The 229,723-nt window shown below is 70.9% G+C and carries 202 protein-coding genes, 3 tRNA genes and 1 pseudogene (2 of these 206 cut by a window edge); 63 read left to right on the top strand and 143 right to left on the bottom strand.

What is annotated here, in order from left to right:
• From ABIA36_RS15595 to ABIA36_RS15575, 5 genes are all read right to left on the bottom strand, one after another.
• On the bottom strand, nt 1-97 hold the 5' end (the start) of the coding sequence (locus tag ABIA36_RS15595) for a DUF6325 family protein (RefSeq protein WP_369963448.1). 338 nt of this gene lie to the left of the window's left edge; 97 of the gene's 435 nt are visible here — the first part of the coding sequence; it begins with the start codon at nt 95-97; its stop codon lies off the left edge, out of view.
• A 149-nt stretch (nt 98-246) separates the two neighbouring features.
• The gene (locus tag ABIA36_RS15590) at nt 247-645 is read right to left on the bottom strand and encodes a DUF1801 domain-containing protein (RefSeq protein ID WP_369963447.1); all 399 of its coding nucleotides are present in this window, start codon (nt 643-645) and stop codon (nt 247-249) included.
• Nucleotides 642-1,262 (bottom strand): dihydrofolate reductase family protein, encoded by a 621-nt coding sequence (locus tag ABIA36_RS15585; protein ID WP_369963446.1) that lies wholly within the window; start codon nt 1,260-1,262, stop codon nt 642-644. The genes ABIA36_RS15590 and ABIA36_RS15585 overlap by 4 nt, the downstream gene beginning before the upstream one ends.
• Nucleotides 1,263-1,278: 16 nt before the next feature.
• The gene (locus ABIA36_RS15580) at nt 1,279-1,770 is read right to left on the bottom strand and encodes an SRPBCC family protein (RefSeq protein WP_369963445.1); all 492 of its coding nucleotides are present in this window, start codon (nt 1,768-1,770) and stop codon (nt 1,279-1,281) included.
• 3 nt (nt 1,771-1,773) lie between these two features.
• Nucleotides 1,774-2,133 (bottom strand): ArsR/SmtB family transcription factor, encoded by a 360-nt coding sequence (locus tag ABIA36_RS15575; protein WP_369963444.1) that lies wholly within the window; start codon nt 2,131-2,133, stop codon nt 1,774-1,776.
• Between the two features lie 178 nt (nt 2,134-2,311).
• Between ABIA36_RS15575 and ABIA36_RS15570 the strand changes: the two genes are divergently transcribed.
• The gene (locus ABIA36_RS15570) at nt 2,312-7,021 is read left to right on the top strand and encodes a beta strand repeat-containing protein (RefSeq protein WP_369963443.1); all 4,710 of its coding nucleotides are present in this window, start codon (nt 2,312-2,314) and stop codon (nt 7,019-7,021) included.
• Nucleotides 7,022-7,074: 53 nt separating this feature from the next.
• On the opposite strand, the gene ABIA36_RS15565 is transcribed toward ABIA36_RS15570, so the two are convergent.
• The 7 genes from ABIA36_RS15565 to ABIA36_RS15535 form a co-directional block, all read right to left on the bottom strand.
• Nucleotides 7,075-7,920, bottom strand: a complete 846-nt coding sequence (locus tag ABIA36_RS15565) for a class II glutamine amidotransferase (protein WP_369963442.1) — start codon at nt 7,918-7,920, stop codon at nt 7,075-7,077.
• A gap of 87 nt (nt 7,921-8,007) precedes the next feature.
• Complete coding sequence (locus ABIA36_RS15560; protein ID WP_369963441.1) at nt 8,008-8,535, bottom strand: universal stress protein; 528 nt, start codon at nt 8,533-8,535, stop codon at nt 8,008-8,010.
• Between the two features lie 19 nt (nt 8,536-8,554).
• Entirely contained in the window at nt 8,555-8,977 is a 423-nt protein-coding gene (locus ABIA36_RS15555) for a VOC family protein (RefSeq protein WP_369963440.1), read from the bottom strand.
• A 183-nt stretch (nt 8,978-9,160) separates the two neighbouring features.
• Nucleotides 9,161-10,228: a hypothetical protein gene (locus tag ABIA36_RS15550; RefSeq protein ID WP_369963439.1), complete on the bottom strand. Its 1,068-nt coding sequence runs from the start codon at nt 10,226-10,228 to the stop codon at nt 9,161-9,163.
• 75 nt (nt 10,229-10,303) lie between these two features.
• A complete protein-coding gene (locus tag ABIA36_RS15545; RefSeq protein WP_369963438.1) occupies nt 10,304-11,056 on the bottom strand; it encodes a methyltransferase in 753 nt (250 codons plus the stop codon).
• 70 nt (nt 11,057-11,126) lie between these two features.
• A tRNA-Val gene (locus tag ABIA36_RS15540) sits at nt 11,127-11,199 on the bottom strand.
• A gap of 31 nt (nt 11,200-11,230) precedes the next feature.
• Nucleotides 11,231-11,701 (bottom strand): peroxiredoxin, encoded by a 471-nt coding sequence (locus tag ABIA36_RS15535; RefSeq protein ID WP_369963437.1) that lies wholly within the window; start codon nt 11,699-11,701, stop codon nt 11,231-11,233.
• Between the two features lie 215 nt (nt 11,702-11,916).
• Between ABIA36_RS15535 and aceE the strand changes: the two genes are divergently transcribed.
• From aceE to ABIA36_RS15505, 6 genes are all read left to right on the top strand, one after another.
• Nucleotides 11,917-14,643 (top strand): pyruvate dehydrogenase (acetyl-transferring), homodimeric type, encoded by a 2,727-nt coding sequence (gene aceE, locus ABIA36_RS15530; protein WP_369963436.1) that lies wholly within the window; start codon nt 11,917-11,919, stop codon nt 14,641-14,643.
• Between the two features lie 9 nt (nt 14,644-14,652).
• On the top strand, nt 14,653-15,861 hold the full coding sequence (locus ABIA36_RS15525) for a PucR family transcriptional regulator (protein ID WP_369963435.1): 1,209 nt from the start codon (nt 14,653-14,655) through the stop codon (nt 15,859-15,861).
• Between the two features lie 93 nt (nt 15,862-15,954).
• On the top strand, nt 15,955-16,875 hold the full coding sequence (locus ABIA36_RS15520) for an ACP S-malonyltransferase (protein ID WP_369963434.1): 921 nt from the start codon (nt 15,955-15,957) through the stop codon (nt 16,873-16,875).
• A gap of 13 nt (nt 16,876-16,888) precedes the next feature.
• Complete coding sequence (locus ABIA36_RS15515; RefSeq protein WP_369963433.1) at nt 16,889-17,893, top strand: beta-ketoacyl-ACP synthase III; 1,005 nt, start codon at nt 16,889-16,891, stop codon at nt 17,891-17,893.
• Nucleotides 17,894-17,949: 56 nt separating this feature from the next.
• Nucleotides 17,950-18,201, top strand: a complete 252-nt coding sequence (locus ABIA36_RS15510) for an acyl carrier protein (protein ID WP_021765217.1) — start codon at nt 17,950-17,952, stop codon at nt 18,199-18,201.
• Between the two features lie 114 nt (nt 18,202-18,315).
• Entirely contained in the window at nt 18,316-19,551 is a 1,236-nt protein-coding gene (locus ABIA36_RS15505) for a beta-ketoacyl synthase (RefSeq protein ID WP_369963432.1), read from the top strand.
• 160 nt (nt 19,552-19,711) lie between these two features.
• On the opposite strand, the gene ABIA36_RS15500 is transcribed toward ABIA36_RS15505, so the two are convergent.
• Nucleotides 19,712-20,215, bottom strand: a complete 504-nt coding sequence (locus ABIA36_RS15500) for a DUF3145 domain-containing protein (RefSeq protein WP_369963431.1) — start codon at nt 20,213-20,215, stop codon at nt 19,712-19,714.
• 166 nt (nt 20,216-20,381) lie between these two features.
• Here ABIA36_RS15500 and ABIA36_RS15495 point away from each other — a divergent pair, with 166 nt between their 5' ends.
• Nucleotides 20,382-20,948 (top strand): PadR family transcriptional regulator, encoded by a 567-nt coding sequence (locus ABIA36_RS15495; RefSeq protein ID WP_369963430.1) that lies wholly within the window; start codon nt 20,382-20,384, stop codon nt 20,946-20,948.
• 44 nt (nt 20,949-20,992) lie between these two features.
• Here ABIA36_RS15495 and ABIA36_RS15490 read toward each other — a convergent pair whose 3' ends face one another.
• Both ABIA36_RS15490 and ABIA36_RS15485 read right to left on the bottom strand, forming a co-directional pair.
• On the bottom strand, nt 20,993-21,835 hold the full coding sequence (locus ABIA36_RS15490) for a DUF1684 domain-containing protein (protein ID WP_369963429.1): 843 nt from the start codon (nt 21,833-21,835) through the stop codon (nt 20,993-20,995).
• Nucleotides 21,836-21,917: 82 nt separating this feature from the next.
• On the bottom strand, nt 21,918-23,597 hold the full coding sequence (locus tag ABIA36_RS15485) for a bifunctional 3'-5' exonuclease/DNA polymerase (RefSeq protein WP_369963428.1): 1,680 nt from the start codon (nt 23,595-23,597) through the stop codon (nt 21,918-21,920).
• A gap of 107 nt (nt 23,598-23,704) precedes the next feature.
• Here ABIA36_RS15485 and ABIA36_RS15480 point away from each other — a divergent pair, with 107 nt between their 5' ends.
• Nucleotides 23,705-24,040 (top strand): hypothetical protein, encoded by a 336-nt coding sequence (locus ABIA36_RS15480; RefSeq protein ID WP_369963427.1) that lies wholly within the window; start codon nt 23,705-23,707, stop codon nt 24,038-24,040.
• 14 nt (nt 24,041-24,054) lie between these two features.
• Here the strand turns inward: ABIA36_RS15480 and ABIA36_RS15475 are convergent, their stop codons facing one another.
• On the bottom strand, nt 24,055-24,513 hold the full coding sequence (locus ABIA36_RS15475) for an NUDIX domain-containing protein (protein ID WP_369963426.1): 459 nt from the start codon (nt 24,511-24,513) through the stop codon (nt 24,055-24,057).
• A gap of 93 nt (nt 24,514-24,606) precedes the next feature.
• On the opposite strand from ABIA36_RS15475, the gene ABIA36_RS15470 reads away from it, so the two are divergent.
• The 5 genes from ABIA36_RS15470 (at nt 24,607) to ABIA36_RS15450 (ending at nt 31,613) form a co-directional block, all read left to right on the top strand.
• Nucleotides 24,607-25,317 carry a potassium channel family protein gene (locus tag ABIA36_RS15470; protein WP_369963425.1) on the top strand — a complete coding sequence of 237 codons (711 nt, stop codon included), beginning with the start codon at nt 24,607-24,609 and terminating at the stop codon, nt 25,315-25,317.
• Nucleotides 25,317-25,811, top strand: coding sequence for an NUDIX domain-containing protein (locus ABIA36_RS15465; protein ID WP_369963424.1), 495 nt, complete (start codon nt 25,317-25,319; stop codon nt 25,809-25,811). Before ABIA36_RS15470 ends, ABIA36_RS15465 begins: the two co-directional genes overlap by 1 nt.
• A 65-nt stretch (nt 25,812-25,876) precedes the next feature.
• Nucleotides 25,877-26,263: a hypothetical protein gene (locus tag ABIA36_RS15460; protein ID WP_369963423.1), complete on the top strand. Its 387-nt coding sequence runs from the start codon at nt 25,877-25,879 to the stop codon at nt 26,261-26,263.
• Nucleotides 26,264-26,304: 41 nt separating this feature from the next.
• On the top strand, nt 26,305-30,282 hold the full coding sequence (locus ABIA36_RS15455; protein WP_369963421.1) for a Pls/PosA family non-ribosomal peptide synthetase: 3,978 nt from the start codon (nt 26,305-26,307) through the stop codon (nt 30,280-30,282).
• Nucleotides 30,279-31,613, top strand: coding sequence for a M1 family metallopeptidase (locus ABIA36_RS15450; protein ID WP_369963419.1), 1,335 nt, complete (start codon nt 30,279-30,281; stop codon nt 31,611-31,613). Before ABIA36_RS15455 ends, ABIA36_RS15450 begins: the two co-directional genes overlap by 4 nt.
• A gap of 62 nt (nt 31,614-31,675) precedes the next feature.
• On the opposite strand, the gene ABIA36_RS15445 is transcribed toward ABIA36_RS15450, so the two are convergent.
• The 4 genes from ABIA36_RS15445 to ABIA36_RS15430 all read right to left on the bottom strand — a co-directional run bounded on the left by ABIA36_RS15445 (nt 31,676) and on the right by ABIA36_RS15430 (nt 34,752).
• A complete protein-coding gene (locus ABIA36_RS15445) occupies nt 31,676-32,182 on the bottom strand; it encodes a hypothetical protein (protein ID WP_369963417.1) in 507 nt (168 codons plus the stop codon).
• Between the two features lie 171 nt (nt 32,183-32,353).
• Nucleotides 32,354-32,427: transfer RNA gene (locus ABIA36_RS15440), tRNA-Ile, on the bottom strand.
• A gap of 16 nt (nt 32,428-32,443) precedes the next feature.
• Nucleotides 32,444-33,697 (bottom strand): glycosyltransferase, encoded by a 1,254-nt coding sequence (locus tag ABIA36_RS15435; protein WP_369963416.1) that lies wholly within the window; start codon nt 33,695-33,697, stop codon nt 32,444-32,446.
• Nucleotides 33,698-33,786: 89 nt separating this feature from the next.
• On the bottom strand, nt 33,787-34,752 hold the full coding sequence (locus ABIA36_RS15430; protein ID WP_369963414.1) for a DMT family transporter: 966 nt from the start codon (nt 34,750-34,752) through the stop codon (nt 33,787-33,789).
• A 40-nt stretch (nt 34,753-34,792) separates the two neighbouring features.
• Here ABIA36_RS15430 and def point away from each other — a divergent pair, with 40 nt between their 5' ends.
• The gene (gene def, locus ABIA36_RS15425; protein ID WP_369963412.1) at nt 34,793-35,359 is read left to right on the top strand and encodes a peptide deformylase; all 567 of its coding nucleotides are present in this window, start codon (nt 34,793-34,795) and stop codon (nt 35,357-35,359) included.
• A 24-nt stretch (nt 35,360-35,383) separates the two neighbouring features.
• Here def and ABIA36_RS15420 read toward each other — a convergent pair whose 3' ends face one another.
• The 16 genes from ABIA36_RS15420 to dusB all read right to left on the bottom strand — a co-directional run bounded on the left by ABIA36_RS15420 (nt 35,384) and on the right by dusB (nt 52,603).
• Nucleotides 35,384-36,259 carry a sensor histidine kinase gene (locus ABIA36_RS15420; protein ID WP_369963411.1) on the bottom strand — a complete coding sequence of 292 codons (876 nt, stop codon included), beginning with the start codon at nt 36,257-36,259 and terminating at the stop codon, nt 35,384-35,386.
• Between the two features lie 86 nt (nt 36,260-36,345).
• Nucleotides 36,346-36,663 (bottom strand): SHOCT domain-containing protein, encoded by a 318-nt coding sequence (locus tag ABIA36_RS15415; RefSeq protein WP_369963410.1) that lies wholly within the window; start codon nt 36,661-36,663, stop codon nt 36,346-36,348.
• Between the two features lie 122 nt (nt 36,664-36,785).
• The gene (locus tag ABIA36_RS15410) at nt 36,786-37,448 is read right to left on the bottom strand and encodes a response regulator (RefSeq protein WP_369963409.1); all 663 of its coding nucleotides are present in this window, start codon (nt 37,446-37,448) and stop codon (nt 36,786-36,788) included.
• Nucleotides 37,445-38,650 carry a histidine kinase gene (locus ABIA36_RS15405; protein ID WP_369963408.1) on the bottom strand — a complete coding sequence of 402 codons (1,206 nt, stop codon included), beginning with the start codon at nt 38,648-38,650 and terminating at the stop codon, nt 37,445-37,447. Before ABIA36_RS15405 ends, ABIA36_RS15410 begins: the two co-directional genes overlap by 4 nt.
• A gap of 86 nt (nt 38,651-38,736) precedes the next feature.
• On the bottom strand, nt 38,737-38,940 hold the full coding sequence (locus tag ABIA36_RS15400; RefSeq protein WP_369963407.1) for a hypothetical protein: 204 nt from the start codon (nt 38,938-38,940) through the stop codon (nt 38,737-38,739).
• Nucleotides 38,941-39,092: 152 nt separating this feature from the next.
• A tRNA-Asn gene (locus ABIA36_RS15395) sits at nt 39,093-39,165 on the bottom strand.
• 78 nt (nt 39,166-39,243) lie between these two features.
• On the bottom strand, nt 39,244-40,245 hold the full coding sequence (locus ABIA36_RS15390; RefSeq protein ID WP_369963406.1) for a D-isomer specific 2-hydroxyacid dehydrogenase family protein: 1,002 nt from the start codon (nt 40,243-40,245) through the stop codon (nt 39,244-39,246).
• A gap of 27 nt (nt 40,246-40,272) precedes the next feature.
• Nucleotides 40,273-41,169, bottom strand: coding sequence for an ATP-binding cassette domain-containing protein (locus ABIA36_RS15385; protein WP_369963405.1), 897 nt, complete (start codon nt 41,167-41,169; stop codon nt 40,273-40,275).
• A gap of 10 nt (nt 41,170-41,179) precedes the next feature.
• Nucleotides 41,180-42,868: a dipeptide ABC transporter ATP-binding protein gene (locus ABIA36_RS15380; RefSeq protein WP_369963404.1), complete on the bottom strand. Its 1,689-nt coding sequence runs from the start codon at nt 42,866-42,868 to the stop codon at nt 41,180-41,182.
• On the bottom strand, nt 42,865-43,920 hold the full coding sequence (locus ABIA36_RS15375; RefSeq protein ID WP_369963403.1) for an ABC transporter permease: 1,056 nt from the start codon (nt 43,918-43,920) through the stop codon (nt 42,865-42,867). The genes ABIA36_RS15380 and ABIA36_RS15375 overlap by 4 nt, the downstream gene beginning before the upstream one ends.
• 1 nt (nt 43,921) lies before the next feature.
• Entirely contained in the window at nt 43,922-45,019 is a 1,098-nt protein-coding gene (locus tag ABIA36_RS15370) for an ABC transporter permease (RefSeq protein ID WP_369963402.1), read from the bottom strand.
• A gap of 81 nt (nt 45,020-45,100) precedes the next feature.
• Nucleotides 45,101-46,735, bottom strand: a complete 1,635-nt coding sequence (locus ABIA36_RS15365) for an ABC transporter substrate-binding protein (RefSeq protein WP_369963401.1) — start codon at nt 46,733-46,735, stop codon at nt 45,101-45,103.
• Nucleotides 46,736-46,960: 225 nt separating this feature from the next.
• Complete coding sequence (gene dnaG / locus ABIA36_RS15360) at nt 46,961-48,829, bottom strand: DNA primase (RefSeq protein WP_369963400.1); 1,869 nt, start codon at nt 48,827-48,829, stop codon at nt 46,961-46,963.
• Nucleotides 48,830-48,892: 63 nt separating this feature from the next.
• Nucleotides 48,893-50,020: a DUF4282 domain-containing protein gene (locus ABIA36_RS15355; RefSeq protein ID WP_369963399.1), complete on the bottom strand. Its 1,128-nt coding sequence runs from the start codon at nt 50,018-50,020 to the stop codon at nt 48,893-48,895.
• A 110-nt stretch (nt 50,021-50,130) separates the two neighbouring features.
• A complete protein-coding gene (locus ABIA36_RS15350) occupies nt 50,131-51,411 on the bottom strand; it encodes a deoxyguanosinetriphosphate triphosphohydrolase (RefSeq protein ID WP_369963398.1) in 1,281 nt (426 codons plus the stop codon).
• A complete protein-coding gene (gene dusB / locus ABIA36_RS15345; RefSeq protein WP_369963397.1) occupies nt 51,401-52,603 on the bottom strand; it encodes a tRNA dihydrouridine synthase DusB in 1,203 nt (400 codons plus the stop codon). The genes ABIA36_RS15350 and dusB overlap by 11 nt, the downstream gene beginning before the upstream one ends.
• Nucleotides 52,604-52,636: 33 nt before the next feature.
• Between dusB and ABIA36_RS15340 the strand changes: the two genes are divergently transcribed.
• Together ABIA36_RS15340 and ABIA36_RS15335 are read left to right on the top strand one after the other, a co-directional pair.
• Entirely contained in the window at nt 52,637-53,134 is a 498-nt protein-coding gene (locus tag ABIA36_RS15340; RefSeq protein ID WP_369963396.1) for an aminoacyl-tRNA deacylase, read from the top strand.
• A gap of 127 nt (nt 53,135-53,261) precedes the next feature.
• The gene (locus ABIA36_RS15335; RefSeq protein WP_369963395.1) at nt 53,262-54,182 is read left to right on the top strand and encodes an endonuclease domain-containing protein; all 921 of its coding nucleotides are present in this window, start codon (nt 53,262-53,264) and stop codon (nt 54,180-54,182) included.
• Between the two features lie 153 nt (nt 54,183-54,335).
• Here ABIA36_RS15335 and ABIA36_RS15330 read toward each other — a convergent pair whose 3' ends face one another.
• Genes ABIA36_RS15330 through recO form a run of 3 tightly spaced genes read right to left on the bottom strand, consistent with a single transcriptional unit; the run spans nt 54,336 to nt 56,613 of the window.
• Nucleotides 54,336-55,025 (bottom strand): DsbA family protein, encoded by a 690-nt coding sequence (locus ABIA36_RS15330; RefSeq protein ID WP_369963394.1) that lies wholly within the window; start codon nt 55,023-55,025, stop codon nt 54,336-54,338.
• A gap of 38 nt (nt 55,026-55,063) precedes the next feature.
• Nucleotides 55,064-55,876 carry an isoprenyl transferase gene (locus ABIA36_RS15325; protein ID WP_369963393.1) on the bottom strand — a complete coding sequence of 271 codons (813 nt, stop codon included), beginning with the start codon at nt 55,874-55,876 and terminating at the stop codon, nt 55,064-55,066.
• The gene (recO, locus tag ABIA36_RS15320) at nt 55,873-56,613 is read right to left on the bottom strand and encodes a DNA repair protein RecO (RefSeq protein WP_369963392.1); all 741 of its coding nucleotides are present in this window, start codon (nt 56,611-56,613) and stop codon (nt 55,873-55,875) included. Before recO ends, ABIA36_RS15325 begins: the two co-directional genes overlap by 4 nt.
• A 32-nt stretch (nt 56,614-56,645) precedes the next feature.
• On the opposite strand from recO, the gene ABIA36_RS15315 reads away from it, so the two are divergent.
• Nucleotides 56,646-57,407: a trimeric intracellular cation channel family protein gene (locus tag ABIA36_RS15315; RefSeq protein WP_369963391.1), complete on the top strand. Its 762-nt coding sequence runs from the start codon at nt 56,646-56,648 to the stop codon at nt 57,405-57,407.
• 189 nt (nt 57,408-57,596) lie between these two features.
• Here ABIA36_RS15315 and leuA read toward each other — a convergent pair whose 3' ends face one another.
• The 7 genes from leuA to ABIA36_RS15280 all read right to left on the bottom strand — a co-directional run bounded on the left by leuA (nt 57,597) and on the right by ABIA36_RS15280 (nt 68,561).
• On the bottom strand, nt 57,597-59,375 hold the full coding sequence (leuA, locus tag ABIA36_RS15310; RefSeq protein WP_369963389.1) for a 2-isopropylmalate synthase: 1,779 nt from the start codon (nt 59,373-59,375) through the stop codon (nt 57,597-57,599).
• A gap of 137 nt (nt 59,376-59,512) precedes the next feature.
• Nucleotides 59,513-62,164, bottom strand: coding sequence for a bifunctional lysylphosphatidylglycerol flippase/synthetase MprF (locus ABIA36_RS15305; RefSeq protein ID WP_369963388.1), 2,652 nt, complete (start codon nt 62,162-62,164; stop codon nt 59,513-59,515).
• Nucleotides 62,161-63,441: an alpha/beta hydrolase gene (locus tag ABIA36_RS15300; protein ID WP_369963387.1), complete on the bottom strand. Its 1,281-nt coding sequence runs from the start codon at nt 63,439-63,441 to the stop codon at nt 62,161-62,163. Before ABIA36_RS15300 ends, ABIA36_RS15305 begins: the two co-directional genes overlap by 4 nt.
• Nucleotides 63,442-63,593: 152 nt before the next feature.
• Nucleotides 63,594-65,033: an FtsX-like permease family protein gene (locus tag ABIA36_RS15295; RefSeq protein WP_369963385.1), complete on the bottom strand. Its 1,440-nt coding sequence runs from the start codon at nt 65,031-65,033 to the stop codon at nt 63,594-63,596.
• The gene (locus tag ABIA36_RS15290) at nt 65,030-65,857 is read right to left on the bottom strand and encodes an ABC transporter ATP-binding protein (protein ID WP_369963383.1); all 828 of its coding nucleotides are present in this window, start codon (nt 65,855-65,857) and stop codon (nt 65,030-65,032) included. Before ABIA36_RS15290 ends, ABIA36_RS15295 begins: the two co-directional genes overlap by 4 nt.
• Before the next feature lie 101 nt (nt 65,858-65,958).
• Nucleotides 65,959-66,648: a response regulator gene (locus ABIA36_RS15285; protein ID WP_369963382.1), complete on the bottom strand. Its 690-nt coding sequence runs from the start codon at nt 66,646-66,648 to the stop codon at nt 65,959-65,961.
• Complete coding sequence (locus tag ABIA36_RS15280; RefSeq protein ID WP_369963380.1) at nt 66,645-68,561, bottom strand: sensor histidine kinase; 1,917 nt, start codon at nt 68,559-68,561, stop codon at nt 66,645-66,647. Before ABIA36_RS15280 ends, ABIA36_RS15285 begins: the two co-directional genes overlap by 4 nt.
• Before the next feature lie 304 nt (nt 68,562-68,865).
• On the opposite strand from ABIA36_RS15280, the gene ABIA36_RS15275 reads away from it, so the two are divergent.
• A complete protein-coding gene (locus ABIA36_RS15275) occupies nt 68,866-69,756 on the top strand; it encodes a hypothetical protein (protein WP_369963378.1) in 891 nt (296 codons plus the stop codon).
• 136 nt (nt 69,757-69,892) lie between these two features.
• On the opposite strand, the gene era is transcribed toward ABIA36_RS15275, so the two are convergent.
• The 8 genes from era to hrcA form a co-directional block, all read right to left on the bottom strand.
• The gene (gene era / locus ABIA36_RS15270; RefSeq protein ID WP_369963377.1) at nt 69,893-70,786 is read right to left on the bottom strand and encodes a GTPase Era; all 894 of its coding nucleotides are present in this window, start codon (nt 70,784-70,786) and stop codon (nt 69,893-69,895) included.
• On the bottom strand, nt 70,783-72,168 hold the full coding sequence (locus ABIA36_RS15265) for a hemolysin family protein (protein WP_369963375.1): 1,386 nt from the start codon (nt 72,166-72,168) through the stop codon (nt 70,783-70,785). The genes era and ABIA36_RS15265 overlap by 4 nt, the downstream gene beginning before the upstream one ends.
• Nucleotides 72,169-72,175: 7 nt before the next feature.
• Nucleotides 72,176-72,637 (bottom strand): rRNA maturation RNase YbeY, encoded by a 462-nt coding sequence (gene ybeY / locus ABIA36_RS15260; protein WP_369963373.1) that lies wholly within the window; start codon nt 72,635-72,637, stop codon nt 72,176-72,178.
• Nucleotides 72,634-73,656, bottom strand: a complete 1,023-nt coding sequence (locus ABIA36_RS15255) for a PhoH family protein (RefSeq protein ID WP_369963767.1) — start codon at nt 73,654-73,656, stop codon at nt 72,634-72,636. Before ABIA36_RS15255 ends, ybeY begins: the two co-directional genes overlap by 4 nt.
• A gap of 91 nt (nt 73,657-73,747) precedes the next feature.
• Nucleotides 73,748-74,113, bottom strand: coding sequence for a histidine triad nucleotide-binding protein (locus ABIA36_RS15250; protein WP_369963371.1), 366 nt, complete (start codon nt 74,111-74,113; stop codon nt 73,748-73,750).
• Between the two features lie 75 nt (nt 74,114-74,188).
• The gene (locus ABIA36_RS15245; protein ID WP_369963370.1) at nt 74,189-74,917 is read right to left on the bottom strand and encodes a 16S rRNA (uracil(1498)-N(3))-methyltransferase; all 729 of its coding nucleotides are present in this window, start codon (nt 74,915-74,917) and stop codon (nt 74,189-74,191) included.
• Between the two features lie 10 nt (nt 74,918-74,927).
• Nucleotides 74,928-76,043, bottom strand: a complete 1,116-nt coding sequence (dnaJ, locus tag ABIA36_RS15240; protein ID WP_369963369.1) for a molecular chaperone DnaJ — start codon at nt 76,041-76,043, stop codon at nt 74,928-74,930.
• A 48-nt stretch (nt 76,044-76,091) separates the two neighbouring features.
• Nucleotides 76,092-77,108, bottom strand: a complete 1,017-nt coding sequence (hrcA, locus tag ABIA36_RS15235; RefSeq protein WP_369963368.1) for a heat-inducible transcriptional repressor HrcA — start codon at nt 77,106-77,108, stop codon at nt 76,092-76,094.
• Nucleotides 77,109-77,326: 218 nt separating this feature from the next.
• On the opposite strand from hrcA, the gene ABIA36_RS15230 reads away from it, so the two are divergent.
• Together ABIA36_RS15230 and ABIA36_RS15225 are read left to right on the top strand one after the other, a co-directional pair.
• Nucleotides 77,327-77,902 carry a DUF4870 domain-containing protein gene (locus ABIA36_RS15230; RefSeq protein ID WP_369963367.1) on the top strand — a complete coding sequence of 192 codons (576 nt, stop codon included), beginning with the start codon at nt 77,327-77,329 and terminating at the stop codon, nt 77,900-77,902.
• A gap of 55 nt (nt 77,903-77,957) precedes the next feature.
• On the top strand, nt 77,958-78,356 hold the full coding sequence (locus tag ABIA36_RS15225) for a DUF4870 domain-containing protein (RefSeq protein ID WP_369963365.1): 399 nt from the start codon (nt 77,958-77,960) through the stop codon (nt 78,354-78,356).
• An 8-nt stretch (nt 78,357-78,364) separates the two neighbouring features.
• Here ABIA36_RS15225 and hemW read toward each other — a convergent pair whose 3' ends face one another.
• The 4 genes from hemW to ABIA36_RS15205 form a co-directional block, all read right to left on the bottom strand.
• The gene (gene hemW, locus ABIA36_RS15220; RefSeq protein WP_369963364.1) at nt 78,365-79,594 is read right to left on the bottom strand and encodes a radical SAM family heme chaperone HemW; all 1,230 of its coding nucleotides are present in this window, start codon (nt 79,592-79,594) and stop codon (nt 78,365-78,367) included.
• Complete coding sequence (locus tag ABIA36_RS15215) at nt 79,594-80,241, bottom strand: DUF1990 family protein (protein WP_369963363.1); 648 nt, start codon at nt 80,239-80,241, stop codon at nt 79,594-79,596. Before ABIA36_RS15215 ends, hemW begins: the two co-directional genes overlap by 1 nt.
• Nucleotides 80,242-80,293: 52 nt before the next feature.
• Nucleotides 80,294-82,144 carry a translation elongation factor 4 gene (lepA, locus tag ABIA36_RS15210; protein ID WP_369963361.1) on the bottom strand — a complete coding sequence of 617 codons (1,851 nt, stop codon included), beginning with the start codon at nt 82,142-82,144 and terminating at the stop codon, nt 80,294-80,296.
• A gap of 143 nt (nt 82,145-82,287) precedes the next feature.
• Nucleotides 82,288-83,508, bottom strand: a complete 1,221-nt coding sequence (locus ABIA36_RS15205) for an amidohydrolase (RefSeq protein WP_369963360.1) — start codon at nt 83,506-83,508, stop codon at nt 82,288-82,290.
• Nucleotides 83,509-83,586: 78 nt separating this feature from the next.
• Here ABIA36_RS15205 and ABIA36_RS15200 point away from each other — a divergent pair, with 78 nt between their 5' ends.
• Complete coding sequence (locus ABIA36_RS15200) at nt 83,587-84,471, top strand: NAD-dependent epimerase/dehydratase family protein (protein WP_369963358.1); 885 nt, start codon at nt 83,587-83,589, stop codon at nt 84,469-84,471.
• A gap of 170 nt (nt 84,472-84,641) precedes the next feature.
• A complete protein-coding gene (gene rpsT / locus ABIA36_RS15195; protein WP_345835022.1) occupies nt 84,642-84,902 on the top strand; it encodes a 30S ribosomal protein S20 in 261 nt (86 codons plus the stop codon).
• A 156-nt stretch (nt 84,903-85,058) separates the two neighbouring features.
• On the opposite strand, the gene holA is transcribed toward rpsT, so the two are convergent.
• The 5 genes and pseudogenes from holA to ABIA36_RS15170 form a co-directional block, all read right to left on the bottom strand.
• On the bottom strand, nt 85,059-86,117 hold the full coding sequence (gene holA, locus ABIA36_RS15190) for a DNA polymerase III subunit delta (RefSeq protein WP_369963356.1): 1,059 nt from the start codon (nt 86,115-86,117) through the stop codon (nt 85,059-85,061).
• A gap of 608 nt (nt 86,118-86,725) precedes the next feature.
• Nucleotides 86,726-87,973 (bottom strand): annotated as a pseudogene (locus ABIA36_RS15185) (ComEC/Rec2 family competence protein); the annotation flags it as partial.
• A 697-nt stretch (nt 87,974-88,670) separates the two neighbouring features.
• Complete coding sequence (locus tag ABIA36_RS15180; RefSeq protein ID WP_369963354.1) at nt 88,671-89,318, bottom strand: helix-hairpin-helix domain-containing protein; 648 nt, start codon at nt 89,316-89,318, stop codon at nt 88,671-88,673.
• 124 nt (nt 89,319-89,442) lie between these two features.
• Nucleotides 89,443-92,031, bottom strand: a complete 2,589-nt coding sequence (leuS, locus tag ABIA36_RS15175) for a leucine--tRNA ligase (protein ID WP_369963353.1) — start codon at nt 92,029-92,031, stop codon at nt 89,443-89,445.
• An 84-nt stretch (nt 92,032-92,115) separates the two neighbouring features.
• Entirely contained in the window at nt 92,116-93,483 is a 1,368-nt protein-coding gene (locus ABIA36_RS15170) for an anthranilate synthase component I family protein (RefSeq protein ID WP_369963352.1), read from the bottom strand.
• 55 nt (nt 93,484-93,538) lie between these two features.
• On the opposite strand from ABIA36_RS15170, the gene ABIA36_RS15165 reads away from it, so the two are divergent.
• Complete coding sequence (locus ABIA36_RS15165; protein ID WP_369963351.1) at nt 93,539-94,324, top strand: aminotransferase class IV; 786 nt, start codon at nt 93,539-93,541, stop codon at nt 94,322-94,324.
• Nucleotides 94,325-94,360: 36 nt separating this feature from the next.
• On the opposite strand, the gene cydC is transcribed toward ABIA36_RS15165, so the two are convergent.
• From cydC to ABIA36_RS15145, 4 genes are read right to left on the bottom strand one after another with little or no spacing between them, the layout of a single operon-like run.
• On the bottom strand, nt 94,361-96,079 hold the full coding sequence (cydC, locus tag ABIA36_RS15160; protein ID WP_369963349.1) for a thiol reductant ABC exporter subunit CydC: 1,719 nt from the start codon (nt 96,077-96,079) through the stop codon (nt 94,361-94,363).
• Nucleotides 96,066-97,691, bottom strand: a complete 1,626-nt coding sequence (cydD, locus tag ABIA36_RS15155) for a thiol reductant ABC exporter subunit CydD (protein WP_369963348.1) — start codon at nt 97,689-97,691, stop codon at nt 96,066-96,068. The genes cydC and cydD overlap by 14 nt, the downstream gene beginning before the upstream one ends.
• Nucleotide 97,692: 1 nt before the next feature.
• Nucleotides 97,693-98,727: a cytochrome d ubiquinol oxidase subunit II gene (gene cydB / locus ABIA36_RS15150; RefSeq protein ID WP_369963347.1), complete on the bottom strand. Its 1,035-nt coding sequence runs from the start codon at nt 98,725-98,727 to the stop codon at nt 97,693-97,695.
• 10 nt (nt 98,728-98,737) lie between these two features.
• The gene (locus ABIA36_RS15145) at nt 98,738-100,150 is read right to left on the bottom strand and encodes a cytochrome ubiquinol oxidase subunit I (RefSeq protein WP_369963346.1); all 1,413 of its coding nucleotides are present in this window, start codon (nt 100,148-100,150) and stop codon (nt 98,738-98,740) included.
• A 95-nt stretch (nt 100,151-100,245) separates the two neighbouring features.
• Here ABIA36_RS15145 and ABIA36_RS15140 point away from each other — a divergent pair, with 95 nt between their 5' ends.
• Genes ABIA36_RS15140 through ABIA36_RS15130 form a run of 3 tightly spaced genes read left to right on the top strand, consistent with a single transcriptional unit; the run spans nt 100,246 to nt 102,201 of the window.
• Nucleotides 100,246-100,611 carry a BlaI/MecI/CopY family transcriptional regulator gene (locus ABIA36_RS15140; protein ID WP_369963345.1) on the top strand — a complete coding sequence of 122 codons (366 nt, stop codon included), beginning with the start codon at nt 100,246-100,248 and terminating at the stop codon, nt 100,609-100,611.
• 5 nt (nt 100,612-100,616) lie between these two features.
• Nucleotides 100,617-101,576, top strand: a complete 960-nt coding sequence (locus tag ABIA36_RS15135; RefSeq protein WP_369963344.1) for a M56 family metallopeptidase — start codon at nt 100,617-100,619, stop codon at nt 101,574-101,576.
• A 43-nt stretch (nt 101,577-101,619) separates the two neighbouring features.
• On the top strand, nt 101,620-102,201 hold the full coding sequence (locus tag ABIA36_RS15130) for a TetR/AcrR family transcriptional regulator (protein WP_369963343.1): 582 nt from the start codon (nt 101,620-101,622) through the stop codon (nt 102,199-102,201).
• An 82-nt stretch (nt 102,202-102,283) separates the two neighbouring features.
• On the opposite strand, the gene ABIA36_RS15125 is transcribed toward ABIA36_RS15130, so the two are convergent.
• The 5 genes from ABIA36_RS15125 to ABIA36_RS15105 all read right to left on the bottom strand — a co-directional run bounded on the left by ABIA36_RS15125 (nt 102,284) and on the right by ABIA36_RS15105 (nt 106,448).
• Nucleotides 102,284-103,225, bottom strand: a complete 942-nt coding sequence (locus tag ABIA36_RS15125) for an ABC transporter substrate-binding protein (protein ID WP_369963342.1) — start codon at nt 103,223-103,225, stop codon at nt 102,284-102,286.
• Nucleotides 103,226-103,301: 76 nt separating this feature from the next.
• Nucleotides 103,302-104,045: an ABC transporter permease gene (locus ABIA36_RS15120; protein ID WP_369963341.1), complete on the bottom strand. Its 744-nt coding sequence runs from the start codon at nt 104,043-104,045 to the stop codon at nt 103,302-103,304.
• Complete coding sequence (locus ABIA36_RS15115) at nt 104,042-104,731, bottom strand: ABC transporter permease (protein WP_369963340.1); 690 nt, start codon at nt 104,729-104,731, stop codon at nt 104,042-104,044. Before ABIA36_RS15115 ends, ABIA36_RS15120 begins: the two co-directional genes overlap by 4 nt.
• A complete protein-coding gene (locus tag ABIA36_RS15110) occupies nt 104,728-105,618 on the bottom strand; it encodes an ABC transporter ATP-binding protein (protein ID WP_369963339.1) in 891 nt (296 codons plus the stop codon). Before ABIA36_RS15110 ends, ABIA36_RS15115 begins: the two co-directional genes overlap by 4 nt.
• A 170-nt stretch (nt 105,619-105,788) precedes the next feature.
• Nucleotides 105,789-106,448 (bottom strand): TetR/AcrR family transcriptional regulator, encoded by a 660-nt coding sequence (locus ABIA36_RS15105; RefSeq protein ID WP_369963338.1) that lies wholly within the window; start codon nt 106,446-106,448, stop codon nt 105,789-105,791.
• Nucleotides 106,449-106,653: 205 nt separating this feature from the next.
• Between ABIA36_RS15105 and ABIA36_RS15100 the strand changes: the two genes are divergently transcribed.
• The 3 genes from ABIA36_RS15100 to ABIA36_RS15090 are packed head-to-tail and all read left to right on the top strand — an operon-like array spanning nt 106,654 to nt 109,946.
• Nucleotides 106,654-107,721: an App1 family protein gene (locus tag ABIA36_RS15100; protein ID WP_369963337.1), complete on the top strand. Its 1,068-nt coding sequence runs from the start codon at nt 106,654-106,656 to the stop codon at nt 107,719-107,721.
• A gap of 43 nt (nt 107,722-107,764) precedes the next feature.
• Complete coding sequence (locus tag ABIA36_RS15095) at nt 107,765-108,838, top strand: winged helix DNA-binding domain-containing protein (protein ID WP_369963336.1); 1,074 nt, start codon at nt 107,765-107,767, stop codon at nt 108,836-108,838.
• A gap of 34 nt (nt 108,839-108,872) precedes the next feature.
• A complete protein-coding gene (locus ABIA36_RS15090; protein WP_369963335.1) occupies nt 108,873-109,946 on the top strand; it encodes an aromatic acid exporter family protein in 1,074 nt (357 codons plus the stop codon).
• Between the two features lie 39 nt (nt 109,947-109,985).
• Here ABIA36_RS15090 and ABIA36_RS15085 read toward each other — a convergent pair whose 3' ends face one another.
• The 5 genes from ABIA36_RS15085 to ABIA36_RS15065 all read right to left on the bottom strand — a co-directional run bounded on the left by ABIA36_RS15085 (nt 109,986) and on the right by ABIA36_RS15065 (nt 116,696).
• Nucleotides 109,986-111,752, bottom strand: coding sequence for a proline--tRNA ligase (locus tag ABIA36_RS15085; RefSeq protein ID WP_369963334.1), 1,767 nt, complete (start codon nt 111,750-111,752; stop codon nt 109,986-109,988).
• Nucleotides 111,753-112,011: 259 nt separating this feature from the next.
• Nucleotides 112,012-113,148 (bottom strand): flavodoxin-dependent (E)-4-hydroxy-3-methylbut-2-enyl-diphosphate synthase, encoded by a 1,137-nt coding sequence (gene ispG / locus ABIA36_RS15080; protein ID WP_179609390.1) that lies wholly within the window; start codon nt 113,146-113,148, stop codon nt 112,012-112,014.
• An 86-nt stretch (nt 113,149-113,234) separates the two neighbouring features.
• On the bottom strand, nt 113,235-114,572 hold the full coding sequence (locus ABIA36_RS15075) for an RIP metalloprotease (RefSeq protein WP_369963333.1): 1,338 nt from the start codon (nt 114,570-114,572) through the stop codon (nt 113,235-113,237).
• 61 nt (nt 114,573-114,633) lie between these two features.
• Entirely contained in the window at nt 114,634-115,722 is a 1,089-nt protein-coding gene (gene dxr / locus ABIA36_RS15070) for a 1-deoxy-D-xylulose-5-phosphate reductoisomerase (RefSeq protein ID WP_369963332.1), read from the bottom strand.
• Nucleotides 115,722-116,696, bottom strand: coding sequence for an FKBP-type peptidyl-prolyl cis-trans isomerase (locus tag ABIA36_RS15065; RefSeq protein ID WP_369963331.1), 975 nt, complete (start codon nt 116,694-116,696; stop codon nt 115,722-115,724). The genes dxr and ABIA36_RS15065 overlap by 1 nt, the downstream gene beginning before the upstream one ends.
• 65 nt (nt 116,697-116,761) lie before the next feature.
• Here ABIA36_RS15065 and ABIA36_RS15060 point away from each other — a divergent pair, with 65 nt between their 5' ends.
• The 3 genes from ABIA36_RS15060 to ABIA36_RS15050 are packed head-to-tail and all read left to right on the top strand — an operon-like array spanning nt 116,762 to nt 119,869.
• Complete coding sequence (locus tag ABIA36_RS15060) at nt 116,762-118,108, top strand: aminotransferase class III-fold pyridoxal phosphate-dependent enzyme (protein WP_369963330.1); 1,347 nt, start codon at nt 116,762-116,764, stop codon at nt 118,106-118,108.
• Between the two features lie 20 nt (nt 118,109-118,128).
• Nucleotides 118,129-119,052: a hypothetical protein gene (locus ABIA36_RS15055; protein ID WP_369963329.1), complete on the top strand. Its 924-nt coding sequence runs from the start codon at nt 118,129-118,131 to the stop codon at nt 119,050-119,052.
• 46 nt (nt 119,053-119,098) lie between these two features.
• Entirely contained in the window at nt 119,099-119,869 is a 771-nt protein-coding gene (locus ABIA36_RS15050) for a lysophospholipid acyltransferase family protein (RefSeq protein ID WP_369963328.1), read from the top strand.
• A gap of 39 nt (nt 119,870-119,908) precedes the next feature.
• Here ABIA36_RS15050 and ABIA36_RS15045 read toward each other — a convergent pair whose 3' ends face one another.
• Nucleotides 119,909-120,382 carry an OsmC family protein gene (locus tag ABIA36_RS15045; protein ID WP_369963327.1) on the bottom strand — a complete coding sequence of 158 codons (474 nt, stop codon included), beginning with the start codon at nt 120,380-120,382 and terminating at the stop codon, nt 119,909-119,911.
• Nucleotides 120,383-120,420: 38 nt separating this feature from the next.
• On the opposite strand from ABIA36_RS15045, the gene gabT reads away from it, so the two are divergent.
• Together gabT and ABIA36_RS15035 are read left to right on the top strand one after the other, a co-directional pair.
• On the top strand, nt 120,421-121,776 hold the full coding sequence (gene gabT / locus ABIA36_RS15040) for a 4-aminobutyrate--2-oxoglutarate transaminase (RefSeq protein ID WP_369963326.1): 1,356 nt from the start codon (nt 120,421-120,423) through the stop codon (nt 121,774-121,776).
• Complete coding sequence (locus ABIA36_RS15035) at nt 121,773-122,771, top strand: asparaginase (RefSeq protein ID WP_369963324.1); 999 nt, start codon at nt 121,773-121,775, stop codon at nt 122,769-122,771. The genes gabT and ABIA36_RS15035 overlap by 4 nt, the downstream gene beginning before the upstream one ends.
• Nucleotides 122,772-122,856: 85 nt before the next feature.
• On the opposite strand, the gene ABIA36_RS15030 is transcribed toward ABIA36_RS15035, so the two are convergent.
• Nucleotides 122,857-123,141: an antibiotic biosynthesis monooxygenase gene (locus ABIA36_RS15030; RefSeq protein WP_369963323.1), complete on the bottom strand. Its 285-nt coding sequence runs from the start codon at nt 123,139-123,141 to the stop codon at nt 122,857-122,859.
• 600 nt (nt 123,142-123,741) lie between these two features.
• Between ABIA36_RS15030 and ald the strand changes: the two genes are divergently transcribed.
• The gene (ald, locus tag ABIA36_RS15025) at nt 123,742-124,857 is read left to right on the top strand and encodes an alanine dehydrogenase (protein WP_369963321.1); all 1,116 of its coding nucleotides are present in this window, start codon (nt 123,742-123,744) and stop codon (nt 124,855-124,857) included.
• Nucleotides 124,858-124,934: 77 nt separating this feature from the next.
• On the opposite strand, the gene ABIA36_RS15020 is transcribed toward ald, so the two are convergent.
• The 10 genes from ABIA36_RS15020 to ABIA36_RS14975 all read right to left on the bottom strand — a co-directional run bounded on the left by ABIA36_RS15020 (nt 124,935) and on the right by ABIA36_RS14975 (nt 141,423).
• A complete protein-coding gene (locus tag ABIA36_RS15020; protein ID WP_369963320.1) occupies nt 124,935-125,573 on the bottom strand; it encodes a zinc-ribbon domain-containing protein in 639 nt (212 codons plus the stop codon).
• Entirely contained in the window at nt 125,570-127,879 is a 2,310-nt protein-coding gene (locus tag ABIA36_RS15015) for a transglutaminase family protein (RefSeq protein ID WP_369963319.1), read from the bottom strand. The genes ABIA36_RS15020 and ABIA36_RS15015 overlap by 4 nt, the downstream gene beginning before the upstream one ends.
• Nucleotides 127,876-129,219, bottom strand: a complete 1,344-nt coding sequence (locus ABIA36_RS15010) for a DUF58 domain-containing protein (RefSeq protein WP_369963318.1) — start codon at nt 129,217-129,219, stop codon at nt 127,876-127,878. Before ABIA36_RS15010 ends, ABIA36_RS15015 begins: the two co-directional genes overlap by 4 nt.
• On the bottom strand, nt 129,216-130,187 hold the full coding sequence (locus ABIA36_RS15005) for an AAA family ATPase (RefSeq protein WP_369963766.1): 972 nt from the start codon (nt 130,185-130,187) through the stop codon (nt 129,216-129,218). Before ABIA36_RS15005 ends, ABIA36_RS15010 begins: the two co-directional genes overlap by 4 nt.
• 74 nt (nt 130,188-130,261) lie before the next feature.
• On the bottom strand, nt 130,262-136,192 hold the full coding sequence (locus ABIA36_RS15000) for an Ig-like domain-containing protein (protein WP_369963317.1): 5,931 nt from the start codon (nt 136,190-136,192) through the stop codon (nt 130,262-130,264).
• Nucleotides 136,165-137,586 (bottom strand): serine/threonine-protein kinase, encoded by a 1,422-nt coding sequence (locus tag ABIA36_RS14995; RefSeq protein WP_369963316.1) that lies wholly within the window; start codon nt 137,584-137,586, stop codon nt 136,165-136,167. The genes ABIA36_RS15000 and ABIA36_RS14995 overlap by 28 nt, the downstream gene beginning before the upstream one ends.
• Nucleotides 137,587-137,769: 183 nt before the next feature.
• Nucleotides 137,770-138,606: a PP2C family serine/threonine-protein phosphatase gene (locus ABIA36_RS14990; protein ID WP_369963315.1), complete on the bottom strand. Its 837-nt coding sequence runs from the start codon at nt 138,604-138,606 to the stop codon at nt 137,770-137,772.
• Complete coding sequence (locus ABIA36_RS14985) at nt 138,603-139,856, bottom strand: FHA domain-containing protein (protein WP_369963314.1); 1,254 nt, start codon at nt 139,854-139,856, stop codon at nt 138,603-138,605. Before ABIA36_RS14985 ends, ABIA36_RS14990 begins: the two co-directional genes overlap by 4 nt.
• Before the next feature lie 69 nt (nt 139,857-139,925).
• Nucleotides 139,926-140,645, bottom strand: a complete 720-nt coding sequence (locus ABIA36_RS14980; RefSeq protein ID WP_369963312.1) for a cache domain-containing protein — start codon at nt 140,643-140,645, stop codon at nt 139,926-139,928.
• Nucleotides 140,638-141,423 (bottom strand): FadR/GntR family transcriptional regulator, encoded by a 786-nt coding sequence (locus ABIA36_RS14975; protein WP_369963311.1) that lies wholly within the window; start codon nt 141,421-141,423, stop codon nt 140,638-140,640. Before ABIA36_RS14975 ends, ABIA36_RS14980 begins: the two co-directional genes overlap by 8 nt.
• A gap of 86 nt (nt 141,424-141,509) precedes the next feature.
• Here ABIA36_RS14975 and ABIA36_RS14970 point away from each other — a divergent pair, with 86 nt between their 5' ends.
• From ABIA36_RS14970 to ABIA36_RS14960, 3 genes are read left to right on the top strand one after another with little or no spacing between them, the layout of a single operon-like run.
• Nucleotides 141,510-142,679 (top strand): CaiB/BaiF CoA transferase family protein, encoded by a 1,170-nt coding sequence (locus ABIA36_RS14970; protein WP_369963309.1) that lies wholly within the window; start codon nt 141,510-141,512, stop codon nt 142,677-142,679.
• Complete coding sequence (locus ABIA36_RS14965; protein WP_369963308.1) at nt 142,676-143,860, top strand: acyl-CoA dehydrogenase family protein; 1,185 nt, start codon at nt 142,676-142,678, stop codon at nt 143,858-143,860. The genes ABIA36_RS14970 and ABIA36_RS14965 overlap by 4 nt, the downstream gene beginning before the upstream one ends.
• On the top strand, nt 143,860-145,296 hold the full coding sequence (locus ABIA36_RS14960; protein ID WP_369963307.1) for an aldehyde dehydrogenase family protein: 1,437 nt from the start codon (nt 143,860-143,862) through the stop codon (nt 145,294-145,296). Before ABIA36_RS14965 ends, ABIA36_RS14960 begins: the two co-directional genes overlap by 1 nt.
• Before the next feature lie 156 nt (nt 145,297-145,452).
• On the opposite strand, the gene ABIA36_RS14955 is transcribed toward ABIA36_RS14960, so the two are convergent.
• Nucleotides 145,453-147,000 carry an APC family permease gene (locus ABIA36_RS14955; protein WP_369963306.1) on the bottom strand — a complete coding sequence of 516 codons (1,548 nt, stop codon included), beginning with the start codon at nt 146,998-147,000 and terminating at the stop codon, nt 145,453-145,455.
• A gap of 111 nt (nt 147,001-147,111) precedes the next feature.
• Nucleotides 147,112-148,569 (bottom strand): gamma-aminobutyraldehyde dehydrogenase, encoded by a 1,458-nt coding sequence (locus tag ABIA36_RS14950; protein ID WP_369963305.1) that lies wholly within the window; start codon nt 148,567-148,569, stop codon nt 147,112-147,114.
• Between the two features lie 89 nt (nt 148,570-148,658).
• Here ABIA36_RS14950 and ABIA36_RS14945 point away from each other — a divergent pair, with 89 nt between their 5' ends.
• From ABIA36_RS14945 to ABIA36_RS14935, 3 genes are all read left to right on the top strand, one after another.
• The gene (locus ABIA36_RS14945; RefSeq protein ID WP_369963304.1) at nt 148,659-149,141 is read left to right on the top strand and encodes an Lrp/AsnC family transcriptional regulator; all 483 of its coding nucleotides are present in this window, start codon (nt 148,659-148,661) and stop codon (nt 149,139-149,141) included.
• Nucleotides 149,142-149,143: 2 nt separating this feature from the next.
• Complete coding sequence (locus tag ABIA36_RS14940) at nt 149,144-150,559, top strand: aspartate aminotransferase family protein (protein WP_369963303.1); 1,416 nt, start codon at nt 149,144-149,146, stop codon at nt 150,557-150,559.
• A gap of 83 nt (nt 150,560-150,642) precedes the next feature.
• Complete coding sequence (locus tag ABIA36_RS14935; RefSeq protein WP_369963302.1) at nt 150,643-152,031, top strand: NAD(P)/FAD-dependent oxidoreductase; 1,389 nt, start codon at nt 150,643-150,645, stop codon at nt 152,029-152,031.
• A gap of 21 nt (nt 152,032-152,052) precedes the next feature.
• Here the strand turns inward: ABIA36_RS14935 and ABIA36_RS14930 are convergent, their stop codons facing one another.
• The 3 genes from ABIA36_RS14930 to ABIA36_RS14920 form a co-directional block, all read right to left on the bottom strand.
• Nucleotides 152,053-152,832, bottom strand: a complete 780-nt coding sequence (locus tag ABIA36_RS14930) for an AMP nucleosidase (RefSeq protein WP_369963301.1) — start codon at nt 152,830-152,832, stop codon at nt 152,053-152,055.
• Nucleotides 152,833-152,863: 31 nt separating this feature from the next.
• Nucleotides 152,864-153,586 carry a VIT family protein gene (locus ABIA36_RS14925; protein ID WP_369963300.1) on the bottom strand — a complete coding sequence of 241 codons (723 nt, stop codon included), beginning with the start codon at nt 153,584-153,586 and terminating at the stop codon, nt 152,864-152,866.
• Between the two features lie 110 nt (nt 153,587-153,696).
• Nucleotides 153,697-154,251 (bottom strand): DUF2127 domain-containing protein, encoded by a 555-nt coding sequence (locus tag ABIA36_RS14920; RefSeq protein WP_369963299.1) that lies wholly within the window; start codon nt 154,249-154,251, stop codon nt 153,697-153,699.
• A gap of 99 nt (nt 154,252-154,350) precedes the next feature.
• Between ABIA36_RS14920 and gdhA the strand changes: the two genes are divergently transcribed.
• Nucleotides 154,351-155,700, top strand: coding sequence for an NADP-specific glutamate dehydrogenase (gene gdhA, locus ABIA36_RS14915; protein ID WP_369963298.1), 1,350 nt, complete (start codon nt 154,351-154,353; stop codon nt 155,698-155,700).
• 25 nt (nt 155,701-155,725) lie between these two features.
• Here the strand turns inward: gdhA and ABIA36_RS14910 are convergent, their stop codons facing one another.
• Nucleotides 155,726-157,573: a DEAD/DEAH box helicase gene (locus tag ABIA36_RS14910; RefSeq protein WP_369963297.1), complete on the bottom strand. Its 1,848-nt coding sequence runs from the start codon at nt 157,571-157,573 to the stop codon at nt 155,726-155,728.
• Nucleotides 157,574-157,680: 107 nt separating this feature from the next.
• Here ABIA36_RS14910 and ABIA36_RS14905 point away from each other — a divergent pair, with 107 nt between their 5' ends.
• Nucleotides 157,681-158,475: an SGNH/GDSL hydrolase family protein gene (locus tag ABIA36_RS14905; RefSeq protein ID WP_369963295.1), complete on the top strand. Its 795-nt coding sequence runs from the start codon at nt 157,681-157,683 to the stop codon at nt 158,473-158,475.
• Nucleotides 158,476-158,486: 11 nt separating this feature from the next.
• On the opposite strand, the gene ABIA36_RS14900 is transcribed toward ABIA36_RS14905, so the two are convergent.
• The 7 genes from ABIA36_RS14900 to ABIA36_RS14870 form a co-directional block, all read right to left on the bottom strand.
• Nucleotides 158,487-160,688 carry an acyltransferase family protein gene (locus ABIA36_RS14900; protein WP_369963294.1) on the bottom strand — a complete coding sequence of 734 codons (2,202 nt, stop codon included), beginning with the start codon at nt 160,686-160,688 and terminating at the stop codon, nt 158,487-158,489.
• A complete protein-coding gene (locus tag ABIA36_RS14895; protein ID WP_369963293.1) occupies nt 160,685-162,889 on the bottom strand; it encodes an acyltransferase family protein in 2,205 nt (734 codons plus the stop codon). Before ABIA36_RS14895 ends, ABIA36_RS14900 begins: the two co-directional genes overlap by 4 nt.
• A 269-nt stretch (nt 162,890-163,158) precedes the next feature.
• Nucleotides 163,159-164,505: an acyltransferase family protein gene (locus tag ABIA36_RS14890; RefSeq protein WP_369963292.1), complete on the bottom strand. Its 1,347-nt coding sequence runs from the start codon at nt 164,503-164,505 to the stop codon at nt 163,159-163,161.
• Nucleotides 164,499-165,308 (bottom strand): acyltransferase family protein, encoded by an 810-nt coding sequence (locus tag ABIA36_RS14885; RefSeq protein ID WP_369963291.1) that lies wholly within the window; start codon nt 165,306-165,308, stop codon nt 164,499-164,501. Before ABIA36_RS14885 ends, ABIA36_RS14890 begins: the two co-directional genes overlap by 7 nt.
• Nucleotides 165,309-165,545: 237 nt before the next feature.
• Nucleotides 165,546-166,805, bottom strand: a complete 1,260-nt coding sequence (locus tag ABIA36_RS14880) for a D-alanyl-D-alanine carboxypeptidase family protein (protein WP_369963290.1) — start codon at nt 166,803-166,805, stop codon at nt 165,546-165,548.
• A 79-nt stretch (nt 166,806-166,884) separates the two neighbouring features.
• Complete coding sequence (locus ABIA36_RS14875) at nt 166,885-167,418, bottom strand: AAA family ATPase (RefSeq protein ID WP_369963289.1); 534 nt, start codon at nt 167,416-167,418, stop codon at nt 166,885-166,887.
• Nucleotides 167,415-168,230 carry a TrmH family RNA methyltransferase gene (locus tag ABIA36_RS14870; RefSeq protein ID WP_369963288.1) on the bottom strand — a complete coding sequence of 272 codons (816 nt, stop codon included), beginning with the start codon at nt 168,228-168,230 and terminating at the stop codon, nt 167,415-167,417. The genes ABIA36_RS14875 and ABIA36_RS14870 overlap by 4 nt, the downstream gene beginning before the upstream one ends.
• Before the next feature lie 81 nt (nt 168,231-168,311).
• Here ABIA36_RS14870 and ABIA36_RS14865 point away from each other — a divergent pair, with 81 nt between their 5' ends.
• Together ABIA36_RS14865 and ABIA36_RS14860 are read left to right on the top strand one after the other, a co-directional pair.
• Nucleotides 168,312-169,157, top strand: coding sequence for a Sir2 family NAD-dependent protein deacetylase (locus ABIA36_RS14865; protein WP_369963287.1), 846 nt, complete (start codon nt 168,312-168,314; stop codon nt 169,155-169,157).
• A gap of 31 nt (nt 169,158-169,188) precedes the next feature.
• Nucleotides 169,189-169,788 carry a histidine phosphatase family protein gene (locus tag ABIA36_RS14860; protein WP_369963286.1) on the top strand — a complete coding sequence of 200 codons (600 nt, stop codon included), beginning with the start codon at nt 169,189-169,191 and terminating at the stop codon, nt 169,786-169,788.
• Here ABIA36_RS14860 and ABIA36_RS14855 read toward each other — a convergent pair.
• Together ABIA36_RS14855 and ABIA36_RS14850 are read right to left on the bottom strand one after the other, a co-directional pair.
• Complete coding sequence (locus ABIA36_RS14855) at nt 169,767-170,882, bottom strand: glycosyltransferase family 4 protein (protein WP_369963285.1); 1,116 nt, start codon at nt 170,880-170,882, stop codon at nt 169,767-169,769. The two genes, ABIA36_RS14860 and ABIA36_RS14855, sit on opposite strands and share 22 nt — an antisense overlap.
• Nucleotides 170,879-171,856: an alpha/beta fold hydrolase gene (locus ABIA36_RS14850; RefSeq protein ID WP_369963284.1), complete on the bottom strand. Its 978-nt coding sequence runs from the start codon at nt 171,854-171,856 to the stop codon at nt 170,879-170,881. Before ABIA36_RS14850 ends, ABIA36_RS14855 begins: the two co-directional genes overlap by 4 nt.
• A 175-nt stretch (nt 171,857-172,031) precedes the next feature.
• On the opposite strand from ABIA36_RS14850, the gene treS reads away from it, so the two are divergent.
• From treS to ABIA36_RS14835, 3 genes are all read left to right on the top strand, one after another.
• Nucleotides 172,032-173,741, top strand: coding sequence for a maltose alpha-D-glucosyltransferase (gene treS, locus ABIA36_RS14845; RefSeq protein WP_369963283.1), 1,710 nt, complete (start codon nt 172,032-172,034; stop codon nt 173,739-173,741).
• A gap of 77 nt (nt 173,742-173,818) precedes the next feature.
• Nucleotides 173,819-174,517, top strand: a complete 699-nt coding sequence (locus ABIA36_RS14840; protein WP_369963282.1) for a 3'-5' exonuclease — start codon at nt 173,819-173,821, stop codon at nt 174,515-174,517.
• A gap of 71 nt (nt 174,518-174,588) precedes the next feature.
• Entirely contained in the window at nt 174,589-174,912 is a 324-nt protein-coding gene (locus ABIA36_RS14835; protein WP_369963281.1) for a DUF4190 domain-containing protein, read from the top strand.
• Nucleotides 174,913-175,010: 98 nt separating this feature from the next.
• Here ABIA36_RS14835 and ABIA36_RS14830 read toward each other — a convergent pair whose 3' ends face one another.
• The 3 genes from ABIA36_RS14830 to glgA form a co-directional block, all read right to left on the bottom strand.
• Nucleotides 175,011-175,262 (bottom strand): type B 50S ribosomal protein L31, encoded by a 252-nt coding sequence (locus ABIA36_RS14830; RefSeq protein ID WP_090038270.1) that lies wholly within the window; start codon nt 175,260-175,262, stop codon nt 175,011-175,013.
• 131 nt (nt 175,263-175,393) lie between these two features.
• On the bottom strand, nt 175,394-176,194 hold the full coding sequence (locus ABIA36_RS14825; RefSeq protein WP_369963280.1) for an ABC transporter ATP-binding protein: 801 nt from the start codon (nt 176,192-176,194) through the stop codon (nt 175,394-175,396).
• Nucleotides 176,195-176,213: 19 nt separating this feature from the next.
• The gene (gene glgA, locus ABIA36_RS14820; RefSeq protein WP_369963279.1) at nt 176,214-177,401 is read right to left on the bottom strand and encodes a glycogen synthase; all 1,188 of its coding nucleotides are present in this window, start codon (nt 177,399-177,401) and stop codon (nt 176,214-176,216) included.
• A 47-nt stretch (nt 177,402-177,448) separates the two neighbouring features.
• Here glgA and ABIA36_RS14815 point away from each other — a divergent pair, with 47 nt between their 5' ends.
• Together ABIA36_RS14815 and serB are read left to right on the top strand one after the other, a co-directional pair.
• Nucleotides 177,449-178,693 carry a glucose-1-phosphate adenylyltransferase gene (locus ABIA36_RS14815; RefSeq protein WP_369963278.1) on the top strand — a complete coding sequence of 415 codons (1,245 nt, stop codon included), beginning with the start codon at nt 177,449-177,451 and terminating at the stop codon, nt 178,691-178,693.
• Nucleotides 178,690-179,373 carry a phosphoserine phosphatase SerB gene (serB, locus tag ABIA36_RS14810; protein WP_369963277.1) on the top strand — a complete coding sequence of 228 codons (684 nt, stop codon included), beginning with the start codon at nt 178,690-178,692 and terminating at the stop codon, nt 179,371-179,373. The genes ABIA36_RS14815 and serB overlap by 4 nt, the downstream gene beginning before the upstream one ends.
• On the opposite strand, the gene ABIA36_RS14805 is transcribed toward serB, so the two are convergent.
• The 5 genes from ABIA36_RS14805 to fabG all read right to left on the bottom strand — a co-directional run bounded on the left by ABIA36_RS14805 (nt 179,318) and on the right by fabG (nt 183,059).
• Nucleotides 179,318-179,911: a hypothetical protein gene (locus ABIA36_RS14805; protein ID WP_369963276.1), complete on the bottom strand. Its 594-nt coding sequence runs from the start codon at nt 179,909-179,911 to the stop codon at nt 179,318-179,320. The two genes, serB and ABIA36_RS14805, sit on opposite strands and share 56 nt — an antisense overlap.
• A complete protein-coding gene (locus tag ABIA36_RS14800) occupies nt 179,911-181,107 on the bottom strand; it encodes an RCC1 domain-containing protein (RefSeq protein WP_369963274.1) in 1,197 nt (398 codons plus the stop codon). The genes ABIA36_RS14805 and ABIA36_RS14800 overlap by 1 nt, the downstream gene beginning before the upstream one ends.
• On the bottom strand, nt 181,104-181,661 hold the full coding sequence (locus ABIA36_RS14795) for a hypothetical protein (protein ID WP_369963273.1): 558 nt from the start codon (nt 181,659-181,661) through the stop codon (nt 181,104-181,106). The genes ABIA36_RS14800 and ABIA36_RS14795 overlap by 4 nt, the downstream gene beginning before the upstream one ends.
• Nucleotides 181,658-182,221 (bottom strand): TasA family protein, encoded by a 564-nt coding sequence (locus tag ABIA36_RS14790; RefSeq protein WP_369963272.1) that lies wholly within the window; start codon nt 182,219-182,221, stop codon nt 181,658-181,660. Before ABIA36_RS14790 ends, ABIA36_RS14795 begins: the two co-directional genes overlap by 4 nt.
• 127 nt (nt 182,222-182,348) lie before the next feature.
• Nucleotides 182,349-183,059 carry a 3-oxoacyl-ACP reductase FabG gene (gene fabG / locus ABIA36_RS14785; RefSeq protein WP_369963271.1) on the bottom strand — a complete coding sequence of 237 codons (711 nt, stop codon included), beginning with the start codon at nt 183,057-183,059 and terminating at the stop codon, nt 182,349-182,351.
• A 75-nt stretch (nt 183,060-183,134) separates the two neighbouring features.
• Between fabG and ABIA36_RS14780 the strand changes: the two genes are divergently transcribed.
• From ABIA36_RS14780 to ABIA36_RS14770, 3 genes are read left to right on the top strand one after another with little or no spacing between them, the layout of a single operon-like run.
• Nucleotides 183,135-183,479 (top strand): DUF3099 domain-containing protein, encoded by a 345-nt coding sequence (locus tag ABIA36_RS14780; RefSeq protein ID WP_369963270.1) that lies wholly within the window; start codon nt 183,135-183,137, stop codon nt 183,477-183,479.
• A complete protein-coding gene (locus tag ABIA36_RS14775) occupies nt 183,476-183,694 on the top strand; it encodes a hypothetical protein (protein WP_369963269.1) in 219 nt (72 codons plus the stop codon). The genes ABIA36_RS14780 and ABIA36_RS14775 overlap by 4 nt, the downstream gene beginning before the upstream one ends.
• Nucleotides 183,691-184,569 (top strand): SURF1 family protein, encoded by an 879-nt coding sequence (locus ABIA36_RS14770; protein WP_369963267.1) that lies wholly within the window; start codon nt 183,691-183,693, stop codon nt 184,567-184,569. Before ABIA36_RS14775 ends, ABIA36_RS14770 begins: the two co-directional genes overlap by 4 nt.
• A 14-nt stretch (nt 184,570-184,583) precedes the next feature.
• On the opposite strand, the gene ABIA36_RS14765 is transcribed toward ABIA36_RS14770, so the two are convergent.
• From ABIA36_RS14765 to sufB, 6 genes are all read right to left on the bottom strand, one after another.
• A complete protein-coding gene (locus ABIA36_RS14765) occupies nt 184,584-186,182 on the bottom strand; it encodes an ABC-F family ATP-binding cassette domain-containing protein (RefSeq protein WP_369963265.1) in 1,599 nt (532 codons plus the stop codon).
• Nucleotides 186,183-186,286: 104 nt separating this feature from the next.
• Nucleotides 186,287-186,616, bottom strand: a complete 330-nt coding sequence (locus ABIA36_RS14760; protein WP_179605846.1) for a metal-sulfur cluster assembly factor — start codon at nt 186,614-186,616, stop codon at nt 186,287-186,289.
• 27 nt (nt 186,617-186,643) lie between these two features.
• Nucleotides 186,644-187,438, bottom strand: coding sequence for a Fe-S cluster assembly ATPase SufC (gene sufC / locus ABIA36_RS14755; RefSeq protein WP_369963263.1), 795 nt, complete (start codon nt 187,436-187,438; stop codon nt 186,644-186,646).
• A 4-nt stretch (nt 187,439-187,442) separates the two neighbouring features.
• Nucleotides 187,443-187,772: a non-heme iron oxygenase ferredoxin subunit gene (locus tag ABIA36_RS14750; RefSeq protein WP_369963261.1), complete on the bottom strand. Its 330-nt coding sequence runs from the start codon at nt 187,770-187,772 to the stop codon at nt 187,443-187,445.
• Nucleotides 187,772-188,959 carry a Fe-S cluster assembly protein SufD gene (sufD, locus tag ABIA36_RS14745; RefSeq protein ID WP_369963260.1) on the bottom strand — a complete coding sequence of 396 codons (1,188 nt, stop codon included), beginning with the start codon at nt 188,957-188,959 and terminating at the stop codon, nt 187,772-187,774. The genes ABIA36_RS14750 and sufD overlap by 1 nt, the downstream gene beginning before the upstream one ends.
• 1 nt (nt 188,960) lies before the next feature.
• On the bottom strand, nt 188,961-190,379 hold the full coding sequence (gene sufB, locus ABIA36_RS14740) for a Fe-S cluster assembly protein SufB (protein WP_369963259.1): 1,419 nt from the start codon (nt 190,377-190,379) through the stop codon (nt 188,961-188,963).
• A gap of 325 nt (nt 190,380-190,704) precedes the next feature.
• Here sufB and ABIA36_RS14735 point away from each other — a divergent pair, with 325 nt between their 5' ends.
• Entirely contained in the window at nt 190,705-191,646 is a 942-nt protein-coding gene (locus tag ABIA36_RS14735; protein WP_369963258.1) for a heme A synthase, read from the top strand.
• Here ABIA36_RS14735 and ABIA36_RS14730 read toward each other — a convergent pair.
• A complete protein-coding gene (locus ABIA36_RS14730; RefSeq protein ID WP_369963257.1) occupies nt 191,620-192,162 on the bottom strand; it encodes a GNAT family N-acetyltransferase in 543 nt (180 codons plus the stop codon). The genes ABIA36_RS14735 and ABIA36_RS14730 overlap by 27 nt on opposite strands.
• 49 nt (nt 192,163-192,211) lie before the next feature.
• A complete protein-coding gene (locus ABIA36_RS14725; RefSeq protein WP_369963256.1) occupies nt 192,212-193,135 on the bottom strand; it encodes a heme o synthase in 924 nt (307 codons plus the stop codon).
• Nucleotides 193,136-193,492: 357 nt separating this feature from the next.
• On the opposite strand from ABIA36_RS14725, the gene tkt reads away from it, so the two are divergent.
• Genes tkt through pgl form a run of 6 tightly spaced genes read left to right on the top strand, consistent with a single transcriptional unit; the run spans nt 193,493 to nt 201,645 of the window.
• On the top strand, nt 193,493-195,586 hold the full coding sequence (gene tkt / locus ABIA36_RS14720; protein ID WP_369963255.1) for a transketolase: 2,094 nt from the start codon (nt 193,493-193,495) through the stop codon (nt 195,584-195,586).
• A gap of 47 nt (nt 195,587-195,633) precedes the next feature.
• Nucleotides 195,634-196,761 carry a transaldolase gene (tal, locus tag ABIA36_RS14715; protein ID WP_369963253.1) on the top strand — a complete coding sequence of 376 codons (1,128 nt, stop codon included), beginning with the start codon at nt 195,634-195,636 and terminating at the stop codon, nt 196,759-196,761.
• On the top strand, nt 196,758-198,368 hold the full coding sequence (locus ABIA36_RS14710) for a glucose-6-phosphate isomerase (protein WP_369963252.1): 1,611 nt from the start codon (nt 196,758-196,760) through the stop codon (nt 198,366-198,368). The genes tal and ABIA36_RS14710 overlap by 4 nt, the downstream gene beginning before the upstream one ends.
• Before the next feature lie 9 nt (nt 198,369-198,377).
• Nucleotides 198,378-199,919, top strand: coding sequence for a glucose-6-phosphate dehydrogenase (gene zwf / locus ABIA36_RS14705; RefSeq protein WP_369963251.1), 1,542 nt, complete (start codon nt 198,378-198,380; stop codon nt 199,917-199,919).
• Nucleotides 199,916-200,878: a glucose-6-phosphate dehydrogenase assembly protein OpcA gene (locus ABIA36_RS14700; protein ID WP_369963250.1), complete on the top strand. Its 963-nt coding sequence runs from the start codon at nt 199,916-199,918 to the stop codon at nt 200,876-200,878. Before zwf ends, ABIA36_RS14700 begins: the two co-directional genes overlap by 4 nt.
• Nucleotides 200,875-201,645: a 6-phosphogluconolactonase gene (pgl, locus tag ABIA36_RS14695; protein WP_369963248.1), complete on the top strand. Its 771-nt coding sequence runs from the start codon at nt 200,875-200,877 to the stop codon at nt 201,643-201,645. The genes ABIA36_RS14700 and pgl overlap by 4 nt, the downstream gene beginning before the upstream one ends.
• A 59-nt stretch (nt 201,646-201,704) precedes the next feature.
• Here pgl and ABIA36_RS14690 read toward each other — a convergent pair whose 3' ends face one another.
• The 15 genes from ABIA36_RS14690 to ABIA36_RS14620 all read right to left on the bottom strand — a co-directional run bounded on the left by ABIA36_RS14690 (nt 201,705) and on the right by ABIA36_RS14620 (nt 217,929).
• A complete protein-coding gene (locus ABIA36_RS14690) occupies nt 201,705-202,070 on the bottom strand; it encodes an RNA polymerase-binding protein RbpA (protein ID WP_314146955.1) in 366 nt (121 codons plus the stop codon).
• A gap of 27 nt (nt 202,071-202,097) precedes the next feature.
• A complete protein-coding gene (gene secG / locus ABIA36_RS14685) occupies nt 202,098-202,343 on the bottom strand; it encodes a preprotein translocase subunit SecG (protein ID WP_179605831.1) in 246 nt (81 codons plus the stop codon).
• 108 nt (nt 202,344-202,451) lie between these two features.
• The gene (tpiA, locus tag ABIA36_RS14680; RefSeq protein ID WP_369963246.1) at nt 202,452-203,255 is read right to left on the bottom strand and encodes a triose-phosphate isomerase; all 804 of its coding nucleotides are present in this window, start codon (nt 203,253-203,255) and stop codon (nt 202,452-202,454) included.
• A complete protein-coding gene (gene pgk, locus ABIA36_RS14675; RefSeq protein ID WP_369963244.1) occupies nt 203,243-204,460 on the bottom strand; it encodes a phosphoglycerate kinase in 1,218 nt (405 codons plus the stop codon). The genes tpiA and pgk overlap by 13 nt, the downstream gene beginning before the upstream one ends.
• A gap of 15 nt (nt 204,461-204,475) precedes the next feature.
• Nucleotides 204,476-205,480, bottom strand: coding sequence for a type I glyceraldehyde-3-phosphate dehydrogenase (gene gap / locus ABIA36_RS14670; protein ID WP_345834923.1), 1,005 nt, complete (start codon nt 205,478-205,480; stop codon nt 204,476-204,478).
• Between the two features lie 100 nt (nt 205,481-205,580).
• Nucleotides 205,581-206,207: a superoxide dismutase gene (locus ABIA36_RS14665; protein WP_185277306.1), complete on the bottom strand. Its 627-nt coding sequence runs from the start codon at nt 206,205-206,207 to the stop codon at nt 205,581-205,583.
• Between the two features lie 114 nt (nt 206,208-206,321).
• On the bottom strand, nt 206,322-207,302 hold the full coding sequence (whiA, locus tag ABIA36_RS14660; protein WP_369963242.1) for a DNA-binding protein WhiA: 981 nt from the start codon (nt 207,300-207,302) through the stop codon (nt 206,322-206,324).
• A 57-nt stretch (nt 207,303-207,359) separates the two neighbouring features.
• On the bottom strand, nt 207,360-208,247 hold the full coding sequence (gene rapZ, locus ABIA36_RS14655) for an RNase adapter RapZ (RefSeq protein WP_369963240.1): 888 nt from the start codon (nt 208,245-208,247) through the stop codon (nt 207,360-207,362).
• Between the two features lie 93 nt (nt 208,248-208,340).
• Complete coding sequence (gene uvrC, locus ABIA36_RS14650; protein ID WP_369963239.1) at nt 208,341-210,335, bottom strand: excinuclease ABC subunit UvrC; 1,995 nt, start codon at nt 210,333-210,335, stop codon at nt 208,341-208,343.
• 9 nt (nt 210,336-210,344) lie between these two features.
• Entirely contained in the window at nt 210,345-213,227 is a 2,883-nt protein-coding gene (uvrA, locus tag ABIA36_RS14645) for an excinuclease ABC subunit UvrA (RefSeq protein WP_369963765.1), read from the bottom strand.
• Nucleotides 213,228-213,482: 255 nt separating this feature from the next.
• Nucleotides 213,483-214,070, bottom strand: a complete 588-nt coding sequence (locus ABIA36_RS14640) for a hypothetical protein (protein ID WP_369963238.1) — start codon at nt 214,068-214,070, stop codon at nt 213,483-213,485.
• Nucleotides 214,067-215,395: a DUF58 domain-containing protein gene (locus ABIA36_RS14635; RefSeq protein ID WP_369963236.1), complete on the bottom strand. Its 1,329-nt coding sequence runs from the start codon at nt 215,393-215,395 to the stop codon at nt 214,067-214,069. The genes ABIA36_RS14640 and ABIA36_RS14635 overlap by 4 nt, the downstream gene beginning before the upstream one ends.
• Entirely contained in the window at nt 215,395-216,438 is a 1,044-nt protein-coding gene (locus ABIA36_RS14630) for an AAA family ATPase (RefSeq protein WP_369963234.1), read from the bottom strand. Before ABIA36_RS14630 ends, ABIA36_RS14635 begins: the two co-directional genes overlap by 1 nt.
• Before the next feature lie 169 nt (nt 216,439-216,607).
• Nucleotides 216,608-217,201, bottom strand: coding sequence for a hypothetical protein (locus tag ABIA36_RS14625; RefSeq protein ID WP_369963233.1), 594 nt, complete (start codon nt 217,199-217,201; stop codon nt 216,608-216,610).
• Complete coding sequence (locus ABIA36_RS14620; RefSeq protein WP_369963231.1) at nt 217,198-217,929, bottom strand: DUF4129 domain-containing protein; 732 nt, start codon at nt 217,927-217,929, stop codon at nt 217,198-217,200. The genes ABIA36_RS14625 and ABIA36_RS14620 overlap by 4 nt, the downstream gene beginning before the upstream one ends.
• 179 nt (nt 217,930-218,108) lie before the next feature.
• Here ABIA36_RS14620 and ABIA36_RS14615 point away from each other — a divergent pair, with 179 nt between their 5' ends.
• Entirely contained in the window at nt 218,109-218,396 is a 288-nt protein-coding gene (locus ABIA36_RS14615) for a hypothetical protein (RefSeq protein WP_369963230.1), read from the top strand.
• A 7-nt stretch (nt 218,397-218,403) separates the two neighbouring features.
• On the opposite strand, the gene uvrB is transcribed toward ABIA36_RS14615, so the two are convergent.
• From uvrB to polA, 7 genes are all read right to left on the bottom strand, one after another.
• Nucleotides 218,404-220,470: an excinuclease ABC subunit UvrB gene (gene uvrB / locus ABIA36_RS14610; protein WP_369963228.1), complete on the bottom strand. Its 2,067-nt coding sequence runs from the start codon at nt 220,468-220,470 to the stop codon at nt 218,404-218,406.
• A gap of 63 nt (nt 220,471-220,533) precedes the next feature.
• Nucleotides 220,534-221,130, bottom strand: coding sequence for a dephospho-CoA kinase (gene coaE, locus ABIA36_RS14605; protein WP_369963227.1), 597 nt, complete (start codon nt 221,128-221,130; stop codon nt 220,534-220,536).
• A gap of 90 nt (nt 221,131-221,220) precedes the next feature.
• Entirely contained in the window at nt 221,221-222,663 is a 1,443-nt protein-coding gene (rpsA, locus tag ABIA36_RS14600) for a 30S ribosomal protein S1 (protein WP_369963226.1), read from the bottom strand.
• 107 nt (nt 222,664-222,770) lie between these two features.
• Nucleotides 222,771-223,754 (bottom strand): epimerase, encoded by a 984-nt coding sequence (locus tag ABIA36_RS14595; protein WP_369963225.1) that lies wholly within the window; start codon nt 223,752-223,754, stop codon nt 222,771-222,773.
• Nucleotides 223,755-224,399 carry a DUF4166 domain-containing protein gene (locus ABIA36_RS14590; protein ID WP_369963223.1) on the bottom strand — a complete coding sequence of 215 codons (645 nt, stop codon included), beginning with the start codon at nt 224,397-224,399 and terminating at the stop codon, nt 223,755-223,757. It lies immediately after the preceding gene.
• Between the two features lie 43 nt (nt 224,400-224,442).
• Nucleotides 224,443-226,116, bottom strand: a complete 1,674-nt coding sequence (locus tag ABIA36_RS14585; protein ID WP_369963221.1) for a DUF885 domain-containing protein — start codon at nt 226,114-226,116, stop codon at nt 224,443-224,445.
• A gap of 131 nt (nt 226,117-226,247) precedes the next feature.
• Nucleotides 226,248-228,929 (bottom strand): DNA polymerase I, encoded by a 2,682-nt coding sequence (gene polA / locus ABIA36_RS14580; RefSeq protein ID WP_369963220.1) that lies wholly within the window; start codon nt 228,927-228,929, stop codon nt 226,248-226,250.
• A 78-nt stretch (nt 228,930-229,007) separates the two neighbouring features.
• On the opposite strand from polA, the gene ABIA36_RS14575 reads away from it, so the two are divergent.
• Entirely contained in the window at nt 229,008-229,412 is a 405-nt protein-coding gene (locus ABIA36_RS14575) for a hotdog fold thioesterase (RefSeq protein ID WP_369963219.1), read from the top strand.
• Nucleotides 229,413-229,481: 69 nt separating this feature from the next.
• On the opposite strand, the gene ABIA36_RS14570 is transcribed toward ABIA36_RS14575, so the two are convergent.
• On the bottom strand, nt 229,482-229,723 hold the 3' end of the coding sequence (locus ABIA36_RS14570; protein WP_345834903.1) for a response regulator. It continues 364 nt past the right edge of the window; 242 of the gene's 606 nt are visible here — the last part of the coding sequence; its start codon lies off the right edge, out of view; its stop codon occupies nt 229,482-229,484.

Genomic DNA, 229,723 nt, shown 5'->3' with positions numbered 1-229,723 from the left:
GCTGCAGCACCGCGGCGAGGCCCGCGTTGACGCAGGCGTCGTCGGGGAAGGCGAACACGAGATAGTCCACGGGTCCGGCGAAAGCGTCGTTGGCCATGTCGGTCCTTTCTCTGGAGAGGGCACGGCAGGGGGCCACGCTAGCGGCGGTTGGGACGAGTACCGCGACCGGAGGGCCGGGCGAAGCGCTGTCGCCGCGGAAGTTTCACCGGGCCGGCCATCCGCTGCCCGGCGGAGGGGGCGGCGCGCTCACCCTCTCCGACCGACGCCCGGGCGGGACGTGATCTGCCGCATCCAGTCCGCGACCTGGCGCTCGTCGAGGTCCGCGAGCGTCGCGAGCTCCACCCCGCGGGTGGCCTTGCCCATCGCCACGGGCGTCACCGGCGGCACGGGGTCGAGCGTCACGCCGTTGACGAACATCAGCTTCACGTGGTCGTCGAAGGCGCCGCAGCAGAAGCACCAGCCGTCGCCGACGCCGTAATACGACATCCCCCACTTGATCGAGCGGGTCAGGCCAGGCAATGTCCGGGCGGCCAGGGCGTCGACGGCCTCCGCGATCGTGCGCTGGGCCTCGGGGAGGCTCGCGATGTAGGCGAAGACCGGCTTGTCGCCGACGGCGGCCTTCGCGGGGCTGGCGCGGCCGGTCATGAGCGTTCGTGCACCGTGTAGGTGAGGTGCGTCGCGCGCGGGGACGCCTCGGAGCCGGTCTGCTCCAGCTTGATGCGGGAGTCGTCGACGGACTCGAACAGCCGGATGCCCTTCCCGAACAGCACGGGTGAGAGCGCGATCGAGAACTCGTCGACCAGGCCCGCGTTCAGGTACTCCACGATCGTCGCCCCACCACCGGCGATCCGGACGTCGCGCTCCCCCGCGGCCTCGCGTGCCCGGTCGAGCGCGACCCGGAGGTCGTCGACGAAGTGGAAGGTGGTCCCGCCGAGGCGCGGCCACGGGTCGCGGCGCTCATGGGTCACCACGAACACGTCGGTGTGGAACGGCGCATCCTCCGGCCAGGAGTGCTCGCCGGCCTCGAACATCCGCTTGCCCATCACGCTGGCGCCGGTGCGCTCGAAGGTGCGGCGGGCGATGTCGTTGTCCAGGCCCTCCTCGCCGCCGGCGCCGAGGCCCAGGTTCTGGCGGAAGAACCGGGTCGGGAACACCCAGTGCTGCAGCTCCATCCACTGCTTGCCCATCAACTCCTCCGGGGAGTCCGGCGCCATGAACCCGTCCAGCGACATCGAGACGCTGAAGAACACCTTCCCTGCCATCAGTTCTCCTTCTCCTTCATCGTGGCTCCTTCATCGTGGTCTCGACGTAGCCGGCCAGCTTGGCCAGAGTCTGCTTACCGCCCTCGGTGGCGTGGGAGCGTTCGACCGCTTGGTCTCGCAGCGCCGCGGTCGGGAACACCGTCCGCAGCTCGATGCGCGTCGCCGCGCCCTCCGGCGTGAAGGTCAGCACCGACGTGAACGTGTCGGGGTCGTCGCGGCGCTCGCCGTGGAGCAGTTCGATGCGCTCGGGAGGCACGATGGCGGTCCAGGTGATCCACTCGGAATGCACCGTGCCGTCCGGCCCGCGCATGCTGAAGGCCCACTCGCCCCCGACGCGGAAGTCGAAGGACCGGGTGGTCGTGCTGAACCCCTCCGGGCCCCACCACCGCGACAGGTGCCGCACCTCCGTGAACGCCTCGAACACCAGCTCGGGCGGCGCGTCGATCACGCGCGAGACGACGATCTCGCGATCGGCGGTCGACGACCCCACTGCTTCCGGTTCCCGCACTGGCTACTCCCCTGCTCCCTCTGGCCGCACTGCTCGCTCGGCTTTCAGCTCCTGCACGTACGCGTCCAGCCGGGCGAAGCTCTCGTTCCAGAACTGCTCGAAGCCGCCCGTCCACTCGTGGACCGTCCGCAGGCCGCTCGCGTCGAGGCCGTAGACCCGCTGCTTGCCCGCCCGGCGGTCCTGCACGAGCCCGACCTCCTTGAGCACCCGCAGGTGCTTGGAGGCGCCGGGCTGGGGCATCCCGAGCGCGGCGGCCACCTCGTTCACCGGCCGGTCGCCGGAGCGCAGCAGCATCAGGATGTCGCGGCGGCGCGGCTCCGCGATCGCGTTGAAGACGTCCGAGGTCGTCGCAGCCCGTGCCATGCGCCCGATCATATACCCATATGGGTGCGTATGCACAGGGTGAAGACCGTCGTTAAACCTGCCTTCCGCTGAACGGAAGATGGAACCGATCGCCGCGGAACGACGTGGCCGGAGGCCACGGCGCACCAAGCCGTATCCGGTACTTTCGGCTGACATTTCACGGCCGCGGAGGGTATCGATGAAGTTCTTCACACGCAGACGTTCGAAGGTGGTGGCGGCGCTGGTCAGCGCGCTTCTGGCGGTGGCCGGGGTGATCGTGTTCTCGCAGGGCGCGGCGGCCGCGCCCACCGACCAGCAGTGCTCCTACGCGGACGCCGGCACCGGGACCTACGCGCGCACCCTCTGCTGGCTCGACCAGAGCGGCTACGACCCGGCGGCCGCCACCAGCCCAGGGGGCCAGCAGCTGAAGGTCACGCTGCCCGGCGGCTACACGCTCGAATACACGGTCACCGCGCTCGGCCGCGCGGTGGTCCCCGCCGCGTTCCCCACGTACTCGGGCGCCTACCTCGGCCGCAACAACGGCGGGTACCGGGGTGTGGCGGGACTGCCCGCGCTGTACCAGGCGGGCACCACGGGCGGGAACTCGACCGTCACGATGAGCGGCATCACGGTCAGGGACGCCGACGGCAACCCCGTCAACGCGTTCTCGATCGTCATGGCGGACGCCGAGTCCACCGACCAGGGCGAAGCACTGCAGTTCCAGGCGAATCAGCCGCTGCGACAGATCGCGCCGCTGGGCAACGCGTGCGAAGCCGGGTTCACCGGGATCGGCACGAACTCGGTGACGTGCTCCAGCAACCAGAGCGTCACCAGGACCGGCACGGCGATGCTCGCGGCCGACGCTCCGGCCGCCGCCTCTATCACGATGAACACGAGCCGGCGTCAGGGCGTCGCGTTCGGCATCCTGCTGTCGAAGGTCGTCCTGTCCAAGAACGTGGCCAGCCGGGTCAGCCCCACCGACGCGTTCGGGCTCAGCGTCACCGCCCCCGGCGGCATCCAGCTCGCCGGCGCGAACACCGGGACCGCGACCACCGCCACCACCGGCGAAGTCGAGACCATCGGCGCCGCCACCACCTCCCCGTTCACGCTCGCGGAGACCGCGACCGGCCCCTCGCCCATCGGGTCGTACGCCCAGTCCTGGTCGTGCACCAGGAACGGCTCCGCCGATCCCGCGCTGCCGTCGGGGGCGGCGGGGCCGTCCGCCGATGTCGCGCTCGCGATCGGCGACCTGGTGGACTGCACCATCACCAACACCGCCCTCAACGGGAACCTCCTGCTGCAGAAGGAGGCCGGCCCCGTGAACGACGTCAACGGGAACGGCGTCCGCGACGCGGGCGACACCATCCCCTACTCCTTCACGGTCACGAACACGGGGCAGCTCTCGGTCGAGAACCTCGTCGTGAACGACCCCGCCGTCGGCGCGGTGACCTGCCCGGCGACCACGCTCGCTCCCGGAGCCTCTACGCGCTGCACGGCGAACGCGCTCTACACGATCACGGCCGCGGACGTGGCATCCGGCGCCTTCACGAACACCGCGACGGCGCAGGGCAACCCGCTCGGCAGCCCCACCATCATCCGTTCCAACACCTCCGCGACCACGACCACGCTCGAGGCGGCGGACGCCGCGCTGGCGCTCAGCAAGACCGTCACGCCGACGACGGCGGCGACGGCCGGGACCGCGGTGACCTACGACTACAGCGTGACCAACACGGGCAACGTGGATGTCCACGCGCTCGCGATCGTGGAGAGCGCATTCTCCGGCAGCGGGACCGGTCCGGCGCCGGTCTGCCCGGTGACGTCGCTCGCCCCGGGCACCTCCACGGTCTGCACCGCGAGCTACACGCTGACCCAGGCGGATGTGGACAGCGGGTCGGTGACGAACACCGCGCACGCGACGGCGACCGACCCCGAGAGCGGCACCGTCGACTCCCCCAGCTCATCGGCCACGGTTACCTCGGCCGCCGCGCCCGCGATCACGCTGGAGAAGTCGGCCTCGCCCGACGACGCCGCGTCGTTCGTCGTGGGCCAGGAGCTGACCTACTCGTTCGTCGCCACCAACGCGGGCAACGTCACGCTGACGAACGTCGGCATCGACGAGCAGGGCTTCACCGGCACGGGAGGCGCGGTGAACCCGGTCTGCCCGCCCGGCGCGCCGATCGCGCCCGGCGGCCAGGTGACCTGCACGGCGACGTACACGCTGACGCAGGCCGACATCGACCAGGGCGACGTGACGAACACGGCGACCGCGCACGGCACCCCGCCGACCGGTCCGGCCGTGAGTTCGGCGCCCGACACGATCAGCGCCCCGGGCAACCCGGCGCCGGCCATCACCGTCGAGAAGAGCGCGACGCCCGCGACGGTCGCGGCGCAGGGCGACGTGGTGAGCTACCAGTTCGCCGTCACCAACAGCGGCAACGTGACCCTGAAGGACGTCACCGTCGACGAGACGGCGTTCTCGGGCACCGGCGGGACACCCGCCGTCAGCTGTCCCGCGGAGGCGGCCACGATGCTCCCCGGCGCCCGGATGGTCTGCACCGCCAGCTACACGCTGACCCAGACGGACGCCGACCAGCCCCAGCTCGTGAACACCGCCACCGCGACCGGCACCCCGCCGGCCTCCGCGGGCGCCCCGGTGACGAGCGCGCCGTCCACGGCGACCGTCGCGGTCGCCGAGAACCCGGCGCTCACCCTGGTGAAGACCGCGACCCCCCTGCACGCGACGGCCGCGGGCGACACGATCTCCTACTCGTTCGCGGTGACCAACACCGGCGACACGACGGTGAACGGCATCGGGATCGCGGAGGGCTCGTTCTCCGGCTCCGGCCCGGCGCCTGCGCCGAGCTGCCCGGGCAGCGCGGCCTCCCTCGCGCCCGGCGCGACCGTGACCTGCACGGCGACGTACACCGTCACGCTGGCGGACGCGAACGCCGGCGGCATCGACAACACCGCCACGGCGACGGGCACGACGGGAAGCGGCGCCGGTGTCACCTCCAACGACTCTCAGACGGTGGTGCCGATCGCGCCGGACCCCGCCGTGACGCTGCAGAAGACCGCGTCCATCCGGACCGTGACGGCCGCAGGCCAGACGGTCACCTACGAGTTCGTCGTCACCAACACCGGGAACGTGACGCTGCAGAGCCCCCAGGTCGTGGAGGCCCGGTTCAGCGGGTTCGCCGTGCTCGACCCGGTGTGCCCGGCCGGGGTCACGGCCCTGGCGCCCGGCGAGTCGGTGACCTGCACGGCCGACTACGTCACGACGCAGGCCGACATCGACAAGGGCGGGATCACCAACAGCGCCGTGGCGACGCTCCAGACACCGGGCGGCGCCACCGTCACCGCTCCGCCGTCGGAGGTCGACATCACCGCCGACCCGGCGCCGGCGCTGACGATGGAGAAGACGGTCGATCCGACCGCGATCACCGCGGCCGGGCAGCCGATCACCTACTCCTACCTGGTGACGAACACCGGTAACGTGACGCTGACCGGCGTCTCCGTGGCCGAAGGCGACTTCACCGGCAGCGGCGGCACGCCGGCGCCGAGCTGCCCGGCCGGCGCGGCGTCGCTCGCCCCGGGCGCGACCGTCACCTGCACGGCGTCGTACACGCCGACCCAGGCCGACGTCGACGCGGGAACGGTGACCAACACGGCGACCGCGAGCGGCACGCCGATCGGCGGCGGCGCAGCGGTGGACTCCTCGCCGTCGTCCACGACCTTCAGCGCTACCGCGTCGCCGGATCTGACCATCACCAAGACCGCCGACCCGGCCACCATCACGCGGGCGGGTCAGACGGTGACCTACAGCTTCGTGGTGACGAACACCGGCAACGTGACCATGTCCGACGTGGAGGTGATCGAAGGGACGTTCACCGGCACCGGAGTCGCGCCGGCCGTGCAGTGCCCGGCGGCGCCGATCGTCCTGGCCCCCGGCGACACCGTGACCTGCACGGCGACCTACGTCGCTACCCAGGCGGACGTGGATGCGGGGACCGTCGACAACACGGCGACCGTGCAGGGTGCGATCCCGTCCGCACCGGGGGTGCCGATGACGTTCGGGCCGGCCGGGAGCTCGTTCGACGCGCCGGCCGCGCCGGCGCTGACGATCGTCAAGTCGGCGACCCCGAGCGACGCCGCGTCGTTCGTGCCGGGGGCGGTGATCACGTACAGCTTCGTGGTGACCAACACCGGCAACGTGACCCTCGACGACGTCCAGGTGGCCGACTCCGACTTCACGGGCAGCGGCCCCGCGCCGGTGCCGGACTGCCCGGGCGCCCCGGCCTCCCTGGTCCCGGACGCGCAGCTCGTCTGCACGGCGACCTACACGGTCACCCAGGCGGACGCCGACGCCGGCAGCATCACGAACACGGCGACGGCCAGCGGAGTGCCGCCCGCCGGCGGCGACCCGGCGGAGAGCGCGCCGTCCACGGTCTCGCTGCCGCACGACAGCGCGCCCGCGCTCGGCCTGGTGAAGAGCGCCACGGTGAACGCGTCCACGATCGACTATCGCTTCACGGTGACGAACACCGGGAACGTGACGGTCACCGGCGTCACCATCGCCGAGGGCGACTTCACGGGCACGGGCGGCTTCCCGGGCATCGGCTGCCCGGACGGGGCGGCCGCGCTCGCGCCGGGGGCATCGATCGTCTGCACGGCGACCTACACGCTCACCGAGGCTGACCACCGGGCGGGGACCGTGACCAACACGGCCGTCGCGGACGGCGAATCCGGCTCCGGGCGGGTTTCCTCCCCGCCGTCGACGGCCCGCGCCGCGCTCGGCGGCCTCGCCTCGACGGGACTGGACGTGGGCACGCTCGTCTGGTTCGGCGCGATCCTCCTCGCCCTCGGCGGAGGCGCGATCGGGTTCCTCATCGTGCGGCGGCGCCGGGCCTGACCGAGAGGTGACGAAGGCGGGGACGACTATGGTCGTCCCCGCCTTCGTGCTGGTCAGGCGTCGGCGCGTGCCATGAACGGTTCGTGGTGGTAGCCGTCGTCCGTGAGGATCGCGACTGTGGACTCCTCCACCTCCAGGAACGCGCCGGGGAGGTCGTTGAGCGGCTCGGACACCACGACCTTCGCCTTGTCCCCGAAGATCTCGAGACGGGCGGCGTCGGGATACATCTCGCGCAACTCAGGGATGGCCACCGAGTGGAACAGGCTCCGGCTGCGACCCGAAGTGGAGTGGCGGAACGCCCACAGCGTGGCGCCGTCGGAGATCGCGATCGTCCCCTGCATCGGGAAGCGGACGCCCTTCGCCTCCCCCACCTCCTCGATTCGCTGGACGGTCTTCGTCATCGCTCTGATCGGGTCGTCCTGCAAGCCGAGGGTCAAGGCCAGGTAGAACATGACCTCGGAGTCCGTGGTGCCGTGGATGAGCGGGTACAGCGACGGGTCGACCGAGAACGTCAGGTCCCGCTTCATCTCTGTGAACCCGCCGAGGAACCCGTTGTGCATGAACAGCCAGTTCTCGTACCGGAAAGGGTGGCAGTTCGTCTGCTGGATGGGCGGCCCGGCCGCCGCCCGCACGTGCCCGAAGAACAGCGGGCTGGCGATCGAATTGGTGAGCTCGCGCAGGTTCTCGTCGTTCCACGCCGGCTCAGTGGAGTGGAACAGGGCGGGCTTGCTCCCCGCCACGGAGCCCTCGGGATACCAGCCGAAACCGAACCCGTCGCCGTTCACGGTCTCGGCGCCCAGCGGCGAGTTGAGCGACTGCGCGACCAGCGAGTGCTGCGCGTCGAGGATGAGTTCGGCGGGTTTGAGCGCCTCCCCCGAGTAGGCGAGCCAACGGCACATGACGTCTTCCCTCCCGGGCCGACCGACTCGACCCGGGAGCACCATAACGCCGGACTCTCCGCCCCGGGAATGGGCGACGGGCGACTCTCAGGACTCCGAAGGCGGTGGCGCGAGCACGTCTCCGGTCCCGTGGCGCACCGGGACGACCAGCACCGGCCGGGACCCCTCGTGCGCGAGGTGCGCGGCGACGGCGCCGCCGAGCCATTCCTCCAGCGCGCGCTCGACGCCGCGCCCGCGCGTGCCGACCACGACGAGGCGGGCGTCCAACTCACCGGCGAGCCGGCCGAGCGCCTTGGCGGGGTCACCCGCGAGGATGCGCAGCCTCCAGTTCGGTTGCGGCGCGCCCGGCCGGTCGTCGAGCGCGGCCCCGATCGCGGCCGCCAACTCGAGCGCGACGCGTTCGTCGTCGGCTGCAACGTCGCCGGGGTGCAGTGACGCCGCGTCGCGCAGCTCCGCGCGGTCCCACTCGGTGAGGTAGCTGTCCTCGGTCACATAGGCGCAGACCAGGTCGCGGCCCAGCGCGACCGCGAGGCGCGCGGCCTCCCTCGTCACGGCGGCGGCCTGCCGCGGGTGCACGCCGACGATCACCGGGCCGCTCCCCGGCCGCTCGGTCATCGGACTCCCTCCGGCCGGATCAGGCCGTCGGCGCTGCGCCCGCGATGTTGACCAGCCACTGCACGCCGAACCGGTCGACCAGCATCCCGAAGCTGTCGCCCCACGGCGCCTTCGCGAGCGGCTCCAGTACCGTGCCGCCGTCGACCAGCTTGTCGTAGTAGCCGGAGAGCTGGGCCTCGTCGTCGCCGCTCAGCGAGATCGAGATCTGCGAGCCCTCCTTGAGCTCCATGTGGGAGGGCACGTCGGCGGCCATGAGGGTGAAGCCCGCGTCGCTGGTGAGCTGCGCGTGCATGATCAGGTCCGCGTCGGCCGGGTCTTGGTTCATGCCGTACTCGGCGAACGTGCTCTGCTGGACGCTGCCGCCGAAGACGGACTGGTAGAACTCCATCGCCTCGCGGGCCTGGGTGCGGAAGTTGAGGTACGGGTTCAGGATCGACGGCATCGAGGTCTCCTTCGTGCGCGCGTGGTGCGCGGCTCACCGCCCAGGGTAGCCAGTGGGCCGCGCGGGTGGGAAGGTCGGCCGGGACGGTCGGGCCGAGACGGTCGAGCAGGGGCGGTCGAGCCGGGACGGTCGAGCAGGGGCGGTCGAGCCGGGACGGTCGAGCAGGACGGTTGAGCAGGACGGTCAGTTCAGGTACGCGGCGACGAACAGTTCGCCGCGGATCTCTCCCAGTGCCGCCAGGATGCGGTCGACCACCGCGTCCGTCACCCCGGACGCGACGACGTCGTGGGGGCCGATCGGCGTGAGCGGCGCGCAGCGCACCCGCACGACCTCCCAGCCGGCCGCGCGCAGGAGGCGGTCCTTGCGGCGGTCGGACGCCTCGCGGGGGCCGACGTGCTCCAGCCCGTGCCGGCCGATGGTGTCGTATTCGACGGCGACGCGCAGCTCCGGGAGGATGATGTCCGGCCAGACCTCGAGCTGGTTGTAGAACGGCCGCGCCACTCGCACGGCGTTCAGGCTCAGATCGAGCGCGAGCCTCGCGGCCAGGCGGCGCTTCAGCTCCGGCTCGGCCGCCGACGCCGGGCGCGGCGCCAGCTCGCTGAGGAAGGCCTCCCCGACCGGTACGCGGTCCGCCCCGCGCCGGGCGTTCCTGCACACCGGGCAGCGGCGACCGCCGAGGATGCGCTCGACGGTGGCGGAGTAGGCGGGGTGCCCGTTCGCGCACTGCCATGAGTAGCGCGTTGCTGTGCCGTTCTCGTGCGACAGGGCGACGCGCGAGCCGGGGGCCGCCAGCGCGATCAGCTCCTCCCGCGTCATCGTGGTGCGGTCCAGTCGCCGGCAGAGGTAGCAGCGGTCGTCGTCCGGGTCGTTCTCGATGCGGCGCAGGTCGCGCGCGTGACCGCAGACGTGCAGCCCGGCGTCGGGCTCCGGCATGCGGACGCGGCGCGGGACGGCCTCCTCGCTGCACCACGGGCACCACGCGGAGCGCCGGCGGGTGCCGCCCGGGCGCGCGCGCTGCTCCTCCGGCGTCGCGATGAACCGGTGACCGGCGTCGCACTCCCACTGCACGTAGACGTCGGCGGCGGGCGGGATCTGGCTGAGCACGATCCCGGCGTTCAGCTCGGGATGGAACTGGCGCACCACGGTCGGGTAGCGCTGCCAGTCGGCGCGGTAGGTGCCGACGGCGTACGGGACGGGGGCGCCCTTGGACCACTGCCGGCGCGCCCACCACTGCGCGACGTTCTCGGTCACGTCACCCTCCACTTCACCCCGCAACGGTACGGCACACCGCAACGGTACGGCGGGCCTCCGACAACGGGTCCGGCGTCACAGCAGGTACGGCACCAGAGCACGGCGGTCTGGCGGGTAGTCGGGGAAGGTCTCCCGGTACCAGCGGTGGTTGGCCATCGCCCGCGGCGCGAGGTTCGCGACGGTGTAAAGAGCGAACGCGAGCCCGGCCACGGACCAGGTGGCGACGGCCCAGCCGGTCCACTCCACCATCTCGCCGAGGTAGTTGGGGCTGGAGACGAACCGGAACCCGCCGCCATACGGGATGCGGTAGCCGCCGCCCGCACGGCGCAGCCGCCGCAGGATGCGGTCGGACCCGACGTTGAGCGCGTAACCGGCGGCGAACAGGGCCACGCCGATCCAGAACCGCGCATCGCCCAGCCACGACACCGGGTAATCGCCGTACTCGGAGACCCAGCGCGCGTTCACCCACGCGTTGAGCAGGTTGAACAGGATGGCCAGCAGCATCACGAGCACCGGCATCCGGGAGCCGGAGCGCATGAGCAGCGGGTAGACGAAGGCGCGCTGGACGTAGTGCGCCTGCCAGAGCAGCAGGAAGAGCAGCGGCACCAGGTCCGTGCGGTGCGCGCCGAGCAGGTAGAAGGCGAGGAAGACGAGGCTCGCGGGCGCCTCCATCACGATCCAGCCGACGCGGGCCGGGACGGTCGGGCCCCAGCCGGGGCGACCGTGGCGACCGCCGTAGGGTGCGACGACGAACAGCAGCGCGACGAAGGTCACGGCCGCGAGCACGAGCTCCGCGACGACGAACCAGCGATACGGGCCGGGCGGCATGGGTGGGAGTCTATTGGAGTGGGCCCTGCCTCGCGGTGCTGCATCGAACCGACGACGAACGCGCTAAGGGTGGGCCCTGCCGGGATCGAACCGACGACATCCACGGTGTAAACGTGGCGCTCTACCAGCTGAGCTAAAGGCCCTGGATGTTCTCCAGCCTAGCGGGCGGGAGGCTCAGACGTGGGCCGGCAGCAGCTCCAGCGCCGCCCGGTACGCCTCGATGGAGCGGGCCTCCCCCGGCGCCGTGATGAACGACGCGCGGATGATGCCGGTCTCGTCGATCAGGAACGTCGCGCGGTTGGCGAACCCCTTCTCCGGCAGGAACACCCCGTACTCCTTGGCGATCTCGCCGTGCGGCCAGAAGTCGGCCAGCAGGCTGAAGTCGTAGCCCTCCTGCTCGGCCCACGCGCGCAGCGTGTACTTGGAGTCCACGGAGATCGCCAGCAGCTCCACCCGGTGGTCCTGGAACATCGCCAGGTTGTCGCGCAGCGCGCAGAGCTCGCCTGTGCAGGTGCCGGAGAAGGCCAGCGGGAAGAAGACGAGCGCCACCGCCTTGGAGCCGCGGAAGTCGCTGAGCCGCACAGCGCGGCCGTGCTGGTCGAGCAGTTCGAAGTCGGGTGCCTGGGTGAGGTTCTCCAGAGCCATGTGACAGTGTCCTTTCACGCGCTCCGGGGATGATCCACCCGGCCGGCGCACGAGGACACAGCATAGCCCCGGCAGCGGGATGCGCCAACCGATGGACGGTCACCGGTGCCCGTGAGTTGCGGCTAGGCTGAACGATGGTGCCCGCAGATTTGTCGTGACCCGACAAGCGGATGCGCGCCTTCCACGATCCATCCGACACAAGAAAGAGGTCGAGGGTGACTGTAAACGACCAGGACCCGTACTCGGTGAATAACATCGATTCGGACCCCGAGGAGACCGCCGAATGGCGCGAGTCCCTCGACGCACTGGTTGCGGCACACGGCCATGAGCGCGCTCGCGAGATCATGCTGAGCCTGCTGAAGCGCTCGAAGGAACTGCACCTCGGCGTGCCGATGGTGCCGACCACCGACTACATCAACACCATCTCCCCCGAGAACGAGCCGGACTTCCCCGGCGACGAGGAGATCGAGCGCCGCTACCGCGCCTGGATCCGCTGGAACGCGGCCATCCTCGTGCACCGCGCGCAGCGCCCCGGCATCGCCGTCGGCGGCCACATCTCGACGTACGCGTCGAGCGCCGCCCTGTACGAGGTCGGCTTCAACCACTTCTTCCGCGGTCAGGACCACCCGGGTGGCGGCGACCAGATCTTCGTGCAGGGCCACGCCTCCCCCGGCACCTACGCCCGCGCCTTCCTCGAGGGCCGGCTCAGCGCCGACCAGCTCGACGGCTTCCGCCAGGAGAAGTCGCACGCCGGCGGCGGCCTGTCGTCGTACCCGCACCCGCGGCTCATGCCCGAGTTCTGGCAGTTCCCGACGGTGTCGATGGGCCTCGGCCCGATCAACGCCATCTACCAGGCGCAGCTCAACAAGTACCTCACCAACCGCGGCATCAAGGACGCCTCCGACCAGCACGTCTGGGCGTTCCTCGGCGACGGCGAGATGGACGAGGTGGAGTCGCGCGGCCAGCTCCAGGTGGCGGCGAACGAGAAGCTCGACAACCTGACCTTCGTCATCAACGCGAACCTCCAGCGCCTCGACGGCCCGGTGCGCGGCAACGGCAAGATCATCCAGGAGCTGGAGAGCTACTTCCGCGGCGCCGGCTGGAACGTCATCAAGGTGATCTGGGGCCGGGAGTGGGACGACCTGCTCGCCCGCGACACCGACGGCGCCCTGGTCAACCTGATGAACCAGACGCCGGACGGCGACTACCAGACCTACAAGACCGAGAACGGCGCCTACGTGCGCGAGAACTTCTTCGGCCGCGACCCGCGCACGCTGGAGCTCGTCAAGGACTACACCGACGACGAGGTCTGGGGCCTCAAGCGCGGCGGCCACGACTACCGCAAGGTCTACGCGGCCTTCAAGGCGGCCGTCGAGCACAAGGGCCAGCCCACCGTCATCATCGCCAAGACCATCAAGGGCTACGGCCTCGGTCCGTCCTTCGAGGGCCGCAACGCGACCCACCAGATGAAGAAGATGACGCTGGACAACCTCAAGACGTTCCGCGACGCCATGCGCATCCCGGTCACCGACGCGCAGCTCGAGGAGAACCCGTACCTGCCGCCGTACTACAACCCGGGGCCGGACGACGAGGCCATCCAGTACCTGCACGAGCGCCGCCGCGCGCTCGGCGGCTACGTCCCCGAGCGCCGGGTCAAGTACACGCCGCTGAACCTCCCGGACGACTCGGCCTACGCCATCTCCAAGAAGGGCTCCGGCACGCAGGAGATCGCCACCACGATGGCGTTCGTCCGCCTGCTGAAGGACCTCCTGCGGGCGAAGGACTTCGGTCACCGGATCGTCCCGATCATCCCGGACGAGGCACGCACCTTCGGCATGGACGCGTTCTTCCCGAACGCGAAGATCTACAACCCGAACGGCCAGCACTACACCTCGGTCGACCGCGAGCTGCTCCTGGCCTACAAGGAGAGCCCGCAGGGCCAGATCATCCACGTCGGCATCAACGAGGCGGGCGCCCTCGCGGCGTTCACCAACGTGGGCACGTCGTACTCGACGCAGGGCGAGCCGCTCATCCCGGTCTACGTCTTCTACTCGATGTTCGGCTTCCAGCGCACCGGCGACGCCATGTGGGCCGCGGGCGACCAGATGGCGCGCGGCTTCATGATCGGCGCCACCGCCGGCCGCACCACGCTGACCGGCGAGGGCCTGCAGCACGCCGACGGCCACTCGCTGCTGCTCGCGTCGACCAACCCGGCCGTCATCGCCTACGACCCGGCCTACGGCTACGAGATCGGGCACATCGTCCGCTCGGGCCTGGAGCGGATGTACGGCGAGTCGCACCCGAACCCCAACGTCATGTACTACCTGACGGTCTACAACGAGCCAATCGTCCAGCCAGCCGAGCCGGAGAACGTGGACGTCGACGGAATCATCCGTGGCATCCACAAGCTTCGCGACGGCGAGACCGGCGGCCCGAAGGCCCAGCTCCTCGCGTCCGGCGTCTCGGTGCCGTGGGCGCTGGAGGCCCAGCACCTGCTCGCGCAGGACTGGGGCGTGTCGGCCGACGTGTGGAGCGTCACCTCGTGGGGTGAGCTGCGCCGCGACGGCCTGGCGGCGGAGGAGCACAACTTCCTCTACCCGCAGCAGGAGAAGCAGGTGCCGTACGTCACCCGCAAGCTGCAGGGCGCCGAGGGTCCGTTCGTCGCCGCGACCGACTACATGCACGCCGTTCCGGACCAGATCCGTCAGTTCGTGCCGGGTGAGTACGCCACGCTCGGCGCCGACGACTTCGGCTTCTCCGACACCCGCGCCGCCGCGCGCCGGTTCTTCAAGATCGACGGCCCGTCGATCGTGGTCCGCACCCTGGAACTGCTCGCTGAGCAGGGCAAGGTGGACCCGAACGCACCGGCCTGGGCGATCGAGAAGTACCTGCTGCACGACGTGAACGCCGGCACCACCGGCACCGCGGGCGGCGAGTCCTAAACCGGGCCCGTGCCGACGACACCGGAGCGGACGAAGTCCGAGACGCTTGCGTGGTTGCGCAAGATCTCGGGCGAACTCGCCACGACCACGCTGAAGCGGCTGGAGGACACGCTCCCCTGGTACCGGGACATGCCCCCCGGCCGCCGCAGCGCGGTCGGCCTGGTCGCCCAGGCGGGCATCTCCTCGTTCATCTCGTGGTTCGACGACCCGCGGTCGACGCCGTGGATCGCGGCCGACGTCTTCGGGGCGGCTCCCCGTGAGCTGCTCCGGAGCGTCAGCCTGCAGCAGACCCTGCAGCTCATCAAGATCACCGTGGAGGTGGTCGAGGAGCGCGTGAAGAGCGGCGGCAACGAGGCGCTCAAGGAGGCCATCCTCCTGTACTCGCGCGAGATCGCCTTCGCCGCGGCCGACGTGTACGCGCGCGCCGCCGAGGCGCGCGGCCTCTGGGACGCGCGGCTGGAGGCCCTGGTGGTCGACAGCATCCTCACCGGCGAGTACGACGACGAGCTGCCCAGCCGGATCGCGGCGCTCGGCTGGCACGGCCACGGCGAGGTGAGCGTCCTGGTGGGCACCGCCCCCAAGATGCTCGACGTCGACCAGCTCCGCCGCACCGCCCGGCACATGTCGGCGGACGTGCTGATCGGCGTGCAGGGCAGCCGGCTGGTGCTCGTCATCGGCCGCGCCGTACCGGCGGACGGCAATGGCGAGGAGTCGATCGGCGCAGCCCCGGCGGTCAGCTTCCTGGAGATCGCCCAGCAGCTCGAACCGGGCTTCGGGCCCGGTCACCTCGTGCTCGGTCACGAGGTGGCGAGCCTGGTGGACGCCTCCAAGAGTGCGAAGGCGGCGCTGGCCGGTTTCGCGGTCGCCAAGGCGTGGCGCAACTGCCCGCGCCCGGTGCACGCCGACGACCTGCTCCCCGAGCGCGCCCTCGCCGGCGACGGGCTCGCGCGGGCGACGCTGATCAGCCGCATCTACCGGCCGCTGCAGGCGTACTCCACCGAGCTCCTGACGACGCTGTGGTGCTACCTGGACAACGGTCGCTCGCTGGAGGCCACCGCGCGCGAGCTGTTCGTGCACCCCAACACGGTGCGCTACCGGCTCAAGCGCGTCTCGGAGGTCATCGGCTGGGACGCCACCGGGGCCAGGGAGGCGCTCATCCTGCAGGCGGCGCTGATCGTGGGCTCGATCAACGAGCCGGACGCGCCGCGGCGGCACTGAGCACATGTCCTTGTAGACATCCACAAAGCTTCGACGCATAGTTCATCCACATCCGACACATCCGCTCGGCGGAAGATTGGCAGACTTGAACCCGTGATCGTCATCGCGTGCCCGGGACAGGGTTCCCAGACCCCCGGCTTCCTCGACCCGTGGCTCACCGAACCGTCGTTCCGTGACCAGCTCACCCGTATCTCCGACGCGGTCGGCATCGACCTCGTCGCGCACGGCACAGTGAGCGACGCGGACACCATCCGCGACACCGCGGTGGCGCAGCCGCTGATCGTGTCGGCCGGCCTCCTGACCCTCTCCGCACTCTTCGCGGATGGCCGCCGCGAGAAGATCGGCGGCATCGCCGGGCACTCGGTCGGCGAGCTGACCGCCGCGGCCGGCGCCGGTGTGCTCTCCGAGACCGACGCGGTCGCGTTCGTCCGGGAGCGCGGCGCCGCGATGGCCCGCGCCGCCGCCGAGGCGCGCACGGGTATGAGCGCCGTGATCGGCGCCGACGAGGACGAACTGCTCGCCAAGCTGGACGCGCTGGGCCTCTTCCCCGCCAACTACAACGGTGGCGGCCAGATCGTCGTCGCGGGCGACCTGGACGCGCTGGCGAAGCTCGCCGAGGAGCCGCCGGCCCGCGCCCGTGTCATCCCGCTGGCGGTCGCCGGCGCGTTCCACACCCGCTACATGGCGCCGGCGGTGCCCGCGCTGGAGGCTTTCGCCGCGACGCTGACCACGAACGACCCGACGCTGCGGCTCTGGACCAACAAGGACGGCTCCGTGGTCACCGACGGCGCCGAGTTCGTGCGCCTGCTCGTCGGCCAGGTCTCCTCGCCGGTGCGCTGGGACCTCGACATGGCGGCCTTCCAGGAGGCCGGTGTCACCGGCGTCATCGAGGTCGCCCCGGCCGGCGCGCTCGTCGGCCTCGCCAAGCGCGGGCTGAAGGGGGTCCCCGCCGTCGCGGTGAAGACTCCCGACGACCTGCCCGCCGCGTTCGACCTCATCGACCAGGCCGCCTGAGAGGACCGCAGCCATGACCCACCCCACCCTGCAGCAGTCCCACGGCCCGCAGTACACCCGCATCCTCTCGATCGGCGCGGCCCGCGGCGACCTCGTTGTCCCGAACGAGGAGCTGGTCGGACCGATCGACTCGTCCGACGAGTGGATCCGGCAGCGCACCGGCATCATCACGCGCACCCGGGCCAGCCACGACGTCTACGCCGTCGACCTGGCGACCGAGGCGTCGAAGGAGGCGATCGAGAAGTCGGGCGTCGACCCGAAGCTGATCGACGCCGTGATCGTCGCGACGATCTCCAACCCGCGGCAGACCCCGTCACTCGCCGCCGTGCTCGCCGACCGCGTCGGCGCCAACCCCGCCGCCGCCTACGACATGAACGCGGCCTGCGCCGGCTACGCCTACGCGGTCGCCCAGGCCGACGCGCTGATCCGCACCGGCCAGGCGCACTACGCGCTCGTCGTCGGCGCCGAGAAGCTCTCCGACGTCGTCGACCCGACCGACCGCACCATCTCGTTCCTGCTCGGCGACGGCGCGGGCGCCGTCGTCATCGGCCCCAGCGAGTACCCCGGCATCGCCAAGACGGTGTGGGGCTCCGACGGCTCCAAGGCCGGCGCGGTCGGGATGGACGGCCTCCTCACCGAGTTCCGCGACGGCGAGGCGCCGTGGCCGACGCTGCGCCAGGACGGCCAGACCGTCTTCCGCTGGGCGGTCTGGGAGATGGCGAAGGTCGCCAAGCAGGCGCTCGACGCCGCCGGGGTCACGCCCGACCAGCTCGCGGCCTTCATCCCGCACCAGGCGAACATGCGGATCGTGGACGAGTTCGCTAAGCAGCTGAAGCTGCCGGAGACCGTCGCGATCGCCCGCGACATCGAGACCACCGGCAACACGTCGGCCGCCTCGATCCCGCTCGCCACGCACCGGCTCCTGCAGGAGCACCCGGAACTGTCCGGCGGCCTCGCGCTCCAGATCGGCTTCGGCGCCGGTCTGGTCTTCGGCGCGCAGGTCGTCGTGCTCCCCTAGGGCCTGCCCTAGACTGATCAACGGTCAAAACGACACCCCCTCAAGGAGAAAACACCATGGCATTGTCCACCGAAGAAGTTCTCGCCGGCCTGGCCGAGCTCATCAACGACGAGACCGGCATCGCGACCGACACGGTTGAGCTGGACAAGTCGTTCACCGACGACCTCGACATCGACTCGATCTCGATGATGACCATCGTGGTCAACGCCGAGGACAAGTTCGACGTGAAGATCCCGGACGAAGAGGTCAAGAACCTGAAGACCGTGGGCGACGCCGTCGAGTTCATCGTCAAGGCGCAGGACGCCTAAGCACCGCACGAAGAAACTTCCTCCGCGCGGGCGGGCCCTCGGCGAGGTCCCGTCCGCGCGGGCGGCGGCGCTCTGTGCTCTGTCGCGTTGTTCCTACTACCCGGAGTTGCCGTTATGACCAAGAAGATCGTCGTCACCGGCGTGGGCGCATCCTCCCCGCTCGGTGGCACCGCCCCCGAGAGCTGGGCCGCGCTGCTGGCCGGCAAATCGGGTGCCCGCAGCCTCACCCACGAGTGGGTGGCCGAGCTGGAGCTGCCCGTCACTTTCGCCGCCGAGGCGCTCGTGCGCCCCGACACCATCCTCGACCGGCCGACCGCCAAGCGGCTCGACCCGTCCAGCCAGTTCGCCCTGGTCTCGGCGATGGAGGCCTGGGCCGACGCCGGCTCCCCCGACGTCGCCCCCGAGCGCCTCGGCGTCGACTACGCCACCGGCATCGGCGGCGTGTGGACCCTCCTCGACGCCTGGGACACCCTGCGCGAGCGCGGACCCCGCCGCGTCCTCCCGATGACCGTCCCGATGCTCATGCCCAACGCCGCGTCCGCCGCGGTGTCTATGCACTTCGAGGCCCGCGCGTTCGCGCGCACCGTCGCCTCCGCCTGCGCGTCGAGCACGGAGTCGCTCGTCAACGCGTACGAGCACCTCCAGGCCGGGCTCGCCGACGTCGTCATCGCCGGCGGCACCGAGTCCGCCATCCACCCGATCACGATCGCGTCGTTCGCCTCCATGCAGGCGCTGTCCCGCCGCAACGACGACCCGGCGACCGCCTCCCGCCCGTACAGCGTCGACCGCGACGGCTTCGTCATGGGCGAGGGAGCCGCCAGCCTGGTCCTGGAGACCGAGGAGCACGCGCTCGCCCGCGGCGCGCACATCTACGCGGAGATCGTCGGCGGCGGCGTGACGGCCGACTCGTACCACATCACCGCGAACGACCCCGAGGGCCGCGGCGCGAGCCGTGCCGTGCGCATGGCGCTCGAGCAGGCCGGCGTCTCCCCCGACGAGGTCACCCACATCAACGCGCACGCCACCAGCACGCCGGTCGGCGACCCGTCCGAGTACGTCGCGCTGCGCGAGGTGTTCGGGGAGCGGGTGCACGACATCCCGGTGTCGGCGACCAAGGCGTCGACCGGTCACCTACTCGGCGGCACCGGCGCGCTGGAGGCCGTGTTCACGATCTTCGCGCTGCGCGACCGCGTCGCCCCGCCGACGATCAACATCACCGAGATGGACCCGGCGATCCCGCTCAAGGTCTCCTCCGAGCCGCAGCCGCTCGGCGACGGCCCCCAGCTCGCGATCAGCAACTCGTTCGGCTTCGGCGGCCACAACGCCGTCCTGGCGGTCCGCTCGGTCTAACCGCGCGAAACGTGAGTAATCGCGGGAATCGCATCGTCGATTTCCGCGATTACTCACGTTTGGGCGGCGTGAAGAAGGCCCCGGTCGCAGGACCGGGGCCTTCTTCTGTTCACCGCGTGCGGACGGCCGGGCCTGGCCCGTCGCGGGAGTCGTTCGGAGGTCAGCCGACCTTGTGCAGCCAGATGACCGAGGTGTCGTCGTGGGCGCGGCGGAAGGGCTCGAGTTCGTCGTCCCACGCCTGCCCGAGCGCGAGCCGCAGCTCGCGGTGCAGTTCGAGCGGGTTCGAGCCGGCGACCTCCATTGCGTAGCGGATGCGGTCCTCCGGCACGACCGTGTTGCCCGCGGTGTCGGTCTGGACGAAGAAGATGCCGAGATCGGGGGTGTGCATCCAGCGGCCGCCGTCGGTGCCGAGTCCGGCGTCCTCCGTCACCTCGTAGCGCAGGTGCTCCCAGCCGCGCAGCGCCGTCGCCAGGCGCGCGCCGGTGCCCCGGGGGCCCTCCCAGAAGAACTCCGCGCGCTGGGCGCCCTTCAGCACCGGCTGCGTCTCCCAGGTGAAGTTGACGGCGTGACCGAGGGCGCGTCCTGCCGCCCACTCGATGTGCGGGCAGAGCGCGCTGGGAGAGGAATGCACGTAGAGCACTCCTCGGGCTGCGTGAGCCGTCATGGTTTCCTCCTTCGTCGGTACGTCTTCCCCTACGACCGCGAACGAGTGCCATGACACCTATGAAGTTGACTACGGCGATTATGCCGGACAACGCGCCCGAGTTACAAGATTGTGATTAGGCGATTCCTCTGCCCCGCCGGACGACGAGCGGAATAGCATACCGGGTATGTCGGTCCAGTATGGTTTCCTCGCGGTGCTGACCCAGGGCCCCGCCTACGGCTCGCAGCTCCAGAACGAGTTCCTCCTGCGGGCGGCCAACCGCCGCCAGCTCAACGCCGGGCAGGTCTACTCCACGCTCGACCGGATGACCGAGCAGGGGCTGATCGAGTCAGCGGGCGAGACCGACGACGGCCTCCCGCTCTACCGGCTCACGGCGGCCGGCGCCGAGGAGGCGGCGGCCTGGCTGTCCTCCGGTCCGAGGGACGCGAGGCCGGACTGGGACGAGATGCAGGACCAGGTGCTCGTCGCCGCGTCGCTGGAGGGCGCGGACGCCGAGGCGGTCGTCGCCGACTACCGGGCGGCGTTCGAAGAGCGCATCCGCGAGCTCACGCACGAGGCGGACTCCCGCGCGCTGCTGGCGGCCAACCGGGCCGCGGAGCTCGGCGCCCGTGCAGCGATCGAGTGGCTGGACGAGGTGGCCAAGGCCCTGGCCGCGCACCCGGGCGCCCTGGTGCAGCCGCGCTGCCCCGAGCGTCCCCGCCGCGGCCGGAAGCCCGCCGCCGCCCTCGACTGAACCCGCCACCGCCCTGGACCGAACATCACAGGGCTGCCGGGAGGTCAGTGGAGGAGGTTGCCGTCCTTGTCCAGGACGTTCTTCTCGCCGGCCTCGATCGGCACCGCGAAACGGTTCTGCGCGGGAGGCAGCGGGCAGTTGAAGTTGTAGCTGAACGCGCACGGCGGCAGCACGGCGAGGTTGAAGTCGAGCGTGACCGTGCCGTCCTCGTTCGGGACCACGAACAGGAACCGGCCGACGGAGTAGGTGCTCTCACCGTTGGTGGTGTCCGAGAAGACGAGCTGCAGCGCGCGTCCCGCCTTGAAGGCGGCGAGGTTGTAGTCGACGCCGTCCTTGCTGAAGGTGATCTCGCCCGGGATGACCATGTCCCGGGTCGCGCCGTCGTCCTTGAGGTGCTCGAAGCCGACCGTCTTGCCGCCCTCGATCGGCGAGAACGTCGCCGTGATGATCCACTCGGGGTTGAACGGGAACGCGTCGATCGAGCCGAACTTCTGGATGTCCTCCGACTGGGCGTCCCAGACCCGCAGCGCGTACTCGCCCTGCTCGTTGGCGATGACGAAGCCGGTGACGGTGTCGCTGAAGCGGATGGCGCCCGGGTTCGGGTCGTCCTTGCCGCGCACGATCGCCGAGCCGTCGACCAGCACCTCGTCGACGAAGATGTTGTCGGTCGCAGCGGCCGTGACCTTGAGGCCGGACTGGCCGGCCGGCAGCGGCGACCAGAGGCCGGGGACACCCCAGACCGGCTGCTCGGAGTCCGGCTCACCGGTGATCCACTGCGTGTTCACGAGCGCCAGGTTGCCCTGCGGGGCCGTGACGGCCTGTGCGCGGCGGGCGTGGTAGCGGTCGAGGACGGCGTCGGGATCGGCGGGGGCTGCGGTGTCGGTCATGGTCTCCATCCTCTGTCAGGTCGAGGGGTGCAACCACGCGCGACACTCCCCCATTCCCCACCACGTGCCGGGCGGTGTGTCGTCACTTCGCCTCGCCGTAGCTGTCGACCACCGCGGTGGTGACCGGGAAGTCGACCGGGAACGCGCCGAAGAGCAGCCGTCCCGCGGCGGCGGCCGACGCCCGGACCTCGGCGGCGACGGCCTCCGCCGACTCCGCGGGCGTGTGCACGATGACCTCGTCGTGCAGGAAGTACACCAGGTGCGGGCCGGCGGTGACGGCGCCGCCCTCCGGGGTCAGCCGGGCGAGCCGGTTGCGCAGTTCGGCCATCCAGCACAGCGCCCACTCGGCGGCGCTGGCCTGCACGACGAAGTTGCGCGTGAAGCGGCCCCAGTCGCGGGCCTGGCTGCGCGCCCGGCGTTCCTCGGCGGGCGTCGAGTCGGCTCCGGAGGCCGCCGACTGGGTGGCCTGCCAGCTCCCGCCCGGCTTCGGGGAGCTGCGCCCGAGCCGGGAGGTGACGATGTCGCCGCGCTCCCCCGTGCGCGCCGCGTCCTCCACCAGCCGCACGGCCCGCGGGTACGCGCGTGCCAGCCGCGGCATCAGTCGCCCGCTCTCGCCTGTCGTCGCGCCGTACATGGCGCCGAGCATGGCGACCTTGGCCTGGGCGCGCTCCTCGACGGCGCCGCTCGCGACGATGCCCGCGTAGAGGTCGCGACCGCGGCCGGCCTCGGCCATCGCGGTGTCGCCCGCGAGGCCGGTGAGGATGCGCGGCTCCAGCTGGGCGGCGTCGGCGACCACGAGCTTCCAGCCCGGGTCGGCGACGACCGCGCCGCGGACCTCCTTGGGGAGCTGGAGGGCGCCGCCCCCGCGCGTGGCCCAGCGCCCGGTGACGACGCCGCCGGGGATGTAGTCGGGCCGGAACCGCCCGTCGCGCACCCACGCGTCGAGCCAGCTCCAGCCGTTCGCGGCGTGCAGCCGGGCGAGCTTCTTGTACGTCAGGACGGCCGGGATCGCGGGATGGTCGAGCTCGCGCAGCTCCCAGGAGCGGGTCGAGGTCACCATCAGCCCCGCGCGTTGCAGCGCCTTGAGGAGCTCCGGCGCGCTGTCCGGGTTCAGGTCGGGCGCCTCCAGAGCCGTGCGGATCTGCGCCGCCAAGGTCTCGAGCGCCTCCGGCCGTCCGGAGCGCGGGCGCGGACCGAGGACGGCGCGCAGCAGTTCGTCGTGCCGCTCGACGCTGTACGGCAGGCCCGCGTGCTGCATCTCGGCGGCGATGAGCGCACCGGCGGACTCGGCGGCGAGCAGCAGGCGGAGGCGGCCGGGCTCCGCGCTGCCGGCGACGGCCTCCCGCTGCGCGGCGAACTCCGCCTCGATGGAGGGTCGTGCGGTCTCGGCCGGATGGTCGAGGTCGAAGAGCGTCGCGGCGCCCGCGGACGGTTCCGGCTCCTCCTCCAGCAGGCGGAGGGCGTCCCACGGCCCGGCAGGGGCCGTCGCGAGCGTGGAGCCCGCGCTGAGCGCCGAGGCGCGCAGGATCGCGTGGCTGAGCCGCAGGTCCACGCAGCGCTCGACACGGACGCCGGAGCGCAGCAGCCGCGGGTACCAGCCGCGGGTGTCGTCCCAGACCCAGCGGGGATGCGACGCCGCCTCCTCGCGGCGGACGAACTCCGGCAGGTCGGCCTCGGCGAGCTCCATGTGCCCAGCGGCGTCGCCGTCCGGACGGATGACCGCGACGCGCCCGGGGGCGACGCGGTCGAGGAGCAGATGCACTCCTCAATTCTGCCTGCGGCGGACGACACACCATGCGATTGACAAAACTGGGGCTATAGTGAGCAAACGTCAGTTAATTGCGATGCCGACCCGAAAGGCGAGCGACGATGACAGAGTATCTGCACGACTCCCAGGGAATCTGGATCGCCTTCCGGCCCGATCCGCAGTCCCGCTGGCTGTTCAACGCGGAGGGCGACTGGATCGGCTGGTTCCCGTGGTCCGACGACGTAGCGGTGACGCCGGGCGGCTCCTACCTCGGCACCGTGCACGGCGACCGTCTCTTCGTGGACGACGACCACCCCTACCGCGGAAACCCGGGATATCCCGGCGCGCCCGGCTACCCCGGACAGGCGCCCTACCCCGGAGCCGGCCCGTACCTGGGCCTGCCGGACGGCTGCGAGGACGTCGCTCCCGCGATGCTCTGGCCGCGCATCGCCTCCTGAGCCGTCGGCCGGCATCAGCCCCCCAGCGCCGCCAGCCGCGACCGCAGTTCGGGCCACGCCGCGCCGAACCCGGGGTGCAGCGGCAGGTCCGCGACCTCCGGCACCGACACCCAGCGCAGCTCGATGCTCTCCACATCGGCCATGTGCGGCTCGAACGCGCGCACCGCCTGAGCGACCACGGTCGTGTATGACCAGAAGCCCAGGTCGACGACGCTCTCGAACAGCACCTGCACGGCGTCCGCGGGCACCGCCGCCTCCTCCGCGGCCTCGCGCAGCGCGCCCTCCACGGCGGTCTCGCCCTCGTGCCGCGCGCCGCCCGGGAGGCCCCAGGTTCCCCCGAAGTGGCTCCAGTCCGCGCGGTGCTGGAGCAGCACGCCGCGCCTCAGGTCGTGGACGAGCAGGCCAGCGGCGCCGAAGCGGCCCCAGAAGCGCTCGCCGTTCGGACCTTCCACCCATGCGTCGCCGGAGTTCACGTCTCCACGTTAGCCGCACGGCCCAGACCGGTGACGCCGGATGACGGTTCTCGCCGCCTGACGGTTTCGGCAGGACGGTCCTACTGTGTGGTCATGACACTCCAACGCTGGCGCCACCTCACCGAGTGGCCTCTCACCGCGGCCGCCGCGGTGTTCCTCGTCGCCTACGCCTGGGAGGTCATCGGCGACCTCCACGGGCCGCAGCTCGTCGTCGCGGAGACCGTGATCTGGATCACCTGGGCCGTCTTCCTGCTCGACTACTTCGTGTGCCTGATCCTCGCCCCACAGCGCTGGCGCTGGTTCTACACGCACCTGTTCGATCTGGCCATCGTCGTGCTGCCGATGCTGCGGCCGCTGCGGCTGCTGCGGCTGGTGACGATCCTCGCCATCCTGCAGCGCAGCGCGGGCGCGGCGTTCCGAGGGCGGGTGATCGTCTACGTCGTCGGCGCGGGAAGCCTCCTGATCTTCACGGCCGCGCTGGCGGCGCTGGACGCGGAGCGCGGGATGCCGCACGCGCGCATCGAGACCTTCCCCCAGGCCATCTGGTGGTCCTTCGAGACCATCTCCACGGTCGGCTACGGCGACTACGTGCCGGTCACCGAGGTGGGCAAGCTGGTCGCGGTCGGCCTGATGATCGGCGGCATCGCGACGCTCGGCATCGTGACGGCGACGCTCGCCTCCTGGATCGTCGAGCGGGTCGCGCAGACCGAGATCGACATGCGTGCGGCCACCCGCGGGCAGATCCGGGACCTGTCGAAGCAGATATCGGAGCTCAAGTCGCTCCTCGATGAGAAGTCGGCCTGATGGCGGTGCGCAGCGCGGCGATCCTGCTGCACCGCCGCGGGCCGGCCGGCCGGGAGGTGTGGATCGCGCACATGGGCGGCCCGTACTGGGCGCGCAAGGACGAGGGCGCGTGGACGCTGCCGAAGGGGCTGGTCGAAGCCAATGACGTGGATTCGAACGGTGATGTGGATGAGCTCGCGGCGGCCCGGCGGGAGTTCGCCGAGGAGATGGGCACGGCCTCCCCCGACGCCGTGTATGTCCCGCTGGGCGACTTCCGCGCGTCGGGCAAGACCTTCGTGGTGTTCGCGGCGGAGGCGGACTTCGGCCCCATCGAGCTCGCGAGCAACGAGTTCGAGCTGGAGTGGCCGCCGCGCTCCGGCGTCGTCCGCACGTTCCCCGAAGTCGACGACGCCGGGTGGTACCCGATCGGCGACGCGCGCGCGAAGCTCGCGAAAGGGCAGCGGCCCATTCTGGACGCACTGCAGCGAACCCTGGGCGAATCCGGATCCGACTAGCGCGCAGGGCACCCCTCCGGTCGTATCGTTGGCTGCACGTGCCGGACGGGACGAAGGAGGAGCAGGTGGCGAAGAAGAAGGCGGAGAAGGACGCCGAGAGGGCCCTGATCACCGCGAGAGCCGCAGTCGACGAGGCGCAGCGGCTGGTCAAGAAGCTCGACAAGAAGGCCCGCAAGGAGGCCGACGAGCTCGAGGCCGCGCTCGAACAGGCCGCGAAAGAGGCGAAGAAGGCCTCCCAGCGCGCCCGCAAGACCGCCGAGGCGGCGGCGAAGGAGGCCAAGGAGAAGGCTCGGACCGCCCGCGAGCGGGCCCGCGTGGCGGCGTCGGCGCCGGCGGCGAGCACGGGCATCCCGACCTTCCGCGACCTGCGCGACCGAGCGAAGGCGCAGGGCATCCAGGGCTACTCCCGGATGAACAAGGCGCAGCTCCTGCACGCGCTCGGCGAGGGCTGATGTTCACCAGCCGGTAACCGGCTGCTTCTACGGTTGCCGCCGTGACTGACACCACCGCCGAGCCTGCGATCCTCTCGGCGCTGGACCGCGCGCCCGCGCCGCGGACACTGATCGACATCCTGCGGGAGTCGGCCGCCGCCAACCCCCAGGGCTCGGCGATCGAGGACGCCCGCGGGGCGCTGAGCTACCGCGAACTGCTCGCGCGCGTGCTGGCGACCGCCGCGCGGCTGCGGGAGGCCGGAGTGCGCCGCGGCGACCGCGTCGGCGTGCGGATGACCTCCGGCAGCCGGGACCTCTACCTGGCGATCCTGGGCGTGCTCGCCGCGGGCGCCGCCTACGTGCCGGTGGACGCCGACGACCCGCAGGAGCGCGCCGACCTGGTCTTCGGCGAGGCGGAGGTGCGCGGTGTCATCACGGACGACGGCTACCTCGCCACGGCTGTGGCGGACGACGGCGCGGACGCCGTCGCGGTGGACGCCGTCGCCGCCGCGGCCGGACCGCTCGCGGTGATCGGGCTCGAACCCCACCCCAGCGCCTCCGGCCTCCCGGTCGTCGACCCGCCGACGCCCGAGGACGACGCCTGGATCATCTTCACCTCCGGCTCGACCGGCACCCCGAAGGGTGTGGCTGTGCGGCACCGCTCGGCGGCGGCGTTCGTGGACGCGGAGTCGCGGCTGTTCCTGCGGGACGAGCCGATCGGGCCGGGCGACCGGGTGCTCGCCGGGCTCTCGGTGGCGTTCGACGCCTCCTGCGAGGAGATGTGGCTCGCCTGGGGCCACGGCGCCTGCCTGGTGCCCGCCCCGCGCTCGCTGGTGCGCACCGGCATGGACCTCGGCCCGTGGTTGGCCGCGCGGCGCATCACCGTCGTCTCGACCGTGCCGACCCTCGCCGCGCTCTGGCCGACCGACGCCCTCGACACCGTCCGGCTGCTGATCTTCGGCGGCGAGTCCTGCCCGCCCGAGCTGGTCAACCGGCTCGCGGTGGAGGGCCGCGAGGTCTGGAACACCTACGGCCCGACCGAGGCGACCGTCGTCGCCTGTGCGAGCCTCCTCGCCGCGGGCGAGCCGGTGCGGATCGGCCTCCCGCTCGACGGCTGGGACCTCGCGGTCGTCGGCCCGGACGGGACGCCCGTCGCCAACGGCGAGTCCGGCGAGCTCATCATCGGCGGCGTCGGCCTCGCCCGCTATCTCGACCCAGCGAAGGACGCCGAGAAGTACGCGCCGCTCCCCTCGCTCGGCTGGCAGCGCGCCTACCGCAGCGGCGACCTGGTGCGGTTCGACCCGGCCGGCCTGTTCTACCTCGGCCGCGCCGACGACCAGGTGAAGGTGGGCGGCCGTCGCATCGAGCTCGGCGAGGTGGAGGCCGCCCTCCAGCAGCTCCCCGGTGTCTCTGGGGCCGCCGCGGCGGTGCGGCGCAGCTCGGCGGGCAACGACGTGCTGGTCGGCTACCTCGCCGTCCCGGAGCGCGCGTCCTTCGACCGGCGTGCGGCGCTGGCGGAGCTGCGCGCGGAGCTGCCCGCCGCCCTCGTGCCGCTGCTGGCGGTGGTCGACGAGCTCCCGGTCCGCACGTCCGGCAAGGTCGACCGCGCGGCCCTCCCCTGGCCGCTGGCGGAGGTCGACGAGGACGCGCCGGTCCTGGACCCCGTCTCCGAGCTGCTCGCCGCGGACTGGCGGAGCGTGCTCGGCCTGCCGGTGGGCAGCCTGGACGACAACTTCTTCGACCTCGGCGGCGGCTCGCTCGCCGCCGCGCAGCTCGTGTCGCTCGTGCGCAGGCGGCACCCGGACATCACCGTCGCCGACATCTACGCGCACCCGCGCTTCGGCTCGCTCGCGGACGCGCTCGCGGAGAGCTCGCCGTCGGCCTCCGCCGCCTCCACGCACGTCGTCCCGCCGACCCCGAGACGGATGCAGGTGCTCCAGACCGTCCTCGGCGTGCCGCTGTTCATCCTGAACGGCATCCGCTGGCTGCTCTACCTGCTCACCGCCGCCGCCATCCTCCGGCCGTTCGACGGGTTCGGGTTCCTGCCGGACGTGAACGTCGTCTGGCTGATCGTCGGGCTGGTCGTCTTCGTGACGCCGTGGGGCCGGATGGCCATCGCGGTGGCCGCAGCGCGGCTGCTGCTGCTCGGCGTGAAGGCCGGAGACTACCCGCGCGGCGGCGGGGTGCACCTGCGGCTGTGGCTCGCCGAGCAGGTGGCCCACCAGATCGGCGCCGCCAGTCTCGCCGGCGCGCCCTGGATCAGCTACTACGCGCGGGCGCTCGGCGCGACGATCGACCGCGGCGTCGACCTCCACACGCTGCCGCCCGTCACCGGGATGCTGCGGGTCGGCGCCGGAGCCGCCATCGAGCCGGAGGTCGACCTGGCCGGGTACTGGATCGACGGGGACCTCGTCCGCATCGGCGAGATCCGCATCGGCGCCGGGAGCGCGGTCGGCGCGCGCAGCTCGCTCATGCCGGGCGCGAAGATCGGCAGGGGCGCGACCGTCGCTCCGGGGTCGGCCGTGTTCGGCCGGGTGCCCGCCGGGCAGAACTGGGCGGGCTCCCCCGCCGTCCGCGTCGGCAAGGCGCGCGAGTGGTGGCCCGCCGAGCGGCCGCCGCGGCGGACCCGCTGGGTCGTGGCGTATGCGGCGTCCTCGCTGGTCGTCTCGCTCCTCCCGGTGGTCGCGCTCGGCGTCGGCGGTCTGATCGTGGTGGCGTTCACGCGCGGCGCGGCCACGATCGCCGGTGCCCTCCCCGGCGTCGCCGCCGCACTGGTTCCGGCGACGCTCGCGGCGGGTGTCGTGCTGGCGGGCGCCGTGGTCGTGCTGGTGCGCCTGCTCGGGCTCGGCCTGCCGGAGGGCGTCTTCCCGGTGCGCAGCCGCGTCGGATGGCAGGTCTGGTCGACCGAGCGGCTGCTCGACATGGCGAGGACGCTGCTCTTCCCGCTCTACTCCAGCCTGTTCACGCCGGTGTGGCTGCGCATGCTCGGCGCCCGCGTAGGGCGCGACGTGGAGGCCTCGACCGTGCTCCTGCTGCCGGCGATGACTCGGATCCGCGACGGCGCGTTCCTCGCCGACGACACCCTGGTCGCCTCCTACGAGCTCGGCGGCGGCTACGTGCGCGTCGCGGAGGCGGAGATCGGCACCCGCGCGTTCCTCGGCAACTCGGGGATGGCCGGGGGCGGCAACCGGGTGCCGAGGGACGGCCTGGTCGCGGTGCTGTCCGTCGCCCCGCGCAAGGCGAAGGCGGGGACGTCGTGGCTCGGCTCGCCCCCGGTGAAGCTCCGGCGGCGCGCGCAGGACGCGGACCTCTCCCGCACCTTCGAGCCCCCGGCCGCCCTGCGCGTCGCGCGTGCCGCCTGGGAGCTGGTGCGCATCGTGCCGGTTTTCGTGACCTGTGCCGTCGGGCTCGCGGTGCTGCTGGTCCTCGCGGCGCTCTCCGAGGGCCTGGGGGTCGGCTGGACGGTCGTCTTGAGCGGTCCCGTGCTGATGGTCGCCGGCGCGCTCGCAGCGATCGTCAGCACCGCGGCGAAGTGGGCGCTGCTCGGGAGGCTGAAGCCGGGCGAGCATCCGCTGTGGTCGTCGTTCATCTGGCGCAGCGAGGTGTCGGACACGTTCACCGAGATGGTCGCGGCGCCCTGGTTCGCCTGGGCGGCGGCGGGAACGCCCGCGCTGGTCTGGTGGCTGCGCAGCCTCGGCGCGCGCATCGGCCACGGCGTGTGGATCGACAGCTACTGGCTGCCGGAGGCCGACCTGGTCGAGCTGGGCGACGCGTCCACCGTCAACCGGGGCTGCGTCGTGCAGACGCACCTGTTCCATGATCGAATCATGAGCATGGACCGGGTGATCATCGAGCGCGGCGGGACCCTCGGCCCGCACAGCGTCATCCTGCCGGCGGCCGCGATCGGCTCCGACGCCACGGTCGGACCGGCCTCCCTGGTGATGCGCGGCGAGACGGTGCCCGACCGCAGCCGGTGGAGCGGGAACCCGATCGGCCCGTGGCGGGACGTGGTGGTACGCGAGTACCGTGCGGTGCGATGAGCACCGCACCCTTCGACGCCGAGGCCGCCCTCCCGGCCGCCGCCCACGTCTACCTGCCGCGCTCCGGCACCGTCGACTTCTCGGTGCTCTCCTACGACCTCGACCTGTCGTACAAGGTGACGACCAACCGCCTGGACGCGACCGCGGTCATCCGGGGCCGTGCGAACGAGCGGCTCACGGCGATCTCCCTCGACCTCGTCCACCTGCGCGCCAAGCGGGTCAAGCTGGACGGCGACAAACGCACCCGCTTCACCCAGTCCCCCACACATCTGCGGGTGGTGCCGGCCCGGCCACTCGATGCCGGCACGGAGTTCGTCCTCGAGGTCGCGTACGACGGCTCCCCCGCCCCGCGCCGGACGCGCTGGGGCACCCTCGGCTGGGAGGAGCTGACCGACGGGGTAATCGTGGCCGCGCAGCCCTCCGGCGCGCCGACCTGGTTCCCGTGCAACGACCGGCCCTCCGACAAGGCCGCGTACCGGATCACCGTCACCACCGAGCAGCCGTACACGGTCCTCGCCACCGGCGAGCTCACCGGCCACAGCGTCAGCGGAGGCCGCGGCACCTGGACGTTCGAGCGTCCGGAGCCGACGGCCACCTACCTCGCCGCGGTGCAGATCGGCCGCTACGTTCTGGAGCCGAGGCGTACCGACGGCGTGGAGTGGGTGATCGCGTATCCCCCGGCCCTAGCCCGCCGAGTGCTGGCGGACTTCGCCCCGGTCGGCCGGATGATCGAGTGCTTCCAGGAGCGCTTCGGGCCGTACCCGTTCCCGTCGTACACGGTCGTGGTGACCGAGGACCCGCTGGAAATCCCGCTCGAGTCGCAGGGCATGGCCACCTTCGGCTCGTCGCACGTCGACGGCCGAGGCGGCTCGGAGCGGCTGATCGCGCACGAGCTCGCCCACCAGTGGTTCGGCAACAGCGTCGGCGTCGCAGGCTGGGGCGACATCTGGCTGAACGAGGGCTTCGCCTGCTACGCCGAGTGGATCTGGTCGGAGTTCTCCGGCGGACCCAGCGCCAACACCCTCGCGCGCACCCACCACGCCGTCCTGCGCGTGAAACCGAAGGACCTGGTGCTCGGCGACCCCGGCGTCGACAGCATGTTCGACGACCGGGTCTACAAGCGCGGAGCGTGCCTCCTGCACGCGCTGCGCCGGAAGCTCGGCGACGGCACGTTCTTCGAGCTGCTGCGCGGCTGGTCGGCCGAACACCGCTACGGCACGGCGTCGACGGCGGACTTCGAGGCGTTCGCGGCCGGGTTCTCGGACGAGCCGCTGGACGAGTTCTTCGACGCGTGGCTGCGCGAAACGCGCCTGCCGTCGCTCAGCGACTGAGCGACAGCAGGCGCGTCTCCGTCGATGGGGTTAGGGGTCGATGGGGTCAGGGGTCGATGGGGTCAGGGACGGCGGTCCTCCGGGCGGCGCTCCTCGCCGGTGATGCCGTCGATGCGCGGCGCGTCGTGCGCCGGCGCGGTGGCGGACTCGGCGGCCGGGCGCGGCGGCGGGACGTCCTCGCGTCGGGTGTCGTCCGCGCCGTCGTCGGCGACCACGCGGTTGCCGTGCCGGTCGGTGCGGACGTCGGGGTCGACGTCGTCCGCGCGGCTCAGCTTGTCCTGCTGCTCCTCGCGGGCGGCTGCGGCGGCGCGTTCGCGCTCGTCGGCCTCCCGGCGCAGCCGCTCGGCCTCGACTTCGGCCTGCTTGGCGTCCGCGGCGGCCCGAGCGGACTTCGCCTCCCGGTCGCGGGCGGCCAGTTCGTCGCGGGAGGCGGCCTCCCGCAGCTCGGCCGCCTTGACCCGGTCGGCCTCCAGTCTGCGCCGCCGTCCCACGGTGGAGACGACGACGATGATGCCGACGACGACGACCACGATGACGACGATCAGCACGATCCATCCGATGGTGTTCATGCCCCGGGATGGTACCCGCTCGGCGGCGTGGCGGAAGGGCCTTGCGCGCGGGGGCGCGTGGTGCAGGCCCGCGGCTTCCACAGGAGAAATCGCCGAGAACTCCTGTGCAACGTCGTTCCGCAGGAGTTTCGGCGCGTGTCGCGCCCGGAACTCCTGCCGCGACACGGTCCGTAGGGCGGACGGGACTTGAACCCGTGACCGGCGGATTATGAGTCCGATGCTCTAACCAGCTGAGCTACCGCCCCGTGCGTCCTCCCCGGGCTACTCCGGGGTGGGCACGCTGGGGGCCGCCGCCGTCACCGGGTCGGCCACCGGCTCCCCACGATACAGGCTCTCGAAGGTGCTGATCGTGGTCTGGATGTCGTGCGTCGCGACGATCCGCAGCGACGCGTTCTTGAGGACGTCGAGCTCCTCCTGCGGGAGGGTGAGCACGCTCTCCAGCTTGTCCGCCAGGTCTTGCGCGTCGCCGGGGCGGAACAGGTGGCCGTTCTCGCCGTCGTGGACCAGGTGCGGCAGCGCCATCGCGTCGGCGGCGACCACCGGGAGCGCCGAGGCCATCGCCTCCATCGTCGCGATGGACTGCAGTTCGGCGATCGACGGCATCGCGAACACGGTCGCGCGGGTGTACGCCTGGCGCAGTTCCTCGTCGGTCACGTAGCCGAGGAATTTCACCCGGTTCGCGATGCCGAGCGTCTCGGCGAGGGCCTGGAGGTTCTTGAACTGGTCCCCGCCGCCCACGATCTCGAGCTGGGCGTCCAGCGACGGCGGCAGCAGCTTGATCGCGTTCAGCAGCACGTCGATCTGCTTCTCGCCGGTCACGCGGCCGACGAAGAGGATGCGGTTGCCGGTGCGCGGCGTGAAGTCTGGCGTGTAGTTGTGCGCGTCGATGCCGCACGAGATGGCGTGGACGTTGCGCAGGCCAGTCGCGCGCTCCAGGAACTGCGCCGCCTTGCGGGTGGGCGTGGTGACGGCCTCCGCGCGGTCGAAGCTCTTGCGGGCGTCGCGCCAGGCGATCGAGATGAACGTCTTCTGCAGGAACTTCGGCAGCAGCGTGAACTCGATCATGTTCTCGGGCATCACGTGGTTCGTGGCGACGATGCGGATGCCGCGCTTCTCCGCCTCGTAGGCGAGGCCGCGGCCGACGACGATGTGCGACTGGATGTGCACGACGTCCGGCTTGACGTCGTCGAGCACACGCCGGGCGTTCGCCTTGCTCATCCACGGCAGCGCGAACCGCAGCCAGTCGTGCGGGTACCAGCGCCAGCTCCGGAGACGGTGGGCCGTCATCTTCTGGCCTTCGTGCTCCTCGATCCAGGTGCCGTGCTTGCGGCCGGCCGACGGTGCGACGATGTGCATGTCGTGGCCGCGCTCGACCAGGCCGGCGGCGAGGCGCTCGGCGAAGCGGGCAGCGCCGTTCACATCCGGCGGGAAGGTGTCGCAGCCCATGAGGATGGTCATCGGCCTGTGCGCGGCCGGGGCGGGCGGGATGTCGTTCGTTCCGCTCGTATCAGGCACGTGGTGAGTCCCTCGCGGTCTTCGGCCGGGACGGTTCTCCCGGCGACGGTCTGAGAGCGCCGGACGGGTCGGACCGGCGATTCATCGGTTCAGTCTAAGCCGGATTCCCGGACGGAGTCGGAAAGGCGGGCCGTGAGTGGCGCTTCGCCGTTGGTCTGAGGGTGGTGTTTGGCGAGCTGGAACACCCCGTAGATCGCCACGGCGCCGGTGATCGCGAAGCCGAGCATCGCCCACCACGGCGCCCCCGCCGCCTCGTTGAGGACCACGATGCCGATGGTGACGGCGACGAGCGGGTCGATCACGGTCAGGCCGGCGATGACCAGGTCCGGCGGCCCGGACGAGTACGCGTTCTGCACGAAGTACGCGCCGAGCCCGGCCGCCGCCAGCAGCGCGAGGATGCACAGCACGAGCAGCCAGTCCCACTCCTGGTTGGAGATCCGGTCGATCACGACCTTGGCGAGCGTGGCCACGAAACCGTAGAGGACGCCGGCGCCGACGATGTACATGATCGCCTTGAACCGGTGCCGCAGGAACGAGAACAGCAGCGCGAACACGATGAGCACCACGGCGAGGATGATCAGGATGACGACGAGCGCCTGGGTGGTCACCGGTTCGTCGCGCGCGAAGATCGCGGCGATGATGACGAACGCGCCCACGCCGCCGACGCAGAGCGAGATGGCGATGACGGACTGCCGGTTGAGCTTCACTCCGCTCACCCGCGCGTTGAGGACGCTCGTGATGACCAGCCCGACGACGCCGAGCGGCTGCACCAGGATGATCGGCGACAGCTTCAGGCTGACGAGCTGGAACACGATGGCCAGACCGAGCAGCAGCGTGCCGATCACCCACGACGGGCGCGCGAGCAGCAGCCCGAGCTGCCGGACGCTGAGCCCGGACTTCGCGTCCTGGGTCTGCGCCTCCACTTTGACGACGCCGTGATGCTGGAGCTGGGCGCCGATCGACAGGAACACCGCACCGACAAGCGCGACCGGGATACCCAGGAGCTGACTGGGCTGGTAAGCCAGCTCGATCGCGTTCATCAGTTCCGTTGCCACGCCACGACCCTACCCAAGATGATCCCGATAGTCTTGCCGAATGGCCGTCCTTCCGATCCGGATCACCGGAGACCCCGTCCTGCACGCCCGCGCGACGGAGGTGACGGAGTTCGACGACGACCTGCGCACGCTGGTCGCCGACATGTTCGAGACCATGGACCAGGCGCCCGGCGTCGGCCTCGCCGGACCGCAGGTCGGCGTGCCCCTGCGCCTGTTCGTCTACGGCTGGACGGACGACGACGATGTGCTGCACCGCGGCGTCGCGATCAACCCGGTGCTGTGGCTCAGCCCGCTCACCGTCGGCGAGCCGGACGAGGACACCGAGTCGGAGGGCTGCCTGTCGTTCCCGGGCGAGCGCTTCCCGCTGCGGCGCGCCGAGAGCGTCATCCTGGAGGCCACGGACCTGGAGGGCGAACGGTTCACGGTCCACGCCGACGGCTGGCTCGCGCGGATCTTCCAGCACGAGTACGACCACCTGGACGGCGTGCTCTACGTCGACCGGCTGGCCCACCCGTACGGCAAGGCCGCGCAGAAGGCGCAGCGGAAGAACTCGTGGGGCGTCCCAGGACTGAGCTGGCTGCCCGGGCGGGATCACCTGGAGGACTGACGACGCCGGGCCGGCGCCGCACCGCTACCGCAGCGGGACTCCGTGCACGCCGTTGTGGTGCCGGAGCGCCGGGAACACGACCGACAGCGAGAACCCGACACCGGGGACCGTCTTCGCGTCCAGCACCCCGCCGAACAGCGCGGCGCGCTCGCGCAGCTCGTTGAGGTCGGCGCCCTCGACGAACTCGGTCACCGCGCGCAGGTCGTCGTCGGCGCTGTAGGCGGTCGCCTGATCCACGCCGGCGCGGTCGAGGCCGCGGCGCCGGGCGGCGGCGCGGATGCCGTCGTCGTCGACCGTGACGTGCAGGCCGTCCGGGGTCCAGGTCACCGCCACGACGGCGGTCGTGCCCGGGCCGCCGTGGTCCAGCGCATTGCCGAGGCTGGTCTGCAGGATGCGGAAGACGACGAGCTTCGCACCCTGGCGGAGCTCGTAGCGCTCGCCGGTCTCGGTGAAGGTCACCTCCAGCCCTGCCTCGCGCATCACCCGGAACAGGTCCCGCGCCGAGTGGATGCCGGGCGCCGGCAGCACCTCGCGGCTGCCGTCGGCGACAGCGTTCTGCAGGCGGCGCAGGTCGGCCAGCGCGTCGCGCGCCGAGGTCTCGAGCGCGGCGGCCGACCGGGAGGCCGCCTCTGGATCGGCTCCGGCCGCGTACCGCACACCCTCGGCCTGGGACACGAGCCGGGAGACGGCGGCGACAGCGACGTCGCCGAGCTCGCCGATGATCCGGAACCGGCCGGCCTGCTCCGCCAGCTCCAGCTCGCGGTCGATGCGGTCCCACTCGCGCTCCTCGCGCGCGTTCTGCGCCCGGCGTCGGCGGCTCCGCTCGAGGAGCCAGAGCACCGCGAAAACGACGGCGGCCGCGAGGAACGCGGCCGCGAGGGTGGTGGCGAGCGGGGTCATGCTGGTCCTTCCGGGCCGGTGGGAGCCGCAGGGGGCGCGGCCCGGACGATCATATCCGGGCCGCGCGACGGGACGGGCCGCCCCGGTCAGGCGCCGTCACCGCGGTTGGCGCGCAGCACCTCCAGGCGGGCGCGGTACTCCTTCTCGTCGATGTCGCCGTTGGCGTAGCGTTCGGCGAGGGTCTGCTCGGCGGCGCGGGTGCCGCCGTGCGGGCCGTTCGGGCCCCAGCCGTAGCCTCCACGGGCGACGGCTGCCCGGCGCCAGCGGCGGCCGAAGACGCCGAAGATGAGGAAGAAGATCCCGATCCAGAAGAGCGGGATCAGGAACCACCACCAGCCGAACCAGGGGCCGCCACCCCAGGCGACGACGGCGCAGGGTGCGGCGGCTGCGAGCGAACTGAACATGGTGCATCCAATCGGTGAGCTGTCCGCGGCTTTCGCGGAACCACCTTCAGCCTCGCCGTGCACGCCCCGGGGCGAATCCCCCAGCGGGAGACATCTGCGCTACTCCCCTCGGAGCAGCGCCGTCACCGTTGTCCCGGCTGCACCAGCCCGGTCTCGTAGGCGACCACCACCAGGTGCACGCGGTCGCGCGCGGCCAGCTTGGTCATGATCCGCGAGACGTGCGTCTTCGCCGTCAGCGGGCTGAGGAAGAGCCGTTCACCGATCTCGGTGTTGGTCAGCCCGTGGCCGACCAGCGCCAGCACCTCCCGCTCGCGCTCGGTCAGGTCGCGCAGCGCCTCCGGGTCCGGCGCCGGGCGCAGTCCGCTCGCCACCCGCTCGATCAGCCGTCGCGTCGCGCCGGGCGAGAGCAGCGCGTCGCCCGCCGCGACCACACGGACGGCGCGCAGCAGCTCCACCGGCTCGGTGTCCTTGACCAGGAAGCCGCTGGCGCCGGCGAGGATCGCCTGCGCGACGTAGTCGTCCAGCTCGAAGGTGGTCACCATCACGATGCGCGTGCCCGCGAGTGCCGGGTCGGCGGTGAGCTGCCCGGTCGCCCAGAGGCCGTCGCCGTCCGGCATCCGGATGTCCATCAGCACGACGTCCGGATGCGTTCGGCGCGCGAGCTCCACCGCCTCCCGGCCGGTCGCCGCCTCGCCCACGACCTCCAGGTCGCCCTCGTTCTCGAGTAACGCGCGGAACCCCGCGCGGACGAGGTGCTGGTCGTCCGCCAGCAGCACCCGAATCATGCGTCCTCCGCCGTGCGCAACGGGATGCGGGCCTCGACCGTCAGGCCGCCGCCCTCCGTCGCACGGGTCTCGAACCGGCCGCCGAGCAGTTCGGCGCGCTCGCGCATCCCGATCATCCCCTTGCCGTCGGTCTCCGTCTCCGGCAGGCCGCGCCCGTCGTCGGCGACCGTGAGCACGTACTCCCCGCCGTCCTCGGCGAGCCGGATGGTGACCGTGCGCGCCTGCGCGTGCCGGCCGATGTTGGTCAGCGACTCCTGCACGATCCGGTAGAGCGCGAGCTGGGAGGCGGCGGACGGGACCGACGTCAGAGCGTCCTCGTAGCGCACGTCCAGCCCGGCGCGGCGGTAGGTGTCGACCAGCACGGGGATCCGGCCCAGGTCGGGCTCCGGCGCGCGCGTAGCCGGGTAGCCCTCCGCCCGCAGGAACCCGAGCACGCCGCGCACCTCCTCCAGCGCCTGACTGCTCACCGACTTGATCGCCTCCAGGCTCTCCCGCGCCTTGTCGGGCCGGCTGTCGAACAGGTGGAGGCCGACGCCGGCCTGCACGCTGATCTGGGACAGCGAGTGCGCGAGCACGTCGTGCAGCTCACGAGCGATGCGCAGGCGCTCCGCCTCGGCGGCGGACTCGCGGCGCGCGGCGACCTGGCGGGAGACCTCCCGGTACCGCTCGCGGCGCCCGCGGATGGCTTCGCCGACGCCCACCAGGAGGGTGAGCACGAGTGCGATGACGAGCGGCCGGATGACGGCCTCCGGCCGCCCCACGAGCAGGTACGCGCCGAGCGGTCCGACGACGGCGACCCCCGCGACCGTCCACCACGCCCACACCCGCGCCGAGCGCACCACCGCGCCGACGACGGCGAACGCCAGCGGCACGGCCGCGAGCGGCGGCCCCAGCGTGAGGGCGATGGCCGGGGTGCAGAGCACGGCGATCGCCACCAGCACCGGGCCGGGATACGCCCGGGCGAGCAGAAGCAGGAACGACGACGCGAAGGCGACGAAGACGGCGGCCAGCGTCAGCGGGTCGCCCGCCGACGTGTGCGCGGCGATGAGGACGCCGGGGAACTGCAGCAGGACCGACAGGACCACCGGGACCCAGATCGTCCCGCGCGGCCGCCGCCCGGGTCCGGGGCCATGCGCCCAGCCCCGGCCCTCACCCCAGCTGGACCCGCTCGGGCGGGAGTCGGCGGACGGGTTCCAGGGCATCTCCTCATGCTAACGAGCGCGCCCGTGCCGTGGCCTGCCCCGAGGGGAGTCTGTGGGCTACTCCCCCGGGAGTACGCAGCGGACGATCACGGATTGTGCTCGGCGTCGAAGGTCTCCCCCTCGTCGCCGGGGCTCTTCCCGAAGAGCGGACCGAAGGCGGGACCCCCGAAGCTGGTCAGCCCGGCCTCACGCTCCAGCGACGCGCGCCGCTCGTCGTCGTCATTCTCGTAGTCCTCGTACGGCGCGTCCGGCTCCTCGGAGTCGCGCTCGTGCCGCCCCTTCTTGGTCATGGCGGCATGGTAGCGAGTCGAGGGTGAGTTGGGGCGTATTCCGTTGGAAGCATGCACAATCGCGGGCGTCTCGGGATCGTGACCATGGCCCAGCGCGGACGAACGACGAAGGCCCGGAGGTTTTCACCTCCGGGCCTTCGCCTGTGTTTCCGCTCCCCGACTTGGACTCGAACCAAGAACCTGCCGGTTAACAGCCGGCTGCTCTGCCAATTGAGCTATCGAGGAATGCTTGATCAGCGAAGCTACTCTAGCAACACTTCGACCGCCGAGAGAAATCGGCTCCGCATCCCGCGCGCGTCGTCGTCAGTACCCCGCCACCGGGTCCACACGGCCCACGAAGTCGCCGTCGCCGAGGAACGCGCGCACGTTCGCGCGGACGCGCTCGGCGAGCAGCGGTGCGACCATCTCGGAGGTGTCCGCCTGGTGCGGCGTGATCAGGCAGGCGTCCTCCGACCACAGCGGGTGGCCGTCCGGGAGCGGCTCGGGGTCGGTGACGTCGATGCCCGCCCCGGCGATCTCCCCGGTGCGGAGGGCGCGCAGCAGCGCGTCGCTGTCGACCAGGCCGCCGCGGGCGATGTTGACCAAGTACGCCGTCTTCTTCATCGCGGCGAACTCGGCGTCGCCGAACAGGTGGCGGGTTCCGCCGGTCAGTGCGGCGGCGATGACCACGACATCGGCGTCCGGGAGAACGTCGAGCAGCCGGTCGGAGCCGACGGTGCGCTCGGCGCCGGGGACGGCCTCGGGCGAGCGGCGCACGATGGTCACGCGGGGGTCGAACGGGGCCAGAAGCACCATCAGCTCCAGCGCGATCCCGCCGGCGCCGACAATCACCACGTTCCGGCCGTAGAGCGAGCGGCCCTCCTCGACGGTCGACCAGGAGGTCGCCCGGACGCGCTTCGGCAGCACGCGCAGCAGCGCGAGGGTGAGGGCGAGCGCGTGCTCGGCGACGGGCTGCGCGTAGGCGCCCTTCGCGCTGGTCCAGATCAGGCCGGGGCGGTCCTCCGACGCGATGATGCCCGAGAAGGCGTCGACGCCCGCGAACGGGAGTTGCACCCAGCCGATCCCCGGGTGCGCCTCCAGGATCGGCGGAAAGGCGGCGGCGTCCTTGTTGGACAGCCAGACGACGCCGCGCGTGCGGTCGGAGAGCGGCTCGACGGTGCCGCCCGCCGCCTCCACGGCGGCGACGAAAGACGGTTCGGCGGTCGGGAGCACGGCGATCGGGCCGGGCTCCGGGCGCTCATCCGGCCCGAGTGGCGCACCGCCCGGCGCGAGGACGGCGCGGTGCTGAGGGGTCTGGTCGGTCATGCTTCCTCCTGTGCCGGGAGCCGGCGGTCAGTTCGTAGCGTCGCTGGTGGCCGTGACCTCGGTGGCCGCGACCTGGCTGCTCGGCGCAGTCTGCGGCCGGCGCTCGCGCCGGCGCTGCGGCGGCTTGAGCGCATCCGCCAGCCCGCGCACGAACGGGTGCTGCGGGTCCGCCAGCACCTCCTCGATCGGCCCGTACGCGATCGGCCGGCCGCCCTGCAGCACCAGCGAGTTGTCCGTCGCCCGGCGAAGCACGGCCAGGTCGTGGCTGACGATGATGGCCGTGAAGCCCTCGTGCGCACGGAGCTGGGCCAGGAGGTCGATCACGGCGTCCCGGACCGTGGCGTCGATGCCGGCGGTCGGCTCGTCCACGATCAGCACCTGCGGGCCGAGTACCAGCGCCTTGGCGAGCGCGACGCGCTGACGCTGGCCGGCGCTGAGCTGGTAGGGGTACTTGCCGAGCACGCTCAGCGGGAGGTGGACCGTATCCAGCATGAGAGCGGCCCGCTCCCCCGCCGCCCGGCGGTCGTAGTGCTCGTCGCGCTCGAAGATCGGCAGCGTGACGTTGTCCTGCACGGACAGGGACGGCTCCAGCGAGGAGGCGGCCTCCTGCGGCAGGTAGCCGACGTGGAAGGTCACCTCGGCCAGGTCCCGCTTGCGCGCATGCCGCAGGGAGTGCCCGAGCACGGTCGCGTCGCCGCCGCTGATCCGCGGGCCGGGCTCGCCGGAACGGAGGGGAAGCCCCCGTCCGGCGAGCACCGCGGCCAGCGTGCTCTTGCCCGAACCCGTCTCGCCCAGGATCCCCAGCGATTGCCCGGCCTCCAAGCGGAAGCTCACCCCGCGGAGGGCGACGCACGAGGGGCTGACGCCCCTGGCGGGATATTCGACGGACAGGTCGCTGACGTGGATAGCGGGTTCGGAACTCACATGTTCGACCCTAGGCGCTGTCGGCTTGGAGAGCGCGCAGCGCCTCCCGCCGGTCGGCCTGTTCCACCGGATCCGGCACCGGCAGGGAGGCCAGCAGCCGCTGCGTGTACGCCTCGCGCGGGTTGCCGAGCACCTCGGCGCCCGTGCCCTCCTCGACCAGCTTGCCGCGGTGCAGCACCGCGATCCGGTCGGCGAGGAGGTCGACGACGGCGAGGTCGTGGCTGATGAACAGCGCGGCGAACCCGAACTCCCGCTGCAGGTCGGCGAACAGCTCCAGCACACGGGCCTGCACCGAGACGTCGAGCGCGGAGGTCGGCTCGTCGGCGATCAGCAGCGTCGGCTCCAGGGCCAGCGCGCGCGCAAGGCTCGCCCGCTGCCGCTGGCCGCCGGAGAGCTCGTGCGGGAACCGGTCGCCGTAGCTGCGCGGCAGCTGCACGGCCTCCAGCAGCTCGTCCACCCGGCCGCGCGCGGCGGCGGGCGAGGACGCCCGGCCGTGCACGACGAGCGGCTCCGCCACGCAGTCCGCGATCGTCAGCAGCGGGTTGAAGCTCGACGCGGGGTCCTGGAACACGAAGCCGATGTCGCTGCGCACCTTGCGGAACTGCCGCTCCTTGACGCCGTTCATCTCGATCCCGAGCACCTCGAGCGAGCCGTCGGTGACCTTCCCGAGGCCGGCGATGGCACGCCCGATGGTGGTTTTGCCCGAGCCGGACTCCCCGACCAGGCCGAGCACCTCACCGGGGCGGATGTCGAAGCTCACGCCGTCGACCGCCACGAACCCGGGGCGGCCGAGGCGGCCGGGGTACTGGATGCGCAGGTCGCGCGCCGCGACGACCGGAGCTGCCTGGGGACGCTCGGCGCGGGCGATCGCCCGGTCCTGCGTCGCCGCGAGGCCCTGGCCGATGCGCGGCACCGACGCCAGCAGCTTGCGGGTGTACTCGGCCTGCGGCGCGGCGAACAGCGTGCGCGCATCGGCCTCCTCCACGACCTTGCCCTGGTACATCACCGCGACGCGGTCGGCGAGGTCGGCGACCACGCCCATGTTGTGCGTGATCAGCACGATGGCCGCACCGAACTCGTCGCGGCAGCGCCGCAGCAGGTCGAGGATCTCGGCCTGCACGGTCACGTCGAGCGCGGTGGTCGGCTCGTCGGCGACGATCAGCCCCGGGTTCAGCACCAGCGCCATCGCGATGACGATGCGCTGCTTCTGGCCGCCGGAGAACTGGTGCGGGTAGTACTTGACCCGCTTCTCCGGCTCCGGGATGCCGACCCGGCGCAGGATGTCGATCGCCTGCTGCTGGGCTTCCTTCTTGGACAGCTTGCTGTGGGCGCGGAGGCCCTCCGCGATCTGCCAGCCCACCTGGTACACGGGGTTCAGCGCGGTGGACGGCTCCTGGAAGACCATGGCCACGTCGGTGCCGCGCACCTCCCTGAGCTCCTTCTTGCTGAGCGAGATCACATCCGCCTCGCTGGAGCCGTCCTTGCTGCGGAGCACCACGGCGCCCGAGGCGGTCGCGGTCTCCGGCAGCAGGCCGAGGATGGTCTTGGCGGTGACGGTTTTGCCCGAACCGGACTCCCCCACGATCGCCAGGACTTCACCGGGCGAGACGCGGAGGGTGACATCGTCGACGGCCTTCACGGCGCCGGCGTCGGTTGCGAACGTGACCGACAGGTTGTCGATGGTGACGACGTCGCTCATGGCTTGACCTCGATTCCGTGCTCGTCGAAGGACTCTCCGCCCTCCAGGCCGTCGATGCCGCCGGGGCCCGCCTCCAGCGGACCGCCGGGGACGACAGAGGTCTCGGCGACCAGACCCGACGCCTCTGCGGCGCGGCGCCGGCCGCGCAGGCGCGGGTCGGCGAGGTCGTTGAGGCTCTCGCCCACGAGCGTGATGCCGAGCACGACGAGCACGATCGCCAGACCCGGGTAGATGGATGTCCACCAGATGCCGCTGGTGACGTCGGACAGCGCCTTGTTGAGGTCGTAGCCCCACTCGGCGGCCGCGGTCGGCTCGATGCCGAAGCCGAGGAAGCCGAGCGCCGCGAGGGTCAGGATGGCCTCCGAGGAGTTCAGCGTGAAGATCAGCGGCAGCGTGCGCGTCGAGTTGCGCAGCACGTGGCGGAACATGATCCGCCCGCTGCTGGCGCCGACGACCTTGGCAGACTCGACGTAGGCCTCCGCCTTGATCCGGACGACCTCCGAGCGGATCACCCGGAAGTACTGCGGGATGTAGACCACCGTGATCGAGATGGCGGCGGCGAGGATGCCGCCCCACAGGCTGGACTGGCCGCCCGAGATGACGATCGCCATCACGATGGCGAGCAGCAGCGACGGGAACGCGTAGACCGCGTCGGCGATGACTACGACGACCCGGTCGACCCAGCCGCCGAAGTAGCCGGACACCAGGCCCAGCACGACACCGGCGAAGATCGACAGGATGACCGCCACGACGATCACCAGGATCGCGGTCTGCGCGCCCCAGATCACGCGCGAGAACACGTCGTAGCCGCCGACGGTGGTGCCCCAGATGTGCGCGGCGCTCGGCGGCATCTGCGAGCCGAACTGGCCGTTCGCGTCCTTGAGCTGCGCGAAGCCGTACGGGGCGATCGCGGGCGCGAAGATCGCGACGAGGATGAAGATGCCGGTGAGCACGAGTCCCGCGACGAGCATCCCGCGCTGCAGTCCGACGGACTGGCGGAGCTGGTGGACGACGGGGAGCCGACTCCAGATGGTTCGCTTCTGCGAGGCCATGTCAGTACCTCACTCTCGGGTCGATGAGCGCCGCGATGATGTCGACGATGAAGTTCGTGACCGCGACGATGACGGCGAGCAGGACGACCATCCCCTGCACCGCGACGAAGTCGCGCGACTGCAGGTAGTGCTCGAGCTGGAAGCCGAGGCCCTTCCACTCGAAGGTCGTCTCGGTCAGGATCGCGCCGCCGAGCAGGAGGGCGATCTGCAGGCCGATGACCGTGATGATCGGGATCAGCGCCGGCCGATAGGCGTGCTTGCGCACGAGCCGGCTCTCGCTGACACCGCGTGAGCGGGCGGCGTCGACGTAGTCGGTGGAAAGCGTGCCGATGACGTTCGTGCGCACCAGGCGCAGGAAGATGCCAGCGGTCAGTAGGCCGAGCGTCACAGCGGGCAGCACGGCGTGCAGCAGCACGTCGCCCACCACGGCGGGGTCGCCGGTCTGGAAGGCGTCGATCAGGTAGATGCCGGTCTTGTTCGGGAGCGTCTGCATCTCGATCTCGGAGCTGGTGGAGGCGCGGCCCGCGACGGGGAGCACGTTCAGCCAGATCGAGAAGACGAGCTTGAGGACCATGCCGGCGAAGAACACCGGCGTCGCGTAGCAGAGGATCGCGAACACGCGCAGGGTCGCGTCCCCGGAGCGGTCGCGGAAGTACGCGGCGACCAGGCCGAGCGGGATGCCGACGATGAAGGCCACGATGAGCGCGTAGAACGCGAGCTCGAGCGTCGCCGCGCCGTAGTGGATCAGCACCTGCGTCACGGGCTGGTTGTCGGTGAAGGTCGTGCCGAAGTCTCCGCGGAGCAGGTGCCCCAGGTAGTCGAAGTACTGCACGATCAGCGGCCGGTCGTAGCCGGCCTGGTGGATGCGTTCCTGGAGCTGTGAAGGAGGGAGCTTGCCGCCGAGCGCCGCCGTGATGGGGTCGCCGGTGGACCGCATCAGGAAGAAGACGACTGTGACGAGGATGAAGATCGTCGGGATGATGAGGAGCGCGCGGATGACGATGTAGCGGACGAGGCCGCCTCCAGGTCGCCGACGCGCTTTGGTTCTTTCGGGACCGGGCGCCGTGGGCGCCGCCGGTCCGCTGACCGTCGCTGTCATGGGAGCCAATCGTGGGTGGTTCGTGGGTGGGGGCGGCCCGCGTCCGACGCGAGCCGCCCCCGTTCGGCCGAGAGGTGCGGCCTAGCCCTTGGAGAGGGCTGCGTAGCGGAACTTGAACGACGGGTCGAGAGTCTTGTCGGTGCCGTTCACGTTCTTGCCCACCACGGCGACCTGCGCGCCCTGGAGCAGGGGCAGGGTGGACAGGTCGGCGCCCACCTTGGCCTGGATCTGCTCGATCAGCTTGGTGCGCGCGGCCTTGTCGGTGGTGCCCAGCTGCTGGGTGATCAGCTGCTGGACCTCGGGGTTGTCGTAGTGGTTCGCGAGGAAGTTGTCCTTGCTGAAGAACGGCGACAGGTAGTTGTCCGCGTCCGAGTAGTCCGGGAACCAGCCGAGCTGGTACGCCGGGTACAGGTCCTTGACGCGGTCCTTCGAGTACTGGACCCACTCGGTCGACTGCAGGTTGACCTTGAACAGGCCGCCGTTCTCGAGCTGCTCCTTGACGAGCGCGTACTCGTCGCCGGAGGACGGGCCGTAGTGGTCCGGGTTGTACTGCAGGTTGAGCGCGACCGGGGTGGTCACGCCGGCGGCCTGGAGCGCAGCCTTCGCCTTGTCGAGGCTCGGGCCTCCGTTGCCGTCGCCGTAGAGGTCCTTGAGCACCGTGGTGGCGCCGGTCAGGCCCTGCGGGACGTAGGAGTAGACCGGGGTGTAGGTGTCCTTGTAGACCTGCTTGGCGATGGTCGCGCGGTCGACGAGGTCGGCAGCGGCCTGGCGCACAGCGAGAGCCTTCTTGGCGTCGGCCTGCGGCGTCGTGGCGCCGTACGGCTGGGTGTTGAAGTTCCAGACGATGTAGCGGAGCTCACCACCCGGTCCCTTGACGACCTTGACGTTCTTGTCCGTGCCGAGGCTCTGGACGTCGGTCGCCGAGAGGCTGCGGAACGCGACGTCGATCGCGCCCTTCTGGATGTCGAGCTTCAGGTTCGACGACTCCGCATAGTACTTGACGTTGACCTTGTCCGTGGCCGGCTTGCCCAGCAGGCCCTGGTAGTTCGGGTTCGCCTTGTACGCGATCAGGTTGTTGAAGTCGTAGCTCGTGATGTCGTACTGACCGGCGAACGCATGACCCTTGACGATGGTGTTGTCCGGGGTGACCTTGTCGGCCGAGAAGACCTGGTGGTCGACGATCGGGCCGGCGGGGCTGGAGAGCACCTGCGCGAAGGTCTGGTCGTTCGGGACCTTGAGCTTGAAGACCGCGGTCGTCTTGTCCGGCGTGCTGACGCTGTCGAGGTTGCCGAGCAGCGACGCGGGACCGTTCGGGTCGTTGATCTTGAGCTGGCGGTCGAAGGTGAACTTGACGTCCTCGGAGGTCAGCGAGTGACCGTTCGCGAACTTCAGGTTCGGCTTCAGCTTCACGGTGTACTCGGTCGGCGACGTGAACGCCGCGCTGGCCGCGATGTCCGGCTTGACGTCCGGGCTGCCGTAGGGCGAGTTCAGCAGGAACGGGTACACCTGGTTCATCACGGCGAACGAGCCGTTGTCGTAGGAGCCGGCCGGGTCGATCGACGTGATCTTGTCGGTCGTGCCAATGGTCAGCGTGCCGCCGCCGCTACCGGAGGAGCCGTTGTTGCTCCCCGAGCAGCCCGCGAGCACCAGCGCCGCGGCCGCGAATGCGGCCGACACGGCGAGCAGGCGCCGTCCGCCGATCTTTACGGATCTCATATCCGATTACCTCTTCCTTGGTGGGGTCACCGATCCGGCGGAGCGCACGCGGGTGCCACATCGCCGGATCGCGTAGCCACAGTCCTAACACGAATGCCGCGCCGAGTGCGCATCCTGTCGCGGATCGCGACGCAATCTTTACATCGGCGCAACAATTCCGCGCGCATTTGCGCACACTGCTACGGATTTCGTCATCCGGCTGTGGTGATGATCTATTCTCTCGCGTTATTCGCCGCGCAGCCGCATCCGCTCGCGATCGATCGACGCGAGCGCCATCTGCAGCGACCTCCGGAGCTCCGCGTTCTGCGGGTCGGTGCGGGCCAGCCGGGAGGTCAGCTCCGCCTTCTCGCGCAGCAGGTCGCGGTCGATCAGGCTGTCCAGGATCGACCGGGCGTACCGTCCCACATCGCTCCCGGCCTGCGGGAGGGCGCCGACGGCGAGGGCGTTGACCGTCGGCCCGTACGCCTGCGGCACCTCGGCGAGGATGCGGTCCACCCAGCCGGGGTCGGCGATGGACGGGAGCTGGGCGGCGATGGCGTCGCGGACGACGGCGTGGGTCGGGTTCACGAACGGCACCTGCACCGCCCGGGCGGCGCGCTCGGCGCCGACCTCCGCCGGGAGCTGGAGGAGCACCATGAGACTCTCGCGCTCGGTGCGCTGGGTGGGGTCGCTGGGGTCCGCCTCGTGGATCGGGGCGGCGGGGGCAGTGGCGGCGGCCGTGGCGGTGTGAGTTTCGGGAGCGTGGGCCGACCGGCCCTCGGACCGCCGGCCCGACGCACGGACGACTCGCCAGATGTCCCGCTGCTCAGCGCCCGTCAGCTTCGCGAAGAGCCGGACGTACCCGTCGCGTGACGCCTCGTCCCGGATGTTGGCGAGGACCGGAGCGCCCGCACGAACGGCGTTCGCCCTGCCCTCCACGGTCTCCAGATCGTGCTCCGCGGCGATCCGGCGCAGCATGAACTCGAACAGCGGGCGCTTCTGGTCCACCATCGACGCGACGGCCGCGTCGCCGCCCTTGAGGCGCAGGTCGCACGGGTCCAGCCCGTCCGGAGCGATCGCGACGTACGTCTGTGCGACGAAGCTCTGCTCCTCGGCGAAGGCCTTGGCGGCGGCATTGAGCCCGGCCGAGTCCCCGTCGAAGGTGAACACGACCGAGCGCTGGGCGCTGTCCTGGTCGCGGTCGCCCAGCACCCTCCGCAGGACGCGGATGTGCTCGCTCCCGAACGCGGTGCCGCAGGTGGCTATCGCGGTCGTCACGCCGGAGAGGTGGCACGCCATCACGTCGGTGTAGCCCTCGACGATGGTCGCCGTCCCGTTGCGGGAGATGTCCCGCTTGGCGAGGTCGAGGCCGTAGAGCACCTGGGCCTTCTTGTAGACGGCGGTCTCGGGCGTGTTCAGGTACTTGGGGCCGTTGTCGTCCTCCAGCAGCCGACGGGCGCCGAAGCCGATCGTCTGCCCGGTCACGTCGCGGATCGGCCAGACCAGGCGGCCGCGGAACCGGTCGTAGACGCCGCGGTCGCGCTGCGACACGAGGCCGGCGGCGAGCAGCTCGTCGGGGGTGAAGCCCTTGCCGCGGAGGTGCTTGGTGAGCTCGTCCCAGCTCTTCGGGGCGAAGCCGACGCCGAAGTGGCCGGCGGCCGCCGCGTCGAAGCCGCGCTCGCCCAGGAACCGGCGGCCGGGATCGGCATCGGGAGCGGCCAGCCGCTCGCGGAAGAACTCCTCCGCGGCGGTGTTCGCCGCCAGCAGGCGGGCGCGGTTGCCGCTCGACTCGCTCGGGCCTCCCCCGCCCTCCTCGTAGTGGAGCTGGTAGCCGAGCCGGCCGGCGAGGCGCTCCACGGCCTCGGTGAAGGACACGTGGTCGAGCTTCACCAGGAACGCGTAGACGTCGCCGCCTTCGCCGCAGCCGAAGCAGTGGTAGCGGCCGACGCCGGGCCGGACGTTGAAGCTCGGGCTCTTCTCGTCGTGGAACGGGCAGAGACCCTTGAGCGAGCCGACACCGCCCGGTTTCAGGCTCACATAGTCGCCGATGATGTCGGCGATGTTGGTGCGGGCCTTGACCTCCTCGATGTCGCTCTGTCGGATCCGGCCTGCCATGCTCTCGATTCTAGTGAGCGGCGCCGACGCCAGCGGACGTCGTGCGAGCCCAGTCGAGAGAACTCAGTCGCGCGGTGGGCGCCTGCGCCGGGTGTTCTGGGCGATCTCGATGATCGCGCAGAAGACCTCGATGGTGACCCGGAGCAGTAGGACGCTCAGGATGGCCGCCACCAGCGTCACCAGCACACCCAGCAGGAAGACGAACGCGCCGCCCGGAGAGTGGGTCGCGATCGCGATGCCGAGGCTGTTGGAGAAGCCCACGACGATCCCGAGGCCGATCAGCACCAGTCCGACGACGTACACGGGCCCTGCGAGCCTGCGCGTCACGTAGCTGGTGAAGGTGAAGTCGAACAGCGACGAGAAGAACCGCGAGTCGTCCAGGCGGTCGGCGAGGTCGGTCATGCTGCGGCCGGGGCGCCGGGCGTGCGGGCCTGCGGCGGGAGACGGCGGCGCGTCGTCGGGGGCCGGGACGGAGTGCGCGGGGGTGGTCGTGGCCGCTCGTGCGGTCTCCGCGGTCGCCTCCGACCGGGCGTCCTCGGCGACAGCGCCGACCGGCACCGGCTCGGCGACGGCCGGCGTCGGCAGAATTTCCGTGGTCTCCGCCTCCGTGCCTGCCGACTCCGCGGCGCGCACGTCGACCGGGCCCAGGAGCTCGGTCTCGGCGGTTCGGGAGCGGTAGAAGTCGTCCGCGGTCGGGAGGACCGCGGTACGAGCCTCCGTCTCGTGCGGCTCCGTGTCGTGCGCCTCCGTCGTGTGCGCCTCGGCGGCTGCCTCGACGGGGGGCTCCACCGGCGATGTCGACGTGTCAGGGGCGGGGGTCGCCTTGGTGCGCGATGCCGCGGGACGACGGCGCGCCGCGGTCGGCTTCACGGGAGTCGCAGCGATCTCCGCCGCCACCGTGTCCTCGCTCGCGGCCTTGCCCAGCATGGCGTCCAGGATCTCGGGGGCCTCGCCGTTCGGGGAGATCGAGGTGGTCTTCGGCGTGCGCTTGCGCGGGGCCGGCGTGCGCTTCGCGGGCGCCTGCGACGGCGACGGCTTCGACGCGCTCGAACGCTTTGCTGCGCTCGACGGCGCTGCCTCGGTCGATGGCGCTGACTCGGTCGATGGCGCCGAAGCGGTCGACGGCTCCGCTGCGCCGGGCTCGGCCTCCGTGGGCCGGTCCCCGTTCGCCGGGGGCTGTGGGCTGCTCATGCGTCTCCTCCTTAGCCGTGCCTCAAGCATTCTGCACACGGGCCGCCGATTCAAGCCCGTGCCCGGCGCGCCGGATCAGCGTTGCGCGAGCCGGGCTCCCACCGGCCGACTCAGTGCTGCACGAGCCGCTCGAACCAGCTCAGCGCCGACTGGTCGGTCAGGCTGGCCACCTGGTCGACCACCACGCGCTTGCGCTCGGCGTCGCCGGCCGCGAGCCGCCAGTCCTCCTGGAAGCCCGGGTCCAGCTCGTCCGGCCCGCGCAAGAGCAGCACGTCCGCCAGCGCCATCAGCACCTGCCGCTGCTGGGCGTAGATCGGCTGGCGGGTGTTGCGGGACATCACGAACGTGGCGACGATGCCCTTGAGCACGGCGATCTCCGCCCGGATGGCGTCCGGCACGACGACGTCGGCGCCGAACCGGCGCAACTCCACCCCGCCGGCGCGGTGCTTCGTCTCGTGGACGGCGGCGTGCGCGAACCGGCCGATGAGCTGGCTGGTGAGATTCTTCAGGTGCGCCTGCGCCCGCCGGGAGCCGTCCCAGCGGTCGAGCCAGATATCCAGGCTGTCGAGGCGGTCGAAGGCGGCGATCAGCTCGTCGTGGCTGAACTCCCCGCCCACCCACTCGTACATCGACCGGACCAGGTCGTCGTGGTCGACCCGGCTGCCGAGCGCGGCGACGTCGATGTAGCCGTTGACCACGGCGTCCTCGAAGTCGTGCACCGAGTAGGCGATGTCGTCGGAGAGGTCCATCACCTGTGCTTCGATGCAGCGCTGACGTTCGGGAGAGCCCTCGCGCATCCACTCGAACACGGCGTGGTCGTCGGCATAGAAGCCGAACTTCGCGCGCCCGCTCGGGTCGGCGACCGAGCTGGTCTCCGGCCACGGGTACTTGCAGCTCGCGTCGAGGCTGGCGCGGGTGAGGTTGAGCCCGTAGGGACGGCCGTCGCGGCCGAACACCTTCGGCTCCAGGCGGGTCAGCAGGCGCAGCGTCTGGGCGTTGCCCTCGAAGCCGCCGATGTCCTCCGCCCAGGCGTTGAGCGCACGCTCGCCGTTGTGGCCGAAGGGCGGGTGGCCGATGTCGTGCGCGAGGCACGCCGTGTCCACGATGTCGGGGTCGAGCCCGAGACTCGCCGCCAGCTCGCGGCCGACCTGCGCGACCTCCAGGGAGTGCGTCAGCCGGTTGCGCGCGAAGTCGAGGCCTGCTGTCGGGCTGAGCACCTGGGTCTTCGCGGCGAGCCGGCGCAGGGCGCTGGAGTGCAGCAGGCGTGCCCGGTCTCGGGCGAAGTCGCTGCGTCGGCTGGAATGCTGCTCGGGGAGCCAGCGCTCCCGGTCCCGCTCGCTGTAGCCGCTGGCCGGTGCTCCCTCGAGCGTCGCCGTCGCACTATCCGCCACTGTTGTGCACCTCCGCCTCGGCGACCTCCGCGCGGGCGCTGCCCGCCAGCTCGCGACTGTCGAGCCAGCCCTCCGGCAGCGCGGGGCGCTTCGGCGAGCCGGCGCGGCCGCGCTGGCCCTCCGCCGCCTCGCCCGGGTACTCCTGACTCCAGTCGAGCGTCGCCAGCAGGTCGTCCAGGTGCGCGAGCGTGTCGACCGTCGCGAGGCTCGCGCGCAGGTCGCCGCCGACCGGGTAGCCCTTGAAGTACCAGGCGACGTGCTTGCGGATGTCGCGGCAGCCGCGCTCCTCGCTCTCGAAGAACTCGACCAGCAGCTCGGCGTGCCGGCGGAACGTCGCCGCCACCTGGCCGAGCGTCGGGTGGGCCTGCGCCAGCGCGGCCTCCTCCGCGGTGATCTCCCCCGCGCGGGCGCGGAACGCCGCGGCGAGGTCGCCGAACAGCCAGGGCCGGCCGAGGCAGCCGCGGCCGACGACGACGCCGTCGCAGCCGGTCTCCTCCACCATGCGGATCGCGTCGGCGGCGGACCAGATGTCGCCGTTGCCGAGCACCGGCGTGCCTGTGATCGTCTCCTTGAGCTTCGCGATCGCCGACCAGTCGGCGTGGCCGGAGTAGAACTCCGCGGCCGTGCGGGCGTGCAGCGCGATCGAGGCGACGCCTGCCCCCTCCGCGGCCTTGGCGGCCTCCAGGTAGGTGAGGTGGTCGCTGTCGATGCCCTTGCGCATCTTGACGGTCAGCGGGACGTCGCCCGCCGCAGCGACCGCGCCCTCCACGATCTCGCGGAAATGGTTCAGCTTCCACGGCAGCGCGGCGCCGCCACCCTTGCGGGTGACCTTGGGCACCGGGCAGCCGAAGTTGAGGTCGATGTGGTCGGCGCGGTCCTCCGCGACGAGCATCGTGACGGCCTCGCGGACCGTCTTGGGGTCGACGCCGTAGAGCTGGATGCTGCGCGTCGTCTCCGACTCGTGGTGCGTGATGAGCCGCAGCGACTCGGGCGTGCGCTCGACCAGTGCGCGGGACGTGATCATCTCGCTCACGTAGAGCCCGGCGCCGAATTCGCGGCAGAGCCGGCGGAAGGCGGTGTTCGTGATCCCCGCCATGGGCGCGAGGACGACCGGCACGTCGAGCGCGAGCGGGCCGATCGCCAGCCGGGGGCTCGTCTCCGTGCGGGGAGCTAGGGTTGCGGTAGTAGACATCTGCATCGATTCTCCCAGAAAGCGTGCTGATACATGGCCGAGAGCCCCGAAGCTGTGGAAAACGGCGGCGGACGCCGACGTGTGGAGGAGGACGCCCGGGCCCGCGGCATCCCCGTGCGGATCGTGGAGCGCCCTGCCGCCCGCAGCCTGGAGGAGGCCGCGACGCTCCTCGGCATCGAGCCCGGCGACATCGTCAAGACGCTCGTGGTCAAGCGCAGCGACGACACCTTCGTGTTCGCGCTGGTGCCGGGCGGACGCAAGATCTCCTGGCCGAAGCTGCGCGCCATCCTCCACGTGAACAAACTCCAGCTCCCGGACGCGTCGGTCGCCTTCGCCGCGACCGGCTACGAGCGCGGGACCATCACGCCGTTCGGCAGCACGACCGCGTGGCCCGTGATCGCCGATACGACCGTCGCCGGGCGCACCGTCTCGATGGGCGCGGGCGAGCACGGCTACTCGCTGTTCGTGGACGCCGATGCGCTGCTCGCCGGCTTCGCCGCCACTCTCGCCGACATCACCGACCCCGAGTAGCCGCGCATGCGACAGGGGTCGCAACACGCCGCTAACCCGGAGCGTTAACGGCGTGTTGCGACCCCTGTCGCTTCCTCGGGCTGTGGATAACGCGAGGTGGGGTGGGAGCGTCTGGGAGGGTTTGGGGATGCGCCGCCCTGAACCGCTTCCGCCCATCCTGCGCTCGCCCGCGTTCTCCGCGTCGGCGGCGACCGCGGCGGGCGTCTCGTCCGCACGGCTGCGCCGGTCGGACCTCGTCGCACCCTTTCACGGCGCGCGGGTGCCGTGCGCCGACTTCGACGGCGGCTTCCGCTCGCGGTGCGTCGCCTATCGGGCAGTCATGCTGCGCTCCCAGTGCTTCAGCCACGGCACAGCGGCCAGAATCTACAAGCTGACGCTCCCGCGTCGATTGCACGAGTCGTCCTGCCTTCATGTCGCCGCACTCGACGGACGTCGAGCGCCGCGCGGAGACGGAGTGGTCGGACACAAGACTCGACTGTCCGCGGAGCAGGTCCGCGTCCACGACGGCATGCGAGTGCCCGATGTCGAAGAGGTGCTGTGCCAACTCGCCGCAACGCTGACCGTCGATGAGCTCATCATGGCCGGCGACTCCTGCGTGCGCCGGAAGAATCCGCTGACGACCGCCTCACGGCTGACTGCCGCCGCACGGGTGGCCTGGAATCGACCGGGCGTGAACACGCTCCGCGCCGCGATCTCGCAGGTACGGGCGGATACGGACTCGCCGATGGAGACGCTGCTCCGACTTGCACTGATCGCCGCCGGGCTCCCAGAGCCCGTCGTTAATCGCCCCATCCGTGTCGGGACAGGGCGCGAGCTGCACGGCGATCTCGTCTATGCACAGCATCGAGTCGTGGTCGAGTACGACGGCGACCACCACCGCACTGAAGCCCGCCAGTACTACGGTGACGTCGACCGGATCTGGGCACTCGAGAGCGCCGGTTGGCGCGTCGTCCGCGTCAACCGCTCGCACCTCGACAACGGGGCCGCGGTCGCCGTTGCGCGCGTACGCGCAGCCCTCGACGAGAGGGGTCGCAACACGCCGTTATGACGCGAGGATAACGGCGAGTTGCGACCCCTGTCGATGGTTAGGCGCGGATGGCGCAGGCGTCGCCGTCGCAGGCGGCTGCCGCAGGATCGCCCAGCGGCGTGAGGAGCGGGCGCGGCGCCGCAGGCGCGGCGGGCGTGCCGCCGGCGTCGGCGGTCACGCGGTCGCCTCCGCCTCGGCCGGCGCGGCCGTCCGCTCGGTCCAGACCTGCTCCAGCGCCTGCGCGAACGTGGACGCGTCCTGCGCGCCCGACACGCCGTACTTCCCATCGATCACGAAGAACGGGACCCCGTTGATCCCATACTCGACCGCAGTGCGCTGGTCATCCCGGACCGCGGACAGGTACTCGCCCGACTCCATCGCGGCCAGCGCGGCGTCGCGGTCGAGGCCGACCGAGGCGGCGAGGTCGGCGAGCGACTCGGCGCGGCCGACGTGGCCGCCCTCGAGGAAGTAGGCCTGGAAGAGCCGCTCCGCCAGCTCGAGCTGCTTGCCCTGCGCCTTGGCGAAGTGCAGGAGCTCGTGGGCCTTGATGGTGTTGGTGTGCTGGAGGGCGTCGAAGTCGTAGTCGAGCCCGACCGAGGCGGCGATCCCGGTCACCCGGTCGAGCATCTGGTGCACCTGCTCGGCGGGGATGCCCTTGTGCCCGGCGAGGAAGTCCACCTCGCTGCCGTCGAAGTCGACCGGGGTGTCCGGCGACAGCTCGAACGAGTGGTACTCCACCTCCACGGCGCGGCCCTCGCCGGCGCCGGAGAACAGGCCGCTGCCCGCCTCGAACTTGCGCTTGCCGATGTAGCACCACGGGCACGCGATGTCGGACCAGATGTCGATCTTGATGGGTTCGCTCACGTCGAAGGACAACAGACTGCAGCGCTGCAGTTATTCCCCTAGAGCGCCGTGTCCTCCGGCGCGTCCACCGCTCCCCCGAACCGGCGGTTGCGGCGGGCGTAGATCTCGACGGCGTTCCACAGGTCGGTGCGCGAGAAGTCCGGCCACAGCGTGTCCAGGAACACCATCTCCGCGTAGGCGCTCTGCCACAGCAGGAAGTTGCTGGTCCGCTGCTCCCCCGAACTGCGCACGAAGAGGTCGACGTCGGGCATGTCGGGCAGGTAGAGGTGGCGCTGGATGGTCTTCTCCCCCACCGCCGAGGGCTTCAGCCGGCCGGCCGCGACCTCGGCCGCGATCGACCGCACGGCGTCTGCGATCTCGGTGCGTCCGCCGTAGTTGACGCACATGGTGAGCGTGAGCACGTCGTTGCCCGCGGTCAGCCGTTCGGCGTACTGCAGCTCCTTGATGACCGACGACCACAGTCGTGGCGTGCGGCCGGCCCAGCGCACCCGGACGCCCCACTCGTTGAGCTGGTCGCGCCTGCGGTGCAGCACCTCCCGGTTGAAGCCCATCAGGAAGCGGACCTCGTCGGGCGAGCGCTTCCAGTTCTCGGTGGAGAACGCGTAGACGCTGAGGTGCTTGACGCCGACCTGGATGGCGCCGGCCACGACGTCCAGAAGGGAGACCTCCCCGGCACGGTGACCCTCGATGCGGGTCAAGCCCTGGCGGTTCGCCCAGCGGCCGTTGCCGTCCATCACGATGGCGACGTGCTCGGGCACCGCCTTCGCCGGGAAGGCGGGCGGGTAGAGGCCCGTCCAGTCGACGGGGCGGTAGGCGACCGCGTCCTTGTGCGTGTAGGGCTTGGGCGTCATCCACTCGCCTTCTGATCGTGCTGGACGTGCTGCAGGGAGCGCAGGCCGCGCTCCAGATGCCACTGGGTGTACGCGGCGACCAGACCGTTCGCCTTCGAGCGGGTGGAGTCGTCGGAGGCGTCGGCCGTCGCCCAGTCGCCGGTGAGCAGCGAGCCGAGCAGCGCGATGGTCGCCGGGTCGATCCGCGGGGCGCCCTGCGGAGCGCAGTCGTCGCACACCACGCCGCCGAGCTGCACGACGACGTGGTCGTGCGGGCCCGGAGCGCCGCAGCGCGAGCAGTCGAGGAAGCTCGGCGCCCAGCCCGCCAGCGACAGCGCGCGCAGCAGGTAGGAGTCCAGGGTGAGCTGCGGGCCGTGCTCGCGCCGCGACAACGACCGGAGCGCGCCGACGAGCAGGAGGTACTGCTGCAGCGACGCCTCGGCGTCGGTGAGCCGGTCTGCGGCCTCCACCATCGCGTTGGCGGCGGTGTAGCTCGCGTAGTCGTCCGCGATCAACGCGCCGTACGCCCCGATGGTCTCGGCCTGCGTCACGATGTCGAGCGTGCGCCCCTCGTAGAGCTGGACGTCGGCGACCATGAACGGCTCCAGCCGCGACCCGAACTTGGAGGCGGTGCGCCGCACGCCCTTCGCCACCGCGCGGATCTTGCCGTGCTGCCGGCTGAGCATGGTGACGATGCGGTCGGCTTCACCCAGCTTGTGGGTGCGCAGCACGACGACTTCATCACGGTAGACAGGCACGACTCCAGTATCCCGCGTGATACAAGTGACTGGTGACATCCGCGGTCTTCACGATCCCCCTCTGGGGCGACCTCGTCGCCGTCGGCGTCGGTAGCCTGCAGGGCGCCATGTTCGCCTCCGGGTTCCGCGATCGCAGACTCGATCTGCTGGGGGTCGCGATCATCGGCGTGGCCACGGGTCTCGGCGGCGGTCTCCTGCGCGACATCCTGCTCAACGTGACGCCGGTGGCGCTGCAGTCCAACTGGTACCTGCCGGCGACGGTCGTCGCGGCGCTGCTCGGCATGCTGCTGGTGCGGCTGTTCCGGAGGCTGGACCCGATCATCACCTTCCTGGACGCGCTCACGATCGGGCTGTTCGGCGCGATCGGGGCGACGAAGGCGCTGGCGCTCGGGCTTCCGGAGGTGCCCGCCGTGTTCGTCGGCGTGGTCTCGGCGGTGGGCGGGTCGATCCTGCGCGACGTGCTGCTCAACATCCCCATCGCGTTGATGCACGTCGGATCCCTCTACGCGGTCGCCGCCGGCGCGGGCACGATCGTGCTCGTCGTGCTGGTCGACCTGAAGGTGCCCTTCGCCGTCGCGGTGCTGGTGTGCGTGATCGTGACGCTCATCATCCGCCTCCTCGCCGTCCGGTTCGGGTGGAGCCTGCCGGAGCAGCGCGAGCTCGGCCGCCTCCGCGCGCCCCGCTGGATGGCGTTCGGCCTCGGGAGACGCCCGAGCGCCGAACGGACGACCGAGCGGACCGACACCGGGGCCATCCCGCGTTACCGCATCGACCGCCCGCACGACGGTCCGTAACTCCGGAGACCGCGGCCCGAGCCGTCCGGAAATCCGTAACTCCGGAGATGGCGCGCGGCGCTCTCCACGGAAATCCGTAACTCCGGACAATCGGCCCGACATGCCGCCGGAAACGCCGTAACTCCGGAGATCGTGGCCCTGTGGGCCGGGATCTCCGGAGTTACGGATAGGGGACGCGCGCGGCCCGGGTCAGGCGCCGACCAGCTCGCCCTTCTCGGCGGCGTGGCCGGCCGACGTGCGCACCGCGCGGTTCACCGCCGACACAACCGCCTTGAACGACGCGGTCGTGGTGTCGCCGTCGATCCCGACGCCCCACAGGCGCACGCCGTCGACGTCCAGCTCCACGTAGGCCGCGGCCTGCGCCGACTCGCTCGCCGACAGCGTGTGCTGCGAGTAGTCGTACAGGTGGACGTTGATGCCGCGGGCGTTCAGGATGTCGAAGAACGCGGCGATCGGGCCGTTGCCCTCCCCCGTGGCCTTCGCGACGGTGTCGCCGTCCCGCAGCGCCACGGTGAGGGTGACGTGCTCGCCGGTCTCGTTGGTCGTGCTCGTGCTGCCCAGCTCGAACCGGCCCCATTTGGCGTCGGGATCGGTCGCCGGCGCGGGCAGGTACTCGTCCTGGAAGATGTCCCAGATCTGAGCGCTGGTGACCTCGCCGCCCTCGGCGTCGGTCTTGGCCTGCACGACGCCGGAGAACTCGATCTGCAGCTTGCGCGGCAGGTCCAGAGCGTGGTCGGTCTTCAGCAGGTAGGCCACACCGCCCTTGCCGGACTGCGAGTTCACCCGGATGACCGCCTCGTAGCTGCGGCCCAGGTCCTTCGGGTCCACGGGCAGGTAGGGCACGGCCCAGACCAGGTCGTCCACGGAAACGCCCTCGCGCTCGGCTCGCGCGGCCATCGCCTCGAAGCCCTTCTTGATCGCGTCCTGGTGCGACCCGCTGAACGCGGTGAACACCAGGTCGCCGCCCCACGGGCTGCGCTCGCCGACAGGCAGCTGGTTGCAGTGCTCGACGGTGCGCTTGATCTGGTCGATGTCGCTGAAGTCGATCTGCGGGTCGATGCCCTGCGTGAACAGATTGACGCCCAGCGTGACCAGGTCGACGTTGCCGGTGCGCTCGCCGTTGCCGAACAGGCAGCCCTCGATGCGGTCGGCGCCGGCCATGTAGCCGAGCTCCGCGGCGGCGACGGCGGTGCCGCGGTCGTTGTGCGGGTGCAGCGACAGGATGACGTTCTCGCGGTGGTTCAGGTGCCGCGACATCCACTCGATGGAGTCGGCGTAGACGTTGGGGGTCGCCATCTCGACGGTGGCGGGCAGGTTGATGATGACCTTGCGCTCCGGCGTCGGCTCGAAGACCTCCAGCACCTGGTTGCAGATGTCGGCGGCGAACTCCAGCTCGGTGCCGGTGTACGACTCCGGCGAGTACTCGTAGTAGATCTCGGTGCCGGGGACCAGCGACTCGAACTGCTTGCACAGCCGCGCACCGGCCAGGGCGATGTCGACGATGCCCTGCTGGTCGGTGCGGAACACGACCTCGCGCTGCAGGATGCTCGTGGAGTTGTAGAGGTGCACGATCGCCTGCTTGGCGCCGACCAGCGACTCGTAGGTGCGCTTGATCAGGTGCTCGCGCGACTGGGTCAGCACCTGGATGGTGACGTCGTCGGGGATGGCGCCCTCTTCGATGAGGCTGCGCACGAAGTCGAAGTCGGTCTGGCTGGCCGACGGGAAGCCGACCTCGATCTCCTTGTAGCCCAGCCGCACCAGCAGGTCGAACATGATGCGCTTACGCTCGGGGCTCATCGGGTCGATGAGGGCCTGGTTGCCGTCGCGCAGGTCGACGGCGCACCAGCGCGGCGCCTGCGTGATGCGCTTAGACGGCCAGGTGCGGTCGGGCAGGTCGACGCGGATCTGCTCGTGGAAGGGCCGGTACTTGTGGATCGGCATGGCGCTCGGCGCCTGGGTGTTCTTCATGGTCTGTCTTCTCCTCGCGGTGTGGTGTGGAGAGCCAACGACGAACTCCGCGACGAGGGAGGCCCGGAACTAGGACTCGTCGCGGCAGCTAAGAAGGAGCAGACCGTACACAGAAACCACGGTACCACGAGGCCGCATCAGCCGCGTCCCACCGCCAGCGCCGCAGCCTGCCGCATGGACAGGTCGGGCAGGTACGCCCGCACGAGGCCCACGCCGATCGCCGGGAGGGCGACCGGATCCGGGTAGGCCATGATCAGCGGGTGCAGCTCGGGCTGGAACTTCCGCTTGAACTTGAGCAGCGACCGGAACCCGTAGACCGGCTCCAGCGACGTGCTGAGGTAGCCGAGCACCCGGTCCATGCCGCTCTTGCTCTCGTCGGGCGTGCCGGCAGTGTGCGCCAGCGGGGCGGCGGAGAGGCTCATGAACTCGATGCCGTCCTCCTTCATCCGGGTGGCGGCCTCGGCGATCAGGAACTCCATGACGCCGTTGATGCTGCCGGGGCGGCGACGCATGAAGTCCAGCGTCCAACCGACGACGTGGCCGTCGCGGTAGCTCGGCAGCCAGGAGGTCACGCCCTCGATCCGGCCGGACTCGTCCACCGCGAGCATCAGCCGGACGGCCGGGTCGCGCAGCTCGTCCAGCCCGCCGAGGGTGAAGCCCATCTCGGGGAGGTCCTTCTCCGCCACCCACTGCTCGGAGATGTCCGAGAGCTGCACCGCCGCGCTCAGCGGCAGCGCGCCGAAGCTGGTCCACTCCGCGCGGATGCCGGCGCGCTGGGCGCGGTTGATCGAGGTGCGGACGTCCTGCCACTTCTTGCCGGTGGTGGCCCACTGCTGCGGCCGGATGACGGTCTCCTCGGCCACGGTCATCGTCGACCAGCCCATCGCGTCGAAGATCGGCTGGTACTGCGCGTCGACGCTGTAGAAGACCGGGATCCAGCCGCTGTCGTCGCAGAAGCGCGAGAAGCGCTCGATGATGCCGCCGTGCACGGACTCGTCCACGCCGAAGGGCGCGCCGGTCGTGAGCGCCACCCGCCCGACGACGCGGTACGCCACGGCGCCTCCGGTCGGGGAGTCGAACCAGTAGCTGTTGCCCGGCCAGGTCGCCATGAACGAGATGGCGTCGCCGCCGCCCTGCTCCAGCAGTGAGCGGACGCGCCCGGCGTCGCCGGTCGCGCGGCGCCACGCGCCGCGGCCGACCATGAACGGGACGGCGGCGAGGATGACGACCAGCCAGAACACGGTGCCGATGTTGTGATAGACGATGGTCGCCAACGGCGTCGTCGGCAGGTACTGCAGCGGCTCGCGACGCAGGAAGCTCACCGGGATGAAGCGCTCCAGCACGTCGTTGAGGAGGTCGGTGATGTCGATCGGGCGCGTGAAGCCGGTGTCCTTCTGCAGCCAGCCGACCAGGATGTAGAGCCCGACCAGGCCGATCCCGGTCAGCGCGACGGTGAGCCCGTAGCGGCGCACCGACCGGGCAGTGGCTAGCACGGTGAAGTGCCGGCGGTAGACGACCAGCAGGATCGCCATCGTGAGGGGCACGAGAGCCGACAGCGCCAGGACGAAGGTGACCTCCCAGTACCGCGGCGACACGGTGGGACGCGGGTCGGCGAACGGGAGGATGCCGAAGTAGAGCCCGGAGAGCACGGCGAGCAGCGCGTTGACCGACACGGCCAGCCAGACCGCGAAGCGGCGTCCGCGCAGGAGGCCGTACGCGGCGAGCAGGAGTGCGAGCAGCGGCAGCACCGAGATGAGCACGGGCCCGAAGCCGTTGATCCGCTCCAGGGTGAGGTCGTGCACGCAGTCACGGGTGACGGCGAACGCCTGGCAGCGCTCCAGCACGCTGCCGGTGGCCGGCACGTCGTTGGAGAACAGCAGGCCGATCGGCGACAGCATCCCGTACCGCGACTGCGTCAGGAGGCCGATGACGGGGCCCAGCGCGCCGATCGTCACGGCGGAGGCGAGCAGCACCCTGACTTCGTGATGGGAGGAGCGGCGCCAGCCGCCCAGGCTCTCGTGCGGCCGCAGCAGCACCCCGAGGCCGAAGCCGGCGAGCACCGCCAGCAGCCGGTAGAGGTCGGACGGGTCGCCGGAGTACAGCACGTACATGATCGCGACGAGCATCGTGATGACGCGGATGCGGCGGCGCCAGAACGCCCCGGCGAACGCGCTGGCCGTCATGATGGTGCCGGCGATGCCGGTGAACACGTCGAGGATGACGAGGTGGTGCACGCTGCGCGACCACATCTCGCCGGTCTGCGAGCCGACGAGTTGGATGCCCACCCCCGCGGCGATCCCCACGACGGACGTCGCGAAGAACGCGAGGGCGGTGCGCCACGCACCCATCAGCCGCTCGGACACGCCGACGAGCAGCACCGTGAGCACGAGGACCACGATCAGCTCGGCGAGGTTGTTCGTGAACAGCACGGCGGTGACCGGGGACCACCAGTGCCCGTCGATGAGCTGGTCCGGCCCCACGCCCAGCCAGACGCGCAGCGGACGGTGCGGGCCGTGGATCGGGCCGGTGAGCAGGGCGAGCGCGAGGATCAGCGCCGTCAGGCCCGTCGTGAAGGGGTGCGTCGCGATCAGCCGGCCGAGCCGGCGCACCGCGCCACTGAAACCGGACGCGCGAGCCGGAGGCTCCGGCGGCCGGGCGGGAGGCTCCTGCGCGCGCACGGCGGTGTCCTCCGCGACCCGCGTGCCGTTGCGGGCCGCCTGGGTCGCGTCGTCCACCGGTGCGCCGCCGTCCGCCGGCGCGCCGCCCCCCGTGGTCACGGCATCGGTCACGGAGCCAGCCCCATGTGAGCGGCGACCGCGGGGAAGCCGTTCGTCAGCGTGTAGCGCACCGTGTTCCAATCGTGTGCCGTCCCGGGCGAGATCAGGAGTTCGCTGCGGATCCCGGCGGAGACGGCATCCGAGTGCAGCGTCTTCGCGAAAGCAGTGTACTTGGCGTCGTTCTGACCCGCGCCGAAGACGAGCAGCGTGTTCGTGTAGGGAGCATGCGCCTTCATCGTAGGCCCGAGCTGCGCATCCTGATAAGCGGTCTGCGAACCGCCGAAGCCGGTCGCGATCGTGAGCGGCACGTTGCCGAGGGTCGGCCCGAGCTCGCTGGAGGACGCCAGCGCCGAGCCGAACAGGTCCGGCCGGCTCACGGCGAACTGGGCGGCGCAGGTGGCGCCCTGGGAGTAGCCGAACGCGCCCCACGCCGACGGGTCGCTGCTCACCCGCAGGTGCGAGGTGATCCACGAGCGAACATCCTTGAGCAGGTAGGTGGCCGAGTCGCCGAAGGCCCGGGAGTCGATGCACATCGGGTTGCGGCCGGGGCCGCCGAGCTGGTCGGGCGCGACGACGATCGGCGCGTAGCCGTTGTGCTTGGCCGCGTATGCGTCGAGGTAGGCGCCGACCCGGCCTGCCGTGAACATGTCGGCGGGAGCGCCGGGCTGTCCCGAGAGGGCGTAGAGCACCGGGAGCGCGGGCGGGTTCGGGCCGAGGGCGACCGGCGGCAGGTAGACGACGGCCTCCCGCGCCGGGAAGTTCGACAGCGTCGCCGGGATCTTGACCTTGCCGATCTCGCCCTTCACGGGCGGGTCGGCCTGGTTCGTGGAGGCGGCCCAGGCGGTGCCCTTGATGACGTCGCCGCGCTCGTTGTGCAGGTTCAGCGCCTTGTACGGCACGACGCCGATGGCGTCGTTGAGGTTTCGGTACGCGCCGAAGTCCACGTTCACGCCCGCGAAGGCGGCGATCAGGAACACCGGGATGCTCACCGCGGCGATCACCTTGCGCCACCAGCGCGACCGGAAGAAGTTGGCGATCCCGAGGCTCACGCCGGCGAACCCGATGGCGACCCACATCGTCGTCACCGGGGTCAGCCCGACGCCGAACAGGTTGTAGACGTCGTCCGTCAGCCAGACCAGGAACCACCCGATCAGCGCGCCGCCGACGGCCGCGAGGGCCCCGGCGAGCGCGCGCTTCCACGTCGGGCGCACCAGGAGGTACGCCGCGAGGAGCGCGGCGACGACGTCGATCGCGATGAGGAACGGCGGTTTGTCGATCCTCAAGGTCATGAGCCAGTTCAGGGTTGGGTCCTCTCGAAAGTGCAGGAGGCGCTCCGGCACGGATGGTGGGCACGCGGCGGAGGGCGCCAGTCCATAAGTATCGGACACCCAGCCTGCGGATAGCTGAGGCTTGATGAGCGTCCAGGAAACCTGGAGAGTCGCTACTCGACCGCGAGGGCCTCCACGGGGGCGACGCGGGTGGCCCGGCGCGTCGGCGCGACCGAGGCGCCGACGGCCAGCACGGCCGCCGCCACGACGATCAGCCCGACGAACAGCCACGGGATCGCCGGCGGCACGAGGCCGCCGCCCGGGAGCTGACCGAGCAGGGTCTGCGCGCCGATCCACCCGTACAGCGTGCCCAGCACCAGCCCGCAGAGCACGGCCGCGACGGTGAGCTGCGCGCTCTCGGCCAGGATCATCCGGCGGACCTGCGCGGCGCTCAGCCCGAGCGCCCGGAGCAACCCGAGCTCCCGCCGGCGCTGCAGCACGCTCAAAGACAGGCTGTTCACGACGCCGACCGCCGCGATCACCGCGGAGAAGCCGACAAGGCCGCTGAACACCAGCATGGTGACCGTGAGCACATTCTCAGCGCCCTGATACAGCTCAGGGTCCTTCGCGGCCGCACTGCGGATGATCGTGAGCCAGGTCTGAGTCGCGACGACGAACATCGTGATCAGCGTGACGCCGATGACGAGGCCGATCGCGGTGCGCGAGCTGCGCTCCGGATTCCGGACCGCGTTGGCCGCCGCGAGCCGCCCGGCCGCGCCGGCGCCGAAGAGCAGGCCGACGCCGCGCAGCACCGCGGGGAGGAACAGCGGGGCCGCGACGATGACGCCCGTGAACGAGAGCAGGCCGCCGAGCATCGCGATCAGCACTCCGAAGCGGCCGAAGTCCGCGAGCCCGGCGTTCCCCGAGGTGGCGAACGCGCCGAGGCCGAGCAGGAGGCCGAAGCCGAGCAGCGCGGCGCCTGGAAGGATGAGCAGCGCCGCGGCCACGATGCGGCCCGTGCTGCGCACGGCGGCCGACGGGCGTTCCTGCGCTGCGCCCAGCGCCTCGACGGGCGCGACGGTCAGCACGCGCCGGCTGCCGATCCACGAGGCCGCCCAGGTGGTGAGCACCACGACGACGGGAGGCGCGATCAGCGACGGCGTGACGACCGGGTACAGCACGTTCGGGAGGACGCCCCACCAGACGAAGGCGCGCACCGCGACGAGCGCGAGCACCACGGCGACGACGCCGCCCGTCAGCGCGCCGATCAGCCCGACGGTGAGGCCCTCCCCCGCCACCGAGCGGCGCTGGGTCTTCGAGCTCGAGCCGAGCAGTCGCATGAGCGCGATGGTGCGCGTGCGCCCGGCGATGACGGTCGCGAACGTGTTCGTGGTGACGATGGCCCCGACGAACACGGCGATCACGAAGAAGATGCCGGCGACGAGCCCCAGCGCGAACCGCGCGGAGCCGTGCGCGCCCATCGGCGACGCAGCGATGTAGGCGCCCAGGACGTTGGTGCAGGCCAGCAGTGCCACGCCGAACGCGGAGCTGAGGGCGGAGACGAGGACGCTGGCGCGGTGGTCGCGCGCGTTCGCCCGGAACGCGCGGATCACGCGCGCGCCGCCGTCCGTTGCGGCGCGGTCCCCTGCGAGTCCATGCCTTGCGAGTCCATGCCCTGGGAATCCATGCCCTGGGACTCCATGCCCAGCATGAACGCCGAGATCTCCTCGGCGGTCGAGCTCTCCCGCTCGGCGACCACACGGCCGTCGGCGAGGAAGACGATGCGGTCGGCGTAGCTGGCCGCCACCGGGTCGTGGGTGACCATCGCGATGCTCTGGCCGGAGCTGCGGGAGGCGTCCTGCAATACGCCGAGGACCTCCCGGCCGGTGCGCGAGTCGAGGTTGCCCGTCGGCTCGTCCGCGAACACCAGGTCGGGACGGGTGGCCAGCGCGCGGACGATCGCGACGCGCTGCTGCTGCCCGCCGGAGAGCTCGTGCGGCCGGTGGCCGAGCCGGTCCGTCAGCCCCAGCAGTTCGATCAGGCCGTCAATCCACTCGCGCTGCGCCAGTGTCGGGCGGTGGCCGTCGATCTCGAACGGCAGCAGGATGTTCGCCCGCACGTCGAGGGTCGGGACGAGGTTGAATGCCTGGAAGACGAACCCGACCCGGCGGCGGCGCAGGATGGTCAGCTCGCCGTCGCCCAGGCCGCTGATCTCGGTGTCCCCGAGGAAGACGCGGCCGCCGGTCACGCTGTCCAGTCCGGCCATCACATGCATGAGCGTCGACTTGCCGGAGCCGCTCGGCCCCATGATCGCGGTGAACCGGCCGGCGGGGATGCCGACGGTCACGTCGTCGAGGGCGATGACCCGGTTGGTGCCGGAGCCGTAGGTCTTCGTCGCGCGCTCGACGCGAGCCACCATGATGTCGGGGTTGTCCATAGCCTCAGGCTAGGAAGCCGGAGGCGCCGGCGGATCGGGCTGCGGATCCACAGCGGATCAGTCCAGAGGATGATCTGCGCGCGGCCGTCGCTCCGGGGCACTCACTCCGCCCGCTCGGCCGCTCCCCCGGTCAGGCCGTGCTCGAACGCGTAGACCACCATCTGCACCCGGTCGCGCAACCCCAGCTTCGCGAGGATGCGGCTGATGTGCGTCTTGACCGTCGCCTCGCTGAGGAACTCCGACCCGGCGATCTCCGAGTTGCTGAGCCCGCGGGAGGCGAGCACGAAGATCTCCCGCTCGCGGCTGGTGAGCGTGGCGAACTCCGGCGGCGTCTGGGTGCCCCGCCGGCTGTCCGAGAAGTACTCGAACAGCTCGCGGGTCGCCCCGGCCGCGATGACCGCGCTGCCGGCGTGGACCGTGCGGATGGCGGCGAGCAGGAACTCCGGCTCGGCGTCCTTCAGCACGAAGCCGCTGGCCCCGCTGCGGATCGCGCGCGCGGCCGCCTCGTCGAGGTCGAAGGTGGTGAGCACGATGATGCGGGCAGGCGCACGCCCCTCGCGCTCGGCCTCCTCCACGATGCGGGCGGTGGCGGCGATGCCGTCCATGACGGGCATCCGGATGTCCATCAGCACGACGTCCGGACGCTTCTCGCGTACGAGCGCGACGCCCTCCCGGCCGTCCGAGGCCTCCCCGGCGAACTCCAGGTCGGGCTGGGAGCCGATCAGCATGCGGATGCCCGCGCGGAACAGCGCCTGGTCGTCGACGAGGGCGACCGTGATCGGGGCGCTCACGCGCGCACTCCCGAGACCACCGGCAGGAACGCAGTCACCACGAAACCCTCGTCGGCAGGACCCGCCGACAGCGAGCCGCCCGCCAGGGTCGCGCGCTCGCGCATCCCGGGCAGTCCGTGCCCGATGCGCGGGAGGCCGCCGGTGGCCAGGGGTTCCGGTGTCGGTGTCTTCATACTGTTCCTCACGGTGATGACGATGCCCGGGCCGGAGTCGGCGCCGCCCGACTGGGCGAGGACGACGGAGGCCGGGCGGGTGGTGTCGCCGTGCCGGAGCGCGTTGGTGAGCGCTTCCTGCACGATGCGGTACGCGGCGATCTGCTGCGCGGAGCTGAGCCCGTCGAGCTCGCCGCGGCGCTCCATGGTGACGGGGAGGCCGGCGGCGCGCACCTGCTCCACGGTCTGCTCGACGTCGGCCAGCGACGGCTGCGGCCCTTCGGGCTGGCTCTGCCGGAGCTCGGCGAGCAGCACGCGCACGTCGACCAGGGCGGAGCGAGCGGTCGCGGCGATGGTCTCCAGTGCGGTGTCGACCGCATCCGTGCCGCCCGCGTCGGTGCGGCCCGCGGCTGGGTCGACGGTCTTTTGGTCGGCGTGCCGGGCGTAGCGGGCGCCGTCCGCCTGCGCGATGACGACGGCGAGCGAATGCGCGACGACGTCGTGCATGTCGCGGGCGATGCGGGTGCGTTCCTGCTCGACGACCACGACCTCCTCGGCGCGGTTGCGGTCGAGCTCGGCCACGATCTGGGCGTGCCGGGACGCCCGGGCGTTCCGCCAGGTGCGGGCGAGGAGGCCGAGCACCCACGACAGCCCGAGAACGGTCGCGCTCACCACGAAGAGGAACGCGAACTGGAGCGCCATCCCGGTGAGCTGGGACGAGAGCAGGTCGAAGTAACCCTGCGCGAGGGCGGAGGTCAGCGTGAGGTAGAGCGCGGCGACGAGCGCGCCGACCCCCGCCGAGATGAGCCCGGCGTAGCGGACGACCTTGTCGCCGTAGAGCGCCGTCGCGTAGAGCACGACGAGCACGGCGATGTCGCTGACCAGGATGTTGTGGCCGGTCGTCATCTGCACCGCGGCGGCGAGCCACGCGATCGCGAGCGAGACCGCCGGCGACATCCGGCGCAGGGCCACGGCGACCGCGAACACGATCAGCACGAGGAAGGTCGACCGCCCGCTCGCGTCCGGCACCAGGCTCGACGTGAAGTCCGTTACCAGGCAGAAGAAGACGTACGCGACGGCCCCGGCGATGTCGAAGGTGAGTTGCGGCCGGGTCAACCGCCGCACGAGCCGCGGGGCGTCGCCCTCCTCCGCCTCCGGGACGGCCGCGCCCCCGCCCGACGACGCCAGCCACACCAGCAGCGACGGGACGGGACCGGAGGGCGCGGTCGCCCGCTGCCGCGCGACGAGGAAGCCGAGCAGCCAGGCGCTGACGAACACGACGGCCAGCAGCAGGCTCATCATCAGCAGCCCGACGCCCTGGCTCGTGTAGTAGCCGCCGATCACCGGCCCGAACTGCGGGAACTTGAGGTCGCCGCGCACCGTGAAGAGGTACGCGAGCGCGGGCGCCCACAGGATGGCGGAGCCGAACCCGAACCAGCGCAGCACCTTCCCTCCGTGCGACGCGATCCCGAACAGCGCGATCACGACGGCGACGGCCGAGATCAGCCGGTGCGGCAGCGAGAGCGAACTCCCCTCGCTCAGCTCGGCGACGACCGCGAGCCAGGCGATCTCCAGCGCCACCACCGGAAGCACCCGGGAGAGCGCGACGGCGGCGCAGTACAGCAGCACCGCCAGGGCGCCGGCCAGGTCGAACGGGAGGCCGATGACCAGCCACACCCCGAACAGCACGACCGCCAGCGCGGGCTCCAGCACCCAACGGTGCGGCGCGAGTGCGCTCAGTACGCGGGCGCGATCTGGCATATCTCTACGTTAGGGGGCCGCGGGGCGCGCGCAGGTATCCGCGACGCGGAATCATCCTGCGGATGTACGCGCCGTCCCCCGGAGGCAGCGTCTAGAACCCCAGCCGCCCCAACTGCTTCGGGTCGCGCTGCCAGTCCTTCGCCACCTTCACCCGCAGCGACAGGAAGACCTTGCGGCCGAGACTCAGAGAGCGCGGCTGATCCGCGCCACCCTAGACGAGGCTTTCGGGCGGGCGCCGAGGACCCTGGTGTGGCCCTCGAGTGGGGCAGAGCGCCCCCGGCCTTGCGGTCGTACCCTCGTCGCCATGACCCTCATCACCGTTGTCGCGGGCATTGATTGGCTAGCCATTGCGGCGGACAGGCGCCTTACGTGGAACAACGACCCGTCCCGAACTAAGGACATAGACAACAAGGTTGCCATCCTTCACGGGGGGAAGATCATGGTGGGTTATGCGGGCGACGTATCGTGGCTGCCTGATCACACTCGATTTGAGGACTGGGTGCTCAGTGTCACGAAGGTGGCCCCGAGTAGGCAAATGCACGTGCTCCGCGAGGCTCTTCAAGCAGTCTGGCGAGACAATTTCACTGGGAACGGTCCGGCACTCGGCGTCATAGGAGTCGGCTACAAGCCGGGCGATGGTTACCGGCACCCCTTCATCACTGCCGTGTCTAACGCGGTGGGCCAGAACTTAGATTTCAACCCTCACCGGGTCATGGACCGTTTCCGCGTTCGGAGTTCGATGGTGAAAGTCGGACACCTGGCGATTGCGACCATGGGTTTCGGGCCGGAACCCGCGGATCAGCAAGTCCTTGGTGACAGCCTCGTTCCGCTGAGCGGGCCGTTGACGCTCCAATCGGTTTCTAGACTCCGGGAGTCGTTGGTTGACTTCCACCTTGCAACCGCCGAGTTAGCTAACGGAGTCGTCGGCACTCAGACCATGATCGTAACGGTTCCATTCGGTGCGTGGCCGGCTTCCTTCGTTCGGGTTGAACTGCAGGCGGACGGGGTGGGTGATTACGCTCAGACGCCAGTCGCATACACCTACAACGACCCGTCGGCGCGCCGTATTCAGCAGCGACCCTTCTTCGCTCCCGCAATCGAATCGCGCGGTTTCCAAACGTCGGGAGTAGAGATACGACTCGGGTCAACTGAGGAAATCGGCCCACCGGTAAACCTTCGAGAGGTGTCGTGGTGACCGTCCAGATGGGGACGACCTAGCCCGCGCGTACGGGTCGTTTCACAACTCGTGAGCGAGTCATAGACGCAAGCGCGCTCAATCCGCGACGCGGAATCATCCTGCGGATGTACGCGCCGTCCCCCGGAGGCAGCGCCTAGAACCCCAGCCGCCCCAACTGCTTCGGGTCGCGCTGCCAGTCCTTCGCCACCTTCACCCGCAGCGACAGGAAGACCTTGCGGCCGAGCAGCTCCTCGATCGGCTTCCTGGCCTCGGCGCCGACGTCGCGGATGCGGGCGCCGCCCTTGCCGATCACGATGGCCTTCTGGCTGTCGCGCTCGACGAACAGGTTGGCGTAGACCTCCACCAGGTCTTTGTCGTCGCGTTCGATGATGTCGTCGATCGTGACGGCGAGCGAGTGCGGCAGCTCGTCCTCGACGCCCTCCAGCACGGCCTCCCGGATGTACTCCGCGATGCGGTCCTCGAGGCCCTCGTCGGTGATCGCGTCCTCCGGGTAGAGCGGGCCGGGCGACTCCGGCAGCAGCTTCATCAGTTCGGACGTGAGGGTGTCGAGCTGGATGCTGCTCGTGGCGGAGATCGGGATGATCGCCTCCCACTCGCGCAGCGCCGAGACGGCGAGGAGCTGCTCGGCGACCTGGGTCTTGCCCGCCGCGTCGATCTTGGTGACGATCGCGACCTTCTTGGCGTTCGGGTAGTCGTCGAGCTGGTCGTTGATGAAGCGGTCGCCCGGGCCGATCTTCTCGTCCGCGGGCACGCAGAAGCCGATGACGTCCACGTCGCCGAGCGTGGACTGGACGAGCGTGTTCAGCCGCTCCCCGAGCAGGGTGCGCGGCCGGTGGATGCCGGGGGTGTCGACCAGAACGAGCTGGCCGCCGCGCTGGTGCACGATGCCGCGGATGGCGCGGCGGGTGGTCTGGGGCTTGGAGCTGGTGATCGCCACCTTCTCGCCGACGAGGGCGTTGGTGAGGGTCGACTTGCCCACGTTGGGGCGGCCGACGAACGAGACGAATCCGGCGTGGTACTCGCTCATGCGCGGGCCTCCTTGTGCTGGCGGTCGGACGTGGGGTGCTGGCGCTCCGGTTTGGAGTGCTGGCGTTCCGACTTGGGTTGTTTGGCGGGCTTGTGGGGGCGGTCGTCCTCGTGCGGCTCCGGCAGCAGCGCCGTGTCCCGCTCGACCAGCACCGTGCTCACGTGCTTGTGGCGGCCGTCGATCCGGTCGACGGTGAAGCGGAGGCCGTGCACCGCGACCGTGGAGCCGACCTCCGGGAGGCGGCCGAGCGCCTTCGCGACGAGGCCGCCGACGCTGTCGACGTCCTCGTCCTCGATCTCGAGGTCGAACAGCTCCCCGAGCTCGTCGATCGGCAGCCGGGTCGCGACCCGGAGCCGGCCGCCGCCGAGCTCCTGCACCAGCTCGACCTCGTGGTCGTACTCGTCGGAGATGTCGCCGATCAGCTCCTCGATGAGGTCCTCCAGCGTGACCAGGCCGGCGATGCCGCCGTACTCGTCCACCACCATCGCCAGGTGGTTGGACTCGAGCTGCATCTGCCGCAGCAGCGCGTCCGCCTTCTGCGACTCCGGCACGAACAGCGCCGGCCGCGCCAGCTCGCCCATCGTGAGCGTGTCGGCGCCGAGCGCGCTCTCATAGCTGAGCTTCGCCACGTCCTTCAGGTAGAGGATGCCGGCCACCTCGTCGGGGTCGCCGTCGATCACCGGCATCCGGGAGACGCCGGTGGAGAAGAACATCCCCATCGCGGTGCCGAGGCCGGCCGAGCTGTCGATGGTGATCATGTCGGTGCGCGGCACCATCACCTCGCGGACGACGGTGTCGCTGAACTCGAAGATCGAGTGGATGAGTTCGCGGTCGTCCTCCTCCAGCACATCGAACTCGGTCGCCTCGTCGACGATGCTGAGGAGCTGCTCCTCGCTGGTCACTGGCGCCGACCGCGCGCGCGACGGGGTGACCCGGTTGCCGAGCGCGACCAGGCCGCCCGGGATCGGGCCGAGCACGACGCGGATGCCGTGCACGAGGGGCGCCGTGAGCCGCAGCAGCGTGCGCGAGTTGGCCCGTCCGACACTGCGCGGGCTGGCGCCGACCAGCACGAACGAGACGCCCGTCATGATCGCCGCGGACAGGATCAGCGAGAGCCACCACTCCTCGAAGATCTGCTCGAACGCGAGCGTCACCAGCACCGCGGCGGTGGTCTCCGCGATGATGCGGCTGAAGTTGATCGCGTTGAAGTACGCCCCGGGGTCCTCGGCGATCGCCCGGAGGGACGTCTTCGCCCGGGAGGTCTCGGCGAGGTCGGCGATGTCGGCGCGCGACTGCACCGCCAGTGCCGAGTCCACGGCTGCCATGAGCCCGCCGAACGCGACCAGGAGGAACGCGACGACGAAGAACAGGGTCGGGAGCATCCGGCGCCTAGCGCTGTCGGTCGTAGCGGGAGAAGCCCACGAGGATGTCGCGCTGGATGCCGAACATCTCCCGCTCCTCCGCTGGCTCGGCGTGGTCGAAGCCGAGCAGGTGCAGGATGCCGTGCGTGGTCAGCAGCAGCAGCTCCTCCATGAGGGTGTGGCCGGCGGTCTCCGCCTGCACCTGGGCGACCTGCGGGCAGAGCACCACATCGCCGAGCAGGCCGGCCGGGGCCGGCTCCTCCTCGGTGCCGGGACGCAGCTCGTCCATCGGGAAGCTGAGGACGTCGGTCGGGCCCGGCTCGTCCATCCACTGCACGTGGAGCTGCTCCATCGCCGCCTCGTCCACCAGGACGATCGCGAGCTCGGCGTCCGGGTGCACGTGCATGATGTCGAGCGCGTAGCCGGCCAGGCGCTGCAGCGCGGACTCGTCCACCTCGATGGAGGACTCGTTGTTGATCTCGATGCTCATCGTGTCGGGCCCTGTCGCTTCGGGAGGTGGTCGCGTGGCGTGCCGGAGCGGCGCTCGGCGCGGTTGGCGAACTCGCGGGCCTCCTCGCGCTCGTACTGCCGCGCCTGCTGCTTCGCGTCGTACTCGGTGTAGGCGTCGACGATCCGGCCGACGAGGCTGTGCCGCACGACGTCGTCGCTGGTCAGCCGCGCGAAGTGGATGTCGTCGATGTCGTTCAGCACGCGGGTGACCAGCCGCAGGCCGCTCGCGGCGTTCGGGAGGTCGATCTGCGTGATGTCGCCGGTGACGACCATTTTGGAGTTGAAGCCGAGCCGGGTGAGGAACATCTTCATCTGCTCCGGCGTCGTGTTCTGCGCCTCGTCCAGGATGATGAACGAGTCGTTCAGCGTGCGGCCGCGCATGTAGGCCAGCGGCGCCACTTCGATGGTGCCGGCGGCGAGCAGCTTGGGCACGAGCTCCGGGTCGAGCATCTCGTTGAGCGCGTCGTACAGCGGTCTCAGGTACGGGTCGATCTTGTCGGTGAGGGTGCCGGGCAGGTAGCCGAGCCGCTCGCCGGCCTCAACCGCGGGGCGGGTGAGGATGATGCGGCTGACCTCCTTGCGCTGAAGCGACTGGACGGCCTTCGCCATCGCCAGGTAGGTCTTGCCGGTACCGGCCGGGCCGATGCCGAACACGATGGTGTTGTGGTCGATGGCGTCGACGTACTGGCTCTGGCCCAGCGTCTTCGGCCGGATGCTCTTGCCACGGGCGGTGAGGATCGCCTGGCTCAGCACGTCGGACGGGCTCAGGTTCAGGTCGCTGCGCATCATCCGCGCCGAGCTGGCGACCTCGGCCGGCCCGAGGTCCTGGCCGTTGCGGACCATCTGCAGCAGCTCCTCCAGCAGCGCGCGCGCCGCGGCGACCTGCGCCGGGTCGCCGGTGAGGCTGATCTCGTTGCCGCGCACGTGGACGTCGACCAGGGGGTACTGCCGCTCCAGCGTGGTCAACAGGCGGTCCTGGGGGCCGAGCAGCCGCACCATCTGGATCCCGTCGACGCTCAGGCGCGCCTCGGCCGAACCTCCCGCGTTCGCCGGGCCGCCAGGGGTCGTCGCTCCATCCGGGGTCGTCGGGTCACTCGTCGCCAAGGCTTCCTTCCTCGAGCCCGCCCTCGGGCGAGCCCAGTATGTGGGCGTGGACGTGGAACACGGTCTGTCCCGCGCCGGCGCCGGTGTTGAAGATCAGACGGAAGTCGCCGTCCGCGTGCTCGTCGGCGAGCTTCTGCGCGGTCGCGACGAGCTCGGCGAGCAGTGCGGGGTCTCCCGCGGCCAGCTCCACGACGTCGCGGTACTGCTCGGTCTTGGGCACCACCAGCAGGTGCAGCGGCGCCTTGGGCGCGATGTCGCGGAACGCGATGATGCGCTCGCTGTCGTACACGACGTCGGCCGGGATCTCCCCCGCGATGATGCGCGAGAAGATCGAACGCTCCCCTGTCTCCATGTGATCCATCCTATTCGCCGGTGTTCCTCTTCGCCGGTGTCATCGCAGCTTCGCCGGTGTCATCGCCGCGCGGGCCTACCAGCGCCCCAGCGCCGCGTTGAGCACGGCAAGCGCGGCGGGACCGGCGGTGGAGGTCCGCAGCACCGTATCCCCCAGCCGCACGACCTCCGCCCCCGCAGCCAGGAAAGCGTCCAGCTCCTGCGGCGCGATCCCGCCCTCCGGCCCGACCACGAGCGCCAGCGGCCGCCCGTCCGGCCGCACCGCGGTGAGCGGGGAGGCCGCTCCCGGCTCCAGCACCAGCACCCGGTGCGTCGCTGCCAGCGCCGCGACCTGCTTCGTCGTCGCGAGCTCCCCGACCTCCGGCGTCCACGCCCGGATCGACTGCTTGCTCGCCTCGCGCACGATCGCCGCCCAGCGGTCGCGGCCCTTCACGACCTTGGCGCCCTCCCAGCGCGACACCGAGCGCGAGGCCGACCACGGCACCACCGCGTCGACCCCGAGCTCGGTGGCGGCCTGCACGGCGAGTTCGTCGCGGTCGCCCTTCGCCAGGGCCTGGACGAGCGTGATCGCCGGTTCGGCGCGCGGGACGCGCTCCACGGCCTCCACGTCGATGGTCAGCTCGGTGTTGGTCGCGACCAGCACCTCGCCCGACGCGACCAGGCCGCGGCCGTTGCCGATGAGGACGCTCTCGCCCGGGCGGGTGCGGTTCACCGTGGCGGCGTGCTTGGCCTCCGGGCCGGTCAGCGTGAGCCGGGCGCCCACCTCGACGTCGGTGAGGTCCTCACGCAGGTAGAGCGAGCTCATCGCCGGCCCGTCAGAGGTTGAGGAACCGGTCGCGGAGCTTCGCGAACAGGCCTTGCTGGAAGCGCGCGAGCGACGGCTCCGGGTTGTGGTGGGTCGCGGCGAACTTCTTGATCAGCTCCTTCTCCTTGTGGTCGAGCTTCGTCGGCGTGACCACCTGGATGCCCACCCGCAGGTCGCCGCGGCCGCTGCCGCGCAGGTGCGTGATGCCGCGGTCCTTCACTGAGATGATGTCGGCGCTCTGGGTGCCGGGCTTCAGCTCGAGCCGGATGTCGCCGTCGAGCGCCTTCACCGTCGCGGTGGTGCCGAGGATGGCGTCGGCCATCGAAAGCTCCAGCGTGCAGAGCAGGTCGTCGCCGTCGCGGCTGAACACGTCGTGGTGCTTGACCTTGATCTCCAGGTAGAGGTCGCCGTTCGGGCCGCCGGCGGGGCCGGCCTCGCCGGAGCCCGGCATCTGCAGCCGGAGGCCGGTGTCGACGCCGGCGGGGATGTCCACCGGAACGGTGCGGCGCGCGCGGACGCGGCCCTGGCCCTGGCAGGTGACGCACGGCGTGGCGATGACGGTGCCGTAGCCGCGGCAGCTCCCGCACGGGCTGGAGGTCATCACGTTGCCGAGCAGCGAGCGCACCGAGCGCTGGATGCTGCCCGTGCCATGGCAGATGTCGCAGGTGACGGGCGCAGTGCCGGGCTGGCAGCACGAGCCGTTGCAGGTCTCGCAGACGACCGCGGTGTCGACGTCCAGCTCGCGATGCGTGCCGAAGATGACCTCCTCGAGCTCGACTTCCACCCGCAGCAGGGCGTCCTGGCCGCGCTCGCGCCGGGACCGCGGGCCGCGGGTCGCGCCGCCTCCCCCGCCGAAGAACGTCTCGAAGATGTCGCCGAAGCCGGCGAAGTCGCCCGCGCCCCCGCCACCGCCGAAACCGGTCGGGCCGCCCAGGTCGTACTGCTGCCGCTGCTGCGGGTCGCTCAGCACGTCGTAGGCGTGGGTCACGAGCTTGAAGCGCTCCTGCGCCTCCGAGCTCGGGTTGACGTCCGGGTGCAGCTCGCGCGCGAGCCGGCGGTACGCCTTCTTGATCTCGTCGGGGGTGGCGTTGCGGTCAACGCCGAGGACTTCGTAGTGGTCGGCCACGTAAGGCTGTTCCTTCTGTTCGGTGCGTCGGAGTTCTGAGGTCTGGGGTCAGTCGCCGAGGAGGCGGGAGAGGTAGCGTGCCACGGCGCGAACCGCGGCCATGTTGCCGGAGTAGTCCATCCGGAGCGGTCCGAGCAGGCCCACCCGGGCCAGGTCGGAGCCGGAACTGTACCCGCTGGACATGACGGAGGTCTCGGTCAGGCCGATGACGGCGTTCTCGCGGCCGATGCTGACCGCGACCCCGTGCTGGTCGAGCGCCATCTCGTCGAAGAGCCGCAGCAGGACGACCTGCTCCTCGATGGCCTCCAGCACCGGGGTGATGGAGCCGGGGAAGTCGGTCTCGGTGCGCGCCAGGTTGGCCGCGCCCGCCATGAGCAGCTTGTCCTGCCGGTTGGCGGCGATCTGGTCGAGCAGGGCGCTCGCCACCGGTGCGACGAGGGCACGGGTCCGGTCGGTCAGGTGCTCGGGCAGCTCGCGCAGCCGCACGGCCGCGTCGGCCAGCGAGAGCCCGGCCGCAGCGCCGTTGATCGCGCCGCGGATCTCGGCGATCTCGGCCTCGTCCAGCTCGTCCTGCAGCTCGATCACGCGCTGTTCGACCGCACCTGAGTCGGTGATGAGCACGCTCAGCAGCCGGCGGGAGCCGAGCGCGACCAGCTCGATGTGCCGGATGCGCGAGCGCGCCACCGACGGGTACTGCACGAGCGCGACCTGGTTGGTGAGCTGCGACAGCAGCCGCACCGTGCGGGAGAGCACATCGTCGACGTCGACCGACTGGCCGAGGAACGTCTCGATCGCCGTGCGCTGCGCCGCCGACAGCGGCCTGGCCTCCGCGAGGTGGTCGACGAAGAGCCGGTAGCCCTTGTCCGTCGGCACCCGGCCGGAGGAGGTGTGCGGGGCGACGATCAGCTCCTCCTCCTCGAGGAGGGCCATGTCGTTGCGGATCGTCGCGGCCGAGACGCCGAACGCGTGCCGCTCCACGATGCTCTTGGAGCCGACCGGCTCGCGCGAGGCGACGTAGTCCTGGACGATGACGCGGAGCACTTCCAGACTGCGTTCCGAGACCATGCGAACCGCCTCCTGTCGTCGCTTCGGCACCCGAGGATCGAGCACGGGAAGACATCGAATGAACTGGCACTCGATGATCCTGAGTGCTAATCATAACGCGTCGGCGTCGGAGGGCGATCACGACGCGACACGGATCATTTACCGCGCGGCTCCGGCGCAGTACCCTGTGCGCACCGGCTCGGAAAGCCCCCGCAGCCGCCCACGAAAGGGTTCCTCTCATGACAGACCCGAACCAGCCCCCGGCCGACGGCCAGGGCGAACAGCCACCGCAACAGCCGTACGGCCAGCAGCCCTACGGGTCCGCGCCCGGCCAGCCCGCCGGCGCGGTGCCTCCCCAGCAGCCCACCGTCCCTCCGCAGCAGCCCTACGGGGCTCCGACCGGTCAGCCCGCCGGCGCCGTCCCGCCGCAGCAGCAGTACGCGGGCGCCGCGGCCGCTCCCCTCGACCCCGCGCAGGACAAGCAGTGGGCGTCGTTCGCCCACCTCGGCGGGATCCTCTGGTTCCTGCCGTCGCTGATCATCTGGCTGGTGTTCAAGGACCGGGGCCGGCTCACCGACCAGGAGGCCAAGGAGGCCCTGAACTGGCAGATCACCTGGATCCTGGCCTGGGTCGTCTCCCAGATCCTCGGCGTGATCATCGGCTCGTTCACGTTCGGCATCGGCTACCTGCTGTTCAGCCTCCTCATCCCGTGGCTGCTGTACATCGTCAACCTGGTGTTCTCGATCCTCGGGTTCGTGCGCGTGAACAGTGGAGGGACGTACCGGTACCCGCTGAACTTCCGCTTCATCAAGTAGCGCCGCCCCCTAGGCTGAGACGCGTCATTCCCACTCACCGGAGGAGAAAACGACCATGTCCGCAACGCCCCCGCCCCCGCCGCCTCCGCAGCAGCCGCCGCAGCAGCCGTACGGAGGCCAGCAGCCGCAGCTCAGCCCGGCCGACGAGAAGCTGTGGGCGACGCTCATCCACGTCGGCGGCATCCTGTTCAGCTTCATCCCCGCCCTCGTTGGCTACCTGGTGCTGAAGGACCGCGGCCCGTTCATCCGCTCGCACACCGCGACCGCGCTGAACTTCCAGATCACGCTGGCGATCGCCACCGTCGTCGGCTGGATCCTCAGCGTCGTCGGCATCGGCCTCATCATCATCTTCGCGGTCTGGGTGCTGAACATCGTGTTCAGCATCATCGCCGCGATCAGGGCGAACCAGGGCCAGTTCTACACGTATCCGATCGCCATCAAGTTCGTGAGCTGAGTCTCGAACTACTCCTCGGCGAGCAGCCGCCGCACGACGGCGTCCGCCAGCAGCCGCCCTCGCAGGGTCAGCACCACCGACCCGGCGAGGGCGGCTTTCGCGTCCACGAGGCCGTCGGCGATCAGGCCGGCGACCGCACGGCGGCCTTCGCCGGTGAGCTCCCCGGTGCGCAGCCCCTCCCGGATGCGGGTGAGCAGGAGGACCCGCTCCACCCGCCGGGTCTCGGCGTCGAGCGTCTCCCGGCCGGCCGCGGGCGACTCCCCCGCCAGGACCCGCTGCGCGTACGCGGCGGGATGCTTCACGTTCCACCAGCGCACGCCGCCGACGTGGCTGTGGGCGCCGGGCCCGACACCCCACCAGTCGTGCCCGAGCCAGTAGGCGAGGTTGTGCCGGGAGCGGTGCGCCTCGTCCGTCGCCCAATTGCTGACCTCGTACCAGCCGTAGCCCGCCGCGCCGAGCCGCGCGTCGGCGAGCTCGTACATGTCCGCCTCGAGGTCGTCGTCGGGCTCCTGCACCGCGCCGGAGTGGATCTGCCGCGCCAGCTTGGTCCCCGGCTCCACGATGAGGGCGTACGCCGACACATGGTCGGGCTCGCACGCGAGGGCGGCGTCCAGCGACCGGGACCAGTCGTCCAGCGTCTCGCCGGGCGTGCCGTAGATGAGGTCGAGGCTGACCTGGAGCCCGGCCTCCCGCGCCCACCGGACGACCAGCGGGACACGCTCCGGATCGTGGGTGCGCTCCAGCGTGGCGAGCACGCTCGGCACCGCCGACTGCATCCCGAACGACACGCGCGTGAAACCGGCCTCCGCCAGCCGCCGCAGATCGTCGGCGTCGACCGAGTCCGGGTTGGCCTCCGTCGTGACCTCGGCCCCAGCGGCGATCCCCCAGGCGTCGCGCACCGCGCCGAGCATCGCGGCGAGGTCGCCGGGCGGCAGCAGGGTGGGCGTACCACCGCCGAAGAACACCGTGGACACCTCCCGTGCGGGGACCCCGCTGCGCTCCAGCGCCTCCCGCGCGAAGCCGACCTCGCGGACCGCGTGACCGGCGTAGTCGGACTGGGCGACGCCGCGCAGCTCGGTGGCCGTGTAGGTGTTGAAGTCGCAGTAGCCGCAGCGCACCCGGCAGAACGGCACGTGCAGGTACACGCCGAAGTCGCGCTCCCCGGCGCCGTCGGCCGTGCTCGCGGGGAGGAGACCGTCGGCGGGCGCCGGATCCCCGAGCGGGAGGGCGCCGGGCATCAGGCTGCCCGCGCCGGCAGCAGCGAGCGCAGGTATCGCTTGGTGAACCGCTTCTGCGTGGCACGCAGCACGGGCGAGGCCAGCCGGTAGAACGCGTTGGAGGGGCGCGAGAACGCGCGCACGACGAACCACACGGTCCCGTCGTCGCGCATCTCGACCAGGAAGGCCTCCTCGCCGCTCTCGGGGTGCCCCTTCAGCGTGCCGTACGCGAACCCGCGCCGGTGCGGCTCATCCACGACGTAGACCACGCGGCAGGGCGCGGACACCTTGAACGGCCCGAACGGCACCTTGAGCACCGCGGTCATCCCGTTCTGGATGAACGGCGTGCCGTCGTCGGCGAACACGTCCTCCGCCGTCTTGTGCTCGCGCATCCCCTTCGGAGTGCCGTCCTCGGCGTACTCGATGCCCTCGTACTGGACGCCGGTGCCCTCGTTCACCTCGGTCACCCGGATGCCGCTGTTGCGCTGCACGCCCCAGGTCATCAGCGCCGCGGCGGCGGAGTCGAACCGCTCCTGGCCGCTGCCCAGCCGCACCTTGCGCTCCAGTGGGCGGTAGCCCTTCGGCGGGTAGTAGAGCAGGTCAGCGGCCTGCGTGCCGCCGATGAACCCGTACGTGACGGGCTGGTCGGTGAAGCTGGTGCGGCGCATGGCATCTATCCTGCGGCAAATGGGGAGGGAGTGCGAACCCGGGGCGGGAAGGCTACTTCTTGTCTTTCTTCTCGGTGTCGCCGGAGAGCGCCGCGATGAACGCCTCCTGCGGAACCTCCACGCGGCCGACCATCTTCATGCGCTTCTTGCCCTCTTTCTGCTTCTCGAGGAGCTTGCGCTTGCGGGTGATGTCGCCGCCGTAGCACTTGGCGAGCACGTCCTTGCGCATCGCGCGGATGTTCTCGCGGGCGATGATCCGGGCGCCGATCGCGGCCTGGATGGGGACCTCGAACTGCTGGCGCGGGATCAGCTCGCGCAGCCGGCCGGCCATCATGGTGCCGTAGGCGTAGGCCTTGTCGCGGTGGACGATCGCGCTGAACGCGTCGACGGTCTCGCCCTGCAGGAGGATGTCCACCTTCACCAGGTCGGCCTCCTGCTCGCCGAACGGCTCGTAGTCCAGCGACGCGTAGCCGGCCGTCTTGCTCTTGAGCTGGTCGAAGAAGTCGAAGACGATCTCGCCGAGGGGCATCGTGTAGCGGATCTCGACGCGGTCCTCGCCGAGGTACTCCATGCCGAGCAGGGTGCCGCGGCGGCCCTGGCAGAGCTCCATGATGACGCCGACGTAGTCCTTCGGCGCGAGGATGGCCGCCTTGACGACCGGCTCCTCCACCCTGTCGATCTTGCCGCCGGGGAATTCGCTCGGGTTGGTGACCGTCACGACCTTCTTGTCCTCGGTCGTGACCTCGTAGATCACGCTCGGAGCGGTCGTGATGAGGTCGAGGCCGAACTCGCGCTCCAGCCGCTCGGTGACGATCTCCAGGTGCAGCAGTCCGAGGAAGCCGCAGCGGAAGCCGAAGCCGAGCGCCACCGAGGTCTCGGGCTCGTAGACGAGCGCGGCGTCGGACAGCTTCAGCTTGTCCAGTGCCTCGCGGAGCTCGGGGTAGTCGCTGCCGTCGATCGGGTACAGGCCCGAGAAGACCATCGGCTTCGGCTCGGTGTAGCCGGCGAGCGCCTGGGTCGCGGGCTTGGTCGCGGTGGTGACCGTGTCGCCGACCTTCGACTGGCGGACGTCCTTCACGCCGGTGATGAGGTAGCCCACCTCGCCGACGCCGAGGCCCTTCGACGGGGTCGGCTCGGGGGCGGAGACGCCGATCTCCAGGATCTCGTGGGTCGCCTTAGTCGACATCATCTGGATGCGCTCGCGCGGGCTGAGCTTGCCGTCCACCATGCGGACGTAGGTGACGACGCCGCGGTAGCTGTCGTAGACGGAGTCGAAGATCATGGCGCGCGCGGGAGCGTCGGCCACGCCGACGGGCGCGGGGATCTCCTGGACGACGCGGTCGAGCAGGGCTTCAACGCCCATGCCGGTCTTGCCGGAGACCCGCAGGACGTCCTCCGGGCGGCCGCCGATCAGGCTGGCGAGCTCCTGCGCGTACTTCTCCGGGTCGGCGGCGGGGAGGTCGATCTTGTTGAGCACCGGGATGATCGTGAGGTCGTTCTCCAGCGCCAGGTAGAGGTTCGCGAGCGTCTGGGCCTCGATGCCCTGCGCGGCGTCCACCAGCAGGATGGCGCCCTCGCACGCGGCGAGCGAGCGGGACACCTCGTAGGTGAAGTCCACGTGCCCGGGGGTGTCGATCATGTTGAGCGCGAAGGTGTCGCCGTCGACGGCCCACGGCATGCGCACGGCCTGGCTCTTGATCGTGATGCCGCGCTCGCGCTCGATGTCCATGCGGTCGAGGTACTGCGCGCGCATGTCCCGGTCGGAGACCACTCCGGTGATCTGCAGCATCCGGTCGGCCAGCGTCGACTTGCCGTGGTCGATGTGGGCGATGATGCAGAAGTTGCGGAGGGAGGCCGGGTCGGTCGCGGCGGGCTCGAGGGGCTTCAGGGCTCGTGGTGACATTGTGCGCTCATTCTCCCACGAACCGCACCCGCGTCCCGAACCGTCCCGAACCGTCCCGAACCCTCGAGTACGGGCGAAATCAGGCGAAAACCGCCGAGTACGCGGACAATCCGCGTACTCGGCGGGTGCTCGGCGGGGTGGGGTCAGGCGAAGCGCTCGGCGCGCTCGACGACGTGGCCGGCGCCGTCCTCCCAGCGGTAGACCTCGGCGCCGTCGATGACGACGAGCTCGGCGCGGGAGTTGACGTCCAGCGGGTCGCCCGACCAGACGACGATGTCGCCGTCCAGCCCGGGCTTCAGTGCGCCGACCCGGTCGTCCAGGCCGAGGAACGACGCCGGATTCACCGTCAGCGCCTCCAGCGCGGTATCGCGCGGCAGGCCCTCCTTCACGGCGAGCGACGCCTGGTGCACGAGGAAGTTGATCGGCACGACCGGGTGGTCGGTGGTGATCGCGACCCGCACGCCGGCGGCGGCGATGTGCGCGAGGTTGGCGATGGCCCGGTCGCGCAACTCGACCTTGGAGCGGGAGGTGAACATCGGGCCGAAGATCACCGGGATGTCGCGCTCGGCCAGCACATCGGCGATCTTGTGCGCCTCGGTGCCGTGGTTGACGACGAGCTTGTAGCCGAACTCGTCGGCGAGCCGGATCGCGGTCGCGATGTCGTCGTGGCGGTGGGTGTGCTGGTCCCAGACGAGCTCGCCGTCGAGGACCCGCGCCAGGGTCTCCTTGGTCAGGTCGCGCGCGAACGGCTTGCCGTCGCGCTCCGCCTCGGCGCGGGCCGCGGCGTAGTTCTGCGCTTCGACGAAGGCCTCACGGATGATCATGGCGACGCCGAGCCGCGTGCTCGGGGTCTGGTTCTTGCCGCCGTAGACGCGCTTCGGGTTCTCGCCGAGCGCGGACTTGACGCTCACGGCCGCCTTGATCACCTGCTCGTCGATGGTGCGACCGCCCCAGCTCTTGATCGCGACCGTCTGGCCGCCGATCGGGTTGCCGGAGCCGGGCTTGACGACGATCGCGGTCACGCCGCCCGCGAGCGCGTCGCGGAAGCCCTCGTCGTCGATGTTCACCGCGTCGATCGCGCGCACAGCGGCGGTGTTCGGCGTCGTCATCTCGTTGGTGTCGTCGCCGGCCGGGCCGTTCGCCTCCTCGTGGATGCCGACGTGCCCGTGCGCCTCCACGAAGCCGGGGAGCACCCACTTGCCGCTCGCGTCGACCACCCGGACGCCGTCCGGGACGACGACCTCCGCCGCCGGGCCGACCGTCGTGATCTTCCCGTCCTCGACGATCACCGTGCCCTTCTCGATCGGGTCTCCGGCGACCGGGACGACGTGGGCGTTGACGATGGCGATGCTGGCACGAGTCATGGGGTCGAGCCTACGCTTCGCGGGTGCCGTGGTTCGCGGCGCGGGAATGGTCCCGCGGGCTGCGCGTTGACCCCTGGCATGACCATTCTCCTGACCGGCGCGACCGGCTACATCGGATCCTCCGTCCTCCCCCGCCTCCTCGAGGAGGGCCACTCCGTCACAGCGCTCGTCCGCGACGAGGCGAAGGCGGAGGCTGTGCGAGCGGCCGGCGCCACCGCGGTGGTGGGCGACGCGACCGACGCGGAGCTCGTGACCCGGCTGGCGAGGGAGAGCGACGGCGTCATCCACCTGGCTTCCGGCTCGGACGTCGACCCGGTGTTCATCCCCGCCGTGCTGGACGGGCTCGCCGGCTCGGGCAAGCCGTTCGTACACACCGGCGGTGTCTGGAGCTACGGCTCGAACGCCGACATCGCCGAGGACTCCCCCGCTGCGCCGCCGGCGCTCACGGCGTGGCGCGGCGCGACGGAGGCGCTCGTGCTCGGCGCCGACGGCGTGCGCGGCACGGTGGTGGTCCCGTCCATCGTCTACGGGCACGGCAAGGGGCTCGCCCGGGTCGTCGTGGACGCGCCGCGCGGCGCCGGCGACGACGCTCCGCTGCGCCTGATCGGCGACGGATCGCAGCACTGGGCGACCGTGCACGTGGACGACCTCGGGGCCCTGTACGTGCTCGCGCTCGAGCACGGGTCGGCCGGCTCGGTGTACATCGGCGCGAGCGGCGCCAACCCGACCGTGCGGGAGCTCGGGGAGCTTGCCGCGGCCGCCGCGGGAGCGTCCAGCGTCGTGGCGGAGGCCGTCGCCGAGACCGAGGCGCGGCTCGGCGCGGACCTCACCGAAGCGCTGCTCCTCGACCAGCAGGCGCGCGGCACGAAGGCACGGATCGACCTCGGCTGGGAGCCCAACGGCCCGGCTCTCGTCGACGAGATCGCGACCGGCAGCTACGCGCCGGAGTTTGCGCGCTCCTGAGCGGCCACGCCTTCCGGATCCGGCTCGCCTCGCGCGTTTTGGCGGAACTGTCCGCCGCTGGTAAAGTTGTTTGTTGGCTTGCGTGTGGGTGTCCCGCACGAACGCCGCAAGGCGCCCTCTCTCGCTGAGCGGCACATCCGATCACTCATTTCGAACGAAAGTAACCATTCGTGGCAAACATCAAGTCGCAGATCAAGCGCAACAAGACCAACAAGAAGGCGCAGGAGCGCAACAAGGCGGTCAAGAGCCAGCTCAAGACGGCCATCCGCGCCACGCGCGAGGCCGTCGTCGCCGGCGACAAGGAGAAGGCGACCGCGGCGCTGCGCGTCGCCGCGAAGCGGATCGACAAGGCCGCCAGCAAGGGCGTCATCCACAAGAACCAGGCGGCGAACCGCAAGTCGGCCATCGCCAAGCAGGTCGCCGCGCTCTGACACGGTGACCGCTCGCGGGACCTGTCCCGCGCCGCGACGAGCCCCCGCCCCGTATCCACGGGAGCGGGGGCTCGCTGCATCTGCGGGAGCTGCGAGCCCCCGAAGGCGAAGGCGAAGGCGAAGGCGCTGCGGCGAAGCGACTGCGACCGGCGGCGGTCAGGCGCGGCCGCGGGCGCTGACGATGCGGATCATCCGCTCCAGAGCGAACACCGGGTCGCGGCCGCCGCCCTTCACGTTGGCGTCGGTCTCGGCGAGGACCTCGATGCAGCGGCCGAGGCCGTCCTCCGTCCAGCCGGAGAGGTCGCGGCGCGCGCGATCGACCTGCCACGGCGCAAGCCCGAACTGCTGGGCGAGCTGACCGGACCCGCCGCGGGCCCCGGAGACCTTCGCCATCGTCCGGATCTTGCTCGCGAACGCCGCTACCATCGGCACCGGGTCGGCGCCGGACGCCAGCGCGTGCCGCATCGTCACCAGCGCGTCGCCGTACCGGCCGGCGATCGCCTGATCCGCGACCTGGAACGCGTTGGTCTCGACCCGTCCGCCGTAGTACTTGTCGACCGTGGTCTCGGTGATCTGGTCGGCCGCGTCGGAGATGAGCTGCTGGCACGCCGCGGCCAGTTCCGCGAGATCGTCCGTGAACGCGGATGTGAGCGCCCGGAGCGCCCCCGGTGCGATCTTGCGTCCAGCGGCGGCGAACTCCGCCTGAGCGAAGTCGTACTTCTCGGTGTCCTTCTTGAGCTCGGTGCAGACGACCTCCACGCCCCCGCCTGCACCCGACCGGATCGCGTCGAGCAGTTTCTTGCCGCGCACCCCGCCCGCGTGACGCAGGACGACGACCGCGCCCTCGGCGGGCGCCGCGAGGTAGTCGAGCATGTCGGACAGGAACCCGTCGCCGGTCTTCTCGACCGCGTCGACCCGGATCAGCCGCGGCTCCCCGAACAGGGAGGGGCTCGCGAGCGTGAGCAACTCCCCCGGCGCGTAGTCCGCCGCGGAGAGGTCGCTGACCTCCAGACTCGGGTCCTCCTGCTTGAGGCGGTCGCGCAGCAGCCGCGTGGCGCGGTCGGCGAGGAAGCCCTCCGTGCCCGAGACGAGGACCACCGGCGCGGGCCGGATCTGGTCCCAGGCGAGCTGCGGGATCGCGCTCTTGACGGCGGCACCGCCCGCCCGGCCTCGCGAGCCGCCCGAGCCGCCCCTGCTGTTGCTTCGTGTCGCCACGTTCCTCCTCGTCCGTATCCAGGATAGAGGCGACCACCGGCAGAGCCGGCCGCCGCCGCGGCGTCCGCACGCTCGCCCCAGACTCTCGGGCCGTCCGGGCCGGCGGACACCAGCAGGAGGCCCGACCGGTCGGTGCGCGCGCTCGTGGTCCCGGAGCGGGCGAGCAGCTCGAACGCCCGGCGGGTCGGATGCCCGTAGCCGTTGTCCGCCCCGACGGAAAGCAGGCCGACCCGCGCGTGGATGGTGTCGTACAGCGCTTCGCTCTGGTCGGCCGACCCGTGATGCGCGACCTTCACCACGTCGGTCGCGCCCAGCGCACCGGTCGACACGAGCTGCTCCTGCTCGCGTTCGCCGAGGTCGCCGAGGAACAGCCCGCTGAGGCCGGTCCCTTCTGTGCGCACGACGAGGCTGCCGGGGTTCCCGCTGAGCGCGGTCTCCCCCGGCCCGACCGGCGGAGGCCACACGATCCGCCAGCGCAGCGCGCCGAGCGCGCCCTCGATGCCCGCGTGGGCCTGCTTCACCGCTATGCCGCCCGCCTTCAGCCGGTCGACGAGGGCGTGGTCGGACGGACGGTCCGCCTGGCCGACGATGGCGCGATCGGTGCGGCCGAGCACGGCGTCGGCGCCGCCGACGTGATCGATGTCGAAGTGCGTCAGGAGCACCCAGTCGAGCCGCGTGATCCCGAGCGTGTCCAGACAGTCGGTCACCGGTTGGATATGCCGGCCCACGTCGATGAGGCCGATGTGATCGCCGTCGCGCAGCAGGAGGGCGTCGCCCTGGCCGACGTCGCACGCGGCGTACACCCAGTCCGCGGGTCTCCCCCAGGAACGTCCGGCGCCGATCCCGCCGAGCGCTCCCGCATACACGGTCGCTCCGCCGAGGAGTCCGACCGCGGCGACAGCCGTCACGGCGCGCGGGAGCCGCGCACGCGCGGCGAGGAGTGCGACGGCTACGAGGGTCAGCGCGCACAGCGCGACACCCACGATCCCGTCCGGCCACGGCAGCGCAGCTCCGGGCAGGCCGGCGGAGAACCGCGCGACGGCCGCGATCATGGCGGACGGCAGCCAGGCCAGCCAGACGACGACCTGCCCGAGCGCCGGCGCCCACGTCAGCACCAGGCAGGCGACGCAGCCGAGCACCGTCGCGACGGGCGCGGCCGGCTCGGCCACCAGGTTGGCCAGGACGCCGAACAGCGGAAGCGTGGGCGTCAGCAGGATCAGCACCGGCTGGCAGGCGAGCTGCGCGGCCAGCGGCACCGCGAGCGCGAACGCCACGCTCCGCGGCAGCCACCTCCCGAGGCCGTGGGCGAGCGGCCTCGCGAGCACCAGGAGGCCCGCGGTCGCGAGCACCGAGAGCGCGAACCCGTAGTCGCGCGCCAGCCACGGGTCGCGCGCGAGCAGCACGACCACCGCGAGGGCGAGCGCGGGCAGACCGTCGGCGACGCGGCCGCGGGCGAGGCCGACGAGCACGACGGCCGCCATGGTCGCGGCGCGGATCACGCTGGCCCCGGGCCCGACCAGCACGACGAACGCCGCCAGCGACGTCGCCGCCACGACGATGCGGGAACGGCGGCCGAGTCCGGCCAGGCGAGCGAGAAGGAACACCAGCCCGGTCACGAGCGCGCAGTTGGCCCCGGAGACCGCGGTCAGGTGGCTGAGGGCGCTCACCTTCATCGCGTCGTCGAGGTCGGCGCCGACGTTCGTCTCATCCCCGATCGCCAGTCCGGGTAGGAGGTCCCCGCCGTCGCCCGGGGTCGCGGACGCGGCGTCGGCGAAGGCGGCACGCACCGGCGCGGGCCAGGCGAGCCACCACGGCGGCGGCTCGCGCACCTCCGGGGGCGCTGTGCCGCGGAGCATGAAGGTGGTGGCCTCCCCCGGCTCGTTCGCGTGGACGCTCATGCTGCCGGCGATCACCGTGCCGAGGGCAAAGGCGCGGACGGAGTGGACCGTGCCGGGAATGAGGACCGAGACCGGTACTCCGGCGTGGACGGCCGGGTGCGGATGAGCGGCGATGCCCGATGCAACTTCCGCTGCGGGGACGGTGGTCCCGCGCAGCCGCCAGCGCTCCGCACCGTCCAGTCCCGCCGCCGCCCGCTTCGGCGCACTCTCCACGCGAAGGGCGACCTCCACGGTGCCGTGGTGGGTGGAGGCCTCCTCGAGCACTGCGTCGGTGCGGCCCGGTGCCAGCGCCGCGATCGACGTGGCGCCGAGCGCGATGGCGGCCGAAGAGATGACGACCAGAGGGCTGATGACGACAGAGCTGGCGACGGCCGGCCACCGCCGACGTGCTGCGGTGGCCGGCCACCGCCGAGGTGCTGCGGGCGGGCGTGGGTCCCACGGCCCATGACGGGGCGCGGGACTGCCGCGTCGCCGCCGCGGCCACCGCTCCAACCGCGGCCACCGCGGCCACCGGCCAAAAGCGCCACGGCCAACGCCGCCACAGCACCCATCCCCGCGACGGCCGCCACGACCGGCATCGCCCCCGCGACGCCCACCCCCACCGCGCAGCACACCCACAGCGCTGCGGCCGGTATCGCCAGTCGGAGATCGGGCATCAGACGGTCACCTTGTCCTTGATGCCGTCGAAGAGCTTCTGGCCGATACCGGTGACCTTGAGGAGGTCGGTCACCGCACCGAACCGTCCATTCGATGTGCGCCAATCCACGATGCGCTGCGCCATCGCGGGCCCGATCCGCGGGAGGGTCTCGAACTGGGCGGCGGACGCCATATTCAGGTCGACCGGGGCACCATCGGCGGCGCCGGCGACGGGACCCGCGCCATCGCCGCCGTCGGCGACCACGACCTCACCCACCAGCGGCGCCCGCAACTGCTCGCCGTCGTGCACCCGGCGCGCGAGGTTGACCCCGGCGGGGTCGGCCCCTTCGGCGAAACCGCCCGCCGCTTCCACCGCGTCGACCACGCGCGCGCCCGGCTGCAGCCGGATCAGCCCCGGCTTGTTGACCGCGCCGGAGACATGGACGAAGAGTTCGGCGCCGGCCAGATCACTAGGTGTCGGTATGGCGGACACGGACGCGGACACCGACGGCGTCACCGCCCCCACCGGCAATTCCCGCCCGCCGTTCAACCCGGAGATGACCGCCGCCACCACGAAGGCCACCACCAGCAGCACCGCCGCCGCGCCGATCCCGACCTTCAGCCGGCGTGACGGCGCGCGTTCCGTGTCCTCGTCCCGATGTCGCATCCCCTCACGCTACGAAGGGCGCGGACGCGAGAACGCGCGAGCGACGGATCAGTGGAAAAGCGACGGCGGCGGCCCTCCTGTGGAGGACCGCCGCCGTACGTACCGAGAAGGGAGCGAGAAGTGCTCAGCCCCGCGTCGCGATGTTCACCAGTCGCGGCGCCCGCACGATCACGTTCACGATCTCGCGGTCACCGATCGAGCGCACCACGGCCTCCGACCCGCGGGCCAGCGCCTCCAGGTCGTCCGACGCGATCTTCGGCGAGACCTCCACGCGGTCGCGCACCTTGCCGTCGACCTGGAAGACGGCGGTCACCGACTCCTCGATCAGCAGCGTCGGGTCGGGCTTGCGCCACGGCACCAGCGCGACGGAGGGCTCGTAGCCGAGGATCGACCACATGTCCTCTGCGGTGTACGGCGCGAACAGGTTCAGGGCCATCGCCGTGACCTCGGCGGCCTCGCGCACCGCGGCGTCGGCCGGCCCCGCGGCTCCGTCGATCGCCTTGCGGGTCGCGTTGACCAGCTCCATCAGGCGCGCGACCACGACGTTGAACTTGAACGCCTCGATCAGCCCGGGCGCGTCGGCCAGGAAGCGGTGGGTGACGCGGCGCAGCGCCGGGTCGCCCGTCTTCCAGACCACATCGGGGGCGCTCGTGACGTCGTGCGCCACGCGCCAGGCGCGCGCCAGGAACTTCGCACTCCCCGACGGTGACACGTCCGCCCAGTCGATGTCGTCCTCCGGGGGACCTGCGAACGACATGGTCAGGCGCACCGCGTCGACGCCGTGCTCGTCGAGCTGCTCGGACAGCTTCACCAGGTTGCCGCGCGACTTGCTCATCGCGGAGCCGTCCATCAGGACCATGCCCTGGTTGAGCAGCGCCGTGAACGGCTCTGTGAAACTGACCGAGCCCAGGTCGAACAGCACCTTCGTGATGAACCGCGCGTACAGCAGGTGCAGGATGGCGTGGGTCACGCCGCCGACGTACTGGTCGACGGGCGCCCACTTCTCGGCCTCCTTCGGGTCGAACGCCTGGGTGGAGTCGTTCGGGTTCAGGAAGCGCAGGAAGTACCACGAGCTGTCCACGAAGGTGTCCATCGTGTCCGTGTCGCGCTTGGCGGGACCGCCGCAGTTCGGGCACGCCACGTTGACCCAGTCGGTCGCGCCGCCCAGCGGGCTGGAGCCCTTCGGCTGCAGGTCCAGTCCCTCCGCGGGGGGCAGCAGCACGGGCAGCTCGGACTCGGGCACGCGGACCTCGCCGCACTGCTCGCAGTGGATGATCGGGATGGGCGTGCCCCAGTACCGCTGGCGCGAGATCAGCCAGTCGCGCAGGCGGAAGTTCTTCGCCGGTGCGCCCAGGCCCGACGCCTGCAGGGCCTCGGTGACGCGGCGGATCGCGTTCGACTTGCTCAGCCCGTCGAACGGGCCCGAGTTGATCAGGCGACCCTCGCCGGTCAGCGCGACACCGGTCTCGGCCGGGCTCTCCAGCGGGGCGTCCTCCGGCAGGATCGGCTCGCCGGTCTCCGGGTCGGTGCGGATGATCGGGATGGCGCCGGTCACCGGCTGCGTCGTGTCCACGACGACGCGCACCGGCAGGTCGAAGGCGCGCGCGAAGTCCAGGTCGCGCTGGTCGTGCGCGGGCACGGCCATGATCGCGCCGTGGCCGTAGTCGCTCAGCACGTAGTCGGCCGCCCAGATCGGGATGCGCTCCCCGGTCAGCGGGTTGATCGCGTGCCGCTCCAGGAACACGCCGGTCTTCTCGCGGTCGGTGCTCAGGCGGTCCATCTCGGTGGTGCCGCGCACGGCCACCAGGTACTCGTCGAACCGCTCACGGACCTCGGGGCGCACGTCGGCGACCAGCTCGGCGGCCAGGTCGGAGTCCGGCGCGACGACCATGAAGGTCACGCCGTACAGGGTGTCCGGACGCGTGGTGTAGACCGTCACCGGCTCCTCGCGGCCCTCGATCGCGAACTTCACGTCGGCACCGGTGGAGCGGCCGATCCAGTTGCGTTGCATCGACAGCACCTTGGACGGCCAGGCGCCCTCCAGCTGGTTCAGGTCGTCCAGCAGACGGTCCGCGTAGTCGGTGATGCGGAAGTACCACTGGGTCAGCTTCTTCTTCGTGACCAGGTTGTCGCAGCGCTCGCAGCGGCCGTTCACGACCTGCTCGTTCGCCAGAACGGTCTGGTCGAAGGGGCACCAGTTGACCTGGGAGGCCTTGCGGTAGGCCAGGCCCTTCTCGTGCAGCTTCAGGAACAGCCACTGGTTCCAGCGGTAGTAGCCGGGGTCGCTGGTCTGCAGGACGCGGTCCCAGTCGAAGCTGGGCGCGTAGCGGCGCATCGACGCCTTCTGCTGCGCGATGTTGTCGTTCGTCCAGCCGGCCGGGTCGAGCCCCCGCTTGATCGCGGCGTTCTCGGCGGGCAGGCCGAAGGAGTCCCAGCCGATCGGGTGCAGGACGTTGAAGCCCTGCTGCCGCCAGTACCGGGCGATGACGTCGCCCAGCGCGTAGGCCTCCGCGTGACCCATGTGCAGGTCGCCGGACGGGTACGGGAACATGTCGAGCACGTACTTGCGCGGGCGCTTGTCGGCGGGGTCGGCCGTGGAGAACGGCTTCAGCTCGTCCCAGACCGGGAGCCAGGTGTTCTGGATCTCGGTGAAGTCGTAGTGCGCACCGGCCTCGCGGACCGGTACGGGTGCTGCATCGTGCTCGTGTGCCACTGGACTCTCTCTCGGATGTCGCCGCGGCCGGGAGGGGCGTCGCGACGAGAAGGCATCGGGCGCGCGGCCCGAGCTTCCAGGTTACTAAACGTTGGAGGGGTCCGGTCCGTTCCCGGGGGGGCGGAGGCCCGCTGCGCGGAAGAGGGCGGCAGCCTTGACGGCGACCTCCTCGAGCTCTTCGGCGGGGACCGAGAGAGCGGTGATCCCGCCGCCGGCGCCGATGGTGACGACGCCGTCGCGGAACCGGAGGCTTCGGATCACCATCGCCACGTCGGCCGAGCCGTCCGCGGCGAGGGAGCCGAAGCAGCCCGAGTAGACGCCGCGCGGGCCGGCCTCCAGCCCGGCGAGGATGCGCATCGCGGAGAGCTTGGGGGCGCCCGTCATCGAGCCGGCGGGGAACGCGGCGGCCAGGGCGTCCACCGCGGTCAGGCCCGGCAGCAGCCTCCCCTCGACCGTGCTGACGAGCTGGTGCACCTGCGCGTAGCTCTCGACCTCCAGCAGGTGCCGGACGCCGACGCTGCCGACCTCGCACACCCGCCCGAGGTCGTTGCGCATCAGGTCCACGATCATGACGTTCTCGGCCTGCTCCTTCTCGCTGGCCTCCAGCTCGGCGCGCAGGCGGAGGTCCTCCGCGACGGTCGCGCCGCGCGGACGGGTGCCCTTGATCGGCTTGGTGCGGACGAGGCCGCCGGCGGTGACGAGGAGGAACTGCTCGGGCGAGGAGCTCACCAGGGTCTCGCCGGCGATCCGCAGGAAACCGGCGTGGTGGGCGGGACTGTCGCGGCGCAGCCGGAGGTGGACGGCGAGCGGGTCGGCGGTGGTGGCGGCGGTCGCGGTGTTGGTGAGGCAGAGTTGGTAGGCGTCGCCGGCCCGGATGGCCTCCTGGCACGCGGCGATCATGGCGAGGTAGGCCCGGGCGGAGTGCCGCCAGGTGGGGGTGGCCTCAGGGACCGGATGTGCTGCCGCGTAGCGTGCGGCCGCTCCTTCCGCGCCACCGAGCACGTCCGCGGCTTCGCGCAGCCAGGCGCCCTCCGGTGTCGCGTCCACCAGGGTCGCCGTCCCGTCCGCGTGGTCGAACACCACGAGCCGGTCGACGTACAGGAAGACCGCGTCCAGCCCGGGACCCGCGGTGTACGGCACACCGAGCGCCGCTGCGCCGGCCTCGTAGCCGAGCCAGCCGATCCAGCCGAGCGGATAGCCGTGCGTGGCGATCGGCTCCGCGCGCACAGCGTCCAGGATGCTCGCGTCGAAGCTCAGCCCGTCGACCGTCACGGTCCCCTCGGCCACGGACGCCGTCGCGAGGCGCGCCCCCGTGCCGATGACGCTCCGGCCGGTCTCCGCGTCGGGGCCGCTGTCCAACCAGACCGCATCGCCGGTCGCGAACAGGGCCGCGAAGGCGTCGGCAGGGTCGACGGGGATGCGCAGGCGGTGTGTTCGTGGCGACGGGAGCACCGCACCAGTCTGCACCAGGCGGGGTCGACGGCGCGGCGGGCGTTAGCCTGAACGGATGGACACCTCGGCCACTCTCTACGACTGGGCCGCCGGCGCGCTCACCGCCCGCGACGACTGCGAGGTCGCGGAGACGGAGCTCCTGGCCGCGGACTCCTTCCTCGTGGCGGAGGGTCGCGTGCTGGCGCTCGGGCTGCACCGGGACCGCTTCGCCGAGACCGCGCGCGAGCAGGGGTTCCGCGACGCCGGCTCGCTGGCCGCATTCTGGGACGCGGGCGTGGCACTGCTACCCGGCGACGGACGCTGGTTCCCCCGCTTCGAGCTGGTGCGGGTGCGGGACGCCCTGCGACTCCGCTTCCGGCTCCGCGCGGCGCCGCCGCTCGGCTCCGACCTGGTGGTGGCGACGGCTGCGACCGACCCCCGGCGCGTGCCGCACCTGAAGGGCCCGGACATCGACCGTTTGAATGTGCTCCGGCAGCGCGCGCAGCAGGTGGGCGCTCAGGAGGCTGTGATCCTCGACGACGGACGGGTCTCCGACGGGACGACCACGGCGCTGCTGTGGTGGCGGGGCGAGACGCTGTTTGCGCCGCCGTTCTCGCTCGCGCGGGTGGACAGCGTCGCTGCGCGGACCGTGCGCGGGATCGCCGCCGCCCTGGGCGTCCCGGTCGAGGAGGAGGCGGTGCGGCCGTCCGAGCTCGACGGCGTGGCGCTGTGGGCGGTCAATGCTCTGCACGGGATCCGCGATGTGACGGTGTGGGTGGATGGGCCGGCGCTCGGCCACGACCCGGCACGTACGGCCGCATGGCGGTCGCGGTTCGGGGCGCTGGCGCGTCCTCTCCGCTGACGGGCGTACGCCGACCCTCGACACGAATCGTGCCGGTCACGGGACGAGCGTGCCGCCCTCCAGGTGGAGGCGGCGCGTCACGAGTGCGTCGGGGACGGGCGTGTGCGAGATCAGCAGCACCGTGCGGCCGTCGTCCGCGGCCGTCGTGAGGATGTCGCGCACGATCCGGTCCGCGACCGCCGCGTCGACGTTCGCCGTCGGCTCGTCGACGATCAGCACCGGGAAGTCGGCCAGCAGGGCGCGCGCCAGCGCGATCCGCTGCGCCTGGCCGCCGGAGACCAGCGCGCCGCGCTCGCCGACCGGGCTGCCGAGGCCGCCGCGCGAGCGCGTCCACTCCCCGAGGCCGACCCGCTCCAGGACGGCGAGCAGTTCCTCGTCGGTGGCGGAGTCGCGGGCGAACAGCAGGTTCTGCCGGAGGTCGGAGTCGAACAGGTACGGCTGCTGCTCCACCAGGCCCACCACGCGCCGCACGTCGTCCTGCCGCACGCCGCGCACCTCCACGCCGTCGATCTCGTACGTTCCGTCGAGGTCGAGGAACCGGGTCAGCACGTGGGCGAGCGCCGTCTTGCCGGCGCCGGTCGGGCCGGTCAGCACCACCCGCTCCCTCGCCCGCAGCACGAGGTCGAGGGAGTGGAGCACGGGGGCGGCCTCCCCGGGCCAGTGCGCCGTGCGGAGGTGCAGGGTCACGTCCGGCACCGAGGTCACGGTCAGCGCTGCGGCCGAGGGCGCGTCCACCGGCACGCCGTCCGGAACGGACGCGGGCACGGTGTCCGCGATCCGCTCGGCGCTCGCCCGCACCCGCCGCCACGCGCCGAACGCCAGCGGGAGGGTGCCGAACACTTCGAACACCGCCAGCGGGAGCAGCGCGACGACTGCGAGGGTCGGCGCGTCCAGGCGGCCCGACTCGAGCGCCGGGATGCCGGTCGCGAGCGCCAGCACGGTCGCGACGCCGGCGAGCAGCGACACGGCGCCCGCCGTCAGCCCCAGCCCGGCCGCGCGGGTGCGGACGGCGGCGGTGAGCCGCGCGCCGGCCTTCCGCACCCGTTCGCGCGCCTGCGGCAGCGCGTCGAACGCGATCAGGAGGTCCAGCCCGGTCACCAGCTCGTGCACGGCGGCGGCGAGGGCGGCGCGCAGCGGGGCGATCCGCCGCTCGGCCGAGCCGGCCGCCCAGCGGTTGACTAGGGTCCCAACGACGAAGGCCGCGGCCAGCGCGAGGAGGAGCGCGATCCCGGCGGCGGGCAGGAAGATGAACGCCGCGACCGCGCTCGCCACGACGACCACGCCGCCGGCCACCAGCGGCTGCACGACCCGGAGCGGGAAGTCGGGCAGTTCGTCCACGTCGTCCGCCAGCCGCGAGAGCAGCTCCCCTCCGCGGGCCTTCCCCTCGCGGCGGTCCCCGGCGCCCACACCGTCGGGCCCGAGCGGCACGAGGCGCGCGAACAGGTCGGCGCGGATGTCGCCGAGGCGGTGGAAGGCCGCGTCGTGTCCGGCGAGCCGTTCCAGGTACCGGAAGAACGCGCGGCCGAGCGCGAACGCACGCACGCCGACCACCGCCATCGAGATGTACATGAGCGCCGGCTGCTCCGAGGCGCGCGTGATCAGCCAGGCCGAGACGCCGAGGAGGGCGACGGCGCTTCCGCCGCTCAGCGCGCCGAGGGCCACGGCCGACCACAGCCGGCGCGCGGGCGGCAGGGCGAGCCGGAGGATGCGGCGGGTCTGGTCGCGCTCGACCCGGAGCGTGTCAGAGACGGACATCGGACAGCACCCCCGGCTCCAGAACATCGTCGGCGGCCGCGACGACCGCCGCGCGGTGGCTGACCACCAGCACCGCGGCGCCCTCGTCCGCGACCGCCCGGAGGGACGCCAGCAGCGCCCGCTCCGTCGCCGCGTCGAGGGCCGAGGTCGGCTCGTCCAGGACCAGCACCGGGCACGACCGCGCCCGCAGCCGGTAGAGCGCCCTGGCGACGGCGACGCGCTGCGCCTGACCGCCCGACAGCCCCGTGCCGCCGACCCCGACCGGGAGGTCCGGGTCGAGTTCCGGCGCGGCGGCCGCACGCAGCGACGCGACGACGAGCGCGCGGTCCGCCACCGCGTCGCCGAGCGCGACGTTCTCCGCGATCGTGCCCGCGCGCAGCGCCGGCTTCTGGCCGACCCAGGCGATGGCCTCCCGCCGGCCCGCGGCGTCGGCACGGCCTCCGGCGGCGATCGTCCCGCCGTGCGCCGCGAAGCCGAGTGTCGCCGCCACCAGGCTGGACTTCCCGGCCCCGCTCGGCGCGCTCAGCACCGCGAGCGCGCCCGGCCGCACTGCCGCCGAGAACGGCCCGACCACAGCGCGTCCGTCGTACGACACGGTGACCTCCGAGAACACCAGGCCGGTCTCCGAAGACCCTGCCGCGGGCTCCGGCATGACGTCCTGCGCCGCGTCCAGCACCTCGAACGCCTTCGACGCGGCTTCCATCCCCTCGGTCGCGGCGTGGTAGGCCGCGCCGACGTTCCGCAGCGGGAGGAACGCCTCCGGCGCCAGCAGCAGCACGAACAGCCCGACCGACAGGTCGAGCGAGCCGCCCAGCAGGCGCAGTCCGATCGCGACGGCGATCAGGGCGACCGAGAGGCTGGCCGCGAGCTCCAGCACGAACCCGGACAGGAACGACATCCGGAGCACCTTCATCGTGCGCACCCGGTACTCCTCGCTGACCTGCCGGATCCGGGCCTCCTGCCGGTGCTGCCGACCGAACAGCGTGAGGGTCGGGAGGCCGGCGACGACGTCGAGGAAGCCGCGCGAGAGGGTCGAGAGCGCCGCCCACTGCTTCTGCTGCGCCGCCTGCGTCGCCCAGCCGACGAGCACCATGAACACCGGGATGAGCGGGAGGGTGAGCACGAGGATGACGCCGCTGGTGAGGTCCTGCCAGCCGATCACCAGGACGAGCAGCGGCATCGCGACCGCGGTGCCGATGAGCTGCGGGAGGTATTTCGCGAAGTAGCCGTCGAGCGCGTCCATCCCCCGCCCGGCCACGAGGGTCAGATCGGCGCTGCTGCGCCCGGCGAGCCCCCGCGGTCCGAGGCGGCCGAAGGCGTCTACGAGCTGCTCGCGCAGCTGGGCGACGACCGTGGCCCCGCCGCGCGCGGACACCGACTCCGCCAGCCAGAGCAGCACGCCGCGCACGATCACCACGAGCACGAGCCCCGCGAAGAGCGCGCTCAGCTCGCCGAACGGCGCCCCCGCGATGGCGCGGACGACGAGCCGGGTGACGAGCCAGGCGAACGCCACCACCGCCGCGGTCTGCAGCACCGCGACGAGCGCGCCGGTCGCGAGCGTGACGCGGGTGGCGCCCGCGTAACGGAGGAGGCGGGGGTCGAGCGGGCGCACGTCAGGCGGCCACCGGTTCGGGATCGACGGGCTCGGCGGGCTCCCCCGGGATGCTCGCGCGCGTCACCCGCTTGCGGAACACCCAGTAGGTGAACGCCTGGTACGCCAGGATCAGCGGCAGGAAGATCACCGCGACCCACGTCATGATCGACAGGGTCGTGTCCGTGCTGGAGGCGTTGGCGATGGTCAGGCTGTTCTGCGGGTTCGGCGACGACGGCATCACATCGGGGAAGAGCGCCACGAACAACGAAACCACCGCCAGTGCGATCGTCAGCGCCATGAAACCGAACGACCAGCCCTCGGCTCCGCGCAGGTTCAGGATCCACGACAGCACGAGCGCGACCGCGGCCAGCACCGCGAGCACGAGCAGCGCCACCGAGAAGTGCGCGACCACGGTCCAGCTCAGGAAGGCCGCGGCGACCACGATCGCCAGCAGCCCCGACCGCGTGGCCAGCTTTCGCGCCCGCACCCGGATCTCCCCGTCCGTCTTGAGCGAGACGAAGACGACGCCGTGGGTGAAGAACAGCAGCAGCGTGGTCAGGCCGCCGAGCAGCGCATACCCGTTCAGGAGGTCGAACAGCGTCCCGGTGTAGTTGTGGCCGTGGTCGAGGGCCACGCCCTGCACGATGTTGGCGAACGCGACGCCCCAGAGGAACGCCGGCACCGCCGAGCCGACGATGATCATCCCGTCGAACCAGCGCTTCCACCGCGACTCGGGACGCTGGTGCCGGTACTCGAACGACACCCCGCGCGCGATCAGCGCGAGCAGGATGAGCAGCAGCGCCAGGTAGAAGCCGCTGAACAGCGTCGCGTACCACTCCGGGAAGGCGGCGAAGAGCGCGGCGCCGCCGACGATCAGCCAGGTCTCGTTGAGGTCCCAGACCGGGCCGATGGTGTTGATGAGCACGCGCCGGTCGGTCTCGTCCCTGCCGAGGAACGGCAGCGACATCCCGACGCCGAAGTCGAACCCGTCGAGCACGAAGTAGCCGATGAAGAAGAAGGCGATGATGCCGAACCAGAGGACTGCGAGATCCATGTCGATGCTCCTAGTAGACCGTGGCGACCGGGACGTGGTTGCCCGCGTCGTCGAGGTGCTCCTCGGCGGGGGTCGGCCCCTTCTGGGCCGCGCGCTTGATGAGCTTGAACTCGACCACGGCGAGCGTGCCGTAGATCGCGGTGAAGGCGAGCAGCGAGATCAGGACCTCCAGTCCCGTCGCGCCGGGCGAGACGCCGTCCTGCGTCTTCATCAGGCTGAACACGAGCCAGGGCTGCCGGCCCATCTCGGTGAAGATCCAGCCCACGATCATCGCGGCCAAGGACAGCGGGAACGCCCAGATCGCGACCTTCCACATCCACGCCCACGGCGGCGTCCGGCCCTTGCGGGTGAACCAGAGCCCCACGACGGCGACCAGGACGTGCAGGAGGCCGAGGCCGATCATCCAGCGGAACGCCCAGTAGGTGACCCAGATGATCGGGGTGTAGTCGCCCGGCCCGAAGAGCTGCTGGTAGTGGGCGTTGAGATCGTTGATGCCCTCGACCGTCCCGGTGAGCGTGTGCGTCGAGAGGAACGACAGCAGGTACGGGATGCGGATCGAGAACAGCTCGTGGACGCCGTCCGGCGTGCCGAGCGTGAAGATCGAGAACGACGCGTCCGCACCGGTCGAGGTCTTGTAGAGCGCCTCCGCCGCGGCCATCTTCATCGGCTGGGTCTGCACCATCGCGAGGCCGAGCTGGTCGCCGCTGAAGACGCTGCCGATGCCGGCGACCACCATCATCCAGAGCCCGAGCTTCAGCGCGGGGCGCATGGTCTCCAGGTTCCTGGTGCGCGAGAGGTGCCAGGCCGCCACCGAGATGATGAGGCCGGCCGAGACCATGAAGCAGCCGAAGATCGTGTGCGGGAACGCCGCCAGCGCGACCTTGTTCGTCAGCACCGCCCAGAGGTCGGTGAGCTCCGCCCGGCCGCGCGCGTGGTTGAGCGTGTAGCCGACCGGGTGCTGCATGAACGCGTTGGCCGCGAGGATGAAGTACGCCGACAGGATGGAGCCGATCGCGGTGATCCAGATGCAGGCGAGGTGGAGGCCGCGCGGCAGCTTGTCCCAGCCGAAGATCCACAGCCCGATGAAGGTGGCCTCCAGGAAGAACGCGAGCAGGCCCTCCAGTGCGAGCGGAGCGCCGAAGACGTCGCCGACGAACCGGGAGTAGTTCGACCAGTTCATGCCGAACTGGAACTCCTGCACGATGCCGGTGACGACGCCCATCGCGAAGTTGATCAGGAAGAGCTTGCCGAAGAAGTGGGTGAACTGCAGGTAGTGGACCTTGCCGCTGCGGTACCACGCGGTCTGGAAGATCGCGACGACCACGACGAGGCCGATGGTGAGCGGAACGAACAGGAAGTGGTAAATCGTCGTCAGCCCGAACTGCCAGCGCGCCAGCAGCAGCGGATCGAGGATCTCGTTCACGCAGCCCACCCTTCCGGTCAATGTTCTACAACGTGTAGAAGACTACTTCTACAGAGTGTAGAACATTCACAGCCTTCCCGCGCTACTCTGGAACCGTGGCCAATCTCGGAGAACTCGAACGCGCGGTGATGGACGCCCTCTGGTCGGGCGACTCCCCCATCACCGCCAACGAACTGCGCGACAAGCTAGCCGCCACCCGCGACGACGGCAAGACCCCGGCGCTCACCACCGTGCTGACGGTGCTCTCCCGTCTCGAGCAGAAGGGGTTCGTCGACCGCGACCGCGACGCCCGCCCGCACCTCTACTTCGCGTCCCTCACGCGCGCCAACCACGTCGCCGACCTGATGCGCGAAGTCCTGGAGACCTCCACCGACCGCACCGAGGCCCTCGCCTACTTCGTCGGCTCGGTCGACGAGTCCGAGGCGGCGATGCTCCGCCGGTTGCTCGACGCCCGTAACTGACTGGAATGACTGCGCTGACCGGGATGCCCGTCGACTCGACCGCGATCCTGCTCGGCCTCCTGGCGGTCGCCCTCGCCTGGCCGGTGCCGCTGCTGCTGGCGCGCGCGAAGTGGCCGCCCGCCGCGCCCGGGCTCGCGCTGGCGCTCTGGCAGTCGATCGCACTGGCCGGCGGCATCTCGATGATCGGCTCGCTGCTGCTCGCCGGGCTCCAGCCCTTCGGCTACGATCTCGCGAGCCGGATCTCGGGCGCGGCGTCGACGCTCTTCAGCGGTCCGCTCCCCGCGGGCGTCTCGCTGCTGCACACCTTCTTCCTCAGCGCGGCGGTGCTGCTGACGGCGCACCTGCTGCTGAACCTCGCGCTCACCTCCGTGCGCAGCCGCCGGCAGCGCCACCGGCACATGGAGCTGCTCCGGCTGCTCAGCTCGCCGCTCCCCGACGAGCCGGCCACCCGCATCATCGATCACCCGGCGCCCGCCGCCTACTGCCTCCCGGGCGCCCGCAGCGTCACCGTGCTGTCGGAGGGGATGATCGAACTCCTGACGCCCGAGCAGCTCGAGGCCGTGATCGCGCACGAGCGCGCCCACCTGCGCCAGAAGCACCACCTGCTGCTCGACGCGTTCCGCTCGTGGAAGCGGGCACTGCCGTGGTTCCCGATCGCGACGCGCGCGCAGGACGCCGTGGCCATCCTCGTGGAGATGCTGGCCGACGACACCGCCCGGCGGACGGCGGGCGACCCGGTGCTCGCCGACGCCATCCGCATCGTGGACGCGACCGGGTCGGCCGGGGCCGCCCTCGGCGCCCCGAAGGACCCGCGCACGCCCGAGCAGCGCCGGTCCGCGCTGGTGGCGCGCGAGGAGCGCCTCACCTCCGGCCACCGCACGGTCGGCCCTGGCGTGCGGCTGCTGGTGGTGGTCGCCGCCGCACTGCTGGTGGTGGTGCCGCCGGTGCTCGTGCTGACGAGCTGACCGCCTGACGAGCTGACCGCCTGACGCCCGCTAGCCTGGAATCATGCCGGAGAAGCGGGGATACGCCAAGGGAATCGCCAAACGCGAGGAGATCCTCGACCGTGCCTTGGAGGTGTTCGCCGACAAGGGCTACCGCAAGGCGTCGCTGCGCGAGATCGCCGACTCCGTCGGGCTCAGCCAGGCCGGCCTCCTGCACCACTTCTCCTCGAAGGAGGAGCTGTTCGCCGAGGTGCTGCGCAAGCGCGACGAGGTGGACTCCGCGGGCGGCGAGTTCGGCGCGGACTGGTCGGGGGCGTTCGACGGCCTGGTCGGGATCGTGCGGCACAACGCGCAGGTGCCGGGCCTCGTCCAGCTCTACGCGACCATCTCGGCGGAGGCGGCCGACCCCGACCATCCCGGCCACGACTACTTCGTTTCGCGCTACCGGCTGATCGTCGAGGGTCTGGCGGGCTACCTCCGCTCCGAGCAGGAGGCCGGGCGGGTGCGCGACGGCGTCGACCCGCGCATGCTCGCGCGCCTGGCCGTGGCCGTCGCCGACGGCATGCAGGTGCAGTGGATGCTCGACCCGTCCGCCGACATGGGCGACGCGATCGAGTCGTTCTGGTCGCTGATCCGCACGGAGTAGCGCGCGGGAACGCGAACGGCGGCCCGGTCGCCCGAGCCGCCGCACGCGGAGCCGTGAGGAGGTCACCCTCCTTTCGGCGACGTCACCCCTTGATCGGGTGCTCCTGCAGCCACTTCTTCGCCACGGCGTCCGGCTGGGTCTTGCTGGCGCCCTGGTTCTCGCTGTTCATCGTGATCAGGTCGTCCGTGGTCAGCTCGGCCGAGACCTTGTTGAGCACCGACTTGACCTTGTCGGAGGCCTTCTTGGAGTTGATCAGCGGCACGATGTTCTGTGCGGCGATCAGGTTCTTCGGGTCCTTCAGCACGACGAAGCCGTTGTCCTTGATGGCCGGCGTGGTCGTGTAGATGTCAGCGAGCTGCACGCTGCCGTTCTTCAGGGCCGCGACGGTCAGCGGGCCGCCCGAGTCGCTGATCGGGGTGAGCGTCGCCGTCACGCCGTAGGTCGACTTGAGGCCCGGGATGCCATAGGGCCGGGTGGCGAACTCGGGGTTCGCGCCCACGGTGAGCGGCACGGTGACCTTCTTGAGGTCCTCCAGGCTGGTGACCTTGTACTTGTCGGAGAACTCCTTGGTGACGTTGTAGGCGTCGGCGTCCTGCGCCTTGGCCTGGTCGAGCACCTCGAAGCCCTTCGGCAGCGCGTCGTTCAGCGCGGCGTAGACGTCCGCGCTCGAGGAGGCCGTGCTGTTCTTGTTGTAGAACTGCAGCAGGTTGCCGGAGTACTCGGGGACCAGGTCGATCGAGCCGTCCTGCAGCGCCTTCAGGTAGACGTCGCGCTGGCCGATGCTCGGCTTGTAGCTGACCTTGACGCCGTTCGCGGCCAGGGCCTGGCCGTAGATCTGCATCAGGATCTCGTTCTCGCCGAACGCGGCGGACCCGACGGTGACGGTGTCGCCCGACGAGGAGCCGCCGCCGCTGCTGCTGGTATTGAATGCGCCGCCGCCGCCGGACGAGCACGCGCTGAGGGCGATGAGCGCCCCCGCCGCGAGCACGCCGGCTGCGATGCGCCCCTTCTTGGATCCGAACATGATTTTCTCTCTTCTGTGTGCGATGGGTCTCTGTGCGATGGGTAGGTGTGAAACGGGAAGCCCCATACGGGGAGGATCAGGGAGCGGACTGCCGCTCGGCTGTGGCGACGCCGATCGCGCGCCGCGGCTCTCCGGCGGTGTCGGCGCGGACGCGGCCGGCGGTGACGCCGCGCGGCACGACGAGCTTCTGGGTCAGCGCGAACAGGCCGTCGACGACCAGGGCGAGCACAACCACGATGATCGAGCCGCCGAGCATCTCCGGGTAGTTCTGCACCGACAGCCCGTCGAACAGGTACCGCCCGAGGCCGCCGACCGGCAGGATGGCGGCGACCGTCCAGGTCGCGATCACCTGGAGCGCGCCGGAGCGGATGCCGCCGATCACGAGGGGCAGCGACAGCGGCAGCTCCACCTTCGCGAAGATCTGCCACTCGGTCATGCCGACGGCACGTGCGGCGTCGATCGTGCTGCGGTTCACCGACTCCAGCCCGGAGTACGCGCCCGCAAGCAGCGGCGGGATGGCGAGGATGGTCAGCGCGATCAGCGGGGGCAGGATCGTGATGTTCGCCATGATGAGGGCCAGGTAGACCACCAGGCCGAGCGTCGGCAGGGCGCGCAGCGCGCCGGAGACGCCGATCGCGAGGCCGCGGAAGCGCCCGGTGTGCCCGATCGCGAAGCCGATCGGCAATGCGATCACGCCGGCGAGCAGCAGCGTCAGCAGCGTGTACAGGAGGTGCTCCCCCGTGCGCGCCGGGATGCCGCCGGGGCCCGCCCAGTTCACCGGGTCGAAGAGCCAGCCGAAGGCCGCCACGAAATCGGTCATGCGCCGGTCACCGCCTTCATCGCAGCGGAGCGGCGCAGCCGGCCCATGCGCTTGTCGAGTCGCGCCCAGGGCAGCAGCAGCCGGCCGAGCAGCACCAGCACGAGGTCGAAGACGAGCGCGACGACCATGATCATGATGATTCCGACCGCGACCTCCTCCGGGTAGTACCGGTTGAGCCCGTCCGTGAAGAGCTGGCCGAGGTTCGGCACGCCGAGCAGGGCTCCGACGCTCACCAGGCTCACGGTCGAGACCGAGACGACGCGGAGGCCGGCCAGCAGGACGGGACCCGCGAGCGGCAGCTCGACCGTCCAGAACCGCCGCCACCCCGAGAACCCGACGGCCGTGGCCGACTGGATGACGTCACCAGGGACGGACGCGAGCGCGTCGGCGGTCGTGCGCACCATCAGTGCGACGGCGTAGATGCTCAGTGCGACCACCACGTTCGCCGGGTCGAGGATCTTGGTTCCGATCAGCGCGGGCATCGCGAAGAAGAGCGGCAGCGAGGGGATCGCGTACAGGATGCCGCCGAGCGTGAGCAGCACCGGACGGCTGATCCGGGAGCGATTCGCGAGCCAGCCGATCGGGAGCGACAGCAGGAAGCCGACGACGATCGGGATGGCGCTCAACCACACGTGGGAGACCGTGAGATTCCAGACCTGGCCGAGGTTCGACCACAAGAAGCTCACGTCGGTTCCTCACCCTGCGCCGTAGCACCCGCGACCGAGACGGTCGCGGCCTTTGCTTCAACGGAAGCGGAGTCGTCCGCGCTGAGCACACCGGCGGTGCGCCCTTCGCTGTCGACCAGCACAGAGCCGGTCGGCGTGCGCTCGATGTGGAGGGCGCGCTTGCCCCGGTCGGCGCCGACGAACGACGCGACGAAGTCGTCGGCGGGACGGGCGAGGATCTCGGCGGGGGTGCCCTTCTGCGCGACGATCCCGCCCTTGCGGAAGATCACCACCTGGTCCCCCAGCCGGAACGCCTCGTCGATGTCGTGCGTGACGAACAGCACGGTCTTGCCGAGTTCCCGCTGCAGGCGCAGCAGCTCGTTCTGGAGGTCGTCGCGCACGATCGGGTCCACGGCGCCGAACGGCTCGTCCATCAGCAGGATGTTGGGGTCGACCGCGAGACCGCGCGCCACGCCGACACGCTGCTGCTGGCCGCCGGAGAGCTGACTCGGGTATTTGTCGGCGAGCGAGCGCTCCAGCCCGACCGTGTCCATGAGCTCCAGTGCGCGCTCGTGTGCGTCCTTGCGCTTGACGCCCGTGAGCAGCGGTACCGTCGCGATGTTGTCGACCACCTTGCGGTGCGGCAGCAGTCCCGAGTTCTGCATGACGTAGCCGATGCGCCGGCGCAGGTGCACCGGCTTGAGGCTCTGGACGTCCTCGCCGTCGATCGAGACGGTGCCGCTGGTCGGGTCGACCATGCGGTTGACCATGCGCAGGATCGTGGTCTTGCCGCTGCCGGACGAGCCGACGAGCACGGTGATCTGGCGGGACGGGACCACCAGCGAGAAGTCGTCGACAGCGACCGTCCCGTCCGGGAACCGTTTCGTCACCGAGCTGAACTCGATCATCGATCCTCAGCTCTCAGTCGGCGGAACGGGGTGGTCTCTGAATTCGGGGCCATCCATCCCACCCAAACAGGCTTCCGAACAATTCGCAATGAATTGAGTCGGTTTGTGGCACGAAACCCAGTCACCATGAGACAACACTGCCCCATACCGCCGACATTCCCCGGAGAGCCTCAGCTCTTCGGGTCGTACCGCCGCTCCAGGTACTCGCGGGCCACGACGCGCGCCTCGTCGATGTAGCGGGCGTCTCCCATCGGGTCGTCGAGGAAGGCCCGGTTGATCAGGCCGTCCATGATCTCCACGACGATCTCCAGGCGGAAGGCCAGGTCCTCGCCCGCGGGGAGGCCGTACTCTTCCGACAGGATCGCGGCGAACTGCGACGCGAAGGACGCGGCCTGCTCCGGCTCCTCGTCACCGGGCAGCCCGGAGCGCTCGGCGTCGGTGAAGCGGATGATGCGGAAACCGGGCTCGCTGCGGAACATCGCGACGAACGCGTCGATCGCGCACTCCACGGCGTTCCACCAGTGCTCGGGGCTCTCGGCGTGGATGGCCGCGACCACCGAGTGCCGGTAGCGCAGCAGCGCGCGGTCGCGGAGCGCCTGCAGCAGCACGATGCGGTCCGGGAAGTACCGGTAGACCGTGCCGATGGACGCGCCGGCGCGCTCGGCGACCATCGCGGTCGTCAGGCGGTCGAAGCCGATCTCGTCCACCACCTCCGCGGCGGCGTCGAGGAGGGCGTCGATCCGGGCGGCGCTGCGCTCCTGGATCGGCTCCGTCCGCACGAGCGGCGCTCCGGCGGTGTTCTGTGCAGCGACCAGGTCGTTGATGGGCACGAGGGCGACTCCTTCTTTCTCTCACTCCACGATACGCGTGCGGGTCCCCAGCCCGGCGACGGTTCGTTCCGTCGCAGTAATCGGATCATATTGTGGAAATCTCACCTTTGCTGGGGAAATTCCTCCGACACACCGAAGAATCCTCACCCCAGATCTGGGGGCTGCGTCTGAGCGAACCCTCACTCCGTGAGAAACTGGTACCTCTATGACTGCCACCCCAGCCAAGCGCAGCGCGAGCGTCGACCCGATCATGCACCGCGCAGCGCGTGTCGAGGACGCGTTCCACGAGTTCCGCGCCCACCGCGCCCGCCGGCGCGGGTTCCTGGCGACCATCGTCCCGTACACCGGCTACGGCTCGCCCACCTGGGTGCGGATCCTCGGGCGCGTCGTGCTGGCGAAGGAGCCGCGGCCCGGCAGCCGCGCCGAGCGCAAGCACCGCAAGCGCGAGGAGTCGATCCGCGGCTGGCGCTCGTTCGTCAGCGTGCCGGTCAGCGACGTCACGGTCACGGTGGAGGTGGACGGCGCGCACCACGAGGTGCGGCCCGACCGCGGCGGCGTCATCGACACCGTGCTCCCCGTGCAGCTCACGCCGGGCTGGCACACCGTCAAGCTCACCACGCCGGAGTCCGCGCGCGTGTTCGAGGCGCCGGTCTACATCGTGGACCCCAAGGCCACCTTCGGAATCATCTCGGACGTCGACGACACGGTCATGGTCACCGCGCTCCCCCGGCCCTTCCTCGCCGCCTGGAACACGTTCGTGCTGGACGAGCACGCGCGCGTGCCCACGCCGGGGATGTCGGTGCTGCTGGAGCGGCTGGCGACCGCGCATCCCGGCGCCCCGGTGATCTACCTCTCCACCGGAGCCTGGAACGTCGCCCCGACCCTCACCCGGTTCCTCTCCCGCAACCTCTTCCCCGCCGGTCCCCTGCTGCTCACCGACTGGGGGCCGACGCACGACCGGTTCTTCCGCTCGGGCCGCGAGCACAAGCGCACCAGCCTGTCGCGGCTGGCCGACGAGTTCCCCGGGCTGAAGTGGCTGCTGATCGGCGACGACGGTCAGCACGACGAGACGCTCTACGGCGAGTTCACCACCGAGCACCCGGAGAACGTCGCCGGTGTCGCCATCCGGCAGCTCTCCAACAGTGAGGCCGTCCTCGCCGGTGGTCGCTCTAAGGCAGAGAAGCACAGCGAGTTCTCCGGCGCGCCGTGGGTCTACGCTCCCGACGGTGCGGGGCTGAGCGACCAGCTCAAGCAGCACGGCCTGCTGCCCTGAGCCGGGCGCGCGACGTGTCGGCCGCCTGAGCCAGACTGGGTCCATGACCTCCCGCGCCGACCTGCTGCGCCTGCGCCGCCTCGCCCACGCGATCGACGGCGACCGGGAGGCCACCCCCGCCGACGTCGCCCGCCGGATGCTCGCCGTGCAGGCGCAGGACTTCGCCGCGGGCTCCTGGGCGCTCGGCGTGCGCACCGGCGGCGCCACCCGTGCCGATGTGCTGGCCGACCTCGACGCCGGGCGCATCGTGCGGTCCTGGCCGATGCGCGGAACGCTGCACTTCGTCCCGCCCGAAGACCTCCGCTGGATGCTCGGCGTGACGACCGGCCGGATGATCGCGGGCCTGGCCGCCCGGCACAAGCAGCTCGAACTGGACACGCCCGACTTCGCCCGCGCCCGCGACCTGGTCACCGACGCCCTCGCCGGCGGCGGCCGCATCGGCCGGGCCGAGCTGACGGAGCTGTGGGAGGCGCACGGCATCGCGACGGCGGGCCAGCGCGGCTACCACCTCATCTACTACCTGGCGCAGACCGGGCTGATCTGCTGGGGGCCGACGCTGCGCACCCAGCAGGCGCTGGTGCTGCTGGACGAGTGGGCGCCGGCCGCCCGGCAGCTCGACCCGGACGAGGCGTGGGGTGAGTTCCTCCTCCGCTACCTGCGCGGCCACGGCCCGGCGACCGTGAAGGACTTCGTGTGGTGGACCAAGGGCACGGTCGCGGGAGCCAAGACCGCCCGGGCGGTCCTCGGCGACAGGATCACCGCGCTGGAGGTCGACGGGGTCGAGTACCTGCTGACGGCCGAGCTGGCCGACCGGGCTGCGGGGCTCGCGGAGTCGCGCCGGGAGCGGGAGGCCGTCCAGCTCCTGCCCGCCTTCGACGAGTACCTGCTCGGATACCAGCGGCGCGACCTCGTGCTCGACGACGAGTATTTCCAGCGGATCGTGCCCGGCGGCAACGGCGTGTTCCAGCCGATCGTGGTGGCCCGCGGGCGCATCGTGGGCACCTGGCGGCGCGGCAAGTCCGATGCGGTGGACATCGAGCCGTTCGCTCCGCTCAGCGCGGCGCAGCAGCAGGCCGCCGATCGCGCCGCCGCGGCCTATCGGCGCTATGCCGGCTGACTCGCGCCGTCCCCGCTCCGACTACGCTGGAACCGTGCGTTCGACGTTCCGGGTACCCCTCACCCTCCCCGCGAACATCCGGTCTTCGACGCGCCTCCCCTTCCTGCAGGTGGCCAAGACCGCCACGGCGATGATCATCTCCTGGGGCCTCGCCGCGGTGCTCTTCCCCGGCGAGCTGCCGGTGTTCGGGACGATCGCCGCCCTGCTCGTCGTGCAGCCGAGCGTGAACCAATCCGTCGGGCGCGCGATCGAGCGCTCGATCGGCGTGATCTTCGGCGTCATCATCGCCTACGTCGTCGGGCTGCTGTTCGGCGCGAACACCTGGATCGTGCTGCTCGCCATCGTCGCGTCCCTCGTCATCTCCTGGGCGCTCAAGCTGACGCCGGGCACCGCGAACCAGATCCCGATCAGCGTCATGCTCGTCCTCTCGCTCGGCGCGACGAACCCGGAGTACGCGGTCGCCCGCATCGTGGAGACCGTGCTCGGCGCCGCGATCGGCGTCATCGTGAACATCGCGATCGTCCCGCCCGTGCTCACCGGACCGGCGCGCACCGCAGTGCTCGACCTCGGCCGCGAGATCGCGTCGACGCTCGACCGGCTCGCCGTCGCCCTCACCAGCCGGCCCACGCCCGGCGAGCGGGACGCTCTGCTGATCGAGGCGCGCCTGCTGCGCCCGATGGAGAAGAAGGCGGAGGCCGCGCTGAACGCCGCCGACGAGAGCCTCACCCTCAATCCGCGGCAGGCCAAGCATCGCGTCGAGCTGGAGCACGACCAGCAGCTCTTCGCCCGGCTGCGCCCGCTGATCACGCGGTCGCTCGGCATGACCCGCGCCTTCCACGACCACTACGACGACAGCCTCGCGGAGGAGCCGACCATCGCGGCCATCGCCGACGAGCTGGAGCGCTCCGCCCATGACCTCCGGCTGCTCTCCCGCGACCCCGACGCCCCCGCCGTCGAGCCGGGCACCGAGACCGCGGGCATCCCCGTGCTGACGGCGCCGCTCGTCATCAGCACGCCGAACCCGCTGCACTGGGTGCTGATCGGCTCGCTCATGGAGGACCTCCGCCGCATCCACGCGGAGATCACCGGAGACGACGACGCCGCCTGAGCCGCGCCGTGGGGGCTCAGGCGGCGTCGTGAGACTCGCTCAGGCAGTCAGCGCTGCGACGGCCTCCGCCAGTGGGAGCGTCGACCGCTCGCCGTTCCGGCGGTCCCACAGCTCGACCTCGCCGTCGGCGGCGCCGCGGCCGGCGACCAGGACGCGCGGGATGCCGATCAGCTCGGCGTCCCCGAACTTCACCCCGGGCGACACCTTGGGGCGGTCGTCCAGCAGCACCTCGAGCCCGGCGGCCTCCAGCTCCGCAGCGGCCTGCTCGGCCACCTCGAACGCGACGGCCTCCCGGCCCGCGGCGACGACGTGCACGTCGAACGGCGAGACCGCCGCCGGCCAGACCAGGCCCTTGTCGTCGTTGTTCTCCTCGGCGATGATCGCCAGGATCCGGGTGACGCCGATGCCATAGGAGCCCATCGTCACGGTGACGAGCTTGCCGTTCTCGTCCAGCACCTTCAGCCCCAGGGCCTCGGCGTACTTGCGGCCGAGCTGGAAGACGTGGCCGATCTCCATGCCGCGCGCGAGCTCGACGGGGCCGGAGCCGTCCGGAGCGGGGTCGCCCGGCTTGACCTCGGCGACCTCCACGGTGCCGTCCCAGGCGAAGTCGCGGCCGGCGACCAGGCCGAAGACGTGCTTGCCCTCGACGTTCGCGCCGGTGATCCAGCCGGAGCCGTCGACCACGCGCGGGTCGACGACGTAGCGGATGCCGGTGGCGGCCTCCTCGCCGAGCACTGGGCCCTCGGCCGACCAGGGGCCGATGTAGCCCTTCACGAGGCCGGGGTGCTTGCGGAAGTCGTCCTCGGTCGCGGCGTCCACCTCGGCGGGCGCGAAGGCGACCTCGGCGCGCTTGAGGTCGACCTCCCGGTCGCCGGGCAGGCCGACGACGACGAGCTCGCGCGTGCCGTCCAGGTGCGTGAGCGCCAGGACGACGTTCTTGAGCGTGTCCGCCGCGGTCCAGGCGCGGCCGTCCGGACGCGGGTGCTTCTCGTTGGCGACGTCGACCAGGGTCTGGATGGTGGGCGTGTCCGGGGTGTCGAGCACCTCCTGCGGCGTCAGCTTCTCGTAGCCGCGGGTGGGCGGGGCGAGCGTGGTGAAGGCCTCCACGTTGGCCGCGTAGCCGCCGGCCGAGCGGACGAAGGTGTCCTCGCCGACCGGAGTGGGGTGCAGGAACTCCTCGCTGCGCGAGCCGCCCATCGCGCCGGCGTCGGCCTGCACGATGACGTAGTCGAGGCCGAGGCGGCTGAAGATGCGCTCGTAGGCGTCGCGCTGCGCCATGTAGCTGGTGTCGAGGCCCGCGTCGGTGTAGTCGAACGAGTAGGCGTCCTTCATGGTGAACTCGCGGCCGCGCAGCAGGCCGGCGCGGGGACGCGCCTCGTCGCGGTACTTGTCCTGGATCTGATAGATCGAGAGCGGCAGGTCCTTGTACGAGGAGTAGAGGTCCTTCACCAGCAGGGTGAAGACCTCCTCGTGCGTGGGGGCGAGCAGGTAGTCGGCGTCCTTGCGGTCCTTGAGGCGGAAGATGCCGTCGCCGTACTCCTCCCACCGGCCGGTGGCCTCGTAGGGCTCGCGCGGCAGCAGCGCGGGGAAGTGCACCTCGTGCGCCCCGGCCGCGGTCATCTCCTCGCGGATGATCTGCTCGATGCGCGCCTTGACCCGCAGTCCCAGCGGCAGCCACGCGAAGATGCCCGGCGCCTGGCGGCGGATGTAGCCCGCGCGCACGAGGAGCTTGTGGCTGGTCACCTCCGCGTCGGAGGGGTCTTCACGGAGGGTGCGGAGGAAGTAGTTCGTCAGGCGAGTAGGCACCGTTCCATGTTAGTGGTGCGGTGGAGGCCGCCCCCGCCGTCCGTTCCTCCGGAGAATCGGGCGAGCCCGGCGCCGATCTCCGTACCTACGGACACTCACGCCGCGTGTCGGACCGATTCTCCGGATGAGCCGACGCGGTCAGCAACTCCGGAGAGTTCGGCCGACACGCCGTGGGGATGACCGTAACTCCGGATTTCGTGGCCGGATCGGCCGTGGACTCCGGAGTTAGTGCCGAGCCCGCGGTGGCGCGAGGGCCGGGTCAGTGGCCGACGGTGACGGTGGGCTCGCCCGAGGCGACCTGGGCGTCCTCCATCTCGGCGGCGATGCGGTTCGCCTCCTCGATGAGGGTCGCCACGATCTCGGCCTCGGGGACGGTCTTGATGACCTCGCCCTTGACGAAGATCTGGCCCTTGCCGTTGCCGCTCGCGACGCCGAGGTCGGCCTCACGGGCCTCGCCGGGACCGTTGACGACGCAGCCCATCACCGCGACGCGCAGCGGCACGCTCATGCCCTGGAGGCCCTCGGTGACGCTGTCTGCGAGGGTGTAGACGTCGACCTGGGCACGGCCGCAGCTCGGGCAGGAGACGATCTCCAGCTTGCGCTCGCGGAGGTTCAGCGACTGCAGGATCTGCAGGCCGACCTTCACCTCCTCGGCGGGAGGCGCGGACAGCGAGACGCGGATGGTGTCGCCGATGCCCTCCGACAGCAGGATGCCGAACGCGGTCGCGGACTTGATGGTGCCCTGGAACGCCGGGCCGGCCTCGGTCACGCCGAGGTGGAGGGGCCAGTCGCCCCGCTCGGCGAGCTGGCGGTAGGCCTTCACCATCACGATCGGGTCGTTGTGCTTGACCGAGATCTTGAAGTCGTGGAAGTCGTGCTCCTCGAAGAGGCTGGCCTCCCAGACGGCGCTCTCGACCAGCGCCTCGGCGGTCGGCTTGCCGTACTTCTGCAGGAGGCTCGGCTCCAGCGAGCCGGCGTTGACGCCGATGCGGAGCGAGACGCCCGCGGCCTTCGCGTAGGCGGCGATCTTGCCGACCTGGTCGTCGAACTTGCGGATGTTGCCCGGGTTCACGCGGACGGCCGCACAACCGGCGTCGATCGCCGCGTAGACGTAGTTCGGCTGGAAGTGGATGTCGGCGATGACCGGGATCTGACTCTTCTTGGCGATGATCGGCAGCGCCTCGGCGTCGTCGCGGCTCGGCACGGCGACGCGCACGATGTCACAGCCGGAGGCCGTCAGCTCGGCGATCTGCTGGAGGGTCGCGTTGATGTTCGTCGTCGGCGTCGTGCACATCGACTGGACGCTGACCGGGGCGTCGCCGCCGACCAGGACCTTTCCGACACGGATCTGACGGGACTTGCGACGGGGTGCGAGGGTCTCGGGGACCTTGGGCATCCCCAGGTTGATTGCTGCCACCCGCTAATCCTACGCGGCCGAGTGGGAAGCTCCTGGGCGTCGAGTGAACGGAGTGTGTGCGGGGGTCAGCCGAACAGGTTGACCGGCTTCACGATGTCCGCGTACATCAGCAGCAGGCTCATCCCGCCGAGCACGACCACCACCGCCATCGTCAGCGGCATGAGCTTCGCCATGTCGACCGGTCCGGGGTCGCGGCGCTTGAACAGCTTCGCGATGGACCGCCGGAAGCCCTCCCACAGCGCGCCCGCGATGTGGCCGCCGTCGAGCGGCAGCAGCGGGATCAGGTTGAACACGAACAGCGCGATGTTCAGCGACGCCAGGATGCCGATCATCGAGTACACCTTGTCGACCACGGGCACGCCGTTGAGAGCGGTCAACTCCCCCGCCGCGCGGCCGACCCCGACCAGGCTGAGCGGCCCGTTCGGGTCGCGCGGGGCGGAGCCGAACGCCGCGTTCCAGACGTCGACCATGCGCTGCGGCAGGTGTATGACGACGCCGACGACCGCCGCGGTCTGGGCGCCAACTGCCGGGAGGACGGAGGTGATGGGTTGCGGGACGAGTTCCGGCACGGAACCGATCCCGGCGAAGCCCGCTTTGAGCGTCTCGGCGCTCCCATCCGCGGCCTTCACCACCTGGCCGTTGGCGTCGAGCTTGGCAACGGTGGTGGTCGTCGGGGTAAGCGTCAATGCCACGTCCTTGCCGTCCCGTCGGACGACGACGGTGAGCGGGCGATCGGCGGACTGCCGGATGATCGCGGTCGACTGCGCCCAGGAGGTGATCTTCGTGCCGTCGATGCTCACGATGGTGTCGCGCGGCTTGATTCCGGCCGCCGCGGCGGGCGCCTTCGGGTCGCTCGGGCTGCAGGTCTGCTTCGTCGTGGCCGCCGTGTTGGTCGCGACGCACTGGCTCACGCTTCCCACCGTCAGCGAGTTCTGCGCCGTCCCGAACCCCATCAGCAGCACCCCGAACAGCACCACCGCGATGAGCAGGTTCATGAAGGGGCCGCCGAACATGATGACGACGCGCTTCCAGACCGGCAGGCGGTAGAAGGTGCGGCCCTCCTCGCCCTCACCGACCGTCTCGGCGCTGGAGGTGCGGGCGTCCTGCACCATGGCCTGCATGAACCCGGTGGTCGCGTTGCGGCCGCTCCCGCCGTCCTTGCCGGGCGGGAACATCCCGATCATCGAGATGTAGCCGCCGAGCGGGATCGCCTTGACGCCGTACTCGGTCTCGCCGCGCCGGAACGAGAACAGCGTCCGGCCGAATCCGATCATGTACTGGGTGACCTTGACGCCGAACAGCTTGGCCGGCACCAGGTGGCCGATCTCGTGCAGCGCGATCGAGAGCGCGACGCCCACCAGGATGATGACGACGCCGAGGACGAAGAGCAGCACGGAATCCACGTCCCCAGGCTAGCGGCGGACGCTTGGAGAGAGCCGCACGAAAGCTATGCGGGTGCGATGCCTACCGGCCGGCGAGGTGCGCGTCGGCGGTCGCCCGGGCCCAGCGCTCCGCCTCCGCCAGCGACTCCAGGGTCAGCTCGCCGGCCGGCTCGTGCTCGTCCACGACTCGCTCCACCGTCTCCACGATGTCCAGGTAGCCGATCGCTCCCGCGTGGAACGCCGCCACCGCCTGCTCGTTGGCCGCATTGAACACCGCCGGGTACGTCCCGCCCGCCGCGCCCACGCGCTTGGCGAGCGCCACAGCGGGGAACGCCTCGTCGTCCAGCGGCTCGAACGTCCAGGTGTGCGCCTGCGTCCAGTCCAGCGGCGCGCCGACGCCGGGCACCCGGTCCGGCCACCCGAGGCCGAGCGAGATCGGGAGGCGCATGTCGGGCGGCGAGGCCTGCGCGATGGTCGAGCCGTCCACGAACTCCACCATCGAGTGGATGACGGACTGCGGGTGCACGGTGACGTCGATCCGCTCGAACGGGACGTCGAAGAGCAGGTGCGCCTCGATCACCTCCAGGCCCTTGTTGACCAGCGTCGCCGAGTTAGTCGTCACGACCAGTCCCATGTCCCAGGTGGGGTGCGCGAGGGCCTCGGCGGGCGTGACGTCGCGGAGCGAGTCGCGCGAGCGGCCGCGGAACGGGCCTCCCGACGCCGTCAGCACCAGCCGGCGGACCTCGTCCGCCGTGCCGGAGCGCAGGGCCTGGGCGATGGCCGAGTGCTCGGAGTCGACCGGCACGAGCTGTCCGGGCGCCGCCGCCTGCTTGACCAGGGCGCCGCCGACGATCAGCGACTCCTTGTTCGCAAGCGCGAGCATCGCGCCGGTCTCCAGGGCCGCGAGCGTCGGCCCCAGCCCGACGGAGCCGGTGATGCCGTTGAGCACCACGTCGGCCTGCACTGTGTGCAGGAGCCGCACCGCGTCGTCCGCGCCGAGCGCCTTCTCGCGCACGCCGAACCGCTCCGCCTGCTCGGCGAGGAGGCCGGCGTTGCGCCCGGCGGTGAGCCCCACCACGTCGAAGCGGTCGGGGTTCGCCGCGATGACGTCGAGCGCCTGCGTGCCGATCGAGCCGGTGGACCCGAGGATGACGACGCGGCGCGCGGGCATCAGCGGCTCGTCTTCAGGATGTCGATCACGAACACCATTGTGTCGGTCGCCTTGATCGCTCCGGAACCCTGCGCGCCGTAGCCGTCGGCCGGCGGCACGATCGCGATCACCTGGGAACCGACCTTCTGGCCTTCGAGGGCCTTCTGGAAGCCCTTGACGACGCCGGTGGTCTGGAAGGTCGCGACCTGGTTGCGGCTCCAGCTCGAGTCGAACATCTGGCCGTTCCTCCAGAGCACCCCCTTGTACTGGACGGTGACGGTGTCGCCGGACTGCACGGTCTCGCCGTCGCCCTGCTTGAGCACGGCGATCTTGGTCTCGGTCGGCGGGTCGGCCTTCGGGATGGTGATGCTCGGCTCGCCGGTCTTGGCGTCGTCCTTGACGGTCGGGAAGCCGGGGGTCGGCGCGACCGGCGTGCCGTTGGCCCGGGTCGGGGCGATGTCGGCGATGTCGGCGACGAACACCACGGTGTCCTTCGAGGTCAGCTTGAGCTGCGAGATGTCGGCGTTGCCGAACGCGGTCTTGGCCGGGGCGGTGAGCACCACGCGCGAGCCGACCGGGAGGCACTCCACCGCACGCACCAGGCCGGGGACGAACGTCTTGTCGTCGACCGTGATGGACTGCGTCGCCTGGCCGTCGAAACCGGCGGGGGCCGTGAGGGACTTGCCGGTGGTGCCGTTGTAGGCGGCGAGGGCGATGTCGATGCTGGAGCCGGCCTTGGCCTCCTTGCCCTTGCCCTTGATGACCACCGTCCGTTCGAGGTCGCTGGTCTTCAGCGGGGCCGGGACGGTTACTTCAGGGGTCTTCAGGAAGGCCCCAGAGACCTTGATCGAATCGGAGGAGGATCCCGACTTCACGTTCTGGCAGGTCGCGGCGGCAGCGGTGCTCGACGCGGACGGACTGGGCGACGAGGAGCTGCAGGCGGCGAGGCCGGCGACGACGAGGGCGGCTGTGAGGACGGAGAGGGATCTGCGCACGAGGAGCCAGTCTGCCTCATCCACCTAGGTCCCCGCTGAACGGACGCCGGAACAACGCCCATACGATGGAGGACATGACCCGCGACTTCTCCGTCCCCCAGTCCCGCCACGTCGTCACCGAGCTCCCCGGCCCGCGCTCGGTGGAACTGCAGCAGCGGCGTGTCGCCTCGGTGAGCCGCGGCGCCGGGACGCTCGCGAACATCTACATGGAGTCCGGGTCCGGCGCGATCCTGGTCGACGTCGACGGCAACCGGCTGATCGACCTGGGCTGCGGCATCGGCGTGACCACCATCGGCCACGCCCACCCCGCCGTCGCTGCGGCCGCCGCCGAGCAGGCCGCGAAACTCACTCACACGCTCTTCACGGTGACCCCGTACGAGAACTACGTGCGCGTCGCCGAGAAGCTGGCCGAGATCACCCCCGGCGACTTCGAGAAGCACAGCATCCTGGTCAACTCGGGTGCGGAGGCCGTCGAGAACGCGGTGAAGATCGCGCGCAAGTACACGGGCCGCCGAGCCATCGCGACGCTCGACCACGCCTTCCACGGCCGCACCAACCTGACCATGGCGATGACCTACCGCCCCTGGCCGGAGCGCGCCGGCATGGGGCCGTTCCCTGGCGAGATCTACAGCCTCCCGATCAGCTACCCGTTCCGCGACCCGGAGGGGATGACGGGCGAGGAGGCCGCCGAGCGCACCATCGACTACATCGAGACGCACATCGGCGCCACCGAGCTCGCGGCGCTGTTCGTGGAGCCGGTGCAGGGCGACGGCGGCGTCATCATCCCGGCGCCCGGCTACTTCAAGCGCCTCTCCGAGTACTGCACCGAGAACGGCATCGTCTTCGTCGCGGACGAGATCCAGGCCGGCATCGGCCGCACCGGCACCTGGTACTCGATCGAGCACCACGGCGTCGTCCCCGACCTCATCACGTCGGCGAAGGGCATCGCCGGCGGCTTCCCGCTCGCGGCGGTCACCGGCCGCGCCGAGATCATGGACGCGGTCCAGCCCGGCGGCATCGGCGGCACCTTCGGCGGCAACCCGGTCTCCACCGCCGCCGCGCTCGCGGTCTTCGAGGCGTTCGAGCAGGAGGACCTGCTCGCCGAGGCGAAGCGGGTCGAGAAGGCGCTGTGGGCGCGGATCGGGGACTGGGCCGAGCGCTTTCCGGTCGTCGGCGAGGTCCGCGGCGTCGGCGCCATGTTCGGCGTCGAGCTGGTCGTTCCCGGCACGAAGAAGCCCAACCCGGAGGCGCTGAAGTCCGTGCTCGCGCACGCGACCGCCAACGGCGTCATCCCGCTCGACGCCGGGAGCTGGGACAGCGTCCTGCGGCTGTTGCCGTCGGTCGTCATCAGCGAGGAGCTCGTCGACGACGCCGCCACCGTGATCGAAGAGGCGCTCGGCCGGCTCGGCTGATCCGCCAGGAGACGGAGCCCATGCGCCTCCCCCGCCGACGGCTCGCCGCCGCGGTCCTCGCGACCGCGGCGGCACTCGCGACGCTTCCCGCCGTCGGCGCCGGGCCCGCGGAGGATGCGCGGGCGGCGACCGGAACGACGGCGACCGGAGCGGCGGCGACGCGGGCAGCAACGCCGGCCCGGCCCGCGTTCGACCCCGGCGACATCATCAGCGACGACAGCTTCTACAACCCGTACGCGATGACGGCCGGCCAGGTGCAGCGCTTCCTCGACAGCCGCGCCTGCACGCCGAAGGACGCGTCGCCCTGCCTGGCGGACTTCCGCATGGACGTGCCGCGCACCCCCGCCTCCGCCGAGCGGTGCGCCGCCATCCCCGCACGCACGAACGAGCGCGCCAGCAGCATCATCGTGCGCATCGCGCAGGCGTGCACGATCAGCCCGCGCGTGCTCCTCGTGCTGCTGCAGAAGGAGCAGTCGCTGCTGACCACGCCGAGCGCCTCCGGCTACCAGAAGGCCACCGGGTACGCGTGCCCGGACACCGCCGCCTGCGACACGCGCTACTTCGGCTTCTTCAACCAGCTCTACCGGGCGGCCTGGCAGTTCCGCGAGTACACCGCGCACCCGTCCGATTGGCGCTACCGGGTCGGGACGAACCGCATCCAGTACCATCCGGACGCCACCTGCGGGGCGAGCACGGTCACGGTGGTGAACCAGGCGACGGCGAACCTGTACAACTACACGCCGTACCAGCCCGACAAGCAGACCGTCGCGCACCCGACCGGCCCCGGCGACGCCTGCTCGGCGTTCGGGAACCTCAACTTCTCGCGGCTGTACACGAGCTGGTTCGGCGACCCGCGCAGCGTGCGGTACCCGGGCCTCCAGCTCCCCTGCTTGATCTACACGGGAGGCTGGGGATGCGCGCCGCTGCGCCCGTTCGAGAGTTGAGGATCGCATGCCCCTCGCGGCATACGATCGGGATTACCCTCGTTCTGTGAGTCTGACAGCGCCCGACGGCGGGCATGAAGCGGAGGCCGAAGTCCTCCCCCGCCCCGGACTGACCTACTTCATCGGCCGCCGCGTGGTCGCACCACTGCTGCGCCTGATCTACCGGCCGCGCGTCATCGGCGCCCGCAACGTGCCGCGGCACGGCAAGATCATCCTGGCCAGCAACCATCTGTCGTTCATCGACTCGCTGGTCATCCCGATGATCTCCCCCCGCCGGGTGCAGTTCCTCGCCAAGTCGCACTACTTCGAGGGCACCGGCTTCAAGGGCGCGGTCTCGCGGTCGTTCTTCACCGCGATCGGCGCCGTCGGCGTCAAGCGCGGGGCCGGCCAGGCCGCCCAGGAGGCCCTGGAGCAGTCGCGCCGCATCATCGACACCGGTGCCGCGTTCGCGCTCTACCCGGAGGGCACCCGCTCGCTGGACGGCCGCCTCTACAAGGGGCGCACCGGTATCGGCTGGCTGGCGCTGACCACGGGGGCCAAGGTCGTCCCGGTCGGCTTGATCGGCACGAACGAGGTGCAGCCGGTCGGCGCGAAGTTCCCGCGCGTGCGGCGTATCACCATCGCGTTCGGCGAACCCATCGACGTCGCGCACTACGGCCCGGCGGAGTCCGGCCGCGCGCGGCGCCAGGCGACCGACGAGATCATGGCGGCCATCCACGCCCTCACCGGCCAGGAGCTCGCCGGCGTTTACAACGAGTCGCCGCCGGCGAACACCGTCGAGCGCGTCAAGCGCGCGTTCCGCCCCGAGCGCCTCTAGCGCCCACTCCGGCGCGATTCGCGCCGAATGTCGCAGCCGTCAGGCCAGCGTCAGGGTCTCCGGCTCGTGGCCGACGGGGAAGTTGACGCTCGCGGCGATGAAGCACTTCTGCGACGCCGGCGCGTGCAGGGACGCCGCGAGCTCGGCCTGCGCGGGATCGGCGATCGTCACCTTCGGCCGCAGCGTGGCGCTCGTGAAGTGGCCGCCGCCGTCGTTCGTCTGCTCCATCACGCCGGTCGCGGCGTCGGTGTAACCGACCACGACCACGCCCGCACGCGCTGCCTCCGCCAGGTAGCTGAGCATGTGGCACTGGCTGAGCGCGGCGAGCAGCAGCTCCTCGGGGTTCCAGCGGTCAGTGTCGCCGAAGAAGGCGCGGTCCGCCGAGCCCTCGATGGGGTGCTTGCCCTCGGTGCTCACCGTGTGGTCGCGGCCGTAGGCCTTGTAGCCGCTGGTGCCCTCCCCCCGGTTGCCGGTCCACTGCAGGTCGATCGCATAGCGGTGCTCGAGCTTCATGGTCCGATTCTCGCACCCCGGCTAAACTGGCCAGCATCATGACTGACACCCTGAGCACGCCCACGTTCACTGTGGCGCAAGAACGCCGCATCGTCACCGCCATCCCCGGCCCGAAGTCTCAGGAGCTGCACCAGCGCCGCCTCGCCGTGGTCCCGACCGGCGTGTCGTCGGCGCTGCCCGTGTACATCGCCCGCGCGAACGGCGCCATCCTGGTCGACGTCGACGGCAACCAGTTCGTCGACTTCGGCGCCGGCATCGGCGTGACCACCATCGGTCACACCGAGACCGCCGTCGTCGCGGCAGCCGCCGAGCAGCTCCAGGACGTCATCCACACGCTCTTCACCATCACGCCGTACGAGGAGTACGTGCGCGTCGCCGAGCTGCTCGCCGCGCACACGCCCGGCGACCACGCCAAGAAGACCGTGCTGGTCAACTCCGGCGCGGAGGCCGTCGAGAACGGCGTCAAGATCGCCCGCAAGCACACCGGCCGCCGCGCCGTCGCCGTGCTCGACCACGCCTACCACGGCCGCACCAACCTCACGATGGCCATGAACTACAAGGCGATGCCGTACGCGACCGGCTTCGGCCCGTTCGCGGGCGACGTCTACCACGCGCCCAACTCCTACCCGTACCGCGACGGGCTGAGCGGCGCCGAGGCGGCCGCGCGCACCATCGCGTACCTCGAGAAGGTCGTCGGCGCGACCGACCTGGCCTGCCTGGTCGCCGAGCCGATCCAGGGCGAGGGCGGTTTCGTCGTTCCGGCCGAGGGCTACCTCGCGGCGCTGCAGGAATGGTGCACGGCCAACGGCGTCGTCTTCATCGCCGACGAGATCCAGAGCGGAATGGCCCGCACCGGCGCGTTCTTCGCCAGCGAGCACTTCGGGCTGGTCCCCGACCTGGTGCTGAGCGCCAAGGGCATCGCGGGCGGCCTCCCGCTCGCCGCCGTCACCGGCCGCGCCGAGATCATGGACTCCGCCCAGCCCGGCGGCCTCGGCGGCACGTTCGGGGGCAACCCGGTCGCCGCGGCGGCCGCGATCGCGGTGTTCGAGCAGATCGAGAAGGGCGACCTCCTCGCGCACGGCGCCCGCATCGAGAAGGCCCTCAAGCCCGCGCTGGAAGAGCTGAAGGCGAAGTACGACGTTATCGGCGACGTGCGCGGCATCGGCGCGATGGTCGCGATCGAGCTGGTCCAGCCGGGCACCGGCGAGACCACCAAGGTCCCGAACCCGGAGGCCGTGAACGCGATCGTCGCCTACGCGGCCCAGCACGGCATCCTGTTCCTCAACGCCGGCACCTACGGCAACGTGCTCCGCTTCCTGCCGAGCCTCGCCGTGAGCGACGCGCTCATCGCGGACGCCCTGTCCGTCCTCGACGACGCGTTCGCGGCGCTGTGACGCCGGAGGTCTTCACGACCGCCGAAGCCGTGGAGCTCGCCGTCGTCGAGCGCAGCGGGTTCGTCGAGTCCCGGCACGCCGGGTCGGCCGTGGTGCTCGGTCCGGACGGCGCCGTCGTCCGGACCCTCGGGGCGCCGGAGAAGCCGGTGTTCCCGCGCTCGTCGCTGAAGCCGTTCCAGGCGGTCGCGGTGATGGGCGCCGGCGTGCGGCTGGAGGGCGCGGGGGCCGTGCTGGCGACCGCGAGCCACGCGGGCACCCCCGCGCACGTCTCGGTGGTCCGCGGGCTGCTCGCGCAGGCCCAGCTCACCGAGGACGCGCTGCGCTGCCCCGCGGACTGGCCGCTGGACGGCGCTGCGCGCGAGAACGCGATCCGCGACGGCGCACAGCGCAGCCCGGTGTTCATGAACTGCTCCGGGAAGCACGCCGCGATGCTCCTGGCCTGCCAGGTCAACCACTGGCCGCTGGAGAACTACCTCGATCAGCAGCACCCGCTGCAGCAGCACGTCCGCGACACCACGGAGCGCCTGACCGGCGAGAAGGTCGTCGCGACCGGCGTCGACGGCTGCGGCGCGCCCGTGCACGCGATGTCGCTGCTGGCGCTCGCCCGCGGAATCCAGCGGATCGGCACGGCGTCGGAGGGCTCGCCTTTCGCGCTCTACCGCAACGCCGCGCTGCTGCGCACCGCGGTGCTCGCCAACGGCTGGGCCATCGACGGGCCGGGCCGCGCCAACACCGTGGTGATCGACGAACTGGGGATCTTCGCCAAGCTGGGCGCCGAGGGCGTCATGGTGATGGCCGCGCCGGACGGGACGACGGTCAGCCTCAAGGTGCTGGACGGCAGCCTGCGCGCGGCCTCCATCGTCGCCCTGTCGCTGCTGGCCGACGCGGGCGCGATCGAGCGCGCCGCGGTGGAGGCCGTCGCCCCGAAGCTGGACCTCGCGGTGCTCGGCAACGGGGTCCCGGTGGGCGAGATCCGCGCCTCGTACGCCCGCTGACCTCCCCCCGAAGGGCACGTAGGCGCCCCCAAACCGCTTCTGGAGCGTTTACGCGCCCTCGGAGAGGATGGCAGCGGGTCGACCTTCAGCAGGAGAGGCCTTCAATTTGGTAGCGACGTTCGATCCCGGCCGTGGCTTGGCCCCATGCGCTTCTCGCGACCCGCGTCTGATGCGCCTCGAATTCTCGTTCGTCTTCGAATCGCTCCACTACCGACCAGATCAAGAGATTGTCGGTTCGAGTCACTTCGAACGAGACGCACCCGCGCTCGGCCCGGGTGAGCTGGATGTGTAGAGGCAGGTGGAGCCCAACAATGTTTGCTTCATCCTCGGTCTTGCAGACCAGTTGACCGAAGAGACGTACCTCACTCATTGGTCCAGGGTAGAGCCGACCTCGCCGTCCGAAACATGATCGCGTCGCCGACAACCCAGTGCATGGCTTCGGTCGAGGGGTGAGTCTGCAAAGCTCTTTCCATGGAACACTTGGGGCTTTCCAGCGATTTCCCGCCGTTTGGTCTCCGCATCCAGGCGGGAGAGTTGATCCTCCGACCGATCACGGACGAAATTCTGCCGCAGCTCATCGCTGTGGCCACCGGCTGAATACACGATCCGGCGCTCATGCCTTTCTACTATCCCTGGACTGATGCGCCTACGGACAGGTTGCCCACCGAGGCGAACCCATCACGGTCTCGGGAGCTGAGGAATTCCGCGCTTTCATCGGCCTGGAGTCCTCAGAACACGCGCTCGCAGACCGATCGGCGGCGGGGTGACTCTAGAAGTCGCGGGACGGCGACCGCGACGAGCGCGGCGCGCGCGGATGAGCAGCGAGACGAACTGACGAAATCCGCCCTGGTTCAGCGCGGATTTTACGGAATCAGCACGATCGTCAGCAGATTGCTATCGAAATCCTCCGTGAAGAAGGCTAGGGTGATGTCGAACCATCACGTCGAAGTGTGAGGAGCTGAGGAGCCCCATGAAGGTCGCGATCCCCCGCGAGATCAAGAACAACGAATTCCGCGTGGCGATTACGCCCGCAGGCGTCCACGACCTGGTCGGTGCCGGCCACGACGTGTACGTCGAGACCGGAGCCGGAGTGGGCTCGTCCATCCCCGACGAGCTGTACGCCGGCGCAGGGGCGACCATCCTCCCCGATGCGGAGAGCACCTGGGCGGCGGGCGACCTCATCCTCAAGGTGAAGGAGCCGATCGCCTCCGAGTACGACTACTTCCGCGAGGGTCTGGTGCTCTTCACGTACCTGCACCTGGCGGCGGACGAGGCGCTCACCCGCGCGCTCGTCGACGCCCGCGTGACCGCGATCGCGTACGAGACGGTCCAGCTCCCGAACCGGGCGCTCCCGCTGCTCGCGCCGATGAGCGAGGTCGCCGGCCGGCTCGCCCCGATCGTCGGCGCCAACACGATGCTGAAGCCCAACGGCGGCCCCGGACTCCTGGTCCCCGGCGTCCCCGGCACACACCCCGCGGTCGTCACGGTGCTCGGCGGCGGCGTCGCCGGCACGAACGCCACGTCCGTCGCGGTCGGCCTCGGCGCCGAAGTGACCGTGCTGGACACGAACATCGCCCGCCTGCGCGAGCTCGACGCGCTGTACTCGGGACGCATCAAGACCATCGCCTCGAACAGCTTCGAGATCGACAAGGCCGTCGTGGCCTCCGACCTCGTCATCGGCTCGGTGCTCGTGCCAGGCGCGAAGGCGCCCAAGCTGGTCACCAACGAGATGGTGTCGCGGATGAAGCCGGGCAGCGTGCTCGTGGACATCGCGGTCGACCAGGGCGGCTGCTTCGAGGACTCGCACCCGACCACGCACGCCGACCCCACCTTCACGGTGCACCAGTCGCTGTTCTACTGCGTGGCGAACATGCCGGGCGCGGTGCCGCACACCTCCACCTACGCGCTCACCAACGCCACGCTGCCGTACGCGCGCGCCATCGCGAACCACGGCTGGCAGGCGGCGCTGCGCGCCGACGCGTCGCTGGCGCTCGGCCTCAACGTGCACGACGGCCACGTCACCAACTCCGGCGTCGCCGAGGCGCACGGGATCGTGGACGCGCCGCTCGCGGACGCGCTGGTCTGACACGCGCGACGTGGGCTGGGCGGCGTTCCGCTCAGCCCACGTCGAAGCTGTGCTCGAAGCTCAGCTGACGTCGAAGCTCAGCTGACGTCGAACCACTGGTCACCGATGTCGACGCGGGTGCCGCGCTCAACCCGGTACCGGCGGCCGGCCTCGCACTGCCGTGCGGTGCCACCGAGCGGACGCGCCACCGTGCCGTTGCCGGAGTAGCGGTCGCAGATCCAGAGGTCGTCGCCCTCCAGCCCGAACTCCAGGTGGGTCTTGGAGACGCTCCTGGCCGGGTCGGAGATCGCGACGAGCTGGTCGACGTGCTCCCCCGGCTGCGTGATCGGGCGCCGGCCGATGAGGCCGCTGCCGTGCACCTCCACAGACTCCCCCGTCGAGAAGCTCAGCCGGTAGACGCGGACGCGTGCGGGCGCAGGCGCAGGCGCCGCCGGGGCGCTGTCGAGCGAGACGATGTCGATCGCCTCGGTCGGCGGCAGGCCGTCTTCGTCCAACTCGATCCCGCCGGGGAACCGGCCCGCGACCGCCGGCTTGGCGCGCGCGAGCGGGGTTTTGGCGAGCGGCGGCGTGGCGAGCGGCTGGACGATCGAGGTGTCCGAGGGCCGGGAGTCCGCCATCTCGGGAGCCCGCACGCGCGTGGCCGTCACCGAACTCCCGCAGTTGCCGCAGAACAGTGTGCCGTCCGTCAGCTCCGCCCCGCACACCCTGCAGTTCATCGCCTGCTCGTCCTCTCTCCCGTCCTCCCACGGTATCCGAGGGAACGCAGCGAGACCGCCGCGAGCCACCGCTTCCACCGCGTGTCGCGCCGATCGAGCTGACCGCGGAGCTCATCCACGGCCTTCCAGACCGTGTCGGCCTCCTCGCGGGTGGGCGCGAGCGGGCTGAAGACCGCCCGGTCGGCGACCTGCGCGAGCGCCGACGCCCGGGTGCCCCCGATGGTGGAGGCGAACTCCACCCGGGTCGCGGCGGGCGGAGGATCGTAGCCGTGATCGACGGCGGCGTCGGCGAACTCGCGCCAGCCGCCGACGATCCGCGCGGCAGCGGTCGGCGCGGACCTCCGCAGCGACCGCCTGCGCCATTTGGCCGCGATGACCGCGAGGAACGGCGCCGCGACCACCGCGACGACGAGCAGCGTCCAGCCGATGACGGTCAGAACCGCCAGCAGCGCCTCCAGCACCGGGTTGGGCGCCGGCGGGTTGGTGCTGTCGACCTGCGCGTTCGGCGGCTCCTCGTTCTGCTGGGGTGTGTCGTCGATCGGCGGCTGCACGTTCGTCTGCGGACGGGAGATCTCCGTCGGCTGCTGCGGTTGCTTCGGCGGCACGGTGCGCATGGGCGGCGTCGGGTCGACCGTGACCCAGCCGGTCGTGGTCTGGACCTCGATCCAGGCCGACGCGTCGGAGCCGAGGAAGGTGACGGGGCCGCGCGCGTCGGCCGGCGCGACGAAGCCCATCACCACACGCGCCGGGAAGCCGAGCTGCCGGGCCATCAGAGCGGCCGTGACCGCGTACTGCTCCTGGTCCCCCAGCATCGGCACGTCGGTCAGGAGCTCGGTGATCCGGTCGGCGCCGTGGCCGGAGCGGCTCGCCGGCTCCTTCGGGCCGACGCCGTGGGAGAGGTAGCCGTCGGTCTGCAGGCCCTTCAGCGCGGCGGCGAGCTTCGGCCCGGCGCCGGTGACGCCGGCGGTGTACTTCTGCAGGGTCGACTGCAGTTCGTCGGGGACGACCGTCGGGCGCGGCACCGAACCCGAGCCCGGCTCGACCTTCGCCAGCTGCGCTGGGCTCAGCTTCGGCGGCGTGACCGAGTCGGCGACGTAGGTGTCGCCGTCGCGCAGGGAGGCCATCACGGCACCCGTGCCGGTCACGTCGTTGTAGAAGTACGCACCGGAGAGGTTCGCCGCGTGCGGGCCGTAGAACTGGATCTGCTCGAGCTGGCCTGAGCCGGGAACCCACGGCCCGCGGTAGCCGCGCACCGTCACGGTGAGCTGGGTGGGGGCGCCCTTCGTCCCGCTCTGGTCGAGCCGGTACGGCAGCCGCACGAACGAGCCGGACGCGCTGGAGACCGCGGGAGTGCCGACCGAGTAGGTGACGCCGTCGTAGGTGTCGAGCGTCGCGATCCTGACGCGCCCGTCCGCGGGCAGACCGGACACGCTCAGCATGGGCTGGGAGGCCGCGGCCGGCTCGAAGTACGACCGGAAGCCGGTCAGCGGGCTCGGGTAGGCGCGCGGGTCGAAGGGCTGCTCGACCGCGGTCCGCACCACCTGGCGATCCCTCGCCGGTGGCACGAGCGTCGTCGCGCCGATGCCCGCCGCCGCGGCGACGGCGAGCATGACGGCCGCGCCGGTCGCCGTCAGGACCAGCGTCGAGCCGCGCTCCCGCCGGGTCTCGACGCTCAGCCCGCTCTGCTCGCGGAGCGTCCGCACGGAGGCCGTCCTCCTGCGCAGCCGCAAGCGGATGTTCCAGCCCAGCAGCAGCGCGAACAGCGCGAGCACCAGCCACAGCGGCGCCGCGGTCGCCGACGACCCGAACGCGATCCCGGCGATCAGCACCAGGACCGGCGGGATGCCGGCGAGCTCCGGGAACCGCGACCGGAGGGCCGTGCTCGTGGTGATCGCGGAGGCCAGCAGCACCAGGATGAACGCGGGCACCAGCAGCGCCTCGTACGATCCGACCGGCACCGAGATCGTGACGAGCTGCTTCCAGGACAGCCAGGTCCCCTGCACGAGGTCGAGGAAGCCGGCGCCGGTCGGGAGCAGCCCGCCCCCGGTCGCCATGCTCGGCACGGCGAGCTGGACCCCGGTGGCGAGATAGACGACGACGATGGCGGCGGCCACGACGACGCTGGGCCAGCGGAAGGTGGCGCCGAGCACGCCGACCGCGCCGCCCAGCACGAGCGTCGCCACCAGCATCGTGACGAAGGCGCCCGACTGGTAGACCGGCCAGAACGACCACGCCGCGAGCGCCACCGCGGCCAACGCCAGCACGGTGTCGAGCGCGGCCGAACGCCAGGGCAGCCTCCCGATCATGTCGCGAGCCGTTTCGCGAGGCTGCGCTGGAGGTCCTCCAGGTAGCCGATGGTCAGCACGCTGAGGTCCGCAACGCGGCGCAGGCTCGGGACGGCGCCCTCGTCGCACACGATCGCGACCACGTCGACGCCGAGCGGGAAGTGCGCCGCGGCCGAGCGGAGCTGCGTCGCCGTGACCGTCGAGCCGCACAGCAGGAAGGCGATCGAGATGCCCGCGGCGTCCTCGCTGGCGACCTGGGCGAGCTCGGGCAGCCGCAGCGCGGACTCCGCCGTCTCCACCCCGGCCAGGTCGTCGAGCAGCCGGCCGCGGCCGACGGTGCTCAGCCGCCGGGCGCTGAACACCACGCGCTTGGCGAAGTCCGGCGTCTCCGCGCTCGCGACGACGGAGACGGTGCGGGAGTCGAGCATCGCGCGCACGCCGAGCGAGCCGGCGGCGCTGACCGCCAGCTCGAACTCCTCCTCTGTCGCGTAGTCGGCCTGCGACAGGCTCAGCGCGACGAGGAGGTGGCTGCGCCGGGTCTCCTCGAACTGGCGCACCATGTAGCTGCCGGTCTTGGCGGTGCTCTTCCAGTGGATGTTGCGCCGCTCGTCGCCCGGCATGTACTCGCGCAGCGCGTGGAAGGCGACGTCGGACTGCGTCAGGTCGCGGGTCGGGGCGCCCTCGAGGTCGCGCACGAAACCGGTGCTCATGCTCGGGATGGCGATGGTGCGCGGGTGCACGAACAGGTCGAGCGACTCCGCCCACACCATTTCCCGTCGCAGGAGCCCGATCGGGTCGGCGCGCACGGTGCGGACCGGGCCGATGGGCACGATCCCGCGCCGGCTGGTCGGCACCACGAAGACGTCGGAGTGCTCCTCGCCGCTCGCGAGCGCCGGAGCGGCGAACTCCGCGAGCCCCGCGCCGACCGGGACCTCCACGCGCACGCCGGGGAGCCGCCGCCTGGCCGGGTTGCGGACCGTGACCTCCCCCGGGGCCCGGTCGCCGACGACGACGCGGTTCGTCGGGAGGCTCAGCCCGACGTCGTAGGCGATCCGTCCCATCAGGTAGATCGACGCGATCAGCAGCAGCGCGACGGCCATCCAGCCCGCGACCACAGCCTCCGTCCAGCCGAGGGCGTAGCCGGCCGTCAGCGCGAGCACCGTCACGACGAGCATCGACCACCCGAGCGGGGTGATCACCGCGCCCAGCATGCGCGCGGCGGACGCCACGGCCCGGCCCGCGGTGGAGCCGGTGCGGACCACCCACACGATGGCGTCCGCGAGCATGCCGTCGCGCTCGCCGACGATGCGGGCGCGCGCGTTGGTGAGCTCGACCTGGGTGCGGGTGACGGTGCTGGTCACACGGCGACCCGATCGCTGGGCGGGGGCACCTCGATGAGGAGCTGGCCGACGACGCTGGAGGCCGTCACGCCCTCGAACTCGGCCTCAGGGTCGAGCACCAGACGGTGAGCGAGCACGGGCTCGGCCAGGGCCTTCACGTCGTCGGGGGTCACGTAGTACCGGCCGGAGGATGCGGCGCGCGTCTTGCTGGCGCGGACCAGCGCGAGCGCCCCGCGCACGCTGACGCCGAGCCGGATCTCGTCGGCCGAGCGGCTGGCGTCGACCAGCCGCGAGACGTAGTCGTTGATGGTCGGGTCCACGTGCACTCCGCGCGCCAGGTCGGCCATCTCGGTGACCGTCTCGGCCGAGATGATCTCGGGGACGACGATCTCGTGCGCCCGCCGCTCGGCACCCTCCAGGATGCGCAGGGTGGCCTCGTGGTCCGGGTAGCCGATCGACGCCTTCATCAGGAAGCGGTCGAGCTGGGCCTCCGGCAGCCGGTACGTGCCGGCCTGCTCGATCGGGTTCTGGGTCGCGATCACCATGAACGGCTCGCCGACCGGGTGGCGCACGCCGTCGACGGTGACCTGCTGCTCCTCCATGACCTCCAGCAGCGCCGACTGGGTCTTCGGCGAGGCGCGGTTGATCTCGTCCGCGAGCACGATGTTGGCGAACACCGGCCCGCGGTGGAACTCGAACGTGCCGGTGCGCTGGTCGTAGATGTTCACGCCGGTGATGTCGCCGGGCAGCAGGTCGGGGGTGAACTGCACGCGGTTGGTGGTGCCGCGCACGCTCTCGGCCATCGCGCGGGCGAGCGAGGTCTTGCCGGTGCCCGGGTAGTCCTCCAGCAGCAGGTGTCCCTCGCTCAGCAGCGCGACCAGGGCGAGGCGGATGACGTGCGACTTGCCGAGGAGCACGCTGTCGATGTTCTGCACGAGGCGTTCGAACACGCCAGAGAACCAGGCGGCCTGCTCGGGGGTCATCGTCATGCTGTCGCCTCTCTGGATGCGGGTGAGCAGCGCAGCGCCTCCGCGCGCGCCGTCCTCAGTATGCCTGTCGTCGCTCATGGCATGCCCGAGGCTGGATACGGGGTGCTGTACGTGTCGCCGTTGGCGCGGACCGTCACCGTGAGGGTCGGGTTCGTCGTTCCGGGCGGTGCGACGCAGACCGCGGTCTGGCCGACCGGGGGCATGTCGACCTCGGGGCCGCCGCAGCTGTAGGTCACGCGGGTGTAGCCGGGGCCGGTCGGCCAGCTCGTCCAGGAGAACGTGCCGGTCGGCGGGTCGAACCGCGCTCCCCCGATCGCCGTGCTGACGGCGACGCCCAGGGGCTTGGTGAAGTTCTGCGCGGTGCAGAGCTGGGTGCCGTCGGGGTAGGTCTCGCAGATCTGGGTGATGCTCAGCGTGAGCGGCATGCCGTAGTGCGGTCCTGGGGCGCCCGCCACGGTGCCGCTCGTGCCGGTGAGCTGCCCGCTATCGACCACCGCGCCGCCGCTGAGGAGCTGGTAGCTGATGACCGGGCTGGAGCCGCTGCCGGTCTGGTAGTCGACCGAGGCCTGATAGTCCCACGTGGTCGGCGAGCTCGGCGTCGGGCCGGTGATCGTGACGTCCCGCACCGCTCCCGGCTGCAACCGCTGCGTCGCCGAGACGATGGCGCTCGGTGTGCAGCCCTGACCGTTGTAGGCGTAGACGACGAAGTTGTAGGTCTGGTTGGCCTGGAGCCCGGTGAACGTGGCGCTCCCGCCCTGCGTGTGGATGAACGACGACGATGTGGGGTCGACGTGCAGCACCGGGTTGCCGGTGTCCACGCCGGTCACGCTGCAGCCCGGCTCGGCGCCGCCCTGGAACACGCCTGCGTAGTAGTCGGTGATGGCTTTGCCGTTGGCTCCGAAGACGCTCGGCCACGAGAGGGTGGCGCTCGAGCCGTCCGCGTTGTTCGGCGCAGCGCTCGGAGCGGTCCCGGTCAGCACCGGTGCGCCGGCGGGCACGCCGCTCCCGGCGGTCTGGTTCCAGGTCGTCCTGCCCTGGTAGAAGGCGTTGCGGCTCGCCACCGTGAAGCCGATCGCCGCTCCGTTCGCGATCCCCGGGTCCGTGACGTTGAGGGCGTAGCTGCCGCTGTCGGCCGGCCCGACCTGGACGGCGTTGGTGATGCCGCCCACCGTGACGAGGTACGACGTGATCGGGCTCGCTCCCGGGGCGTCGGCCGGGCGGTTCCAGGTGATCCGGAGCCCGTTGTTCAGCGGGGTCGAGCCGACGTTCGCCGGGGCGTTCGGGATGACGTCGGACCAGACCGGCTCGACGTAGTTCGTCGGGTCGGACAGGCCGAGCGCGTTCCTAGCCTGCACAGCGAGCACGACGGCGTTCTGGGGCCCGTTGCCCGGCGTCGTGATGGGGCACACCGTGGTCGTGCACTGCGTGGTGCCGAGGACGGCTCCGGTCGCCGGGCTCGTCATGGTGACCTGGAAGCCGGTGATCGGCGAGTTGTTGAAGGCTCCTGGCGTCCAGCTCAGGGTGAGGCTGCGGTCGCCGATCGCCCCGACCTGCACGTTGGAGACCGGCGCCGGGCGGTCCTGGACGGAGACGGTGACCGTCCCCCAGGTGTAGCGGTCCGGGTCGTTCGTCGCGTCGGCCACCTCGTACTGGAGGGTGGTGTCCTGCGGCGCGGCGGTGCTGGACGCCGTGACCTGCAGCACCGAGTTGTCCGGGCTCGGCGTGATGGACACGCCGTCGGGGAGCGCGCCGCCCAGCCCGCGCACCGCGACCACGCGCAGCGGCTTGCCCGGGAACGGGTTCGTCGCGGCGTCGTTGGCGAGCACGTCCACCGTCGTGGTCTGCCCGCGCGGCGCGATCACACGGTCCGGCTGCGGGCTCGCCAGCGGCCGGGTCGACGGCACGATGTTGAGGTCGATCCGGCCGGCCTGACCGGCGTTGACGGCGTCCTTGACCCCGATCGAGATCGACGGCGTGCTGCCCTTCTGGACGCCGGCGCCCACGTCGATGGTCAGCTTCTGGCCGTCGAGCGACAGCGCGACCCCGTCCGGCCGCGGGTTCTGGATCGAGTACTGGAGCTCGGTCTGGTCCTTCGCGTAGGGGTAGCTGGTCAGCTTGGTCAGGTCGACCGTCTTGGACTGCCCTGGCTCGAAGTCGATGAGCGCGCCCGTGAACACCGGCGGCTGGTTCTCGCGCGGCGTCACGTCGATCGGCAGCACGATGGTCGCCACGTTGCCGTTCGGGTCGGTCGCGCTGTTACCGTCCGTCACCTGGAACGAGATGCTCGCCGGGCCGAAGTACCGGGTGGTCGAGGTGTACTGGAGGGTGTCGGAGTTGACCACCAGGTCGTCGCCGTTGGCGTGGGTGGCCCGCACCGTCGCGGCGTCGGTCAGCTTCACCTTCCGTCCGCCGATCGCCACGATGTAGTCGTTCAGGTGGATGGTGAGCGTCTTCTCGCTGACCACCGTGAGCTTCGGGGCGCCGCGCTTGAGCTGCGGCAGGGCGTCGTCGTAGCCGGGGACGCGCACGAAACCGTAGCCGGCGACGGACTCGTCCTCCGGGTTGGCCACCTTGAACGGGATGATCTGGCTCTTGGCGGCGATCGTGACGTGGAGGCGCTTGGCCGCCGTGATCGTCGCGGTCCCTCCGTAGCCGGACACGACCGAGAGCTTCAGCGCCGACACGGGGCCGTCGGCGAAGAACACGTTGGACAGTACGTTCACGTCCACCGTGTTCCGGCCGAGGATGTCGGAGAGCCCGAGCACGGTGTCGCTCACCACCGGTCGCGCCGGGGGCGCGTTCTTGTCGACGGTGACCCGCAGGAAGGCCTGGCTGGTGCCGCCGCGCTCGTTCTGGATCGTGTAGAGGAAGCCGTAGGCGCCCTCCTGCTGCGGCGCGGTGACCACCACGATGTCGCCCAGGACCTTCGCCTTGGCCTTGCCGTCGAGCGAGGTGACGCCCGTCACGGTGAGCGGGCTGCCGTCCGGGTCGGAGTCGTTGGCCAGCACCTGGACGTTGAGCGTCTTGCCCGGCCGGGTGGTCACGTCGTCCTCGACGGCGACCGGGTTGCGCGCGCCCTCCACGCGCGGCGCGATGCCGACCCGGACCGTCCCGGTCGCGCGGGCGCCGAGCGCGTCGACCACCGCGTAGGTGAACGTGTCGGTCCCTGCGGCGTAGGCGCCCGCCTGGAAGTCCATCCAGTCGGGCCCGGAGGCGACCACCGCGCCCTTCTGCGGGTTGGTCTCCTGCCCGATGAACTGCACGGAGTCGCCGTCCGGGTCGATTCCGGAGAGCGGGATGGTGATGCGCACCGTGTCGCCGGCCAGCACCCGGGCGGTCACGGTCTTCGGCACCGGCGGGTTGTTGGTGGCGACGTCGCGCTCGCGCACCGCGATGTTCACCTCGGCGGTGGCCCACTGCCCGTCCGCGCCGTACACCCGGTAGGCGGCGACGAAGTTGCCCGGCTTGGACGGCGCGAGGTACCGCAGGTGGTCCCCGGTGGCGAACAGCAGGCCGGTCCCGGCCGGCAGCGGCGTCGCGAGCGTCGGGTCGAGCGTCAGCTTGTCGCCGTCGGGCTGCACATCGTTGGCGAGCACCGGGATGTCGACGGTGTCGTTCACACGCACCGCCACGGAGTCCGGCACGGCGATCGGCGGCTGGTGGACGGTCAGCGCCGGGAGCTGCACGACGGTGACGGTTCCCTCCGTGTCGGCCAGGCCGTTGCTCAGCCGGTAGTGGAAGTCGACCGGCGCGGCCAGCGGCCGGGTCAGGGAGACGCGGAGGGTGCGCTGCTGCAGGATCTGGACTTTGACACCGGTCGACGGCGCCGGATCGGTCACCCCGGTGACCAGCAGCACGCCGCCGGAGGGGTCGATGTCGGTGGACAGCACGTCCACGTCCTGGGTCGACTGCTCCCGGATGAAGACGGTGTGCGGCACGGCGATCGGAGTGGTGTTCGCGCCGGGCGGCGACTTCACCTCGACGCGCACCACGCCGGTCGTCGTGATCACGCCGTCCGTGACCGAGTACTCGATGTTGTGGGTGCCGGCCTGGTCCGACGAGAAGCGGAAGGTGCCGCCCTGGTAGTCCGGCGTGATGGTCGCGTCCGCCTTGGCGGGCACCGTGCTCAGCCGCACGACCCCGTTGCCGCCGCGGACATGGTCGAGCGGGCGGACGGTGGTCTCCTGGCCCTGGTACGCCACGACGGCGAACGGGTCGGCGATGATCGGCACCTGGCCCGGCGGCTGCACCGTGACGGCGAGCTGTCCCGTCCCCTCCGCGCGGCCGTCGGAGAGCGTGAGCGCGACGTCCTTGAGCCCGCCGCCCTGACCGTGGTCGGAGTAGGCGACCTGGCCCTGCGGCGTGAAGGTCACCGTGTCGGGCGCTGGCACCGCCGCGGCGGCGAGGAAGAACGGGTCGCCGTCCGGGTCGTAGCATTCGCTGAGCGTCGACGTCGTGACCCGGCCGCCGGCCTGCACGACAGCCTTGGCCGGGCGCACGCAGACCGGCGGCGAGTTCTCCTCCGGCGTGCGGACGGTCACCGTGACGTGCGCCGTCGCCGTGCCGCCGCGCCCGTCCGAGATCGTGTAGTCGAAGCCGATCGACCCGCTCGCCGTCGCCGGGAGGGTGATCTGCAGGAGCTGGTCGGAGTTGGTCAGCTCGATCGTGCCCTGGCCGGCCGGGATGGCCGTGAACGAGTCGATCGTGAGCACGTCGCCGTTCGGGTCGTAGTCGTTCAGCAGCACCGGCAGCGGGGTCACCCGGCCCGGGCGCGCGCCGAACTGGTCGTTCACCGCGACCGGCGGCTGCTCCTGCTTGCTGTACTGGGGCGTGGTGTCCTGCTTGGACTGGTCCACCAGCTGCTGTGTCGTCTTCTTGGCGACCAGGTCGTCCCAGTTGTCGATGCGGGTGTCGCCGCTCTGCACCGCCCAGGAGATGCCGGACCTGGCGTCGTTGAGGACCACCCGGTCGCGGTTCACCCGGAAGGACAGCACGGCGCCGGCGGGCACCTGGCTGAGCGTGCTGCGCGTGCCGGCGGACGGCGTCGAACACGTGTGCCACGCCGCGCCCGAGTTCCAGGCCGCGTAGGCGCAGCCTCCCACGACCACCGGCGCGGCCGGCGCCCCGGAGACGGAGCCGAGCACGCGCTGGGGCGCCGAGCCGTCGAGCGGGACGCGGACCAGGCCGCTGCCGGTCGCGATCCAGACCGCACTGCCGTCGGCGGACGGCGCCTGGAGGATCGGGGTGGTGTCCTGGCCGAGCGCCGCCGCGAGGTCGATGGTGCGGCCGGACACCCAGAGCGTCTTCTCGTCGGGGTCGAAGAGCGCCCACTGGCCGCCCGCCGACGTCAGCTGGACGTGCGCGCCGGTCCCGCGCGACGGCACCTTCTCCGACGAGGTGGCCGGCTGCTGGCCGCCGAGGTCCACCCGCACCATGTTGCGCGTGCCCGGCTGGTAGGCGAACAGCACGCCGGAGGGGTCCATCGCGCCGACCGCCCGGCCGCCCAGGTCCATCGTGGGCGCTGAGCCGGAGTTGAACTGCTCGAGCTGAGACACCGACGTCAGCCAGAGCTGGCCGGTGGTCTGCGACAGCATCGCGACGTTGTTCCCCGCGACGGAGACCTGCGGCGACCGCGGCGGCAACGCCACCGACTTGCCCGCCTGCGCGGTCGCCGGGTCGACGACGGCCGCGGTGTTGGCCTCCTTGTCGAGGAGCAGCACGTTCTGGCCGTCCTGGACGACGTCGAGCGCCTCGCCGGTGCCCGGGACGATGGAGTTGAGCGAGTCGATCTGGGTGTTCGCACGGCCGAGCGCCTTCTTGGCGTCGCTGGCCACCCACACCGCGGCGTCGTTGAGCTGCAGGTGCTGGGCGCTGTAGCCTCCCGACACCACCGCGAGCGTCGTGACGAGGACCGCGACCACGGTCCCGCTCAGGGCGGTCGCCGCGATCGACTTGTGGGCCAGGAGCCAGGCGCGGATCATGGCGAGCCGGTCCTCTGGACGCACTTCTGACCGCTCGGCGAACCGGTCTTGCCGTCGCGGTTCACCGTGACGGTGACGCACACCGTCTCGCCGGGCTTCGCGTCCACGCGGAACTCGGTCGAGCGCTGGCTGCTCGGCGGCTGGTCGTCGACCGTGACCTGATAGCTGTCACTGCTCTGCAGCCCCGGATCGCTCCACGTGAAGACGATGGTGCCCTGGCTGACCCGGCCGCTCAGGTCGCGCACGATCGGGATGTCGCCGGAGGCGTTCGCCCGCACCAGCACGATCGACGCCGTGACGGCGAGCACCACCACCAGGACCACGCACGCGACCAGAGCGCCGATGAGCGCACGCGAGAGCCGGGCGGGCGGCGCGGGCGGGGACGTCGGGGAGCTGCCGACGCTCTCCCGGACGATCGTGCGGGTGGGCGCCCGGGTCGACCCGGTCACGGTGGGCTCCGCGCGACGCCGGCGTCGGCGGGCCGCGCCGGGGTCGACGGCGAGCACGCCCTTGACGCGGGTGCGCTCGTCGGGGTCGTCGGCGGTGGCGAGCGCCCAGTCGTCCATCGCGACCTCGATCGGCGTCTGCGGCAGGCCGAGCTCGGCCTCCACCGACTGCAGCTCGCGGATCAGCTCCAGCGCGCTGCGCTGCCGCGCAGACGGCTTGCGCGCCATCGAGCGGATGAGGACCTGCTCGAGCCGCGGCGGCACGTCGGCGCGACCGATCGGCTGCGGCCGCCCCTTGGTGATGCGCTGGATCAGCTCGGCCGAGGTGTTCTCCTTGCCGGGCTGCTCGAACGGGGAGCGGCCGGCGAGCAGCGAGTAGATCGTCGCGCCGAGAGACCACACCTCGCTGGCGACGGTGCCGCTGGTCTCGTCGAGGAGCACCTCCGGAGCCGACCACGGGATGGAGAGGCCGATCGCCTCGGTCACGTCGGCCTCGCTCAGGGTCGCCGCGATGCCGAAGTCGCTGAGCACCGGGTGGCCGTACGCGGTGGTGAGGATGTTGGAGGGCTTGATGTCGCGGTGCAGCACCCCGGCGCGGTGCGCCGTCTCGACCGCGCTCGCGATCCGGACGCCGATGCTCAGCACCTCGGGGACCGGCAGCGGGTCGGAGCGGTAGCGCTGGCCGATGGCCGACGAGCACAGCTCCATCACGAGGTAGGGCCGGCCGTCGGAGGAGACGCTCGCCTGGTACACGGTGAGGATCGAGGGGTGGGTGCTGAGCTGAGCCATCAGGTTGGCCTCGGCCTGGAACATCTGCTTGACCTGGCTGGTGACGACCTCGGCCAGCATGACCTTGACCGCGACCTGCCGGCGCGGCATGTTCTGCTCGTAGAGGAACACGTCGGCGAAGCCGCCCGAACCGAGCACCCTGACGTACGAGAAGCCAGGGAGGTTCGGCGGCTGTGAAGGCAAGCGCCGAGCCAAGCAGCTCCTCCCGTCATCGGCCGTTCGCATTCGCGAGGGCGAAGGCGTTCATCAATTGTAGGCAGCCGCCGACGGGCCCCAGGGGGCTCGGGCCCGCACTGGGGGCAACTCGATTACCCCCAAGTCGGGGGGCAAAACGGCGAGAATTGTCCCCCGTGGAGGGGCCGTCCGTCAGTGGCGGCGGGACGCCCTGCGCGGGAATCCCTCGCGGTGCGATCCGCTCTCCGGCGTGGCCAGCACATCGACCACGACGACGGTCACGTTGTCGCGCCCGCCGTTGCCGAGTGCGGCGTCCATGAGCTGCTGCGCGGCGTCCAGCGGCGAGGCTCCTGCACCGAGGTAGTAGCGGATGCCGTGCTCGGTGAGCTCCTTGGTGAGCCCGTCCGAGCACACCAGCAGGCGCGAGCCGGCGACGATCGGGAAGAGGAAGTAGTCGGGCACCGGGTCCTCGTTGAACCCGACCGCGCGCGTGATGACGTTGCTGTGCGGATGGACCTCCGCCTCCGCCGGGGTGATCGCACCGGCGTCCAGCAGCTCCTGGACGATCGAGTGGTCCACGGTGAGCTGCTCGAGCGTGCCGTCGCGGAAGCTGTAGACGCGCGAGTCGCCGATGTTGAACACGAGCCAGTACGGGGAGCCGTCCGACAGCGTGAGCGCGATGCCCGTCACGGTCGTGCCCGTGCCGAGGTCCGTCTGCCCGACGCCGCGGCCCATGTCGTCCACCGCGTCGCGCAGCGCCTCGGTCAGCGAGGACTCCGTGACGAAGTCGACGCGGACCTTCTCGGCCAGGCGCGTCACGACGGCCGTGCTGGCGAAGTCGCCCGCGGTGTGGCCGCCCATGCCGTCGGCGACCGCGAAGATCGGCGACCGCGCCAGGAGGCTGTCCTCGTTCACGCTGCGGCGGTAGCCGGTGTCGGACAGCGCCGCCCAGGACAGGCTGATGCGCGCGTCTGCGCCACCCGGCACGACCACGGTGTGGCGCCGGTTGGTGCGACCGATCTGGGTCACTCGCGTCCTTCTTCTCGACGGTCCGCTTCCGGCAGCGGCCCCGGGGTCCCCGTGGTGCCGCCGACCGGGACGGCGGTGATCTCGATGATATTACCGTCGCCGATCTCCACAACCGTTCCGGGAAGGACGACCGTGGACTCCCCCGGCCGCAGCCGATCGGCGCTGCCGCCGGGCCGGTGCACGCGGGTCCCGTTCGTCGAGCGCAGGTCGGTGACCACCACGGCGTCCCCCGACTGCTCGATGCGCACGTGCGTGGACGACACCTCCTGCTCGGGCGATTGCACCGTGACGAGCCGCGGCGCGACGCCCGACTCCACCCGCTGGAGCGCGGGCCGGCGGCCGATCACGATCGGCACGTCGAGCTCCATGATGTCCCCCGGTACGACGCGGACGGCGAAACGCTGCTGCGGCGGCACGGCTTCGGTCTCGCCGGTCGGCGGCTGGCCCGCGCCGCCGACCGACGCCCGGGCGGCTCCGGGCGTGTCGAGCAGCTCCGGCCGCTCGGTCGCGGCGCCGGGCTCCTCGATGTCGATCGCGCCGGGCAGCTCGTGCGCCGCGGGGACAGGCTGGGCGACCGGCGCCGCCTCCGGCGACTCGGCCAGCCCGGCCGTCGCGGGCGCGTCCGGCTCGTCGGCGTGCGAGAACAGGCTGGAGCTGCGGTTGCGCGAGCGGATGATCGTCTCATCGAGCTCCGCGTCGGGCGTCCCGTCCTCGGCGGGGCGCGGCGCGCGGTCGGCGGTGCGCTCGACGCGTTCGATCGGCGAGCTCGACCAGGTCAGCAGCTCGCCGTCGACCACGCCGAGGCCGATCGGCAGCGATCCGATCGACAGCCGGGCGACCGACCCGGTGGGCAGGTCGTCGCCGCCGACCACGAGGCCGGTGACGTTGCGGAACTCCGCGAGCACCCAGGGCTGCACGCCGCCCGACCCGAAGCGTCTGGCTCCGCCGACCGAGTAGACGTCGAGTGCGGCCGAGCCGCGGACCACGGCCGTGACGACGACCTCGCCGCCCTCGCCCGGCTGGCCGAGCTCGGCCACGGCGAACGAGCGCACGCTCTCCGGGCCGGCGAGCGGGAAGGCTCCGACGACCGACTCGATCGTGGCCAGGTCGGAGTCGGCCAGCCACCACACCGCGTCAACGATGCTGTCGGCGACCGTGCTCTCGACGCAGGCGACGAAGCGGCGGCCGGCGATCAGCAGCCAGCGCGACGGGCCGGCGGTCGGGGCGTAGCGGGTGTAGCCGGGAGTCACCGGGGCTCCTCCTGGTCGACGATGCGCCGGGGCTGCTCCCCGATGCAGGACGTAACTGTCGTACCGATGTTAGACCAGTCGGAACGGGGTGCCGGCGCAGCGCACGGCGTCCTCCCCCGCCTGGACCACGTCGCCGACCAGCACCGCCGGGTCGGTGGAGACCATCGCGCGGCCCGCCTCGTTGACCAGCACGACCGGACGCCCGGCCGCGAGCAGGGCGGGCAGCAGCTCGCGCTCCAGCCGCTTGACGTAGACGTCGACGCCCACGACGCCGATCATCCGGCCGCCCTGCTCGACGGGCGAGGTGACCGTGACGATGTAGTCGCACGCGCACAGGTGGTCGACGTACGGACCGGTGATGTGGGTGCGGTGCGTGGACTGCGGCATGCTGTACCACTCCAGCGACCGGAAGTCGCGCAGGTAGTCGGAGTACGACCGGGAGGCCAGGTCGAGCCTGCTCGGCTCGCTGGTGGGGCCGAACACCGGGTTCTCCTCCAGCGGGCCGAGCCACCAGGAGAAGTGCAGGTCGTCGCCGCCGGTGAACTCCGGTGCGGCGATGAAGCCGGCGCCGACCAGCAGCGGATCGTCCTCGCGCAGCACCGGGATGACGAGCGCACCGACGGTCGCGTCGATCGCGGCGGGCGAGGCGCCGCCGGCCGCGCTCGCCTGGTCCAGGAGGGTGTCGCGCCAGCCGACGAGCGCGTCCTGGATGCGCGCGAACAGTGCGCTCACGCGCTCGGCCGCGGCCGCGACGCCCGCGCTGGTCTCCGTGCCGACAACGTCAGTCATCGATCGTCCCTCCTGTCTCGATGCGCGCCTTCGCGGCCAGCAGCCAGCGTGCGACGCGCGCCAGCAGGGCGCTGACCTCGGCACGGGCCGCGGCGCCGTCGCGCGCGGCGACCGCCTCCGCGATCACGCGGGTGGAGGCCGCCGTCCCCGCGCGCAGTTCCGCGTCCCGCATGCCCAGCCAGAGCAGCGGTCCGAACTCGGCCTGCAGCCGGATCTGCTCGCGCACCAGCCGGGTCGACTGGCTGAGCACCGCGAGCTCCAGGAGGAACCCGCCCGCGTTGCGGCGGGCGGAGGCCGGCCCGGTGAAGTCCGCTGCGTCCAGCCAGGCGGCCAGCCGGGCGTCGTCCGCCGGGGTCGAGCGCTCGGCCGCGCGATCCGCGCAGCCCGCCGCGATGGCCGTCACATAGACAGCGAGGTCGCTCAGCTCCACTTGCGACAGGCCGCGGAGCCGGGTCGCGAGCAGCGCCTCGTCGCCGTCGCCGGGGTGGACGACGAAGGAGCCGCCGTCCCGTCCGCGCCGCGTCTCGACCAGGCCCGCCTCGCGCAGCATCCCGAGGCCCTCGCGCGCCGTCACGAGGGCGACGCCGAACCGTCGGGCGAGCTCGGCCTCGCTGGGCAGCCGCTCCCCCGGCGTCAGCACGCCCAGGACGATCGCGTCCGCGAGCCGCCGGGCCACCTGCTCGGCGCGGCCCGCGTCGGAGAGCTGGGAGAACACCGCGTCGCGCGCCCCTGGCGCCGGCCGGGTGGTTCCGGCAGCATCGCGCGTGGAGGTGGTCACGCCTCCACGATAACCGATCGAATCATTCGCTATAGGATGAATTACCGACGGACCGCGTGAGCGGCCGTCCGAGCGAAGGAGCGAGCATGGCCGACGGCATTCTCTCCGGCCTGCGCGTCGCCGACTTCTCCCGCATCCTCGCCGGCCCGTACGCGACGATGACGCTCGCCGACTTCGGCGCCGACGTGATCAAGATCGAGAGCCCGGCCGGCGACGACACCCGGTCGTGGCGGCCCCCCGTGGACGACGCCGGCGCGTCCACCTACTTCGGCGCCGTCAACCGCAACAAGCGCTCGGTGGTCTGCGACCTCACCGACCCGGAGGGCCTCGCCGCCGCCCGCACCCTCGCCGAGACCGCCGACGTCGTGGTGGAGAACTTCCGCCCCGGCGTGATGGAGCGGTTCGGGCTGGACGAGGGCAGCCTCCGCCCCGCCAACCCGGGCCTGATCTACTGCTCGATCACCGGCTTCGGGAGGGCGGAGGGCGCCGCGCTGCCGGGCTACGACCTCCTCGTGCAGGCGGTCGGCGGCCTGATGAGCATCACGGGAGCGCCGGACGGCGAGCCCAGCAAGGTCGGTGTCGCACTCGTGGACGTCCTCACCGGGCAGAACGCGGTAGCCGGCATCCTGCTCGCCCTGCGCGAGCGCGACCGCACCGGGCTCGGCTCGCGCGTCGACGTCGACCTGCTCGGCTCGCTGCTGGCCGCGCTCACCAACCAGGCGTCGAGCACGCTCGCCACCGGCCGCTCCCCCGGCCGGCTCGGCAACGCCCACCCGAGCATCGCGCCGTACGAGCTGTTCCGGGCGGCCGACCGGGAGCTCGTGGTCGCCGTGGGCAACGACCGGCAGTTCGCCGCGTTCGCCGCCGCGCTCGGCCTGCCGGAGCTCGCGGGCGACGCCCGCTTCGCGACCAACGAGGAGCGCGTGCACCACCGCGCCGAGCTCCGGGCCGTGCTGGAGCCGGCGCTCGCCGCCCGTCCCGCCGCCGACTGGGTGGCCGCGTTCGGCGCGGCACGCGTCCCGGCCGGCCTGGTCAACAGCGTCGGGGAGGCGTTCGCGTTCGCGGAGTCGCTCGGGCTCGACCCGGTGACCACCACGACCGACCCCGCCACCGGCCGCGCATCGCGCCAGCCGGCCACGCCCATCCACCTGAGCACGTCGCCCGCCGTGCACCGCACCCCGCCGCCGCCGCTCGGCGCGCACGAACCCCAGTGGCTGGACGCCGTCCGCCCGTCCACCGAAAGGACCACCCGATGACCACGCAGGCCCCCACGTCCGCTGTCTCCGCGCTCGACGAGGCGTTCAGCATCGACCACCTCCTCAGCGACGACGAGCTTCGCTGGCGCGACTCCGCCCGACAGTTCGCCGTCGAGCGGATCGCTCCGGTCATCGAGCAGGACTTCGAGGACAAGCACTTCCGCCGCGAGTTCGTCGCCGAGCTCGGCACCCTCGGCTTCCTCGGCATGCACCTGAAGGACCCCGGCTGCGCCGGAGCGGGCGCGGTCGCCTACGGGCTGGTCTGCCACGAACTGGAGGCCGCCGACAGCGGCTGGCGCACCTTCGTCTCAGTGCAGGGCTCGCTCGCCATGAGCGCGATCTCCAAGTTCGGCTCCGACGAGCAGAAGGGCGAGTGGCTGCCGCCGATGGCCCGCGGCGAGCGCATCGGCTGCTTCGCCCTCACCGAGCCCCAGGGCGGCAGCGACCCCGCCGCGATGACCACGACGGCGCGCCGCGACGGCGACGACTGGGTGCTCGACGGCGCGAAGCGCTGGATCGGGCTGGCGGCGCTCGCGGACGTGGCGGTGGTGTGGGCGGCGACCGAGGAGGGCGTGCGCGGCTTCGTGGTGCCGACCTCCACTCCCGGCTTCACCGCGACGGCCATCGACGGCAAGCTCTCCATGCGTGCCTCGGTGCAGTGCGACGTCCTCCTCGACGGCGTGCGCGTCCCCGGCTCTGCGATGCTGCCCGGCGCGCACGGGCTGTCCGGCCCCTTCTCCTGTCTCAACGAGGCGCGCTACGGGATCGTCTGGGGGGCGATGGGCGCTGCCCGTTCGTGCCTGGAGGTCTCCATCGACCGCGCGAGGACACGCGAGGTGTTCGGCCGCCCGATCGGGGCCACGCAGCTCATCCAGCAGAAGCTCGCCGACATGCTGGTCGAGTACGAGAAGGGGATGCTGCTCGCCCTCCACCTCGGCCGGCTGAAGGAGGCGGGGCGGCTCACGCCCACGCAGATCAGCGTCGGGAAGCTGAACAGCGTCCGGGAGGCGCTGGCCATCGCCCGGGAGGCGCGGACGATCCTCGGCGGGGACGGCATCACGAACGAGTTCCCGGTGATGCGGCACATGGCCAACCTGGAGTCGGTGCGCACCTACGAGGGCACGGACGAGATCCACACCCTCGTGCTCGGCCGGGCGCTGACCGGACAGGCGGCGTTCTGATGGGCGACGTCACCGCCACGGACGGCACCGGCACGGACACCGCCGCCGCCGCCGCCGTCGAGTCCGCTGCGACCGCGGCCGCACGCGCCGCCCTCCTCCCCACCACCCGCGACGAGCGCGCTGCCTGGCTCGACGCCCTCGCCGCCGCGCTCGAAGCCGACCGGGCCGCGCTCGTCGCCCTCGCCGCCGAGGAGACCCACCTCTCCGAGGCGCGCCTCGACGGCGAGGTCACCCGTACCGCCGCGCAGCTCCGCTTCTTCGCGGGGGTCGCACGGGAGGGCGGCTACCTGGAGGCGACGCTCGACTCCCCCGACCCGGCGCTCATCCCGCCGCGCCCCGACCTACGCCGCATGCTGCGCCCGCTCGGACCGGTGGCGGTCTACACGTCGTCCAACTTCCCGTTCGCCTTCTCGGTGCTCGGCAACGACACGGCGTCCGCGCTCGCCGCCGGCTGCCCGGTCATCGTGAAGGCGCACCCCGGTCATCCGCGGCTGTCCCGGCGCACCGCCGAGCTGGCACTGACGGTGCTGCCCGCGGGCTGGTTCGCGCTGGTCGAGGGGATGGAGGCCGGCGTCGCCCTCGTGCAGCACCCCGTCATCCGCGCCGCCGGGTTCACGGGCTCGGAGCGCGGCGGCCGCGCCCTGTTCGACCTGGCGGCCTCCCGGCCCGACCCGATCCCGTTCTACGGGGAGCTCGGCAGCGTCAACCCCGTGGTGGTCACGCGTGCCGCGGCCCGCGAGCGCGCCGCCGACATCGGCGCCGGCCTCGTGGGCTCCTTCACCCGCGACGCGGGCCAGTACTGCACCAAGCCGGGCCTGGTGTTCGTGCCGTCCGGTGAGGGCGTGGAGGACGCCGTGAGCGCCGCGCTCGGCTCCGCTCCGACGTCACGGCAGTTGACCGACGGGATGAGCGCCGCGTACGCGTCGGCCCTCGAGCGCTTCGAAGCCGACGACGCGGTGAGCGTGCTGCTCGCGCACGAGGTGCCTGGGACGTCGACGCCCGCCGTCGCACTCGTCGACGCGGCCGCCTTCCTCGCGGCGCCGGACGCCTTCCTCGAGGAGCACTTCGGCCCGGTCACCGTCCTGGTCTCCTACCGCGACGACGAGCTCGCGGCCCTGCTCGCCGTGCTGCGGCCCTCGCTCACCGCCACCGTCCACCGCGGCGCGGCCGAGGACGTCACCGCTCTCGCCAACGCGCTCGCCCCGATCGCCGGCCGCCTCCTCTTCGACGGCTGGCCGACCGGCGTCGCGATCGGCTGGGCGCAGCACCACGGCGGCTCCTGGCCGGCGACCACGGCGAGCATCCACTCCTCCGTCGGCGCCACCGCGATCCGCCGCTGGCTCACGCCGATCGCCTACCAGGACGCCCCACAGGACGTCCTGCCCCCCGAACTCCGCGACGCCAACCCGCTCGGCATCCCCCGCCGCGAGTCCTGACCCCGGCGCCCACCCCAGCCGCCACCATCCACCTGACAGGACACGCCGCCTCGGCCCGAGGCCGCGCGGCGTGTCCTGCCAGCTCGTTTGCGAGAGGGGTCGCAACACGCCGCTACGCGTCAGCGAGAGCGGCGTGTCGCGACCCCTCGTGCGCGGTCAGTCGGCCGGGGCCGGCTCCGCGGCTGCGGTCGGCGCGAGCGGCGTCGCCGCACGACGCTGCCGCAGCAGCTCGGCCACGCGGATCGCGTCGCCCGCCGGCGCGTCCGACGCCCGGTCCGGGCGCGCGACGAACAGGTACAGCAGCCCCGCTCCCGCCACGATGCCGAACCCGATCAGGACGATCCAGTCGTTGAACCAGTTGGCCGTGCTCGTCGGCCACGCCAGCAGCACCATCGCGAAGATCCCGTACGCGAGCGCCAGGATGTTGACGACCAGCCCCGCGCGGCCCAGCGAGAACGGTCCGGCCGGCCGCCAGCCCTTGACGCGCTGCCGCAGCGACGCGAGCACCACCGACTGGAACGCCACGTAGATGCCGAGCACCGCGAACGCGGTCACCTGCGTGATGAGGCCGTCCGGCCCCAGGTAGACGATCAGGCTGATGACCACCGGGATGCTGCACGCCACGATGAGCGCGTTCACCGGCACCTTGGTGCGCGGCGACACCCGCGACAGCCAGCGGTGCGCCGGGACCATCCCGTCGCGCGCGAACGAGAACAGCAGCCGGCTCGCGGCCGCCTGCAGGCTGAGCACGCAGGACAGGAACGCCGTGACGGCGACGACCAGGAAGATCTTCGCCCCGACATCGCCGAGGGCGGACTGCAGGATCCCCGGGATCGGGTCGACGTCCTTGCCCGCGACGATCTTCGCGAGGTCGGGCGCCGCCAGGATGTAGCCGCCGAAGGCGAACAGCGCGGACACGCCGCCGACCAGGATGGTCATCATCATGGCGAGCGGGATTCGCCGGGCCGGGTTCGCGACCTCCTCGGCGACGTCGCCGCACGCCTCGAAGCCGTAGAACAGGAACAGCCCGGCCAGCGCCGCGCCGAGGAACGCCATCAGGTACGAGCCGTGGCCCTGCACGCCCATCGTGTCGAAGAACACCGAGAACGGGTGCTTCCGCTGGAAGATCAGCAGGTAGAGGCCCACCGCGATCACGCCGATGAGCTCCGCCGACAGCCCGATGCGTGCGACCGTCGCCAGCGTCTTCGTCCCGGTGAAGTTCAGGCCGAGCGCCACCACGAGCAGAAGCACGGTCAGTCCGAAGGTGACCTCCTTGGTGGCGGGGAGGCCGAAGAGGCTGGCGAGGAAGCCGCTGCCGTACGACGCCACCGCGGTGATGGTCACGATCATCGCCCAGATGTAGATCCAGGCCGCCATCCACGCGTAGCGCCGGCCCCAGAGCCGCCGCGCCCACGGGTAGATGCCGCCGTGGATGGGGTACTGCGAGACCACCTCTCCGAAGACGAGCGAGACCAGGAACTGGCCGGCGCCGACGATGAGGATCCACCAGATGGAGGGCGGTCCTCCGGTGGCCATCGCGACGGCGAACAGCGAGTACACGCCGACGAGGGGCGAGAGGTACGTGAAGCCGAGGGCGAAGTTGGCCCACAGCGTCATCGAGCGGTTGAAGGAGTCCTCGTACCCGAGGACGGCGAGGTGCTCGCCGTCCTCCAGGTGCGCAGAGGACGAGGGTTCTGCAGACATCGAATGCCTTCCGGATCAATCGCACACGTCGGTGTGTGCGAGGGCAGCGTAACGGAGACGGGGCGCGAATACCTATAGGACAGGATGTTTCACCCCCGACGGAGTGTCGTGCTACTCCCCGATGTACGACATGACGTGCTTGATGCGCGTGTAGTCCTCGAACCCGTACATCGACAGGTCCTTGCCGTAGCCGGAGTGCTTGAACCCGCCGTGCGGCATCTCGGCCACGATCGGGATGTGGGTGTTGATCCACACGCAGCCGAAGTCGAGTCCCTTCGCGAAGCGCATCGCGCGGCCGTGGTCCTTCGTCCACACCGAGGAGGCGAGTCCGTAGCGGACGCCGTTCGCCCAGCGCAGGGCCTCCGCCTCGTCGGTGAACTTCTGCACGGTCTGCACGGGCCCGAATATCTCGTTCTGCACGGCGTCGTCGTCCTGGCGCAGGCCCGAGACGATCGTGGCCTCCCAGAAGTAGCCGCGGTCGCCCTGGCGACGGCCGCCGAGCTCGACGTTGGCGTGGTCGGGCAGCCGGTCGACGAAGCCGCTCACCTGCGCGAGCTGGTTGGCGTTGTTGAGCGGGCCGTACAGGATGCCGTCCTCGCGCGGCGCGCCGGTGCGGGCGTTCTCGCGCGCGTACTGGGCGAGCGCGGCGACGAACTCGTCGTGCACGCCCTCCTGCACCAGGAGGCGCGTCGCGGCCGTGCAGTCCTGGCCGGCGTTGAAGTAGCCGGCCGCAACGATCCCCTCGACCGCCTTCTGGATGTCGGCGTCGTCGAACACGATCACCGGGGCCTTGCCGCCGAGCTCGAGGTGCACGCGCTTGAGGTCGTACGACGCCGCGCGGGCGACCTCCATGCCCGCACGCACCGAGCCGGTGATCGACACGAGCTGCGGCGTCGGGTGGTCGATCATCGCCGCTCCCGTGCTCCGGTCGCCCAGCACGACGTTGAGCACGCCGGCCGGCAGGAACTCGCTGGCGACCTCCGCCAGCAGCAGCGTCGACAGCGGCGTCGTGTCGGACGGCTTGAGCACGGTGGTGTTGCCGGCGGCGAGGGCCGGCGCGAACTTCCACACCGCCATGTTCAGCGGGTAGTTCCACGGCGTCACCTGGCCGACGACGCCGATCGGTTCGCGGCGGATCATCGAGGTGTGGTCGGGCATGTATTCGCCGGCCGAGCGGCCCTCCAGGTTGCGCGCGGCCCCGGCGAAGAACCGGATCTGGTCGACGGACAGCAGGATCTCGTCCTCGACCAGCGTGCCGCGCGGCTTGCCGGTGTCCTGCGACTCGGCGTCGGCGAACTCCTCGGCGCGCGCCTCCATCGCGTCGGCGATGCGGAACAGCGCGAGCTGGCGCTCGCCGGGGGTCGTGTTGCCCCAGACCTCGAAGGCCGCCTCCGCCGCCCGGTAGGCGTCGGCGACGTCCTCCGCCGTCGAGACGGGCGCGGTGGCGTAGACCTCCTCGGTCGCCGGGTCGATCAGGTCGATGCTGTCGCTCCCGCGCGCGGCGGTGCGCGTTCCGGCGACGAAGTTCTGCAGTTCGGGTGTCGTTGTGGCGCTCAGCGGTGAACTCATGGCCGGGAGTCTACTGATTTCGTCAGTCAATCGGGCAGGAATGTGCGGATTCGCTTGCTAGACCGTCTCGCCACTGACAGAATCGCTCCATGAGTACCCCTCGGGCAACGAACGGCACGAAGGCTGCGACCATCGATGAGGTCTCCAAGGCGATCATCGAGCAGTTGCAGGTGGACGGCCGCAAGTCCTATGCGGAGATCGGCAAGGCCGTCGGTCTCAGCGAGGCGGCCGTGCGCCAGCGCGTGCAGAAGCTGACCGAGTCGGGTGTGATGCAGATCGTGGCGGTGACCGATCCTATGCAGCTCGGGTTCTACCGCCAGGCGATGATCGGCGTGCGCGTCAGCGGCGACACGCTGGTGATCGCGGACAAGCTCGCCGCCATGCCGGCCGTGGACTACGTGGTCCTCACGGCGGGCACGTACGACATCCTCGCGGAGGTCGTGTGCGAGAACGACCTCGACCTCATCACGATGCTCAACTCCGAGATCCGGACCCTCGAGGGAGTGCTCTCCACCGAGACGTTCGTGTACCTCAAACTCCACAAACAGTTCTACAACTGGGGAACGCGATAACCATGACGACAACCGTTGAAACGTTCGGCGAGCCCATCACGCCCGATGAGGCCGACCTGCAGGCGAAGGCACGCGACCACCTCTGGATGCACTTCGCACGCCAGTCGGTGATGGAGGAGGGCCACGGCGTCCCCATCATCACGCGCGGCCAGGGCCACCACATCTGGGACGACCACGGCAAGCGCTACATCGACGGCCTGTCGGGCCTGTTCGTCGTGAACGCCGGCCACGGCCGCAAGCGCCTCGCCGAGGTGGCCGCCAAGCAGGCCGAGCAGCTCGCCTTCTTCCCGATCTGGTCCTACGCCCACCCGAACGCGATCGAGCTCGCCGACCGTCTCGCGCACTACGCGCCAGGCGACCTGAACCGCGTCTTCTTCTCCACCGGCGGCGGCGAAGCCGTCGAGACCGCCTTCAAGCTGGCCAAGTACTACTGGAAGCTGCAGGGCCGCCCCACCAAGCACAAGGTGCTCTCCCGCGCCGTCGCCTACCACGGCACCCCGCAGGGCGCGCTCGCCATCACCGGCATCCCGGCCATGAAGGAGATGTTCGAGCCGCTGACCCCCGGCGGGTTCCGCGTTCCGAACACGAACTTCTACCGCGCGGGCGAGATGGGCGCACCGACCGACGACGTCGAGGCGTTCGGAGTGTGGGCCGCGAACCGCATCGAGGAGATGATCCAGTTCGAGGGTCCCGAGACCGTCGCCGCGATCTTCCTGGAGCCGGTGCAGAACTCCGGCGGCTGCTTCCCGCCGCCTCCCGGCTACTTCCAGCGGGTGCGCGAGATCTGCGACAAGTACGACGTGCTCATGGTCAGCGACGAGGTCATCTGCGCCTTCGGCCGCATCGGCCACATGTTCGCCTGCGACCAGTACGGCTACGTGCCCGACATGATCACCTGCGCCAAGGGCATGACCTCCGGGTACTCCCCCATCGGCGCGACCATCATCAGCGACCGGATCTACGAGCCCTTCAAGCACGGCAACACGTCGTTCTACCACGGCTACACGTTCGGCGGTCACCCGGTGTCCTCCGCGGTGGCGCTGGCGAACCTGGACATCTTCGAGGAGGAGCGTCTCAACGAGCGCGTCCGCGAGAACTCGCCGCTGTTCCGCGCCGAGCTGGAGAAGCTCCTCGACCTCCCGATCGTCGGCGACGTGCGCGGCGACGGCTACTTCTTCGGCATCGAGCTGGTGAAGGACAAGTCGACCAAGGAGACCTTCAACGACGACGAGTCGGAGCGCCTGCTGCGCGGCTTCCTCTCCAAGGCGCTTTACGACGCGGGCCTCTACTGCCGCGCCGACGACCGCGGCGACCCCGTCGTCCAGCTCGCCCCGCCGCTCACCATCGGCCCGGACGAGTTCGTCGAGATCCGCCAGATCCTGGAGTCGGTGCTCACCGAGGCGAGCAACCACCTGTAACAACGCACCACCGGACGAGTCCGCGCATCCCGCCGGGGGCGCGGGCTCGTTCCGTTTCCGCACGACGACGTGAATGGAGTGACGTGGACTACCGCAGTGTCGGCTTCTGGTTCGACTCGATCGCCGAGGCCGAGGACGGCTTCCGGCCGCGCCCCGCGCTGGCCGAGGACGCCACCGTGGACGTGGCGATCGTCGGCGCGGGCCTCACCGGGCTCTGGACCGCCTACTACCTGCAGGAACTCGACCCGAGCCTCAGGATCCTGCTGCTGGAGCGGGAGGTCGCCGGCTTCGGCGCGTCCGGCCGCAACGGCGGCTGGTGCTCCGCGCTGTTCCCGTGGTCGGCCTCCGCGCTCGCCGCCCGCTACGGCCGCGACGCCGCGGTCGCCCAGCGGCAGGCCATGGTCGACACGGTGGACGAGGTGGGCCGGGTGGCCGCCGCCGAGGACATCGACTGCGACTTCGTCCGCGGTGGGACGGTGACGTTCGCCCGCGACCGGGTGCAGCTCTCTGCCGCGCGGGCCGAGTTCGCCGAGTCGGAGGAGTTCGGCGTCGACCGGGTGTCGCTCGCCGGCACCGAGACCGTCCAGGCCCGCTACGGGGTGCCGGACGCCGTCGCCGCGACGATCACCCCCGCGTGCGCGCGCGTCCACCCCGCCAAGCTCGTGCGGGGCCTCGCCCGGGCGGTCGAGCGCCGCGGGGCCACCATCGCGGAAGGGACGGAGGTCGTCGGCTGGGCGGACGGCGTCGTGAGCGTCCGCGTCGGCGATGTCGAGCGGACGGTGACGGCGGGCACGGTGGTGAACGCCACCGAAGGCTACGGCTCGCAGCTCCCCCAGGTCGGGCGCAGCATCCTCCCCCTCTACTCGCTGATGATCGCGACCGAGCCACTGTCGGACGCGGTGTGGGACCGCATCGGCATCGAGCACGGCCAGACCTTCGCCGACTTCCGCCACCTGATCGTCTACGGCCAGCGCACCGCCGACAACCGGATCGCCTTCGGCGGCCGCGGCGCCCGCTACCACCTGGGCAGCGCCATCCACTCCTCCTACGACCGCTCCCCGCGGGTCCGCGACCACCTCGTGCGCACGCTCGGCGAGCTGTTCCCGGCCGTCGCCGGCGTGCGGATCACGCACCACTGGGGCGGCCCGCTCGGCGTGCCGCGCGACTGGCACGCCGCCGTCGGGATCGACCGCGGCGCGCGGGAGGCGTGGGCCGGCGGCTACGTCGGCGACGGGCTGAGCACGACCAACCTGGCCGGACGGACGCTGGCGGACCTCATCGTGGACCGGCGCACGGAGCTGACCGCCCTCCCGTGGGTCGGCCACCGCTCACCGCGCTGGGAGCCGGAGCCACTGCGGTTCCTCGGGGCGAACGCGGGCTTGGCCGCGATGGAGGGCGCCGACCTGGAGGAGCGGGCGACGGGGCATCGCTCCCTGATCGCCCGCGCGATGGCCCCGCTCACCGGGAACTGACCTCCCGCAGTCGAGGAGGGGTCACGCATCCTCGAACCGCAGGTGCCGGACGCTGCGCCCGTTCCGCCGCACCAGCCGCAGTGACTCCACCCCGATCCGGATGTGCCGCTCCACGAACTGCGCCGTGACGCTGCGGTCGCTCTCGGCGGTCTTGACGCCCTCAGGGACCATCGGCTGATCCGACACCAGCAGCAGCGCGCCGCTCGGGATGTGGTTGGCGAACCCGGCCGCGAAGATGGTCGCGGTCTCCATGTCGACCGCCATGCACCGGGTCTGGCGCAGGTAGGTCTTGAACGTGTCGTCGTGCTCCCACACCCGGCGGTTGGTCGTGTAGACGGTGCCCGTCCAGTAGTCGTGGCCGAAGTCGCGGACCGTGGTGGAGACACCGCGCTGGAGCTGGAACGCCGGCAGCGCCGGGACCTCCGGCGGCAGGTAATCGTTCGACGTGCCCTCGCCGCGGATGGCCGCGATCGGCAGCACCAGGTCGCCGAGCTGGTTCTTCTTCTTCACCCCGCCGCACTTGCCGAGGAAGAGCGCCGCCTTCGGACTCACCGCGCTCAGCAGGTCCATGATGGTCGCCGCGTTGGGGCTGCCCATGCCGAAGTTGATCATGGTGATGCCGTCGGCGGTCGCGTTCGGCATCGAGCGGTCGGCGCCGCGGACCTCGGCCCCGTACCACTCGGCGAAGCGGTAGACGTAGTCGCCGAAGTTGGTCAGCAGGATGTGGTCGCCGAACTCCTCCAGCGGCGTCCCGGTGTAGCGGGGCAGCCAGTCCCGGACGATCTCCTGCTTCTCCTTCATCGCTCCCCCACTGTCGGCCGCCTCGTGGGCGTCAGCCTACCGTCGTGCCGAGCAGCGCGCCGATCGCGAACGTCGCCGCCAGTGCCAGCGCGCCGCCGATGACGACACGGATCATCGCCTTGCCGCGCGAGGCTCCGCCGATCCACGCCGCGACGTAGCCGGTGGCGGCCAGCGCGATCAGCACGATCACGAACGTGAGCGGGATGCGGATCGCCGCCGCCGTCAGGATGGTCAGCAACGGCAGGATGCCACCGATGGTGAAGGAGACGGCCGAGGCGATCGCGGCGTGCCACGGGCTGACCACATCGTCCGGGTCGATGCCCAGCTCGGCCGAAAGGTGAGCCCGGAGCGCGTCGTGCTCGGTGAGCTCCAGCGCCACCTGGCGCGCGGTCTCCGGCTTCAGGCCCTGCGCCTCGTAGAGCCCGGCCAGCTCGGCGAGCTCCTCGTCCGGCATCTCGGCCAGCTCCTTGCGCTCCTTGGCGATGAGCGCGTGCTCGCTGTCGCGCTGGCTGCTCACCGAGACGTACTCGCCGAGCGCCATCGAGACCGCGCCACCGACCAGGGCGGCCAGGCCGGCGGTGAGGATGGCCGGGACGGAGGACGTGGCCCCCGCGACACCGACGACGACGGCGGCGACGGACACGATGCCGTCGTTGGCGCCGAGCACGCCGGCCCTCAGCCAATTGAGTCGTTGCGAGAGCCCCTCGCGGTGCGGCTCGTCGGGGTGCTTTCCGTTCACAGTCTCCGCGGTCATAGCGCAAGCCTAGGAACGTCGGGCACGAGATTCCAGCAAGCGCAGCCGAACCTAACCCGCGGCGGCCTGGCCTACCCCCCGGCGGCCTGGCCTACCCCGCGGCCGTCTGCCTAGCCCGCGGCAGCCTGGGCGCCCTGGGCCGCTTCCGCGCGCCTGGCCTCCCGCAGCCGGCGCTGCACGCGGTACTCGTGCACGGTGAGCACCAGGATCAGCGCGTCGAACACGGTCAGCGCGACCAGCCCCCAGGAGAAGTGCCTCAGGAGCTCCCAGCCCTGCCAGCCGATGAAGACGGCGAGGAAACCGATCATCCACGGGTACGCCCAGAGCTGCTCCTTCAGCACCGCCCAGACGAGGACGACCTTCACCACGCCGTGCAGCAGCAGGTAGACCGCGCCGAAGAGCGTCGCCGAGCCGGTGAGGGTGTGGCCGAAGTGGACGATCCAGTTGGAGACCGGGTCGTTCGGGTCGTCGCCCAGCTCGTGCTGGGTGAGGAAGACCACGACCGCGTTCAGCCGCTGCGGCGTCAGGAAGAGCAGCAGGACGCCGCCGATCAGCTCGAGCACGCCGTCCAGGCCCTTCAGCACCAGGGTGACGCGGAAGAGGACCTCCACGCGCCGTTCCCGGCGGTCGATCACGCCATGCTCGGCGTCGCGCTCCGTGCTCATCCACCCATCGAACCACCGCGCGCGGCCGTCCTCAGGGCGAAGGCCACGAGTTTCATGAGAGTAGACTCAGAAATCTTACGTTTCGAGAAAGGCCTCCGTGTGACTCCTGTGCTCTCCTCCCTCCTGGACGACGTCCTCCGGCGCAACGCCGGCGAGCCCGAATTCCATCAGGCGGCACGCGAAGTGCTCGGCTCGCTGGGACCGGTCATCGAAGCCAACCCGCACTACGCCCGGGCGGCCGTGCTGGAGCGGATCACCGAGCCGGAGCGCCAGCTCATCTTCCGGGTGCCGTGGACGGACGACGAGGGCACCATCCGGGTCAACCGGGGCTTCCGGGTGGAGTTCAACTCCGCGCTCGGCCCGTACAAGGGCGGGCTGCGCTTCCACCCGTCGGTCACGCTCGGCACGGTGAAGTTCCTCGGCTTCGAGCAGATCTTCAAGAACGCCCTCACGGGCCTGCCGATCGGCGGCGGCAAGGGCGGCAGCGACTTCGACCCGAAGGGCCGCTCCGACGCCGAGGTGATGCGCTTCTGCCAGTCCTTCATGACCGAGCTGTACCGCCACCTCGGCGAGTACACCGACGTGCCCGCGGGCGACATCGGCGTCGGCGCCCGCGAGATCGGCTACCTGTTCGGCCAGTACAAGCGCATCACCAACCGCTACGAGTCCGGCGTGCTGACCGGCAAGGGCGTCGGCTGGGGCGGCTCGCTGGTCCGCACCGAGGCCACCGGGTTCGGGGCCGTCGTGTTCGCGCAGCGGATGCTGGCGACCCGCGGGCGCTCCTTCGACGGCGCACGGGTGCTCGTCTCCGGCTCGGGCAACGTCGCGCTGTACGCCATCCAGAAGGTGCACCAGCTCGGCGGCACGGTCGTGGCATGCTCCGACTCCTCCGGCGTTGTCTACGACCGCGACGGGATCGACTTCGAGCTGCTCCGTCAGCTCAAGGAGGTCGAGCGCGCCCGACTGTCCGAGTACGCCGCCCGACGCCCGTCCGCGGAGTACCGCGCGAACGGCGACATCTGGGCGCTCGCGGCGGAGACCCCGATCGACGTCGCGATCCCCTGCGCCACGCAGAACGAACTGGACGCGACCGCCGCCGCCACGCTCGCGGGCAACGGCGTCGCGGCCGTCGTGGAGGGCGCCAACATGCCGTGCACGCCGGAGGCTGTGCAGGTGCTGCGCGCGGCGGACGTGCTGTTCGCCCCCGGCAAGGCGGCGAACGCCGGCGGGGTGGCGACCTCCGCGCTGGAGATGCAGCAGAACGCGTCGCGGGACGCCTGGACCTTCGAGTACGCCGAGCAGCGGCTCGACGACATCATGACCGGCATCCACGACCGCTGCGCCGAGACCGCCGAGCGGTACGGCGCCCCGGGCGACTACGTGCTGGGCGCGAACGTCGCCGGGTTCGTCCGGGTCGCGGACGCGATGCTGGCACTCGGGGTGATCTGACGCCGGCGGTGGCGGCCGTGCGCCGCTACCGCCCGATCCGCTTCCGCAGCCATTCGATGCGCGCCTGGAGCTGCGTCACGCTCGCCTGCGCCACCGCCGGCCCACCGCACACCCGGCGCAGCTCGGCATGGATGAGGCCGTGCGGCTCCCCCGAGTTCTTCGAGTAGAGGCCGACCAGGCTGTTGAGGAGCTGCCGCTGCTCCTTCAGCGTGCGGTGCAGCGGCGCGGGCGGATGCCCGTCGGCGGCGGCAGGCCGGGACGCGTGCCGCCGCGCCTGCCGCTGCTGGCGCTGCATCAGGAGGTCGTGCACCTGGTCGGGCTCCAGGATGCCGGGGAGCCCGATGAAGTCGAGCTCCTCGTCCGTGCCTGGCACCGCGAACCCGCCGAACTCGCGCCCGTCGTAGACCACCCGGTCGAAGTTCGCCTCCGACCCGAGCGCCTCGAACGCGAACTGCTCGGTCAGCGCCTCCGACGCCCGGCCCTCCTTGTTGGCGTCGGCGACCAGGGCGTCCTCCGGGTTCCAGAGGTCGCCCTCGCCCCCCTCAGCCGACGGCCGGTCGAGCGCGTGGTCGCGCTCCAGCTCCAGCGCGTTCGCGAGCGCCATCAGGGTCGGAACGTTCGGCAGGAACACCGACGCCGTCTCGCCGCGACGCCGCGCGCGCACGAAGCGCCCGATCGCCTGCGCGAAGAACAGCGGAGTGGAGGCGCTGGTCGCGTAGACGCCGACCGCCAGCCGCGGGACGTCCACGCCCTCCGACACCATCCGCACCGCGACCATCCACCGCGAGTCGCTCGCGGCGAAGTCGGCGATCCGGTCGCTCGCCTCCTTCTCGTCCGAGAGCACCACGGTGACCGGCTCCCCGCTGATCTGCTGCAGGAGGTCGGCGTAGGCGCGGGCCGCGTAGTGGTCGGTCGCGATCACCAGGCCGCCGGCGTCCGGGATGGAGTTGCGCACCTCGGTGAGCCGGCGGTCGGCGGCGGTCAGCACCGCCGGGATCCACTCGCCCCGCGGGTCGAGCGCCGTGCGCCAGGCCTGCGAGGTGATGTCCTTGGTGTTGCCCTCGCCGAGCCGCGCCTCCATCTCGTCGCCGGTCTTGGTGCGCCAGCGCATCTGCCCGGCGTAGACCATGAAGATCACCGGGCGCACGACGCCGTCGCTGAGCGCGCGGCCGTAGCCGTAGTTGTAGTCGGTGACCGAGGTGCGGATGCCCTGCCGGTCGGGCAGGTAGGACACGAACGGGATCGGCGCCGTGTCGGACCGGAACGGCGTACCCGTCAGCGACAGCCGCCGGGTCGCCCGCTCGAACGCGTCCCGGATGCCGTCGCCCCAGGACAGCGCGTCGCCGCCGTGGTGCACCTCGTCCAGGATGACGAGCGTGCGGTACGACTCGGTGATGTCCTTGTGCAGGCTCGGCCGCATCGCGACCTGGGCGTAGGTGACCGCCGCGCCCTTGTAGTGCCGCGCGTAGCGCCCGTCCGCGTTGCGGAAGTCGGGGTCGAGGTGCAGGCCCACCCGCGCCGCCGCCTCCGCCCACTGCCGCTTGAGGTGCTCAGTCGGCGCGACGACGGTGACCCGCTCGATCACGCGCCGGGACAGCAGCTCGGTGGCCAGCCGGAGGGCGAACGTGGTCTTACCGGCGCCGGGCGTCGCGGCCGCGAGGAAGTCGCGCGGCTCGTTGACGAAGTAGGCGTCCAGCGCCTCCGCCTGCCACGCGCGCAGCTTGCCCGCGGTGCCCCAAGCGGCGCGCTCGGGGAAGGACGGGGACAGGTGCTCTGCGGCGAAGCTGCCCGCGTGGGCGCCGATCGTGAGTTCGCTGCCGGTGTCGTCGCCGACTGTGCTTCCTGGCCCGAAGGTGGGTACGCCAGCGCTCATCCCGGGCTCATCGGGCGAGGGTGCTGCTGTCGTCTCCACTTGGATCGAATCTACCGGAGCCTCCTGACAATCGTCGTCGGGTCGTCGGCGGGAGGCAGAATGGTGGGATGGTCGAAGCTCAGCATCCGTGGTCCCGCTACGTCGCGCTCGGCGACTCGTTCACCGAGGGCATCGGCGACCCGGAGCCGCGCAGCCCGGGCGGCCACCGCGGCTGGGCCGACCGCGTGGCGGAGGTGCTGAGCAGCAAGACGGACGACTTCGCCTACGCCAACCTGGCCGTCCGCGGCAAGCTGATCAAGCAGATCCTGGACGAGCAGGTCGAGCCCGCGGTTGCACTGCACCCCGACCTCATCACCATCTCGGCCGGCGGCAACGACGTCATCCGCCCCGGCACCGACCCCGATGTGATCGCCGCCCTGTTCGACGAGGCGGTCGGCCGCCTGAGCGCCGACGGAGCGACGGTGGTCGTCTTCACCGGGGTGGATGTGGGCTTCTCACCAGTGTTCCGCGGCATCCGCGGCAAGGTCGCGATCTACAACGAGAACGTCCGCGCGGTCGCCGCGAAGTACGACGCGATCGTGGCCGACCAGTGGTCGCTGACCGAGATCCAGGATGTGCGCATGTGGGCGCCGGACCGCCTCCACCTCGCCCCGCTCGGCCACCACACGGTCGCCCGCATGGTCCTGGCGGCCCTCAATGTGGAGAACGACCTCCAGCCGCTGGAGCCCGAGCCCCTGCCGGTGCGGACGTGGCGGCAGGCCCGCGCGGAAGACCTGTCCTGGGCGCGCGAGTACCTGGTGCCGTGGGTGGTGCGCCGCATCCGGCACCAGTCGTCCGGGGACCATGTGCTGCCGAAGCGGCCCCAGGCGGGGCCGTTCCGGATCGAGGTGGAGAGGGACTGAGGAGGCGCCGGTCACCCGCCCGTCAGATTCACACCGGTCTCGGACAGGAGCGCGACGAAGGCTGGTGCGATGTGCCGCGCGTATTCCTCTGTGACGTGCACGAGGTCGAATTTCACCGGAATGCCGGCGGCAAACGCGGGGCACTTCGAACCGACGCAGAACATGGGCCGAGAGTCGAACCACACCCCATTGAATTCGTGAGCCAGCTTGTCTTCCACTACTGCCCGCTGCGTCCAGAACTTCTGGACCGTCGACACACAGTCCTTCGGAGTGCTCCGCGGCGAGAAGCACTCGCGCACATCCTTGTCCGCAGGCGGTGGCGCGAGCATCGCGAGTCTCCCGACACTCGGCTCGATCTGCTCGAGCAATGACCGCATTCCGGCGCTGTAGGCATCCTGACTGATCGGGTCTCCGCCGACCGTCTTGTACGGAGTGTAGGTGTTCGTGATCAACAGAACGTCCGGTTTGAGGCTCTTGATGTCCTCGACCGCCTGGGTCTTATGCCCGGGACATGCCTGCTGAACGTTGGCCGCACTGTTCGCTGTCTCGATGTCGACGAACGGGCAGCCGAACATCCCCAGCGATGTCACTCTGATCTGACCGTTCGATGAGTCGGCGACGGCACGCAGCATCGCGACGTATGCCATCGATGTGGAGTCGCCGACGATGGCGACCGAGGTCCGAGCGTCGGCTGGGCCCCACGTGCATCGGTCGATCCCGGGATACGGAGGGACACCGCATGCCGTCACTTCAGCATCCTGCTTGTAACCCGCGAGGATCGCGTCCATCGATGGAGTGAGTTCGGGCCAGCTCGTGACTGCCAGCGCCTCTGCGAGCTGCGAGCCGAGCGCGGCGACCGCAGTCTCGCCTGTCGGGGCGTCCGACACCGTCGGCGGCGTCGCCGATTCGGCTGGAGCATTCCGCGCCCCACGGTCTACGGTGAAGGCGACGACGAGGACGCCGATGACGACGACGGACACTGACGAAAGCGCCAGCACGCCCAACCGCCGTCCGCGCTCTGCCTTGCGCCGCCGCTTCCTCTTCTTCGGTTCCAGCCACGAGGAGCGACGCACCGGCTCCTCGATGAAGCGGTAGGACAACGCCGCAAACACGAGGGAGAGCGCGATCGATTCAAGTGCGGGGATCAGTGTGCCGTAGCTCGACGTCCCCCGGGCGAGCTCGGTCACGAGGATGAGCGCCGGAAAATGCCACAGGTACAGGGAGTACGAGATGTCTCCGATGTAGCTCAGGACAGGGTTGTCCAGCGGATTGAGCCACGACCTCTTCGGCTGCCAGGGGAAGGCGATGAACGCCGCAGCGCTGAGCACAGCCAGCGCCGCCCAGGGTGCAGGGAACCCCTGGCCCGATGGGGTGATCGCGCTCGCCGCGATCATGCCGGCCAGCGCGAGCAGCGCGATCGCGGGCCGGAATGCCGACGGCAGTCTCGAGAACCAGGGCATGCAGAGGGCTACGGTGGCGCCCACCGAGAGCTCCCAGAGTCGCGCAGGAGTGATGAAGTACGCCGTGGCGCTGTCGGCCTGCGTCAGCTGCAGCGCCAGCAGGAACAGGGCGACCGTGATCCCGAAGGTGATCAGAGCGGCGAACACGCGCGGCCGCTGCCCGCGTGCGACGAGCAGCGCGATGAGCAGTATCGCGAGTGGCCAGACGAGGTAGTACTGCTCTTCCAGGCTGAGCGACCAGTAGTGCTGCAACGGCGAGGTCTGCGCACCCTGGGCGAAGTAGTCCGTCTGCGCTGCCGCGAAGCGCCAGTTCGACACGAAGAACAACGACGCGAGCGCGTCCCAGACGGTCGCCATGAACCGGCCGGAACCGAACAGCGCCCACGCCCCGAACACGGTGGCCGCGAGCACCGCGACGGACGCCGGGATCAGGCGCCGGATGCGACGCCGATAGAACGCGAGGAATCGGATGCGCCCGCTGCGCTCGTACTCGCGGTGCAGGACCGACGTCATCAGGAAGCCGGAGATGACGAAGAAGATGTCAACGCCGACGAACCCGCCCGCCGGCCACTCGAACGCGTGGTTGAGCACGACGAGTCCGACCGCGAGAGCCCGCAACCCCTGGAGGTCGAGGCGCAGCTTCGTTCGTTCTGGGACCGGTGAGGCATTGCGAGCGTCGGATGGGGTCCCGCCCGCACGGCGCGCTTCCGGATTCGGCCGTCGGGTGGCTGTTCCCTCCGTCGTGTTCGTCATTCCGTGCCCGGCGCTGCTTCGCCGGTGAGGCTGATGCCCTTCTCCGCGAGGAGAGCGACCATTCCCGTCCCGATATGACGTGAGTACTCCTCGGTGAGGTGGACCTGATCGAACTTGGTGGGGATTCCTGCCGCGAACGCCGGGCAACTGTTCTGGACGCAGAAGAGTGAACGGGTGTCGATCCACTGCCCGTTCGGCACGCTCGTAGCCCAATCGGCCTCGGCCGAGGCTCGCTTCTTCCAGGTCTCAGTGACCCGCGAAATGCACTCCTTCGGGCTCGTTCGCGGCGAGTAGCACTCCCGGATGTCTTTGTCCGCGGGCGGCGGCGCCACGAGCGCCACTGCTCCGACGTTGGGCGACACCTTCCCCAGGTAGCTCTTCAACGCAGCGCCGTACTCCGTGAGCGAGATCGGTGCTCCACTACCAGGATGTGTCTGCGTGAGGTAGCTGTTGGTGATGATGAGCACGGACGGTTTGAGCTCCTCGATGTTCGTGAGGGCTTCCGCTCGCCGGATCGGGCATGCCGCCGCGAAGGATGGGATGCCCATGACGGTCTGAAGGTCGATGAACGGGCAGCTGTACATTCCCAGCGCGGTGACCTTCACCTGTCCGTTCGAGGCCTCGGCCAGAGCTCGCAACCACGGCACATAAGCAACAGCCGTCGAGTCTCCGGCGATTGCCACCGAATGCGGCGCGTCCGCAGCACCCCAGGTGCATTTGTCGACGCCGGGATACACCTGATTCGAGCAGTCGTTCGTCTCGGAGTCGCGCTCGTACTTCGCGACGATGCTGTCGATCGCCGGATTCGTCTCCGGCCAGCTCGTGGCGCCCAACGCCTCGGTCAGCTGACTCTTGAGCGTCGCCAACGCCTCGGACCCTCCTGGCTGAGCGGTGGCATCCGGCGGCGCGGGTGCGGCGGACGGCGTGTCCCCGCCTATCCGACTTCGGTCGTCGACGACGAAGGCCAACGCGATGGCGCCGATCGCGACGACCGCTACGGAACTGAGCACAAGTGCCTGGACCCGCGGAATCGCCGTACGGCGCCGCCCTTTCTTCGGCTCCAACCACATCGACTTCCGCACCGTCTCCTCGACATACCGGTACGAGAGCTCCGACAAACCGAACGCAACCACGATCGACACCACCGCCGGCACCGGCGTCTTATCCCCCGGCAGCCCCCGGAACGCCTCCGTGATGAGGATGAGCGCCGGGAAGTGCCACAGGTACAGCGAGTACGAGATGTCCCCGACGTGCGTGAGCACCGGGTTGGCGAGCGGGTTCAGCCACGCGAGACGCGGCTGCCACGGGAACGCGATGAACACCGCCGCGCTCACCACCGCAACGAGTGCCCAGGGTGCCGGGAAGCCCGCCCCCGAGGGCGTGATGACGGCCGCGACGATCATCCCGGCCAGCGACGACAGCATGATGGCCGGCCGCCACACCGCAGGCAGGCGGTCGAACAGCGGCATGCAGAGCGCCACCGTCGAGCCGACCGAGAGCTCCCACAGCCGCGCCGGCGTGATGAAGTACGCCGTGGCGCTGTCGGCCTGCGTGAGCTGGAGCCCCACGAGGAAGAGGCCTGCCGTGATGACGGCGCACAGCGACGCGGCCAGGACCCGCGGCCGGTTGCGCCCCGCCACGATCAGCCCCAGCACCAGGACCGCGACCGGCCAGACCAGGTAGTACTGCTCCTCGAGGCTGAGCGACCAGTAGTGCTGCAGCGGCGACGTCTGCGCTCCCTGGGCGAAGTAGTCCGTCGACACGGCCGCGAATCGCCAGTTGGACACGAAGAACAGCGCCGCGACGCCGTCCCACACTGTCGAAAGGAATCGTCCGGGGCCGAACAGCGCGAACGCTCCCGCGACGGTCACCGCGATCACCGTCGCGGAGGCCGGGATCAGCCGGCGGATGCGGCGGCGGTAGAACGCGAAGAACCGGATCGTGCCGGAGCGCTCGTACTCCCGGTACAGCAGCGACGTCATCAGGAAGCCGGAGATGACGAAGAAGATGTCGACGCCGACGAAACCGCCCGCGGGCCACTCGAAGGCGTGGTTGAGCACGACGAGGCCGACCGCGAGGGCGCGCAGGCCCTGCAGGTCGAGTCGCTTGACGGTAGGAGGGGGCGCAGGTCGTCTCGTCGTGGTGGAGGAGCGGCGGCCACGGGCTTCGGCGCGCGTGAGGGGCTGGGTGTCAGACGTCATGTGATGTGGGGCCTCAGCGGATGTGGGTGAACCTCAACACGCTAAGGGCGCCGACGACGCGACACCTTCGCGATCCAGCCGGAAGCCGCACGCGCGCGGGGATCGCGGGACGCACCGCACCCCGCACCTCACCCCACACCTCACCCGAGCGGCCGTCCCCGGTCGAAAACCGGGGCTCAGATCCCCGGTCCCTCCGGATGAGCCGACCGCCACCCGAGCGCCGCGCCGGGTCCGGCATCGAGGTGGAGAGGGCGGACTGATCCCACCGGCTACGTCCCGCCGAGACTCACGCCCGACTCGGCGAGGAGAGCGACGAATGCCGGGGCGATGTACCGCGCGTACTCCTCGGTGATGTGGGTCATGTCGAACTTGACCGGTATGCCGTCGACGAAGGCCGGGCATTTGTTGGAGACACAGAACAGCTCCTTGGTGTCGACGAACTGTCCGCCGGTTTCTGTGAGAGTCTGCTCGGCCGACGTGGTGTACTTCTTCCAGCTCGCCAGCACGGAAGTCACGCAATCGGCGGGCGCGCTCCGAGGCGAATAGCACTCCCGCACATCCTTCTGGGCCGGAGGCGGCGCAAGAAGGACGACCTTTCCGATGTCGGGTGTGATCCTTTCGAGATACCGCTTGAGACCCTGTTGGTACTCCGCGGGCGTGATCTTCTTCCCGGTCTCGAGGTCGATATCGGCAGCCGGTCCGTTCGCTATGAAGACGATCTCCGGTCGCTTCTCGGCCAGAGTCGAGATCGCGAGCTCTTTGCGCCCGGGGCACGCGGCCTCGTGCTGGGGATTCGGACTGTTCGTGTGGAGGTCGACGAAGGGGCAACTGTAGAGTCCGAGCGATGTGACTTTGAGTTGGCCGCCCGATCCCTCCGCGAGGGCACGGATCATCGCCACATAGGCGATCGACATCGAATCGCCCACCAGTGCCACTGAGTGCGGGGCGTTCGGGTCGCCCCAGGTGCACTTGTCGACTCCCGGATAGTTCGAGCTCGCGCACGCGTTCACGGCCGGCTCGAACAGGTAGTGCTCGACGACGCTGTCCATGCTCGGGGTGAGCTCGGGCCAGCTCTTCGCTCCAAGAGCCGTCGTGATGGCGGTCGAGACCGCGTCGAGCGCAGTTCGATCGGTGCCGCCGTCCAGCACGTACCCCGTCTCCGGAGCCGCCGTCTCCGTTGCCGCTGTCTTCTGCGCAGACTCTTGGAACGTCGACGAGTTCCGATCCACCGTGAACGCGAGAACCACGGCCCCTACGGTGGCCACCGCTACCGCTCCGAGGGTCACCCCTCTGGCTCGCGCGCCCGGCGCTCCGCGCGTCCTTTTCTTCTTCCGTGGCTCCAACCACGACGAACGGCGAACAGGCTCCTCGATGAAACCGTAGGACAATGCCGCCAGCACGACCGAGAGCGCGATCGATTCGAGCGCGGGGATCGCGGTGCCGGAGACCGAGGTCCCGCGGGCCAGCTCTGCCGCGAGGATGAGCGCCGGGAAGTGCCAGAGGTAGAGCGAATACGAGACGTCCCCGATGTAGCTCAGGACAGGGTTGTCCAGCGGATTGAGCCACGACCTCTTCGGCTGCCAGGGGAAGGCGATGAACGCGGCCGTGCTCAGCACGCAAGCGCCGCCCACGGTGCGGGGAAGCCCTGGCCGGACGGCGTGACCGCGCCGCCCAGGACCATGCCGGCGAGGGCGAGAAGCGCGATGACAGGACGGAACGCCGAGGGCAGGCGTGAAAACCACGGCATGCACAACGCCACGGTCGCGCCGACCGAGAGTTCCCAGAGCCGGGAAGGCGTGATGAAGTAGGCGCTCGCGCTGTCGGCGTGCGTGAGGTGCAGAGAAAGGACGAAGAGGGCGACTGTGATCGCGAACGTGATCGCGGCGGCGAGCACGCGCGGCCGACGTCCGCGTGCGACGAGCAGCGCGATGAGAAGTATCGCGAGTGGCCAAATCAGGTAGTACTGCTCTTCCAGGCTGAGCGACCAGTAGTGCTGCAACGGGGAAGTCTGGGCTCCCTGCGCGAAATAGTCGGTCTGTGCCGCGGCGAACCGCCAATTGGAGACGAAGAACAACGATGCGAGCGCGTCCCAGACGGTCGCCGTGAACCGGCCGGAACTGAACAGCGCCCAGGCCCCGAGCACGGTGGCGGCGAGCACTGCGACGGACGCCGGGATCAGGCGCCGGATGCGACGCCGATAGAACGCGAGGAAGCGGATGCGCCCGCTGCGCTCGTATTCGCGGTGAAGCACCGATGTCATCAGGAAGCCGGAGATGACGAAGAAGATGTCAACGCCGACGAACCCGGCCGCCGGCCACTCGAAGGCGTGGTTGAGCACGACCAAGCCGACCGCGAGGGCACGCAGTCCCTGAAGGTCGAGACGCTTTACGCTGGGCGGGATCGCCCGAAGGGTCGTCATGGGGGCGGAGCGGCGGCCACGGGAGCGCGCGCGCGAAGGCGACTGGTTGTCGGAAGTCATGGATGGCTGGCCTCAGCAGAAGGGTCAGGAAGAGCCCCATCACACTAGGCAGGCCGGCACAGCCTTCAGACCCACTGTCCTGAGCGGACGGGCCGAACCGCACCGGCGATCACCCGATCAGTCACCCGTTCTGATATTCAAATGGGTTCAGTATCCAAGCTTTGAAATCCCGGGCTTTTATACCCCAAGCCCCCCAGGGTGCGCCAGCCGCCACCCGAAGCCCGGGTCCGGCACATCCTTCGCGAGCGCCAGGTCCACCGTCTTGGCGGCCCCGTTCACCGTGAACGTCACGTGCCCCACGATGTCGCCCTTGAACCCCGACTGCAGTCGCTGCGTCGTCAGGTCCACGGTGATCGGCGTGTCCGACCACACGACGAAGCTCTGGCCCGAGGTCGCCACCACGTTGGAGGCCGCTCCCCATTTGGTCGTGTAGGAGCCGAAGACCTGCCCGGTCGTCGCCGCCGTCACCTCGTGGAAGCCCGCCTGCATGCTCGTCAGCAGCCCGCTCACGCCCGCCCACAGCGTGTCGTGGTCGGCCGCGCCCAGCACCACGCCGAGCACGCGCACCTTCTCCGTGCCGACCGGAACCTCGGCCGAGAACAGCAGGCAGAATCCCGCCTGGTCGGTGTTGCCGGTCTTGATGCCGTCCACGCCGTCCACGCCCAGCAGCGCGTTGGTGTTATCCTGCGCGCCGGCGCCGGGGAGTGTCGCCGACTTCTGCGAGACGATCGCGGAGAGCGCCGGGGAGGCGAGCACGAGCTTGCCGATCCCGATCAGATCCTTGGTGGTGCTCACGTTGCCGGGGTCGAGGCCGTCCGGGGTGACGACCTTGGTGCCCGTGAAGCCCTTCGACGCGAGCCAGCTGTTCGCCGCCTTGAGGTAGGCGGAGGTGGAGCCGTAGGCCCAGTTCACGAGCGAGATGGCGTAGTTGTTGGCCGACGGCAGGAGCATCGCGGTGAGCGCCTGCTTCTCCGTCATCGACGTGCCCGCCTTCACCGGAGCCCAGGACCCGCCCGCGGCGATCACCTGGTTCCAGATGTCGACGTCCTTCTGCGTGAACGAGAGGGTCGGCCCGTCCGCGTTGCCGTCCAGCGGCTTGGCCTGGAGGACGACGAGCGCGGTGATCGTCTTGGTCATGCTCGCGATCGGCATGCTGGCGTCACTGCCGTGGTACTCGGTGGCGCCGGGATAGTCGGGGGCGGTGATCGCGGCCGACCCGTAGCCCGGCCAGTCGAGCTTGGCCGCGGCCTGCGTCAGCGACGTCTCGTGCTGCGTCACCGCGGCGGTGGCCGGCACCGGCGTGATGATCGAGCCGAACACGTAGAGCAGGGCGAGCAGCAGCACGCCCCCGATCCCGAAAACGACGATCCGGCGGCGGCGGTACACCTGCTTGCGGTTCACACTGCGCGGCGGATCGGCGAGGACTTGCTGAGGCACCTTCGGATTCTAGGGGGACGGACTGAGGCATCCGCTGAGAACGCGCCCCGGGCGCCGAACGACGCTCGGGGGCGAGAAGTCAGCGGGCCGCGCCGCACGGAAGGGCGCGGACGACATGGTCCGCCACCTGGTCCGGGGTCAGCCAGGTGGTGTCGACGACCTCGCCCGCGTCGTGAAGCCACGTACGGGCCGCGGCCGCGTACGGTTCGACGTACGCGTGCCGGAACACCGACGGTCCGAGGTCCTCGTCACCATCGATCCTGCTGACCAGTACCTCCTCCTCCGCGTGGAGGATGACGTGCCGGACCGGAATCCCGTGGCCGGCGAGACCCGACTCGATCTCACGCCAGTAGTCCTCCACCAGTACCGTCATCGGCACGATCAGCGTCCCGCCGACGTATCCGATCAGGCGCCGCGCGGTCTCCACCACCAGCGGACGCCAGATCGGCCAGTGCTGGAAGTTGTCCGTCGCGGGCAGGCCTGGCGTCACGTCCATCAGGACCTCGCCGACCTTCTCCGCGTCGAAGATGCGGGAGCCCGGGATCCGCCGCTGCACGAGCACGCTCGTCGTCGTCTTCCCGACGCCGTGCGTGCCGTTCAGCCAGACGATCATGCGGGCGCCTCCACCCGCATCGCCCACAGCACCACCGCGCTCGCGGACGCCACGTTCAACGAGTCCACCCCGTGCAGCATCGGGATGGTCACCACGGTGTCCGCCGCCGCCAGCGCCCGCCGGCTGAGTCCGTCGCCCTCCGCGCCGAATACGAGCGCCGCGCGCTCCGGGGCGCGGGCGGCGTACTCGTCCAGTCCGACCGCATGGTCCGCGAGGGCGAGAGCCGCGATCTCGAAGCCGGCCTCATGCAGCAGCGGCGCCGCGTCGTCCCACTCCGGGAGGCGCGTCCACGGCACCTGGAGGACGGTTCCCATGCTCACCCGCACGCTGCGGCGGTAGAGCGGGTCCGCACAGCGCGGGCTGACCAGCACCGCGTCGGCGCCGAGGCCGGCCACGCTCCGGAAGATCGCCCCCACGTTCGTATGATCGACGATGTCCTCCAGCACGACCACCCGTCGCGCTCCCGCGAGCAGCGCACGCGGGTCCGGCAGCTCCGGCCGGTGCATCGCCGCCAGCGCACCGCGATGGAGGTGGTACCCGGTGAGCTGCTCCAGCACCGCGGACTCCCCCACGAACACCGGCACGTCGGGGAAGTCGGCCAGCAGCGGCGCCACATCGTCCAGCCACTGCTCCTGCAGCAGCACCGACCGCGGCCGGTGGCCGGCGGCGAGCGCGCGCGTGATGACCTTGGTCGACTCGGCGATGTAGAGGCCGCCCTCCGGCTCGGTCACGCGCCGTAGCGCGACGTCCGTCAGGCGGGAGTAGTCGGCGAGGCCGTCGGCGGTCAGGTCGGTCACGCGTTGGATCTGCACTCGTCCAGATTGCCAGTAGCCGGAAACAAACTCGAAAAGCGGCCGGTTTAGACTTCGGGGAGGACCGACCGGGAGGTGCCTGTGACCACGCTGACGACCGAGCTCTCACCCGAGCTCTTGCGCGGCATCGACGAGGTCGAGGCTCTGCTCGCCGGGCGGACCTTCGCGGTGCTGACCGGCGCCGGTGTGTCGACGGACTCGGGCATCCCGGACTACCGCGGCGAGGGCGCGCCGAAGCGCACGCCGATGACCTTCCAGCAGTTCCTCGCCGACGACCGGTATCGCAAGCGGTACTGGGCCGGCAGCCACCTCGGCTACCGCCGGTTCGCGGCAGCCCACCCGAACGACGGTCACCGCGCGCTCGCCGCCCTGGAGGTCGCGGGCGCGACGAACGGCGTCATCACGCAGAACGTGGACGGCCTCCACAAGCAGGCGGGCAGCCGCCGCGTGGTCGACCTGCACGGCTCGATGGACCGGGTCGTCTGCCTGGTCTGCGGGCAGATCTTCGCGCGCGAGGCGATCACCGCCGGCATCGACGCGGCGAACCCGTGGCTGGAGACCGAGGGCGCCGTGGAGATCGCACCGGACGGCGACGCGATCGTGACCGATGTCGACTCCTTCGTCGTCCCGGACTGCACGGTCTGCGGCGGGCACCTGAAGCCCGACGTGGTGTTCTTCGGGGAGTTCATCCCCGCCGAGAAGTACCGGGAGGCCAGCTCCCTCGTGCGCACGGCCGACGCGCTGGTCATCGCGGGCTCGTCGCTCGTGGTCAACTCCGGCATCCGGCTCCTGGAGGAGGCGCGACGCAAGCGCCTCCCGATCGTCATCGTCAACCGGGGCGAGACCAAGGGCGACGCGCGGGCCACCGTTAAGCTGGATGGCGGGACCACGGAGACCCTGGTCGAGCTGGCACGCCGGCTCACCTGACCGCCGCGCGTCCTGTGACGAAAGGACGCGTGTGACCTTCATCTCCCTCGTTCGGCACGGCCAGACGGACTGGAACCTGGCCAAGCGCATCCAGGGCTCCAGCGACATCCCGCTCAATGGCACGGGACGGGCGCAGGCCGACGCGACAGGCCGGGCGCTGGCGGGAGGCCGGTTCGACGCCGTCTACGCCAGCCCGCTCAGCCGCGCGCTCGACACGGCGCGGATCATCAGCGGTCACCTGGGGCTCGGCGAGCCGCGGACGCTGCCGGCCGTGGCCGAGCGGCAGTACGGCGAGGCGGAAGGGCTGACCGGCGCCGAGATCCTGGAGCGCTGGCCGGAGGACACGCCCGTCCCCGGACGCGAGTCCCGCGAGGAGGTCGTCGAGCGCGCGCTCCCGGCCCTGCTCGAACTGGGCGACGCGCATCCGGGCCAAAACCTGATCGTGGTCAGCCACGGCGGCGTGATCGGCTCGCTAGTCCGGCACGTGACGGACCATGCCCTCCCCGGCCCAGGCGAGGTCATCCCGAACGGCTCGGTGCACCGCTTCCGCTACGACGACGGCCGGCTGACCCTCGACCGGTTCAACCTCGGTCCGGAGGACCACGACCTCTACACGGCGTCGGTTCTCTGAACCCGCCCCGCCCGCCGGGGCGCCTTCGCCGCCGTCGCGGTCAGCACCGTCACCAGGTGGTCGGCCGACGCCGACCAGGTGAACCGGGCGGCCTCGCGCCGCGACGCGGCGGACCGCTGCGCCCAGACTCCCGGCTGCTCCAGGTGCCGCACCCGGGCGCCGAGCGCGTCGGCGTCGTCGGCCGGGAAGTACAGCGCGGCCTCGCCGCCGATCTCGCGGAAGATCGGGATGTCGCTGACCACCACCGGCGTCGCGAGCGTCATCGACTCCACCAGCGGGATGCCGAAGCCCTCGTCGCGCGATGCGGTGACGAGCGCCGTCGCCCGCGCGAGCGTCTCGGCGTAGTCCTCGTCCGTCGCGCCGTCGTGGAACACCAGCCGCGCCCCGGGGGCCAGGGCGGCGAGCCGCTCGCGCTCGGCCGGGGTGACCCGGCTCATCAGGTGGAGCTGGTAGTCCGGGAGCTGCGCCGCCGCGCGCACGAGCGTGTCCACGTTCTTGTACGGCATGAACGAGCCCATGTAGACGAGCACCTTCGCCTCCGGGGCGGTGCGCGCCAGGCGCTCCTCCGGCAGGGCCGGCATGTCCGCGGCGTTCGGCACGACGTAGACGGGACGCTTGGTCAAATGGTGCTCGGCGATCAGGTCCTTGGTCGTCTCCGACACGGTCACGACCGCGTCCGACCGGTTGAGCAGCAGCCGCTGCGGCCACCAGCCCAGGTGGTACAGCCGCCAGAGCACCCGCACGAACCCGGGCAGGTCCCGCGGCGGCGTCGGGTGCCGGTAGTAGATCAGGTCGTGCACCGTGAGGATCAGCCGGTAGCGCCGCCCGAAGCTCCCCATCGTCTGCATGGGCGTGAACACCACGTCGGGCTTCAGCTTGTTGACCCGACGGGCGACCAGCGGCTCCAGCGCGGAGGTCGGCGCGGAGGCGAGCTCCCACGGGAGGTCGGGCAGCAGCTCGAGCTGGCGGTGGTCGCTGATCAGCATGGTGACGGCGTGCCGCTGGGCCAGCGCGCCCACCAGTCCGGCCGTGAACCGGCTGATGCCGTCGTGCCGGCCGATGCGGGTGTAGCGGCAGTCGAAGACGATCCTCACGCGCGGCCTCCCGGTTCCGTGCCGCCCGTCGCGAGGAACTCCTGGATCGCCTGGGTGGCGTCGACCGGCTTCTCGTAGTGGATGAGGTGGCCGACGTCCGCGATCTCCACCAGCCGCGCGTCCGGGAACAGACCGCGCAGCCGGCGCTCGGCGACGATCGGCGTGATGTCATCGTCCACGGCGGCCACCAGCAGCGTCGGCTCCGGCACCCGCGCCGCATACTCGCTGACGTCGTGCGCGACGGAGGCACGGAACGCCTGCAGCACCACCCGCCGGTCGCTGAACGCGGAGAAGTAGCTGTCGTGCTGGCCGTGGATCCACGCCCGCAGCGAACGGTCGCGGGTCTTCGCCATCGCGATGCTCATCACGCGCACGATGACCCGGTTGCGCAGCAGGGCGAAGCCCAGCCGCTCGGGCAGCGCCGCCGCGAGCCAGTAGTAGAAGATCGCGAGCCGGGTGAGGACGCCGCGGGGCCCCGCGAGCGCGGGCTGGCCGATCGGGTTGACGAGCACGACCGCGTCGGGTCGCTCCCCCGCGCCACCGTCCCCATCGTTGCCCCCGGCGAGCGTCGCCGCGACGACGATCGACCCGAACGAGTGCCCGAGCAGCACGACCCTCCCGGTCAGGCCGAGCCCGGCGACGAACGCCCGCAGCCAGTCCGAGTAGCCGGCGATGTCGTGGTCCCGCTCCGTGAGCGGCGTGGACTCGCCGAAGCCGGGGAGGTCGGGCGAGATGAGCCGCAGTCCGCCGCCGAGCTGCGCTACCACGGGCTCGAGGCCGTGGTGGTCGCCGCGGAAGCCGTGCACGAGCACGAGCGTGGTGTCCGCGTCGGCGTCGCCGTACTCCCAGTAGCGCGTCAGGCCGCCCAACAGCGGGAGCTCGGCGCGGCGCACGGGGACGCGGCCCAGGGCCTCGGCGTACGGAGAGGCGGCGTCGCGGTACGAGGAGGCGGCGTACCGTGTCGAAGAGGTCATCGCCGCCCAGTCTAAGCCGGGTCCCCACCGGAACCCGGTGAATACGGCCCGAAGACTGGACAGCCCACCGCCCGCAGGTCCTAGACTTCTCTGGATGTAATCGCTTGCATGACCCCACCGTGCACGACCCCCGAACTCGCTGCCCCGACGGCGTGGCCGTTCGAGAAGGAGAACCGTGAGTTTCACCGCGCCCATCACGCTGCCCGGGCTCGCCCTCGATCCGCAGTGGTATCGCCGTGCCGTGTTCTACGAGGTGATGGTGCGATCGTTCGTGGACAGCAACGGCGACGGTTCGGGTGACATCGGCGGCCTGACCTCCAAGCTCGACTACCTGCAGTGGCTGGGCGTCGACGCCCTCTGGCTGCCGCCGTTCTTCCAGTCCCCGCTCCGCGACGGCGGCTACGACGTGTCCGACTTCAAGGCGATCCTGCCCGAGTTCGGCACGATCGAGGAGTTCCGCGACCTGGTCACCAAGGCGCACGAGCGCAACATGCGCATCATCATCGACCTGCCGATGAACCACACCTCCGACCAGCACGAGTGGTTCCAGCAGTCGCGCAGCGACCCGGAGGGTCCGTACGGCGACTTCTACGTGTGGAACGACACCGACGACAAATGGCCGGACATCCGGATCATCTTCGTCGACACCGAGGACTCCAACTGGGCCTTCGACGAGGCACGCAGGCAGTTCTACTTCCACCGGTTCTTCTCGCACCAGCCCGACCTCAACTTCGAGAACCCGGCCGTCCACGACGCGATGTTCGACGTCGTCCGGTTCTGGCTCGACCTCGGCGTCGACGGCTTCCGGCTGGACGCCATCCCCTACCTGTACGAGTCGGACGAGGGCAACGGCGAGGGTGAGCCGCCCACGCACGAGTTCATCAAGAAGCTCCGCGTGATGGTCGACCGCGAGTACCCGGGCCGGATGATGATCGCGGAGGCGAACCAGTGGCCCCGCGAGGTCGCCGCGTTCTTCGGCTCCGAGGACGAGCCGGAATGCCACATGGCGTTCGACTTCCCGGTGATGCCGCGCATCTTCTACGCGCTCCGCAGCCAGCAGGCGTCCGAGCTCATCCGGGTGCTGTCCGAGACGACGGACGTGCCGGAGGGCTCGGCGTGGGGGGTGTTCCTCCGCAACCACGACGAGCTCACGCTGGAGATGGTCAGCGAGGAGTACCGCCAGGCGATGTACGGCTGGTACGCCTACGACCCGCGGATGCGCGCCAACATCGGCATCCGGCGACGGCTGGCGCCGCTGCTCGACAACTCGCGCGCCGAGCTGGAGCTCGCCCACGCGCTGCTGTTCTCGCTGGAGGGCAGCCCGTTCCTCTACTACGGCGACGAGATCGGGATGGGCGACAACATCTGGCTGCCCGATCGCGACAGCTCGCGCACCCCGATGCAGTGGACCCCTGACCGCAACGCCGGCTTCTCCACCGCCGACCCCGGCAAGCTCTTCCTCCCCGTCGTGCAGTCGCTCGTCTACCACTACAACCAGGTGAACGTGGAGGCGCAGCTCGCCCAGTCGCGCTCGCTCCTGCACTGGATCCGCAACGTCATCCACGTGCGCAAGGCGCACCCGGTGTTCGGGCTCGGCGACATGCGCGTCCTCCCGACCGACCACGAGTCGGTGCTCGCGTTCGTGCGCAGCTACGCGGGCAGCGGGACGCACTTCGGCGACCAGCCGGAGGACGTGCTGTGCGTGTTCTCGTTCGCGCACAACCCGGTGTCGGTGACGCTGGAGGCGCCGGAGTTCGCCGGCAGCGCGCTGTACGACCTGTTCGGCGGCGCGGAGTTCCCGACGGTGGCCGAGGACGGCCGCTTCACCCTGACCCTCGGCACGCAGAACTTCTACTGGCTGCACGTCGAGCCGCGTCGCGCGTAGCCGTCCCCGCCGAGGAAGGTTGACGCCCCTCGGCGTGTGTTCCCTCCGGTGACGGAGGTCCTTCCTACGCTGGCTGCATGAGCAACTGGCATCACGAACTCGGCGTCTTCGATCTGGAGACCACGGGCGTGGATGTCGAAACGGCGCGGATCGTCACCGCCCACGTCGGGCTGCTCGGGGCGGACGGCGAGGTCAAGCACGGCCGCTACTGGCTGCTCGACCCGGAGGTGGACATCCCGGCGGAGGCGACTGCCGTGCACGGAATCACCACCGAGCTCGCCCGCGAGAAGGGCATGGACGCCGGCGCCGGTGTGGAGGCGATCGTCGACCAGCTCCGCAGGCTGTTCGACCGCGGCATCCCCGTCGTCGCCTACAACGCGCCTTACGACTTCACGCTGCTCGACCGCGAGGCCCGACGACACGGCGTCGAGCCGCTGCACGCCCCCGGTCCCGTCATCGACCCGCTCGTGATCGACCGGGCGGTAGACCGCTACCGGCCCGGCAAGCGCACGCTGACCGTCACTGCCACCCATTACGGCATAGAACTGCTCGCCGCCCACGACGCGGCCGCCGACGCGATCGCCGCCGGCCGGCTCGCCCAGGCGCTGGCCCAGCGCCACGTCGAGGAGCTCGCGATGGCCGCGGCCGAGCTGCACAGCAAGCAGGTGGACTGGTGCCGCGAGCAGGCGGCCGACTTCCAGGAGTACATGCGCCGCGTCCGCGACCCGGAGTTCACGGCATCGGGGGCGTGGCCGGTGCACGCCTGGCAGGCCTGAGGCCGACCTCAGGCGTTATCCCGCGGTTTGGGGTCTGCTGCACGCCCGGCGAGGCCGCTAATGTTTCGGCTATGAGTGACTCCGAGAATCCGCAGCCCCTCCCGCCGCAGCAGCCCCAGCCCCCGCAGTACGGGGCCTACCAGCAGCCGCAGGCGCCCGGCTACAACACGATGTCGATCGTGGCCTTCATCCTCGCGTTCTTCGTGAGCGTCGTCGGCATCATCCTGGGCTTCGTCGCCCTCTCCCAGATCAAGCGCACCGGCGAGCAGGGCCGCGGCCTCGCCCTCGCGGCCGTCATCATCGGCTTCGTCGAGGTGGCGATCGGCATCCTGGTCTTCGTCCTGGTCCTCATCGGCGTCGGCATCGCGGCCTCGCACGGCTACCGAAACTACTGAGCGCACGAAACAGCGAAGGGCCCCCGTCCACGACGGGGGCCCTTCTCGTGGCACGCGAAAAGACCCCGCCCTCCAGGAGCGGGGTCTTTCGACGCGGCTTACTTGCCGAAGTTCTTGTAGCGCGTGTTGAACTTCTCGACGCGGCCGGCCGAGTCGAGGATGCGCTGCTTGCCCGTGTAGAACGGGTGCGACTCCGAGGAGATCTCGACGTCGATGACCGGGTAGGTGTTGCCGTCCTCCCACTCGATGGTCTTGTCGCTGCTCACGGTGGAGCGGGTCAGGAAGGTCGCACCCGAGGCCAGGTCGCGGAAAACCACGGGGGCGTAGTCGGGGTGGATGCCAGTCTTCATGAGGACTTCCTTGTTGCGTAGTGATTTGTCGGTCGTGCCCGCGCGCGTCAGCGCGATGACGGAAAGCTTTTCGGTCCGCACGTGCACGACGGAATCGTGCGGGGAACCAGCTATCGAGTTTAGCAGATGCGTCAGGCGCTCGTCGCCTGACGCGCCCGGGCGGTGAAACGGCCGTCGGTCTCGGTGAGCTCCACGTCGACGCCGAAGGTCTCGCTGAGCGACTCGCTGGTGAGCACCTCGCCGATCGGGCCGTGCGCGGTGACCCGGCCGTCCTTCAGCAGGAGCGCGCGGTTGAAGCCGAGCGGGATCTCCTCGACGTGGTGGGTGACCATCACGATCGCCGGGGACTTCGCGTCGCTGGCGTAGCCGCCGAGGAGCTGCACGAGCTCTTCGCGGCCGCCGAGGTCGAGACTCGCTGCGGGCTCGTCCAGCAGCAGGATCTCCGGATCGGTCATGACCGAGCGGGCGATCTGCACGCGCTTCTGCTCACCGTCGCTCAGGCTGCCGAAGGTGCGCTCGGCGAGGTGGTCGAGGTGCCACTCGGAGAGCACGCGGCGCGCGCGGCGCTCGTCGATCTCCTCGTAGAGCTCGTTCCACCGGCCCGTCACGGCGTACGCCGCGGTCATCACCACGTCGAGCACGCGCTCGGTGCGCGGGATGCGCCGGGCCAGCGCGGTCGACGCGAAGCCGAGCAGCGGGCGCAGCTCGGACAGGTCGCTGTGGCCGACGGTCTCGCCGAGCACGACGGCCTCGCCCGACGACGGGTGGATGGCGGCGGCGGCGACCTGCAGCATCGTGGTCTTGCCTGCGCCGTTCGGGCCGAGGATGACCCAGCGCTCGTCCGGCTCCACCGTCCAGTCGACGTTCTGGAGGACGGGGTTGCCGTCCCGGACTACGGACACGTCGTGAAGACGGAGAACACTGCCTGCCATGCGTTCTAGCCTACCGGCGTCAGGCGGAGGTCACGGACCGGTAGATCGCGCGGGTCTGCTCCGCGATCGCCGTCCAGCTGAACTCGGTCTCGGCGCGCTTCCGGCCGGCGGCGCCCATCTGCGCCGCGCGCTCAGGGTCGGAGACGACCTCCGTCAGCGCCGCCGCGAGGTCGCGCACGAACGTCTCCGGGTCGGTCGGGGTCCCCGTGCCGTCCAGGAGCTGCTGGATCGGCACCAGCCGGCCGGTCACGCCGTCGACGATGACCTCCGGGATGCCGCCGGTGGCGGTCCCGACGACCGGGAGCCCGCACGCCATCGCCTCCAGGTTGACGATCCCGAGCGGCTCGTAGATCGACGGGCAGACGAAGACGGTGGAGGCCGTGAGCGCGGCGCGCAGCTCGTCGTTCGGCAGCAGCCGGTCGATCCACACGACGCCGTCGCGCTCGGCCTGCAGCCCCTCCACGAGCCCGGTCACCTCGGCGAGGATCTCCGGGGTGTCCGGCGCGCCCGCGCAGAGGATGATCTGCACCTCCGGCGGCAGCAGCCGGGCCGCGCGCAGCAGATACGGCAGGCCCTTCTGCCGCGTGATCCGCCCCACGAAGATGACCGCGGGCCGATCCGGGTCGATGCCGAGCGCACGCGCCTTCTCGTCGTCGTGCAGCGGCGTCCAGCGCTCCAGGTCGATGCCGTTGTAGACGACGGTGACCTTCTGCCGGTCCAGCGCCGGGTAGGAGGCGAGGATGTCGCGGCGCATGCCGTCGCTCACCGCGATGACCATGTCGGCCGCCTCGAACGCGGTCTTCTCGATCCAGCTCGAGACCCGGTAGCCGCCGCCGAGCTGCTCGGCCTTCCACGGCCGCAGCGGCTCCAGGCTGTGCGCGGTGACGACGTGCGGCACGCCGTGCAGCAGCTTGGCCAGGTGGCCGGCCGCGTTGGCGTACCAGGTGTGCGAGTGGACGACGTCCGCTCCCCCGCAGTCCTGCGCCATCTGCAGGTCGACGCCGAGCGTCGCGATGGAGCCGTTGGCCGACGCGAGCTCCGCCGGCACGCGGTACGCGAACGTGTCCGCCGCGTCCCTCGGCTCGCCGAAGCAGCGGACCAGCACCTCCGTGTCGGTCCTCAGCGCGCGGACCAGCTCGGTCACGTGCACCCCGGCGCCGCCGTAGATGTCCGGCGGGTACTCCTTGGTGAGAAGATCAACGCGCATGACGAGAACGCTAGTACAGCCCCCCGGTTGCCTCTACTGTGGTGCCTATGGCAGCAGGCAAGAAGATCTTCGGCATCGTGCTCGCAGGCGGCGAAGGGAAACGGCTGATGCCGTTGACCGCCGACCGTGCGAAGCCCGCGGTGCCGTTCGGCGGACAGTACCGGCTCATCGACTTCGCGCTGTCGAACCTGATCAACTCCCAGCTCCGCCAGATCGTCGTGCTCACGCAGTACAAGTCGCACAGCCTCGACCGCCACGTGTCGCAGACCTGGCGGCTGGACGGCATGCTCAACTCCTACATCGCGTCCGTGCCGGCCCAGCAGCGGCTCGGCAAGCGCTGGTTCTCCGGCTCGGCCGACGCCATCCTGCAGAGCCTCAACCTGCTGCGCGACGAGCGGCCCGACATCGTCGTCGTCGTCGGCGCCGACCACGTGTACCGCATGGACTTCAACCAGATGCTGCAAGCGCACATCGACTCCGGCGCGCCGGCGACCGTCGCCGCCATCCGCCAGCCGATCGCGCTCGCCGACCAGTTCGGCGTCATCGAGGTGGACGCGGCACGGCCCGACCGCATCGCGGCGTTCCGCGAGAAGCCGAAGGACCCGGTGGGCCTGCCGGACTCCCCCGACGAGGTGCTCGCCTCGATGGGCAACTACGTCTTCGACGCCGATGCCCTGATCGACGCGGTCGTCCGCGACGGGGACCGCCCCGACTCCAACCACGACATGGGCGGGGACATCATCCCGGACTTCGTCACGCGCGGTGAGGCCGCCGTGTACGACTTCAACAACAACGACGTTCCGGGATCGACCGACCGCGACCGCTACTACTGGCGCGACGTCGGGACGATCGACTCGTTCTTCGAGGCCCACCAGGACCTCATCTCGGCGCTGCCGGTGTTCAATCTCTACAACGCGGAGTGGCCGATCTTCAGCCAGGTGCTCAACTCGCCGCCCGCCAAGATCGTCCGCGACGGCCGCGGGGCGCTCGGAACGACGATCGACTCGATCGTCTCGCTGGGCTCGGTCATCTCCGGAGCGCACCTGGAGCGCAGCGTGCTCGGTCCGTGGGCCACCGTCGCCTCCGGCGCCAAGGTGATCGACTCGGTCGTGTTCGACCGCGCCCTGATCGAGCCGAACGCGTTCGTCGGCCGGGCCATCCTCGACAAGGACGTGGTCGTGGCGGAGGGCGCGCGCATCGGCGTGGACCCCGAGCGCGACCGGGCGCGCGGCTTCACGGTCACCGAGTCGGGCATCACCGTCGTCGGCAAGGGAGTGCACGTCGTCCCATGACGCCAGGACATCAACACGACGGCGTCCGTCCCTCCGAGCGGGGCGCCCGCTTCCTCGTCGTCCTCGACGCCGACTCCACCCTGATCCATGACGAGGTGGTCGAGCTGCTCGCCGAGGAGGCCGGCTCGCGCACCGAGGTCGCCGAGATCACCGAGCGCGCCATGCGCGGCGAGCTGGACTTCGAGGAGAGCCTGCGCGAGCGCGTCCGCACGCTGGAGGGCCTCCCGGTGTCGGTGTTCGAGCGCGTCGGGGAGCGCATCCGCGTCACCGACGGCGTGCCGGAGCTGATCGCCGGCGTGCAGGCGGCGGGCGGCGAGGTGGGCGTCGTCTCCGGCGGCTTCCACGAGCTGCTCGACCCGCTCGGCGAACGGCTGGGCCTGGACCACTGGCGCGCCAACCGGCTCGCGGTGGCCGACGGCGTGCTGACCGGCGAGGTCGACGGCCCCGTGGTCGACGCCGCCGCGAAGGCGCAGGCCCTGCTGTTCTGGGCCGCGGAGTCCGGCGTGCACCTGCGTCAGACGGTCGCGATCGGCGACGGTGCGAACGACCTGCGGATGATGGCGGAGGCCGGGCTGTCCGTCGCGTTCAACGCCAAGCCGCGCGTGCGCGAGGAGGCCGACCTGGTCATCGACCGGCAGGACCTGGCTCAGGTGCTGCCGCTGCTGGGACTGCGGGGCTGACGGCCGAGCGCTGCGCCGCGGCCTCCCCGCGGGTCGCCCTGTGTCGGTGCGCCCGCCGCCGGGTCGGGATCGCGATCAGCGCGAGCAGGGCGAGCACCGCCACCAGGATCCAGGGCGAGCGCACCTGGCTGATCGCCGCGCCCACCCCCGGAACGGACCAGACGAGCCGCTGAGCGCCCTCCGTGACGTCGTAGGGGGTGGCGTCGGACGCCTTGTTGGCGTCGCCGCGCAGCGAGACGAGCCACAGCCCTTTCTCGTGGTCGATCGACACCACGCGATGCGTGACCAGTGCGCCGTCCCCGGCGCGCGGCGCGCTGATCACGTCGCCCACCGCGATGTCGCGCGCGGCGATCGGCAGCGTGACGGCGAGCGAGCCGGCGGGGGTCGTCGGCGCCATCGACCCGGTGGAGAAGATGATGACGCGCATCCCGGTGAGGATCGCGACGGCGGCCACGGCGACGCAGAGCAGGCCGAGCACCGCCGCCACGTTCAGCACGATGCCGGCGGGACGGCTCAGCGCCGGCGCCCGTTCGCCCACTACGGCCACCGCACGATGAGCACCGGGGTGCTGAAGGACGTCCGCGACGCCGTGTCGTCGGTGCCGAGCTGCCCCGACGTGTTCGACCCGGCTGCGGAGAACTCGCCGCCCGTCGCGACCTGCAGGGCGTGCGCGTTGCCGGCGGCGACGGTGAGCAGCGTGACCCCGGGCGGGAGGGTCACCGCGGTCGGCGACGCCCGGTCGGCGGTGTCGCCGAGCCCGAGCTGCCCGGAGGCGTTGAGACCCCAGGCGTACAGGGTGTGCTGAGCGTCCCAGGCGTAGAAGGAGCTCGCTCCGGTCGACGGGACACTGACGACCGCGCCGACGACGTCGGTCCCCGCGAGCGTCGTCTCCTGCGTCAGCGTCGACGTGGACGCCCCGGAGTAGAGCCGGCCGTCGCCCGTCCAGGCGAACACGAAGGCGTTGCCCGCGGTCAGCCCGCTGACCGGCGAGTCGGACGGGAGCCCGCTGAACGTCACCCCGCCGGTCGCGCCGTACAGACTCCCGAACCCGACGACGGCCGCCCCGCCGTCGACGGACGCGATTCCGAAGAAGCGGCCGGCGGACGCGCTGGTCACGGACCGCGTGTTGAGCCCCTGCGCCGTCACGAGGCCCGGGGTGTACATGTCCGGCGGCGCGGCTCGGCCCAGCCGTCCTCCCCCCGAGTTGCCCCAGGAGTAGAGCCGCCCGTCCGAGGTCCAGGCGAGGAAGAAGTAGCCTCCCGCCGAGACACCCACCACGCCGAGGCCGGACAGGCTCGGGACGAGGCCCGGCCGGGTCACTCCGGTCGTGACATCGCTGTTGCCCCAGGTGTACACGTCGCCGGTCGTCGTGACCGCGATCGACATGTTGATGCCCGCCGACGCCTCGGCCACCGCCACCCCGAACGGGAAGGCCACCAGGGTGGGGATCGACCGCGACGTGGTGTCGCCGACCCCGAGCTGGCCCCGGTCGTTCGCGCCCCACGCGTAGAGCCGGCCGTCGGCCGTCCAGCCGAGGGAGTAGTCGTCCCCCGCGTCGACGCCCGCGAAGTCGAGCGGGACGGCAGCGGTGCTCGCGAACGAGGTCTGCACTCCCGCCGGCGTGCTGAAGACCGCACGTGCGACCTGCCCCGGCGCCACGGCGAGGAGGGCGGCGGCGGCGAGGATTCCGGACGCCAGCGCGATGACGCGCCGGGCGGAGCGTGCCGCGCTCATGGCGCCGTCCTCTCCCGGCGGCGCCGTCCGGCCGCGCGGAGCGCCCAGCCGCCCAGCGCGACGCAGAGGACGACCAGCAGCGCCGGCGACAGGTCGAGACCCGTGTCCGCCAGACCGCCCGGGCCGCCGCCGGTCGGCGGCGCGGCTGCCGTCCCGCTGCACTCCTCCGGCCTGATCTGGGTGGCAGTGAGGAACAGGGACGCCTGCCCCGACGCGTTCTGGTACTCGTTGCCCGCGGCCGCGGGGAAGGACACGTCGACGACGACGCGCGCGTGCGTGTTCGCCGGGAGTGCGTCGGCGCGGAGGGGGCACGCGCCGGTCGTGCCCCCTTCCGCGTCCGCGCTCCCGAGGATCTCGAAGCCCACCTGGAGCGGATGGGCGCCCACGGTCAGGGCGCCCTGCCTGCTCACCACCCCGCTGAGCTCCACGGGATAGCCGAACGTGTTCGTCACCGTCAGGGTCGTCGTGACGCTGTCCCCCGGCTTCAGGCCCGTCCAGGACGCGCCGGGAGGATCGGTCACGATGGCGGCCCGCACGGCCGCGGAGTCGATCACGCCTGGGTGGCCGTGAAGGGCAGCACGACCGTGATGGTCTGCCCGGCGACATCCGTCGTCGCGGCCGGATCGAGGGTCACCGCGAAGTGCAGGGTGCGCCCGTTGGCCGAGCCGCCCGAGGCGATGTCGAGCGTGCTGAAGGTCGCGCCGCTGAGCGGCCCGGTGTACAGCGTCACGGGCGACGCCGGGACGGTCGTGTCCGTGATCACCACGTCCAGGTCGTCCTGGAGCGCGGACGCCGGGGTCCCCGCGCTGTTCGTGATCTGCGGGACCGCGAGGGCGACGTCCGCGTTGATGGTGCCCGAGTTGTAGACCTGGAGGTCGCGGTCGACGGTGGCGCCCGGCGCCAGGTTGTCGAAGCCCGAGCTGAAGTCCACCAGGTAGTTCGTGGGGTTGCCGTCCTGGGCCGCGTCGAACTTCAGGTCGAGGGACCCGGAGGTGAACGTGGTCTGCACGTTCCCCGAGTCCGTGAACGCGGCGAGCGTCATGCCGATCGCAGCGCTGAGCACGATGCCCATCGCCGCGAGGAGCTTGGTGCGGGGCGTGAGTGTGAGAGCCATCGGGACCTCCGGATCGTTGCCGTCGTCCGCCGTCGTCGGTGGACAGGAGGCAACCTACTCCCGCGAAACCTCACATTTCTATGCGATATGCAGGTAATTCACCCGCGCTCCACCCGTGCGGGCTCGCTCAGTGCCCCATCCCGAGGCCGCCGTCGACCGGGATGACCGCGCCGGACACGTAGCCCGCGTCGTCGCCCGCGACCCACGCGACCACGCGCGCCACCTCGTTCGGCGAGGCGAAGCGGCCGGCCGGGATGTTCTTCTTGTACTCGGCCTGCTGCGCCTCCGGGAGGGCGGCGGTCATGTCGGTCTCGATGAAGCCCGGGGCGACCACGTTGGCCGTGATGCCGCGGGCGCCGAGCTCGCGCGTGATGGAGCGCGCCATGCCGACGAGGCCGGCCTTGCTGGCCGCGTAGTTGACCTGGCCTGCGGAACCGTACAGGCCCACGACGCTCGAGATGAGCACGATCCGGCCCCAGCGCGCCTTCAGCATCCCCTTGGAGGCACGCTTGACCACGCGGAAGGCGCCGCCGAGGTTGGTCTCCACGACCGTGTCGAACTCCTCGTCGCTCATGCGCATGAGCAGGGTGTCCTTGGTGATGCCCGCGTTCGCCACGACGACCTCGACCGGGCCGAGCTCGGCCTCCACCTGGATGAACGCGGCGTCGACGGAGGCCGCGTCGGTGACGTCGGCGCGGACCGTGAGCGCGCCGGCCGGGCCCTCGCCCGAGCGCGCCGTCACCGCCACCCGGTGGCCCTGAGCGAGGAACTCCTCGGCGATCGCGTAGCCGATCCCCCGGTTCCCTCCGGTGACGAGCACAGTGCGCGGCGTGGTCATGCAGACGATCCTTTCGACGATTCGGCCCGGAGCGAGCCCGTACCAGTTTATGGACGTACGCTGGAGTCAACGCACATGAAGCAGCCACGCCCGTCCATCACCAATCTCCCGCTCTCGCCGGACGAAGAGCGCAAGCGGCGGATGATCAAGTACTCCATCGCCATGGGGGTCCGCATCGTCTGCCTCTTCGTCGCGGTCGTCGTCGGCTGGCCGTGGGGCGCGATCCCGCTGATCGGCGCGGTCTTCCTGCCGTATTTCGCCGTGGTCATCGCCAATGTCGGCGCCGAGCCGCATGAAGCGGAAGCACAGCGTCCGGGCAATATCCTTCCGATGGCCCCTCCGCCCGGAGGACGCCGAGCGGACACCGGCGCGGACCCCGCGGACGGCCCGCACGCGAATGCCCACGAGGAGGACGAGTGATCGGACTGGGCGAGCCAGAGCCGCTCACCTGCTCCCGCGCCGGCTGCCGGGAGACGGCGTCGTGGCGGATCGAGTGGCGCAACCCGCGCATCCACACCGCCGACCGGGTGAAGGTGTGGCTGGCGTGCGGCGAGCACGTGGACTACCTGCGCGAGTTCCTCGCGGCGCGCGAGTTCCCCGTGGCGGTCGTCCCCGTCGAAAGGACGAGCGCGTGACCGCCGACGAGCCGACGCCGGAGCAGACGCCCGTCGGTTGGAGCTTCGCGTTCTCCCGCCGCTGGTTCAGCTACCTGGCGTTCGCGATCGTCTTCGCCATCGCCTGCGGGTTCCTGTCCAATTGGCAGCTCGCGCGCAGCAAGGAGGCCGCGGCCGCCAACGCGCTCATCTCCGCCAACTTCTACTCGCACCCGATCCCGCTCGACCAGGAGCTGCCGTCGCTCACCGCCTACTCCCCTAGGCAGGAGTGGAAGCGCGTCACCGTGACCGGCACCTACGAAAAGGACAAGGAGATCCTCGCGCGGAACCGCCCGTTCAACGGCAGCCCCGGGTTCGAGGTGCTCACCCCGCTGCGCACCGCCGACGGGTCGCTCTTCATCGTGGACCGCGGCTGGGTGCCGACCGGCAACAACACCGACGCCCCCGACCACGTGCCGCCCGCGCCCTCCGGCACCGTGACGGTGATCGCCCGGCTCAAGGCCAGCGAGCCGGCCATCCAGGGGCGCACCGGCGTCGGCATGCAGGTGGGGACGATCCAGCTCTCGGTGGTCAAGCAGAAGCTGGGCGGCGCGGATGTCTACACCGGCGCCTACGGGCTGCTCGCGTCGCAGAAGCCGAGCCCCGCGAGCGCGCCGACGCCGACCGTGACCGACCCGCCGACCCAGGACGAAGGCCTGCACTGGTCGTACATGATCCAGTGGATCATCTTCGCGCTGATCGGCTTCTTCGGCCTGGGCTACGCCCTGCGGACGGAGTACCGCAAGCGCAACGAGCACGACCCCGCCGAGCGGGCCCGTGCCGCCGAGCGCGCGCGGCGCCGCGCCCAGAAGCGCACCGACGCCGATGTCGAGGACGAACTCCTCGACGCCCGCTAGAGCGGCTAGGGCGGCTACGCGAGCGAGATCAGGTCGAGGTAGTCGCGGTTCCAGTGGTCCTCGACGCCGTCCGGGAGGATGAGCACCCGCTCCGGGTTCAGCGCTTCCACGGCGCCCTCGTCGTGGCTGACCAGCACGACAGCGCCCTCGTAGTGCGCGAGCGCGTCGAGGATCTCCTCGCGGCTGGCCGGGTCGAGGTTGTTGGTCGGCTCGTCCAGCAGCAGCACGTTCGCGCCGGAGACCACGATCATCGCCAGCGCGAGCCGGGTCTTCTCGCCGCCGGAGAGCACGCCGGCCGGCTTGTGCGCGTCGTCGCCGGTGAACAGGAACGAGCCGAGCACCTTGCGGGCCTCGGTCTCGGTCAGGTTCGGCGACGACGACACCATGTTCTGCAGCACGGAGCGCTCGACATCGATCGTCTCGTGCTCCTGCGCGTAGTAGCCGATCCGGAGGCCGTGGCCGGGCTCCACCATGCCGGTGTCCGGCTGGTCGACACCCGCGAGCATCCGTAGCAGGGTGGTCTTGCCCGCGCCGTTCAGCCCGAGCACGACGACCTTCGAGCCGCGGTCGATCGCGAGGTCCACCGCCGTGAAGATCTCCAGCGAGCCGTAGCTCTTGGACAGGTCCGAGGCCGCCAGCGGCGTCCTGCCGCACGCGGCCGGCGTCGGGAAGCGCAGCTTGGCCACGCGGTCGGCCTGGCGCACGTCGTCGAGGCCAGCGAGCAGCTTCTCGGCGCGCGCGACCATCTGGTGCGCGGCCGCGGCCTTGGTCGCCTTGGCGCCGAACTTCGCGGCCTGGAGCTGGAGGGCCGACGCCTTCTTCTCGGCGTTGGCGCGCTCCTTCTTGCGACGCTCCTCGTCGGCGGCGCGCTGGCGCTGGTAGTTCTTCCAGCCCATGTTGTAGATGTCGATGACCTGGCGGTTGGCGTCCAGGTAGAACACCCGGTTGACGGTCTCGCCGACGAGCTCCACGTCGTGCGAGATGACGATGAAGCCGCCGGAGTAGTTCTTGAGGAAGTCGCGCAGCCAGACGACCGAGTCGGCGTCGAGGTGGTTGGTCGGCTCGTCCAGGATCATCGTGCGCGCGTCGGAGAACAGGATGCGCGCCAGCTCGATGCGGCGGCGCTGACCTCCCGAGAGGGTCTTCAGCGGCTGGTCGAGGATGCGGTCGGGCAGGTTCAGGTTGGAGGCGATGGAGGCCGCCTCCGCCTCGGCGGCGTACCCGCCGTGCATGTGGAACTGCTCCTCCAGCCGGCCGTACTTCTTCATGGCGGCGGCGGACACCTCCGCGTCGTCGCTCGCCATGTCGTGCGTGGCCTTCTGCATCCCGAGGACGATCGAGCCGAGGCCCCGGGCGTCCAGGATGCGGGTGCGGGCGAGGTCGTCCAGGTTGCCCGAGCGCGGATCCTGCGGCAGGTAGCCGAGCTCGCCGGAACGGTCGACCTTGCCCGCCGTCGGCAGGAGGTCGCCGGCGAGCACCTTGGTCAGCGTGGTCTTGCCCGCGCCGTTGCGCCCGACGAGCCCGATCTTGTCGCCGTCGGCCACGCGGAAGCTGACGCCCTCCATCAGCAGGCGCGCACCCACTCGGAGTTCCAGATCGTGCACGGCGAGCAAAGCGGTGTTCCTAACGTTCAGAAGCCATCCGCTCCGGAGTTCTGCACGCGACACGCCGAGGCGAGGCGCGCACAACTCCGGAACGGATGGCGAAGGGGGGAAAGCTAAATGGCGAAGCCGAGGGCGCGCATCATGTCGCGGCCGTCGTCGGTGATCCGCTCGGGACCCCACGGCGGCATCCACACCCAGTTGATGCGGAAGGCTTCGACGATGCCGTCGAGGCTCTCGGCGGTCTGCTCCTCGAGCACGTCGGTGAGCGGGCAGCCGGCGCTCGTGAGCGTCATCGAGATGATGAGAGCGTTGTTCTCCTCATCCCAGGCCAGGTCGTAGATGAGGCCCAGGTCGACGACATTGATCCCGAGTTCGGGGTCCATGACGTTCTTGAGCGCCTCTTCGACCTGGTCGAAGAGGGCGGGGCTCAGGGTGGCGGGCATGATCGGATTCTACCTCCGGGCCGTCGCTCAGGCCTCGGCCAGCTCGGCCGCCGCGGCGGACGCGGACTCGGGGGCGTCGACGAAGCGGTCGTAACCCTCCTCCTCCAGACGGTCGGCCAGCTCGGGGCCGCCCTGCTCCGCGATCTTGCCCGCGACGAACACGTGCACGAAATCCGGCTTGATGTAGCGGAGGATGCGCGTGTAGTGCGTGATCAGCAGGATGCCGAGCCCGGTGTTGGCCTTGGTGCGGTTCACGCCCTCCGACACGACCTTGAGCGCGTCGACGTCGAGGCCGGAGTCGGTCTCGTCCAGCACCGCGAACTTCGGCTTGAGGAGCTCGAGCTGGAGGATCTCGTTGCGCTTCTTCTCGCCGCCCGAGAAGCCCTCGTTGACGTTGCGCTCGGCGAACGAGGAGTCCATCCGGAGCTGGCCCATCGTCTCGCGGACGTCCTTCACCCACGTGCGGATGGCGGGAGCCTGGCCGTCGATGGCGGTCTTGGCGGTGCGGAGGAAGTTGGTGTTGGTCACACCGGGGATCTCGACCGGGTACTGCATGGCGAGGAAGAGGCCGGCGCGGGCGCGCTCGTCGACGGTCATCGCGAGGACGTCCTCGCCGTCGAGCGTGATGGTGCCCTGGGTGACCGTGTACTTCGGGTGCCCGGCGATCGTGTAGGCGAGGGTGGACTTGCCCGAGCCGTTGGGGCCCATGATGGCGTGGATCTCACCCTCGTTGATGGTCAGGTCGACACCGTTCAGGATGGGCTTGGTGCCCTGGTCCGTCTCGACGGTGACGTGCAGGTCGCGGATCTCGAGGACTGACATGTGCTTACTGAATCTCTTTCGTGACGTTCGGGTCGATGTAGACGTCTCCGTCGATGACCTCGACCTGGAAGACGGGGACCGGCTCGTAGGCCGGGAGGTTGAGGGGCTTGCCGGTGATGAGCGAGAACTGGGAGCCGTGCGCCCAGCACTCCAGCGTCTCGCCCTCGATGAAGCCCTCGGCGAGGGAGATCTCGCCGTGCGTGCAGGTGTCGCCGATGGCGTGGATGTCGCCGGCGGAGTCTTTGACGACCGCGATCGGGACGCCGTCGACGACCACGCGGGTCGCCTGGTTCTCGACCAGCTCGGCCGCCGAGGCGACGCGGGAGGCCGCCATCAGCTCGCCGCCGTGACAGAGACCGCGAGCTCGTCCTCGATGGCGGACTGCAGGCGCTCCTGGAGCGCCGGCGAGCCGATCTGCTGGACGATCTCGAACAGGAAGCCGCGGACGACCAGGCGACGCGCCTCGTCCTCCGGGATGCCGCGCGACTGCAGGTAGAAGAGCTGCTCGTCGTCGAAGCGTCCCGTGGCGCTGGCGTGGCCGGCGCCGACGATGTCGCCGGTCTCGATCTCGAGGTTGGGCACCGAGTCGGCGCGGGCGCCGTCGGTGAGCACGAGGTTGCGGTTCTGCTCGTAGGTGTCGGTTCCGACGGCCTTCGGGCCGATCAGGACGTCGCCGATCCACACCGTGCGCGCGCCCGCGCCCTGCAGCGCGCCCTTGTAGGTGACGCGGCTGCGGGTCTCCGGGCCGTCGTGGTGGACGTAGACCTGCTGCTCGAGGTGCTGCGAGGCGTCGGCGAAGTAGGCGCCGAGGAGTTCGGCGTCGGCTCGCGCGCCGGCCAGGTGCGCCGACGGGTTCAGCCGCACGACGCCGCCGCCGAGCGTGACGACCACGTGCTTGATGCGCGCGCCCTCGGCCAGCTCGGCGAAGTGCGCGGCGACGTGCAGCGCGTCGTCGTCCCACTCCTGCACCGAGACGACCGTGAGGTTCGCGTGCGCGCCGAGCAGGAACTCGACGTTCTCGGTGAGGTGCGCCGCACCGCTGTTCTGGAGGATGAGCGTGGCGTGGGCGCCGGGGGCGACCTCCACCACGGTGTGCGCCGCGCGGGCGGGGCCGCCGAGGGCGGCGCGCGTGAGCGTGGCCTCCTTGGCGTCGTCGCCCGTGATGGACACGAGCAGCGCCTGCTCGAAGTTCGTCCAGGCGTTCGCCGAGGCGCGGTCCTCCGGGATGCCGGCAGCACCGACACGGGCGTCGTCGCGGGCGATCCACGAGGCCGTCACGCCGGGGGCGGGCGTCAGGTCGAACACGTACGGCGCGCCGTCCAGCTCGCCGGAGATGAGCTCGGCGAGGCGGGCGACCGGCGTGTGCTTCCACATGACCTCGCGGCCGGTGACCTCGGGGAAGTCGGCGACCTGCGTGGAGGTGAACCGCTCGGAGCGGGTCTGCACCGGTTTGGGCGCGCGCATGTGGCGAGGAGCCGGCGCGGTGTCCTGGGTCTGCGTCGGTGTACTGGGGGTCGTCATATCAGCCGACAGAGCCTTCCATGCCCATCTCGATGAGCTTGTTGAGTTCGAGTGCGTATTCCATCGGGAGCTCGCGAGCGATCGGCTCGATGAAGCCGCGGACGATCATCGCCATGGCCTCGTCCTCCGGGAGCCCCCGGGACATCAGGTAGAAGAGCTGCTCCTCGCTCACGCGGGAGACCGTGGCCTCGTGGCCGAGCTGCACGTCGTCGACGCGGATGTCGATCGACGGGTAGGTGTCCGACCGGGAGATCGAGTCGACCAGCAGGGCGTCGCAGCGCACGGTGTTGGCGGCGTGGTGCGCGTTGGCGTCCACCCGGACCTCGCCGCGGTAGCCGGCGCGGCCTCCGCCGCGGGCGATCGACTTGGAGACGATCGAGGACTGCGTGTACGGCGCCATGTGGATCATCTTCGCGCCGGCGTCCTGGTGCTGGCCGGGGCCCGCGAAGGCGACGGAGAGCGTCTCGCCCTTGGCGTGCTCGCCCATCAGGTAGATGGACGGGTACTTCATCGTCACCTTGGAGCCGATGTTGCCGTCGATCCACTCCATCGTCGCGCCCTCGGCGGCCGTGGCGCGCTTGGTGACGAGGTTGTAGACGTTGTTCGACCAGTTCTGGATGGTCGTGTAGCGCACGCGGGCGTTCTTCTTGACGATGATCTCGACCACCGCGGAGTGCAGCGAGTCGGACTTGTAGATCGGGGCGGTGCAGCCCTCGATGTAGTGCACGTAGCTGCCCTCGTCGGCGATGATCAGCGTGCGCTCGAACTGGCCCATGTTCTCGGTGTTGATGCGGAAGTAGGCCTGCAGCGGGATCTCGACGTGGACGCCCTTGGGCACGTACACGAACGAGCCGCCGGACCAGACGGCCGTGTTGAGCGCCGCGAACTTGTTGTCGCCGGCCGGGATGACCGTGCCGAAGTACTCCTGGAAGATCTCCGGGTGCTCGCGGAGCGCGGTGTCGGTGTCGAGGAAGATGACACCCTGCTGCTCCAGGTCCTCACGGATCTGGTGGTAGACGACCTCGGACTCGTACTGCGCGGCGACGCCGGCGACGAGGCGCTGACGTTCGGCCTCGGGGATGCCGAGCTTCTCGTAGGTGTTGCGGATGTCCTCCGGCAGGTCCTCCCAGCTCTGGGCCTGCTTCTCGGTGGAGCGGACGAAGTACTTGATGTTGTCGAAGTCGATCTCCGACAGGTCGGCGCCCCAGGTGGGCATCGGCTTGCGCTCGAAGAGCTGGAGGGCCTTGAGACGGCGCTGCAGCATCCACTCCGGCTCGTTCTTGAGGTGGGAGATGTCGCTCACCACCCCCGGACCGAGCCCGCGACGCGCGGAAGCGCCCGCGGCGTCGGAGTCCGCCCAGCCGAACTCGTACTGCCCCAGGCTCGCGAGTTCCGGACGGTCGATCAGGATGTCTGACATATCTACCTCGTTTCCTACCACTCTCAACCGGATATCAATCCGGCTCATTCCAGTCCCGGCGTGCGTCTGCCGTGCGCCGGGAGCGTCCTGATTGTGCGGGTGGCTTCGTTGCGTGCTGTGCGTGCTGCGTGTCGACGCGGCACATACCTAGACTGATCGAGGACAGGGGCGGCAGCGCCCCGGCCGCAGGCGAGGAAACGCCTGCGAGCACGCGCAGGTCGCGCGTTTCTCGAACCCACCAATTCTACAGGTGCGAAGCGGTAATAGTAGAGGCGCGCCTGCACGTTGGCCGAGTATCGATCAGATCTGAGGGACCCAGGAACTTATGAAGCGCATCATCGCGTGGCTGCCCGACCGTGTCGACCGGCGCACCAGGGTCGTCGGCTGGCTCTACCTCGCGGCTCAGATCCTGCTCGTCACGACCGGCGGCGCCGTCCGGCTCACGTCCAGCGGACTGGGCTGCCCGACCTGGCCGAAGTGCACCGCCGACTCGATCGTGAACACGCCGGAGATGGGCATCCACGGCGTCATCGAGTTCGGCAACCGGATGCTCGGCGGAGTGCTGGCGATCCTCGCGATCCTCGCGTTCCTGATGGTGGTCAAGCTGCTCCGCACGCGGCGGGACCTGTTCTGGCTCGCGTTCGCCGCGGGCCTCGGCGTGCCGTTCCAGGCCGTCCTCGGCGGGATCACGGTCCTGACCGGCCTGAGCTGGTGGATCGTCGGCCTGCACTTCATCACCTCCATCGTCCTGGTCGCGCTGACGACCGTGTTCCTGGTGCGGGTGTACGCCGTCCCCGGCCCGCGGGTGCGCGCCGTCCCCGGCTGGTACGCGGTCACCGCCTACATCACGAGCGTGGTCGTCGGTGTGACGATCGTCCTCGGCATCGTCACCACCGGCACCGGCCCGCACGCCGGCGACCCTAAGACCCCGCGCACCGGCCTGAACCCGGAGCTCATCGAGCACGTCCACGCCACGCCCGCCTACCTCACCTTCGCGCTGACGCTGGTGCTCGTGATCGGCGCCTGGCGGCTCCGCGGGACGCCGGTGCGCCGCTTCACCCTGCTGCTCCTGGCGGTGGAGCTCGTGCAGATCGCGGTCGGGCTGATCCAGTCCAACACGGGTCTGCCCGGCATCCTGGTCGGCATCCACATGACGCTGGCCGCCACGCTCGCCGCGGTGATGACCGCCGTGGTCATGTCGCTCACGGCGCCGCGGGAGCCCGAGCGGGTCGGGGCCGGCTCAGCCGCGGACGTCGTCGCGGCGTAGCACCCCGGTCAGCGCCTCGCGCTGCTCGCCGTGGAAGTCCGCGGTGTGCGGTCGTGCGCCGGAGAAGTCGAAGCCGACCGCGTCGGCGAGCCGTCTGCTGGCCTCGTTGCCCGGCAGGTACTCCCAGTACAGCCGGTCGAAGCCCAGACCGTCGGGCGAAAGGGCGAAGGAGCAGACCGCGGTCAGCGCCTCCGTCATCACTCCCCTGCGGCGCGCGGAGGGCGTGAGCCAGCAGCCGAGCGAGGCCGCGCCGCCCGCCTCGTCGCGCCGGACCTCGACGGCGCCGATGAGCGGAGCCGTCTCCCCCTCCCGGATCGCCCACACCGTGAACCGGCCACTGGCCAACCCGTGCGGAACGTACGAGTGCACGAAGAACTCGGCGCTCTCACGCGTGTACGGCTCCGGCAGCGGGATCCAGCGCGCGATCTCCGGATCCAGGCAGGCCTCGTAGACGGCGGGGATGTCGGTCTCCCGCGGCGCGTCCAGAACGAGCCGCGCCGTCCTCAGTGCCTGCACGCACAGAACCGTAGCAGCGCGGCCACGGATCGTGGGGTCAGAAGTGGGGTCAGAACCAGAGCAGCGGGTCGATCGCGACGGCCAGGAAGATGAGCGTCAGGTAGGCGATGGAGCCGTGGAACACCCGCATCGGCGAGACGTGCTCGTGCCGGATCGCGAGGTTGTAGAGGCGGTGCGACTCGTACAGGAACCAGCCGCCCGCGCCCAGCGCGACCACCGTGTAGAGCAGCCCCATGTGCGCCACCGGGATGAGCAGCAGCGAGCACGCGACCATGGCCCACGCGTACAGGATGACCTGGAGCCCCACGACCGTGCGGCCGCGGACGACGGCGAGCATCGGCACGCCTGCCTCCTTGTAGTCCTCCCGGTACTTCATCGACAGCGGCCAGTAGTGCGGCGGCGTCCAGAGGAAGATGATGCCGAACAGGATGACCGGCGGCCACGCGAGCGAGCCCGTGACCGCCGCCCAGCCGATCAGCACGGGCATGCAGCCGGCGATGCCGCCCCAGACGATGTTCTGGGCCGTGCGGCGCTTGAGGATGAGCGTGTAGAAGACGACGTAGAGCAGGATGGCGCCGACCGACAGCGCCGCCGCCAGCCAGTTCGTGAAGAAGCCGAGCACCAGCACAGAGGCGATGCCGAGCGCCCAGGCGAAGACGAGGGCCTCGCGGTCGCTCAGCTCGCCGGTGACCAGCGGCCGGCTCTTGGTGCGGCGCATCACACGGTCGATGTCGCGATCGATGTAGCAGTTGAACGCGCCGGCGGAGCCCGCCGACATGTAGCCGCCGACCACGGTGGCCAGCACGAGCCAGAGGTTCGGGATGCCGTGGGCGGCGAGGATCATCGTGGGAACGGTCGTGACCAGCAGCAGCTCGACCACGCGCGGCTTGGTGAGGGCGAGGTACGCCTTCGCCTTGCGCGCGACGCCGATGCGGCTCGCCGGTTCGACACGGCTCTCTACAGCGACGTCCATTGCTCCTCGGTAGTACTGGGTTCGTGCGTCCGCGGGACGCCGGTCTCACGGTGTGTCCCGGCGACTGTGCGGATTGTTACAGACCGCGACCAGTCTACGACACCGGTGCAGTCCCGCAGTCTTCCGCGGCTGCACGCTGAGGGGTAGCGCACGGACCTGCGGGAACACCCCGTGTTTCGTGCGTGTTACCTATACTTGGAGGTGCTCGCCAGCCGGTGCCCCTTCCCACGGACCTCGATTTGTAGGACTGTGACGGAATAGCGCCACCGGCGCCGATGACGTCCACGGCGCGCACTACCTCAACCGGTGCGGGTTTCACGACGACCCTCACCACATCTACGAAGGGTCAGTTTTCACGTGGCAGCTCTGCAGTGGGATCCCATTGACAACAAGGCGGTAGACACGGTTCGCGTTCTCGCGGCCGACGCGGTGGAGAAGGTGGGCAACGGTCATCCCGGCACCGCGATGAGCCTGGCCCCCGCCGCGTACCTGCTCTTCCAGAAGGTGATGCGCCGCGACCCGCACGACGAGCACTGGCTCGGCCGCGACCGCTTCGTCCTGTCCGCCGGCCACAGCTCGCTCACCCAGTACATCCAGCTCTACCTCGGCGGCTACGGCCTCGAGCTCGACGACCTCAAGGCGCTGCGCACCTGGGGCTCGCTCACCCCCGGCCACCCCGAGTACCGCCACACCAAGGGCGTGGAGATCACCACCGGCCCGCTCGGCCAGGGCATCTCCTCCGCGGTCGGCTTCGCTTACGCGCAGCGCTTCGAGCGCGGCCTGTTCGACCCGGACGCCGAGCAGGGCACCAGCCCGTTCGACCACCACGTGTACGTGATCGCCAGCGACGGCGACCTGGAGGAGGGCATCAGCTCGGAAGCCTCCAGCCTCGCCGGTCACCAGCAGCTCGGCAACCTGATCGCCATCTACGACGCCAACCAGATCTCGATCGAGGACGACACCGACATCGCCTTCACCGAGGACGTCAAGGCGCGCTACGAGGCCTACCACTGGCACGTCCAGGTGGTCGACTGGAAGAAGACCGGCGTCTACAAGGAGGACGTGCAGGAGCTGCACGAGGCCATCCTCAACGCGCAGGCCGTCACCGACAAGCCGTCGCTGATCGTCCTCAAGACCATCATCGGCTGGCCGTCCCCCAAGAAGCAGAACACCGGCAAGATCCACGGCTCCGCCCTCGGCGCCGACGAGCTCCGCGCCGTCAAGGAGGTGCTCGGCTTCGACCCCGACCAGACCTTCGAGGTCGCCGAGGACGTCATCGAGCACACCCGCAAGGCCGTCGAGCGCGGCGCCCAGGAGCACGCCGAGTGGCAGAAGGGCTTCGACGCCTGGGCCGCCGCCAACCCGGAGCGCAAGGAGCTCCTCGACCGGCTGCTCGCCGGCGAGGTCCCCGCGGAGCTCGAGGAGGCCCTCCCGGTCTTCGAGCCCGGCAAGGACGTCTCGACCCGCGCCGCCAGCGGCAAGGTGATCAACGCCATCGCGGGCGTCATGCCCGAGCTGTGGGGCGGCTCGGCCGACCTCGCCGAGTCGAACAACACCACCATCGAGGGCGCCGCGTCGTTCGTGCCCACCGAGCACTCGACCCACGAGTGGACGGGCAACCCCTACGGCCGGGTGCTGCACTTCGGCATCCGCGAGCACGCGATGGCCGCGATCCTCAACGGCATCGTGCTGCACGGCCCGACCCGGGCGTTCGGCGGCACGTTCCTGATCTTCAGCGACTACCAGCGCCCGGCGATCCGCCTGGCCGCGCTCATGCAGGTGCCGTCGATCTTCGTCTGGACGCACGACTCCGTGGCGCTCGGCGAGGACGGCCCGACGCACCAGCCGATCGAGCAGCTCTCGACCCTCCGCGCCATCCCGCACCTCGACGTCGTCCGCCCGGGCGACGCCAACGAGGTCGCCTACGCGTGGAAGACCATCCTGGAGCGCCGCGGCGGCCCCGCCGGCATCGCGCTGACCCGCCAGAACATCCCGGTGTTCGAGCGCGGCGACGGCGAGGCCACGGGCGACACGCTCGCCTCGGCCGCGAACACCGCCAAGGGCGCGTACATCCTGGCCGAGGCGCCGGGCGGCACCCCGGACGTGCTGTTCATCGCCACCGGCTCCGAGGTGCAGATCGCACTGGAGGCCCGCGAGGTCCTCCGCGGCGAGGGCATCAACGCCCGCGTCGTCTCCGCGCCCTGCCTCGAGTGGTTCCACGAGCAGGACGCCGCCTACCAGGAGAAGGTCCTCCCGTCCGACCTGAAGGCCCGCGTCTCCATCGAGGCCGGCCTGGCGCTCGCCTGGGACAAGATCGTCGGCGACCACGGCCGGAGCGTCTCGATCGAGCACTTCGGTGCCTCGGCCGACTACAAGACGCTGTTCCGCGAGTTCGGCATGACCACCGAGCACGCCGTCGCGGCGGCCAAGGAATCGCTCGCGTCGCTCTGAGCGCGGGCCCACAGGCAGATAAGCACGAAGGAAGAAGAAGACACACCATGACCGACACCACTTCCGCCACCACCTCCCCCACCGCCGAGCTGTCCGCCGCCGGTGTCAGCATCTGGCTGGACGACCTGTCCCGTGAGCGCATCGCCACGGGCGGCCTCCAGAAGCTGATCGCCGAGCGCAACGTCGTCGGCGTGACCACCAACCCGACGATCTTCGCCGCCGCGCTCTCCAAGGGCGAGGCCTATGACGCGCAGGTCAAGCAGCTCGCCGCCCAGGGCGTGAGCGTCGAGGACGCGATCTTCGAGATCACGACCGACGACGTCGCCGACGCCAGCGACATCTTCGCCGAGGTCTTCGAGGCCAGCAACGGCGTCGACGGCCGCGTCTCCATCGAGGTGGAGCCCGGCCTCGCGCACGACGCCAAGGCCACCATCGAGACGGCCAAGAAGCTCGCCGCTAAGGTGGACAAGCCCAACGTCCTGATCAAGATCCCGGCGACGGTCGAGGGCCTGGAGGCCATCACCGAGACCATCGCGGCCGGCATCAGCGTCAACGTCACGCTGATCTTCAGCCTCGAGCGCTACCGCCAGGTGATCGACGCGTACCTGACCGGCCTCGAGAAGGCCAAGGCCGCGGGCATCGACCTGGCCGGCATCCAGTCGGTGGCGTCGTTCTTCGTGTCCCGCGTGGACACCGAGGTCGACAAGCGCCTGACCGCGATCGGCACCGACGAGGCGCTCGCGCTCAAGAGCAAGGCCGGCATCGCCAACGCCCGCCTCGCCTACGAGCTGTACGAGCAGGAGTTCGCCACCGACCGCGCCAAGGCCCTCGTGGCCGCCGGCGCGAACGAGCAGCGCCCGCTCTGGGCCTCCACCGGGGTCAAGGACCCGAGCCTGCCCGACACCCTCTACGTCACCGAGCTGGTCGCGCCGAACACGGTCAACACCATGCCGGAGAAGACGCTGGAGGCGACCTTCGACCACGGCCAGATCGCCGGCGACACCGTCACCGGCAACTACGCCGACGCGAAGGGCGTGCTGGACGCGCTGGCCGGCCTCGGCGTCGACTACGACGACGTGACCGCCGTCCTGGAGCGCGAGGGCGTCGACAAGTTCAACGTGTCGTGGGGCGAGCTCGTCGAGACCGTCACCAACGCTCTGGAGGCCGCCAAGTGACCTTCCGTATCCACGTCACCGGCGCGGCGGCCCGGGCCGTCGCGTCGGTGGTGCCGCAGCTCGTCGCCGACCGCGTCGCCTCCGGCATCACCGCCCAGGACCCGACCCTCTGGGGCCCGGACGCCGAGGCGGAGGCCGCCAAGCGTCTCGGCTGGACCGAGGCCGTCGCGATCTCCCGCCCGCTGGTCCCCGAGATCGTCGCGCTGCGCGAGCAGCTCCACGCCAAGGGCGTCAACCACATCGTCCTCGGCGGCATGGGCGGCTCGTCGCTCGCGCCCGAGGTCATCACCCGCACCGCCGAGGCCGAGCTCACGGTCCTCGACTCCACCGACTCCGGTCAGGTGCTCTCCGCGCTCCGCGACCGCCTCGAGGCGACCGCCGTCGTGATCTCCTCCAAGTCGGGCTCGACCCTGGAGACCGACAGCCAGAAGCGCGTCTACGAGAAGTGGTTCCGCGACGCCGGCATCGACCCGGCCGAGCGCATCGTCGTCGTCACCGACCCGGGCTCCCCGCTCGACCAGTCGGCGCGCGAGGCGGGCTACCGCGTGTTCAACGCCGACCCCAACGTGGGCGGCCGCTACTCGGCGCTCACGGCGTTCGGGCTCGTCCCGTCCGGACTTGCCGGCGTGGACATCTCCGAGCTGCTGGACGAGGCGGAGGCGACGCTCATCGAGCTCGCCGTCGACAACGACGCCAACCCGGGCCTCGTGCTCGGCGCGGCGATCGCCGGCACCAACCCGCTGAAGGACAAGCTGGGCATCGTCTCGGACGGCACCCACATCGTCGGGTTCGCGGACTGGGCCGAGCAGCTCATCGCGGAGTCCACCGGCAAGAACGGCACCGGGCTGCTCCCCGTCGTGCTCGACACGCTCGCGCCCGAGCTCACGTCGAAGCCCGCGGACCTGCAGGTCGTCCGGCTCGTCGCCAACGCCGAGGCGCACCACCTGTTCCCGGCCGCGCGGCACGAGGGCGAGATCCTCGTCTCCGGCAGCCTGGGCGCGCAGCTCATCGTCTGGGAGTACGCCACGGCGGTCGCCGGTCGCCTGCTCGGGATCAACCCGTTCGACCAGCCCGACGTGGAGGCCGCCAAGGTCGCCGCCCGCGCGCTGCTCGAGAACCGTCCGGAGCCCGTCGCACCCGCGTTCACCGCGGGCGGCGTCGAGGTGCGCACCACCGGGTCGTTCCTCGGCGACGCGTCGACGCTCGACGGCGCGGTGGACGCCCTCCTCGCGCAGCTCGGACCGGACGGCTACGTCTCGGTGCAGGCCTACGTCGACCGGCTGGCGCTGCCGCAGCTCGCGGGCATCCGCGACCTGCTGGCCGCCAAGGCCGGCCGTCCCGTCACCTTCGGCTGGGGCCCGCGCTTCCTGCACTCGACCGGGCAGTTCCACAAGGGCGGCCCCGCCGTCGGCGTGTTCCTGCAGATCACCGCGGTGGCGCCGGAGGACCTGGAGATCCCTGGCCGTCCGTTCACCTTCGGCCAGCTCATCCAGGCCCAGGCCGCCGGCGACGCGAGCGTGCTCGGCGAGCACGGCCGTCCGGTGCTGACCCTGACCCTCACGAACCCCGAGGCCGACGTCGTCTCGCTGTTCGAGGCCGTCAACTAGAGGAGCCAGATGTCACCGGTGGAAATCACCCCGGAGTTCAATCCCCTGCGGTTGCCCTCCGACCGTCGCCTTAACCGCATCGCGGGGCCGAGCAGCCTCATCATCTTCGGTGTGACGGGCGACCTGTCGCGCAAGAAGCTGATGCCGGCCGTCTACGACCTCGCGAACCGCGGCCTGCTGCCGCCCGGCTTCTCCCTCGTCGGGTTCGCCCGGCGCGACTGGGAGGACCAGGACTTCGAGAAGGTCGTCTACGACGCGGTCAAGCAGTACGCGCGCACCCCGTTCGACGAGGATGTCTGGAAGCAGCTCGCCCAGGGCATCCGCTTCGTCTCCGGCGAGTTCGACGACGCCGAGGCGTTCCAGCGGCTCAAGGAGACCGTCGAGAAGCTGGACGTCGAGCGCGGCACGATGGGCAACCACGCGTTCTACCTGTCCATCCCGCCGAAAGCCTTCCCGCTCGTGACCGAGCAGCTCAAGAAGTCGGGGCTGGCCGACCAGTCCGGCACCGGCTGGCGCCGCGTCGTCATCGAGAAGCCGTTCGGCCATGACCTGAAGTCGGCGCGCGAGCTCAACCAGGTGGTCGAGTCGGTGTTCCCGCCGGACTCGGTGTTCCGCATCGACCACTACCTCGGCAAGGAGACGGTCCAGAACATCCTGGCCCTGCGCTTCGCGAACGAGCTGTACGAGCCGATCTGGAACGCCAACTACGTCGACCACGTGCAGATCACGATGGCCGAGGACATCGGCGTCGGCGGCCGGGCCGGCTACTACGACGGGATCGGCGCCGCCCGCGACGTCATCCAGAACCACCTGCTGCAGCTCCTCGCCCTCACGGCGATGGAGGAGCCCATCTCGTTCGACGCCGCGGACCTGCGCGCCGAGAAGGAGAAGGTGCTCGCGGCCGTCCGGCCGCCGGAGGACCTCGCCACGTCGACCGCCCGCGGCCAGTACGGCAGCGGCTGGCAGGGCGGCGAGAAGGTCGTCGGCTTCCTGGAGGAGGACGGGATGAACCCCGAGTCCACCACGGAGACCTACGCGGCGATCAAGCTGGAGATCGGCACCCGCCGCTGGGCCGGTGTCCCGTTCTACCTGCGCGCCGGCAAGCGCCTGGGCCGCCGGGTCACCGAGATCGCGGTCGTGTTCAAGCGCGCGCCGCAGCAGCTCTTCGCGGAGTCGCAGACCAGCGCGCTCGGCCAGAACGCGCTCGTCATCCGCGTGCAGCCCGACGAGGGCGTCACCATCCGCTTCGGCTCGAAGGTCCCCGGCGCCGGCATGCAGGTGCGCGACGTCAGCATGGACTTCGGTTACGGCCACGCCTTCACCGAGGCGAGCCCGGAGGCCTACGAGCGGCTCATCCTCGACGTCCTGCTCGGCGACCCGCCGCTGTTCCCGCGGCACGAGGAGGTCGAGCTGTCCTGGAAGATCCTCGACCCGATCGAGGAGTTCTGGGCCACGCAGGGCCAGCCCGAGCAGTACCGCCCCGGAACCTGGGGCCCGACTTCCGCCGACGAGCTCCTCGCCCGCGACGGCCGCGTCTGGAGGCGTCCATGATCGTCGATCTGCCCGACACCACGACGAGCAACATCTCGAAAGCGCTCGTCAAGATCCGCGAGGAGGGCGGCGCTGTCGCCCTCGGCCGGGTGCTGACCCTCATCATCGCCACCCACCTGGGCCAGGAGGAGGAGGCCATCGAGGCCGCCAACGATGCCTCCCGCGAGCACCCGATGCGCGTCATCGTCGTCTCCACCGAGGAGGAGCGCAGTCACACGGGTTCGGGTCGTCTCGACGCCCAGATCCGCGTCGGCGGCGACGCCGGCGCGAGCGAGGTCATCGTGCTCCGCGCCTACGGCGAGACGGCGAGCGACGAGGAGGGGCTGGTCACCGGCCTCCTGCTCCCCGACGCTCCCGTCGTGGTCTGGTGGCCCGGGATCGCGCCCGCGAAGGCGTCGGCCTCCCCGCTCGGCCGGATCGCCACGATCCGCATCACCGACGCGTCGGCCCAGCCGAACCCGCAGGAGGCGCTCTTCCACCTGGCCGACACGTACGCCCCGGGCGACACCGACTTCGCCTGGACGCGGCTCACCCTGTGGCGTGCCCAGCTCGCCGCGGTGCTCGACCAGCCGCCGTACGAGCCGATCACCGCGGTGGAGGTCGCCGGCGCGGCCGACTCTCCCTCCACCCTCCTGCTCGCCGCGTGGCTGCGCCTGCAGCTGCAGGTGCCGGTACAGTACGACCTCGCGTCGCGCGCCATCGGCTCCGGCGGCATCCACGGGGTGAGGATGGAGCGCGCGTCGGGCACGATCGAGCTCGAGCGCGAGGTCCCGAACGTGGCGCGGCTCTCCCAGCCGGGACAGCCGACGCACGACCTGTCGCTGCCGCGCCGCAGCCTCCGGGACTGCCTCGCCGAGGAACTGCGTAGGCTGGACCCCGACGACCTGTACGGCGAGGTCATCACCAAGGGTCTCGGGCTGCTCGAGACCTCCGACGAAGGAGTGGGCGCGACAGCATGACGAACGAACGACGGGTGCTCGTCCACCCCGACAAGGAAGCGGTCGCCGCATCGGTGGCGGCGCGCTTCCTCACCAAGACGATCGACATCCTCGACGACCTGGGCGCGGCGAACGTCGCGCTGACGGGCGGCACAATGGGCATCGCGGTGCTGGAGGCCATCAACGGCTCCCCCGCGCGCGACACCATCGACTGGTCGAAGGTGCACTTCTGGTGGGGTGACGAGCGGTTCGTCGAGAAGTCGAACGAGGAGCGCAACGAGCGCCAGGCGCGCGAGGCGCTCCTCGACCACCTCCCGGTTCCGCCGGAGAACATCCACCCGTTCCCGGCGTCGGACGAGATCCCCGACATCGACGAGGCCGCGCGGGTCTACGCCGCCGAGCTGGAGGCGTTCGCTCCGGAGAGTCAGGCCTACCCGAAGTTCGACATCACCTTCCTCGGCGTCGGCCCGGACGGCCACATCGCGTCGCTGTTCCCCGACCGCGCCGGCATCCGCGAGACGGAGGCCACGGTGATCGCGGAGCGCGAGTCGCCGAAGCCGCCGCCGCTGCGGCTCAGCCTCACCCGCCCGGTGCTGAACGCGTCCGACCGGATCTGGCTGGTGCTCTCCGGCAGCGACAAGGCCAGCGCGCTCGGCCTCGCCCTGGCGGGCGCGAGCTACACCGAGGTGCCGGTCGCCGGCGCCAAGGGCCGCAAGCGCACCGTGTTCTTCGTGGACAAGGACGCGGCGGTCGACGTGCCCGAGAACCTCATCGCCCCCAGCTACTGAGCCCCGACATACGAAGAAGCCCCGCCGGTCGATGACCGGCGGGGCTTCTTCTGTGCGTGCTAGTTGCTGGTGGGCTTGCCGCGGCGGGCGCGGAGCTGGTTGAGGGCGTCCTCGAGCAGCTGCTCCGCCTCCTCCTCCGAGCGGCGCTCCTTCACATAGGCGAGGTGCGTCTTGTACGGCTCGGTCTTGGCGACCGACGGCGGGTTCTCCTTGTCGCGCCCGGCCGGGAGGCCGGTGGACGGAGAGTCGATGACCTCGGGGATCTCCTCGTCGGGCAGGTTCGCCGCGAAATAGCGAACGGTCTCGTTGCCGAGGGCGTCCCAGTACGAGACGGCCACGCGCTCGGCGTGGAAACCCCTGTCCTGCTCCCCCATGGGGCCTGCGCCGACGCGCGAGCCACGGATTGCGCTTCCTCCGGATGCCATGCTTCTCCTCTGGTGAAGGCGCGCCGGTCAGGCGCTGAATTTGGTGATGAGCCCGAGGACGACGATGCACGTGATCCAGATGAGCCCGAGAATGACGGTGATCCTGTTGAGGTTGCGTTCCGCGACGCCCGACGCGCCGAGGTTGGAGGTGACGCCGCCGCCGAACATGTCGGAGAGGCCGCCGCCGCGTCCCTTGTGCAACAGGATGAGGAGGGTCAGCAGGAGGCTGGTGATCCCCAGCAGGACCTGGAGGATGACCGTGAGAATCTGCACGCTTGACCTTTCGATGCGACCGGGCGCGCGCCCGGCAAAACCAACGACCAGTATAACCGCCGGAGGGCGCGGCAGCTCACCGAAGATACGGGGAGCCGCCGCGCGCCGTCAGAGTCCGACGTGCTTCTGGTAGCGGATGATGGCCGAGAACTCGGCCACGTCGAGGCTCGCGCCGCCGACCAGCGCGCCGTCGACGTTCGGCTCGCGCATGAAGCCGGCGATGTTGCCCGACTTCACCGAGCCGCCGTAGAGGATGCGCGTCTTGGCCGCGACCTCTTCGCCGAGCCGCTCGACGATGACCGCGCGGAGCGCCGCGGCGACCTGCTCGGCCTGCTCCGGCGTCGCCGCCTGGCCGGACCCGATGGCCCAGACCGGCTCGTACGCGACGACGAAGTCGGCGGCCGAGTCGACGGACGACAGGGCGGCGCGGAGCTGGGCGACCGGCACGGCGCTGGCGCCGTGGGTCTCCAGGTCCTCCGCCGTCTCGCCGACGCAGATGATCGGCGCGATGTTGTTCTTGATCGCCTGGGCGACCTTCGCCGCGACCTGCTCGTCGGTCTCGTTGTGCAGCGTGCGCCGCTCCGAGTGGCCGATGATCACGTAGCGCGACTCCAGGGCCGCGAGGAACGACGCGGCGATCTCGCCCGTGTAGGCGCCCGAGTCGTGCTCGGAGACGTCCTGGCCGCCGAACGCGATCGGCAGCTTGTCGGCCGAGACCAGGGTCTGCACGCTGCGCAGGTCGGTGAACGGCGGGAAGACGGCGACCTCGACGGCCGAGTAGTCGTGCCCGGCGTCCTTCAGCGTCCACGCCAGCTTCTGGACGACCGCGATCGCCTGCAGGTGGTCGAGGTTCATCTTCCAGTTGCCCGCGATCAGCGGGACCCGCCGCACGGACTCGTTCACTGCTGCCATCCCAGGACCTCCAGACCCGGCAGGTGCTTGCCCTCGAGGAACTCGAGGCTCGCGCCACCGCCGGTAGAAATGTGACCGAACTGATCGTCGGAGAAGCCGAGCGCGCGCACCGCGGCCGCGGAGTCGCCGCCGCCGACGACGCCGAGGCCGTCGACCTCGGTGAGCGCCTGCGCGATCGCCTTGGTGCCCGCCGCGAACGGCGCCAGCTCGAAGACGCCCATCGGGCCGTTCCAGAACACCGTGCGGGCGCCGCGGATGTACTCCGAGAACAGCTCGCCGGTCTCCGGGCCGATGTCGAGGCCGAGCCCGGAGGCGCCCCACTCGGTGTCCTCGATGCCGTCGATCGGGCGCACCACATGCTCCGCGTCTGCGGCGAACTTCGAGGCAACGACCACGTCGCGCGGCAGCACGATCTGGACGCCGAGCTCCTCGGCCTTCGCCAGGTAGCCCTTCACCGTGTCGAGCTGGTCGGCCTCCAGCAGGCTCGAGCCCACCTTGTGGCCGAGCGCGGCGAGGAAGGTGAACAGCATGCCGCCGCCGATGAGCAGCGAGTCGACGCGCGGGAGCAGGTGGCCGATCACGCCGAGCTTGTCCGACACCTTGGAGCCGCCGAGGACGACCGCGTACGGGCGCTCGGGGTTCTCGGTGAGCCGGTCGAGCACGTCGAGCTCCGTGGCGATGAGCGTGCCGGCGGCGCTCGGGAGCGCCTTGGCGAGCTCGTACACGCTGGCCTGCTTGCGGTGGACCACGCCGAAGCCGTCCGACACGAACGCGTCGCCGAACGCGGCGAGCTTCGCGGCGAACGCCTGACGCTCCGCCTCGTCCTTGGCGGTCTCCCCCGGGTTGAACCGGAGGTTCTCCAGCAGGGCGACGTCCCCGTCCTTCAGGGCGGCGACCGCGGACTCGGCGCCCGCGCCGACGGTGTCCTGCGCGAAGGTCACAGGCTTGCCCAGCAGCTCCGAGAGCCGCTGGGCGACCGGCGCCAGGCTGTACTTGGCATCGGGCGCGCCGTCGGGGCGGCCCAGATGGGAGATCACGACCACCTTGGCGCCCTGATTGATCAGGGCGTCGAGGGTGGGAATCGACGCTCGCACGCGACCGTCGTCCGTGATCTTCCCGTCCTGGAGGGGGACGTTCAGATCACAGCGGACGACGACGCGTTTTCCCGCGAGCGAACCGAGTGAGTCGAGGGTACGGAGCGTCACGTCGGTTCCCGGCCCTTAGAGACGCTCGGCGACGTACTCGGTCAGGTCGACCAGACGGTTGGAGTAGCCCCACTCGTTGTCGTACCAGCTCGAGAGCTTGACCTGGTCGCCGATGACGCGCAGCAGACCCGAGTCGAAGATCGACGAGTGCGGGTCGGACACGATGTCGGAGGAGACGATCTCGTCCTCGGTGTACTTGAGGATGCCCTTGAGCGGACCCTCGGCGGCCTTCTTGTAGGCGGCCTTCACCTCGTCGACGGTGACCGGACGCGAGGCGGTGACGGTCAGGTCGGTGATCGAGCCGGTGGGGACCGGGACGCGCAGCGCGAAGCCGTCGAGCTTGCCCTTCAGCTCCGGGAGGACCAGTCCGATCGCCTTGGCGGCACCGGTGGAGGTCGGCACGATGTTGATCGCGGCGGCGCGGGCGCGGCGGAGGTCGCTGTGCGGGCCGTCCTGCAGGTTCTGGTCGGCGGTGTAGGCGTGGACCGTGGTCATCAGACCGCGCTCGATGCCGAACTCGTCGTTGAAGACCTTGGCCAGCGGCGCGAGGCAGTTGGTGGTGCACGACGCGTTGGAGATGATGTTGTGCTTCTCCGGGTCGTACAGGTGCTCGTTCACGCCGATGACGAACGTGGCGTCCTCGTCGGTGGCCGGAGCGGAGATGATGACCTTCTTGGCGCCCGCCTCGAGGTGCTTCTTGGCGTCGGCGGCCTTGGTGAAGCGTCCGGTGGACTCGATGACGATGTCCACGCCCAGGTCGCCCCAGGGAAGGTTGGCCGGGTCGCGCTCCTCGAGGACCTTGATCGGCTTGCCGTTCACCACGATGCTGTCGCCCTCGAGCTCCACCGTGGCGTCCAGGCGGCCCGTGATCGAGTCGTACTTGAGCAGGTGCGCGAGCGTCTTGTTGTCGGTGAGGTCGTTCACCGCGACGATCTCGAGGTCGCTGCCCTTGGCGAGGGCCGCACGCAGGTAGTTGCGACCAATGCGACCGAACCCGTTGATTCCGATCTTTACGGACACAGATGTCTCCCGTTGCTTGATGGGGCGCCGGACGGCGCCATGTGGGTGTTGTGGCGGACGGCGGCGTCCCGGGAGGGCTCCCTCCCGGGACGCCCACCCGCTATGACAGTAGCAGCAGACCCGCGGTCTTCTCGCGGGCCTTCACGAAGCGGTCGTCGACGTCCGCCCAGTTGGTGATGTTCCAGAACGCCTTGACGTAATCCGCCTTGACATTCACGTAGTCGAGGTAGAAGGCGTGCTCCCACATGTCGAGCATGAGCAGCGGGATGGTGGCCGCGGCGAGGTTGCCCTGGTGGTCGTAGAGCTGCTCGATGATGAGCTTCTGGCCCAGCGAGTCCCACGCGAGGATCGACCAGCCGGAGCCCTGGATGCCGAGCGCCGAGGCCGTGAAGTGGGCGCGGAACTTGTCGAACGAGCCGAAGAACTCGTCGATCGCCGCGGCGAGCTCACCGGTCGGCTTGTCGCCGCCCTCCGGGGACAGGTTGTTCCAGAAGACCGTGTGGTTGACGTGCCCGGCGAGGTTGAACGCCAGGTCCTTCTGCAGCTTGTTGACGTACGTCAGGTCGTCGGCGTCGCGCGCCTCGGCCAGCTTGGCGATGGCGGTGTTGGCGCCGTCGACGTAGGTCTTGTGGTGCTTGTCGTGGTGCAGCTCCATGATCCGGCCGCTGATGTTGGGCTCCAGGGCCGCGTAGTCGTACGGAAGGTCAGGCAGCGTGTAGTCAGCCATTACTCATCTCCACAGTTGTTCTTCTTCGATTCCCGATTCGGGGGACTTGTTCAGTCTACTGAGGGCAACCCGGCCGGCTTCAGGTCTCTTCCCGGCCGCACGCCCATCCGGAAACTACACCTCATCCAGGTCGGCGGGGAGGTTGGCGTCGGTGCCGGGGATGTCCAGCTCGGACGCCTTCTTGTCGGCCATCGCCAGCAGGCGGCGGATGCGGCCGGCGACGGCGTCCTTGGTCATGGGCGGGTCGGCGTGGTGGCCGAGCTCGTCGAGGCTGGCGTCACGGTGCGCCAGACGCAGTGCGCCGGCGTAGCGCAGGTGCTCGGGAACATCGGGGCCGAGGATCTCCAGGGCGCGCTCGACGCGGGAGCAGGCGGCGACCGCGGCCTGGGCCGAGCGGCGCAGGTTGGCGTCGTCGAAGTTCACCAGGCGGTTCGCGGTCGCACGCACCTCGCGGCGCTGGCGGAGCTCCTCCCAGTTGGCGACGGTCTCCACCGCGCCCATCTGCACGAGCATGGCGCTGATCGCCTCGCCGTCGCGGATGACGACGCGGTGCACGCCGCGCACCTCGCGGGCCTTGGCCGACACGCCGAGGCGGCCGGCGGCGCCGACGAGGGCCATCGCGGCCTCGTTGCCGGGGCAGGTGACCTCGAGCGCAGCGGAACGACCAGGGTCGGTCAGCGATCCGTTGGCGAGGAACGCGCCGCGCCAGACGGCCGAGAGCTCCTCGCGGGAGCCCGTGGTCAGCCGGTTCGGGAGGCCCCGGATCGGACGGCGGCGGGCGTCCAGCAGACCGGTCTGGCGCGCGAGGGTCTCACCGCCCTCCAGGACGCGGACCAGGTACTGGCTGGCGCGCCGGACGCCGGAGGCCGAGATCACCGACACGTCGCTCCGGACGCCGTACAGCTCGGCCAGGTCTTTGCGCACGCGGCGGGCGAGCTCTGGCGTGTCCAGCTCGCTCTCCACCGCGATCCGGCCGCCGATCAGGTGCAGACCGCCCGAGAACCGCAGGATGGTCGCGAGCTCCGCGGCCCGGACGGTGGTCTTGCTGACTTCGACCTTCGTGAGCTCGTCTTTGACGTCGGCAGTGAGAGCCAATCGGATTCCTAACTGTGAAAGACGGCGCGGGTCACGCCGTGAAGTGGGCGGCCGGCATCATTCACGGCCCAGGTCGCGGTGCTTGGTGTTGACCGCGACGCCGGGGAAGCCCCTCAACCGGGTCGCGAGCTCTTCGGCTATCGCGACGGACCGGTGCTTCCCTCCCGTGCAGCCTATCGCGATCATCGCGTGCCGCTTGTTCTCCCGCTGATAGCCGGCGAAGATCGGGCGCATCGCGGCGGTGTAGCCGTCGATGAACTCCCCGGCGCCGTCCTGCTCCAGCACGTAGTCGCGCACGATCTGGTCGAGCCCGGTGTGCGGGCGCAGCTCCGGGTTCCAGAACGGGTTGGGCAGGAACCGCGCGTCGGCGACGAGGTCGGCGTCCGGCGGGAGGCCGTACTTGAAGCCGAAGCTCATGACGGTCACCTGCACGCCGGCGGTGTCCTCCGCCGCGAAGGTGTCCGTGATGTTGGTGGCGAGCTGGTGGATGTTGAGGTCCGTCGTGTCGACGATGATGTCGCTCGCCTCGCGGATCTCGCGCAGCCGGGCGCGCTCCGCGTCGATGCCGTCGAGGATGGTGCCGTTGCCCTGCAGCGGGTGCGGCCGGCGCACCTGCTCGAAGCGGCGGACCAGCACGGCGTCGGAGGCCTCCAGGAACAGCACGCGCACCTTCGTGCCCTCGCGCAGGCTCTGGATCATCGTCTGCAGGTCTTCGAAGAAGTTGCGACCGCGCACGTCCACCACGGCGGCGATGCGCGGCAGCCCGGACTCGGCCCGGTTCGCCAGCTCGATCAGCGGCCGCAGCATCTGCGGCGGCAGGTTGTCGACCACGTACCAGTCGAGGTCTTCGAGGGCGTTGGCGACGGTCGACCGGCCCGCCCCGGACATCCCGGTCACGATCAGCACTTCCTGCTGCTCGGCGTTCGTGTCGATGTCGCTCGCCACGTGCTCTCCTTCTCTGACCGCGTGCGACCAGCCTACCGACAGACCCGGCGCGCCGAGACGGTTTCCGGGCTCATGCGCGTCTGCGCGGGCCGCTCAGCCGGCCGCGAGGCGCTCGTGGACGGCGGCCGCGATGGTCGGTCCGACCCCACGCACCTCAGCGATCTGCTCGGGCGTCGCCTGCCGGAGCTGCGCCACCGAGCCGAAATGCTTGAGCAGTTCCTTCACGCGCGCCGGTCCGAGGCCCGGGATCTCCCCCAGCACCGTCGAGATGTCGCGCTTGCGCCGCGCCCGCTGGTAGGTGATCGCGAAGCGGTGCGCCTCGTCGCGGATGCGCTGCACCAGGAACAGCGCGTCACTGTTGCGGGGCAGGATGACCGGGAAGTCGGAGTCGGGCAGCCAGATCTCCTCCAGGCGCTTGGCGATGCCGGCGAGCTGGATGCCCGTGACGCCGGACTCCTCCAGCGCGCGCTGCGCAGCGGCGACCTGCGGCTGGCCGCCGTCGACGATGAGCAGGTTGGGCGGGTAGGAGAACTTGCGGCGGCGGCGCTCGGCGGCCTCCGCGAGCTCGGCGTCGACGTCGATGCGGGGGTCGTCGCCGTCGTCCCCGGAGCCGGGCTGCTCGCCCTGCGGCTGCTCGGCGCCCTCCGGCTGGTCCTCGCCGTCCCTCAGGTAGGCCAGCCGGCGCGAGATGACCTGGTAGATCGACTCGGTGTCGTCGGTGGACTCCGGGATGCTGAACCGGCGGTACTGGTCTTTGCGGGGCAGGCCGTCCTCGAAGACGACCATCGACGCGACGATGTTGGTGCCGCTCAGGTGCGACACGTCGTAGCACTCCATGCGCAGCGGCGCGTCGGCCATGCCGAGGGCGTCCTGGATGTCGTTCAGCGCTTTCGACCGCGCGACGAAGTCGGAGCTGCGCCGGGTCTTGTAGAGAATGAGCGCGTTCTTCGCGTTCATCTCCGCCGTCTGCGCGAGCGCGGCCTTCTCGCCGCGCTGGGCGACCCGCAACTCCACCCGGCCGGTCGACTTCGGGCCGCGACGCACCGGGGCGGCTTCGTCGGCCTCCACACGCCGGGCCATCAGCCACTGCTCCAGCTCGGTGGCGTCCTCCGGCAGCTCGGGCACGATGATCTCGCGCGGCGGCGCGTCGGCGCCCTCGTAGGCGTTCTGCAGCACCGTCTCGACCAGTTCGCCGAGCGAGATGTCGAGCTCCTTGTCGACCACCCACGAGCGCACACCGCGGATGCGGCCGCCGCGCACGATGAACTGCTGCACCGCGGCGGCGAGCTCGTCGTGCGCGATGCCGAACGCGTCGAGGTCGACGTTCTCCTGCAGGACGACGGCGCTCTTGCCCATCGCCGCTTCGAGCGCGCCGATGGCGTCGCGGTGCCGCGCGGCGGCCTCGTAGTCGAGGGTGCTCGCCGCCTGCTTCATCTTCTCGGTGAGGTCGCGGATGTACTTCGTGTCGTTGCCGGCCATGAACGAGACGAAGTCCTCGGCGAGCTCGCGGTGGTCCTCCGGGCTGATCCGGCCGACGCAGGGCGCGGCGCACTTGCCGATGTCGCCGAGCAGGCAGGGCCGCCCGGTCAGCTCGGCCCGGCGGTAGACGCCGTCCGAGCAGCTCCGGACCGGGAAGGCCTTGAGCATCAGGTCGACCGTGTCGCGGATCGCCCAGACCTTCGTGTAGGGGCCGAAGTAGCGGGCGTCCTTGAGGTTGCGGTTGCGGGTGACCATGACCCGCGGGATGCGCTCCCCCAGCGTCACCGCGAGGTACGGGTACGACTTGTCGTCCCGGAACTGCACGTTGAACGGCGGGTTGAACTCCTTGATCCAGGTGTACTCGAGCTGCAGCGCCTCGAACTCGCTCGCGACGACCGTCCACTCGACGCTCGCCGCCGTCGTGACCATGCGGCGGGTGCGCTCGTGGAGGCTCCGGAGCGGCTGGAAGTAGTTGCTCAGCCGCGCGCGGAGGTTCTTCGCCTTGCCGACGTAGAGCACCCGCCGGTTCTTGTCGCGGAACCGGTAGACGCCCGGCTGCGTCGGGATCTCGCCGGCCTTGGGGCGGTAGCCGACCGTGTCCGTACTCACAGCGCGATCCTACGCGGCGCCGCGGACGCGCTCGGAGCCGAGGGCGCCCTCCCCCTGGAGGATCTCCTTGAGGAAGTAGCCCGTGTGGCTGCCCGGCGTCTCCGCCACCTGCTCCGGCGTGCCGGTCGCGATGACCGCGCCGCCGCCCGCGCCGCCTTCGGGACCCATGTCGATGATCCAGTCGGCCGACTTGATGACGTCGAGGTTGTGCTCGATGACGATGACCGTGTTGCCCTTGTCGAGCAGCCCGTTCAGCACCAGCAGGAGCTTGCGGACGTCCTCGAAGTGCAAACCCGTGGTCGGCTCGTCCAGCACGTACACGCTGCGGCCGTTCGACCGGCGCTGCAGCTCCGTCGCCAGCTTGACGCGCTGCGCCTCGCCGCCGGACAGGGTCGTCGCGCTCTGGCCGAGCCGGACGTAGCCGAGGCCGACGTCCACGAGGGTCTGCAGGTAGCGGTGGATCGCCGAGATCGGCCGGAAGAACTCCGCTGCCTCGCTGATCGGCATGTCGAGCACCTCGGCGATGTTCTTGCCCTTGTAGTGCACGGTCAGGGTGTCGCGGTTGTACCGCGCTCCCCCGCACACCTCGCACGCCACGTAGACGTCGGGCAGGAAGTTCATCTCGATCTTGATCGTGCCGTCGCCCGAGCAGGTCTCGCAGCGACCGCCCTTGACGTTGAAGCTGAACCGGCCCGGCAGGTAGCCGCGGACCTTGGCCTCCGGCGTCTCGGCGAACAGGGTGCGGATGCGATCGAAGACGCCGGTGTAGGTCGCCGGGTTGGAGCGCGGTGTGCGTCCGATCGGCGCCTGGTCGACGTGCACGACCTTGTCGAGGTTCTCGAGGCCGGTGACCGTGCGGTGCTTGCCCGGCAGCTTGCGGGCGCCGTTGAGCTTGTTGGCGAGCACCCGGTACAGGATGTCGTTGACCAGCGACGACTTGCCCGAACCCGAGACGCCCGTGACCGCGACGAAAGCGCCGAGCGGGAAGTCGACCGACACCTTCTTGAGGTTGTTGGCCTCCGCGTCGACCACCCGGATCACGCGCTTCTTGTCGATCTTCCGCCGCTTCTCCGGGATGACGATCTCGCGACGCCCGGCCAGGTAGTCGCCGGTGAGCGACTCGGTGTTGGCGAGCAGCTCGTCGTACGACCCGGAGTGCACCACGTGACCTCCGTTGACGCCGGCGCCCGGGCCGATGTCCACGATCCAGTCGGCCGTGCGGATGGTGTCCTCGTCGTGCTCGACCACGATCAGGGTGTTGCCGAGGTCGCGCAGCGCGACGAGCGTGTCGATCAGGCGGCGGTTGTCGCGCTGGTGGAGGCCGATGCTCGGCTCGTCCAGCACGTAGAGCACGCCGGTGAGTCCCGACCCGATCTGGGTCGCGAGCCGGATGCGCTGGGCCTCGCCGCCCGACAGCGTCGCCGCCGCGCGGGCCAGGTCGAGGTAGCTGAGGCCCACCTGGATGAGGAAGTCGAGGCGGATCTTGATCTCGCGCAGCACCTGCGCGCCGATCTTCTGCTCGCGCTCGGTGAGGTGCAGCTTCTCCATGAACGCGCGGGCGTCCGACAGGCTGAGCAGGGACGCGTCGGCGATCGATGCGCCGTGGACCAGCACCGAGAGCACCTCGGGCTTCAGACGCTTGCCCTTGCAGACCGGGCACGGCACCTCGCGGAGATACTCGGCCCAGCGGGCGCGCTGGGTGTCGGTCTCGGCCTGGGCGTACTGGCGCTCGATGTAGGGCACGACGCCCTCGAAGCCGGACGTGTAGGACATCTCGCGGCCGTAGCGGTTCTTCCACCGCACCTTGACCTCGAAGTTGTCGCCGCGGAGGACGGCCTCCCTGACGTTCTCCGGCAGTTTCTTCCACGGCGTCTTCAGCGAGAAGCCGAGGTCGCGCGCGAGGCCGTCGAGCAGCTTCTCGTAGTAGTTGAAGAGGCCCTTGCCCTGCGTGGTCCACGGGACGATGACGCCCTCGGCGATGCTGAGCTCGTCGTCGCCGAGCAGGAGGTCTTCGTCCACCGACATGCGGGTGCCGAGGCCGGAGCACTCCGGGCAGGCGCCGAACGGCGCGTTGAACGAGAAGGTGCGCGGCTCGATCTCGGTCAGCTGGATGGGGTGGCCGTTGGGGCAGGACAGCTTCTCGCTGAACGTCTGCCACGCCGCGGCGCCCTCGCGGTCCACGAAGTTGACCTGGACCAGGCCGTCGGTGAGCCGCAGCGCGGTCTCCAGCGAGTCGGTGAGCCGGCCGAGGATGTCGGGACCGGCGACGAGGCGGTCGACCACGACCGAGATGTCGTGCTTGTACTGCTTCTTGAGCGTCGGCGGCTCGCTGAGCTGGATCTGCTCGCCGTCCACGATCGCGCGCGAGTAGCCGCTCGCCGCGAGCTCCTTGAAGAGGTCGACGAACTCGCCCTTCTTCTGGGAGATGACCGGGCTGACCACCATGTAGCGCGTGCCGGGCTCCAGCTCCATGAGCTGGTCGGCGATCTGCTGCACCGTCTGGCGCTGGATCTTCTCGCCGCAGACCGGGCAGTGCGGGACGCCGACGCGCGCCCAGAGCAGGCGCATGTAGTCGTAGATCTCGGTGATCGTGCCGACCGTCGACCGCGGGTTGCGGTTGGTGGACTTCTGGTCGATCGACACCGCGGGGCTCAGCCCCTCGATGAAGTCGACGTCGGGCCGGTCGACCTGGCCGAGGAACTGCCGCGCGTAGGCGGACAGCGACTCGACGTACCGGCGCTGCCCCTCCGCGAAGATCGTGTCGAACGCGAGCGACGACTTGCCCGAGCCGGACAGGCCGGTGAAGACCACCAGCGAGTCGCGCGGGATCTCGAGGTCGACATTGTGGAGGTTGTGCACCCGGGCCCCCCGGACGCTGAGGTGCGACCCCACGACCGCGCTCGGATTGACCGTGCTCGGATTGCCTGCCGAACTCCTGCTGCCCGAACTCCTGCTATTGAGAGTGCTCACTCGTTCCATTCTCCGCTATTCGCCGTGGCCCCACCCGCGTGTTCGCCCACCGCGCACGGCGCGATGCCCCCTGTCGGCGAGTTCGAAGCTTTGTTCGATTCTAGCAAGCCGGACAGAGGATGTGCGACCACGCGGCAGCGTACGCCGGACCACCGACATTCGGCACCGGCGCTGCGTTCACGCGCGCGGACGGGCGAGCAGAAGTGCCGCCACGAGGGCCACGAGCCCCACGATCGCGGCCCCCGACACCAGCGCGAGCCACGGCGCCGCGGACGGCCGGGCGAGGAGCAGCAGCACGACCGCGGCGGCCTGAACGGGGACCTGGATGAGGACCAGGCGGCGCAACGACGGCAGCAGCACGGCCGGCTGCAACCGTGCGGTTGCGGGCAGGACGAGCATCCACGCCGCGAGGACGTGCAGCACGTGCACGGCCGCGATCACGGCGAGCAGCCGGAGGGTGAGCGTGCCCGGCTCGAGGAGGGTGGAGAACGCGAGCACGGCGATGAGGACCCACGCCACCCGCCAGCGCGGGACGGCGACGGCGACCGCGGTGAGGAGGACGGCCAGGGCCGGCCACGGCCCGCTGGGGGCGGTGGTGAGGGCGAGCGGGACGGCGACGACCACGAAGGCGACGTGCAGGGACCAGGCGGGCACGGTGAGGCCGAGGTCGGGGACGGGTGCGGAGGCAGGTGCGGAGGCGGGGGCGGTCGGCGCCGCCTCGCCGCTCATCCCCGCCTCGCCGTTCATCCCCGCCTCGCCGTTCATCCCCGCCTCCGTGGCGTCGCAAGCCGCCGCAGCATCGCGTCGCGCTCGGGCGACGCCCACACCAGAAGCTCCGCCCCCGCGGCGCGGAGCCGGTCCAGGCGGAGCCCTCGCTCCAGGTCCACGATCCGCAGCGCCAGCCGTTCCCTGGCCGGAAGTTGGTCCACGCTGCGCGGCGGGAGCACATCCACGGCGATCACCCGGTGGCCCGCCGCCCGCCAGGTGAGCGCCAGGCGCATGGCCTGGTCGTCCAGGAAAGTGGACATCACGAATACGACGGCCCCCTGCGCGAGCCGCGGCGCCCGCGCGCGCTCGGTCGCCGAGCCGTGCGCCGAAGTCAGCTCGACGGCGCGCCGCACCCGGTGCAGGTGCCGCGCGCCCGCGCGCGGCGGCAGCGCACGGCGGGCGTCGGAGAGGTCGTCGAAGCCCACGCGGTCGGACGCGGCGGCGTACGCGTCCGCCAGGGAGACGGCGGCCTCCCTGGCGAGGTCGAGGGAGGTCGCGCCCGGCCGCGGGTACGGCGCCGCCCAGCCGGCGACCGCGCCGGGGAGGTCGTCGCGCGCGTCCAGCACCAGCTGCACCGCGGCGTCGGAGGTCGCGGTGGTCCGGCGCACGTAGAGCTCGCCGGGGCGCTGGGCGAGCCGTGCTGTCGCCTTCCAGTCGATCCGTCGCAGCCGGTCACCGGGGCGGAACCGGTCGATGTCCCGGAACTCGCCGCCGTCGCCCGGCCGCGCGGACACGTGGCCGCCGGTCAGGCCGAGCAGACGTGCGGGCAGCGGGAGGCTGCGCACCCGCTGCGCGGCCGGCCGCACCACGCGCTCGGCGACGGCCGGGAGGCCGGGGTCGCCGGTCCACGCGGCGTCCGGCCCGATCCCGCGGGCGGCGAGCGAGAGGATCCGCTGCGGGCCGGAGTGCGAGACGGCGACGCGGAAGCGCAGCCGGGCGCCCTCGCGCGGCGTCACCACGGCGTCCTCGGGCTGCCGGTCGGCCCGGTGGACCCGGAGCTGGACGCCGTCCACGCGCCCGTCCGCCTCCGCCACCGCGTCGACGTGCACGCGGCCGTCCGGCTCGTCGCCGGCGATGGTCGCGCGGGTGCGGGCCGCCGCGGACTCCGGACGGGCCGACCAGCCGACGACCGCCGCCAGCAGTAGCGGCGCCGCGACCAGCACCAGCTCCACCCGGGAGAGCACGAACGCGGCGACCAGGCACACGGTCGCCACGACCGCGGCAGCGGTCACCGCCGGGCTCAGCGCCCACCCGGAGCCGCCGGCCCGCGCCTCCGTCCGCTCGCGAGGGCCGGGCATGCGCGCCCGGGACCAGAGCGACATCAGTCCGCGGTCTCCCGCTCGCGCGTGCCGACCGCCGGCGGCCCGGGCACCGAGGACACGACCTCCTCGACCACCTGCGACGCGCTCACACCGCTGGTCCAGGCCTGCACCGTCAGCGTCAGCCGGTGCGCGAGGACCGGCACCGCGACGCGCTTGACGTCGTCGGGGATGACGAAGTCGCGGCCGGCGAGCACCGCCAGCGCCCGGGCGACCAGTAGGAGGCCCTGCGACCCGCGCGGGGACGCGCCGACCTCCACCGAGCGGTGGCGGCGGGTGGCGGCGGCCAGCCGCACGCAGTACGCGGCGATGTCGGGATCGACGTCCACGCGCTCGACCCCGGCTTGCATGGCCAGGAGGGTCTGCGCGTCCGTGACCGGCTCCACGGTGGCGACCTCGTGCCGCCGGGCGACGCGGGCGAGGAGCACCTGCGTCTCGCCGTCCGCGTCCGGGTAGCCGACGCCGAGCCGCACCATGAACCGGTCGAGCTGCGCCTCCGGGAGGGCGTAGGTGCCCTCCGACTCGATCGGGTTCGCCGTCGCGACAACGTGGAACGGCCGCGGCAGCGGGAAACTGCGCCCCTCCACGGACACCTGCCCCTCGGCCATCGCCTCCAGCAGCGCGGACTGCGTCTTCGGCGACGTGCGGTTGATCTCGTCGGCGAGGAACAGCCCGGTGAACACCGGCCCCGGCCGGAACTCGAACTCGGCGGTCGACGGCACGTAGACGAACGAGCCGGTGATGTCCGACGGCAGCAGGTCGGGCGTGCACTGCAGCCGCCGGAAGTCCAGGCCGACGGCGCTCGCGATGCTGCGCGCGGCGAGCGTCTTGCCGAGACCCGGGACGTCCTCGAACAGCACATGGCCGCCGGCGAGGACGGTGGCGAGCGCGATGTGCAGGGGCTCGCGCATCCCGACGACGACGGACTCGACCCGGTCGAGGACGTCGGCGCCGAGGCGGGCGACCTCGCTGACCGGGAGAGGTTCGGGGAGCGCGCCGGCGACGGCGGGGGTCGGGGCGTCGGTGGTGGAGGTCTCCGGGGTCATAGGGTTCCTGTCGTGTCGGCGCCGCGGAAGCTGCGGGTGGTGGACGGGGTGGGCGTCATGCGGCGCACCGGTCGGAGGTGAGCGGGACGCCGGGTCGTGGACAGAGCGGCCGTCATGCCGCGCCCCGGTCGGAGGTGAGCGGGACGCCGGGTAGTGGACAGAGCGGCCGTCATGCCGCGCCCCGGTCGGAGGTGAGCGGGACGGTCGAACCGTCGGCCGCCCCCGGTCCCGGGGCCGGAGCGGGCGATGCCTGGCCGAGGTCCTGCGCTGCGTGGCCCGCCTCCGCGCCGGGCGCGGCCAGAGCCTCCAGCCGGGCGAGGGAGGCCGCGAACTCTTTCGGGCGGGGCGCCGCGGCGCTGCCCTTCCGAAGCAGTGCGGCAGTGCGCTCCCCCAGCAGCCCGGCCACTCGCGATGCGGCGGCTGGGTCGTCGAGTTCCACGCCGTGGCGGTCAAGCACCTCGGCCGCGAGGCCGCGCAGCCTCCGGACCGCCTCCGGGGAGACGCGTCCGCCGCGCGCCCCCAGCGACCAGCCGAGTTGCACCACGTCCCGCCGCGAGCCCGGGCGCGGCTGCGGCGCGGGGACCGGCCACGTCACCTCCGCCTGCTCGCCGAGCAGCGACAGCACGGCCCCGAGCGCGAAGACCACGAAACCGAGGCCGACGGCGTGCGGGGCATCCATCCCGAAGAACCAGGCGGCCACCCCGACGATCGCGGCCGCGAGCACGCACCCCACCGCGCGCCTCATCATCCGTGCGCGGGTCATCGGACCACCCCTCCCGCTGCGGCGGTCCCCCATGAGGCGCGCAACGCCTCGATCGCGGTGCGGGCGGCCTCGACGTCCGCCGCGGTCACCGGCGCGTCGCTGAACCGGGCGCGCAGGTAGAGGTCGAGGAGGTCACCTGCGGCAGCACGGTCGGACGCGACCCGCGCAAGGACGCGGCGGACGAACTCCCCCGGTGTCTCGGCGGGAAGCCGGTGGACGCCGCTGTCCGCGGCGGCCTCCTCCAGGCCGAGCCACGCCCGCTCGATGGCGTCCCGCGGCTCCCGGCCCTGGTCGAGCAGGTCGAGCGCGCGGTCGAGGCCGCGGCGGACCCGCTCGGGACGCGGTTGCGCGGCCGGTTCGGGGGCGACGGTCCCCTCGGCGGAGCCGTCGACGTCGCCGGCGAGGCCGGGGAGCTCGGGACGCAGCCGCCGCCGCACGTAGCGCCAGAGCAGGGCGAGCACGACGACGACGAGGAGCGCGATAACCGCGTAGGTCACCCAGGTCAGGTCGATGCGCGTCTCGTGCGGGATCTCCTGCCGCGCCGGGGTGCCGGTGGCCGACTGCTCGCCCGCAGGCGGCTGCAGGTCGGCGGCCGGCGGGGTGAAGCGCAGGCCGGTGAAGACGGGCGCGCCCTGGAACGCGAGCGCGAGCCCGGAGAGGGCGAGCAGGACCCCGGCAGCCGTGACCATCCCCCACCGCTGCCGCGTCCGCGCCGCCTTCGAGCCCACCCTGCCACCGTAGCGCGGAGGTGACGGGAGTGCGCGGCAGACGAGCGCAACTCGCACCCGGCGCCCGACACGGCCGCCCCACCAGATCCATTTCCTCCGACCTGTCGATTTCCGAACCCCCGCCACGTCGTACTGCTGAGTTGACATCCGACGTCAACCGCAATCAGAAGGAGCACATCATGTCTGCGTTCGTTTTCGCGTTCCGCAACGACCCCGCGGTGGCTGCCACGGACGAGGAGTTCGCTGCCTGGGGCGCGTGGTTCGAGAAGCTCGGCCCGGCGGTGACCGACATGGGGAGCCGCGTCGGCGCCACCGAGCTGCTGGGCGCGCCCGCCGGCGCCAACGCTCTGTCCGGCTACGCGGTCGTCGACGCGACCGACCTGGCCGCGGCGACCGCGCTGGCGGAAGGATGCCCCGGCCTCCGTTACGGGGGCAGTGTCGAGGTGGGCGAACTGATCCCGATGTAGCCCGCCGTCAGCCCAGGTGCCCGGCCTTCTCCATCTGCCGCAGGTCGCGCTTCAGGTCGGACAGCTCGTCGCGCAGCCGCGCCGCGAGTTCGAACTTCAGCTCGCCGGCCGCGGCGAGCATCTGCTCGTTCAGGTCGGCGATCAGCGACTCCAGTTCGGCGGCGCCCTGGGCGGCGATGCCGCCGTTGCGGAGGTTCGGCGTCGGGCTCTTGCGGCGCTGCTCCCGGCCGGCGAGCATCCGGGCGGTGTCGGCCTCCTCGCGCGCCAGCACGTCGGTGATGTCGGCGATGCGCTTGCGGAGCGGCTGGGGGTCGATGCCGTTGGCGCGGTTGTACTCGATCTGGAGCTCGCGCCGGCGGTCGGTCTCCTCGATAGCGTTCTTCATCGAATCCGTCAGCACGTCCGCGTACATGTGGACCTCGCCCGATACGTTTCGCGCGGCGCGGCCGATGGTCTGGATGAGCGACGTCGACGAGCGGAGGAAGCCCTCCTTGTCGGCGTCGAGGATCGCGACCAGCGACACCTCGGGGAGGTCGAGGCCCTCGCGGAGCAGGTTGATGCCGACCAGGACGTCGTAGACGCCGGCGCGCAGCTCGGTGAGCAGCTCGACGCGGCGGAGGGTGTCGACGTCGGAGTGCAGGTAGCGGACCTTCACGCCGGCCTCCGCGAGGAAGTCGGTGAGCTCCTCCGCCATCTTCTTGGTCAGCGTGGTGACGAGGATGCGCTCGTCGCGCTCGACGCGGACACGGATCTCCTCGAGGAGGTCGTCGATCTGGCCCTTGGTCGGCTTGACGACGATCTGCGGGTCGACCAGGCCGGTCGGGCGGATGATCTGCTCGACCACGCCGTCCGCGATGCCCATCTCGTACTTGCCGGGGGTCGCCGACAGGTACACCGTCTGGCCGACGCGGTCCTTGAACTCGTTCCAGCGCAGCGGCCGGTTGTCGAGGGCGCTGGGCAGCCGGAAGCCGTGCTCGACCAGAGTGCGCTTGCGGGAGGCGTCGCCCTCGTACATGGCGCCGATCTGCGGGACCGTCACGTGCGACTCGTCGATGACGACGAGGAAGTCGTCGGGGAAGTAGTCGAGCAGGCAGTTGGGCGCCTCGCCCGGAAGCCGGCCGTCGATGTGCCGCGAGTAGTTCTCGATGCCGGAGCAGAAGCCGATCTGCTCCATCATCTCCAGGTCGAACTGGGTGCGCATTCGCAACCGCTGGGCCTCCAGCAGCTTGCCCTCGCGCTCCAGCTCCTGCAGCCGCTCGCGCAGCTCCTCCTGGATGGTGCCGATGGCGCGCTGCATCGTCGCCGGGCTGGCGGCGTAGTGCGTCGCCGGGAACACCGACACGGCGTCCATCTTCTTCAGCACCTCGCCGGTCAACGGATGTAGGGCGTAGAGCGCCTCGATCTCGTCGCCGAACAGCTCCACACGGATGGCGTGCTCCTCGTACACCGGGATGATCTCGATGGTGTCGCCGCGCACGCGGAACTTGCCGCGGGAGAAGTCGACGTCGTTGCGCTCGTACTGCATCGCGACGAACCGGCGGATGAGCGCGTCGCGGCCGACGTTCTGGCCGACCTGGAGGGCGACCATCGCCTCCAGGTACTCCTCGGCCGCACCGAGACCGTAGATGCAGGAGACGGTGGAGACCACGACCACGTCGCGCCGGCTCAGCAGCGAGTTGGTGGTGGAGTGCCGCAGCCGTTCGACCTCGGCGTTGACCGAAGAGTCCTTCTCGATGAAGGTGTCCGTCTGCGGCACGTAGGCCTCTGGCTGGTAGTAGTCGTAGTACGAGACGAAGTACTCGACGGCGTTGTTGGGCAGCAGCTCCCGGAACTCGTTGGCGAGCTGTGCGGCAAGGGTCTTGTTGTGGGCGAGCACGAGCGTCGGGCGCTGCACCTGCTCGACCAGCCAGGCCGTGGTCGCGGACTTGCCGGTACCGGTCGCGCCGAGCAGGACGACGTCGGTCTCACCCGCGTTGATGCGGGCCGCGAGCTCGGCGATCGCCTTGGGCTGGTCACCGCTCGGCTCGAATTCGCTGACGACCTCGAACGGACGGACGAGACGCGTGGCTTGCATGACTCCAGTCTAAGAAGGACCACCGACATCGCGGACCGCTCTCGCTGAGAGCGGAACGCACCGTCAGGACCGCAGGCTCTCCCACAACTCGTCGACCTGCTCGAGGGTGCGGTCGAGCGCCCCGTCGGTGTCGATCACGACGTCCGCGACGGCCAGGCGCTCCTCGTCGGAGGCCTGCGACCCGATCCGGCGCTCGGCCTCCGCCCGGTCCATCCCGCGCAGCCGGACCAGCCGGTCGATCCGCGTGGCGGCGTCGGCGTGCGCGACGACCACCAGGTCGAACGGGTACTCGTTCGCCGACTCGACCAGCAGCGGCACGTCGTAGACGACGATCGCGGCGGGGTCGGCGGCGGCCGCGGCCTCGAACCGCGCCGTGGAGGCGGCGAGCACGGCCGGGTGGGTGATGCCGTTGAGCTTCTGGAGGGCGTCGGGGTCGCCGAACACGATCGCGCCGAGCGCGGGGCGGTCGAGGCTGCCGTCCGGCGCGATAACGCCGGGGCCGAAGCTCGCGGCGATCTCGGCCAGGGCGGGAGTGCCGGGCTCGACGACCTCCCGGGCGATGCGGTCGGCGTCCACGACGACGGCGCCGAGCTTTGCGAGGCGGGAGGCGATGGTCGATTTTCCGGACGCGATTCCGCCGGTCAGTCCGATGAGCTGCACGCCCTCCACCCTATTCGGCGCAGAAGGGCCGCGTTAACGCCGGAACGGCCGGCCCCCGAAGGAGCCGGCCGTTCACGGATGAGACGGGTCTCAGTTGTTGGAGCTGAGCTTCTCGCGCAGAGCGGCGAGGGACTCGTCGTCGGCGAGGGTTCCGCCGTTGCCGGTCTCGCTCGAGAAGGACGACGAACCGGTGTCGGCGGCCGCCTCCTCGATGCCCTTGGCGACCTGGCGCTTGTGCGCCTCCCAACGAGCCTGGGCGGCGGCGTACTGCTGCTCCCACTCGTCGCGCTGGGTCTCGAAGCCTTCCTTCCACTCGTTGGTCTCCGGGTCGAAGCCCTCGGGGTACTTGTAGTTCCCCTGGTCGTCGTACTCGGTGACCATGCCGTAGAGGGCCGGGTCGAACTCGGTGCCTTCGGGGTCGACGCCCTCGTTCGCCTGCTTGAGCGACAGCGAGATGCGGCGGCGCTCCAGGTCGATGTCGATGACCTTGACGAAGACCTCTTCGCCGACCGACACGACCTGCTCCGCGAGCTCGACGTGCTTGCCGGAGAGCTCGGAGATGTGCACCAGGCCCTCGATGCCGTCCGCGACGCGGACGAACGCGCCGAACGGGACGAGCTTCGTGACCTTGCCCGGGGCGACCTGACCGATCGCGTGGGTGCGGGCGAAGACCTGCCACGGGTCCTCCTGGGTCGCCTTGAGCGACAGCGAGACACGCTCGCGGTCCAGGTCGACCTCGAGGATCTCGACGGTGACCTCCTGGCCGACCTCGACGACCTCGGAAGCGTGCTCGATGTGCTTCCACGAGAGCTCGGAGACGTGCACGAGGCCGTCCACGCCGCCCAGGTCGACGAACGCGCCGAAGTTGACGATCGAGGACACGACGCCCTTGCGGACCTGGCCCTTGTGCAGGTTGTTGAGGAACGTGGTGCGGGACTCCGACTGGGTCTGCTCCAGCAGCGCGCGACGCGACAGGACCACGTTGTTGCGGTTCTTGTCGAGCTCGAGGATCTTCGCCTCGATCTCCTGGCCCAGGTACGGGGTCAGGTCGCGGACGCGGCGCAGCTCGATGAGCGACGCCGGCAGGAAGCCGCGGAGGCCGATGTCGACGATCAGGCCGCCCTTGACGACCTCGATGACCGTACCGGTCACGACGCCGTCGGCTTCCTTGATCTTCTCCACGTCGCCCCACGCGCGCTCGTACTGCGCACGCTTCTTGGACAGGATGAGGCGGCCTTCCTTGTCCTCCTTCTGGAGAACGAGCGCCTCGACGGTGTCGCCGACCTCGACGACCTCGCTGGGGTCGACGTCGTGCTTGATGGAAAGCTCGCGGGAGGGGATGACACCCTCGGTCTTGTAGCCGACGTCGAGGAGGACCTCGTCGCGGTCGATCTTGACGACGGTGCCCTCGATGAGGTCTCCGTCGTTGAAGAACTTCAGCGTCTTTTCGACCGCGGCAAGAAAGTCTTCAGCAGAACCGATGTCGTTGACTGCGACCTGCTTCGGTGCCTTGTCGGTCGTTGCGGTTGTCATGTAGTGGATGCTCCGTTATGGACATAAATCAGGCCGAGCGCGAACCTTGTGGGGTGTCTTCCGCGAACGGCAGGCGGATGTGGATGTCACACAAGTGACGGTCTAGTCTACCGACTGCTCAGCGGAACGGGCAACTCGCGTCCGGCGACGATGTCGCGGAGGGCGGGCTCCAGCTCCGGGAAGGCGAACGTGTAGCCCGCGGCGAGCAACCGCTCGGGCACCACCCAGCGGCTCTTCAGCACCAGCTCGGTCTCCGTCCGGATGACCGCGGAGCCGAGCTCGAGCATCCACCGGAACGCCGGGAGCCCGGCCGGCACGCCGACGACGCGTCGCAGTGTCGCCATCATCGTCCGGTTGTCCGACGGGTTCGGCGCAGCGATGTTGACGGGGCCGTCGAGCTCGGGATGCTGTCGTAGGAAGTCGATCGAGCCGAGCACGTCGGCGATGTGCACCCAACTGAACCGCTGCCGGCCGCCGCGGGCGCGGAACTCGTGGAAGGTGCCCGCGTTGCGTCGCGCGGTCGTCGCGAACCAGCGGCCGTCGAGCTGCGGGCCGCCGAGGCCGAACCGCGCCAGCCGGAGGAGCGGGACGAGCGCCGAGCCGTCGCCGAGCACGATCGCCATCCGCAGCGCGACCCGGCGGGTGCCGGGCAGCTCGCCCGCGAAGAACTCGGCCTCCCAGGCGCGCGCCACGTTCACCGAGAAGCCGGTGCCGAGCTCGCCCGTCGGCTCGGTCATCGGCCGGTCCTCCGCGTGCCGGTAGATGGTCGCGGTGGAGGCGTTGAACCAGACGGGAGGCGGCGCGTCGGAGGCGGCGACGGCCTCCCGCAACTCCCGGGTGGTGTCCAGCCGGGAGCGGAAGATCTCGGCGCGGTTCGCGTCGCCGTAGCGGCAGTTCACGCTCTTGCCCGCCAGGTTGATCAGCACGTCCGCGCCGGTGACGACCCGGCGCAGCGCGTCGGCGTCACCCCAGCGCGCGTCGGCGCCGTGGCGGCCGACCAGCAGAACCGTCGCACCGGCGGCGCGGTAGTGCTCCGCCAGGTAGCGTCCGATGAAACCGGACGCTCCGGCGATGACGATGCGCTCGCTCACTCACTCCCCCGTTGCGGCGTCGCCGCCGCTCCCGCGGCGCCCGACCTGGTATCGGAACGTCCCCGCGTACTGGTACACCCTACCGAGCAGCGGGACGCGGACGACGATGGAGACCTCCTGTACGTCGCGCTCGTCGTCGTACCGCTCGGTGAGGGCGACCACGGGCGCGATGGCCCTCGGGAGGCTCATCCGCAGGCGACCGATTCGCAGCGCGACCCGGCGCGAGGTCAGCCGCAGGCCGCCGTCGACCACCCGGGCGGAGAACCACGCTTCGCCGACGGCCGGCGACCCGAGGCGGTCGACGATCATCCAGCCGTCCACGCCGATCTCGTCGCGCATGTCGAGGACGCGCCCGCGCAGCTCGAACCGGCGCACGGCCCGCACCGCCGGGCCGCCGTCGGCAGACACCACCGGCACGTTCTCGACCGTGAACGGCACGGCGCGCTCCCACACCGGGAACATCACGTGCGCCCGGCCGAACAGTGCCAGCACCGGCCACAGCCACCGCCGGGGCGTGCCGACGGTGTCGAACACGCCCCGGCCGGTGCCGGCCGCGCCCTCCGGGATGGCGTCGAAGTAGGCGCGCAGCCGCGGATGGAGCTCGTCGAACGCCGGGCCGAGCACGGCCCGGTACGGGGAGGTCATCGCGGCCGCGCGCTCTGCGTCGATGATCGGGTGGCCGTCGCGCTCAGTCGAGCAGCGCCGACTTCAGGGTGTCCAGGCCGACGCCGCCGATGTCGAGCGCCTTCTTGTGGAACGCCTTGATGTCGAACGCGGCGCCCTCGCGCCGCGCGTACTCGTCGCGGAGCTGCTCCCAGATCCGCTGGCCGATCTTGTACGACGGCGCCTGCCCCGGCCAGCCGAGGTAGCGGTTCACCTCGAACCGGACGAAGCCCTCGTTCATGTTGACGTTGTCTGCGAGGAAGCCGAAGGCGTACTCACCCGTCCACGGGCCGGAGCCGTCCGGGAGCTGCTTCTCCAGGTGCACGCCGATGTCGAGAACGACGCGCGCCGCGCGCATCCGCTGGCCGTCGAGCATCCCGAGCCGGTCGGCCGGGTCGTCCAGGTAGCCGAGCTGCTCCATCAGGCGCTCCGCGTAGAGCGCCCAGCCCTCGGCGTGACCCGACGTGCCGGCGATGCGGCGCCAGGAGTTGAGCTGCGCCTTGTTGTAGGTGGCCTGCGCGATCTGGAGGTGATGGCCCGGGACGCCCTCGTGGTAGACCGTGGTCAGCTCACGCCAGGTGTCGAACTCGGTGACGCCCTCCGGGACGCTCCACCACATCCGGCCGGCGCGCGCGAAGTCGTCGCTCGGGCCGGTGTAGTAGATGCCGCCCTCCTGGGTCGGCGCGATCATGCACTCCAGGCGGCGGATCTCGGCCGGGATGTCGAAGTGCGTGCGACCGAGCTCCTCGATCGCCCGGTCGCTGGTCTCCTGCATCCAGCGCTGCAGCGCGTCGGTGCCGTGCAGCTTGCGGGAGGCGTCGCCGTCCAGGAACGCGATGGCCTCGTGGACCGACGCGCCCGGCTTGATCTCGTTCGCGATCGACTCCTGCTCGGCGACCATGCGCGCGAGCTCCTCGATGCCCCACTCGTAGGTCTCGTCCAGGTCGACGGTCGCGCCGAGGAAGTCGCGCGAGGCCAGCGCGTAGAGCTCGCGGCCGACGGCGTCCTTCTCGGGTGCGTGGGCAGCCAGCTCGTCCTTCAGGAACGCGGCGAGCGTGGCGTAGGCCGCGGCCGACTCCTTCGCGCCGTCCGCCAGGTCGGCCTTCAGGGACGCGGGCAGCTCGCCGTCGAGGGTCTTCGCCGAGCCGGTGAAGTCGAAGAAGAAGCCGGTGCCGGCGACCTGCTTGTTCGCCTGCGTGAGCACCTCGCGCACCTGGCGGATCGCCGGGACGTTGCCGTTGGCGATGCCGCTGCGCAGGGTCTCGATGTAGCCGTCCATCGCGGCGGGGAGGTTGTGCAGGCGCGTCGCGACGTTCGCCCAGTCCTCCTCGGTGTCGGTGGGGACGAGGTCGAAGATGTCCCGGAGTTCCTGCGCCGGGGAGGCGATCACGTTGAGGTCGCGCTGGTTGAAGCCGGCCTCGTGCTTCTCGATGGTGAGCTCGAGCTCGCGGGACAGGTCCATCTTGGTCACCCGGTCGATGTCGTCCACCGGCTCGGCGGCCCGGATCTTGGCCAGGGCCTCCCGCACCTTGCCGACGGCCTGCTCGGCGCCGGCCGGCGAGTAGTCGGAGTACTCGCCCTCGCGGCCGGGTCGGCCGAGCCAGACGTGGTACTCGGGGTGGAGCTCCAACTGGGTGTCGACCCACTCGTCAGCGATCGTGTCGATCGGAGTCGGTTCGCGCTTCTCTGCGTTCGTCATGCCCCGAGCCTATCGAGGCCGGCGCACCCGAATCTGCCCCCATCCCGCAGCAATCTCTTCCTCACTTTCTCCCGCTCTTTCCCGGCGTGTCGCGGGAGGAAGTGAGGAAGAGATTGCTGCGGGCGGGGACGTCAGTGGGCGGCGGCCTCCCAGTTGGGGCCGCGGCCGATCTGGACCTCGAGGGGGACGCGGAGGTCGGCGGCGCCGGCCATGCGGGTGCGGACGACCGACTCGAGGGCGTCCCACTCGCCGGGGGCCACCTCGAAGATGAGCTCGTCGTGCACCTGGAGCAGCATCCGGGAGTTCAGCTCCTGGTCGATCAGGTCGCCCGCGATGCCGAGCATGGCGATCTTCATGATGTCGGCGGCCGAGCCCTGGATCGGCGCGTTGAGCGCCTGGCGCTCGGCGTTCTCGCGCAGCACGCGGTTGGTGGAGGTCAGGTCGGCGAACGGGCGGCGGCGGCCGAAAATCGTCTCGGTGTAGCCGTCGACCCGGGCGATCTCCACGACGCTGCGCAGGTAGTCGCGCACCGCGCCGAAGCGCTCGAAGTAGCCGGCCATCAGGTCGCGCGCCTCCTTCGTCTCGATGCGGAGCTGCTTGGACAGGCCGAACGGGCTGAGGCCGTAGGCGAGGCCGTAGGACATCGCCTTGACCTTGGTGCGCATGAGCGGGGTGACGTCCTCCGGGGCCACGCCGAACACGCGGGCGCCGACGAAGCGGTGCAGGTCCTCCCCCGCGTTGAACGCCTCGATCAGCCCCGGGTCCTCCGACAGGTGCGCCATGATGCGCATCTCGATCTGCGAGTAGTCGGCGGTCAGCAGCGTCTCGTACTCCGGGGCGCTGCGGAACGCCGAGCGGATCTCGCGGCCCTCCTCGGTGCGGATCGGGATGTTCTGCAGGTTCGGGTCGTTGGACGAGATGCGGCCCGTGCTGGTGCCGGTCTGGTCGTAGGTGGTGTGGATGCGGTCGTCGCTTCCGACCGAGCGCTCCAGCGTCTCCACGATCTGCTTCAGCTTGGTCGCGTCGCGGTGCTGGAGCAGCAGGTCCAGGAACGGGTGCGGGTTGCTCTCCTGGAGGTCGGCCAGCGACTGCGCGTCGGTCGAGTAGCCGGTCTTGGTGGAGCGGGTCTTCGGCATCCCGAGCTCGTCGAACAGCACCTGCTGGAGCTGCTTGGGCGAGCCGAGGTTGAGCTCGTGGCCGACCTCGGCGTAGGCGCGCGCGGCGTAGTCGTTGGCCTTGTCGGTGAGCTGGCCGCGCAGGCGGCTCAGCACCTCGGTGTCGATCGAGACGCCGTCGAGCTCCATCTCGGCGAGGACCGCGACGAGCGGCAGCTCGATGTCGTCGAGCACGGCGCGGGTGCCGGCGTCGAGGGCGATCATCTGGCCTTCCGCGACGCGGCGGATGTACCAGGCCTCCGTCGCCGGGCTCACCGCGTCGTTGATCGGCACGAGCTGGTTGGGGTCGGAGACCGGGAGGGTCTCTCCCAGGACCTCGTAGACCTGCTCGGCCAGCGACTGCGGCGCCGCGCCGGGCTTCACCAGCCAGGAGGCGATGCGGGTGTCGAAGGCGAGGCCGTCGACCACGAAGCCGGCCCGGCTGAGCGCCTTGAACTGCGGCTTGGCGTGGAAGAAGTACTTGGGAGCGCTGCTGGCGAGCCACTCCTCCAGCGCGGTGTAGTCGGGGCGCCCGGCGACCCACGGGACGTAGACCGTGTCGTCGGCGGCGGCGAGGCCGAAGCCGGTGATGCCGGCGGGGCCGGTCTCGAGCTGGACCGCGACCGCGGCGCCGTCGGCGGAGGCCTTCTGCAGCCAATTGGCGAGCTCCTCGTCCACGAGGGTGCGCACGACCGGGGCGCTCACCGCGCCGGCGTCGCCCTCGGAGGGGGCCGTGCCGGCGGTGCCGGCGCCGGCCAGCGTGCCGTCCTCGGCGGCGGCCTTCATCAGCCGGTCGAGCAGCGTCTTGAACTGCAGCCGGGCGAAGATGTCGCGCACGGCGTTCTCGTTGAGCGGCTTGCGCTCCAGGTCGGCCGGGCCGACCTCCAGCTCGACGTCGTCCAGCAGCTTGTTGAGCCGGCGGTTGCGGAGGGCGTTCTCCTGCTGGTCGCGGAGGTTCTGGCCGACGACGCCCTTGATCTCGTCGGCGTGCGCGACGATGTTCTCGACGGTGCCGTACTGCTGCACCCACTTGACCGCGGTCTTCTCGCCGACCTTGTCGATGCCGATCAGGTTGTCGCTGGTCTCGCCGACCAGCGCCGCGATCTCCGGGTACTGGTGCGGCTCCACGCCGTAGCGCTCGCGCACGGCGGCGGGGTCGTAGACCTTGAGCTCGGAGACGCCGCGGACGTTCGGGTAGAGCAGCGTGACGTCGTCGTTGACGAGCTGGATGGTGTCGCGGTCGCCGGAGACCAGGAGCACGCGGTAGCCCTGCTCCCGGCCCTGGCGGGCGAGGGTGGCGAGGATGTCGTCGGCCTCGTAGTCCTCCTTGGCGATGGTGGTGATGTTCATCGCGTGGAGGGCCTCCTCCAGCAGCGGGATCTGGCCCACGAACTCGGACGGGGTCTCGTTGCGGGTTCCCTTGTACTCCGGGTACTCCCGCGTCCGGAACGAGTAGCGGGAGATGTCGAACGCGACCGCGAGGTGCGTCGGACGCTGCTGCTGGAGCAGGTTGATCAGCATCGCGATGAAGCCGTGGATGCCGTTGGTGTGCTGCCCCTCGCGGTTGACGAAACTGTCAACGGGAAGCGCGTAGAAGGCCCGGAATGCCAGCGAATGGCCGTCGATGATCAGAAGGGTAGGCTTTTCGGAGTCTGACACCAGGCAAGCCTACAAGGGGCCGGTGACAGTGCAGGACGACGGCCGACGAGGGCCGGCACCACAGCGGAGAGGCAGCAGATGACCGAGGACGCGCTCGCGTACGTGAAGCAGCGGGGGCTCGGCGCCCTCGCCGAGAAGATGGGCATCGAGATCGTGGAGTTCACGATCGAGCGGTCCGTTGCGCGGATGCCGGTGCTCGGCAACACGCAGCCCGCGGATCTGCTGCACGGCGGCGCGTACGTGGTCCTCGGCGAGTCGCTCGGGTCCATGTCGGCGAACCTGTACGCCGGCCAGGGCCGCCTCGCGGTCGGCATCGAGATCAATGCCTCGCACACGCGCGCGGCGACCGAAGGCTACGTGACCGGCGTCTGCACGCCCATCCACCTCGGCCGCACCCTGACGACGCACGAGATCGCCGTCACCGACGACCGGGGCCGCCGCTGCTCCACGATCCGCATCACGAACCTCATCAAGGACCTCTAACAAACAGCCGAGTACGTGAATTCTCTGCGTACTCGGCTGATTTCGCCTGATTTAGTGCGTACTCTTCGGTTACTTCTTGGGCGCGAGCTGCTCGATGATCGCCTGGGCGACGTCGTGCATGGTGAGGCGGCGGTCCATGGACGCCTTCTGGATCCAGCGGAACGCGTCCGGCTCGCTGAGGCCCATCTTCTCGTTGAGGAGGCCCTTGGCGCGGTCGACCAGCTTGCGGGTCTCGAAGCGCTGCACCATGTCGGAGACCTCGGCCTCCAGCGCGATGATCTGCTGGTAGCGGGCCAGGGCGATCTCGATCG

The organism is Leifsonia sp. EB34 (assembly GCF_041260585.1).
In the GTDB taxonomy this organism is placed as follows: domain Bacteria; phylum Actinomycetota; class Actinomycetes; order Actinomycetales; family Microbacteriaceae; genus Leifsonia.
This window is presented reverse-complemented; position numbering and strand designations above follow the sequence as displayed.

Excerpts from the sequence above, each read along its gene's own strand:
- ABIA36_RS15590 (WP_369963447.1), bottom strand. The coding sequence starts at position 645 with ATGACCGGCCGCGCCAGCCCCGCGAAGGCCGCCGTCGGCGACAAGCCG.
- ABIA36_RS15585 (WP_369963446.1), bottom strand. The coding sequence starts at position 1,262 with ATGGCAGGGAAGGTGTTCTTCAGCGTCTCGATGTCGCTGGACGGGTTC.
- ABIA36_RS15575 (WP_369963444.1), bottom strand. The coding sequence starts at position 2,133 with ATGGCACGGGCTGCGACGACCTCGGACGTCTTCAACGCGATCGCGGAG.
- ABIA36_RS15570 (WP_369963443.1), top strand. The coding sequence starts at position 2,312 with ATGAAGTTCTTCACACGCAGACGTTCGAAGGTGGTGGCGGCGCTGGTC.
- ABIA36_RS15565 (WP_369963442.1), bottom strand. The coding sequence starts at position 7,920 with ATGTGCCGTTGGCTCGCCTACTCGGGGGAGGCGCTCAAACCCGCCGAA.
- ABIA36_RS15560 (WP_369963441.1), bottom strand. The coding sequence starts at position 8,535 with ATGACCGAGCGGCCGGGGAGCGGCCCGGTGATCGTCGGCGTGCACCCG.
- ABIA36_RS15555 (WP_369963440.1), bottom strand. The coding sequence starts at position 8,977 with ATGCCGTCGATCCTGAACCCGTACCTCAACTTCCGCACCCAGGCCCGC.
- ABIA36_RS15545 (WP_369963438.1), bottom strand. The coding sequence starts at position 11,056 with ATGCCGCCCGGCCCGTATCGCTGGTTCGTCGTCGCGGAGCTCGTGCTC.
- ABIA36_RS15535 (WP_369963437.1), bottom strand. The coding sequence starts at position 11,701 with ATGGCTCTGGAGAACCTCACCCAGGCACCCGACTTCGAACTGCTCGAC.
- ABIA36_RS15515 (WP_369963433.1), top strand. The coding sequence starts at position 16,889 with ATGACCCACCCCACCCTGCAGCAGTCCCACGGCCCGCAGTACACCCGC.
- ABIA36_RS15510 (WP_021765217.1), top strand. The coding sequence starts at position 17,950 with ATGGCATTGTCCACCGAAGAAGTTCTCGCCGGCCTGGCCGAGCTCATC.
- ABIA36_RS15505 (WP_369963432.1), top strand. The coding sequence starts at position 18,316 with ATGACCAAGAAGATCGTCGTCACCGGCGTGGGCGCATCCTCCCCGCTC.
- ABIA36_RS15500 (WP_369963431.1), bottom strand. The coding sequence starts at position 20,215 with ATGACGGCTCACGCAGCCCGAGGAGTGCTCTACGTGCATTCCTCTCCC.
- ABIA36_RS15495 (WP_369963430.1), top strand. The coding sequence starts at position 20,382 with ATGTCGGTCCAGTATGGTTTCCTCGCGGTGCTGACCCAGGGCCCCGCC.
- ABIA36_RS15490 (WP_369963429.1), bottom strand. The coding sequence starts at position 21,835 with ATGACCGACACCGCAGCCCCCGCCGATCCCGACGCCGTCCTCGACCGC.
- ABIA36_RS15480 (WP_369963427.1), top strand. The coding sequence starts at position 23,705 with ATGACAGAGTATCTGCACGACTCCCAGGGAATCTGGATCGCCTTCCGG.
- ABIA36_RS15470 (WP_369963425.1), top strand. The coding sequence starts at position 24,607 with ATGACACTCCAACGCTGGCGCCACCTCACCGAGTGGCCTCTCACCGCG.
- ABIA36_RS15465 (WP_369963424.1), top strand. The coding sequence starts at position 25,317 with ATGGCGGTGCGCAGCGCGGCGATCCTGCTGCACCGCCGCGGGCCGGCC.
- ABIA36_RS15450 (WP_369963419.1), top strand. The coding sequence starts at position 30,279 with ATGAGCACCGCACCCTTCGACGCCGAGGCCGCCCTCCCGGCCGCCGCC.
- ABIA36_RS15445 (WP_369963417.1), bottom strand. The coding sequence starts at position 32,182 with ATGAACACCATCGGATGGATCGTGCTGATCGTCGTCATCGTGGTCGTC.
- def (WP_369963412.1), top strand. The coding sequence starts at position 34,793 with ATGGCCGTCCTTCCGATCCGGATCACCGGAGACCCCGTCCTGCACGCC.
- ABIA36_RS15420 (WP_369963411.1), bottom strand. The coding sequence starts at position 36,259 with ATGACCCCGCTCGCCACCACCCTCGCGGCCGCGTTCCTCGCGGCCGCC.
- ABIA36_RS15415 (WP_369963410.1), bottom strand. The coding sequence starts at position 36,663 with ATGTTCAGTTCGCTCGCAGCCGCCGCACCCTGCGCCGTCGTCGCCTGG.
- ABIA36_RS15410 (WP_369963409.1), bottom strand. The coding sequence starts at position 37,448 with ATGATTCGGGTGCTGCTGGCGGACGACCAGCACCTCGTCCGCGCGGGG.
- ABIA36_RS15405 (WP_369963408.1), bottom strand. The coding sequence starts at position 38,650 with ATGCCCTGGAACCCGTCCGCCGACTCCCGCCCGAGCGGGTCCAGCTGG.
- ABIA36_RS15400 (WP_369963407.1), bottom strand. The coding sequence starts at position 38,940 with ATGACCAAGAAGGGGCGGCACGAGCGCGACTCCGAGGAGCCGGACGCG.
- ABIA36_RS15390 (WP_369963406.1), bottom strand. The coding sequence starts at position 40,245 with ATGACCGACCAGACCCCTCAGCACCGCGCCGTCCTCGCGCCGGGCGGT.
- ABIA36_RS15380 (WP_369963404.1), bottom strand. The coding sequence starts at position 42,868 with ATGAGCGACGTCGTCACCATCGACAACCTGTCGGTCACGTTCGCAACC.
- ABIA36_RS15375 (WP_369963403.1), bottom strand. The coding sequence starts at position 43,920 with ATGGCCTCGCAGAAGCGAACCATCTGGAGTCGGCTCCCCGTCGTCCAC.
- ABIA36_RS15370 (WP_369963402.1), bottom strand. The coding sequence starts at position 45,019 with ATGACAGCGACGGTCAGCGGACCGGCGGCGCCCACGGCGCCCGGTCCC.
- ABIA36_RS15365 (WP_369963401.1), bottom strand. The coding sequence starts at position 46,735 with ATGAGATCCGTAAAGATCGGCGGACGGCGCCTGCTCGCCGTGTCGGCC.
- dnaG (WP_369963400.1), bottom strand. The coding sequence starts at position 48,829 with ATGGCAGGCCGGATCCGACAGAGCGACATCGAGGAGGTCAAGGCCCGC.
- ABIA36_RS15355 (WP_369963399.1), bottom strand. The coding sequence starts at position 50,020 with ATGAGCAGCCCACAGCCCCCGGCGAACGGGGACCGGCCCACGGAGGCC.
- dusB (WP_369963397.1), bottom strand. The coding sequence starts at position 52,603 with ATGTCTACTACCGCAACCCTAGCTCCCCGCACGGAGACGAGCCCCCGG.
- ABIA36_RS15340 (WP_369963396.1), top strand. The coding sequence starts at position 52,637 with ATGGCCGAGAGCCCCGAAGCTGTGGAAAACGGCGGCGGACGCCGACGT.
- ABIA36_RS15335 (WP_369963395.1), top strand. The coding sequence starts at position 53,262 with ATGCGCCGCCCTGAACCGCTTCCGCCCATCCTGCGCTCGCCCGCGTTC.
- ABIA36_RS15325 (WP_369963393.1), bottom strand. The coding sequence starts at position 55,876 with ATGACGCCCAAGCCCTACACGCACAAGGACGCGGTCGCCTACCGCCCC.
- leuA (WP_369963389.1), bottom strand. The coding sequence starts at position 59,375 with ATGAAGAACACCCAGGCGCCGAGCGCCATGCCGATCCACAAGTACCGG.
- ABIA36_RS15300 (WP_369963387.1), bottom strand. The coding sequence starts at position 63,441 with ATGACCTTGAGGATCGACAAACCGCCGTTCCTCATCGCGATCGACGTC.
- ABIA36_RS15290 (WP_369963383.1), bottom strand. The coding sequence starts at position 65,857 with ATGGACAACCCCGACATCATGGTGGCTCGCGTCGAGCGCGCGACGAAG.
- ABIA36_RS15280 (WP_369963380.1), bottom strand. The coding sequence starts at position 68,561 with ATGCCAGATCGCGCCCGCGTACTGAGCGCACTCGCGCCGCACCGTTGG.
- ABIA36_RS15275 (WP_369963378.1), top strand. The coding sequence starts at position 68,866 with ATGACCCTCATCACCGTTGTCGCGGGCATTGATTGGCTAGCCATTGCG.
- era (WP_369963377.1), bottom strand. The coding sequence starts at position 70,786 with ATGAGCGAGTACCACGCCGGATTCGTCTCGTTCGTCGGCCGCCCCAAC.
- ABIA36_RS15265 (WP_369963375.1), bottom strand. The coding sequence starts at position 72,168 with ATGCTCCCGACCCTGTTCTTCGTCGTCGCGTTCCTCCTGGTCGCGTTC.
- ybeY (WP_369963373.1), bottom strand. The coding sequence starts at position 72,637 with ATGAGCATCGAGATCAACAACGAGTCCTCCATCGAGGTGGACGAGTCC.
- ABIA36_RS15255 (WP_369963767.1), bottom strand. The coding sequence starts at position 73,656 with ATGGTGCGGCTGCTCGGCCCCCAGGACCGCCTGTTGACCACGCTGGAG.
- ABIA36_RS15250 (WP_369963371.1), bottom strand. The coding sequence starts at position 74,113 with ATGGAGACAGGGGAGCGTTCGATCTTCTCGCGCATCATCGCGGGGGAG.
- ABIA36_RS15245 (WP_369963370.1), bottom strand. The coding sequence starts at position 74,917 with ATGAGCTCGCTCTACCTGCGTGAGGACCTCACCGACGTCGAGGTGGGC.
- hrcA (WP_369963368.1), bottom strand. The coding sequence starts at position 77,108 with ATGGTCTCGGAACGCAGTCTGGAAGTGCTCCGCGTCATCGTCCAGGAC.
- ABIA36_RS15230 (WP_369963367.1), top strand. The coding sequence starts at position 77,327 with ATGACAGACCCGAACCAGCCCCCGGCCGACGGCCAGGGCGAACAGCCA.
- ABIA36_RS15225 (WP_369963365.1), top strand. The coding sequence starts at position 77,958 with ATGTCCGCAACGCCCCCGCCCCCGCCGCCTCCGCAGCAGCCGCCGCAG.
- hemW (WP_369963364.1), bottom strand. The coding sequence starts at position 79,594 with ATGCCCGGCGCCCTCCCGCTCGGGGATCCGGCGCCCGCCGACGGTCTC.
- ABIA36_RS15215 (WP_369963363.1), bottom strand. The coding sequence starts at position 80,241 with ATGCGCCGCACCAGCTTCACCGACCAGCCCGTCACGTACGGGTTCATC.
- lepA (WP_369963361.1), bottom strand. The coding sequence starts at position 82,144 with ATGTCACCACGAGCCCTGAAGCCCCTCGAGCCCGCCGCGACCGACCCG.
- ABIA36_RS15205 (WP_369963360.1), bottom strand. The coding sequence starts at position 83,508 with ATGACTCGTGCCAGCATCGCCATCGTCAACGCCCACGTCGTCCCGGTC.
- ABIA36_RS15200 (WP_369963358.1), top strand. The coding sequence starts at position 83,587 with ATGACCATTCTCCTGACCGGCGCGACCGGCTACATCGGATCCTCCGTC.
- ABIA36_RS15180 (WP_369963354.1), bottom strand. The coding sequence starts at position 89,318 with ATGCGACATCGGGACGAGGACACGGAACGCGCGCCGTCACGCCGGCTG.
- ABIA36_RS15165 (WP_369963351.1), top strand. The coding sequence starts at position 93,539 with ATGGACACCTCGGCCACTCTCTACGACTGGGCCGCCGGCGCGCTCACC.
- cydC (WP_369963349.1), bottom strand. The coding sequence starts at position 96,079 with ATGTCCGTCTCTGACACGCTCCGGGTCGAGCGCGACCAGACCCGCCGC.
- cydB (WP_369963347.1), bottom strand. The coding sequence starts at position 98,727 with ATGGATCTCGCAGTCCTCTGGTTCGGCATCATCGCCTTCTTCTTCATC.
- ABIA36_RS15135 (WP_369963344.1), top strand. The coding sequence starts at position 100,617 with ATGACTGCGCTGACCGGGATGCCCGTCGACTCGACCGCGATCCTGCTC.
- ABIA36_RS15130 (WP_369963343.1), top strand. The coding sequence starts at position 101,620 with ATGCCGGAGAAGCGGGGATACGCCAAGGGAATCGCCAAACGCGAGGAG.
- ABIA36_RS15125 (WP_369963342.1), bottom strand. The coding sequence starts at position 103,225 with ATGTTCGGATCCAAGAAGGGGCGCATCGCAGCCGGCGTGCTCGCGGCG.
- ABIA36_RS15120 (WP_369963341.1), bottom strand. The coding sequence starts at position 104,045 with ATGACCGATTTCGTGGCGGCCTTCGGCTGGCTCTTCGACCCGGTGAAC.
- ABIA36_RS15110 (WP_369963339.1), bottom strand. The coding sequence starts at position 105,618 with ATGATCGAGTTCAGCTCGGTGACGAAACGGTTCCCGGACGGGACGGTC.
- ABIA36_RS15100 (WP_369963337.1), top strand. The coding sequence starts at position 106,654 with ATGACTGCCACCCCAGCCAAGCGCAGCGCGAGCGTCGACCCGATCATG.
- ABIA36_RS15095 (WP_369963336.1), top strand. The coding sequence starts at position 107,765 with ATGACCTCCCGCGCCGACCTGCTGCGCCTGCGCCGCCTCGCCCACGCG.
- ispG (WP_179609390.1), bottom strand. The coding sequence starts at position 113,148 with ATGCCCAAGGTCCCCGAGACCCTCGCACCCCGTCGCAAGTCCCGTCAG.
- dxr (WP_369963332.1), bottom strand. The coding sequence starts at position 115,722 with ATGCCCGCGCGCCGCGTCGTCATCCTCGGGTCCACCGGCTCGATCGGC.
- ABIA36_RS15060 (WP_369963330.1), top strand. The coding sequence starts at position 116,762 with ATGGAGGACATGACCCGCGACTTCTCCGTCCCCCAGTCCCGCCACGTC.
- ABIA36_RS15055 (WP_369963329.1), top strand. The coding sequence starts at position 118,129 with ATGCGCCTCCCCCGCCGACGGCTCGCCGCCGCGGTCCTCGCGACCGCG.
- ABIA36_RS15045 (WP_369963327.1), bottom strand. The coding sequence starts at position 120,382 with ATGAAGCTCGAGCACCGCTATGCGATCGACCTGCAGTGGACCGGCAAC.
- gabT (WP_369963326.1), top strand. The coding sequence starts at position 120,421 with ATGACTGACACCCTGAGCACGCCCACGTTCACTGTGGCGCAAGAACGC.
- ABIA36_RS15030 (WP_369963323.1), bottom strand. The coding sequence starts at position 123,141 with ATGAGTGAGGTACGTCTCTTCGGTCAACTGGTCTGCAAGACCGAGGAT.
- ald (WP_369963321.1), top strand. The coding sequence starts at position 123,742 with ATGAAGGTCGCGATCCCCCGCGAGATCAAGAACAACGAATTCCGCGTG.
- ABIA36_RS15020 (WP_369963320.1), bottom strand. The coding sequence starts at position 125,573 with ATGAACTGCAGGGTGTGCGGGGCGGAGCTGACGGACGGCACACTGTTC.
- ABIA36_RS15015 (WP_369963319.1), bottom strand. The coding sequence starts at position 127,879 with ATGATCGGGAGGCTGCCCTGGCGTTCGGCCGCGCTCGACACCGTGCTG.
- ABIA36_RS15005 (WP_369963766.1), bottom strand. The coding sequence starts at position 130,187 with ATGACGATGACCCCCGAGCAGGCCGCCTGGTTCTCTGGCGTGTTCGAA.
- ABIA36_RS14980 (WP_369963312.1), bottom strand. The coding sequence starts at position 140,645 with ATGACTGACGTTGTCGGCACGGAGACCAGCGCGGGCGTCGCGGCCGCG.
- ABIA36_RS14970 (WP_369963309.1), top strand. The coding sequence starts at position 141,510 with ATGGCCGACGGCATTCTCTCCGGCCTGCGCGTCGCCGACTTCTCCCGC.
- ABIA36_RS14965 (WP_369963308.1), top strand. The coding sequence starts at position 142,676 with ATGACCACGCAGGCCCCCACGTCCGCTGTCTCCGCGCTCGACGAGGCG.
- ABIA36_RS14960 (WP_369963307.1), top strand. The coding sequence starts at position 143,860 with ATGGGCGACGTCACCGCCACGGACGGCACCGGCACGGACACCGCCGCC.
- ABIA36_RS14955 (WP_369963306.1), bottom strand. The coding sequence starts at position 147,000 with ATGTCTGCAGAACCCTCGTCCTCTGCGCACCTGGAGGACGGCGAGCAC.
- ABIA36_RS14950 (WP_369963305.1), bottom strand. The coding sequence starts at position 148,569 with ATGAGTTCACCGCTGAGCGCCACAACGACACCCGAACTGCAGAACTTC.
- ABIA36_RS14945 (WP_369963304.1), top strand. The coding sequence starts at position 148,659 with ATGAGTACCCCTCGGGCAACGAACGGCACGAAGGCTGCGACCATCGAT.
- ABIA36_RS14940 (WP_369963303.1), top strand. The coding sequence starts at position 149,144 with ATGACGACAACCGTTGAAACGTTCGGCGAGCCCATCACGCCCGATGAG.
- ABIA36_RS14930 (WP_369963301.1), bottom strand. The coding sequence starts at position 152,832 with ATGAAGGAGAAGCAGGAGATCGTCCGGGACTGGCTGCCCCGCTACACC.
- ABIA36_RS14925 (WP_369963300.1), bottom strand. The coding sequence starts at position 153,586 with ATGACCGCGGAGACTGTGAACGGAAAGCACCCCGACGAGCCGCACCGC.
- ABIA36_RS14920 (WP_369963299.1), bottom strand. The coding sequence starts at position 154,251 with ATGAGCACGGAGCGCGACGCCGAGCATGGCGTGATCGACCGCCGGGAA.
- ABIA36_RS14910 (WP_369963297.1), bottom strand. The coding sequence starts at position 157,573 with ATGAGCGCTGGCGTACCCACCTTCGGGCCAGGAAGCACAGTCGGCGAC.
- ABIA36_RS14905 (WP_369963295.1), top strand. The coding sequence starts at position 157,681 with ATGGTCGAAGCTCAGCATCCGTGGTCCCGCTACGTCGCGCTCGGCGAC.
- ABIA36_RS14900 (WP_369963294.1), bottom strand. The coding sequence starts at position 160,688 with ATGACGAACACGACGGAGGGAACAGCCACCCGACGGCCGAATCCGGAA.
- ABIA36_RS14895 (WP_369963293.1), bottom strand. The coding sequence starts at position 162,889 with ATGACGTCTGACACCCAGCCCCTCACGCGCGCCGAAGCCCGTGGCCGC.
- ABIA36_RS14885 (WP_369963291.1), bottom strand. The coding sequence starts at position 165,308 with ATGACGACCCTTCGGGCGATCCCGCCCAGCGTAAAGCGTCTCGACCTT.
- ABIA36_RS14875 (WP_369963289.1), bottom strand. The coding sequence starts at position 167,418 with ATGATCGTCTGGCTGAACGGCACGCACGGCGTCGGGAAGACGACGACG.
- ABIA36_RS14850 (WP_369963284.1), bottom strand. The coding sequence starts at position 171,856 with ATGACCTCTTCGACACGGTACGCCGCCTCCTCGTACCGCGACGCCGCC.
- ABIA36_RS14840 (WP_369963282.1), top strand. The coding sequence starts at position 173,819 with ATGAGCAACTGGCATCACGAACTCGGCGTCTTCGATCTGGAGACCACG.
- ABIA36_RS14835 (WP_369963281.1), top strand. The coding sequence starts at position 174,589 with ATGAGTGACTCCGAGAATCCGCAGCCCCTCCCGCCGCAGCAGCCCCAG.
- ABIA36_RS14830 (WP_090038270.1), bottom strand. The coding sequence starts at position 175,262 with ATGAAGACTGGCATCCACCCCGACTACGCCCCCGTGGTTTTCCGCGAC.
- ABIA36_RS14825 (WP_369963280.1), bottom strand. The coding sequence starts at position 176,194 with ATGGCAGGCAGTGTTCTCCGTCTTCACGACGTGTCCGTAGTCCGGGAC.
- glgA (WP_369963279.1), bottom strand. The coding sequence starts at position 177,401 with ATGCGCGTTGATCTTCTCACCAAGGAGTACCCGCCGGACATCTACGGC.
- ABIA36_RS14815 (WP_369963278.1), top strand. The coding sequence starts at position 177,449 with ATGGCAGCAGGCAAGAAGATCTTCGGCATCGTGCTCGCAGGCGGCGAA.
- serB (WP_369963277.1), top strand. The coding sequence starts at position 178,690 with ATGACGCCAGGACATCAACACGACGGCGTCCGTCCCTCCGAGCGGGGC.
- ABIA36_RS14800 (WP_369963274.1), bottom strand. The coding sequence starts at position 181,107 with ATGAGCGCGGCACGCTCCGCCCGGCGCGTCATCGCGCTGGCGTCCGGA.
- ABIA36_RS14790 (WP_369963272.1), bottom strand. The coding sequence starts at position 182,221 with ATGGCTCTCACACTCACGCCCCGCACCAAGCTCCTCGCGGCGATGGGC.
- fabG (WP_369963271.1), bottom strand. The coding sequence starts at position 183,059 with ATGACCACGCCGCGCACTGTGCTCGTCACCGGAGGGAACCGGGGGATC.
- ABIA36_RS14780 (WP_369963270.1), top strand. The coding sequence starts at position 183,135 with ATGAAGCAGCCACGCCCGTCCATCACCAATCTCCCGCTCTCGCCGGAC.
- ABIA36_RS14760 (WP_179605846.1), bottom strand. The coding sequence starts at position 186,616 with ATGCCCGCCACCCTGAGCCCCGCCCTCTTCGACCAGGTCGAAGAGGCG.
- sufC (WP_369963263.1), bottom strand. The coding sequence starts at position 187,438 with ATGTCAGTCCTCGAGATCCGCGACCTGCACGTCACCGTCGAGACGGAC.
- ABIA36_RS14750 (WP_369963261.1), bottom strand. The coding sequence starts at position 187,772 with ATGGCGGCCTCCCGCGTCGCCTCGGCGGCCGAGCTGGTCGAGAACCAG.
- sufD (WP_369963260.1), bottom strand. The coding sequence starts at position 188,959 with ATGACGACCCCCAGTACACCGACGCAGACCCAGGACACCGCGCCGGCT.
- sufB (WP_369963259.1), bottom strand. The coding sequence starts at position 190,379 with ATGTCAGACATCCTGATCGACCGTCCGGAACTCGCGAGCCTGGGGCAG.
- ABIA36_RS14735 (WP_369963258.1), top strand. The coding sequence starts at position 190,705 with ATGAAGCGCATCATCGCGTGGCTGCCCGACCGTGTCGACCGGCGCACC.
- ABIA36_RS14725 (WP_369963256.1), bottom strand. The coding sequence starts at position 193,135 with ATGGACGTCGCTGTAGAGAGCCGTGTCGAACCGGCGAGCCGCATCGGC.
- tal (WP_369963253.1), top strand. The coding sequence starts at position 195,634 with ATGACCGACACCACTTCCGCCACCACCTCCCCCACCGCCGAGCTGTCC.
- zwf (WP_369963251.1), top strand. The coding sequence starts at position 198,378 with ATGTCACCGGTGGAAATCACCCCGGAGTTCAATCCCCTGCGGTTGCCC.
- ABIA36_RS14700 (WP_369963250.1), top strand. The coding sequence starts at position 199,916 with ATGATCGTCGATCTGCCCGACACCACGACGAGCAACATCTCGAAAGCG.
- pgl (WP_369963248.1), top strand. The coding sequence starts at position 200,875 with ATGACGAACGAACGACGGGTGCTCGTCCACCCCGACAAGGAAGCGGTC.
- ABIA36_RS14690 (WP_314146955.1), bottom strand. The coding sequence starts at position 202,070 with ATGGCATCCGGAGGAAGCGCAATCCGTGGCTCGCGCGTCGGCGCAGGC.
- tpiA (WP_369963246.1), bottom strand. The coding sequence starts at position 203,255 with ATGGCAGCAGTGAACGAGTCCGTGCGGCGGGTCCCGCTGATCGCGGGC.
- ABIA36_RS14665 (WP_185277306.1), bottom strand. The coding sequence starts at position 206,207 with ATGGCTGACTACACGCTGCCTGACCTTCCGTACGACTACGCGGCCCTG.
- ABIA36_RS14640 (WP_369963238.1), bottom strand. The coding sequence starts at position 214,070 with ATGAACGGCGAGGCGGGGATGAACGGCGAGGCGGGGATGAGCGGCGAG.
- ABIA36_RS14635 (WP_369963236.1), bottom strand. The coding sequence starts at position 215,395 with ATGTCGCTCTGGTCCCGGGCGCGCATGCCCGGCCCTCGCGAGCGGACG.
- ABIA36_RS14630 (WP_369963234.1), bottom strand. The coding sequence starts at position 216,438 with ATGACCCCGGAGACCTCCACCACCGACGCCCCGACCCCCGCCGTCGCC.
- ABIA36_RS14625 (WP_369963233.1), bottom strand. The coding sequence starts at position 217,201 with ATGACCCGCGCACGGATGATGAGGCGCGCGGTGGGGTGCGTGCTCGCG.
- ABIA36_RS14615 (WP_369963230.1), top strand. The coding sequence starts at position 218,109 with ATGTCTGCGTTCGTTTTCGCGTTCCGCAACGACCCCGCGGTGGCTGCC.
- uvrB (WP_369963228.1), bottom strand. The coding sequence starts at position 220,470 with ATGCAAGCCACGCGTCTCGTCCGTCCGTTCGAGGTCGTCAGCGAATTC.
- rpsA (WP_369963226.1), bottom strand. The coding sequence starts at position 222,663 with ATGACAACCGCAACGACCGACAAGGCACCGAAGCAGGTCGCAGTCAAC.
- ABIA36_RS14590 (WP_369963223.1), bottom strand. The coding sequence starts at position 224,399 with ATGACCTCCCCGTACCGGGCCGTGCTCGGCCCGGCGTTCGACGAGCTC.
- ABIA36_RS14585 (WP_369963221.1), bottom strand. The coding sequence starts at position 226,116 with ATGACGAACGCAGAGAAGCGCGAACCGACTCCGATCGACACGATCGCT.
- ABIA36_RS14575 (WP_369963219.1), top strand. The coding sequence starts at position 229,008 with ATGACCGAGGACGCGCTCGCGTACGTGAAGCAGCGGGGGCTCGGCGCC.